Below are 230,686 nucleotides of genomic sequence, written 5' to 3'. Positions count from 1 at the left end.
TGTCATCAATCGTCTGACCTGCATCCGTCAACTTTTTGGCATCGAAGTAATCTTTATACAGCTTGGATACGGTCTTCATATCTTGTTCCGTGGTGAAAATCACCATGGCGGATTGCTTGCCTTCATCCTCACCGGAATTGGCCAAACGAATGGTTACATCTTCCGGCAGGGGGAAGTCACTTGGCAAATTCCCTGGCAATTCATTCGTTCCAGCAGTGACCTCCTCACCGCTATCTGAATCCGATTCGGCTGGCTCAGTTGTACCCTCCGTCTCTGTCACTCCACTTGTTGTTGCTTCGCTCACTCCTTCATTGGTCGCTTGTTCACCAGTTCCGGAGGAAACCTCGGTGTCCACCTTCTCTGCGTCACCTGTCGGTTCATCTGCTGCGCTGCTGCAAGCACTCAAGGCCACCATCATCGCCAATACCGCACAGGCCAATACATAATTCTTTTTTTTCACCATCCATACCACTCCTTCTTTTTCATTTTTCATGTGCTAATCACGCTCAAATGATTGGATCACAGGCACCGCATGTACGTTATTCTTGACCCATATCACAGATACAGATAATACACTTAAAGACAACAGACAACTGGCTACGAGAATGGACAGGAATCGGGTGATCACTTTAAACTTTTTCATCCAGCCCTCCTCCTCATCCTGTTCTTCATGTGTTTGTGGAATCATGTTACTCATAGGTCACTCGACGTTGTCACTAATTTCATGATTTCGGCAGCAACAATATCCGGCTGACTTCTGTGGATACTGTGTTTCGCGTGTGGAACCGTCAGCTGTGTTCCTTGTGTTGACCATGAAGCAAAATCGGCTTGATCAGCCTGCCATGCCTGACTGTCCTCATCCGACGCCTCAGAACCTGCTGTCAGGATGGTCAGGGGAAAATCGAACTTTGTTTTGTTCTCAAGCACACACGCTGCATTGGTTCTGGAATTCCGAACCTCTTCCATGACATTGTCATTGTACGCATGTCTAAGCGTGGATATCGTGACTGCCTTTTTCATCGGTTCCGTTACCAGTTTGGGATCAATGACCAGAGACCCCATCATGTGATCCGATTGCAGCAATGTTCGTGCAATGCCTGTTTTCACCAGAAAGCGGGACCAATCCATCATCCATTCGGGCGTATTCAGATCCGTACGACTATAATACTCCGGGCTTCCGCCATCGATCAGGACCATGCCAGCCACTTCATCAGGATACCTTTGTGCAAACCGCAATGTCTCCAACGCACCCAGGGAGTGACCAACCATGATGTAAGGTGGACGTTGACCGGAGGTTCGCAGCAATTGGTGAACCTCTTCCGAGATGGAATCGACATCACGAGGTTCATCCGTATAGTCGCTGTATCCATACCCGAACCGGTCGTATACCGCAATTTTCACCTGTGACTTCAACTTGTCATATAGCGGGCTGAAATCCACATACGGATTAGGTGTACCCCAACCTGAGGCAAACACCACGGTTACCTCTCCTCTGCCAGCGGCGTAGAGATGCATGTTGCGACCACTCACTTCATAATATTTGCCTGGCGGGGGATAGGACTTCATATCCTGCGTGGATTGATACGCTTCATACGCTGTACCTGCAATCAGCAAAAGTCCTGTGGCAAGCATGATGCCTCCCAGCACCTTTAACCCTCTCCGTAACCCCTTCTTCATCTTCACTACCCCTTATCCCAAAGGTTCATCTATATATGTATGCTTCAATCGTACCCAAGAAATAGCAGGATTGAAACAATCCGGAGTCCAGTCCTTTCCCCAACCAAAGTCCAGTTTCAATCCCCTACCCGTAACGCCAAAAAAACTGCAAATCTCCCATCTAGGAAACTTGCAGTTCATCTAACCCTGTATTCTAAAATTCATACCTTATCCATCTCACGCTAATTCTTACCTATAGTTGCAATGTAAGACCCACGGGGCAATGATCACTGCCCATCACATGGCAGTCGATATGTGCATCTGCTACCTTCGGGGCCAATTGATTGGATACGAGAAAATAATCAATGCGCCAGCCCACGTTCCGTTCTCTCACTTTCGGCATATAAGACCACCAACTATACACATCCGTACGATCCGGGTACAGATGGCGGAAGCTGTCCACATACCCGGATGCAAGCAAATCACTCATCTTGCCGCGCTCTTCAAGGGTAAAGCCGGAATTGCCCAGATTGGGCTTCGGATTCTTCAGGTCAATCTCCTGATGAGCCACATTCAAGTCACCACAGACGATAACCGGCTTGGTCTGCTCCAGTTGCAGGATATATCCCCGGAATCGGTCCTCCCACTCCAGCCGGTAAGGCAACCGGGTCAAATCCCGCTTCGCGTTAGGTGTATAGACGTTCACCAGATAAAACTCATCGTACTCCAGTGTAATCATCCGGCCTTCCGGCTCGCTGTCCTCCTCCATCCCGTAACGAACGGATATCGGCTTGATGCGGCTAAATACAGCCGTACCGGAATAACCTTTTTTGATCGCATAATTCCAATATTGATAAACGTCTTCCCCCAGGTCCATCTCGATCTGTCCGGCTTGCAATTTGGTCTCCTGAAGGCAGAAAATATCCGCCTGACTCTCCTGATAATAATCCATGAATCCTTTGGTCACACATGCCCTTAAACCATTCACATTCCAGGACACCAGCTTCATATCCTCATCTCCTCACATCTCTCCAATATAGCATGGGCTCATTCAGAGGGACAAGCCTTACGGCTCTGGAATGAGATGGTGTCATTGGAATCCTTATGGGCTAACTTGCCTATATTTCGCTTCGTAACTTGGAGAACACCGCAAGGTCAATATATCTGCCTTTCTCGAACTCATGCTGCCGAAGCAAACCTTCCTTCTGAAAACCAAGCTTGTGTAAGAGGTGAATCGACGCCTCATTCTCCGGTTCAACCTTTGCTTCGATCTTGTTGAGCTGCATGCTTGTGAATCCAAAATGTAACACAGCACAGGCCACTTCAGTCATAACACCCCGGCCCCAGAAAGAGGAACACAAGTCGTATCCAATCTCTGCACGATTATGTACATCTTCATAGTTCAGGAACCCACAGGTTCCGATCACTTTACGAGTTTCACGATCTTCAATCATCCAGCGTAAACCCGTATGTTCCTTGAAAATCTTCGTATACCAGTTCATCTCCCCCTGTGCATCCTCCACGGATTCAAAGGGAGTGAATGGCATATATTGAACCACAGCTTCATCGGAATATAATGCGAGCAGATCATGGCTGTCCCCAGCCTCTGCCGACCGAAGGATGAATCGTTCTGTCTGAATTAATGGAAATAGATCAAACCTAAATTGTTCACTCATGCTTGGTCTCCTTTGCAACATTCATTGTAGAAGTCCATTTTACTACACTTGCCTTCATCAAGCTTTTACTATTAATATGTTCTATTAAGGTATTACTGTAGAAAAGGATACATAGGAGAGGACGTGCTATTATTACACAATCATATGACGTTATTATCGTAGGAGCCGGCTCCATGGGCATGAGTGCAGGTTATTATCTATCGCGCAGTGGATGCAAAGTTTTACTAATGGATGCCTTCGACCCTCCGCATACGGAAGGTAGCCATCACGGAGATACCAGACTGATGCGCCATGTGTATAGTGGTGGGCCTGACTATATCGCTATGGCATTGCTTTCGCAGAAGTTATGGCATGAGCTGGAGGAAACGACTGGCAATCAACTGTTTGTTCCTTCTGGTGTATTGAATGTGGTCGATCCGGAGATTCATTCCTTCCGCAATCGATTGAGCCATGCAGATGATGCAGGAATTCGGTATGAAACATTGCACGCAGCCGAGGTGATGAAGCGCTGGCCAGGGATTACCGTACCTGAACATTACGAGGGCATGTATGAGCCTGATGCAGGTTATCTGTATAGTGAACCCTGTATTCGTGCCTTTCGCAAGGCAGCCGAAGCTCATGGTGCTACCTTGCTAACGCACACTCGTGTGGAGCATATCGAATACGGACCACATGCCGTCACAGTTCAGACTTCAGGTGGCGAGACATACTATGCGAATCAAATTATCCTGAGCGCTGGTGCCTGGTTTCAGACGTTACAACCTTTCGTGGATCTTCCGATTCAGGCTGTACGTAAAACGGTTGGGTGGTTTGATGCACCCGAAGCCTTGTATGGCGAGGCACACTTCCCGGGTTTTACACTGGCAGGAAAAGAAGGTACATATTATGGATTTCCAAGCATGGGAGGATCAGGTCTGAAGATGGGCCGTCATGATACGGGTCAGGTGTGGACACCAGGAAGTACGATGGCTGCTTTTGGTACGGAAGAAACGGACGAGGGTGATCTGCGTAGGCTGCTCGAACTTCATATGCCTCAGGCTGCTGGAGCATTGAAACGGGGTAGTGTGTGCAAGTATGAATTCACTTCGGATGAAGATTTTATTATCGACCGTCATCCTGCCCATGAACGTGTATGGCTCGCAGGCGGTTTCTCCGGTCATGGCTTCAAGTTCGCAAGTGCTATTGGGCAAATATTATCCGACTTGGTGCAAAAGGGACACACAGATCAGGATATCAGCAGGTTCGCCCTATCCCGTTTTCGTTAAATACAAGCCAGGTTGATGAACATATGTATGTATAAAATAGCTACTTTCTTGGAGGGTGCAGTGTTGTTTAGAACATTGCTCCTCCAAGAAAGTAGAACACGTAAAAACGTTAATTCATGCCCACTTACACTAATTCACTTTGACGAGGCTCCATTGCTGATTGGCTCCACCATTGTCGGCCCACTGAATGGTAGAGGCACCAGCGGTCAGAGACCCTTGATTGATATCCACCGTCAGGCCGCTGTTACGATTCGCAAGTACCACATATCCTCCCACATCAATGGGCAGCCATTGCTGATTGTTGCCCCCGTTAGCCTGCCACTGAATCAGAGCGGCTCCGCCTTGTGTGGAACTCGAATTCACGTCTAACAAGAGCCCGCTGCCTACATTACGGATATTGTAATATCCGTTACCAGCTGACTCCAGCCTCCATTGCTGGTTGGCTGCTCCATTATCATTCCACTGAATGATCGTTGCCCCACCCGTGGAAGAAGCACCGTTAACATCAAGTGCAAGTCCACTGTTACGGTTGATTAATTTGTAGATGGCGCCGGCTTCATACCCTGTACCACCATTATAAGATGCTCCGGAAATGACGTAAGTTGTAACCGAGTTAGCCTTGGCCGTAGCGGTAAAGGTTTTGTTTTGCACCGATATATTCGTTAGTTGCTGCAACTTCTCCGTTGAAGAAGTCCGATAGACTTGAGCAGACGTGCCTGTGTTTGTAAAACGACTGAGATCATAGGTCACTGTAGTATCCGTTGATTCCGAATTGGTTGTGACCAATACAACTTTGCCCGAAGCTGCATCATAGGCTGCAAGGGTATTGGCATCACTCATGCCGATAATCTTGTATCCAGGACGAATAAATTTGCTGTAATTGCCCATGACATAGTATTTTTGGTTCACGGTGTAACTGGACGTCTGCGTATTGTTCAACACGTTCTTGAAGAATCCCCATCCTTCTGCACTATCCACGGCTTGCCAATACACCCATCCACTTGCGCCCATATTGCGAATATCCTTGAGGATAGTCCGTGACATCGTAAGTCCACTTGCATCTCCATCGCCATATTCCGAGGTCCACAGATGTTTGCCCGCAGACGTCGCTGTATTGCGCAAAGCCGTACGATTGCTTCCGCCATACGTATGGGTGTTGATCTGGGTAATCGCTGATTTCACCGCACTGCTGTAGCTGTTGAATGACACATTCGTATCATCGATACTGTATTCTTCCGGTGCGCTCAACTTCGTGGACAAGCCCTTCGCATTCAACGAAGCTTGTACCTGACTCAGAATGGTGTTCTGATCAGCCCGGTCAAAGTGCATGCCCTCCTGGTCATTGCCCTGCTTCCACCATGTCGAGATCGGTTCATTCAGTGGAGTTACACTATCAAATGTGATCCCCCAGTTATCCCGAAAATGCTTCACAACCTCGGTTAAGTAATCCGCAAAATCATCGTAGTAATCGGGCTTGAGGTTGTTCCCACCAGTTGCCGAACCGGACACATTGCCACTGATCGTCATCCAGTAAGGTGCGGAATTCGCAAAAGCTTCGATGATATTCACGCCTTGCGCTTTGGCAGCTTGCAGCATATATCGTTGGTTTGCATCTGCATTCCAGTCATACACGCCGGGAGAAGGTTGGTAACCAGGAACGGCTTTGCGATATTCAAGGACATTAGATGACGGATTATCACCGCCTCCAATGTTGTACCGTAGGATGTTTAGCCCCAGTCCGGTATTTGCGTTGAACATTTTCTCCACATACTCATCCCGATTGGAATATTCTCCAACCACTTTGCCCCACCACGCGAGGGATGTCCCCCATCCTTCCATCGTCTGATATTGCTTCGATGGATCGGCAACAGCCGTATATGCTCCTGCAGCAGATGCCTCTGTGCCCAGACCCAGACTGCCTGTTAGCAGACTTCCTGCCAGCAGTAGTGAGCTCATTCGTTTTAACCACTTCATCCGCTTCACTCCTTGTGATTTTTTAGAAAAAAACACCCATTATTGTGCAACCTCTCGGAAGGTCGCGTCTGACTTATCGAGTGCAGTAACGACAGCTTCCAGCTTCAGTACATTATTGTAATGTCTCAGATACAGGTTCGGGTTATTAAACGAGGCATACGATGTCCAACTGGCGTTAGCAAGTCCATTGACACGTTTGAATGTCGCGTCATTTCGGAACGTAGCACTGCCATCATTTTTCACGAGTGTAATGTTGCCATTATTATTGCGCAGGAAATAACCCGGATAATTCATGGACTCAAATGAAATGCCTGTTGCATTCGCCAGCCCGGGAACGATACGGAATTGTGCATCTTCCGTTGGACTCACATTGGCGTCGATTCGTGCCTGATAGTTGTAATGACGAATGAAGCTGCCCGGCACGTTGAATGACTCCAGCTTGCGGATATCACCCGGTTGCCCAGTCTCTTTCAATACGGTCATATGCCGGACGAGTCCGGTAAGACCCGCAATCTCTTGCTTGGCACCCCAAGTCTGGAAGTTGTCAGCAGAGTCGCTGTAGTAATATTTTTGTGTTGCATAGCCATCAAAGTAGATTCGCCATGAACCATTATCCAGCTGAACTAGCGCCGGGCCTTCTACCCAAGATCCCCAACCTGCCCAATCTCCTGTACCTTTAAAGGTATAAGGACCCGTTAACGAAGTGGATGTCGCATATTCAATGTATTTGGTGGTCTCGTTCTTGGTAAAAGCATGATAGGTTGAGCCTGTCTTTACGATAAAAGTGTCGATATAATTGGGAGCAATGCCTGCCAGTTCAGTAGGTGCAGACCATGAGGTAGATGCTAGGTTGCTACCTGAAGCGGTAATGACATAAGGTTTGAAATTCTCATAGTTGCCTGGGGAGAGGGACACGATAACGTTCAGACTGCCATTGCTGTCTTTGAACCATTCCGGTGCCCAGGTGTGTGCGATTGTGGCAGGTGTGGATAATGTAATGTTACGAACAAATGTCCAGTTTACCTTATCCGGGCTGGAGGCGATGCCGATGGTGTTACCCGACCAATTGGTGGTGTAGACGACGTAATATAGACCATCTGTGTGCTTCATGATGCTTGGATCGCGAATCAGATTGGACGGAGGTGTATAGGCTGGCCCTTTCAGCAAACCATAGTGGGTTGCATTGTACGATTCGTAGATATACATATTGGACTCACTTGTGTTCGTAAAGGCTGATATCGTATAGACACTTGTTGCTGCTCTGGCTGTATTGGGGAATAACATTGTTACTAGAAGTAATGTTCCGAGCAGCAGAATCATTCCGGCTTTGAAACCGCTGAATCCTCCTGCTCTGTCTTTCCGCTTCGTCAACATCAGGTCATCTCCTTATCCTTGATTGAATGGAAAATGAACTAGACTTAACATACCTTACAGCTACCTGTTCCAATTCCAATTACATGAAGCATCACTCCCTTCACAGATCATGGATGAACAATCACCAATTATGTAAACGGTTACAAATACTAAAGCTACAAATGTTGTCTATGCTCCTTGTACATAGCTGATCACCACAGTTCCCCCATTCCCTTAGTCCAATTCACTCCCCAGACTGAATTCGAAGACTCATGAACCCGGGGTATCACGACTACGGAAATGAGGTGGTATGACTGTGGTAAAAGGTTAACTTTTGCGTTATGTGATGCTACTTCACAACAACCCACGGATAACGGGATGGCATATCGAACAGGAATCGTACCCGTTCTGGCGTTCTGCCTTCTTCATCGAACAAAAGCAATTCATTCTCTTCTTGTAGCCAGGCTACTGGAACTTTGTAATCCTCTTGCGGGCCAATCTGCCAGTAACGACCCAAATGATGTCCGTTCAGGTGAATGGTGCCTTTGCTCATCCCCGTCAGACGAAGCATCAAATTCACTTTATAGTGCTCGGCAATAGTAGGCATATTGAAACGCCAGCGATACCAGACGGGCTGACCGTACGAGTCTTGTGCTCGAATGGTACCGGATGTGGAATGAGCCTTCTCGCTCACCGTAACACTTGATATCCCATCGTCCGAAGCAGGGGCCACCAGATTGGCAGTACAATTGCCACTTTCGGCGTTACCAGGATGTGTCGCTTGTTGGAAAGCCTCGGATCTCTCCCATTGTTGCGGAAGTAACGCTTCTGTCCCTGCCATACGCCAGTCCTTCAGCTCTCCCTGACTCGGGTACGTGATCAGTTCCAGTCGATTCAGTGATGAACGGCTATACGGCATTTCCAGTGTATTCGTCTCTCCGGGCTTGATATACAGGGAAATATCTAACGTCTGGAAGGCAAACCAATCCTGATATCCCTCCATCGGAACTTCGATGCCATTGATACGAAGACCTTTGCTCAAGGCACCCACGAGGATCGCCCGATCCATACCATCCAGCTTAAAACTTCTGCTGAGAAGTGGTGCTCCATGTATAGCGTTCACCTCATCGAGATGCACAAGTCCACTCTCCATATGCCAATTCCGACGAATATCCTGAACCTGGCCACCCAGATACACCGCACCAGTCAGACCTTTGCTCTCACCCAAATATGGAGAGAAGTTCAATCTGCCCATATGCTGCACCAGAATCTGAAGTGTATTCTTCCCTTGGGCCACCTGCAATTGCACACCTGCTGCCCCTACCTGACGCACTAATGCCTGCTGAACACCATTAACGATGATGCTGGCAGTATCCTGGATATCCGGCAAAATGAGGTTAGTTGCCCCTTCGATCGGACTCTCCAAATCACATTCGTACAATAGATAGCCAAAATCTTGTCCATATCGGGAAAAGTCTTCCGGCTGTCCACTCGCTGAGCGTTGCTTGGCAGTTAACGTAATACGTGACAGCTCAGGAGAATCAGACAACTTTGGCTCACTCGGCAGTGTCCTTGGAAGTTGCTGCTGTGCTCCTGTAGAGGACGCCTGGCTGGCATAGAACTCGTGACCTGTTAACGTTCGTTCTCCATCTGTCCAGTCACCAAGCAGGGTGATTGTACGATCCGAATCCGTGATCATGCCCTTGACCTGACCAGATGGCAACACGTCCACGTCATCGAAGCCGATCACATAACGTAGTCCCTTCTGATCTGTTGCTTCCAATCGCCATGTTCGATTCATCATCTCTTGATCCAGAATGACCAAACGAATGGGTGTGCCGTTTGCTTCCAGTTGGATCATTCCCGGCTCTTGGAAATGAAACAGATCCAGGCGGTGTACGTTCCTTGCTGGATCATGCTCGACCAGCACTTGCACCGAACTGTCCAAGACGTTCAAGTCCACGGCTTCCAGTTCAACTATGGAACGCTGCCCTGCTGGGGCCACAATAAACAGGGTCAATGTTCCATTTATCATTTCATTGCCCGTAATCATCGTACCCGCAGTCAGGTATACCTGATCAGCAATCTGTACTCGATCCAGCAATGGAACAATCTGTCCCGGATTCAGCGATACGGGAAGAGTCCGGCCTTCTTCCAAAGTAATGTGCATCGTCTCGCGTTCATCCTTGTGACTTTCCAGGAACCAAATCTTCTGGTTGTCCGCCTGTCTGCCTCGTACAGATAGGCCTTCAGGATGACGTACAACGATCTGTTCTGATGGAATCTCCTCTGTTTCCATCAGAAGGTCCCCGAAAGCATGGACGAAATAAGACAGATTCTTGGTAACCGCATATTTCGGTGTCACCCGTCCATATTCATTCAGCGGTGCATCATAGTCATAAGACGTAATCATGAAGATGTCACTGTTCCCCATCGTTCTGCCACCATATCCGCCAAAATTGGTTCCGCCGTAGAACATGTAATGGCTTATTCCGGTATACCCGGCACGCAGAATCTCCATGATGCGTCTCTCCAGCAAAGGCGCCGTCTTCTGTATGGCAGAAGGCCCTCCCCAGTTCTCGAACCATCCGGTCCAGAATTCTGTGACCATCTTCGGGGTCTCCGGCTGTTTGGCACGAAGTTTCTCATAATGCCCGTCAGCACCTGACCAGAAATTAGCCCCTTCGATCGTACCTTCCGCGCCGCCAACGCAAGTGATTAATGTAGAGTCGATACCGCGTTGTAACAATGCATCCCTCAGCGTATTCATATGTTCACTTGCCGCCGCATCATCCATCAGGTACCCATATTCATTCTCCACCTGAACGAGAATGACCGTGCCCCCAGCAGATAGCTCGCGTTCCCGAATGATGGGCACAAGCCGGTCAAAATACAGATTCACATAGTGCAGGTACGTCTCATTATTTTCCCGGAATTTCACGCCGTCCTTCGTACCTAGCCAGTATGGAAAACCGCCAAAATCCCATTCCGCACAGATAAACGGACCCGGACGTGCAATGACCCACATACCCAGTTCTGCGCACAGATCCAGAAATGCTCCGCAATCGTTGTCCCCTTCAAAGGACCACTGCCCTTCCTCCGGTTCATGCACGTTCCAAGCAAAGTAAGTGTCGATGCAGTTCATGCCTGCCAGCTTCGCCTTCAACAGAACCTCACGCCATTCCTCCTTCGGCATACGGAAGTAATGGATCGTGGCACTGTTCAGAAATATACGCTCTCCGTTCAGGAAAAAACTGCGTGCATCGTATGTTAGTTCAGATTGAACATTGTTCTCAGCCCTGGCGGTGCTCTTCTCCTGTTCCTGCAGCAAAAGGGATGCTTTCTCTGTCAAAGATATCCCCTCCTTCTCTTTATTTATATAAATTGAACTAAAGATTATTTACACTGCACACTTCGATGACAGAACAACCTTCCGATCGCTGTTATTACTTCGCCTGCACCGTTACGCCTTCCAGTACAACGGTTGTAATGGAGTTGTCGGCCGTAGGCACTTCAAGTCCGTTGGCATACACGGGAATGTCTTCAAGCTGCTCCATATTTCGCTCTGGTGAAGTCTGGTACACCTGAGCGGTGGATGATTTTCCATACGTATACCCTTCCAGTTCAAACGCCTTCGTACCCGCTGACAATTCATTACGAATCACCAGCACCAGTCGTTGACGTTCTGCGTCATAGGCAGCCAACGTGCGACCATCATCCGTTGGAATAATCGTTGCGCCAGGGCGAATGAACTTGGTAAACTGGGCCATGCCGTAATACTGTTTGGTCATCTCGTACTGCTCTTCTCCGTTAAAATTGGCGTGGATGAACCCCCAGTTATTATTGGCGCCTTCATCTTCAACTGCTTGCCAGTATACCCAAGCGGATGGCTGCATGATTTTCAGATCGAACATGATACGCTCTGCGAGTTCCTGCACTGAGGTCATGTCTTCATGACTGTGCGGTTCGCTGCCGCCTGTTCCGTACTCGGACATCCACAGCTTCTTGCCATGGCGTTCTGCCAGCGTGCGCAGCTCTTCCATTTTGCTACCATTATAGGAGTGGGTATTGATCTGCTCGATTACGTCCAGCGTGTCCTGATCGTAAAGGTTGAAATTGAACACCGTCTCATCGATGCTGTTATCATCTGCGGCACTAATGACGGTTCCTTCCAATCCTTTGCTCTTCAATGATGCAGCGACTTTCTTGATAATCTCGGCTTGTTTCTCATTGGTAAAATGACTGCCTTCCTGCATATTGCCTTTCTTCCACCAGTCGGAGGAAGGTTCATTGAGCGGATTCAGGGTGCGGAAAGTAATTCCCCACTCGTCCCGATAATGCTTCACAACTTCGGTCAGATAATCGGCAAACGCATCATACTGATCATCACGCAGGTTATTGCCGCCATCCACGGCTCCAGTGACCGATCCACTGATCGTCATCCAGTAAGGTGGTGAATTAGAGAATGCTTCGGCAATGTTCACGCCGCGCTCCATCGAGCCTTGTAATACAGCACGCTGACCTGCATCGGCATTCCAATCCCATTCCCCTGGTTCAGGCTGAAAGCCAGGTACATCCCCACCGGGACGAAGGGCTTTCATCTCCGGATTTTCTTCACCGCCGATATTGTAACGGACGATGTTCAGACCTAATCCTTTCTCCGGATCAAAGACCAAATCCATCACTTCACTAACCTTCGCTTGATCCTTCCACAATCCGAGATCGTTGGCCCACCAGGCAAGTGACGTGCCCCAACCTTCAAAATGATCATAAGACTGATCCAGTTTCAAACGTACCGGTTCCTCTTGGAATACAAGTGTTTTGGATGATTCATTGGCAAAATGATTGATAACAATTCCTCCTCCTGCCAGCAGGGCAATCAGGGCAACCCCCATGAGGATATAACTCCGTTTGCTTCTGCTGCGTTGTTCTTTATGCGCCATGGGCTAAACAATCCTTTCTCCATGTACGTTGGATGACTCCGTTGACCTTGAATGTTAGGTCGAAAATACACACTACAGGCATCATCTGTGTTACTTGATTCCACTGCTTCCACCGCTAATGTTGGCCTCATAGACATAACGCTGTCCGAACAGATAGACCAGCACCATCGGAATGGTGAGGAACAGGGAAGCGATCATGACAAGGTTCCAAGGCGGCATCTGTCCGCCACCTACCGTAGTCAGCAGCTGAACCCCGAGTGCCAGCGGCATTTTCTCCGGATCATTGATATAGATGAGCGGCCCCATGAAGTTGCCCCAGTTATAGGAAAACGAGAAGATCGCAATGGCAGCAAGTATCGGATAAGTCAGTGGCATGATAATCTTCCAGTAGATTCCCGGGTGCCCCATCCCATCGATCATGGCGGCTTCATCGAGTGATTTGGGGATACTCATGACAAACTGTCGAATCAGGAATACGTTGAACGCCCCGGCGAAGAAACTCGGTACGATCAGTGGGTAAAATGTATTAATCCAGTCCAGATGACGGAAGATGATGAACTGCGGCACCATCGTCACCTCACCCGGAATCATCATCGTACTGAGCAACACGATAAACAGGAAACGGCTACCTTTTGCCTTGATTCTGGCAAAACCGTATGACACGATTGATGCTGACAATACCGATCCAACAATCGTAAAGATGGTAATAATGACTGAGTTTTTCAAATACGTTCCGAGATTGTTATTCGTGAAAATCGTATAAAAGTTCGACCACTGGAACTCCATTGGAACGAAGGTAAAAGCTGATTTGACGGTTGTTGCGTCACTGGCCAGTGCAATAGAGATCATGTACAGGAAAGGTGAAGCAAGCAGCACCCCGACCAGAATCAGAAAAATATAGGATATCGTCTTCTCCACAGTCGATGGATTACTCATTGGCTTTTCCCTCCTCGTAGTGCACCCATAGCGCCGATGAACGGAATACAACCAGTGTCAACGCCATGATGATGATGAATAGTACCCAGGCAATCGCTGATGCATATCCCATTTTGTAGAATTGGAATGCATTCTGGAACAGGTAAGGAACGACCATCTGACTTGAATTATCAGGTCCCCCCGCAGTAACGATGAAGACCTGCGCGAAGGTCTGGAGCGCCCCGATCATCCCGGTTACGAGATTGAAGAAAATGACGGGAGTCAGCATCGGGAATGTAATATGGAAAAACGATTGTGTACTTTTCGCACCATCGATGGCTGCGGCCTCGTACAGTTCCTGCGGAATGCCTTTCATCCCTGCAAGCAGCAATACCACGCCGCCCCCTACACCCCATAAGGACATGAGAATCAATGCAGGCTTAACCCAGTTGGGATCAAGAAGCCAGGCAGGACCCTCAATACCAAAGATCGCGAGTGCCTGGTTGATCAATCCTTCCGTCGGTGCAAGCAAGTGAATGAAGAGCAATGAACTTGCAACCACCGGAACGACGGAAGGCAGGTAGAACAGAATACGGAAGAAGGTAATCCCTTTGATCTTCTTGTTCAGGTAATATGCAATCCAGAGCGAGATCGACATGCCCAGCGGAATGGATATCAGCGCATAGAAGAAGGTATTGCCGACGGATTTCCAGAAGATCGGATCATCGGTCAGCAACGTTTTGTAATTGTCGATACCGATGAATTCAGGGGACTGGAACAGATCCCAATTCGTGAAGCTCATATAGATGGAAAACAGGATCGGACCCAGGGTCAGCCCCAGAAACCCGATCAGCCAAGGCGAGATGAAGATGTAGAACCATTTCCCGTCCTTTTTTCTCACGTTAAGCCCTCCCATGACGCAGAGAGCAGATGGAACCCGCATTCTCGCCGATTCCACCTGTCCTGCTGTCGCTGCTATTTGTGCATGTTATGAAAAATCCTCTATTTGTAGAGTCTTTCCAGTCCACTCTGAATTTCGGTTACGGTATCATCAAGCGAGGCTTTGTTATTGAAGTACACACCCAACTTATCGTTAATCAGCTTCATCATTTCGTTCCATTGCGGGTTGAATGGTTCTGCATAGATCGTCGATTCACTGAACGCTGCCATGTTGATTTTTTTGCCGCCATATTCAGCATTCAGGAATTCATCACTGGACAGACCCGCTTTGGTTGCAGGTGCATCCTGTCCGGCTTTGACCATTGGCATCTGTGCTTCCGGTGTGGTCAGTGCTTCGATTACTTTGAATGCTTCTTCCTTGTGTTTGGAAGCGTTAGTAATCGTTAACCCGTTGAAGAATGCGTTGGTTTCGCCCCATACCGGAGAGATATCCCAATTAATGCCTTCCACCTTGGCAAGTGAACCGATATTCCAGAACCCTGTCGTTTCCATGGCGATCTTGCCTTGAGCGAACAGCGGATCAGCTCCAATATTCCCCATGTCGGCAATCTCAGTAGGTGTTGGTCCCGCACCGTGTGTAAAAGTCAGGTCATTCATGAATTGCAATGCTTTACGCACAGGCTCTGTATCGAAAGTTGGTTTGCCACTCTCATCGAACAAAGAACCGCCATTCTGGTAGATGAGTTGCATCCATTGCGGCCACCAGCTGCCAGGGTAGTAACCCCACTGAACTGTCTTGCCATTCTCTTTCACCGTCAGCTTCTGAGCTGCCGCCATCAGATCATCCTGCGTCCAATCTTTGGTTGGGTATTCCACCCCAGCCTTGTCGAACAGATCTTTGTTATAAAAGAGAACCATCGCGCCTGCACGATCCGGCAAACCGAATTGCTTGCCATCATACTTCATGAGGTTTGCAATATCATCGGAATAACGTTCAGACATGTTCACATTGTTCGCCTTAATCATGTCGTCCAGCGGTATGATCTGATTCTTGGAGGCGTAAGCCTGATAGTTCTCGGCGATCATCATGATGTCCGGTGCTGTTCCCCCGGCGATCATCGTTTGTACTTTCTGGTCATAATCCCCTGCAACCACGTTTAGCTTCACGTTAATATCGGGATACGTTTGTTTCACAATATCGAGTCGTTCCTGATAAATTTTCTTCTCATCCTCCGAGCCCCAGATCGTCATGCTTAGATCAACCTTGCCACCGGGCTCCCCGGAGGAACCACTTTTACTCCCGCTGCTGCAGGCTGTCAGACCCATTACCATGACCAGCATCAATAACGAAATGACCTTTAAACTTCTTCTCATACGTTACGCCCCCTTGAACTAATGAATGGATGACCACACTGAAACCCGTTTCATGAAATGGGTTTCATTAAGCTGAAACATAAAACCCGTTCCACTTTATGAAAGGGGTTTCATTCACGCACTCATTATATTTCACCCTTCAAGGAAATGTCAACGCTTTCTTTTCCAATTACAGGCCCTTTATCTTGCAGCAGGTCCTGTACTTTGACGCACAATCAGCTCCGGTCGCAGAACAATCTGCTTCTTCGGTTTGCCTTGATTAATCAGCTCATGCAGCACGTCCACAGCCTGTTTGCCAAGCTGATATGTGTTCTGGGATACCGTTGTCAGTTCCGGTATAACGGCACTGGCGAGAGGTGTATCATCAAAACCCACAATGGATATATCCTTCGGAATGGAGAGCCCATGCTCAATCGTCGACTTGATTGCACCAATGGCCGTATTGTCATTCACACATATGACTGCGGTTGGCGGATTATCCCGATCCAGCAACTTGGACATTTCCCGTTTGCCATCGTCAATGGAGAAGCTGCCGAGCAGTTGCCGCTCTTTCGGTATTTCGAGCCCATGCTCCCGAAGTTTCTTCTGCACAGCTCTGACCTTGACCATGGTGGTGGACAACTCTTTCAGCCCGCCGACAAAAGCGATATCGCGATGCCCAAGTTCAAGTAAATGCTCAGCTGCAAGGGCTGCGCCTGCACCTTCATCGGTATACACCCGGTGGAACCCGCCTTTGGCAATATTGCCATTGACCAACACGATGGGCATACGTTTGCCCATATCAATCAATTCCTGAGCCATATCATCTGGACAGACCTGCATATTGATTCGCCCGCCGAGAAAAATAATCCCGTCTACTCGCTTCTCTCGCAGAATGGACAAATATTCCGATTCCCTGTTGTAGTCGCCTGCTGTATTACAGAGAAAGAATGTGTACCCTAATCCACGAGCCTCATTCTCCGCACCCCAGAACACTTCCGGGAAGAAGGGATTGGTAATGTCCGGCAGGATGATGGCGATGGTGCCCGTCTCTTTCTTGATCAGACTGCGCGCCTGCGCATTGGGCTGAAACTGGTGTTTTTCGATGATGGACATAATCTTCTCCCGGGTGCTTGCACGCACTGGTGCCGTATCATTCAGCACTCGGGAGACCGTCGCGACAGATACATTTGCTTCCTTGGCGATGTCGTATATGGTGATCGGTGTCATAGCGGAACCTTCCTTTTTCTCTAATTTTCCCTATTTTCCCTGCTTATCATACCAGATAAGGAATGGCGATGAAATGGGTTTCATTGTTGGGCTGTGAAGACAGGTTGAGGAGCTTTACCAAGGCAGCATGAAAAAAGTAAGCCTCTCCTCCGTCAACCGTCACTTAACGTGTCAAAATAAACAGCTTGCTGTCGGCATTCACAATCTGTGTGCCATTGCTCAGCTCAACCAGCGACGTATCCCAATGGGTATGTCCGCTGAACACCACTGTCTCCGGTCCAGCCTCCAAGGCCTGCCGGATGAGCGGTTCACCCATAAGCCCAAGCTCGGCGATGCCCGGGCTTTGATGCAAAAGCAGGCAATCCGGCTGCTGCTTCAGCAGCTTGCGTACGGATTGCAGGTACTGCTCTGCCGGCAGTCGGCCCGGCTTGTCCGGCCTGCCGATGATGCCGCCCAGGCCCGCGATGCGCAGCTGGCTGGGTTGGGCGGCACTTGGCGCAGGGCCACCCGTTGGGGGGCCGGCGTTGATCATTGCGGCTGGGCCATCCATGACATGGATGCCCTCGACGCTGTGCAACCGATGAGCATCTGCCTCATCGGTGAGGTCGTGGTTGCCGTGCACGCCGGCAACCCAGCCGAAGGCTGCCCTGAAGGCGAGCCAGACGGGTACCGGATTGCCGCTGGCTCCCCTTTTTCCGCGCAGGGCATACATGTCTCCACACATCAACACGCCTATACGTTCCGGATCAAGCTCTGGCCATTCCACTTCCAGCAACAACCGGACGTAAGCAGGTAGGACTTCACCAAGAAGTTGATCCTCAAGGGCACCTCGCATAGGGTTGCTATCCATTTCGGCATTCGTTCCAACGCTGTTGTACGTCTCCTCATTGGAAGCCGTCGCTCCGCCAGATGTGCCCTCTTCCCTCCGCTCCGCAGCAGGCACAACTCCTTGCAGATCCGAGGTCACAATGAGTGCATCCACTCCATCAGGAAGCTCCGAGACTGTGCCATGATAAATGGGGAGTTGGGCCTCGATCACCTCTCCTCCGGAGATGGTATTCAGATAGGTGAAGTGTTCAATCGGCTGATCGTTCAACATTACGATTCTCATGGGACATGCCTCCTTTTACTTAATTTTACCTTCTAATCTGAGTTTATGGTCCATATATTAAAATGTAAGCGAATTCAATGGAGATTAGAGGAGTGTGAACGACGTCATGATCATTCAAGTCAGTCCGCTGGCAGAAGCAAGACTTACTGAAAAGCTGGGAGATCGACCAGGCTATTTCAAATTGTTTTATGATACCGATGGATGCGGTTGTGACGGAATTGCGGTACTTCTGATCTTAAACGAACCGGATAGCGATGATGTTACCATAGAAGCGGGTTCGCTTCCATTTGTCATCAACAAACAGCAGCAGATCTACTTCGAACCCTGTCTGCGTCTTCAATCCGAGCATAGTTTCCCTTCGTTCCGACTCAGTAGCGATTCCATGATCTATGGCAGCAATGTCAAAGTCCATGATTTACGAGATACCGCAGACATTGCCCCTCAGCCCACCGGATGGTTTGTACGATAAACGTCGTTGAATCAGCACTATAATCAAAACCTCCCAATCCCGGATGTTCTGCGAGACGGGAGGTTTTTTTATCAATTTCAAGCAAATTAATTAGCCACTATTTTCGTAAGCATTTCATATATGTGCAGTGTCTCTGTACCTCTGCCGCTCTATTTCCAACAAGTTTTTCAGGACCAAAGGGGTGAAAATTGTTTAATTAATATAGACTTTAGTTTAATACAAATAGTTACAAACAAACCGTATAATTAGATATTACATATGTATTTGAGAGAGATAAAAAATTGGATACCTTTTTAAAAATATACGTCCAGTAACAACGTTAGAACATTCCATCTGTTTAAAGTATTATAAGAGGAGAATTGAATATTTGATGAAGTTACCCACAATCCTAAACGTAGTCCGAATCTTGTTGAGTATCAAAGTTATATACCTTATTATTTCTTTCAGTGTATTTCTCTATATTTTCAGCCAAAATCCTGAAGCCTTTGCCGGTTATCAAGTGAACGGAAATGATTTAATTAATTTCTCTAATGAAATTACTGGGAGAATCATTTTTTTAATCAGCCCTAGTTTGCTTGCTATCATCTGCATCACCAAACGAAAGTTCAGATCGACTGTTACGTTCCTGAGTATCGCTTTATTTATCGGTCTACTGAATGAAGGACTACTAACTGGACTTGTTCAACTATTCGCCTTGTTAGTTGTGCTCGTACATCGACCAAGTAAGATATTTTTAAAGCGCCAGGATTCAAATGACACAGAGACACCATATATCGCCAAGAAGAGCCTGACTTAAATGTCAGGCTCTCTTTGTTTTGGTTTCTTTGCACACAATCCATTAAGCCTAATTCTAAACCCTCCAATCAATATTACCAAAATTACTTCACAAGAATTTCAATTGGATCCATGGATAATGCGATATCTGCGGTCATATCCACATAGAGATTCTGTATCCCTTTTTTGGATACTAAAAATTCATCTTCTACCTCAATCACTTGACCTGATTTAAATTCAGTTACATATCCCACATCCGTATAATTACGCTCCTCGTCACTCTATCAAACGAATGATATATGGAGAGGGTTGCTCAATTCGTTCATTGATTTCCCTGAAATATCGTTTACCATTGGTTCAATCATGTATCACACGAGTTCAATTAACTTCCTATCTATTTCTGCGATATCACCAATCTCGGATGTACCATCCCAAAGAATTATTGAAGAAGCTTCATCGTTTTCAACAAAGTCATCAAGTTGGCACAGTTCACCCATGAACAGAGCTCCATATTCTGTCCGTTCCGGTCCATGAAAACTCGGCTGGAGTCTAAACTTCATTAGCCCTTTGAATTCAGCTGTATCCAGAATTTGATTGGTTTCCTCAAACAATTCTCTAATTACACATTGCTCCGCATGCTCTCCAGCTTCAATAATCCCCCCTGGAAGTTCCCAGTTTTTTCTCCACTTATTATGCATGAATAGATACTTCCCTTGGCACTTCACCACGATTAGAGCATGTGTTAGTGGAGCGTCCAGTGTACTTGGAATGACCTTATCGTACTCGATACGAATAAATTCCAGGAAAATGTTACCTCTTGAATCTGTCATGATTGCCATTTACATCCCTCCATTTCTTAATTGTTGAAGCAGAAACAAAAAATAATTATAATCATTGTAGTGTCTCGAAGGGCGGGAGGAAAGACATCCATGAACAAACAGGAACTAGTCATGATGGAATTCAGGGACTTATTTAACAAGATGGTTTGGCTCAATAAAAATAAGTTGGAAGACAGTCTTAAAGGTCATAAGCCCTCAGAAGTTCATTGTATCGAATACATTGAAAAAAATGTAGATCCGAATGTTACAAAGCTTGCCGAATCCCTATACATGACCAAAGGTGCCATAAGTAAACTAACTAAAAAGCTTATGGAGAAAGGCCTCATTGAATGCTACCAGAAGCCTGATAATAAAAAAGAAATCTATTTTAGGCTTACTGAGCAAGGGAAGGAAATTTATAATATCCACGAGGATCTGCACCATGAATTTCAAGAGCGGGATAAAGTCATATTTGAACAAGTAACTCTGGAACAATACGAAAGTATGCTTAGCTTCATGAAAAAGTATAGTCAGCATCTGGATGAGGAGATAAAGAAATTGGGTCTAGAAATTAATTAAGCTGGAGAGTTTGAATATTAAAAGTAAAAACCACAGGCAGCCGAGATCTTTTATAGATGGCTGCTTTTTTTACGGATAAATTTTTGTTGACAAGGAAACCAAAACACCTTATCATTTCGTTGACAAGGAAACTAAATACACTTTGACTTTCAAAGAGGAGAATACCAAATGTCAGAAAATAAAGTAAAAAAAACAGGTTTGCCCAAAGAAATCCTTATGGCTGCCTGGGCTATTGCACTTGGAGCTATTGCTCCTATGCTTGACTCCACAATGGTGAATATCGCCATCAACAAACTGACAAAGGACTTCAACACAACATTGGATATCATTCAATGGGCTATTACTGGTTATGTTTTAGCTCTTGCTGTTGCAGTTCCCATATCCGGCTGGCTTATGAACAAATTTAACGGTAAGAAAATTTTCGTCGGGGCCATGATTGCTTTTGGTGTAATTTCTGTTTTAGTAGGACTTAGCTGGGACATCTCCAGCTTCATCTTTTTCCGTTTGCTTCAAGGTTTTAGCGCCGGAGTAATTACCACGCTAATGTTCACCCTTTTAGTCAAAACAGCAGGACAAGAAAACTTGGGCAGAGTGATGGCAATTGTCAGTACCCCAATGATCCTTGGTCCCATCTTAGGACCTGTTCTTGGGGGATTCATTATTCAAGGGGCATCCTGGCGGTGGATTTTCTTCATAAACGTATTCATCGTTTTGATTGCTGCTCCGCTAATGATGAAAAAGGTGCCGAATTTTGAACCGTTCAACAAAGATAGTAGACTCGATCTATTTGGGATTATCGATTTGTCCTTAATGAGTGCGGTATTGATATATGGAATTACGAAAGCCGCGGAACATGCTTCATTTAACAATAGCGAAACTATGTTTTGGGTTGGCGTTGGTCTCGTTTTAGCCGTCATCTATTTCGTATATAATCTCGTAAGAAAAAATCAAACCGTGCTGCCATTGAATTTATTCGCACATAAAAGCTTCGCAGCCTCCAGCATCGGGTTATTCTTGACAAATGCCGCTATCATGGGGCCTATGTTGATTCTTCCCTTGTACTTTCAGAACTTCCGTCATTTCACGGCGACGGAAGCAGCCCTTGCATTAATTCCTCAAGGGGTTGGGATGCTTGTGACCAGACCTTTGATAGGCATAATGATTGACAAGATCGGGGCGAAATACGTGGTTATGGTCAGCTTGGTAGTTTCACTTGTCGGGTCAGTTCCGCTTATCTATATCACCGATACAACAAGTATGACTTGGATCTCCATTATATTGTTCATCCGCGGTGCCAGTGTTGGGGGAATCAGTCTTCCTTTGACAAGTGATGCATATACAGGACTTGAAAGCAAACAACTTCCTGAAGCAGGTGTTGGGATTAATATTATAGAGAACTTGGGCTCAAGCTTTGGTTCAGCTGTTATCGCAACCGTCATTGCAGCCACCCTACACGGATTGCATCCAACTATTGTAAATAATTTAGAGGGGTATCATTCCGCGTTTTTATTATCCACTATTGCTCTAGCGGCAATCTTCATCCCAAGTCTCTTCCTTACGAATAAAAGAGTGTCTAGAACTGCCCGTTAGTTAAATAAAAGTAGCTGATCGCGTTCGATCAGCTACTTTCGTGTTTTTATTTAGCTATCGTTTCCCGTTAGTTCCATGCCGGCATCACCATCAAATATAGTATTTAATAGATGCTGATCATTTAAATTAAACTAATTTAGAATCTGGCCTTTATCTATTTTCGCCAAGCGTTTATGCCAAACTGCGAGTTGTTCAGGCGTTTGTCGCACCCAATCTTTCACTTCGCCAACAATTTTTAGTGGGGCATTGCTGCGATATGATCGCGTCGGATTACCTGGAAATTTCTTATCCGTCACATTTGGGTCATTTTCCCATTCGCCTGTCGGCTCAACGAGATACACGCGCGGTTCACCACCGCCTTTTGCCAACTCAGCAGCTAACCCAGCCCCATCACGCAAAGCTGTAAAATAAATATGATTCATCACAACATCCGGATTGTAATTAGAGCGAAAGCCAGCTGTGAGCAAGTCACCAATCTGCAAATCTGCTCGTGTCCCATGATAAAAAGGACCTTTGTCAAGAATTTCAGCCATCTCGCCACCACCTCCACATTTAGTAAGATGCTCTATTTTATCATGAACCTGCCCTTAGATTTTTCTCGCATAATACATCCACAGTGCCAAAAATACGATTAAAACAAATAATAAACAAGTTAGTAAGGTGTAAAATATCATGGGATTGAAGAAACCGGCGATCACGGAGGCAATGCCCAGACTAATAAGAATGATTGCTACGCTCAGTGTGCTGGCACTCTGGAGTATTGTAACACTCCGTTCGTCATTCTCCTCAATAAACTGCTTCTTCAGCTCGGCTTCACTTTTGCTGGCTTTTATATACCTGACCACAAAATAAGTGATGACCACTTCAACCCCGATAAAAGCTCCTGTATGAAATCCTTTTATAAAACTAGGCAGAGCGGGTAGTCCACCTCTGTAAAATATAAGTCCTACATAGATCAATATCATAGCAACAGCTACCAGTGACAGTACGTTTTTGCGAGTTTCTACTTTAATCTTGAACTTGTCCACTTATATATCCTCCACTTCGCTGAAATCAAAAACATCTTCAATAGCGAGTCCAAAAAAATTAGAAATTTTGTAAGCAAGAATAAGGGAAGCCGTATACTTTCCCCTTTCTAGAGAAGTGATGGTTTGCCGGGTAACACCAACAATTTGTCCCAACTCTTCCTGTGACAATTTATGCTGCTTACGCAGTTCTGCAATTCTTGTCTTCATGTAATCACGTCCTTGCAATGTTTACTTTGCATTTTTAGCATAGTTCACTTTGCATTTTGTGTCAAGTTCACTTTGCATTTCATATAAATTAACTTGCCCTACATTTTGAAAAAAAGCAGCTGATCACATGGATCAGCTGCTTTCTGACATTTAAGGAGCGCTATTATGTTGCAATCTAATGTCTCTATTTTACACAGTGAAAAATAAAGGATCGACTTTTAGAATTTGCGTGTTTGAAATCCCAATCGCCATATGTTTCAATTTTTGAAAATGCTGTTTGTTTCAGCGACTCATCCAATTCTTCTTGATTTCGAAATCTGATCTGCATTTTTTCATGAACTAGGATTTCGCCTGTTTTTGTATTTTTCACAGTTTCATAAAAAGTATAGATGTCTCCCTCAAACCCTTCATATTCTGTAGAGATTTCAAGAGGGTCTCCACTTCGCATATCTTTAGCTAAGTCTGGAGTCCTGTCCTTCTCCCACTCTTCCCACACTTTTACCAAAGGGTTTCTGATATCAAAAATAAAGTGACCGCCGACTTTTAGAGATCGAAATACGTCTGAGATTACTTTCTTCCAACTATCATCAGTAAGAAATACCTGTGCAACATTGGCAGTCATAATAACCGCGTCATAGGTATTGGTTTGTAAATTGGAGCTATCTCCTACCAACCAATTCACTTTGTCTGAATTATCTTTCATTCTCGCTACTTCAATTGCTTCTTCATGGGGATCAATAGCTGTAATTTTATAACCGTACTGAACAAGGTGAGTCGTCCATCTTCCTGTTCCACAGCCTAAGTCAACGACAGACTCCACTTTTAGTTTATTTAGTAAGGCAAGGAAAAACTCGTCGTCTTTTCCCCAATGGTTAATCTGGTCATATACTAATGGAATCATAGATGTTGTTCCCACTTTCTGTAGCATTTTTAATAGTTCATCAGATAAGAAATAGTGTAGTCAATTGGAGTGTACAAGTCATTGTTAATTAATTTATGTATTACCTTTCAACTTCGTTCGGACGATCCCCAAACTTCCCCATCAACACGATAACCGCCACCATTCCATTGAAGCAAGTAGCCTCCAGTACTCATTCCCTGTGTGAAACCTTCTTTAGTATTTATCCACTCTAAGGTTTCCCCAGGAGCAATTGTCCTAGCGAAATACACTTTACTAGTATCTAGGTGCGTCAAACTAACATTGACTTCATGGCTACTATTGTTCTTCATAAGCAGTTTTATGTGTACAAATTCCGGATTTACGGAAAAGAGTTGCTGTACCGTTGCACTTTCAGAAGCAATAAAATGAGAGGGGTTGCTCTCTTGTTCGCTTAAAGAATCAGACAGGGCTGTACTTTCGGACTTGTTTGATAATACAACAGATTTTGGAGTAGACATATTCTCTTGAGTTCGACTTGTTGGATCACAAGCAGTTAAGGGCGCTGTGATCAAAACTAATGATACAACAGTTAAAAACAGTCTCTTTTTCTTCAATACTTCATCCCTCGTATTCTTTTATTAGTTATTCTAAAGAACCTATAAGAAGTTTTTCGTTATTAACAACGCTATTAAATAGTCAAAAGTTACACTTGTAATTCGCAAGATGACATTGAGTTAACCTCCCTGTTACCTGAACAAAAGCAGCCGATTAGGTTAAACGGCTGCTTTCTGTGGTTTATTGAGCTATCGTATTCCTTAAGTGTAACGACGACTGATATAATTTGACCCTTCAGTCTCTCGAAAAACCGAAATGCCTCTCAACTTCTAATAACATCTGCTCTTTATTAGACTGAGATGTTCTCATAAACCATTTTAATTGATACTGCTCTGCTTGCTGCAGGTAATGATTCGATGCTCTAACCACTGTGTTTAATGTTTCGTCCCGCGCACGTTGTGGATCTGATAAATTAGGAAACAAACCCTCCATGCCTCTCAGGTGATCTCGATCTAAATAATCTGCTCGAATGAGGTCATCTTCTGCAAACATATAAATAACTCGGTTGGGATCAGCGATCTCCCTTAGATAAGCAGGTTCCATAAAAGTATCTACTACGATTGGCTTCTCTTTCCCCATCTGTAACAAATCCAAGATGATAAATTCCACACTCTCGTCAAACACGGAATTTAACCAGTGACTTCTATCATTCCCTCGTCCTAAAAAGAACCATTCCCAATCAATAAAATGTCGTAATATGGCGGGATGATCCTGCGGATTAGCCTTTTTTTGATAATCGAACGTGTGGTCATCTGAAGAATAATAATTCATATTCCATTTTGAAGAAAGCAAATTAGTCATCGTGCTTTTTCCGCCGCAAGGGCCTCCACATATCCAGTAAACATGATCTAAATATTGTCTTAATACTCGGTCTGAAATTTTCATTATATGAACATCTCCTAGTCTATGATTATTTTCTTATAAGGGAGAATGTCTCTTCTTATTTGCATTACATGTCCAGGTCGCTGGCATTGCTACACCACCCTTCAATTTCCATTTTCTCACAAAGTTAAGCAGTTGTGAATCTTAGCTCATCTACAAGAGTCATATTCCACACTAAAGACACACGTCCACCGCAATATTTTGTAAAATCTGCTTAAAAACTCGATTTCTTTTAGCCTCTTTGTCCAAACTCTTCTTTACGATCACCTCACTTCATGTTAGATTTTATAACATACTATGATGAAAGCGGTGGGTTGAAGATGGATTTGCAACAGTTATTGACTATCCCCATTCTCTCCAAAGCAAAGATAATTGCCGGACATCGCGGACTAGATCGCTCAGTGCAATCCATTAATATTATGGACGCACCAGATATTGTACAATTCCTGAAGCCAGGAGATATGCTGCTGACCAACGGTTACATCCTGAAAGACCGCCCCGATGCTCATCTTGCCTTCATTACAGACATGCATGCAATTGGTTGTGCAGCGCTTGCGGTCAAGACACAACGCTTCTCTCTTGAATTATCTCCGCAACTGCTTGAGACAGCCGACAGGCTGGGCTTCCCGATCATTGAGCTGTCGGAGATCGACAATACACTCGGTGAGATATTTCAACAATCAATCAGCGCCATCCTACAGAACAAAACCCATGAGCTCCACTATGCCTTGTCTATTCACAAACAATTTTCCTCGATGGTTATGCAGGGAAAGGGCATCCCCTCCATCGTAGATACGTTGTCTCAGTTGTTATCTTCACCTGTACTGCTGCTTGGCTCGAAGAAGCAGATTACGGCCAGCTCCCATTATGCCCAACAGATGGATGCCCAGTCTCTCGCCGCGCCCTTACTGACATTTATAGATCAGCACCCTTCCTTCTATACCACAATCTCAATCTGTCTGCTTACCGCTGAGAAATATCGACATGCCGAGTTTCATCCCATCTTCACGGATCGGCACGAGGGCTATTTGATCGCACGATACGACAGTTCCGCAAGCTCTAAGCTCTCCACTCTGGCTTTGGAGCAAGCCGTCAATGTAATTGGTCTGGAGTTAACCAAGAAGCAAGCGGTCAAAGAGCGTTCCCGTCGGTACAAAAATGAATATTTCTCCGATCTCATCCAAGGCTTCATTCGTTCGGAACAAGAAGCACTTCATCGCGGCAAGAAATACGGGCTGCAGGCAAAAGGAAGTTCCGTTCTCATCATCGCCAAGCTGGATGAACCCTTAGTAGGCATACCTAAGCAGAACGTTGCTCCCTCCGAAGAGCGGTTCATCTCGGAACGAGATGCTAATTACGAGTTGATTAAGCAGGAGTTCGCCAGACTGGATCTCTCCTTCGTCATGTTCACCAAGAATGACCAGTTCGGTATACTCGTCTTTTTGAACGAATCGTCATGGGAAGAACACACCGTTATTCAGCAGCTTGAGCGGATCGTGAGCAATCTGTATACGGAGTCACAGCTCAGCTTATCCTTCGGAATAGGCAATCCCTACACAAATGTATTGGATATCGGACTCTCCTATAAGGAAGCAGTCAAGGCGCTTCAATCCGGCTATCAGATGCGAAAGACCCGCTTCGCCCATTCCTATCAAACGATGGATATAAGTCGCCTGCTGCGTATGATTCCCCACGATGAAATGTTACAGTTTCATCAAGAAACCTTTAAACCCTTCGAAGGCCGAGATCCAAACGAGCGCAGCGAGCTTATGAAAACTTTGTCCTCTTTCTATGAGAATCATTGCCAGATCGTCGATACAGCGAAAGAGCTGTTTGTACATCGCAATACAGTGATCTACAGATTGGAAAAATGCGAGAAACTAACCGGCCGGAACATTAAGGACCCCATGGAGAGTCTGCGCTTCCGTCTCGCCTTTGCACTGGAGTCGCTGCTGAATGTTAATCCAGCCCTTAGCGAAGCTGATCATACATCTTAAACGGAGAACGTGTCATGTATAATGACATGTTCTTTTGTTTTTCTTTTCCCAATCCGACCTCAATTGTACATTTTAACTGATTCAATTCTATTTTTATGTTCAGAGTAACTAATGACAATTAGCCATTCAGCCTATATCATTAGGAATATATTCATCAATGTCATGTTAACTAACATAATTTTATACCCAGAAATAAACAAACATCAGGCTGTAGGAAAGGGGCTACCTATCATGGCTATCCAAATACAAGGCGTATCCAAATCATTTGTCAGTGCAACCGGGGAAGATATTCAGGTCCTGGCTGAAGTTTCGATGCAAATCAAGAAGCAGGAGTTCTTCAGTATCGTGGGACCGAGCGGATGTGGCAAAAGTACGATCTTCAATATTATCGCAGGTCTGCTTAAGCCAACGAATGGCAAGGTTATCGTCTGTGGCGAAGAGATCGATCAGACGACCGGGCATGTCGGCTATATGATGCAGAAGGATCTGCTGCTGCCTTGGAGAAGCATCTTGGACAATGTCACGTTAGGCTTGGAAGTGAAGGGCATGTCCAAAAAGGATCGCGGCGATATTGCCATGGATTATCTGGATCGTTATGGCCTGGCTTCATTCGCAGACGCCTATCCCTCCACATTATCAGGCGGTATGCGCCAACGTGTAGCCCTCATACGCACCCTCGTTACTCAGCCCGATATTATATTACTGGACGAACCCTTCTCCGCACTTGATTATCAGACCCGACTCATTCTGGAAGATGAAATCTTGTCCATCCTGAAATCCGAGGGCAAGACAGGCGTGCTTATCACACATGACATTGAGGAAGCCATCGCCATCTCCGATCGCATTGCTGTCATGAGCAAAAGGCCAACAACCGTAAAACAGATCTACGATATTGGCCTCGCCTCGCAATATGGCTCAGCACTGAAAGCCCGTTCCGACCAGAAGTTCAAACAGTATTTTGAATCGATCTGGTCAGAGCTTGATATTCAAATGGGGAGGATCAGCTAATGAAGAGCACATCACCTGAAATTACCCTTGCCGGAAAGCCTGCTGGAGTTGCGAAGAACAAACGCAGACAGTCCACCTTCTCCAAAGAATGGCTGGTAACGATGCTATGGCGGTTCATTATTGTTGCGGTCATCCTGGTGATCTGGGAATCCGCCGTTCGCTTGAAACTGGTTAATGGATTCCTCATGGGATCACCAAGCGCCATTCTTGATGCTGCCATCACGATGGCTAGCTCAGGACAACTGCTTACAGACGCGTTCGCAACGGTGAATGCCACCGTTATCGGCTTCGTAGCCGGAAGCTTAATCGGCTCATTGGCAGGACTGCTCATGTGGTATTCCAAGTCCGTTGCCCGTGTGCTCGATCCATTCATCGTAGCGATGAACGGTATTCCGAAGATTGCTCTCGCTCCCATGATTATCATCTGGTTCGGTTCAGGCATCTTCTCCAAGATTGCTCTCGCCTCTGTCGCAACGTTTATCGTAGCGCTATTATCCGCCTACCAAGCGACTCATCAGATCGACGAATCCCAGATTAATCTGATGAAATCCTTCGGTGCAAAGAAATCACAAATTTTCCGCAAAATTATCATTCCCTCCTCTCTGCCATGGATTATCTCAGCCTTCCGAATCAATATCGGTTTGGCACTGGTGTCTGTTGTAGGCGGAGAATTCATCTCTTCTGACAAAGGACTCGGACACATGGTATTCGTCGAAGGCAACCTGTTCAACCTTCCTGCTGTATGGGTCGGTGTGTTCATGCTTATGCTGGTCGCGATGCTCCTCTACACCTGTGTCGGTTATATCGAATCCCGTCTTCTTCCATGGAATGACAGCAAGACCAGCAGCAAATCCACATCTGTCTAAGCTGACCCACAACGACTAACTTAACTACAACCATTAAAGGGGCCTGGTGACTAATGCGTACATTCAAAAAGATAGCTTTTCTGGCAACGATGACGATGATATTGACCACACTGCTCAGCGCATGCGGAAGCAATGCCGCAACACCTGCGAGTGGCGGAGGTACATCCAGTAATGAGGGGCAAGATACTGCGAAGGTGGATAAAATCATGGTGTCCGAGGTGTATCACAATCTGCTCTACCTTCCGCTCTATGTAGCGAATAACCAAGGATTCTTAAAGGAGAATCGCATTGAGCTATCCTCCATCCGTGCTGCCGGAAGTGGACCAACAGCATTGTCTTCGGTCATCTCAGGCGAGTCTGCGTTCTCCTTCCACGGTCCGGAGCATGTCGCATTCGCTAATGCCAAGGGCGGCGATGCTCGCTCACTGGTCCTTCTATCGGGCAGTGCTCCAGTATGGGCCGTTGCGAGAGAAGGAGTAACGGTGAACTCAACAGCGGATTTCAAAGGTAAAACCATTGTTGTAGGTTTGGCACCCACAAGTTCGAACAGCTTACTGCGGAAGCTATTCGCTGACAACAACATTGATATCGACAAAGACGTGACGATCACCGAGGTTCAGAATGGCTCCGAGCTTGGTGCTGTATTAGCCGGCAAAGCCGATATTGCTATCGTTTACGAACCTCAACTGGATCAAGGGGTTGCTGAGGGGCTGCACATTGTCCATGATTTCACGAAGGATTATCCTGACTTTGCCTTTGCAACGATGAATACAACCGCAAACTTCATTGAGGAGAATCCTGACCTCACCCAGCGCTTCGTCACCTCCATCGAGCAAGCCCTGGACTACATTCAATCCAATCCTGAAGGTGCCAAAGCAGTTGCTGTGAAGGAGTTCCCCAATCTGGACAAAAACGTCGTGGAACAAGCTGTACAACGCATGATTGACAGTAAGGTATACCCTGCTGAGGGGCTCATCAATGAATCCGCCTTCGGGACGGCAATGGATATGCAGCGCTTCATCGGCAATCTGAAGGAAGACCTCGCTTACGAGGACATTATCGATTCAAGCTTCACCAAATAGAGAGAGAAAGGGTGATTACTATGAAACACGACGACTATCTCACACACCGCCACACGGAAAGTGCGAAATACGCGAACGGAGTTATTACGAGCGAGGAGCTTGCTGTATTTAAAGCCGACTTGGAGCTGATTCGAGGTTTAAAGTTGCCAGAAGAAGTCGGCCCCAATGCTCCGCATAGGAGCGTGCCTCGGAGATGATTACGAAACCACTGAACGAACTGACGATTACGGAAGCCGCATCATTGATTAAAAACAAGACGATATCTCCTGTTGAGCTTACAGAGTCCTATTTGAAACGAATTGAGAATGTAGAGCCTGCTGTGCAAGCCTTCGTTACGGTCACCGCGGAACAAGCCTTGCAGGCCGCAAAAGAGTCTGAGCGGAAGCTAATGAATGGCAACTATCTCGGCCCTCTGCATGGCATTCCCTATGGAGCCAAAGACATCATCCATACCGCTGGCATACGCACCTCGGCCGGATCTAGTACCTATCCTGACTTCGTACCAGAGACCAATGCTACTGTGATAGATAAGCTACACGCTGCAGGCGCTATCCTGCTCGGCAAGACAACAACGACGGAATACGCCTTTCAGGGAGGAGAACCCCCAACCCGCAACCCGTGGAATCTGGAGCACACCCCAGGCGGTTCCAGTTCAGGCTCCGCCGCCGCTGTAGCAGCTGGCATGGCTTCCTTCACACTCGGAACGCAGACCTTTGGTTCTCTGCTCAGGCCCGCCGCTTACAACGGATTAACCTGTATGAAGCCAACTTATGGCAGGGTTAGCCGTAACGGTGTCATCACAGCCAGTTGGAGCCTGGATCATATCGGCGCCTTCACTCGATCCGCACAAGATAACGCGATCGTTCTTGAAGCGATGGCTGGGCATGATGTGCTGGACTCCTTCACGCTTCCTTATGGCAAGCCAGATTTAACAAGCGCTCTTGAGCATCCTATTTCGGGAATGGTGATCGGCCTGCCGAGCAACTTCTTCCAAACCGATGAACCGGCGATCTTGTTAGCGGTAGAGTCGGCACTTGCTGTACTTGAGAAGCTGGGCATGCAATGGAAGAAAGTTGATCTGCCTTCTTATATGGAAGAGACCATTGCTGCTCATCGTACGGTTATGCGGGCAGAAGCTGCCGCCTTCCATCAGGAACGCTTTGCGGAAGCCTCCGATCGCTACGGTCACACGATGCGGGAGCAGCTTGAACTCGGCTTTCAAACGAGTGCTGTTGATTATTTGCAGGCACAGCGCATTCGAACGATATTCCGCAGCGAGATGATGATGCTTTTCGATGAAGTGGATGTGTTATTGACTCCATCCACGCCGTATGTGGCCCCCTATGGCTACAAGACGGGTAGTCCCATTTTCAACGGACCATTTACCAATACAGGTCTCCCATCCATTACCGTTCCCATTGGATTCGATACTTCCTCAGGGAAGCAACTACCTATCGGCATGCAGCTTGCCGGTCCACTCATGCGAGAAGACCGCTTGTTGTCCATCGCTCATCATTATCAGCAGGCTACGAACTGGCATCAGTTAACAACCAACATACACACTCACTAAGGAAAGGAATGATAACAACTATGTCTACTATCATACATGCAAGTGCGGCACCCAAGTTTCCGCTTCCTTTCTCCCATGCTGTCCGTGCAGGAGATATGGTCTACGTCGCAGGTCAGGTAGGCGTTGATCCACAGACCCTTGAGCCTATCGGCGGCATTAAGGAACAGACTGAGCAGTGCATTCGTAATATTGAGGTGATTCTGCAAGAAGCCGGACTTACACTCGATCATATCGTGAAGGCCACCACTCATCTGGCCCGAGTCGAGGATCAGCCTGAATACAACGAAGTGTATGCGCGAATGATTAAACAGCCCTATCCCGCCCGTATTACCGTATTTAGCGGGTTAGGCCCTTATTTAATTGAAATGGAAGTGCTGGCGTATGCACCTTCCGTTCGGGGAGAGTAGCGCATCACACACAAAAGCATCTGCACCCTTAGATGGGTACAGATGCTCACATTGTCGGAGAAACCCAGTTCCTCTTATGAGGAATGGGTTTCTTTCGTATTCCTATTCTGTTTTGAAGCGGGATGATTCTTCCGCAAGTTGTTGGGTCAATTCGTTAATGGTCTTCACCAGCTCTGCCAGATGTCCTGACATACCCGATTGTTCTTGCATGGTTGTTGTAACTTCCTCAATGGATGCCGAGACCTCTTCCCCTGAAGCCGACAGATTCTGTGCCGCTCCAAGCACATCATCCTTATCTCGCTCAATAGACTCAATCTCGGATGCAATCGCCTGTACCTGTTTCATCATGTCCTGCATATTTTGGGTGACAAAATTAAAGGTTTCCTTCGTCTGGCTCACACTGCTCTTATGCTGCTCCGCAATCGCCTCAATAGCTTGTACACTTCGGTTGTTCTGCTCTACATGTGTTATGGTCTGCATCACAATACGATTGATGTCCTCTGATTGTGCCGTTGTCTGCTCAGCCAATTTGCGAATCTCGGAAGCAACGACTGCAAAGCCACGCCCCTGCTCGCCAGCTCGCGCCGCCTCGATGGAAGCATTCAGTGCCAGCAACTTGGTCTGATTCGCAATTTCGGCAATCGTGCCTGTAATCTGATGGATACCAGCGGAACTCTCGGCGAGCTGAACCGTAATCTGTGAGATGTTGCTCACTTCCGCCTCATTCTGGTCATTCACGGCAATAAGTGCATCAATGACCTCATGATTATTTTTGAATGCGTCGGTGATTTCATCCGCTTTGAGCATAACGGACTGTGACATCTCATTCACGTTCTCAATCTTATTTCCAACATTCATGAATTTATCCACAATGGATTCCGTGTCGTTCGCCTGTGATTCCATCGCCCGTGAGATCTCGAGGGCAGTCGCTGTTGTATCCGTAATGGAAGCCGACGTCTGCTGTGCAGACTGATCCAGCTCCGTCGTACTTGTATTCAGGACCCCGATGGAATGGTTCATGCTGGAGATCAGCTGTTTGTTCCCTTCGGCCATCGTGTTGAAGCTGTCTGCCAGTTCTTTGAATTCTCCGGTATACTTGCCTTGTGCCTGAACGGTCAGGTCTCCTCCAGCCAACTGTTTGAACAACAGCGTAATGCGGCTAATCGGTCTGGTCACCAGTTGCGAGATCAGAATGCCTGCAATGATCGATACAGCAATAGCACTGAACAGCACAATATACATTTGATTCGCCATCTTTGTCAGCGGCTTTTGCACATCTGTATATGTATCCTCAACAATAACCGTCCAATCCGAACGCGGAATCTTCGAGTAGAATACCACCTTCTCGTCCGTACTTGCTTCTCCCTGTTGTAGCGTATCACTTGGTGCTAGATCGATCAGAGACTGATACTCCCCTGACTCCAATGGCTTTCCTGCCAGACTCTCGTCTGCCGAATGATACATGACCGTTCCGATCCGGTCCAAAATAATGACTCTGCCCTCTTCGTTAATCTTGACGTTCTCTAGCTGGTTCACGAAGAAAGACGTAGATGCAGTAGAGACAAGTACACCCTCCACTTCCTTATTATCATTGTAGATTGGAGATGCAAACACCGTCCCCAACGTGCCCAACGTCTTGGAAATGATCCCTTCGCTAATGACATTTCGTCCCTGGATGGCCTCTTGGAAATAGGCACGGTCTGCCCGTTCACCTCCAAGTGATTCCGGATCGTTCGCTGCAACCACGGTCCCGTTGCGATCCACCAGAATTAGAACACTGTTGCCCTCCATGCCAGCTAAGCTATCGGCCAGTATCCCATTGGCTTTATTAACAAGTGCACTGTTTTCCTCGAAAAATGCTTCGTTATCTTTGCTCTCTGCTGCATTTCGAATCTCCAGCAAATCTTGGAATGTCCGATGTGTTGTGATCAGAAACGTGGACTGTTCTTCCAGACTCAGTGAAGTAGAAAGTCCCGCACCAATCCGGTCAGAAGTCGACTGGATCTCATCTTTGCTTTTATCCAGTGTGATGACTGCCGCTACGCTATAACACACTACCGCAGTTACCGCCAGTACGATGCAGACCAGAATACTGATCATCATTGGTAATTTGAACCGAAAAGACATGTTGGTCAAGCCTTGCCTAGCTTTTGCAAATAACATGAACACATTCACCATCCATCCTCATTCTTGTTGGGTCCAATATAATATGGGTTAACTTTATATCGGTCGTTATTAAATATTCGTCCAGTATCGAAAACGCTTGCATAAATATTTTTCTGATTCTTTGGAGACGGATGATTGTAGGTCAAAGGCCGCTGTTGACGATTGGAAAATGTAGACTTTGGGTTAATACAAAATATGACATCAACATCGTATAATATATGAATACATATCGTGCAGGAAGAGGGACGACTTATTGAGTATGAAAATGCCAACTTTATTAAATGTCATCCGTGCTCTATTAGGGGTACAATCCATCTTCATTGGGATTTCCATGACATTCCTTATTGCAGATCTATTCCGTAATAGTGCGGATTACTCCGCGTTTCCGCTATCTGATCAGATTGCCTATTTTGCAAGTATCGGGCTCCGAGTGCTCATGGTTCTGGTTCCCCCGATTCTGACTATTGTATTTATCTCAAAACGAAGTTATAAACTAACGATTACATTTATGAGCCTAGCCTTATTTTTTGGCGTTGTGTTCTTTCAGAATTTTCTCGTCTTGCTGCACATCTTTATGTTGCTTACCCTGTTGCTCCACAAGCCCAGCAAGATGTATCTGAAGCAGGAAAACTCCCGGGAAGAATACAACCAAAAGAATCTGCGGTTATAGGTTCGAAGAGAAGAATAGGAGAAGTGATATGGCAAAAACAGCATTACCTACGCTATTAAATGTCGTGCGTATTTTATTGAGTGTAAAACTGATCTACGTGATTGTGTCTTTTATCGTGTTCCTCATTGACTTCAACCAGAACATAGAGGCTTATCTTGCCTTCTCATACAAAGGAAATGATCTGGCTTACGCCTCTGGCGTAATCATAGCCAGGATGTTGTTTATCATCGGTCCCAGCCTGCTCGCTGTTATATTCATCACCAAGAGAAAGTTCAAGCTCACGGTGACGTTTCTGAGTCTGGCGCTATTCGTTGCCATTCCAAATGAGAGTAACCTGTTCACCCTGGTTCATCTCTTCGCCCTGCTCATCGTGCTCTTGCACCGTCCAAGCAAGTTGCATCTGAAACGAAAGGACACCCTTGTTAATGAGGCAGTAGTTGAAACGAAGGATTCATTCGAAAAGGGGATCAAATAACATTGAAGTCCAGAAAAAACGGTTGAGCGTACAAGATATGATGTCATAAAAAAACAAGGACGTTCCTTAATATTAAAGGAAGGTCCTTGTTTAATGTGACGCACTATACAAAGTGATTGTAAGATTTACAATTACAGTGCGGCTTGATAGATTTGTACTACATCTTCACGCTGCAATTTTTTGAAGAATCCGAATGGACCGAATCGCATCGCTTTATCAGCCATCACATCAATCTGACTGTCGTCGATGTCATAGTCCGCCAGACGGCTAGGGGCACCAATTGAAGTCCAGAATGTACGCAACGCTTCAATGCCTTCTTCAGCCACTTGTTTGTCCGACTTTCCAGTAGGATTAATATCAAATACATTAATGGCCATACGTTTGAATCGATCTACATCCACATCCAGATTATGCTTCATCCAGTGCGGGAAGAGGATAGCAAGGCCTCCCCCATGAGGAATGTCATACACTGCCGACACGGCATGTTCAATATTGTGAGAAGCCCAGTCTCCGGCAAGACCCATATTCAGTACATCGTTAAGCGCCATTGTTCCGCAGTAGAGAATGGTTTCACGCAGTTCATAGTTTTCTGGATCTTTAATCAGACGAGGGGCCGTATCAATAACGGTACGAAGAATCGTCTCACAGAATCCAAGCTGAACCGGTGTATTCGTATCCAGATGGAAATAATGTTCAAACACATGAGACATCATGTCCACCATGCCGTATACAGTCTGATCCAGCGGTACGGTATATGTGTACTCCGGATCAAGAATGGAGAATGCCGGGAAAGAATACTCGCTGAACCATGCCCATTTTTCCTGCGTGTCCTGATTGGTTATTACTGAACCGTTGTTCATCTCGGAGCCTGTCGCTGCCATCGTTAGAATTGTACCCAGTGGAAGTCCGCCTTCCGGGGTTGCTTCGCGCACAACAACATCCCACATGTCTCCATCGTATTTGGCTCCTACTGCGATGGCTTTCCCGCAGTCAAGTACACTGCCGCCGCCAACCGCAAGAACCAGATCAATGTGATGTGTTCTGCATAGTTCTACACCCTTATGAACCGTAGACAGACGAGGGTTCGGTTCCACACCAGCGAGTTCCGTCACCTCTGCTCCGATTTCATTCAACTGGCTAATTACCTGATCGTACAGCCCGCTGCGTTTGATGCTTCCACCACCATATACAAGCAAAATACGCTTTCCGTATTTTGGAACTTCCGTCTGTAGTGCTTGAAGTTGCCCTCTGCCAAAAATCAGCCGGGTCGGATTATAAAACTGAAAAGATCTCATTACGTATGTTCCTCCAAAAAAGTCTGAAATTTTGTGCATCCATCATTATAGTTCTCTTTATTCGTAAAAACAAATACATACAAGAAGGAGTTCAAAGATGAGTATGGAGTCTGTCACGGCTAAATACTGTTCTCCTGAACCCAAACAGCTCCTGCCAGCGAAATGGCAGGAGCTTATACGGCAGGAATTCAGCGTGAACATCGCATGCTTTCTTGAATGACATACACGGATGATATTCTCTCAAATATTAAAGTTTCATTACTTCCCTTTTAACCCAACTCGGTAATCCGCTGTTCAATCCGTGGAAATAGTCCAAAGGCATTCTCGTAGAACACCTTATCATGATGCTGCTCCGGTACAAGTCGGCGGACAAATTCGGCATACAGGTCGATAGGCGCAAGCGGCCAGTCGGTACCGAACAGCATTTTCTCGTAATGATCCGAATAGACCAAAGCCCGGCGGAAATGATCCATGAACAGAGGTTCATTCATGAACCGTTCAAAATGAGGCCGATCCCCCACCACAAGACCCGACAGATCCGCATACACGTTTGGATTTTTCGCCACTACTTCAGCTGCATCCATCACCCAGGGATCACCCAGATGACAAATCATGAAGTTCACACCGCGCTGCTGAAGTGCTAATTCATCCACCGTCAGTGGATGCGAATACTTGAGTAACCCGTTCATGGAGTATGTGTCTCCTGTATGAATCACAACAGGCAAGTTGTACTTGGCTGCGAGTTCATAAACCGGGGTATAGATTTTGTCGTACACATAGTGATGGTAGTACCCTGCGTAGAGTTTGATTCCGGCTACTTCCGGGGATTGCAGTCTAGCTTCAATCCGGTCCAGCTCGTCCTGAGCATGTTTACCATCTAAAGCATTCGGATTGATCCCCACGCATTCCATCAGGAATGATGGGACCTTCTCTTCCAGGTCAAGCCCCATCGGGTTGGGAGAACTGGAATCCGGGAACGCTCCCTTCGTCTGCTCCGTAACCCCCATTCCGATGCCCAGAATGACATCGTTTTTATCGAATTCCGCTTTAAGACCAGCGGCAGAGTAATCTACTTTGGACAGATCAATTGCTGTTCGGTGAAAGCTGTCGATGTCCGACAGATGAATGTGAATATCAATGATCGGCATGTGAAGCCTCCTTTTCATCGGTAGAAGTTGCAAAATTCAGTTTCAGAAGGTCATGCACATCCGCTGAACTCAGCGGGATGGATCCCAGGACAAGATAGGTCGGCTCCGTCCAGACCGTCTCCCCGTGATGGAGTGTCAGATGATGATTCACGTGCAGACCCGTCACCTGATTGTTGGCAAAAGCCCATGCACTCTGATTCGGGTAACGATGGACCGCATGCAGCATGTTCTCACGCGAAACCGATCCCACTCGCAAAAGGTCTTCCAGCGGCAGGCCCACATCTACCTTGCCTAATGGGAATCGATCTTTACCCGGTTGCTCTATCCAACCTTCTGCAAATTCAGATGAAGGCTGGAGGAAACGTTCCTCCGCAAGTGAATAATTCGTTAGCGTGAGGCCACTTTCGTTTGTCACGGCAAGCAGCGTGCAGAGCACAGGAACACCCGGCAGCATCAGATAACGCTGTTGGATTGTGATTCCCCGATTGGCTTCATGCTTCTCAATCCGGGTGGTCAGTTTAATGCCCTTCCAGACGTTACCGTATTGATCCTTCTGCTCTGTCCAGGAAGCGACTCTCTGTTCCAACTGGCGGCTGAAACCATTCATGCCCGGAATCGCAACCCCCAGTCCGCCGTACCACGGATTCCACCACGAGCGTGGAGCCGGTTCAGGGTACGAGCTATCCAGCCATTCTTCTCCTGCAACTTTCAGAGAGTGTACTACACTTCCGAATTCAGGAGCAACGGCGATCGACAATACGCCATTGTCTACGGAGTACACAGGTCCAGCTGAACTTTCATCAAGCGTTTGCTTCACCTCTGTTCCGCTCTGTGGGAACCAAAGAGACGTTCGTTCCTGTATCCGATCTTCGCCCCGATAGACCCCACGAACTTTCCAACCACTCACGTGCTGGTGGCGGTCCACTTCATCTGGTGAAAATGTCAGCTTGGCGGAGTTTAGATTCTGCTCCGGATTGAATTCCTTCGCTTTTGCCACAACCTCCGTTTCGTTACCCTGCTGCACATACAGCTCCAGCTTGCCCGCAAGCGGAACCAGTTTATGTTCAGTCAACGTTGCTTGCAGCACATCCGGGGCAAATAAATTCCCCTCACTGAGTGTCAGATCCAGATGACTGTCCAGCAATGGAATGACCGGGTTACGCTGTTTCCGTGCAAACGCACGGAAATCATGCCACTTGGCAAACGTGTTCAGAGCAAACACCGTTTCCTTGGTTCGTGCTACAGCCCCTGGCTCCAAACGGCCTAGATCATGCTGCAGCCCCAGCGTGTATTCTGGACGAAGCAGCTTCAGGGAAGGGTCCCAATAGATGCCGCACGCGCCATACTCTTCTCTGCAGAACAGCCAGTTCTCCGTAATCTGTGAGCTATTCCAATGGTTCGGATCACCCGCATAATCATCGCCCATGTCCACGAAACGCCCCTGATATGGAAGGATTAACCTGTTACCATAGAACCCGAAGTTATTCATTAGATACAGGTCCTCTTCCCAAGCAGTGTCTCGTGTATTTTCCACCTCGTGGTAGAATTCGGCGATTCCATTCGCAGAGAGCTTAACCACAGACTTAATCTGCAGGCCCGGGAAATCCTCCGAGTCATACAGTGCTTCAAGAACCTGACGTTCCCCTTCGGGATAGATATTCACTTCTTTGGCTTGTTTCTTGGATAACTCTTCGGCAAACGGCTTACCCAGCTTCGGATAAGTCCACCAGAACGAATGACGTGAGCCCGGGTATTCAATCCACATATTATTATCTTGTTTGCTCATATGAAGGGAGAATGCGCCGTTAACGGCCACCCATTGATCCTCAATCTGCCCGCCATATTTCCCTTCGATTCCCTTCATCAGGACAGAAATTTTGCTTGTAAAAGAGATCGCATGCTTCCCAACAGGGACAGCCGTCACTTCTACTTCTTGGGAATAGAGACCATATGAACGTAAGGTAAAGGGCACGTGCACAGACCATTTGCCTTTGGCAGGCACCGTAAAGCGTATCGAACGCTCCGCCCATTCAAGGAACTCATCCTCAGGCAGGTTCAGGCTGAACTCCGTTTCTGCATCCACATTATTTTCCACATTGAGAATTAACTCCGCCGGGATGCCTGGATAGAGCTCTTTCACGGGCAAAACGGTCTTGATCTTGGCCGGAAATTTCGTTGCAATACCTAACCTGAACTCCGCTTTCTTACCACCGATCAACCATGTGCTGGCAACAACGGGATGGGTCTTATTGTTATTCTGTTCCTCTGTAATCGGATCAAGGTGAAACTCACCTTCCACGATGATGGTTTCTCCCGGAGCCACTGCTCGTGCAACGTCCAGCGCAAATCGAATATTTTTGTTATCCTCACCCTTGATCTCAACCGCCAGTTCAGACGCAGAAGTGTTTTTGATGCGATAGCGAACCTTATAGCTGGAACCGAAAACCAGATCATGATCATCGACCTCTGTAGCGATTTCGTAATCCGGTGTTTCGAGGGCAGTCAGCCCGCGACCCGACTTTTCAAACTCAGCCCGCAGGGAGATCTCTCCCTTTTTCCACGTATAGTCAAAGAAATCAAAGCCACGCTCCGCCCTGCCATCCGGCTCGATGACGAGTTCACGCGTGCTGTCTGCATACCAATCCAACTCCACGAAATAAGGAGCAAGTGCTTCGGTCTGCAAGATCGTGGGGATGAAATTCATCAGATGCACACTGTCATCTTTTTTCTCCCAGAAGAATCCGCATTTCTTGTACATCGGTACAGCCTTCGTATTGCCTGCCCATGTGAACAGATCCAGGCGGGGCCATCCAGCCTCTACGGTCTTGCGCACAGCATTCAGGATCAGGTTGCGTCCGACCTTGTACCCGTGATAGTCAGGGCGTACATTAAGCAGCGGTACATATAGGGCTCTCTCATCATAGCGGTAATGAGCAAAACTGCAGAAGCCAACAACCTCTTTCTCATGAACGGCTAGAAATGCGTAAAGATTGGACGAACTCTCCATCTCGCGGCGAACCGTTTCCTCTGTTCTAAGGTTGGTGCCACCTCCCCAGCTCTCATTACTGCGGTTCCACATATCCGCGAGTGGGGCAGCATAAGAGGGATCGTACTCAATAATGTGAATTTGATCGATAATCGAAGTTACGGTCATGTTCTGATCTCCTTCTCTGTATGTATAGGATGGTGAAGAAGCTAGTGATAGTCTTATCATACTATAATTGGAAACATTTTCAGAGAATTAAAAATCTTTCTTTCCAACTTATATGTGCCTTTCGGAAGCTCTTGTTAGAAGCGTCAAGGATGGACGAATCTATTTAGGCATAAAAGAAAAAATCCACGTCTTTTAGTTAGACGTGGATTTAGGAATATGATCAGCTACTAATTTTCAATTATGCCAATATAGAACGGACATTGCGTAGAACTGATTTCATAAATTCAGAGGTTGGTTCGGCATGCCCCGCAATTTGGATACGTCGTTGCCGCACATCAAGACTCTTCAACTGATCCGTCAAAACAACACCTGAAAATGGCAGCTCTTCTGGTAGTGTAACTTCAAAAGGATAATCCTTGGCTTGGCTCGTTATGGGACATACAACGGCAAAACCCGTTATTTCATTGAATTCAAGTTCCGATAGAACAATAGCCGGTCGTCTCCCGGCTTGCTCGTGACCCGCTTGAGGATCAAAGTCAAGCCATATCAGATCGCCTCGTTTGGGAATAATCAAAGTAACTCGTTCCCTTCAGTGCCAAAGTCTATTTCTTCATGTCTTGTATCCTGTTTCACTTTAGAGAGCAACGTCTTTAGATGGTTACGTAGTTCCTCATTGGACTCTACAGGCTTGGTTTTTGGACGCAACAACAATTCATTATCTTCTGTCACCAAAATCTCGATTTCCGAGCCTTCTTCCAGATTAAGACGCTTAAGCAATTGGTTAGGAATGCGAATTGCACTGCTATTTCCCCATTTGCTAAGTGTGGCTGTAGTCATGGCAATCCCACGCCTTTCGTTTGATTGATGCTCCAATTATACCTCACCTCCCTACAGTTGTATATCTATATGATATACATGAAACAATCAAAGGATACATTGTATTCAACCATAATATGGATCTGGTCGATAATCGAAGTTTCGGTCATGTGCTGATCTCCTTCTCTTTATGTACAGGATGGTGAAGAAGCTAGTGATAGTTTTATCAAGCTATAATTGGGAGCATTTTCAGAGCGTTATATTGGTGCCTGGTATCCACTTCTGTATTAAGTGTCAATGGTTCCATGTCTTATGTACGGGTAAACATATTGCCGCAGTGTGTCCTGAAATAGCCTTTCATGTGAACTTTGACAAGCTCTATTCGCTATTGTTACTCTTGGTATAGGAGTGCTTCTAAACTATAAAAAATAGATAGATTCGTGGAGGGAAAGCATGACGGAGTGGATCACGCAATTTATACTTTTTTTCAAAGATTTGTCGTACGCAGGTCTCGTTATTGCCTTGTCGTTTGAATTCGTACCCGCTGAACTCGTGCTGCCCATGGCGGGATATTGGGTGTACCTTGGAGATATGAAGCTGTGGCTGGCTATACTGGCGGGTACCGTAGGTGGAACGTTTGGCCCACTGACGTTATATGCCCTGGGACGATACGGCGGCAGACCGATGGTCGAAAAATACGGCAAGTATTTCTTGATTAAACCTCATCATCTGGACGCTTCCGATACGTTCTTCGAGAAATATGGCAGCGGGGTCGCTTTCTATGGCCGTTTTGTCCCCGGCATTCGGACCGTCATCTCCATCCCTTGCGGAATGGCGAAGATGAACGTGTTCAAATTCAGTCTCTTTACATTCTTGGCCATGCTTCCGATTACCTCGTTGTACATCTACTTAGGCTTCAAATTGGGCTCTCAATGGGAGCACGTGGATGAGATTGTTAAGCCTTATATCGTTCCAGCAGCAGTGGTTTTCTTGGGTGCTTTTGGATTGTACGTGCTTTTGAAACGTTGGAAAAGAAGAGCGGCTTTGAACAAGTCTTAGGCTTGCCTGAGGGAATGCGGGCTGTATAGTAGAGTGGCTCGTATATGATGAAAAAAATCCTTACTCTACGTGGCATGTAGTTATGATTTGTTAATATACTAGTGATAGATGATATACCGTACTAATCTACTCGTATGTTCATATGCAAAGCCCCACCGATCATGGCGATCAGTGGGGCTTTGACGGTTCAGACAAATTAAATTAGTTCATTTATAAGAACAGGATGATACTTTTATTTTAACATTGTTGGGATCGTATCCCTCAGAGTAAAGAAATAGCTTTATGTCTGCTTCGCTCAATTTAGACTTCGGTCCAATTACAACACTCTTAATAAGCTCCTTCTTAATCTTTGAAAAATCTAATTCCATATACGAAATTAAACGTGTACCATCACTTCTCATTTTAATTTTTGAAAAGTTAGCCTTTATTCTAGGCTCTCCAATAGTGTTGTAATTAAGAAACGAACTCGAGTCTTGATAATAAACAAGCCGCCACTCCTTTTCTTCTTTAAAGGCAGGATTTTTATAGTAAGGAATGTTAAATCTTTCATTAGTATGAAAGTCTGGGATGACAGATGCTATAGAAGTATTATGAAGACTCGAAAGTATTGTTTCTATATATTCATTCTGTTCAGATTTACCATATACTACTTTCTTGAATGCAGTGAAGTGTTCTACTACTAGTGAATTCAACACTTTTTTAGAAAACCCTATCGCTAAGCCCTCTCCATCCTGTGCATATCCTCGCCATTGACTTAATAAGTCTGCTTCGCTAGAAAAACAGGATATGTATGTATTAGAATCATAAGAGACAACTGTATCCCAATACTCCTCAAAAAATTTGCTAGATTTATTATTTTGTTGAGGCAGTAATTGCTTTCTTATTTCTAAAAGGATTTTTTCAAGTATCCATCTTCGCTCTTTGAAGTCATTAACTTTATTTATATCAGAGAGTCTCAGTGTTGAATTGTGCAAAATACTGAAGAACGTATCTACACTGCAATAATGATAAACCAAATCGCTATTACTCATTAATATCATACCTTTCTTAAAATATTGACATGTATCTCAGATTGCTACTTGATCAATTTAATTAAATTCAACCAAGTTGATCTTACTTAGTATACAACACTGAAAAGTACTGAAAACATTAATAATTTATTTCTCCCTCCCTATTAACACATTTAATAATTTTAACTCAAAAAAAAAAAGGTTATCTCATTAAAAAAGATAACCTAAATAACAACTAAATGAGTTCCTGTCTTCTTTTCAAATACACATACAACACTATTCCAGATGCCGCACAGATCACCGCACATAAACCAATGAATCCATATCCCGCTTGAAGTCCGCGTAGTAACCCCAACTGAGTCGTTGAACCGTACATATTCTTCACGCCCTCAATCACCCAGCCAATCACATAGTTACCGATGACACTGCCAACCCCCATCAAGGTAACCGTGAACGTAATCGCCGTGTCACTGCCGTTCGGATATCTGCGTGCGATAAACGCCATAACGGTTGGATAGATCATCGCTATACCTGCACCCGAGATGGCAAAGAAGATGGCGAGACCCTCTCCTCCGGCAAGCGCAATAAACGTACAAACGGCCGAGAACGCAGAGAAGATTATCAGTGACAGTACAAATCCGATCCGGTCCGTTAGAGGACCCAGCAGCAGACGACCTAGCGAGAACGTAAGGAAGAATGCTGAAAGTAGCCCCGAAGCTTTAACCGTGTCCCACGTGTAGGCTTTCTCCAGAAAGTTAACGAGCCAACCCCCAACCGCCAGTTCCGATACCACGCCAAAAGAAAGAATGAGCACCATCAGCCAGATGGCTGGATCACGTGTTAACGTCTTAAGCGAGGTCCGATCTTCATGCGGAAGATCATCCCCCGGAAATTTGCTGCGCAGCGCCGCAATGATTGGCAGCAGACAGAGTGACAACATTACCAGATACATGCCGCGCCAGTCCAGTACATGTCCGAACACACTCAACGACATCACCCCAGTAGCCAACAAAGGCGCTACCGTTGAACTTAACCCATAGAAGAAATGGGACAGGTTCATCATCGTACCTGTGTTTTTCACAAAGATCCGCGCACCCAGAATCGCCAAGGCAATCTCCAGCATGCCGTTACCGATGTACATGAAGAAGTACGATGAAGCAAAGAGCGGATAGTTATGAGACATATAAATGAACACGCCCGATAGGATCATCGATGCAAACGATATGATGCTGACGGCCTTGATGCCCCATTTGCGAACCAGAATAGCCGTGAAGGAGCAGGCGATCAAGTAACCCAGTGCATTCAGGGACAATAACGTCCCGAGCTGTTTCTCATCCAGATTAAAGTCGAATTGAATGCGCGGAATGGCAGGCCCCTTAATATTTTCCGATATGCCAAATACGATAAATCCCAGAAAAATCGTTGCCAGCTGCATGGCGTACAGCTTGTTGAACTTTCGTTTGTTCCCTTGTGTTCCTGCTTGCTGATTCAAAATAAGTTCCTCCAGTGTGTTCAGAAAAATAATTGCACGTTATAACTACGATTGCAGTACCATCTTCCGACCGCTGTTATCCCTGTATTTTTTTGAATCGTTCCTAAAGGTGAAAATACAGTGATAAAGGCGTTCTTCAGATTGGTTCTGCCCTCTCCGTTATCGTGTCAATGATTTGTACATTTGAAATAGGAAACATGGTTAAGCTTTACCACTGCTTCTCAACCACCTGAATGCGGTAGGTTAGGCTCTCCAACGTAACAGCGACTAGCCCAGTCACATATTCGCGCCGTGTGTCTCTTTGGATGATCAACTCTGGCATATGCTCCTGTGGGATCAGGTGATCCCGACAGCCTTGTAACAGGTCATCCCGCATAGCTGGGTCCATTGTATCGCCCGTAACGACAATCGCTGCCGGGTTAATAATCGCAATGATGGAGATCAGCGTCTTTGTGACGAGTTCCAGCAACCCTTCCGTCGTTTTCAACATGCGCAGCTGCTCTTCCCGTGACACGCCAAAAGGCAGAAAGGACACCTCGCCCCCAAATTGCGTATTCCCGGTCAGCGGACGACCGTCGATGATAAATCCTGCACCCGGAAAATGGTTCTCCGGAAAAGTCACCACCGCGAAGTTCTTCTCTTCCTCAAATTGCTGCTGGTTGTACAGACCGTAGACAGTCAGATTCATATCGTTACCAATGACTACTTCGACGTCTTCATATTTCTCCTTAAGCCTTGGCCCAAGTGGCTGATACATCAGCTCCGGTACATCGCAAATTCCAATCACGCCGTTGTGCGCCACACCAGGTATGCCGATACCAATCGCCTGCACATTGTGGTGTTGTTCGATCAGGTTTGCAATCAGATCCTCTACCACCGTTACATTAATCTCTTCCAAAATGAGCGTCTGTTCGTCCACCATCTCTCCGTTCAGATTGGCATATGTATGTGTGATTGAGTGAATGCCGCCCTCTGTCCGAATAATCAGACACAGCACACTTGCGTAGTCCGCATTGAACTGATACCGACTTGCAGGTCTTCCCCCACTCGACTCGTCTGGACCTAAATCGATAATCTCACCTGTCTGAAGTAACTCATTCAGTATCGTGCCGCATGTCGCTACGCTGAGTTTGGTCAGGTTCGCAATGGAAGCTTTTGTGCCTACGCCCATGGATCGGAGCGTGTTCTTCACCAGTTCAACGTTAATGCGTTTCACCTGTTGGGTGTTGTGTGATGTTGGTAACATGGTAAGTTGTATGCCTCCTTTCGTTCATTTCGAACCATTCAATGAATGTTTTTAAAAGTATTTTAATAATTGAAGTGTAGGGGGATTTGGGAGGAAAGTCAATGCTTATTTGGGAACGGGAATCGTTTGGATGGAAAGACAAAAAGACAGTTCAAGATCATCTTGTGTGATCCTGCACTGTCCTTTAGTTAAGGTGAATTTATGTAGACTGACTCATATGATTTGCCAAGATGCTCTTCTCCAGTCGGACTTCAAATAACTTTCGGTTCAGATCCTGTTCCATGGAATGAAGGTGATACGCAGCCTGTTTCACCGTGTCCATTTGCAGCACACCTGCTCGCTTGGCGATAATGTCCATGGCGTCAAGGATGAGTTTGTTGCATGTAACCAGTTGATTAACGTAATCGTCTTCTTGTTGGACGAGTTGTGCGTACTGCGAAGCAAGGTCCTTGCTGTTGGTACTTGTCATGTTAATCTCTCCTTTGTTTATTAAGGAAGAGGTTAACATATGGAGTAGAAGAATGTGGTACGCATAAGCGAACTATTATATAAATTCCCAACTATAAAAATAATTCATTTTTATCTATAATTGATCTATTAGTGGATAAGCCATCATCTGTATCATAACCTTTCTAATTTCTCTAGCATTACTTAGTGATTTAATGTGATTTTCAAGTTTAATTTTTATGTTCTTTTCTTCAATTATTTGCTGGTCAATCCAATTAAACTTTTGTAACTCTTCTATATAAACCCTATTAATTATCTCTTTTTTAGCTTCAACTGATAATTCATTAAACTTGATAAAATGATCGAATCGAGAAAAAATAGGGCTTCCTAATTTTTTTTTAATTTCTCTTTCATTGAGATAATTTGAAGTACAGAAAATTATAGTATTTTCCAAATTCACCTCATAGAATTTATCTGTATACACACCTTCATCAAACAATTGATAAAAGGCGCTATAAAACATCGGATGAGCTTTATCAAATTCATCCAATAGTATAATATTCGTTTCTCTATCCAGTAGATCTTTTGCGAATGAACTACTCTTATCTCCGAAAATGTAATTCATAAAATTCTCATTATGATACATAGATAATTGCTTCCTAAACAACTTGTCCTTTCCATTTACAGTATTACTTACAAATTTCGCGGTTTCAGTTTTCCCAACACTAGTTGGACCGTACAACATTACAACTGTTGGTTTGTGAATGCCTTGATTAGTTAAGCTATACAAGGCAGATAGTAGTTCACTTTTCACAGTAGTTTGACCCACAATTACATCATCAAACTTTCCTTTAATTGTTCTTAAATGTTCAATTTCTAATTTAGGATACTTAAAAATTTCAATATTTTTATCTATTTTCCCTTGAGAAGTTTCAATTTGTTGTTGAACTTTTGCTGGTGGGTTATGCAGTAAGACCTCTTGATAACCAACTCTGTCCCCGTAATATAAACAATATATTAGGAATCCTTCAATGAAAAAATCAGCAACACCAGAGTACTCATCTGAATAAATAACTAATGTAGTATAGTTCTCCGAAATATTTGCGAATGAAGAATCTTTAGCATCAAAATATCTTACTAAATTTGTTAGAGTTATAGTATCCTCTACCGGAACTTGTCTGTCGAATTCTATCCTGGGTCCAATAAATATCTTAAACCTCAAGTGTTCATCACCTCCACACCAGCTAGAATAACATCGTGAATTTTCAGAATATTTTCTGATAGATTAAGTGTACTATCTTCATCATTCATTAACGTCTGAATTGATGGCCGATCTGACATATTTTCCACATTCAATTCATTCTCAATACTAAAATCAGTCTCCTTAGCTTCACCTACTTCAACAGCATAATAAGTTAATCTCATTTTCGGTAAATCCATCAAAGTATAAGCATTTTTAAATGCATTTATATTGAATCTAAGAATAATACGTTGATCCCCCTTAAATGCCAAAAGCTCATAATAACCTCTTGCATTTTCAAGAATCTCATCGAAATTTTTGACATCAAAATCTTTCATGCCATCAATTAAATCGGAGTCTTCTTTGAAAATTTTTATATAAGGAGTATACATTTTTATAAAAGAGAAAGAGTTCTTTATTGGTCTAATTTGATAATCTTTAAAAATTGATATATTCATCTCTTTATTTAATTCCACACTGAGGTTATAAAAGTCAGCCAAGATTGTATTAGATATAGTCTTTGTTACAAGCGAATCCTTATTTATTGAAGTGTCAGTATTTATTTTTGCCGCGAACACCGCTTTTATAGCCGAAAAGAAGTTTGTTCCTAGCCCCACCTCTGCACTCCCCTCGGCCTTTGCACCAAAGTGGACTGTCCCTTTATCTTCGTCAACTGAAACAAGCTGACCTCCATACTTTATTTGTAGAATATCAGTAGCAGAACCTTCATCAAAATAAATTACCTTTTGCAAATTTGTCTTCTCCTTTTGTATAAAATTTCAGATTTCAAATATCCAAAATTAAAAAAACATTTTTTCAATATTTTTTTGTCCTATTCCTAAAACCACGTATAGTTTCCCATTCTTTTTGAAAATCCAAGGCAGCTAGCTTGGCTTCCCTTTTCTTTAACCCTTGTTTTATAAAGTTTTTTTTCAGCGTATTCTCAAAAATTAATTTCCATTCTTTCTTAAAATGTCTAGACGGTACCTCAATTAATACTTTAGGCGAATTTAAATTATTAGACAAACGATCTCCTATAGTCCCTGGTTGCAGGTACAATAATTGGGAGTGAACAATTAAATCAATAAGACCGCCTTGCTTTTCGATATCAAAAAAAACAAAAAATTCTACAGGAATAGGTTCTATAAAAGAAAATACTAAACTAATCTTTTTTCTATCTGTACTTTTACCCCATTTAGTGTTTACACGTCCATATTCTTGAGTGGGCTCTGTAACTATAGCTTTTTCAACTTCCAAATGGTCAGTTGTATTAACAATTAACAAAGGTATGTTTTTACCATTAGCATAGTCCGGTCTTGAGATTGATGCATTCGACACTACATCTATCTGTAGCCTAGTCTTATTTTTGTCCTTAGTCCATTTCTTCTTAGATATCATAACCAACTATCTCCTCACGCACTGAAATTTCCTCTTTTTCCACGATGAAATTATGTATATCAGTAATTACAACGAAATGAGAATCAATATTCAACTGGTTATGTACTTCTTTATTAATCTCAAATATGAGCCAGCCTGAAATTGTACTATGAGGAGCAATGTTTATAGGTGATTTTATCCTAGATAGTTCAGGGTGTGTAACTGTATTATCAGAGAGTGATGTTACAAAACCTACGTCATCAATGTTGTTTACAATTTTGAATTGTATATTGCTAATTGAATTCGGATTATCTGATAAGTTTGATAGTGCAATTTGAAAAAAGTAATAAACCTTCTCAGCACCATTTTCGTTATACAAGAAACTATTTGTTACATCACTAATAGCAAAATTGGGCTTCCGGGCTTCATACAATTTAGATTGTAATTTTAATGATTTTTTTGCACTTCTCGCTTGAGAGAACGCGAATAAGGCCGAAAGAGCTGCAACTACTCCACTTATTAACGCTAAATTATCAATGATATCTTTTTCTATTTTCAATATCTATTACACCCCTTCCTATTTAGTTCGAAAATTAATTTAGTTGAAATTGACTTTATAGTACACAAACCACAACAACTATTAAATTCGACAACAAAACAAATTTAACCTCCAAAAAGTCCCACTATCATCGTAGGGAGAAAATCTTTACTGATTACTAGTCCTTAATATAGAAAAATATTCTCATAAAGATAAACAACATATCATTACAATTTAATCTAAAAAAAAGCACCTAATTTATTGGGCTAGAATTAAAGATAACCTCCACCATTTGACAACCCCCTCAAAAAAGCCTATCCTAATAACGAATAAATCATTCACTATTAAGGAGTCGTTCCCGATGGTGCAAGCCAAGAAAGACGAAGTCAGGAAAGAGATTGAATACGCGGCGCTCAAGGTCTTTTTTGAAAAAGGCTATGTGGATGCCAAGATGAGCGATATCGCGGATGAGATCAATATCTCCGTGGGCAATATCTATACTTATTTTAAAAACAAGAAAGAACTATTCTACGCTGTCGTGCCGCCGGATCTGGTGGATTATCTGAAAAATGTGTTGGTGGAGACGATTCACTTTGATAATCAGACCTTGTTCGAGGAAACGGATAGCGAGCGAAAGTCGGCGCTGTTGCAAGAACAGGTGGATGTGTTGCGGAAGTACCGGAATCAGATTGTCATCATCTTTGAAAAGAATAAAGGCACCATCTACACCAACGCCAAGAATGAGCTTGTCGAGCTGATGATCGAGACCAAAAAGTCCTATCTCAAGAACCAATATAAACGTTATGAGATTGGCACTGAGGAGAACTTGATCTTACTGAACATCCTCGCACACAACGTGATCGACATGAACCTCGATCTATTGAAGCGGGATATGAGTGAGGACAGCCGGAAGCAAATTTTCGAAGCGTTGTATGTATACAGACTATACGGCATGAAGAGCCTCAACGAATAACGCTCCATCTCATCATTTATACCAGGTAGACAAAGCGTGCAGATCAGATGAACTTCACTTGGTTTGCACGCAAAAAAATATCTAACATTAAGTCCCTCTATTTTTTTGATCCAAAAATGAATTAATTATTCATTTTTAAGTTGGATATTTACCATTTACCAAACTATTTAAGTTGAACCTACATTTACACGATAACGGAGAGGACAGAAATAACTAGAGGAAGCGAAGCGTTCGCATTTATCACCGAATTTCCCCTGATAAGAGGGTATCAAAAAATCTGGGGATAACAGCGATCCGAAGGTTGTTCTGTCATCGGAGTGATAAGTGTACATACCCATCATTTAACTTATATAGCTTCACTCACCATTCTAAGGAGGAACACAATATGAACACCGCTTATGCATTGAAAAACGTCCATCTGATCCACGGCGACTCAAGCCGCAATCTGCAAAAAAACATGACCATTCTCGTCAATGAGCAAGGTCTTATTCAGGATATCGGCCGAGATCATGAGTTACATATCCCAAGTCACTACACAACCATCGACCTCTCAGGGAAATACGTAATGCCAGGACTGATCAACGCCCACGTGCACCTCTTTGCAGATGGTAAACCGTTTAGTCTCTCGGTTAGTGAAGGCCTGTTGAATTTTGCATATAATCGAATCCTGAATACCAAATTCGGCAGAAACGTTTTGAAAAGACGCATGAAACGCAACGCACTGACCGCACTCCATGCGGGTGTGACAACGATGCGCAGTGTGGGGGAATTCTTTTACACCGACGTTCAGCTGCGGGATGAGATTAATAACGGCGACTTTGTCGGCCCTAATCTGCTTGTCTCCGGATTTTTCCTAAGTGTCACAGGCGGACATGGCGCTCCATTCCTCGCTCTGGTGGGCGATTCTCCGTGGGAAGCACGGAAAAATGTACGGCTGAATGTGAAACATGGCGTGGATCTGATCAAAATCTGTGTGACGGGCGGCGTGACGGATGCGAAAATGGTGGGCGAAGCTGGTCGTTTACAGATGACGGTGGACGAAGTTGCGGCGATCTGCGATGAAGCGCATAAGATTGGTCTGCGGGTGGCAGCCCATGTGGAAAGCACGGAAGGTGTGCGCGTTGCGCTACAAGGTGGTGTCGACACCATCGAGCACGGTTCGGAGATGGACGACGAAATCATTCGTTTGTACAAAAATAATCCCAATGCCCTGAATGGCTACACCGCACTCATCCCCACCCTGCAAGCCGCCTATCCCTCCGCTTCACTGGATACCAGCGTAACGAAGGTCAGTGCAACGGTAAAAGAAAATTCCAGACTCGTCTACGATTCCATGCTCAAAGGTGTACAACAAGCGATCGAGAACGACATCATCATCGGGATTGGCACTGATGCCGCCATGCCTTACGTGACTCACTATGATATGTGGAGAGAGATGGACCACTACATGAGACAGGCCAACCTGAACAACAAACAGGTCATCGACATGGTGACCCGAACCAATGCGAAGATCCTCGGTGTTGACGATGTTACAGGGACGGTGGATATCGGGAAACATGCTGATCTGATTATGATGGAGCAGAATCCGCTGGAACATATTGAGGCCTTGTCAGACATCTCGATGGTTATGGTCAAAGGAAATCTAATTCAAACACCATCTGTTACAAGAATCCAAGAAGTCGACGATGTTCTTAACTCAGTTTGGTGAGTCCGAAATCGAGATCCAACTTAGTTGTGAACTCATGTCAGGCATACTACTCAACCTTTTTGGTTGAATTACTTTGAACTCCTTCGCCCTCTCCAATAAATAAAGGCAGTCGAAGATACCTCGACTGCCTCCTAAGTTTATGAAATTATTATCTTTTTATCTTGTTATCTTTACCGTTAGCTGATCCATTCAATGGTAAGCCTCTGATAAATTCTATTCTTTTATGATTACAACTCCAAACTCTCTCCGTTGGATGCAATCACCTTTTTATACCAGTGGAAGCTTTTCTTCTTGCTTCTTTTCAGGGTGCCTTTGCCCTCGTTATCCTTATCTACATAGATAAATCCGTAGCGTTTGCCCATCTCACCAGTGGATGCACTAACGATGTCGATGCACCCCCAAGCTGTGTAACCGATAAGATTAACGCCATCACGGACAGCCTCTCTCATTTGTTCAATGTGAGCACGCAAAAACTCGATTCGGTACGTATCGTTAATGCTCCCATCCTCTTCAACCACATCCACTGCACCCAGACCATTCTCTACAACCATCATCGGGATGCGATACCGATCATATACGTGGTTCAGCACGTACCGAAGTCCAACCGGATCAATCTGCCATCCCCAGTCCGTCGCTTTCAGATATGGATTTTTGTATCCACCAAAGACGTTACCTTGGGTCTCATCACCCTCTGGACGAGTACCCACCACGTGAGATTTATAGTAGCTAAAGCTATAGAAATCAACACAGCCCTGTTTTAACACTGCTTCGTCTTCTGCCGCCATCTCAATTTGAATATTGTTCTCTTCAAAATATCTCTTCGAAAAGTCAGGGTATTCCCCTCTAACTTGTACGTCACTGCTCATCATATTGTTGATCTGATCCATTCTCAGAGCCTTTAACATATCTTCCGGTTTACATGTGCTTCCATAACCATGACTATAATTAATCATACAACCAAGTTTGAAGTCTGGATTGATCTCATGTGCAAGCTTGACAGCTTTGGCACTCGCTACAAATTGATGGTGCAACGCTTGAAATCTCATCTGCGTGCTGTCCACTGCTGTATTGTTAAATACGCCGCCTTGTTTATCAACCAGAAGTCCTCCTGCTAGGTAAGCACCTGCCGGAACAATCAGGCTATTAATCTCGTTAAAGGTGATCCAATACTTCACCACGTCTTTGTAACGATTAAAGATTGCGTCGCAATAACTCACATAACAATCGATCATTTCTCTGGAAGCCCAAGCGTTGAATTTCTCCGTTAAAGCAAACGGTGGTTCATAATGGGAGATTGTAACGATCGGTTCGATATTATACTTTTTCAATTCATTGAACACATTGTCGTAAAATTGTAGTCCTGCTTCATTCGGCGCTGCATCGTCTCCGTTAGGGAAAATTCTAGACCATGCAATGGACATTCTGTAACAACGGAAACCCATCTCTGCAAACAAACGAATGTCTTCCTTGTAATGATGATAAAAATCTACGGCTTCATGAGAAGGGTAATGAACCCCTTCTTCAGTCGTTATCGTAATCCGACGGGGAACCGTATGGGTTCCGCCCGTCATCATATCGGCTGTACTTGCCTTTTTGCCATCTATGTTCCAGGCACCTTCGTATTGATTCGCCGCTGTTGCACCGCCCCACATGAAAGATTCAGGGAAACCATTTTTGTTATACATAAACAAGTCCTCCTTAAATAATCTTGATGAGATTTTCACCGATTGTAATTGATGATTTGTCCGTTGTAATGACATCTACAAAATCATCCGAATTCGTAACAATGATCGGTGTAGTCAAATCATACCCTTTAGCCGCTATGGCATCCGTATCAAACTCAATGAGCAAATCTCCAGCTTTTACAGTATCGCCTTCTTTGACGTAAACCTTGAAATGCTCGCCTTTCAACTTCACCGTATTCATTCCGATGTGAATGAGAAGCTCCGCACCATCATCTGAACTAATACCAATGGCGTGGGACGTAGGGAAAACAGCAGATACCACACCGCTCGCTGGTGCTACGAGTTTTCCAACCGTAGGTTCAATAGCGATCCCTTTTCCCATAGCGCCCGTTGCAAAAGCTTCGTCATTAATCGTGGATAACTCCAGAACTTTACCAGTCAACGGAGCAGTGAGGACATGTTCGGAAACACCTGCAACTGGCGTACGATCGTTCGTAGCAGATTTTTCTTGAGTTGCTTGATTCTTTCCATCCTCAGGTACATCTTCAAATCCCAAGATCAGAGTCATGATGAATGTAACTACAAATGCAATCACACAACCAATTGCCGCATGAACCAGGTTCCATGGATGATCCGTGATAAATGCCGGCAGGGTAGCTATACCTGCAATACCCAGAGCCGATCGAGCTACACCGAACAATCCGACATATATACCCGCTACAGCGCCACCAACAATTACAGCGATCAGTGGTCTTTTCAAACGTAGATTTACACCAAACAAGGCGGGCTCGGTAATTCCGAGCAAGGCAGTTACACTGGTAGAATATGCAACCTGTTTAAATGCTTTATTTTTAGTTCGGAGAGCGACTGCAAGCGCAGCTGCACCTTGAGAAATATTGTGTACAAGCATACCTGGACCAACAATACTATCGGTCTTCGTCTGAGCATAAGCCGTGAGCACAACAGGTCCCAAACTATAATGCATACCTGTCATAATCAAGAACGGGAATGCCCCGCCTATAATACCAGATACTAACCAACCTGCATGTGTATTAACAAAAGAAACGCCTGACGCCAGGTAGTTACCCGCAATGGCACCGATTGGACCCAGTAAAATCAGCGTTAGTGGAGCCATAATAAGAATCACGATCAACGGTTTAAGAATGGATTTAATAACCGATGGAGAATACTTCTCGGCAAAGCGTTCAACATACGACAAGACCCATACCGCTAAAATAATCGGAATAACTGACGAAGTGTACGTCGCCGGAGTGACAGGTAGTCCTAAAAACGCAACAGGCTCACCTGCAGACATCAACGCCCCTAATGAAGGATGCAACAGAACACCAGCAATGGTTAATGCAAAGCCCACATTAGCTTTAAGCTTAACAGCCGCACTCCAGGCAAGCAGCATCGGCAAGAAGTAATACGCCGCATCACCGATAAAGGTCATAATTGTATTGAATTGTCCATCCAGATCAACGAGATCAAAAGTTTTCAAAATAAGTAGAACGGCTTTGATCATCGCACAACCAATCATGGCTGGCAGGATTGGTGTGAAGATTCCAGAGATCGTGTCCAGAAGCGCAGTCAGTTTTCCCTTTTTCACAGTAGGGGCATCATCATTATTGGTTGCAAAGTTCCCCAGCTTCGTCAAAGCTTTATACACATTGTTTACCTCGTTACCGATAATGACCTGATACTGCCCACCACTGCTGGCAACACCCACCACACCTTGTACATTTTTCAATGCTTCATTGTTCGCAACTTTCTCATCTTTCAGATTAAATCTCAATCTTGTAGCACAGTGTGTTACACTATCTACATTTTTTTCTCCACCGACCAGTGTTAAAATCTCGGCGGCTGTGCTTTCATGTTTCATGTACTGCTCCCCCTCAAACGTTTTTAGGTATAAAAAAAGACCTAGAATTCTATCGAATATAGATAAGCTCTATACACGATGGAACTCTAGGTCTTGCCTGCCTCACCAGTAACAATCCTAGTATACTCATTATAATGGATTGATGAATTATTCCTTCTCTTCATCAATGACCCTTTTGATATGAACCGTTAAATACACCAATTCATCTTCCGTTAATTCTTTTCCATAATCGACTCGAATCAGCTGCGCAATCCGGAGACTGCATTGATATTCATTCGCATACTTTTCTTTAATGATATGGAGAAAGTCGCTGTCACCGCTTTTCACAACCGTATGATTAAACAAGCGATAGGCGAAAAACTTCAAATGTGTGACTAGTCTGGAATAATGGAGCGAGCTTTCATTAAAATGTATATTAAACTGATATCGAATAATATTCAAGACTTTATGAATCAACTGTGTGATCTTCATGGTTTCTTCCATATCAGATCCCAGTTCTGCATTGACAATATGAAGCGCAATGAACCCGGCCTCATCTTCAGGCAGTGTAATGTTAAATTCCTCATTAATCATATCCCGGGCTTTCATAGCCACGCGAAATTCATTGGAATAAAACGCTTTAATCTCAGACAACAACGCATTATTGAAATTCATACCCTGCTTGTAACGTGCCACGGCAAAATTAATATGGTCCGTTAACGTTAGATATATATTTTCATTGAGTTCCTTGTTCAAGGACTGCTTGGCATGTTGAATAATGCTGTCGGACACCCGAATGTACTCCATGGGAATTTGGGCGAGCAAGGCATATAATTTACCTGTTACATTTTTGGATTTCAGGAAAAATTCCTTCTCAATCTTACCTGTCTCCACGAGATCTCCCTTTTTCTTCTGAAAGCCAATACCACTCCCCAGGAGCATCATCTCCTGTTGTCGTTCATTGACCGCAGAGACGACATTATTATTAATAATTCGCGTGATTTTCATACGAATCTCCTTTTATAATGAAACGTTAACAAGATTTAGCAACGAAAAAAAGACCATTAATAATGCACACATCGTATATAGCCTATACATGTTTGCATATCAATCGGTCTTGCCTGCTGATCAGTAACAATCCTGATTATATTCATTATTTACTTGTACGATTATCTTAGTGGAAGACGTTATATTTGTCAATTGGAGAAAACCTTTATAACTCGAATTAATCATTCAACCCTTTACCCTCCAGAATCGGCTGCATGTACTTCTCGATTCGTGACACTTTTGTTTTGGATTGCTTCGGTTGTGAGAAATAATAGAGATAGGCCCGCTGCCGTCCGGGTGTCAGTGCTTCAAATGCATCTCGAAAAGCAGGATTCTCATCGAATTGCTGTTGAAGTTCCTCGGGAATGCTGTATTCGGCAGTCTGTTTCATCTCCACTTGCAATCCGGCTTGTTCCACTTCAATCGCTTGCTGGATGTAGGCTTTGATCCATGCCTCCTGCTCCACAATCTGCTCCAGACTGGTGAAGCGAAGCTGGCGTTGTGCCTGTACATTCTCCGTTTGCTGAACCAAAATGCCATGTGTATCCTTCAACAGAGCACCTTTGAAGAACAGGATCGCGACGTACTCTTTGAATCCATGGATTAGGACGATGTTTTTCCCATCGAGCATATAACACGGATGCATCCATTTCATATCCTCTGTCAGGTCAAAATCCCGAATAATCTCTCTCAGCTTCGTGGACTCTTCCTGCCACGTTTTGAGTTTCTTTAGATAGCCGTCAACTTTGCGATTCCCACTTGTATCCGTCATGGAGAAATACCTCTCTTTATCTCATGTTCTTATAGGTTCAATTGTACTGATTTTCAGTGGATTGTACAGCGTTGCTTACAGAGCTTTTATTGACTTTTCCACTTGAATTTAAACCTTAATAGCAATAAAAACCATCCTGCTAGATGGCCTTAATTGGACTCACTTTCTTCGACAGTTTACTGTCCCCATAGTAAAATAATGGAATGTCTACTGGCATAATTCTATATATGAAAGGATAATTTAAATGAGAGAGTACACAGTCGTTCCAGGTCCCAAAAATGTTCAAGTAAACCGAGGTGATACGCAGGCTGCTGTTAATTTATTCGCCGATATCATCAATCACAAAGCGCAATCCGGCTGGATCTACCAATCCATGGAGTCGTTAGCCGTAACCGAGAAGCCTGGTTGTCTCCAGCAACCCGTTACAACGCATCATTATATGCTGATTTTCTACAGAGAGATGCATTAATCGTACAACAATCATGAGAAACTCAGAATCTGAGGAACTGATATATAATAACATGCCATCCGAAGAAGAACTTATTAGACTCTTACATACACATCAAGAAGAAAACGATCCTCGAAGCAGTTTCTATATAAGAACTCATGTTATTCCAGAAATCGATTGGTTGAAGTCTTTGCTTTACTTTGCACTTGCATTATTCACAGGGCTAATTATCTCAATGATCTGTTTCTATCTGCTGAATCCATTCATTCCAGGATATGCTTTGCTGAGTGCCCAGATTGTTTTCATAGCAAGTATGTTTTTCATCGTTCTACGACGTGCTAGAGCAATCCTGATATGGAGTATTAGAATTTATCAACGTTTGGCCCCTATTGAAGTGAGGAACAAATGTCGCTTTGAACCAAGCTGTTCGGTGTATATGATTCAAGCGATTGAGAAATACGGGGCGATTAAAGGTCTTTCCTTGGGAATCCAGCGTCTTCGGAGATGTAATATCAACGGTGGAGGATATGATTATCCATAAAAATGAAAAGGGTCCATAGACAATCTATGGGCCTTTTCGTTTGGTTAACATGTCTGGTTTAAACTAGTATCCAGCAGTGACTGTGTATCATTTTCCAACATCGCGGAAGCTATTATCATGAAATCTTCAGCCCCAATCTCAAAATGACCTTTACGAAATGGAAACCCCCAATTGCGATTGCCACGTGTAAAACTGAGTTGGTCTAACAACGTTGCGATCTTGACTTCTCGACACGGATGATAACGGAGATCGCGGCGAAAAGGTACGAAGGTTTCCGACATCTGGTATTGGTACACCCTGTCGTCGATAATCTGACCAATAGCGGTAAAAGCCTGAAGTGGCTTTCCTGTTGATATCTCTGTACGTGGAGAATAATATATCATCCAATCACCCGGGGACATCTGTCGCAACATCGCTGACTTGCCATGGCACAGCTGCGCAAACCCTCCCTCTACGGCTACATTCACATGAGAAGCAGATACAACACCAATCCAGTATCTACTGTCCTGAGTTGGTTTCATAGATCCATCCCAACCCCTTCTCTCGTATACCTTTCCAGATTCGATATTAATCGATTCAATTGTAAAAAATGATGTCTGTAGTGCATCTCTATCAACAAAAACCACTCCTGAGCGTTTAGAGCGCCAAGCCTTGGATGACGTATTTTGTTGTTTACCGATGCTTGGTATAAAAGGGGTTCTGTACTTCTCATCCGTTCCACTACCTCGTGAAGCCCATCAATCAAAGACTCCATGTTCTCGGGTGGTTGCGGGGTGTATTGCGGGGAAGCAGGTACTTTAACAGGAACGGGTGGGAATTGTCCTAATTCAAACACCTGCCTACCCAATTCTGTTTTTTCCTCACCCGAGTTTAATGTCAAATCCTCGTTGCTCAAACACTGCTCAATATTAGGCAGCTGCATGAAAAGGGCTGATTGAATCAAATGTACATACATCTGTCCAATGGACCATTCCTCTTCACTTTGTTTTTTAAGTAAGCTACCCATATCCAATTTGTTCAGTTCTGCCAAATAGCGTTCTACTGCGGTTTCCAATGATTTCAGTGCTTCCGTTGTACTTCTCATCCTTCAACCAACTCCACTTCCTCTTGACCTGTGATATATCCAAGTATAAAAAAACACTGCTGACAGGTGTATGTCAGTAGTGTTTTAAGATGTTTTTGGCTACTTCCTTCATTCGGATGCGTAAAGACTCCGGCTCCAAGACCTCGATATCTCCACCCCAACCAAGTAAATAATGCAATATTTCCTCCGGGTAGCGGACACGAAAGTGAAAAATGACACCTTCCTCTTGTTCCTCAAATGCATCCATATAAAAATGAAGGGCCTCCATAACTTTGTCAGCCATTTCGGGTTTAGCCCTGATTAATATTGGTTCATTACGATCGTCAGGGGGGCGATAACTGTTTAGATCAAAATCCTGCGGCAAAAGGAACTGATCCTCCAGTACCGAGAGTTCAGTCATGCGTGACAAACGAAAATGACGGATGTCTTGTCGCAGATCACAACGTGCAATTAACACCCAATTCTCCTGGACAAGTGAGAGTCCATACGGTGAAACCTCACGCATGTTATACCGATTGCCATCCGTTCCCGGCATTTTTTTTAGGTACATAAAGCTGATCTTACGTTGCTCCAAAATGGCATTACGTATTTGGTTAAGGTATGTCTTCACCCTCGCTCGGGTTAAAGGTTCCATCGTATGGAGCAGTCGCATCGTTTCCCGAACACGCGTGGATTCGTTACGAACGGCTTCTGGTAAAATCGCTTCAATTTTCCGTTGAGCCGACTTAGCCTGCATCGCGTATTCTGTATCCAATCTTTGTTCGATAAAATCAGCTCCCATGAGCAGGGACACGGCTTCTTCTGCGGTGAAGCTTACCGGGGGCAGAAAATATCCTTCCATAAGGGAATACCCATGACCCGGAGCTCCCATAATCGGAACACCAGCCTCACTTAATGCCTGAATATCTCGATATATTGTACGTACACTTGTCTCAAATTGAGCCGCTAAATCTTCTGCTCTTAACATCTTTCTTCGCTGCAATTCAAGCGTAATCGCAAGCTGCCGCTCCGTTTTGTTCATTTTCTAGCCCCCACCGTTTCATCATCCAGACTTAACTCATTCTATCATAGTAACTTGCCCTTTCGTTTCGTGAATTAGCGCAATGGACCGTCTTACATGCCAACCGAAGATGAAAATGTTCTAATTCAAAAAACTGATATCCAAAAGGATATCAGTTTTTTCCTACTTTATATCTGCTTCTTTATATCGATTAATTCTCTTCGTACTTCTTACACGTACAAGGCAAGCAACAAGTTATAGATCATCGTTGCAGCTTCCGCACGTGTCGTTTCACTTCCTGCACGAACCGTATGGTCCATATATCCACTCACAATTTTGGCCTGTACCGCTGCATCCAGTGCTTCCTGCGCCCAAGAAGGCGTCTGGGATGCATCGGTGAAACTTGGTTTAGCGGATGTATTGCCAGACATTCCGGCTTGTGCCTCCGAACTTACTTTCAGCGCATTCGCCATCATGACAGCCATCTCGGCACGGGTAATCGTCCGATCGGGCTTAAATGTGTTGTCACCGTATCCTTTCACGATTCCGGCTTGCACGGCTACGGCAATATCGCCTTTCGCCCAGTCTGGCAGATTTCCTTGATCCGCAAACGTTGTATCCGACTCCACAGACTTCAATGCCAGCGCCTTACTGAGCAACGTAACAAACTCTGCCCGGGTAATCTTCTTCGATGGTTGGAATGTTCCATCTGTGTAACCTTGAATCACGTTCATGCCCAACAAGCGATCTGCGTAGTCGGAAGCCCAGTGTCCATTCAGGTCAGACAGATTCACTGGTATATAGCTTGACACAACGAATGTACCCAGATGATTCACATTGGTCGTTATGTTTCCTGCTGCATTCGTTTTGCCACCGATAAACACCCAGCTCTGACGAGCTTCATTATAATAGTAGATTGCAGGTTGGGTGCCATTCGGCAGATCTGCCGAATCCACATTCAGGCTCAATGCCGCCTGCTCATTCAACGTTCTTCCGCCACTGCGGCTAATCTGTACAGCTTGTCCCAGTACATTCAGGGAAGCTGTATTCTGCAACTTGTCCTTGGCAACCACGGACACGTGCAACGTATCCTTGGAACCAATGGCTCCTGCTGGAGCGTTGAATTGTACGATGTCTTTCAATCCGGCTTGGACCGGCTGATTCGCTACCACCTCAACCTTCACCTCAGTGGATGAGTCTGATCCCGTTTCAGGGTTCGTTGGTGGGGTTGGAACGGTAGGCGTTGGCACACTCGGTGTGCTTCCCCCTGAATTCCCACCGGAGTTGCCACCATTACCTCCACCTGAACCCTCGCCACCATTGCCTGAGCGTGCTTGTACAGTCACGGTACGGATAACTTCTTGTGCTGCATTACCAGCAATATCCTTCACGTTATACCGAAGGGTGTAGATTCCTGCTGCTTGTGTGTTCACCGTGCCATCCACCTGCACGGAACCACGGATGCCGACATTATCAGAAGCCTGTGCTCCAGGCTCATTGTAAGTGTCTCCCACATTCAGCGTCATCTGGCTGCTACCTTGCAGGGTGATGACGGGAATCTCACGGTCCATTTTGATGACCAGAGGTAAAGTATACGTTTGTTCCAGATCATCGGTTGCCCGGAATAAAAGGTTGTGCTCTCCCGGCTCCGTTACCTCCAAAGGTGTATTCTCTTCATATGGCTCGTACGTCTGCCCTCCATCACGGGACAACTCGATCATCGCGGAAGTGGCAGGTGCGTATACTGCGCTCGTTACACTAACGGTTACGGACTGGTTCGTCCATGTATCCGTGTGATACGGCTGGCCGTCAGCAGTAGTCATGTTGCTTTTTAACACCAACGCCTGATTATTCGTGCCTTCCACAATGACAGTGAACGTTTTGGGTTGAGATTCCGTGCCACGCTGCACAGTTGCTGTCAGTTCCAGTCGCTCATTATTGTCCGGTTGCGTTAGCAGCTTGCCCTCGTTATTCATTAGTTCCGGCTTGGAGCTGGACCAGCTAATCGTTGCTCCATGCTTCCCTTCAACAGGAAGGGTAAGATCGGAATGGACCGCGTTCAGATCGCCCAGATCAATTGCTTGAATTGTATCGGTTACCGCCTGTGCATCACTGTAAGGTGTGGCACTCACGAAGATTGGGTTGGAGTAGAACCACAGGTCGCGATAGTTGCTATCGTTAATTTGATTAAAACGAGTCGTTGCATCCGCTGTCGTATTTTTCGGATCAAGCTGCGGTTCACCATTGACAGTCTCACCTGTCACGTTCATGCCCAGATTTGTACCGCGAAGGCGGAAATACTTGTCCTGGTCTGTAGCTTTGATCTTGTACGTGATGACATTGTAACCCTCAGCATCTGTCGTCCAATCGTTGGACGTGAAGGTAGCCAGTACTTTGGTAGAGTCGTTGGTGTCTTTGTTATATGCAGCTGTACCCTTCTCGGCCTTGGCTGTCACATCTCCAGCGATGAGATCGACGTGATCTACCACGGGTACTTGTCCAGCGGACGTGCCGCTGTTGATTGGTTTTTCATAGTTGTTGCTTGTCGTTGGACTCTTGAAGCGAATCTTCAGCTCTACTTCATCGCCTTGGGTCACATTAAGGTCTCCACCCATCTCAACCTGAGCACCCGCTCCGGAAGCCGTGAAGTCCAGTGCGTTGATCAGGTCACCGAATACGGAAAATGATTTCCCCGAACGCAGTCCCTCCAGCACCGCCTGCATGCCTGTACCCTCAACCCAGGAATAGGTCTTGGCATATTCGCCCGGGAAATAACCACTGGAATTCGTGCCAATGGTCTTGAAATGGTAATCCGAATTGCCATAGTTCCAGAAGTGACGTCCTTCTCCAAGCAATGCATCCCACAGACCGCCCACTTTGGCGACCATATAGTCTACACCGCCGTATGTACGGTATTTGTATCCATCATCAGCCGTCGGATTAGCCACATTGTAGCTTGTGTTGTACCCTCCACGATCCGGTTCCATCTGATTGCCCAGCATGCCTTCGATACCAAATACCACTTGTGGAGCCAGATCGTTGAACTCACGGAAGTCCGCGATGGTATATTTGTATTTACCGCGTGAAGGATGATTGATCATCGCATAACTTGTCATTGGATAGTTCGTTGCGAGCCAATTGATGGCGGTTAAGGCATCCTGATGAGTCGAGTAGGCACGCTCTCCGTTCTGATCCCATTTCGTTACGTCCGCAGCATTAAACAGGTTCGCTGCCCGATTCGTGAAATGGTACTCGAATTCCTTGGCAGCGTTCAGCGCTTCGGTTGAGTTCGGCTCATCCGTGAGAATCCCTACCCCAACGTGTTCATGTGTAGGCATGTCCCATTCGAAACCGGAGAAAATCGTTTTACCTGCATATTTGCCTGCATTCTGTAAGGCCTTGATCTGTGGTACCTGATATTCATTCATTCCTTGGGACATGGGTATTGGTCCACCCGAAATGTCGTTCCCATTGTGATCTCGCTTGGATAACCGCAAGTGATCCGTAAGCGCGATCCAGTCCAGCCCATATTTGGTTAAACCAGCATCAAGCACGTCCTCCAGTGAAACCTGTGCATCATCGGACTCAAATGTATGTACGTGCAAATCTCCCGTTTGCCAAGAACCTGTTGCCGAGTTGTTGACTGGCGAGCCATCACCCGCATCTGCATAGGATACAGCCGCAGGAAAAGCACCCATGACCATCCCAGTCGCCAAGGGTATAAGTGTAAGCATAGCGAGCATTTTCTTGCCTTTATTAGTGAACAAAATCGTCCCACCACCCGTTCTCTTTTATCGTGTCGGGAGTAAATATAAGAGACTTTTGGGGGCAGGGTCAACGGCCTGGAAGCATATATTTAAAATTTTACATATACCTTCATTCGTTCATATTCCGTTAAAGGTTACTCAAGCTTTTTCTAACAGAGTCATGCTCTGCGCTGCTCCATATTGGGATAGTAAATCTAGGGATAACACAGCAAATAGGAGGCGATACAAAATTCAGAGATTGTTCACGATTCAGGAAAGTTCCACCACTGCTGTGGATCATTAGGAGGAGAACTCGCTTAGGAGGGGTGATAAAACGGAGAAGTTAATGGTTCTTGTAAATAGTTCAAGGATTACTTATACACTGAGGATAGTAAAAAAGCACCCACGAATCATAGGCATGATATGCCCTGAAGCCGCAGGTACTTTGGGTTAAGCGGGATTTTATTTCAGCCTTTACATCTTTACTTTTGTGAACTGGGGACGGATTGTTTGTAAAATTCGACTGATCTCCACTTTATATTTAAACTGGAAAAATACGATACATAAACCGATAATGTTGAAGATGGCTAACAACGCAAAGATCATTATTCATTGAAGGAGCTGCGCACTTTTGAAAAGATTCTATCTAGGTTTTGGATTAACGATCACCATTGTCATTGGACTATTATCAAGCTCTACTCCAACAGAAGCAGCATCGAAGAAAGTAAACTTAATATTATCAGATGGAGCGACGTACTATGGTGAAGTTTTAAATGGGAAACCTCATGGTAAAGGAACCGCGAGATGGGAGGAAACCAAAGTTTACTCTGGAGATTGGGTGAGTGGTAAGCGGCAAGGAAAAGGCAAATATACATATACATTAGTTAAAGGTGGAGGTGTCCCCTTTGAGGATTACAATGAATCTAATATGGGTCATGGAACAGGTGAATTCACTACAAAAGCCTACACCGGATCATGGATTAATGATACATATCATGGTAAAGGAAAAGAAATTACGCAATGGTTAGAAGTACAGTATCTTACTTCTGATGGCAAGGTTTACCCTGTACATGACCGTTACAACAACACCATTAACGATGGAACATTCAATCAGGGCAAGATGTCTCAGGGATATTACGCAATCCACTCTTCAGATACTGTCTCACTAGGATATACCGATCATACGACTACGATTGCTCTCAAAAATGATTATTTCAACGAAAAGTTAACCGGGGACAAGGACTTTTTTGACACGATTATCGATTATAAAAAGAAAAACGGTTCTTCTGAAAAATATATTGGGATTAAACCATCCGAATTCTCCAAAGGTACATTAACTAGTGGCAAATTCACGGGGGTTACGCATCTAATCGATTATAGTAATTCAGTTAGTTATGCTAAACAAGTCATAATGAACGATAACGTATTAAAAGAGAATCACATAACATCTGTCGTCTTTGATAAAGATCGCAAGCAAATCATTAATGAATTCCTTCAAGCTATTAAGCCCTATTCAGTCAAAATCAATACCATCTCTGACGAGATTATGTCATTAAAAGACATTAACTATGAGGGAATGATCCCTAGGTAGTGGAGGTCACAAAATGAGAAAAAAGCGATGGATTGTGAGCATAGTCATTTTGATTATTATACTTTTCATGAGCGAATTGATGATGTTGTCCTCAGGAAAGGTTGGAGTTCTCAACATAACGCAGAGAGTTATTTCAGGTGCACCTCATGTTATCGTTCAAGGTAGACACTGTCTTACCATGGTAAGGTTCATTGGGAGGATATGCAAAATAGTATCGAAGAATATTCCATAAGCGATGAAGGAACGGTCTTGTATAAAGCACAAGGCACCCCTGTACCACCACCTTGGATATATGTGAGAAAAGGAAACCATCAGGGTTTCCGATATAAAATCCCGCAGCTTCCCTGGAAACTATAAAACGATCTGGTAACTTCTCGAGCGGACATCACCAGAAGTCCGCTTTTGCTATTAATTTGTAGTCTACCTCGCTCAATGGTGACATGTCCTATGGTTCAGGTATCAAATACATCCACACTATTGTTCCTCTCACTTTTCTTCCAATCCATTAAACTGCCTGAGCATGGCGGTGAAACGCTCCAGTTCCTTATTATCCCATCTGGATATACGGTCATAAAAAGCTGACTCTTTCTCTTTGAGTGCACCAACCGTCGATTGTTGACCAAGTTCCGTAAGAGACAGTAACACCCCGCGGCGATCGTTGGGGTCTTGCTCTTTGCTAACATATCCCGACTCTTCGAGTTGTTTGATTAATCGGCTGACCGAGCTGCGGTCCATTGCATTCGCTTCTGCCAAAGCCGCGGCGCTTGTTGGGCCGTAGGAGTAGAGCCACCGTACCAGTTGAAAAGCGGCAGGTTGTAGGTTCGCATCAAAACGCTCGGCAGACCGAACGTTAAGCGCATGCGATGCACTGATCAGTGCATGAATCTGCTCACCCAGCGCTAGCTCCTGGGCTGCTCGATCTTTGGTTTTGACTGGATTTTCACTCATTATTGTTAACTCCCTCTCCCAGATATATGAAAGTAGACTCCTTGAAATATAGTTGACAAATATCAATTAATATTTATAGTTGATTTATGTCCATTATATAATTTCGAATCTATTCGTGTCAAAAGGAGATCTTCTCATGAAAACTAAACATCCCATTATTGTAATTACCGGAGCAACAAGCGGTTTAGGGCAGCTTGCAGCCATGGAACTCGCCAAACGCGGGGCACATCTTATACTCACAGCCCGAAGCAAGGAACGTGCAGAGGCTACCAGGTACAAAATCAAGGAGATCATGCCTTCTGCCAAAATCGAATTTTTCTATGGAGACTTATCCTTACTGAGTGATATAAAACGTGTTGGGCTTGAGATTGCAGCCGCTTATCCGCGTATAGACGTACTTTTGAATAATGCCGGACTTCATGCTTTTGAACAGCGAGTCACGTCCGAAGGATATGCCGAGATGATGGCCGTAAACTATTTGGCACCTTGGCTGTTAACACACACATTGCAACCCTCCCTGCTCCAGTCCAGCCATGCCCGAGTTGTCAACGTTGCATCTGAAGCTTGCCGGAATCATGGCACACTTGTGTTGCCAGATGACTTAACAGATATCACTCCTTTTACTGCTCGCGGTTCCTCTGCAATCTATGGCAAAACCAAATTGCTCAATATTATGTTTACTTGTGCACTGGCCAGACAATGGCACGAAACCGGAATTCGCGTAAATGCCTTGAATCCAGGCTTTAATGTTACGGGGCTTGGACGAGAACTATGGTTTGCAAGTGTGCTTGAGCGCATTTTAACCTTTTTGCACATCGGCGACCCACGACGGGGTGCGGATATCATAACTCGGTTGGCAGTGGAACCGAAGTATGGCGAGGTCTCGGGAGGATACTTTAATGTGGGAAATGGAGAATCTATTGTTCCGATACATCCTGGCGGAGATGAGGGCATGCAAAATAGATTGTGGATGGTTACGACACAATTAATGGAACAACAGGGGTTGCTGGAATAATTAAAAATAGCAAAAAGTCTTTCAGATCAGATCTGAAAGACTTCCACATTCCTCAACGAATAAACAATCAACCAAACCGACCACTAATATAATCCTGCGTACGCACATCGACTGGCTCAGCGAACATGCTCTGGGTAGGTGAATACTCCACGACTTCGCCGTTCAGGAAGAACACGGTCTGCTGGGATACGCGAGCGGCTTGCTGCATGTTATGTGTCACCATCACGATGGTATAACGCTCCTTCAATTCATGCGTCAGCTCCTCGATCTTGAAGGTGGAGACGGGATCAAGCGAAGCAGTCGCTTCATCCATCAACAGAATATCCGGCTCCACTGCCAGCGCACGTGCGATGCAGAGGCGTTGCTGCTGACCTCCGGACAGGCTTAGCGCAGAGCGCTTCAGGTTGTCTTTTACCTCATCCCACAAGACTGCGGAACGCAGGCTCTGCTCCACAATCTCATCCAGCTTTTTCTTGCCATGGATACCGTGCTGTTTGGGACCGAAGGCCACATTGTCGTAGATGGATTTGGGAAAAGGGTTTGGTTGCTGGAAGACCATGCCGATCTTCTTGCGAAGGGTCTCCACATGAACTTCACCATTGTAGATGTCGGTCCCCCCTACAGCCACTTTACCTTCAATCCGTGTGCCGGGTATCCGGTCATTCATGCGGTTGAGGGTACGTAGCAGGGTTGATTTGCCGCATCCCGATGGTCCGATAAAAGCAGTAATTGCACGCTCAGGAATTTCAATGGAAACATCCTTCAGCGCTTGAAACTGACCGTAATACAAATTCAATTTGTTGATCTCAATAATAGGTTGCACAAGGTGCCCTCCCGGGTTGAAATGGAATGATTTGCGGATTCAGCTTAAACAGTTAGCGTTGCTCCAGACGATACCGATCAGCGGCATCCTCTCTTCATCACGCTTGATTTTTGCGAGCATTCAGCCACAAGGGTACACGGAACAGCACATTAATGAGTAACGCCACAAAGATCAGCACCGCTGTTGTTTTCTGCGCAATTTCCTCAGCATCCGGTACAATGGCTTCCGATTGAATGTACCAGAGATGTACAGCAAGGGTTCCTCCCGGCGATAGCAAATTAAAGTCCCACATCTCCCCGGAGGTAGATACCCCAGCGGTTAGAATAATGACTGCACTTTCACCAAATGCACGGCCTGCCGTCAGGCAAATGCCTGTCATGATTCCATTGATAGCCACTGGCAACAATACTTGGCGGATTGTCTGAAGATGTGTTGATCCCAGGGCAAATGACCCATTGCGAAGTTCCACCGGAACGGCCCTGACGGATTCCTCTGTTACCCTGGTAAGCACAGGCAGGTTCAGGAAAGCAAGGCTTACGGCTGCGCCCAGAATGGTAAGACCAATTTCAAAAAACTCCACAAACAGAGCAATACCAAACAATCCAAAGATGATGGATGGCACAGAGGACAATCCCTCCACGCAAATACGAACGGTCTCGATCAGCTTATTGTTTGGAGCAAACTCTGCCAGATATATGCCTGCCGCCATACCAATAGGTATGGAGATGAGCAAGGACAGAATCAACACATAGAACGAGTTGAATAGCGCCGGGCCGATCCCTCCCCCTTCTTCAATCTCACTAGGAACACCGTATAGGAAATCCCAGCTGAGCAGAGGCAATCCTTTGTTCAGCAACAGAAATAACAGTCCAACAATAAATAAAATGACGACAATGCCAACGCCCCATACCATGCCTGTAAAGAGCCGATCCATCAGCATGGATGAACTTCTCCGTTTGCCAAAAGAATACGATGGGACGATAGCGTTCGCCTGCTTCTTCACACTCATACGTTGCGGTCCCCTCTCTTCTGAAGCAGTCTTACGATAACGATCATCAGAATCGAAATCGCGAGCAGTATAAATCCCATCATGTACAGACCATGATTCCAGGTGGAGTCGAATTCAACACTGGAGATCTGCATAACGATATTACTGGTCAGCACGGCTGTTGGTGTGAACAGACTATTCGCGAGCTGCGCTGTATTACCAATGACCATCACCACCGCCATCGTCTCACCGATCGCACGCGTCATCCCAAGAATGAAGGCATACATGATTCCGCCTTTGGCAGCAGGTAAGACCACACGAGTCACCGTCTGGAATCGATTCGTACCAAGTGCATAGGCTGCATCACGGTACTTGTTCGGCACAGCAGATATGGCATCATCACTGATCCGGCTAATCGTAGGAAGCACCATAATGGTCAGCACAATGGACGCTGCGAGCAATCCGTCAGCCAGATCACGTCCGCTAATATCCCTTAGCCAGGGAATGAGGATCGTAAGTCCCAGAAAACCGTACACCACAGAAGGAATACCCACCAGTAGATCCAATATAGGACGCAAAATATGGCGAAGCCATTTGGGTGTCATTTCAGCCAGAAACACAGCAATGATGACAGAGAGCGGAATGGCAAACAACATGGTGAGACCCGTAAGAGCCAGTGTGCCGAGGATGAAGGTCAGAGCACCATAATGTTCATTTTCCGGGTCCCAGTTGGTAGAGAAAAAGAATTCACGTAGCGACACATCTGCAAAGGTAAGCACACCCGTGCGCAGCATAAGGATCAAGATACATAAGAGGACCAGACAGACAAAGCTGGCACTCGCAATACAGACCATGCGAAACAGGTTATTGGACCACCTTAAACGCGCCTTACGGTTAAACCGCGTGCCCGATTCAGCGGCCTTACCAATGCTCGTACCAAGCTCACTCGGGGCGGGGCTGTTCGGGGATGGATTCAAATCGATCATGAAGTGCTCTTCCTTTCACATAGAGAAGCCAGCTTGCGACCGTGCGCAGAAGCTGGCTATCCCTTTTCTTATGAAATGTGAGAATGACGAACGTTTGAAGCTCCGTTATTTTACAGCCGCAAGCGGAATGAATTTCAGCTTTTTCAGGGAACCGTTCTGGAACTTGCTGCTTTGGATGTAATCAATGAACGCTTTGGTTGCACCTGTAGGTTGACCTTTGGTCATGTAATATCCGATACCCCATACTTTGTAGGTTTTGTTCAGAACATTTTTCTCTGTTGGTGCAACGCCATTGATGGATACAGCCTTCATTTTGCTCGTTACATAAGGAAGGTCAATATAACCGATTGCATTGGGTGTCGTTTCAATAGTGGTTTTCATATCACCGCTGGAGCCAACTTCTTTGTAATTGTCGCCTTTGCTCATGAAGTCTTTACCGTCGAGCGCTTTTTGCTGAAAGTTGACCCGTGTGCCGGAACCGAACTTACGGTTAACAACAACGATATTGGCGTTCGCACCGCCGACGTCTTTCCAATTAGTCACTTTGCCAGAGAAGATGTCCTGCAATTGTTTCGTGGTCAGACTGCTTACACCCACATTCGTGTTAACAACAGCCGTAAATACCGTTACCGCTACCGGATTGGCTACCATTCCATCAAATTTCTTGAAGCCAGGCACATCTTTGGATGCATCCCAGTCCACAGCACCGATATCAGCAATCCCTTTACGTACAGATTGAGGACCTGTAATGGAACCAGCGGCGGAAGCCGAGATTTTGACTTTGGGATGATCCTTCTTGAATTCACTTGCAGCCTGAAGAGTCAGTGGAAGCAATGCCGAGGAACCGTTGATGACAATTTTACCTTTCTCCGTGCTCTTGGCAGCAGATGCTGTCGTTGCGCCCCCAAGTCCACCAATTAGCGATACAGCCATGAGCATTGCCGTGAAGGGTTTGATCCATTTTTTCATTTTTATAAACTCCTCTCGAATTGTAAAAGTGTGTGTTCAAAAAGTCTGGTTTTCAGTTGTTTATTTCAATATGTGCTTATCACTCTTGGATCAAAAAAATCACTTCGTAACGGCTCTCCAGCTGCCAGCCGTTTGAACCAGAACCCGGCCGTTTTCAATCACGGCGATTTGTGATCCGGCAACGGTAATGGAGGATACATCGGAAGATACGGTATATAACTTGGTTTGTTTTCCTGTCACCGTGTCGATGGAAATAATGACGCTATTGCTGTCATCTTGCGCAGCCAGTACGTACAAGACGTCACCCGATAGAATCGCTTGCTCTACATCGTGAACGCCATACATCGTTGTTGCCTCCTGGGATGAATCCACAGATTGCAGCGAAGCATTACCGTCCTCGGACGGTACACTTACGTAGTAGGCTTTCTGCCCGTCAACGGACCATACAAACACTTTGTCATCGGTTGAAGTCGTTAATTGCGCCGCTTCAGGTTTTGATATTCCGTTGTTATATGAAAATATTTGCTGTTGATTGGCTGAAAAGTCGATAGACACGTTGTCTTCATCTACATTAGTTGCATCAGAGGTGACCTTACCCAGTGTTGTTACCGTGTAGATGAATCTTTTGCCGTCCGCAGACACATTCAGGTTTTCTTTGTAATCCACCTTATCTTCAACCAGCTTCTTAATTGCACCATCAGCCAGGTTCAGACTCGCAATGACCGACCCTTTATCTCCTTGCAGGAAATAAATCGCGCTTCCGTCCGCAGACCATACCAATTCCGGTTTGATACTCGTGTCGTTTGTTATCAATCTCGAAGCCTTTGTCTTCAGATCTATAACGTAGACAGCTCCATCCGCATTGGTATACGCCGCTTGATCGCCACTCGGGGAAACGACCAGATCCGATCCGCCATCTGTCGTTAACAACAGCTCGTATTTACCACTGATGGTATTCACGAGATAATCGGTTCGGCCATTGTCATCGCTCTTGGAAACAATCAGCTTATCCGTTCCGGCAAAACGGGGATTTTCCGCACCTTCGAGCAATGCTACCGTGCTAACCTCCAGCAGTCCGCTTCTCTTGACGATTGTGCCGCCAACGCTGGATACCAATGGTCGAAGCGCAACGTAGCTTGTGCCTCCAATGATCGTAACCGGTTGATTCAAATTCACTTTGGTGCCATCCACCAGGAGTTGTTTCGCATTGTTCTGGAGTGACACCGTGTGACCATTTAGCTTAATCACCGTTGTTCCACTATGTACTTCCGCCTGCGCGCCAATAGCCTTGATCACATCACGAAGCGACACAAGTGTCTCGCCATTCTTCACGATGGAACGAACGATAACGCTACTTCCGTTTATTGTAAGCGTGGAGTTCTGCACCTGAGCTGTACTAGCCGCAGGTTTCACTGCTGGAGCAGCTGATACTGCACTAACCACAGAAGTTGTTAACACTGTGGCTACCATGGAAACTACTAACACCTTTTTCATTGACATTGGCTTTGGTCACCCTTCTTTTCTCCATATAATTTGCCTTGTATGCTGTGCCCTGCTGTCTGGTATGCTGCATGTATCATCCATATGAGAGCTTGTCCGTCTCATCCCCCTTAGCTTCCACGTTCATAGTAAAAATGACCTATTACTTTTGTAATTATAGGAGCGAATTGTAAACAGGAATTCCTGGAATTGTTAATGAATTGTCAATGTTTTCATATCAACACATTCATATGATTAAATACAACAAAATGACCCATACACAATGTATGGGCCCTTGCTGTTATTATATATTTTCTCATACATTATACTGTGGCAAACACCTGATCGAACCCAGCCTTCGACTTGGCAAATAGTTCATTCGTAACAAGATTCGATGCCGGTGCCAGTACTTCCTGAGCCACCACACCATTGTAGCCAATCGCCTGCAGATTTCTCAGAAATCCGCCCAGATCAATGACCCCTTCGCCGGGATACAAGCGTTCGCCATCCTTTAACTCCTCGATTGGCAAATCATAAGCATCATTGATATGCACATGTACAACCTGCTCTTTCTTCAGCTTCAACAGATCTTCCATCGGTAAACCATTCGTATGCCAGTGATAGGAATCTACGAGCAGGCCTACATTGGGCGCATGGATCGTCTCGATCCAGTCCAGCGTATCCTCCACTCGCCAGATAAACGGATTCTTCCATTGCGTCCGCAAATGATGGCATCCCACAAACTCCAGACCCAACTTAATCCCGTATGCATCCAAGATATCTGCGCAGAGTCTCAAACGTTTCGTAGCCGCGGCCATAAATTGCGCTGCGGGCTGATCCGTTGATGGTAAAATATACGTACAACAGCTGTAACAATTCAGCGAAGCAGAAGCTTCAGCCATGGCAACCAAAGATTGCAATCCCTCACGGAATTGCTTATCTGTTGTCCGCCACTCCACCGTTAGACCCGATGAACCGATAATGACCTGGTTGCTATCCAGTAGTTGTTGCGCCCGCTCCTTACCATACGTTTCAATCAATGAGAGCGGATTCAAATCGACAGATCCGAAACCATACTTGGCCGCCTCTATGATATATTGTTCATCAGACTCGATGTTGCCCAGTCCCGCATTCGTTAACCCTCTAATCATCCCAATCTCCTCCTGTGACTCGTCTGGAATTACAGCTTGTTTATCATTTTATAATAACAGTACTCTCTCAAAAAGAAACCATCATATCCCATTCTTGAAATAATAGAGAAAACTTTCGCAACTTATATCCAAATTATAACGTATTAAAATTAACATCTAATTAAGGAAGGGATTGGTATTTTAAAGTGAAATCCATACACAATAAACATGTACCTACCCTCATATTCCTCATTTGCGTTGTAATTGTGTCCATATTTGTCGGGATATTATCCAGACCCTATTTCACAGAGCCTATATTCTATGTAGATCAGCATAAATACACTTACGATCACAAGCAAGGTAATCAAATTACGTATCGGAGTGGAGCAGCAGCCCCAATTCAGGTCACCGTCAATCAGCAGAAACGTACGGTTAGCATCGATCAGCAGAACTTTGTCATTACCCAAGTCGCATCCACACCTATTGCAACCTATCACTTGGTATATCCTAACGACCGTAAATATACCGTTGAACAACAATCCGAGGAATTAGTAAGCTACGATGAAAATGGGAAGATGCTCTCTCCAGTCAACATGTACATAGATGATCAGAGAGTCATTGACAATCACGAAGAGCACTATAATCCAGCTACGCTCGTAACTGTTGCCTATCCAGAATATCATCATACGCCAGGTACACCTGTTGTCTTGTTCATTGCGCTCGCCGGACTCATCTATGGATGGTGCAGCTTCTATTATCCAAAGTTTCAGAAGTTTCAATTCCTTATCTCTCTCCGCTGGATTTGGTCAAAAGATCCCGAACCAAGCGAGTTTTATTACGTCATGTGCAAAATTGGCGGTATAGCCTGTATGATCGTAGCGATCTGGGGCGCGTTTCAGGCATTTTAAGACATTTGAGTCTGAATCGGCTTAGCATTCACACACATCACCAAAACGGTAATGATGTCCACTTCATGGATGTCATTACCGTTCTTTTTTGGGAAACTGCTCGAATAAAAGGTATCCGGTTCTATCTCAAGATCATTTTCTAAAATGATCTCACCTCACGCTTTCCTCCAGCGCATACCGATTACGTGGAATCTCAAGACCCAGATTCTCCCTTAGCGTCTCATGCTCATACTCCGTGCGGAACAGGCCTCGTTCTTGCAGAACCGGAACAACGAGCTCCACGAAATCTTCCAAGCCATTGGGCACCACGGTACGAACATTGAATCCGTCTGCCGCTTCGCCTTCAAACCATTCCTGAATCTGATCTGCGATCTGATCCGGTGTACCAATGAACGATGTACGCGGGGTAGATGCCAGCAATGCCACTTGGCGCAGGGTCAGCCCCTGTTCGCGTGCCTGCTGCTTGATCTTGTCTGTTGTACTGCGAAAGCTGTTGCTGCCGACCTCCCCAATCTCGGGGAAAGGTTCGTCCAGCGGGAATTGGGAGAAGTCGTAATGATCGAAGTAACGTCCCAGATAATTCAGCGCCTGATCCATACTCACCAGTGAGGCAATTTCCTGATACTTCTGCTCCGCCTCTTCCGTTGTTCTACCCACAATGGGACCGATGCCCGGGAAGATCAGGATATCTCCTGCCTGCCGTCCATATGCCACCGCTCTTGCCTTCACATCCCGGTAGAACTCCCTTGCTTCCTCCAGCGTCTCATGTCCTGTATAGACGGCATCCGCCGAGCGGGCAGCCAGATCTTTACCAGATTCGGATGAGCCCGCCTGGAAAATCACCGGATGACCCTGCTTCGAACGCCCCACATTAAGGGGACCCTGTACGGAGAAGTGCTTTCCTTTGTGATTCAGCGTATGCAGCTTGGCAGGGTCGAAGAATACGCCCTGTTCCTTATCTCCGATAAAGGCATCTTCCTCCCAGGAATCCCAGAGGCCTTTGACCACATTCAGATGTTCTTCTGCAATTTCGTAGCGCAGCGCATGGTTTGGATGTTCGCCTTTGCCGAAGTTCAGTGCCGATCCTTCCAAAGGTGAAGTAACCACGTTCCATCCGGCCCTCCCACCGCTTAATTGATCCAGTGAGGCAAATTGCCGCGCAACCGTGAACGGTTCACTATAGGAAGTAGACAATGTAGCAACCAGCCCGATATGGGAAGTTGCCCCGGCGAGTGCGGATAGAAGTGTCAGAGGTTCAAAGCGATTGAGAAAATGAGGATTGGACTTCTCGTTGATGAAGAGGCCATCTGCAATAAAGAGCAGATCGAACTTCCCTTTTTCCGCGATACGTACCTGCTTCTTGTAGAATTCCAGACTAACACTCGCGTTAGTGGGAATATCCGGATGACGCCAAAAGGAAATGCTGTTACCCACTCCATTCAGATTGGCTCCCAACTTCAATTGCCGTTGTGACATATATTTTCCTCCCTATGTTGTGGTGATGATACTGCCCAAGCCGCTCCCAGCAATAAAATTCCTGTGAATAGAAAAATAAACGGAATGCCGATCCACCCACCGAGAAAACCACCGATTAACGGTCCAAGCACAATACCAAACTGACTCGCCGTCTGACTCAGACTGACAGCCCTCCCACGAAAATCGTGATCAGCATATTTGATGATCAGCGCATTAAGCGCCGGATAAACCGCGGCAAAGAATAGACCATAAACAAATCGCAGGCTACCAAAATAAATCAGATTAGTTGCTGTCATTTGCAGCAGACTGCCAATCCCCCCACCGATCAGACCGATAAACAGGGTTTTCTCGTATCCGATTCTTCCACCAATCTTTCCCCAGCGCGGCCCCATAATGACGGTTGCCACACCAATCGCCGAGAAGACAATACCTGCACTCAGTGTTGCACTGCCAACATCTCCGCCAATCTGGACGACATAGAGCGTCAGCACCGGTTCGATGATGAGCACGGAGGTCGAGACTAGCAGAATCAAACCGTAGATTCGCATCAAACCCGGCGTGGAAGCCGCTCTTTTCAAGTCCCCTATGATCCTTGTTGGAACCAACGTACGGGCTTGCCGTGACTCCTTAACCCCCAGGACCATCATAGCCGCAATCAATGTAATGACAGCCGATGCAATGAAACATCCCCGCAGTCCAATCCAGTGACTCAACACACCTCCGGCAAGAGGACCAAGAATCCCGCCCGCAGCGCTGGCCGTGGAGATCACGCCAAGTGCATAACCCACCTGTTTCTCCGGAGTATCGGTGCCGATCAGTATAATTGAGGCGGGATGAAAACCAGCCATGAGACCCTGAAAGACCCTCACTGCGATAAACGTATATGGATCGTACACAAAGAAGTTAGCCAGATGTGCAATGCCTAGCCCAACTCCTGAACGGACGAGCATCAGTTTGCTGCCATATTTATCAGCCATTGATCCCCAGAAAGGTGCGCATAATCCACTGATTAGAAAACTGATGGAGATCGAAATACCGGACCAAGCCTCCAGGCCGCTCTGGATACCGAGATCATTTTGCAGGAATATAGGAAAGAACGGAACGGACAGCGAGTACGCCATATGATTGAAAAACAGGCCGAACCACAGAATATACAGATTTCGCTTCCATTGTGGCATCTTGGCATTCTCCATACTATATAATTCCTATATAAAAAGTAGGTTATTAACCATATTAGGGTAACGTCATCGGAAAGTATAATAGAAAAGTTCAATAGACCCATTCAAGAATTAAATGAATGGGTCTATACCGTAAACGTTACACTGACCACTGCGCAGTCAGAACGAATATATGAAACCAACTCTACTACGCATGGTAATCATACTATTACTGCACTTGAACCGACATAAATACATCGACCTCATCTTCACTGTCCAATATAAATCCGAATCGTTCGTACAATCGCCGAGCAGGACTTCCCTGCAATACATTTAAAATAACCCGTTTCCCCTGAACTTCATCCTGTTCCAGCAGCATGCTCAATACCTGAGTTCCTATTCTCTGGCCCTGGTAATCGGGATGTATGTAGAAATGTTCCAATAAATATACCTCAGCCTGGGGCTTCAAGGCGACACAACCTACCATTAAACCCTCCACTTCAATAATCCGCGTATGGACAGGGTCGAATGTATTTCGGAAACGTTCACGCACCTTCACATCATCGTACCTTCCCAGTCTGGTTAGATCATCGTACAGTACTAACGCTCGCAAATCAGCGAGTTGCTCTTGGTCTGTCTGCACAGCTTGACGCATAATTATTTGGTTCATTAATTGGATTCCTTTCCATTGAAGACACGCTAAATTTTGAATGTCTTATCGCACGATAGAGATAGACACTCAAAATCATACCTTTGGCAGCTCACTTGAGCAACATCGGAATTAAGAACGTATTATATTTTTCTAACTTAATTAACTCCTAAAAAAATAAAAAAAGCCCAAAAAGGACAGTGCAGTCTTGCTTATACAAATAAGCGAATCCGCAGCCGTCCCTTCCGGGATGTACATTATTTAATAAAACGACGAAGCATGTTAAGCATGTGAAACTTGTGCCACCTGTTGCAATGCTTCCAGACCCAATGCGAGCGCACCACATAAACCTGCATGTTGGCCCAATCCGGGTTGGACGATATATTGGTCAATATGTTGCGTGATTGGAGCAGCATTCACATAACCATTGAGATTACGTACAACCCTCTCCCGGATCATTGGAAACAGATGATCTTGCTGCATCACACCACCACCTAAGATGATCTTCTGCGGCGAATGAAGCAGGATGGCCGTGGTGATCGACTCCGCAATGTAAAAGGATTCGATCTCCCATGCGGGATGATCTGCCGGCAGTTCAATGCCGGGACTTTGCCACCGCGCTTCAATCGCTGGTCCTGCAGCCATCCCCTCCAGGCAATCGCCATGATACGGGCATAATCCATTAAAATGATCGTCCGGATGGCGTCTTGTGCGAATATGTCCACCCTCGGGGTGTAACAATCCATGCACTCGCTGGCCCCCTGCCACAAGTCCGACACCAACGCCTGTGCCAATCGTGTAATATACACAATTGTCCAGTCCTTGCGCTGCTCCCCACGTCACTTCACCGAGCGCGGCAGCATTCACATCCGTATCCCATCCGATAGGAATCGGAAATTCATGCTTCAAGGTTCCAACCACATTGCAATTCCCCCACCCTGGCTTAGGTGTTGTTGTAATATAACCATAGGTGGGACTATCCGGTTGCAGATCAATCGGACCAAAGGAGCCGATCCCCATGGCTTCTACATCTTTATCCCTAAAATAGTCGATTACCTTGGTAAGTGTTGTCTCAGGGTGTTCTGTTGGAAAGCTGATCCGATCTTCTATGTGTCCATGCTTATTCCCTACACCACATACAAACTTCGTTCCGCCCGCTTCTATGGCTCCAATACGCATCGTTCTGCACTCCTTCCCTTCATTACAATTGACCTTTAGCCTTGCTCGGTGAGATCTCATAGATATGAAGTGAAGAGAAGACCAGATCGATATTTTCGGCATGAGCAGAGATGCCCTTGGAATCCACATCCGGGTAGATCAGATCCGTAATAACGGCCTGACCATCATTTGCAAATACCTCCACAGATGAATGATCTACAAAGATACGCAAACTTTGGTTTACATTTACCTCTTTTAACTCAGCTGCATGGCGTCCCAGGAAATGTTCATGAAAATCGCCGATACCCGAGCGACTGCGATCGATATACACTTCAACTCGGTTGGCGTCTACGCCAACGAGCGTTTCGTTGTCAGCTCCGCTTCTTAAGGCAAAATGGAACGACTGATTCGGAGCCCACTCTGCATGGATCTCATAGTTCACTAGTTGCAAAGCGTTTAACTGCTCACTCACTTGCTGAATCGAAGTATCCTTTAGAGACAATACTGGCGTACGGGCTTGCTCAAGTTCACGTGCAGGACGTTGAATCAATATAACTTCTCCCGCTCTTGTCTCCAGTGTCAACTCCCGGGCAATGGTCATTGCTCCACGGTAATTATTGGTTGGCGTCTGGTTGGCATACATCCAGTTGCTCATCCAGCCGATAATGAGGCGTCTTCCATCTTCCTCAGGAACGTCAGACCAACTAACCCCTGCGTAATTATCACGACCATAATCAATCCAGCGAACCGTATGGGATGCCTCGTCTGGGACAAATGTACTTCCATCAAAATCTCCGGTAAAATATTGCGTTCTGGAGCCTTCAATAAAAGCAGGATCTGCACCGATGCTAACGAGCATCACCCATTTCTCCTGCCCTGAATCTCCATCCACTGCAAGTGGGAACAGGTCGGGGCATTCCCACACGCCATCATGTGAACCAATCCCGGCGCCAAATTCACTTCCTAGCGTCCAATCCTTCAGATTGGGAGAACGATACAGACATACCGTTTGCCCACATGCGATTATCATAACCCACTCCTTGGTCTGTTCATGCCAGAACACTTTGGGGTCACGGAAATCAACAAAGGACTCATGCTTTAATACCGGATTACCCTCGTACTTAGTCCAGGTTCTGCCGCTGTCTTTGCTATACGCCAGACTCTGGGTTTGTATGGCATCTCGGTCTTTAACTTCAAGATGATGGGTGAAAATAGCAACCAATCCTGGCTCACCCTCAAAGAATCCGGTTGTATTATTCCAATCCACTACGGCACTTCCCGAGAATATAGTGCCATTCTCATCGGGGAGTAAGGCTATCGGAAGTTCCTCCCAGGAAATCAGGTCCCTGCTCACTGCATGGCCCCAATGCATGGGGCCCCATGTGGTTCCATGTGGGTGATGCTGATAGAACAAGTGATACTCCCCATTGAAAAACACCATACCGTTCGGGTCGTTCATCCACTTTTCTTTCGGTGAAAAATGGTATTCATTTCTATAATCTTGTTTAAGTATTGTCGACATTATGGTTTCTCCTCCGTACTTTTCTTTATTGGTTATTACGGTCATATCCCGCTTGTTTAATCTGTAGCCATTCTTGCAATCCAAGGCGATCCAGCTCTTTCAAGTAAGCATCCCATTCCTGATCTATTTTCCCGTTCTGATACCACTCCGTACGCAGACGTAACACGTAGGCGAAGAGATCGGTCTCAATCGTGGACAATCGATCCAGTTCATCAATGGAGAAGAACACACTTGGATATACGTTCTCCGCTTTCATATGCGGCACCATAACCTTATCGAGAAGTTCCATGCGCCAAGCCGCATCTTCCGGTTTGGTGGTGTATTTGTCATAATAACTGTCGAGAATGGCCAATGGTCCCGCGATACTCGTTTTTTGTCTGAGTTCCACAGGTGCAGATCCTTCCAGTGGAAGATGCTTCAGCATCCCTTTGGCTTCATCGAATTCAAAAATATTTTGCTGACTCTCATCTCCATAGGTACCCCAGTTGTTCTGCACAGATTGGAGCGGATCGTACAATTGGTCTACCCACTTCGCTGTGGATTCCAGGTTTTTATTACTGCTTGTAATGACCATGCGACCACGATCAAGGCCAATACCATTCGTTCTTGTGACGTTAACTTCTCCATCAGGTCCGGCAATTGGAGGCAGAACATCATACGTATCATTCATGCCCGTAATGTTGGCTTTATCCCAAGTGAAGTACATGCCATACTTGTTGTCCTTGCCTTTTGCCAGATACGTATTCCAATCCTGCTGATATGATTCCACATCCACGAGACCTTCCTGAACCAGTTCATGAATGTATTTAACCGCTTCCTTGTAGCCTTCATCAGCTGCCGTAAAGACCACTTTCCCATCATTGGTCACCACGGTATGATCCCAGTTCTCTCCGAGTCCAAATGCGGCAAAGAGAAATGTCAGATCTTCTCCGCCTGGCTTGTTAATAAAAGACAATGGAATTTCGTCGGCCTTGCCGTTGCCGTTGGGATCTTGGGTTTTGAACGCGATCAGCACTTCTTTCAACTCTTCGGTTGTCGTTGGCATCTTCAGTCCGAGCTTGTTCAGCCATTCCACATTAATCCATGGCAAGTTATCCACTGCCTGAATTCGTTGTTTGCCACTTCCGAGTTCTTCAATCCATGGGAATGAATAGATATGTCCGTCCGGAGCTGTAATCATGCTCTTGTATTCAGGAGCTTCCTCCAGCACCTTTTTCAGATTGGGCATGTGTTGTTCAATCATGTCTTCAAGTGGAATGATCGCCCCGTCCTTCGCCAGTTTGAGGAGATCATAATCCCCGTAACCTGCATCAAATATGGCATCCGGCAAATCACCGCTGGCTACTGCCAGGTTTCTTTTTTCCGCAAACACATCACTCGTGTAGTTTTTCCAATTGATATGCACATTGGTTTTTTCTTCGAGTCGCTTGTTAATGAGCTTGTCGTTCGGATCAGCTGGAGCCAGCGGAGAACTCTGTGTGATAAAATTCAAAGTCACCTTGCCATCAGGGGATTGCGCCTCACTTGCCGCCCCGCCTCCACCCCCGCCACAGGCGGTTAGAAAGAGCATCGCAGACAACATGGAAATGGATGCCGTTGTAGCGGCTTTTCTGGACTTGTTCACTTTTTTCATGATAATGACCTCCATGGATTGGGTTAGATCAAACTTGCTATAGTGCAGGCTGTTCACTACTTGAGGGAACCGACCATGACACCTTTTTCGAAATACTTCTGGAAGAACGGATACATGATGATGAGTGGCAGACTCGATATGACAATGGCTGAATATTTAATCATCTCCGAGAGCCGTTTCAGTTCCGCCATCGCGAGTTGGTCACTGATCATGCCCGGTGCAGCCTGATTCTGAATCAGAATGGAACGCAGAACGAGCTGTAACGGATGGAGGTTCGGATTATCCAGATAGATCATCGCATCAAAGTAGGAATTCCACTGCCCAACGAACGCATAGAGTGCGAGTACAAATATGATGGGCTTCGACAACGGAATGACGATCTGGAAGAAAATCTTCATCTCGGAGGCACCATCCACATTTGCAGCTTCCTTCAGTTCCCGAGGGACTCCTTTGAAAAAGGTTCTGGAGAGAATGATGTTCCACACGTTAACGGCTCCTGGAATGATGATTGCCCACACCGTATCCAGCATGCCGAGATTGCGTATGAGAAGATAGGTAGGGATTAATCCCCCGCCAAAGAACATCGTAATGATAAAGATAATCATGAAAAATCCGCGTCCCGCGAGCCTTTCATCCGACAAGGCATAACCTGCGAATATGGATACGGTCACGGTGATCAGTGCAAAGGAAACCGAGTACAGTACCGCATTTGCAAACCCCCGAATCATGGCTGGATTGGACAAAATCATCTGATATCCATCCAGACTCCAATCGGATACATTGAAGGACAGTCCACGATTCAACAACACAGTAGGGTCCATGAATGAGGCGATAACAATATAAATCAGGGGAACCACCACAACCAGTACAGCACAAGTGAGAAAAATGGCATTGAGTGTGAGGATCAATCGATCCATCCCCGTGTGTTTAACAACCATGGATCATACTCCTTTCCTAATAGAGGCCTTCGCCTTCATTCAATTTCTTCACGATCAGATTCACCGTCACCAGCAAAATCACATTGATAACCGAGTTGAACAATCCCACTGCCGCAGAATAAGCGTAATCTCCGGACTGGAGTCCCACCTTATAGACATACGTGGCAATAATCTCGGAGGAAGGCAGGTTCATGGACGTCTGCATCAGATAGGCCTTCTCAAATCCAATGGACATAATGCCACCAGCTGCCAGGATAAAGACGATAGCCATAATCGGTCGAATGGTTGGAAGGTCAATGTGCCGAATACGTTGAAGGAGGTTGGCTCCATCCAGATTGGCGGCATTGTGGAGCTCCGGATCAACATTGGCCAAAGCTGCGACATATATGATGGATGCCCAGCCCGCCCCGGTCCAGATATCGGACAAAATGTAGATCCAGCGGAAGTATTCCGGTTCAGACATGAACATGATCGGCTGACCTGTAATCCATGTGGCGAATTGATTAATCGGCCCTGTCGGTGAGAGGAAGATGAATAACATACCAACCACGACAACAACCGAGATGAAATTGGGTGCATACAGAAACAACTGAATATTTTTCTTCACGCCAGCTTTGCGTACCTGATTCAGCATGAGTGCCAGCAAAATGGGCACTGGGAAACTGAATATCAATCCCAAAAAGCTGAGTTTAAGCGTATTCATTAAAATGATATCGAAATTGGGTGAGGCTATAAATTTCTCAAAATGCTTTAATCCCACCCAATCACTGCCCATAATGCCTTTGATCGGACTGAAATCCTTAAACGCAATAATGGCTCCGTACATCGGGATATACTTGAAGATTAGAGTCAAGATTAAGGCTGGTGCGAGCAACATATATAAAAAGTAATTCTTCTTAAGCTGCTGCAACCTGTGACCATTGGCCGTCCTCACTTTTACTCCCCTTCCTCTGCCCTTTTTGGTGTCCACTATGTTATCCAACATGTTACCTCCGTTCCATTCCTGAAGTTGACAATCGTTTTCGGTAAGGGCTTTCAATATTTACAATTGCCTATTTGATAATTTACAATTTATCAGGTGTTCAAGGAATTAGTCAATACATTTTGTAAAAAATATTTGTGCATTTGATTATTTCTTCTTTGCCTAAATGTAAATAAAACACGCTGGAATTCCATATAATTAGCACCAATTCGGTGATATCAACATAGATCTTTCTTTATCACCGCTGATATTCATCCAATCACATTACACTTGTAACAAAAATTTTGGAACAATTATGAAAATAAAATTCGTGTTTCGAATTGTAAACAAAATTGTGCATTTGCAAAGTAAAGATTGCTATTTGTTCCGTTCTATTATACATTTGACTTAGAGAAGAATATGGATGACTATTGATGAGCAGAGGTGAAGCATTAGATGGCAAAGGAAAAAGTCACGATACAAGACATCGCTGATGCTTTGGGGATCTCCAGGAATACGGCTTCCAAAGCATTGAACGATAGCGGAAACATCCCGGATGAGACTAGAAACCGTGTAATTAAAAAAGCAATTGAACTCAAATATAAACAGTTCGCCTATATGGAAAATGAGCATGTTCTAACCAAGGCCCCGGGCAATATCGCCTTGTTAACTGAAAACCTGCCTAATACATCTCACTTTGGTTCGTTGTTAATCAGCGGTTTGGAGAAAAGAATCAGTGCGGAGGGATACAATCTCTCGATTCATATCGTGCGTGAAGAAGATCAAGATGCGCTTACACTTCCCAACAATTTTGATATTGCCAAAGTAGATGGCATCATTTGCATTGAATTATTTGATCTGGAGTACACTCAGCTGATTACCGATCTGGGCATCCCGACGATCTTTATCGATTGCGCTTCCAACATATGTTATCCCGAATTTCATGCAGATTTGCTCCTTATGGAGAATGAACACAGCATCTATCAGATCACCAAAAAATTAATTGAGAGCGGCTACACAAGTATCGGATTTGTTGGAGACTACAATCACTGTAAGAGCTTTAATGAACGATGGGTTGGGTATCACCGGGCTATGCTTGAATCGGGGTTGCAGGTAGATCTATCTCATTGCATTCTGGATAATGATCGCCTCTGCTTCTCCAAGCCAGGATGGTTAAACCAGCGGGTGGCAGAGCTGACTTCCTTACCTTCCGCTTATGTATGCGCTAATGATTTTCTTGCCATCGATCTGATCCGTGCTTTGAAAGCCAGAAATGTTTCCGTTCCGCAGGATGTTGCGATATGCGGATTCGATAATGCACCCCAATCCCGAATTATTGAGCCTGCATTAACGACAGTTCATATTTACAGCAATGAGATGGGGATTAAGGCTGCGGAGATGCTGTTATCCCGGATTAATAGCCCGACACAGCCGTATCAGGTCTCACATATTGTGACCAAACCCATCATCAGGGAGTCTACGCCAGCAATCATGGCCGATCATTCTCAGATGGTTCATGGTTCGGCAAAATAAAAAAAACGTATGTCTCACGAATAACAACTCGTGAAGCATACGTTTTTTGTGTTTTCGACTTGGCTGGCTGTATGGGGACTTTATCCTATCCAGCGCTACCCAGAATAGAAATCATCTCGCGATTAAATTTCTTTCAAGATGCCTTTTACCAAACCAATAAAGGTTGTTTTCACTTGGGCAGCCACTTCAATGACTTCGTCATGACTTAACGGCTGATCCAGAATGCCACAGGCCATATTGGTCAGACAGGAAATGCCCAGTACCTTCATACCGCCATGGATGGCAACAATAGCTTCAGGTACCGTAGACATACCCACGGCATCCGCACCCATCGTGCGAATCATGCGAATCTCTGCTGGTGTCTCATATGCCGGACCGCTCCACCATGCATACACACCTTGCTGCAGGCCAACGTTTTGCTCTTCTGCAACCTTAAGGGCAATGCTGCGCAGTTCGCGATTGTATACCTGTGATACGTCCGGGAAGCGCACACCCAGTTCAGCATTATTCGGTCCCATCAACGGGTTGTTGCCCACCAGGTTAATATGATCTGTAATGAGCATCAGTTGTCCCGGCTCAAAGCTAGTGTTGATTGCTCCGCAGGCATTGGTGATAAGCAACTGCTCGACACCCAGCGCTTTCATAATGCGAACAGGGAATGTCACTTCGTCCAATGTAAACCCTTCATAGTAATGAAGGCGGCCTTTCATCGCTACAACCGTTTTGCCCATCAGCTCACCAATAACCAATTCATTGGCATGACCGATTGCCTCGGATTGCGCAAAGTAAGGAATTTCTGTGTAGGGAATAACCGTCGCATTTTCAATCTCGTCGGCGAGCGCTCCCAGCCCCGAACCCAGAATCATGCCTATGGCAGGTTCGGAATGGATTCGGTTTAATATGTAATCTCTTGCTTCCTGAATATGTGTGGATTGATGCATAATGGTATCCTCCTGATGATCTCAATTGAGTTAATGAGGTCTTACTCATCAAGTGTAATGAACAATGGTCCTGATGTAAATGGAAGCTGTTGTCCGAATCAAGTGGATATGTGAAAAGCCTTCAAGCCATCTGCCTGCTGTTCAACCCACTGTTTGAATTGTTTCCGTAACAAATCATGGCCTCCCTGTTATCAGTCTAACATGCATTTTTCTTCTCATTAAAAAAAACGACCCTGTGTCACAGGATCGCTTAAAACCATATCGAGCATGTTACTCCAGTGAATATTTGTTCCTGCTTTTCACGTAATCGACCAACATGATTAGTAACATCATGAGTGTGGCAAACATCATCAGCCTGGCGAGCGTACCCTCTTCAAAAATGAAATAGGCTACCACCAAGTTCCCTGCAAATGTCATCAGGTAGTTGCGGATGCTATCCATGTTACTCATCTCATTTCGGACGGAAGTTTGATTCAATACGCAAACAGCTTCATTGTTCGTTATCTTTGATAATACGCCAAAATGATTCCTTTGGCTGCAACTGTTGATCAAATACAAAAGGCCAGTTTTTGCGTCCGCGTACCGGAAAATGGTCCAACCAGGTGTAATTGTCCGCTACTCCCCAGAATGTCACTGAGGTAACGGATGATTTATACTCACGGAACAGATCGAAGATTTCTTCATATCGACGCTCCTGCAACTCGGCCATTTCCGGAGTGGGGGCAGTGAGGTCCGTTCGACGATCCTCGTAACGGAATACCGACATATCCAGCTCGGTAACATGCAGCTGCACATCCAGTGAAGCATAGCGCTCAATCGCCATACGGATATCCTCAATCGAAGGACCATGAATATTCCAATGTCCCTGCATCCCTATTCCGTGTATAGGCGCTCCATTATCCAATAAGGACCGAACCAGATTGTATATTTTCTCCCGTTTGACCGGATCTGTCTCATTGTAGTCATTATAGAAAAGAAGCGCATTCGGATCAGCTTCATGAGCCATGCTGAATGCTTGCAGCAAATAATCTTCTCCCACTAGCTGTAACCACTTTGTGTCCCGCATGAATAAGTCGGTCTTGTCTTCAATCGCTTCATTGACGACATCCCACGCATATATTTGCCCCTTATATCGACCTACTACCGTATCAATATGTTGCTTCAAGCGGGATAATAACAGTTCTCTAGACGCGGGAGCACCCGAAGTATCCTCGAAAACCCATTTCGATGTCTGATTATGCCAGACCAAAGTATGTCCGCGAACCCCAATTCCTTGGGCAACAGCAAAATCAACAATTTCATCCGCCGCCTCAAATGTATAACGATTCTCTTCCGGGTGAAGCTCTTCGAATTTCATCTGATTTTCAGCCGTAATGCTGTTAAAGTGTTTGGCGATAAATTCCCCTTCGGACTGCAACATTCTGGTATGTATAGCAGCACCTATTTTGAACGTATTAGCGTACGAAGCTTGTAGTGATGGAATTTCTGTTGGCATTTACAATTCCTCCCTGCCCGTTTTTGTTCATCATACCGTCTGTTGAATACGCTTACAATGAACAAATTATACTTCTTCCCCCTCATATTTAACTATTTATGGTCCTGGGCCCTGTTCGTTCGCAAAACAAAACACCTTCACGTCCGTTCCACTGCTCATCGCAACAGAACTATTTCGTGAAAGGTGCCATGTGATCGTGATGTTCAGCTCATTCAACTCATACACCAAGAGGTATGAAACGTTACAGCTTGTCCACCTGTAACAAGGTGACTTGTTTCACTGTACATGCCAGATTAATTTGCTCCTCGGACAGAATGTTCAGCTTGACGAGACTTTTCAGCTTATGGCTGTCTACCTTGGACAACAATCGCCAGATGTCCGGGTCTGGAAGAGAAGCATACAGCTTCTGATCATCGTATTCCTTCCGGTTCTGAAGCACTGTCCTCACGGTGTAACCACCAACCTGCGTCTCATAGACCCCTTGTTCTGCACAATATGCAACGATTTCATCTCGTAGTACAGACAACTGTTGCTCAATATCTTTTTGCTGCTGCTTCAATTCAAAGTAGGTTTGTACTTTCTGTTCCATATCGATCACGCTCCTCTATCATCATAGGTATGCGAGGATCGCTGATTTAGGACAGGCTGTTTATTATATTTGCAAAAAAAAGTGATCTGATTCTCATCAAATGGCATACTGTCGTCACCGATATTCCGTGACTATGATTACAGCAGGTGTTCATTCAAATATGGATTATGGACAGCCATGCTGTGAACCCTTTTCATGACATCTGGCCCCACCGGTACATCCCCAACGCGCCTTAACAGAATCCAGCGCAGACAAGCTATTGCTCCAAAAATCTGTTCCTCTTCCAGCGTGTACACATCACTCGCAGCACGTGCAAATTGAGCGCGATACATCTCGCCGTAACTTTCCCCATTATAGATGGTGATGAGAAAAACAGACCATGCCATATCGTACCTTGGATCGCCATATTGCCCATTAGTCCAATCGATAATCGTATAATGGCCGTCCATTTCAAGAATGTTTCCCAGATTATAATCACCATGAATCAAACATTCCTGTCTGATCTGGACATGCTGGGTCAGGTTTGCGAGATGCTCATGAATATCTTCATGTGATTCTATATGAGGAAAAAAGTATTCAACAAAATCGTAACTGGATATATATTCGCCATCTTCCCCAACATCCGCTTGAATCGCCGGATAACGATGGACTTCTATTAATCGCTCAGCCAAATGTGTCAGTTTGGTTTGGGTTAATTGGGTAACCGGCTCTCCATCATAGCTCGTTAACAGCACCTGATTCTGTTGGTCGTCTAATCCCCAACCGTACGGCTTAGATACACGAATTCCAGTTTGATAAAGCATGGATAATAACCGATATTGTTTGGCGATATCCGGTTTGGAATCTTTGTCCCAGACCTTCAATACGTACTGTTGATCATCCATTTCAATTCTCATCACACTCGCTTCCAGTCCAGGTGGCAAGGGAATGATCTGAACATCCTGTTCAATCACCTGCTGGACACGTTCATCCAGTTCAATCCAATTCATCTGACTAAGTTGAATCGTCATCGTCTCCCCCTCTTTCATGTTATGAGCGACTCTCAGTCAGGTATAATCAGGCCTTTACCAATGACATTAGCGGATACCGGCTGCTTGCCCAATTCTCTGGCCCATACCGATAGTTGCCCCATATGATGAATCTCATGGGCAATCACATGTCGCATGACTTCTCCCCATGAATCTGTATCAGGCTTACCAGCCGAGCGAGAATCGATATAAGCTCTTTTTTCCATATTCGGCTCCCATGCTGTAACAAATGCCTCCACATCCGGACGTAATCTGCGATCCAATTGTCTTACTGCCTCAAGGTTCTGGTAATTTGCGTAATCTTCGGCATCATCCGGTTTGCCCTGAAGCAATTGAAGCCAGCTCCACTCTACATCAATGATATGAAACAACGTTTGTAATATGCTGCCTACTCCGCCCGTACGAGGCCTAAGCAATTCTTCAAGCGGTACATCCTCACACCACGCATACCATTGCTCACGCACGATCCAGTTGTAACGAAAGAAAGTTTCCATTGGTATATTCCCCTTTAGCGATATTTTTCAAAGAGATTTTATTAATTCCGGATTTGATCCAGAAGCGTAATGCTGGCCAATTTATGAGCGCAACGTTAATTCGAATTTCCTTGTAACCTAGCTCGGAACAATGGAGAGTTAGTGCCTGAATTAATTCTTGTCCATATCCCTGCTTCTGGATTTCACTCTGAATATATAGAAACTCCAGATATAGCGAATCCTCAGAAGGATAACCAAGGGAAAAATCCGGTGATAGCATATGCTTCCGATGTAGCTTTCTTGCAGAAAGCTTGGAGGCGAACAATTCGTTTCTTCAGGTTATTTCTGTCCTCTCCTTTATCAGTGTAAATATTTAGTTGAACTTATATAGTAAATTTCTTTTTTATATACAAGATTACATGAATACCTGCATAAATAAACAGCACATTGAACAAATATAAAAGTACATTAAAATGAATGCCAGATATAAACCAGATTGTTCCGTCCGAGTTGGCAAAATGATAATCCGTAAAGAATCGGACCGGGAAACCATACTCTGTTCGGAGCGGTCCATCTTCCGTATGTAAAGTTCCAGGAATACATATGACGGCTAATACAGCAAGCCAAGCGGATAGATTCATGATTCTTTTATTAACTTTCAATACCTCTCCTCCTGACGAATCAGTTTAATTCAACTCTTCCTGCTTCGCGTCTGTAACAAAAATCTCCAATCCCATATCAATCAGTACAAATAGAATAGCAGCAAGTACTCCAAATAAGGTCAGGGCTAACGTCTCTTTGAAATTCAGTATTTCTTCCCCTGCCCCCATGAGCACATAATAGATATACATGCCTAGAACACCAGCACATGCATAACCCAATATCCTCGTACTTAGATACAACACATGATTAGGGAATTGTATTCGGCTGAGCAGATAGTCCAGCAATATCGATAACGGCAGCCCGATCAATAGAATCAGCGGAGTCGCGTATACCAGATAAATAATAATGTAAAAATCAAAATTGTAGGATTCATTCATTGATATGAGACTTGCAGCCAAAGTAAAACAAATGATGGTTAGTCCGGTCGTCATCAGCTTTCTTCCCATGTTCATTTCATCACTCCAGTAGAGTCAGCTCTATTCATTGGATGGGCTTATGCGTCAGATTTTGACGGTTGCCATCCGATTTCTGCTCGGAGAAACTACCTGCCTGTCTAACGTGTATATGTATCCTTCTGCTGCCGGGCACTTCCCGAAAATATCGTTTAGTCTGATCTGAATTTTCTGCTCTGAATACAAAACCAACGGTTTCGATCTCACGTTTGTAGTCCAACAGATTTTCAACATTGGAAACAGATATTTGTATATCGATAATAGGTTTGGCGTCTATCCCGACAATTGAAGTGGACCCAACATGATCGATTCGCACAGCCTTTTCGCCTAACGCAGCTCTTAATTTCGAACCCGTTTCGAGAAACAAATCACGCCATGCCGGATCATATTTTGCGATTCTCCATTGATCCTCCATACAACTCCTCCTCGGTTATTCAATCAAGCTATATAATTAAACAACACGTTCTTTCAACCTTTTGTTACATTTCGATTATTTAAAGATGTCATATAGAGATCATGCAAAATCATCATTGTTTATCCCCAGTTCGATTTGTTTTCTAGATTCAATCATGTATTCGTACACATCATCAATTTCTGTTATACCTTTAATATTGTCTTTTAACAGTTCAATAATTAAATTATTATCACACTCTCTCTTCCTTATATCTTTCAAATAGTTATCGTTATAGTCATCCATAAAATCTAATTTGTTCTTATAAAATCGAAATCTTTCCAAAACATACACTTCCTTAAGATGAATAAATAATGCTACAAAATCCTTAAAGTTTCTGGCCACTAAAGTTACTTGATTACCAAACGCCGTAGGTTGGATAAAGATAACCGGAGCTTCTTCCAAATCACTGATGGATCTGTTAAACGTGAAAAAAGCAAAATGGTCACCATCTGCCCCTGTTCTTCCAAATATGATGGCATCATCTGGCGTACAATAGTATCTATCATCGTCATTGTTAAAACTAATATAAAAACCCATGTAATCTTGGAGGGTTCCATCATGTTTTTTACGTAATTCTTTATCTATTCGAACAATGCCTTCTAAGGATTCTGGCATTTTATAATGTACTTCCACGTCTGCATACCTCTTTTCTATTGGCATTTATTAATATATCTATATTTTGACACAAATCAAAAAAAAGAGAAGGCCCCTTAGGCCTCCCCTTAACTTCTTAATGATAATCACACTTGAAATTTGTAAACTCAGCCACAGCATCTTCACCTGTCGCGTACAAACCAATGAGTACGCCTGTAAAACCTCCTGCCACCTCCGAGGATAGATATCTCGTCTGTGCCGTGCCTAGCAGAATCTCTTCGCCATCTGCTTGAAGCAAAAAGCTATATCGGTCATGGCTTGAGCGAATGACCAGCGTTGCATGCTGTTTATTTTCCAGCTCCAATCTATGTTCAATCGATTTGATATCCCCGATATTCAGACGCTCAATCACCTTATAGCCGTCCTGCTCCTGACGAATTGCTACTTCATAATGATGATTCTCGTCCATGTAGATCGTAACACCGGCCTCACCATTCGTCAGACTAACATCGACTGAAATCGTAGCATTAAAGTCTTTTTGACGAAGCCCGATGAACGTTGGGGATGCTGGAACGTCCAGCGTTACATCGGTTCCTGTTAGCGTAAGCTTGTCTGATTCGAGCTGATAGTGCTCTGTATTTGGATGACGAAGGTAACACCAATCGAGATTCCAGTCGGTATTTTCAAACGTATAACTCTTCTTATCCTGCTGGATCACTGTTTCGGGAATACGATTAGTCTCAAAACTCGTCAGCGTTGTACCCTCATGCCCGGCTGTAAACCATCCGTCTTCACCAAACGTAATTGGAGTCAGAAATACTTCACGCCCCAGATGATGGTACGTCGCCCATCTGCCAATCTGGCGGAATCCCAAGTGAAAGAGCCACCAGTTCCCCAGATCATCCTCAACCAAATCACCGTGACCTACACCCTGCAGCTCATATCCACCCAGATTACGATTGGTTAGAACCGGATTGTGCGCATAAGCTTCAAATGGACCTGAAGAAGAAGTGCCCCGCGCATACGTAACCATGTGACCATATTCGGTGCCACCTTCGGCTGCCAGCAGGTAATAATAACCGTTCATTTGATACAGATGCGGGCTCTCCAGATATCGTCCACCTGTCCCATTCCAGATGGTACGCCCAGGCGTCAATTTGCGACCGGTTTCGATCTCAATCTCACACTGTACAATTCCGCCAATGCCTTGATCATCGACTCCGTTACTCATAAACAAGGTCTTTCCGTCTTCAAAATACAAATCGGGATCAATCCCGCCTTGATCCACATAAATAGGCTCAGACCATTCTCCGTAGATATCGTCCGTCCATACATAGAAATTCTGATGCGTCGTATCGTTCGTTGTGACCATATAAAAACGTCCGTCATTATGCCTGATCGTTGGAGCAAATACGCCTCCGGAGCTGTTCACCGTCTCGAGCTGAATCTGACTTTTGCGTGTAAGGCAGTGACCAATCTGCTTCCAATTCAGCATATCCTTGCTCTCAAATAGCGGTACACCCGGGAAATACTGAAAAGAACTGCACACCATATAATACGAATCGTTGACTTTAATCACACTAGGGTCTGGATAGAAACCTTTAACTACAGGATTATTGTATTTCATAACACTCCACCTCTTATGCTAAAATTCATAAATATAAGAATTCAACTGTTTAGTAGCTAAAGAAATTAAACATCATTCAACGTAAACTTGCAATGAATCTGGATTGCTTCTTCGAGCTAATTTTATTAAATTAATATATATGTGATTTTAGAAGATTGATTGTAGGGAGTTGTACAGATGATCAAAGCAAATGGAGAGCCCCGGTTTCTTCCTTTATATGAGGCGCTGGCAAGCGAAGTCAGATGGAGAATCATGGATATGATTGCAGATCACGAGAAGAATGTGAAGGATATTGCGTCAGTATTGGAGCTTAGCCCCTCCATTGTCACGATGCATATTCGCAAACTGGAGGATGCGGGCCTGATTGGGAGCAGACGAGTTCGGATTAACGGAGGAACACACAAATTATGTTACCTCAAGCAAAATCATATTGAGATTGAGCTGCCTTCCGCAAGCCGAACTTCACGAACCAGAGAGCAGACAATATCTGTCGGGCACTATACTGCTTTTGATATTCACCCTACCTGTGGGCTAGGCACACTTGAGAAAGAAATCGGCGTATGGGATGATCCGCGTTACTTTCTTGATCCCGAGCGGGTACATGCTGCTATCCTGTGGTTTGGGAAAGGCTATGTTGAATATAAAACATCTAATTTTGTGCTTCCGGACGAGACTACAGATGCAATAGAGATCTCGATGGAACTGGCATCTGAAGCTCCGGGATTACGGGATCATTGGCCGTCAGATATTCAATTCACCTTTAACGGTGTTTCACTTGGAACGTGGACAAGCCCTGCCGACTTCGGCAGAGCAGCACGCGGCAAGTATACGCCGGAATGGTGGCATCGCAATGTGAATCAGTATGGTTTATTGAAAACAATCCGCATTGATGCCTCCGGTACGTATATGGATGGTGAGCGGATGTCAGACATTACGCTCAGAGATGTCAAACTAGACGAACCGTTCTGGACGCTTCGTTTCACAGTTGACGAGACAAGCCCCAACGTTGGGGGATTAACGATCTATGGTGCCGGTTTCGGTAACCATGATCAGGATATTGTTATTCGTATACTTCAGATTTGACACTACATAAATTGAACTAAAGAATATTTACACTGCACACTCCGATGACAGAACAACCTTCCGATCGCTGTCATCCCCAGATTTTTTTAATTCCTTTTATAAAGGGGAAATCCGGGGATAGCGTATGCTTCCGATGTAGCTTTCCTGCAGAAAGCTTGTAGACGAACGCTCCGCTTCTTCAGGTCCTTTCTGTCCTCTCCGTTTTGTGTAAATGTTTAGTTCAACTTATATAGAAGATTTACTTGTCTATGTATTAGCAATCAGTTTTTGTTTGGAACCACTTCCTCAGCTGATTCATATGAGCTTGATGATAACGGTTGTGGTCAGCCATATGCCATAACCCCCAACGGATCGTAGCTTGCTTTTCGTTCTGATGGCCAAAAGTAACTAGTTGATCTAGATCAGCATCTGCTAAATGTGTGCATGTCTCTTTCAGAAGGGTTAATACACCCTCATATTGAGAGATAAGTGTGTCACGTGACACACCTTGAACCAGCGGAAGTCTATTATTTTCATCGATCATGGGGCCACATTGCTCTATTAAGCGTTGAGGAAGAACAGATCCCTTTATTCTATACACCCAATTCATATCAACAAACGTAATATGTCGTATTAATTGAGCTGTACTATTATACAGGTGCTGGTGCCCTTTGTAATCTATCTCTTCTTGCGACATCCCCTCAGTAATCGATTTAAGTCGCTGGCCGTTCTCTTTTACTGCGGAAAATAACATTCCAACAATAGGCTCCATATTGGCTTCACCTTGTAAATCGTAAATCATAGACATCCCACCTTACTTGAATATAAGTCTATTTTGAAGAATCTCCGATTAGTCGTTGATTCAATTCCCAGATTGCTACTCTATTACTATCCCATTTAAGCATTTCACGTGCTTCTTCATAAGTCACCCATTTGTATTCTGTATGCTCATCGGATAGAGATATATCCTTCACATCGAGTTCTACCCCAAAGCAATACTCCGGAATAACAAATGTATCAGGTCCCCACATAAAATAACCAATCACATCAACTACAGAGTGAGTCGAGCTTGATTTAAGACTCATGTATCGGCTATTTAAGGATATTCCTGCCTCTTCGTTCGCCTCTCTCATCGCTGCTTCTAAAGGTTTTTCCTCATCTTCCCCACCTCCAGCTATGCCTTGCCAGTAACCTTCTTTTGCTCTTCGAAAGATTGCGTATACATAATCATTTGAATCGTCTGACCTGGTATACGGGAAAACTAATATTTGAAATGGGGCACGAGACACAAACACATTCCTCCTCTTCGCGTTATATTTCTAACACTAATACAGATAAATCAATTTCTTTTTACCTTCGCTCTTTCAATAAGTCCTTTATTTCCCTTAACTCTGATAATATTTCTTTTGTGTGCTGACTATTTTTTGAGTTATCTATCCCAACTTTCACAACATATATACCGAGGAACAGATAAACCACCAACATAATGATCATTCCCATGTGCATTTCTCCTTCCCAAAAAACAAAACTCTGTTAGGAGAGTCACTCTCTCCCGTACTCTCTCTCCAACTGATTTCCATGGAATGCCTTCAAAATAAAAGCCCGATCCGGAACGTTCAACCGTTCATACGATTGCAGATACTCTCTGTTGTCATATGGAACGCCAATGAATTTCACATCAATGTTCCCCTCTTGGAGATTTACGATGCCATATCTGGCAATGGCAAGATCATTACAGCCTAAAGCTCCCGGATTCATATAAATTCGTTGATCTGTCTTATAGTAATGAAGAATATGATGATGACCAAAACAAACCAAATCATGGGCTGTCCCCTGATACTTCGCATCCAATTTGGTTCCGGATGATTCTTTATCGATGGCATCCAGCTTGTCGTTGTTCCTATGATAGTGAGTCAAAAGGAATCGACGTCCTGCTACCTCTTTTTCAACAAATTTCGGTAGAGCTTGGATTCTCTTGATCGATTCTGCACTCAAATGCTGACCAATCCATTCATGATGCTCGGCCATGCCTTTGTGCCCTTCTAATGGACCCTTATTTTGAAGCAAACTCATTACGGCCTCTTCGTGATTCCCTGAAATCGCTATCATATTTTTACGACTGTACAACATCTCGATCACTTCATTGGAGTAAGGGCCGATGCCGATCATATCTCCCAAGCAAAATGTATGCTCAACATCCCCTCTGGAATCGATATCAGCCAGTACCGCCCGAAGTGCCGGAACATTTCCATGAATATCGGTTAAGATGGCAACCTTCATTGAGACTCCTCCTCTGGGATATACATCGTCTGAATCTCCTGTACTCCCGGAATAAACCCCAGATTCAGATACACGGACTCCGCATCATTTCCTTGCATCACATACAATCGCAGCACGGGATATTTACCCTTAAGTTCATTCAAAGCTCTCTGTAACATCAGTGTAGCAAGCCCTCTGCCTCTATATGCCGGCCGAACCCCGATGCTATATACGGCAGCCTGATTATCCTGCAGACAAAGACGACAGTTGGCAATAAGCAGCCCCGTCTCCTTATCGTATACAAGTGTAGATGCCTGAGTTAGAATCTCATTCGTATAGTTAGGGTCGTCGCTTGGTATAAAATCTGAGAGAGTGGTATGTTTTCTTCGTGTAGCTTCAAGACTTCCTGCAAAACTCTCCATGTCACATCTGGCAATTTCATCTTCATTCACATATGTTCTACTGCCGGTTTCGCTTTCAATAATCTCTGGGCTTTTCACGGTTACCCTGCTGTCCCATTCGACGTCAAAATGATCTGTAGGCCGCTGCATCCAGCGACATCTGAACTCCACTGGCCAGAATCCAGCTCTAGCGAACAGATCGACTTGATCTGGAAGAATCTCAAAGGTCAGAATGCGTTTCGTGCGATCCGACCACTGTACTAATGTATGCTTCAGCAGTTTCAATACCTCAAAGCACTGCTGGAATGGCGGGATAAAAAACAAATGATACATCTGGTTAGGCTCCATTCTCACGCCACCTATTTTGCTTTCCCCTTTGTAAATCCAGTACGCACTGATCTTGGAAGAACTGAACTCTTCTTCTCTGAAAAATCCCACATACCGCATATCATAATAAACCGTGCAAAATAATCCCCATTCGGCAAAATCAGCTCTGCGAATCGAATATTCATCCGACAGATCATATTGAAGTATATCTATGGACCATTCCGTTAAACTCATATGTCATTCCTCCTCGATTCTAATTCCATGTACAGCAATCAAAGAACCTTTCTATACGCCACCCCGTGAACATGAATTAACACATGCTGTGCTTCCAAATGTTCGAAGAAATCCAACATGTCCTTAAACGGATTCTCGAAATACGAAGTCAGGTGGGCAAGCTCTGGCGTTGTTTTGATAAAATTGTAAAAGAAGTAGGGGGCCATGTTACCCACATCCGCTGGACTACCAAGGAAAACCTCCAATGTCTGGCCTGTTTCGGTATTCTTGAACATACAATGCTCGCCGTGAACATCAAAATACCAATTTCCCGTTAATTCTTCTTCTCCGTGGATTACCTCCGCATTGGACAGCAGATGATACGCCCCTGCGAGGATTTCCTCGCGATCAGGCTGATCGGTTTCCAATATCAGTTGGTTGATCAATTGCCGCGCAATTCTCTTGTACATATCCATTGCCATTAATAATTCTTCCGTAATTTCCTGTGTTATTGATTTCATCATTTCAGATCCTTTGCCCTTTCCAATGAAGATGAACTGCCAGACCTTGCGGTTAGCAAAGATATAATAATGTAGCCAAAAAGTTGAACCGTAAATACAATGCCGACAAACTCAACCATTATGCCGTTCGCTGCATTGAAATCGTTCACAAGATCCACGAAGATCTTACCGGGCCTGGATAATACATCCCACGAATTCCACCGATTAAATCTGCCAATGTAGACCCCTATACTGCTCAATAGCAAAATAACGCCTACAATCATCAGGCTAATGTACTTATTTACTAATTTATTTAACATGCCGTGGATTTGAATGATCGAACAAGTCGAGAGCAGCAATCCTATGTTCGCTACAGCAAACGTCAAGGTGATTCCATACCAAAAATCAATCTTAACCCAAAATTGAACCTCCCCTTGAGCATCAAAATATCGGAATGAGTGCAGGATCTCTGTAAAAAGGTAGGCCGAATTCGGCAGAAAAAAGAGCCAAACTGCACACATCAACCACATACATATAACGCTCGTTGTGGTTACTTTCTTATGAAATATGTATCTAATGCAGGATGAGATGATGAATGGTACCCATGCCAGGAGCATATCCCAACTTAAAAAGCGATACATATTCGTATCTGTTTGGGCTCGTAAATACATCACAACACCTAAACAACAACAAGTAGCCACGAACAAGGTAACGATGAGTCTGGGATCTTGCACCGGATGTTTGTTATCTTTCATTTCTTTGCTTCTACTTCCTTTTCCTTGAAGATGTTATACGTTATAAATACTTTTTAAATGCCTTGCTGGATTCTCCGTCGTACCCCAATTTCGTATAAAAGTGATGTGCTTCATGTCTGGATGAGCCGCTCGTCAGAAACACCTTTAGACAATTTTTCTGCACACATACGTCTTCTACATACTTCATCAATTCAGAACCATATCCCTTGCTCTGAACATGTTCCGTAATAATAACCCGCTCAACGACGCCGAAGGGTCTATTTTCCACCAAAGCATCCAGACATATATGTAAATGAGCCGTGCCGATCACCTGATCACCCAGTTCATAAACGAACAAGAAACTGTTTGGGTTATTCCGAACCTCTTCAATCCGTTCTGCCAGTACCCTTGTGTTTAAGTTGTTCGGCAATAATTCTTTATATAGTCTCTCGATAACCTCTGCATCCCTGGCTTCTGCCTCTCTTATCATCCAGCTTCCCCTCCCTGTTACCTCACTTGATAACTTAAAATGATATCCCCGTTGTCCTCGAATTCACCCGTGTCCTGAAATCCGCAACACTTATACAGCGCATTAGCCGCGATGTTATGAGGAACATGGGATACCCTGATTTGCTGGCAATCACTTCTATCTTGCAACATACGAATCACTTCTTGAATAGCAAGTTTACCGTAGCCCTTCCCCTGATACTTCTCATCAATCATGAAGCGCAGAATCCAGTAATACCCGTCATTGTAGACCTCATTATCAAATAAAATAAAACCGACCATCTGATCCTCTGCGAAAATGCCATATGGTTTGGACGTAATTTCCTTTGTCGCATGAATCAATGAATCCGCATTGCTAGCTACCAAATCCAGCTGATCTTCCCGTGGTTTAAGGTGGATGCACTCGAGTTCATTATCTTTGGTTATAGGTTGTAACTTCACTTGCTCCATACCTACCATCCTCTCTCCTTGAAGCTTATCACTAGATTTTCTTGATCAATATAATCTCCAAAGGTTGTGTATCCAGCAACAGAGCCCCTGCGTCAACATACCCCTTCATTAACTACGTCCATCATAACCTAAAATGTGGTAGTTGCGAACAGTTCTTTCCTCTTATTTTCCCATGCCAAAAAACCACGGTTTCCCGTGGTTGCACCCGCTCTATTTCCCTTAATTCGATATCGTTCCGCTCACCAATTGTCCCTTGTACCATACGGCCTGCCGCGCAGATCGCCGCGCAACGGCTTCTGCCGAGCAACTTGCATGCACCAATACAAAACTCGCTGTGTCCCCCACCTTCGGCCATACGTGTTCCCCTTGTGAATCCAGCGGTGTGATTCCGCCTGTTATGAACGCCAAAGATTGAGACAAGGACAATTCATCACTATATCCGTACAGTTCTGCGAAGCGTCCCGCTTTCTCAAGCAGATCTCCATTGCCAAAAGGAGACCAATGATCCGTCAGGCTGTCTGTCGCCAGCTTCACGTTCACGCCCATACGATGAAGCATGGGAAGAGGCATCATCGTTCTGCCAATGGGCACCGTGGAAGCAATGCTCATCCCCAGCGAAGCCATTCGCTGCGCCATATCTTCCGCTTCCTGCTGCTCCGCGCGGGCGAACCAGAACGCATGACTTACCGTAACTTTACCCTGAAGCCCTGCTGCTTCAGTCAGTTTCGCAAGTTCCAGCAACGTTTGCTTGCCGGCCTGCCCGCCATCATGCAGATGAATATCGATGCCCGCCTGATGCTGAATAGCCAGTTCAATCATGGCATTCAGTGATTTCTCGATGTCTTCGTCCACTGTATGAGGATCGAGTCCACCCACATGCGTTGCACCTTCCTGCATCGCTTGGCCCATAAGCTCCACTGAATGGGAGCGAAGCAGTCCATGCTGTGGGAAAGCAACGATTTCCGAAGAGATTTTACCCGAAAATGATTCCAAAGCCTGCCGTGTCGCTTCCATTCTTTTCAAGCCACTGACGGGTTCGATATTGCAATGACTACGTACATGAGTGGAGCCATACCCCTGGATCAAGGTCAGAATACTCTCCGCTTGACGCTTGGCATCTGGTAGCAGCCTGGGTAACAGAATTTTCTCTTCTTCAATGCGATCAAAAATACTGGAGATCCGTTTAACCGCTGTCCACGGCCCATCGTAGTACGTTTTGTCCAGATGGATATGTGCCTCCTCGAACGAAGGCAACAGCAGAAGTCCCTTGCCATCTACTTGTGGTAGATCGCTAGATAGCGGGTTGCTTCCTTCCACAATCTCCGCGATCACTCCATCTTCAATCCGCAGGTGGGTAAGACTTGTCCGTGTCCCTGTCACTTGCTCCTCTTCCCGAACATACCCCCGCTCCACAGTCACGTTTGTTAACCAATAAGCCTGCTTCATCATATCATCCCTCTTTTCTTACCCGGCATTACGTCCCCCGGATACCGATTAATCTATGATCCATGGTACCATACCGTTTCATCGGGCAAAAATACATAAAACGTTGGTGTTCCATATGCGTAACGTTTGCTTTACTCTACCTTAATACATGCGAAAAAACAGGCACAATACGTACCTGCTCTGTCCACTCACCTTCATCTTCTTGATTAGCCCAGTCCATTAAAAATGAAACCGCGCATGCCCTCCATCGGTCACGCCTTCAATCTGTTCGATATCCAGCAATCTGCGCTTCATCTCCAACCCTCCACGGAACCCGGTCAGCTTGCGATTGGCCCCGATAATACGGTGGCAGGGTAACAGAACCGGAATCGGATTGGCCCCATTCGCAGCACCAACCGCTCGAACAGCCGAAGGTCTTCCAATCGCAGCAGCTATGTCGCCATAGGTTCGAATTTCACCATAAGGGACACGGCTCAGTTCTCTCCATACCTCCTGCTGAAAGTTCGTTCCGATCAAGTCCAGTGGGATGGCATCTGTATACGCCACTGGTTTCCCTGCGAAATAGGACTGCAACCAGTCCATCATACCTGTTTGTTTCAGAGCATGCTCATTCTCTTCCAGTTCCACGCCAGGTGCAACTTTCTGTATCCAGCCGTTCCAGTCTTCCAGTGTTTCGTTAGGCATGACTACTCGGCACAATCCTTGTTCCGTAGCGATTAGCACCCATGGTAGACCGTCCAACTGCATCGTGGTGTACATCAACTTTTTTCTCATCCGTTTATTGTCCTCTCTCTCCGGTGGAATGCTTCATGCTAGGACTAGGAGGTAAGCTGCTTCTTCACCTTACGTTTCATACTGCGGATCATCTGCTTGCTCTCCGGATCAACCCGATACGATTCCGTGATTTTCTGAAGTGCCTTATTATACGTAAAATCGTCTAGCGTATTATGGTTCAGATAACGCAGAGTCACCTCAGGTTGTTTCACATAAGCCATCGAGATGGCCCACGCAACCGCCATTTTCACATAATAAGCTTCGTGTCGAATCCGATCCAATGCGATCAGAACCCGATCAATATATCTCTCATCCAGATAAAAATTCAACAGCATGACCACGCCAAACCGAATCTCATATTCCTGATCTGATTTCAGATACGGCTGCAAGAATGCCCACATCGGCTCCGAATGCACCTTCGTATATTTCAGTCCCGCACAGAAGCTGTCGCACACCGACCAGTTGTCAATCTTCGGTACAAATGCTTCAATAGCCTTTAGCAGCTCGTCCAGATCAGCCTGAACATGCCCAATGACCATGGCTTGCAGCATCACTTCTTCAAAATATTCATCGTCTGCCGTCTCCAGATACGTGCGCCAGTCCCCCGCAGCAAGCTGCTTGGCAATCTTTCGCAAGGCGGGCAACCTTACGCCTAGTACATTCGTGATGTTGGGAATAAGCGCAGCCGAGAATTTCTGATACTCCGGCTCAACCATGCTGAGCAATTGTGTTCTGATATCTACTTCCACTAGCGCATGTCCTCCTCGTCTGTTGCTGTACAACAAGTATAGCCTCGCAGCGGCTGTTTGTAAGCCCATATCGAATGTTTGAGCAAGATTACAATATCATTTGGGGGACTCTCTTTTCCCCTTCATTGTTTAACCGCTAACCCATTTCGTTTAAAAATATGGAGCTGACCGTTTAGAAAGGAGTGTCGATATGAACGGACCTCATACCAAGAAAGATTACTCCGTAGAGGAGATTACCGAACAACTCGTGCAACATGTGCAATCCCGGAATCTTCCCGATTTTTATAAATCGGTGAAAGAACTACATCCCTACGACCTCTCACTCGTATATAAAAAGTTTCCTGAAGAAGAAACCAATCGGTTTCTGCTCCTGTTCAAACCCGATGCTCTGGCGGATCTCGCCGAGACCCTGAAGCTGCACGAACAGATTCAACTGTTTGAACGACTCGGGCCGGAACGAACGCTTGAAGTCATGCAGCAGATGGACAAAAGTGATCTGATCCGGTTCATGCATGATTTGCCTGCCAAACGCAGAGAAGAATTGCTGTCCACCATGAATCTGGACCACTCTGCCATTATCCGGTCCCTGCTTAATTATCCGCCGGAGACGGCTGGACGCATCATGACAGATCGGTACCGGACCCTGCTCGCCCATGAGACAGCCAAGGAAGCCTTGCGACAATCGCAAGGCACAATGCATATCTCCGCCTCCAGTTACCTCTATGTGACCGATAATGAAGGTAAACTGGTCGGTGTCGTGAGTTATCGATCCCTTGCCTTGGCTGACGACAAGACCCAGGTTGAAGAACTGATGAACCGGCGTGTGATCCACGCAACCGTTGATATGGACCAGGAAGAAGCAGCACAGCTTCTGCAACGCTATGAGTTTATGGCGCTTCCGGTGGTGGATGAGAATCAAAGGTTATGCGGTATTATTCAAATGGATGATGTCATCGATATTATTATGGATGAAGCCAGTGAAGATTTGGCCAAGATGGGTGGGGGCGGCAAGGATATTGACTTTGATACCAAACCACTCGTTGCGGTTAGACGCAGACTCCCCTGGCTCATTCTATTGCTGCTGATTGGCCTCATCTCGGGAAGCATCGTGGATTTTTTCGAGGATACACTGAATCAGGTTGTCGCACTGGCATTCTTTATGCCGATGATCGCAGGTATGACGGGTAATACAGGAACACAATCTCTGGCTGTTGTGGTACGTGGACTGATCGGACGCAAGCTCGACAAAGCCACCGTACTCGCACTGATTGGCCGGGAGATCAAGGTAGGCACAATGATTGGCTTGGTATGCGGATTACTGATCACCGTCATTGCTTATGTCTGGCAAGGGGACTGGCTGCTTGGCGCCATTATTGGGGTGTCTTTGTTCCTTACTCTCGTCATCGGTACACTGACCGGTACCTGTATACCGCTTCTGCTTAGTCGTTTCAAAGTCGACCCTGCTGTCGCCTCTGGCCCATTAATCACCACATTGAATGATATCTTGTCCCTGTTTATCTATTTTGGAATCGCCACACGTTTCCTCGATGCCTTGCTGTAAATAAAAGGGGGGCATACGGCAAAACAGACCTGATCCTGAGATAGATCAAGGTCTGTTTTTTCAGTTTATCACGTGCTACGCCGATCTTTTGTTTTTATTATAGATATCAAACGCTACAGCCAGCAGCAGTACCAATCCCTTAATCCCCTGCTGCCAGTCAATACCGAGACCAATCAGGGACATCCCGTTATTCAGCACACCCATGACCAAACCACCGATGATGGCACCAAATACTGTACCTATACCGCCTGAAGCGGAAGCACCACCGATGAAGCAGGCCGCAATGGCATCCAACTCGAAGTTGGTACCCGCCCTTGGCGTAGCCGCATTCAGACGTGCGGCGAAGATCAACCCGGATACTGCGGCAAGTGTACCCATGTTTACGAACACCCAGAAAGTTACCTTTTTCGTTTTGACTCCGGACAGACCTGCAGCCTTCTCATTACCTCCAAGTGCATATACATGACGTCCCATGACAGTACGATTCATCACGAAGGAGTACACCACGATCAGGATAAACAGCAGAACCAGGATATTCGGAATACCCGCATAACTTGCGAGTACAAAGGTAAACAGATTCGTCACGACAGCTACCACAATCAGCTTGAGCAGGAACAGTCCCTGTGAAACGACCTCGAATCCATATTTTCGCTGAGAGCGGCGTTCCCGCACTTCATTAACGATGTACCAGACGGTGAGCACAAGGCCAACAATGATAGATACCAGACCAAAGCCTGAGAATTGAATGTCCGCCAGGAAGCCCGAGCTTATTTTCTGGAATCCAGCCGGAAAAGGAGAGATAGACTGCCCCTCCAGCACGATCATCGTCAACCCTCGGAACAACAACATCCCTGCCAGCGTCACGATAAATGCCGGAATTCGCACATATGCGATCCAGAAGCCTTGCCATGCACCGATCAAAGCCCCAACCAGCAAGGAAGCGATAACCGCAAGCCAAGCCGGAAGCTGCCAATCCACCATCATAATCGCGGCAACCGCACCAACAAAGGCTGCAATGGAACCGACAGACAGATCAATATGCCCGGTAATGATGACCAGCACCATCCCGATGGCCAGCACCAATATGTAGCTGTTCTGCAAGATCAGATTCGTAATATTAATCGGCTTGAGCAACAGCCCGCCTGTCAGTACCTCGAACAAGAGCATAATTACTACCAAGGCAATAATCATGCCGTATTGACGGATATTATTTTTGAACAGTTTAGTTATCATTTCCATGCTTGCCGCCTCCAGACTTGGTCATATATCTCATCAATGTTTCCTGCGATGCTTGCTCCCGGCTGACTTCACCGGTGATTCGTCCGGCATTCATTACATAGATCCGGTCACACAAGCCAAGAACCTCCGGAAGCTCGGATGAGATTACCAGCACGCCCTTGCCTTCAGCAGCAAGCCTATGAATGATCGTATAGATTTCGAATTTCGCTCCCACATCAATACCGCGGGTAGGTTCATCCAGGATAAGAATATCCGGTCCGGCAAAAATCCACTTACTCAGCACTACTTTTTGCTGGTTACCACCACTCAGATTGCCAGTCTTCTGCAAAATACTTGGGGCTTTGATGTTCATGCTTTTCTTCATCTTTTCCGCGACCAGCACTTCTTCGCGCTCGTTCACTACCGCGTTTCTCGTTAGCTTGCCGAGACCCGTTAAGGAGATGTTGCGCTTGATATCATCCATCAGAATGAGTCCGTATTCCTTGCGGTCCTCTGTCACATAAGCGAATCCATTCTGAATGGCCTCCGTGACCGTATTGTTTTGAATGGGTTTACCATTCTTGATGAGCTGTCCCGTAATATTCCGGCCATAGGATTTGCCAAAGATACTCATGGCCAGCTCCGTACGCCCAGCGCCCATCAGCCCGGCAATCCCGACAATCTCACCACGTCGGATATTCATATGGATCTGATCCAGTACTTTCCGCTCGGCATGATGTTCGTGATATACCGTCCAGTCCTTCACCTCAAGGATAATTTCACCTATGGTGGCATGACGCTCCGGGTAACGGCTGGTGAGATCACGTCCTACCATCCCGCTAATAATCCGGTCCTCCGTCACCTTCTCTTTCTTCATATCCAACGTCTCAATCGTCTTGCCGTCCCGTAAAATGGTCACAGAATCAGACACCTTGGATACCTCATTCAGCTTGTGCGAGATCAGGATACAGGCGATCCCCTGCTTCTTGAATTCCAGCATCAATTGCAGCAGATTTTCACTATCATCCTCATTCAGCGCAGCGGTTGGCTCATCCAGGATGAGCAGCCGTACCTTTTTGGAGAGCGCTTTCGCAATTTCGACCAGTTGCTGCTTACCTACCCCGATGCTGGATACCAAAGTGTTCGGGTTTTCGCTCAATCCCACCTTCGAGAGCAGTTCCCGTGTACCTACAAAAGTTTCCTTCCAGTCGACGACTCCTCTGTTCGCACGCTCATTGCCCAAATAAATATTCTCTGCGATCGAAAGGTAGGGAATCAGGGCCAACTCCTGATGGATAATAACGATTCCCAGATCCTCGCTCTGCTTGATATCCTTGAACTCACATTTCTTGCCCTGAAATAAAATGTCGCCTTCATACGTGCCATGTGGATATACACCACTCAACACCTTCATCAACGTAGATTTACCTGCACCATTTTCACCACATATGGAATGAATCTCGCCTTCACGGACCTTCAGATTGACATTTTCCAGCGCTTTGACGCCTGGAAAGGTTTTGGTGATGTTCTTCATTTCCAGAATGATTCCGGCCATGGGATGTGCTCCTTTCATTTATTATTTCAGTCCGATTTCTTCCTTTGTGTAATACTGGGTACCCACGATATCCTGTTCCACATTGGTACGATCCACGGAGATAGGATCCAGGAGATACGCCGGAACAACCTTAATCCCGTTGTTATATGATTTTTCATCATTAACTTCCGCCTGGTTCCCTTGCAAGATACTATTGGCCATCTCCACCGTCTTCTCGGCTAGCTTCCGCGTATCCTTGAACACAGTCTGCGTCTGTTCCCCGGCCACAATCGACTTGATCGAGGCAAGTTCGGCATCCTGTCCTGTAATAACGGGCAGCGGTTTGTTCGAAGTACCGTAACCGATCCCTTTCAAGGATGAGATGATACCAATACTGATTCCATCATACGGAGATAACACGGCATCCAGATGATCACCTGAGTAATAGGCACTCAGCAGGTTATCCATCCGTGACTGAGCCAATGCCCCGTCCCAGCGCAAGGTCGCAATCTGAGACATCGTCATCTGCTTGCTGCGTACCACCAGTTTGCCGGATTCAATGTACGGCTTAAGCACAGACATCGCGCCATCGAAGAAGAAATAGGCATTATTATCGTCTGGGGAGCCGCCAAACAACTCAATGTTATACGGTCCTTTTCCATCCTTAAGTCCAAGTTTTTGTTCGATGTAGGAGGCTTGAAGCACACCCACTTTGAAATTGTCGAACGTGGCGTAATAGGTCAAGTAAGGTGTATTGCGAATGAGCCGATCATAGGAGATCACTTGGATCCCTTCGTCATGCGCCTTCTTGATGACATCCGTTAGTGTGTTGCCATCCACGGATGCAATCACCATCACATCCACACCTTTGGTGATCATGTTCTCAATCTGTGAAATCTGATTCTCGACCACATCCTCAGCATACTGAAGATCGGTTTTGTACCCCTGCTCCTGAAACAGACGGACCATGTTCTCCCCGTCTCCCACCCATCGCTCTGATGATTTGGTCGGCATCGATATACCGACATATCCCTTTTCCTTGCTGCCTGGGCCACTCTCTGCCAGATTGCAGGCCGAGAGCATCAAGGTCATCACCAGAAGCCAGATGAGCATTGCTCCTTTTTTCATATGAAGTTCCCCTTTCCTCACGTCATACGGTTCTGAATGAGCCATAAGATAACGCTTACATTGCATGAAGTGCATCCTGTTCTTGCTGTTCCTGTCTGAGACCAATGGTAGCATTCGAGAAGCCGTAAGGTCTTTGCACGTTTTGAACCTTTTTTATAAAAATTTAACTTTTGATGGAAACGTGAGTTGCGAGCACAGTCGACGAAGGGTCGTTTTAGAGCCAAAAAAAGGACATGCTCCACTTCGCTTCACACGAAGTAGAGCATGTCCTTCTCATTCATCAACATCACGTATTAGTGAACAAGTGTACCTATATTCGATTCGCTGAAGGACGATCAGCTGTCCCTCCATTCTTTCGATACTGCGCAGGCGAAATCCCCATTGTTTTTTTGAACGCGGTGCTAAAATAATGCTGGGTATCATAACCTACACGCTCAGCTATGGTGTGAATTGGCAGCGTTGTTGAGTCTAATAATTGTACAGCCTTGCGAATGCGGGCATGCGTGACAAGTGTGACGAAGGAATCATTCAGCTCTTTCTTCAGCACACGGCTAAGGTATACGGCAGATACTTGTAGACGTAAAGCGAGCGATTCCAATGTCAGCTCCCGCTCGGCATACTCTTCGTGAATAAGTTGTCTTGCCCGGCGAACGAGAGGGGACAACTGCACTTCTTCGTAGACCTGTTCACGGCAATGACGGTACGTATCCGGCGTTTCTTCCAATGTCCCTGTATGTGTCTCCACATGAGCATGAATGGCAATATTCAGGCAAGAGCTGATCTGCTTTTCCAGAAGGGACTCTATCTCTTCGGGAGCTTCCTGCCACAGACACATGCCGATCAACCCGCTTACGTCCCGGAACAGAACATGCGGCAGGTCTGCCAGCAGTTCACTCATTATATTTTCCACTGCAAACAGAAACAGCTGACGATCATTCTCTCTCAGTATCGTCTGACGTGCTTCGGCAGCAGGCCAGCGCACGATCCCAATCTGTACAGGTGGGACGGCGGGTAGACGCAAAAACACAAGCTGCTCCGTCAGATCCTTCCCTTCTGCCTGGCCTTCCATCCACTCCAGCATAAAACGCTGGCGAAGCAGCGGGATATTACGTTCAATCTGATGGGCTGCCTGTTGTACATATGCCGTCCTCTGGTGCTCCTCAGTAAGTCGCTGATACAATCGCTCAAGTGCCGCATATAATTGTTCTGCTTGCACAGGCTTTAAGATGTAATCCTCTACGCCAAGACGAACCGCCTCCTGCGCATATGCAAATTCATCATGTCCCGAGATGATCAGGTAACGACAGCCTGGACACTTCTGCTGAAGGGCACGAATGAGTCCAATTCCGTTCAAAAATGGCATATTCATATCAACGAGAACAATATCTACATCCAGGTCAGCAGCCCGTTCCAGCGCTTCCTCTCCATCTTCCGCTTCACCTACAACCTCCATCCCGAGCGTTGTCCAGTCAATGGCATCCCGAATTCCCTCACGAATGATCGGTTCATCATCAGCGATGAGCACCCGGTATTTCTTCACCACTTGGCTATCCGGCGTATTCTCCATGATCGTGATTGATGCGATTGTCTCATCTGTTTCAGTGGAAGTTGCCACGGTCGATTTCATGAATTTTCCCATACGTTCTCCTGCCTCTCTTCGTTATGGATTTGCTGGATTGGTGGGAGCTCTCGCATCAACGGATGAATGATGGTCACCCGAGTTCCTTCGCCTTCCTGGCTCTCCAGCACAATACCGTACTCCTCTCCAAAGGACAGCCGTAGACGGGCCTGCACGTTCAACATTCCATAACTTTTGCCTGTTATCCCAGGCGAAGACGCTTCCAAACTTGCCATAGGAGCTTCGAGCAGATGCCGCATCTCGGCAAGTCGTTCGTTGGACATCCCCGCTCCATCATCCTGCACGGTCAGCAGTAATCTATTATTTTCTACTTTGGCCTCCACCCGAATGTGTCCCGGCCCGCGCCTGCCCTTGATGCCATGATAGATTGCATTCTCTACCAGGGGCTGAAGCAACAGCTTTAACACGAAAAGGTCCCGCAATTCTGCTGGAATATTCAATGTATACTGAAGACGATCTCGATATCGTGTCTGCTGAATTTGCATATAGCTGGTCATATGTTCAAGCTCGGAGTGCAGCGGAATGTAATCCTGTCCTTTACTAAGCCCTATGCGAAATAATCGAGACAGCGCGCCAACCATGCCGGACACATCTTCTGCACCCTCTTTGCGTGCCATCCAATGAATCGTATCCAGGGTATTGTACAAAAAGTGTGGTTTGATATGCTCCTGCAAACTTCGCATTTCAGCATCACGCTTCTGCCGCTCCCGCAATTCATTTAATGATATCAGTTGTCGAATCTGTGCCAGCATTCGGTTGTAACTGTTGCCAAGCATACCAATCTCATCCGCCCGATCGCTCCACCGGCCTGGTCTGAGATTACCGGTCTCCGCCCTGCGCATATAGGACATGAGCCGGAAAATGGGCTGAGCAATGGAACGCGAGAACCATAAAGAGGCACTCAGGCCGAATAAACACACGACAAAAACAAAGCTAACCACGTAAAACTGGATCTGGCGTACTTCGGATATCGAGTCTCTTGTGGGAAATACCCCTACTGTTCTCCAACCCGTAAAAGTAGACGACTGATACATGAATAATAACGTTCCACCCTCTGTTTCGGCGGTAAACGTTCCACTCTCACCGGAGGGGAACCAGTCTGTGGGAATGTGTTCGATTAGCGGATGCTCGGGCTTGTATACACTTTGACCCTCTGCGTCCGTCACCATCACATAACCGGACTTCCCCAGGGTTACATTACGGGCAGCCTGAGAAACGGACCTTAGTTTCAGATCAATCATAATAACGCCTCGTATACGTCCCGACGCTTCATCCGTAATGGAACGCGCTACCGATACAATCTCATCATCCTTGTACCGTACATGTGTCGTGAGATTACGCTTTTTGGGCTGGCCCAATACCATAAATATGCCCGGATTGGCCGCCGCTTGTTGATACCAATTTTCCTGGGTCAGGCTCTGCTCCGCTCGGGGATACATCTCGTTGCTAATATAGTCACCACTTCCATTGACGAGAACAATCCCGGCGATTTCAGGATACAACGTTGTGAATCCCTGCAAAGTTTGCTTGATGCCATATAACCGGTTTTGCTCCGTTTCGGCAGGGGTGTCCATGTTCATTGGTTCAATGCCTGCAGCATCATTCGGTGGCATGTTACCGTCCATAAAAGCAGCAATATCCGGGTCAAATGCAATCAAATAGGTCATGTTTTGCAAATTCTCCATTTTGCTGTTCAACGCTTCATTCACTTTGCCAATCAGTTGCATGGTATGGCCTTCAACCTGTCGTTCAACTACCCGCTCCACCGTCCAGTTCACAAGCAGCCCTAGTCCTACGGAAGGTACAATAGCGAATAACAGAAAAAGCAGCATCAGCTGGTAGCGAAGGGGCATATTACGCAAGCGTAAACGCCGAATCCCATTCCTGAAGGTTAAACGGATCGCTCTTATGCTCCAAGACCTTGGACTCTTGAAGTCTCCGTTGTTATTTGGCATAGTAATCATCCACATCTGAGCGCGTGACCACAGAAATCCCTGTGTCTACCATCACGGGAAGTGGTGCATTCTCACCGGATGAGGAAGGGGCAGGAACCGTTAATTGGTGATGCAGATGAAACAAATATTGAAGTGACCAATATCCCATATTCCAGGTTCCCTGTGCAATCGTAGCTGAGATTGTACCGTTCTTGATCATGTCCAATGTATCCTTATTCGTATCAAACGAAATAATCTGCAATGGATGTCTGTCCCCCGAAGTCTGAACAGCTTCCCCCACTCCTGCTCCTCCGGTGGCTTCAGTTACAAAAATACCCGCCAGCTCTGGATGTTCCTTCATCATTCTCAGGGTTTTGTCTCTGGATACCATCGCATCACCGTGACCATCTGCAACTTCAACGACCTGCATGGAAGGGTATCTCGCCTTGATCGTATCGCGGAAGCCCTTTGTCCGCTCTTCATGATTTTGTTGTCCTGGCAGGGTTACAACCGCGACCTCTCCCTCACGACCCAGCAGTTCAGCCATTTTATCGGCAGCCATTACACCCGACTTGTAATTGTCTGTCCCAAGAAAAGAATAGGCCTGGCTATCAGGCGCATCCGCGTCAAATAATACAACAGGGATATCTGCGTCGATTGCCTTGTTAATCGCTGGAACTAGCGATTGCGGATCGATCGCAGATATGGCAATGCCCGCCGGTTTACGAGCGATGGCCTGCTCAATTACCATGGTCTGCTCCTTCGCATCATACCGGGTAGCACCGCGATATTCTACGGTCACGCCCAGGGCATCCCCGGCATCTTCGAAGCCTTTGAGCGGGCTCTTCCAATACTCCAGCCCGGACTGGAATGTAATCATGATATACGTCTCCCCGATATCACCACGTAGCCCCCGGTCCTCCCATGAACTGTTTACCTGACTGTTGTATTCGAATCTCAACACATACAACGCAAAGGCTGAGATTAGTAGAATGTATACCAGCAGCATTTTTTTCATTCCGTTCACTTCCTCAAGTAGTCTGATCACCTTCTACATCGTCTAAATTGTAAACGCAATCATCCAAAAAGAAAACTACCCCTTATCTTTTAAAAGAAAGCTCCTGCTGCTAACGGTGTATCTGCTGCAATAATGTACTATATGGTTTCTCCCTCTGGACGTATGATCATGGAACTAGACCACAACCAGAGGAGAGCATCATCATTATGAATCTTGCATCTTTTTTAATCTACTGCATCGTTGTTACATTCACCCCCGGCCCCAGCAATATCGTAATTCTTTCTTCTACACAGATCGTTGGCGCACGAAAAACAATGCGTTATGTCTGGGGAGCTACACTGGCATTTGGTCTGTTGCTTACCGCATCCGCGTTTCTTAATCACCTTCTTACCGGCGTATTGCCAGGTATCCTGAAGGTGATGCAGATTGTCGGCGGTCTGTACATGGTGTATCTGGCGTACCAGATCTACAAGATGGGTACCACCGAGGATGCCCCAAAACAAGTGACCGGATTCTGGAACGGTTTCATCATGCAGTTTGTGAATCCAAAGGTGGTCTTGTTTACGTTCACGGTCATTCCAAGTTATGTATTGCCCTTTTATCAAAGTTCCTTCTCATCGTTTCTGTTCGTGTTGCTCATTACCTTCATTGGTTTTCTGGCCTATTCCAGTTGGGTTGTGTTTGGCACGGTTTTCAGAACGCTGCTGAATCGGCACCAAAAATTACTGAGTATTCTCATGGCCCTTTTTTTGTTATACTCAGCCATTATAGTATCCGGATTGATCTAAAGCTTGGGAGGTGTGCTGCATGGAACGGTTTAACTATAAAAAGTCTCAAGACGTGCTGGCACTATCCGCCAGCTTTACTGATTTTGCATACAAAAAACATTGCCACGAAGAGTATGCAGTTGGTGTAACCCTGCGCGGCATTCAGCAATACAACCTGGACGGACAATATCAGGCATCTCACCAGAATGGTGTCATGTTGTTCAATCGTGAGCAGTCCCATGATGGTAGCTCCTATGATAGAGAAGGCATCGATTATGTGATGCTGTATCTGAAGCCGGATTTGGTAGAGGAGATTATAGGCAAAAAGGAATTGCGCTTTGGAAGTCCCATCGTCTATGATCCCGAGCTTGCGCGGAAGATCCTGATGCTGAACGATGCCGTTCAGCACAGACAGGACGAAGCCGAGTGCAGCGAACGGGTCTTCGATCTCGTTCACCTTCTGGCTCAGAAGGAGATGCATCCCAAGCTCTGGGTGCCTCAGGACAGTCTGGTGCGAAAAGCCAAGGAAATGATGTTTTGCAGCACCGAAGATGTGCTCAAGCTGGACGACCTGAGCGCCGAATTTGGCATGTCCAAGTTTCAGTTTATCCGTGAATTCAAGGCTCAAGCAGGTATTTCCCCCTACCAGTTTTTCTTAAACTGCAAGGTGGAGCGTGCCCGTCAATCCATCGAAATGCAGAAGGACGTCTACGCTGCTGTTGCCGAGTGTGGATTTGTCGATCTGACCCATCTGAATAGGCATTTCAAACGGGTATTTGGTGTCACAGCCTATGAATACATGTTGCAGTTGAACTTTAAAAATTGAACTATAGAATATTTACACTGGCCACTCCGATGACAGAATAATCTTCTGATCGCTGTTATCCCCAGATTTTTTTTGATCCCTTTGTATAAAGGGAAAATCCGAGGATAGCGTATGCTTTCGATGCAGCTTTCTTTCAGAAAACTTTTAGGCAAACGCTTCGCTTCTTCAGGTTCTTTCCGTCCTTGGGCAATCAAATTCTTTTCTTTCGTCTCCAAAACCATACAACTGCCAATGCTGCTAATAAAATGACTGCACCATATAAGATGAGATCGAAAGGTCCACTTCGCCCACCACCATCATTGGTTTCTCCAAAATCTTCTTTACTTACAGCCTTGCCTGCGCCCAGCAATTTGAGATCATCTCCGGCCTGTTCAATTGGAACATTGCGACTGCACAGATTCGTATGCAGCTTATGATCCAGTTCATATTGATAAGCATAGATCAGGTAGGACTGATTCTTTTCGAATTGAATACCACATGATTCAGACCCACCGTCACTCGCGAGGATTTTCATCTTTTTGGCATCAACTCCCTTCCATGCCGTATCTACATCAAAGGTATACTTTCTTAACATACCGTCATTCTTCGATTGTTGAGAATGGCCTTTCTTCACCACTTCTCCTATAAATACAGTTGCGTTTGTCTTCAATCTCTCTTGAACATCACTCTCCACACAACTGCAAGCATACACTTTCTCTCCAGGAAATAGAGCTAACCCGGACGTAACCAACAGTAAAACCAACATGCACATCACCAACCGTTGTTTCATTTCCGCCCTTCCCCCTTCTAGATTCTCTTGCTTGAACAACCCCTGTAAAGGTTACATATTTTTATTGCTACAATATTTATTGTAAAATTATAGCATACTACAAATATGTTTATGTCCGATATACGCAAGGACGAACATACGAAATCCCACATCACGGAGGAACTCAACATTTGATGCACTATCTGAAAAAGAACATCTCATTCCCGCTGCTCGTTGCAGCGTTATGCATGATCGCCTTTATAAGCATCGCCCTGTCCATTAGTGACAACCAGATTCATCGATTTGATGATACGTTAATTGACTGGATTCAGGGATTGGAATCCCCCGGCATGACGCAATTCATGCAGTTTTTCACTTGGATCGGTAGTGAAATGCCCGTGGTCATCATTACAATCATTGCCATGATTGTGTTATACGTCTGCCTGCGACACAAACGCGAACTACTTTTCCTGGCCTGTGTGCTCGCCGGTTCAACCCTGTTAAATGCATTGCTCAAGCTGGTATTCCAACGTGCTAGACCTACCATTAACCGGATCATTGAAGTGAGTGGCTATAGCTTTCCCAGTGGGCATTCCATGGCCGCATTTAGCCTGTATGGCGGACTGGCCTTTCTCATCTGGAAACATGTACCCACCGTCATCGGACGTGTGCTGATGATCATTGCCAGCGCCGTCTTTATACTGACCATTGGTATAAGTCGTATCTACTTGGGTGTACATTATCCAAGTGATATTGTTGGCGGATACTTCTTAAGTGGATGCTGGCTCTCCACATGCATATGGTTTTACCGGCGGCATTTGGAGCGCATGTCCCAACTGCAAAGCAGAAGGCTGGCATAATCTTCAAAAGCGCATGCACATAGAAATACCCGGCTTTCCTTAACTGAAGGATCGCCGGGTATTTTTTATATTGATATATAGAAGTCCTGAACTCATTCAGGACGATATGGCCCCGCTTGTCCCATTGAAGGGAAGAGGCGGATTTTTTTCACATCAAATTATAGTTCTTCACCATTGGATTCGATGACTTTTTTATACCAGTGGAAGCTCTTCTTCGGTGTTCTGCTCAAGTCTCCGTTACCGTCGTTGTCCTTGTTGACATGAATGAAGCCATAACGCTTCTTCATCTCTCCAGTGGATGCACTAACCAGGTCGATACATCCCCACATCGTGTAGGCAATGAGGTCTACACCATCAGCCACGGCTTCTTTCATTTGTTCAATGTGACCTTTCAGATAATCAATGCGATAGTCATCCTGAATGGAGCCATCTTCCTCTATCACATCAACAGCACCAAGACCGTTCTCAACCACCATCAATGGAATCTGATAACGATCATACAGATGATTTAGCGTGTAACGCAATCCTTTTGGATCGATCTGCCAACCCCAATCGGAGGCTTCAAGATATGGATTTTTGATACCGCCAAGCAGATTACCTTCTGCTCTCTCGAGGGACTCGTCCGCACTTTCAACAAGAGACATGTAATAACTGAAGGAATAGAAGTCTACACAACCTTCACGCAGGGTCTGTTCGTCTCCCGGTTGCATCTCGATTTTAATACCCTCTTCGGCGAAGAAACGTTTAGCGAATCCAGGATACGCTCCGCGAACCTGTACATCACCACAGATCATGTTGGACAGTTGGTCTTTCTTCTGTGCAAGCAGCATATCGTCCGGGTTACATGTATTTGGATAAGTTGTCATGAACGCAACCATACAGCCAATTTTGAACTCGGGGTTGATCTCATGTCCCAGTTTTACCGCTTTGGCACTTGCAACAAATTGGTGATGCAGTGCCTGGAATCGAGTCTGTGGATCATCCACTCCATCGACCAGTGTCTCTTTGCCTTCAAACAGAATACCTGCAGCCATATAAGCACCCATCGGCATCGTCAGACAGTTGATCTCGTTAAATGTCAGCCAGTATTTCACTTGATCTTTGTAACGGTTGAAGAGAGTTGTACAATAACGGATATAACAGTCGATGACTTCACGGGAAGCCCAGCCGTTATACTTCTGTGTCAGACCGAATGGCGTTTCGTAATGGGAGATCGTTACGAGCGGCTCAATATTGTACTTTTTCAACTCGGCAAAGACATTATCGTAGAATTGCAATCCCTCTTCGTTTGGCTCCAGTTCGTAACCGTTCGGATAGATGCGGGACCAGTTGATGGACATGCGGAACATTTTGAAGCCCATTTCTGCCATCATGGCAATATCTTCTTTGTAATGTCCGTAAAAATCAACCGCTTCATGGCTCGGATAATACGTGCCCTCTTCCAATACAGGCGTAATCCGGCGTGGAATCGTGTGGGTTCCCCCTGTCATCATGTCAGACGTGCTTGGCCCCTTGCCACCTTGGTTCCATCCACCCTCGAATTGATTGGCAGCCGTTGCGCCACCCCAGTAAAATCCTTCTTTCATTGTCATGATCAGTTCCTCCTTCATATTTAACTCATTTCGATATAAAATGCTTGATATTATGCGAGTAGCCGTTCCGGTCACGAATCGTTCTTCTGATCGCTGTTATCCTCGGATTTCTTTTATTCTTATTTCTAAATGGAAAAATCCGATGATAAAGGCGAACACTTCGTTTCGTCAGAATCGATATCGTCCCCTTCACTACTTCGCAATAAATGAAGAACAAATTATAAGACTGATTCAAAATGTCTTCGTAAGACTATGTAACCAGTGTACCACCCATACCCTGACACCTATTGTCATGGTATAATCAGAGCATGGAAAATAACCGACTATTTCGAATGTTGCTTTTGTTATTGGAGAAGAAGAAAGCCACTGCACCCGAACTCGCCCGTTTGTTCGAGATTTCTGTACGCACGGTGTACCGTGATATTGATCGGCTGAGCGCTGCGGGCATCCCCGTCTATACGACGACCGGCAAGCATGGCGGCATTCATCTGATGGACAACTATGTCATGGACAAGTCCCTGTTGTCGGAAGAAGACCAGAACGAAATTCTGATGGGACTCTATAGCGTCAGTGCGATCCCCCACCTTAACAGTGCCCATATGCTGCAACGGTTAACCGCCTTGTTTGATCATAAGCTGGACTGGATCGAATTCAATTTCTCACCCTGGGGCAGCATCCCCCTGCAAGAGAGAGAACTGTTCAATCAGGTGAAACAAGCCATATTAACGAATCAGCTGATTACGTTTCACTACATTAATTCGGATGGCGAGAAGAGTATTCCGACCGTGGAGCCACGGAAGCTTATATTTAAAAACAGTACATGGTACTTCAAAGGATATATCCATGATGATCCCGACCGGAGAGAATTCGAGACATTCAAGATGAAACGGATCACCCAGTTGAGTTTTCTGGCGAGAAAACAGAATCACCCTATCACAGCAAAATCAACCCATCCTGAATCAGAAGCTGCCTCAACCCTGACTCCTCTGACACTCTCATTCTCCAGCACCATTGCATACCGAGTACATGATTTTTTCGAACCGTCCCTCATTAAAAAAGAGCCTGATGGCAGGCTCCGTGTGTCTCTCGAACTGAATGTAGGGGAATGGCTCTACTCCTTCCTGCTATCGTTTGGTTCCGAGCTGACCGTGATCGAGCCTGCTCATGTTGGACAGGAATTGCTCAGGCGTCATATCAAAGCTGTTGAACATTTGCAGAACGTCATGAACAAACAACCCGACAATGAATGATATAATATAGGCCTATACAACTTTTGAGCACAGCTGACTCTCTGTCATCCATCTGACCGAAGGAGGTTTATCCATGCAAGACATTAGACGCAACAATGTGGAACGTTTCAAAGGTTTCGGTACATTATACGATCAAAATCGGCCAGCTGCTCCCACTGAAGTGGTGGATATTCTAACGACATATCTTGGCAGCACACCGCGTATGGTCGCAGATGTTGGCTGTGGCACCGGTTTATCCTCGTGGATCTGGCTTAATGAGGCAGAACGCATCATCGCCTTCGAACCCAGTGATGATATGAGGTCTGTAGCAGAATCCAAGTGGGAATCTGCCGGGAAGCCGGATAACCTGCGTTTTGTGTCCGGATTGTCCCACGACCTCGGACTACCAGATGGAAGTGTGGATGTGTTAACCTGCTCCCAATCATTTCACTGGATGGAGCCGCAACCCACGCTACGCGAGTTCGCACGTGTTCTTCGCACCGGGGGCATATTTGCTGCCTATGATTGCGACTGGCCGCCAATGTTAGACTGGCAGTTAGAACAAGCTTATCTGAAGCTGAATAAGGAAGCAGATCAACGAGCAGCCAGTCTGGCTCCTCAGGATAGCCAGGCACACAAATGGAGCAAGGATGGGCATTTGCAGCAAATTCAAGAGTCCGGTCTGTTCCGATATGTGCGGGAAATCGTGTTTCATCACCACGAGACCTTTGATGCAGACCGATACGTGAATCTGGCCTTGAGCCAAGGCGGCTTGCAAACGGCGTTGAAACTCGGAGCGGATGAGCTATTAACTGTTGCCGACGAGTTCAGAGCGCTGGCTAATCGTGTATTTGACGGACAATCAAGAAAAGTACTCTTTTCTTATCGCATGCGCCTTGGTATTGTCTGAAAACAGTACGTTGCTTGCATCTATTGTACATACCAAATGTAATAAGGAGGTCGTACATGTCATTAACATGACATGTACGACCTCCTTATTATCTATATCCTCACGAAGAGAACAAGTCACTTAACTGTCGTTCTTCTACATTCAATGCCAAGACTAATTTCGTCGGATCCTGCTTTGAATAAATGACGTTAATGATATGACCTTGCTGCACTTCTGGCAGCGCAGATGACAGAATTTCTTTTTGCGTTGTCACGTTGAAGGTTTCACCGTTCGTCTTTGTTATGCTGAGTTTGAGCTGGAGCTTGATCTTATTACTGCCTCCATTCCCAAGTGGAGTGACATCGAGAATCTTGGCCATCGCTTTTTCGCCTGTTCTTGCAATATCCATCATCTCAGGGGATACCCCTTGTTGTACCATCTTTTCATCCAGCAATTGCTGCATATCCTCCTGTGATAATTGCCCTTTCATATCAAGTCCTACCTTGCGCTCATCCTTCACAGAAACCACTAACGGAATGAAACTTCCCGGCTGAAACTGTGCCATGGAGGTCAGTGGAATGACGGTTTTCATCTCGGTATCGTATTTCTCTCGCCCCTTCCGCGACACCGTCAGACCCAATCGAACCTCAGGTTGTTCATTAATATACGTGCCTGTCTGCTGTATGCTCTTAATGATCCCTACTGCCGGTAATCCCGTCTTAACTCGACCCACGCCGAAAATACTGCTCAAAATCGCAGGAACAAAAATCAGTGCGAACCCGGCAAAGATCGCCGGTTTATACCACCATGCCTGCATGATGATAAATGGATCATTCCACAGTTGCTGTGCAAGAAACGGGGAGAAACCCACTCCGAATACCGTTAATACACCAATGAATCTCAGGAAACCTAACATATGTCCCACCCTCTCTTAACCCTTCTCTTACTCTCTCTATCCATACCTTTAGTATAATGTATCTATTAATCGTTGTTATACGTATTACATACCTGGAGTATCACAGTCTTATAAGCGAAGACCTTCTAGATGGACACTAGTCCCATGTAGATCAGTTCAGACGGATTCGCTGGATTCTGACCCAATCCCACCCGATCTCCAACTCGTGGAATCTGCATTTTGGACACCAGTGTCTCCAAGGTTCGCTGATACTGGTTACCGGTTGTCTCCGTCACATCCAAGACAAGCACAACAATCGGATCAAAGTTGATCAGTTTGCCTGTATCGGTGATTGTCACCACCGTTGCTGTTGCCGTTAATGGTAGCGAACCACTCGCGGCCAATTGTGCCTGTTTTGCCGAATCTAGACTCTGGTTGATTGCCTCCCGATGTTCCTTCGATACAAAGCCTTTCATCATCATGCCAGTGAGTCCTTTATTCATCATTTTATCCGCTTTAGCAATCGCATCTTCCTGCTTGTTCTTTTTACCGAACCATCCCATATTAAGCACCTCATTTGTTTTGTTTTTGTCTATAGTTAAATTATAAACACCGCGGCTTGTCTTTGAATACCCTTCTGGCGCCATACAAAAAAACGAAAAAATCCGGCAATTAAATTACCGGATCATCGTTTCTATGGTAAGGATTGAAACCCATTTCGCAAAAAAAGATCTGCTAATGCGATCTTCATTTTACGATTAGCGACCATTTTTTGTACCAGATGCGTTGGCATTGCACCAAATCATATTTAATATACTCATTTTTGAATGTGTGTCCATATTATAATCATCATTCTAACTCATTGCGGTTAATACTACGGCAATCGTATTAAACGCACCGTGAACAATCATGCCTGGCACGACCGATCCTGTCCGTTCATACGTCCATGCAAACACAACGCCACTAATAAAATTTACGGGCATGGCATTAATCGTTGGAAAGTGAGCAAGAGTAAAGATTAGAGCACTAATCACAATCGCCCATCTCATTCTGATACGAGTCCGTAGCCAGCGATATATGAACCCTCGGTAAAAGATCTCCTCATAGAGAGGTGACACAAATCCAGCCGAAACGATACCGAGAGCGATAGTAAAAAGAGTGACATTTTGCTGCAGACTCTCTGTTTTGCTGTTGTCTACCGTATTTCCAAAAAAACTGGTGAGATATACTGCCATCACACTTAAAATGATGAGAATCAGAAGCCAAAGTACAATTCTCCACCAATCCCTTAAGGGGACTCCCTTCACGCCCACCTCTCTCCACGACAGCTTCTTCGGTCCCAAAGCAACCAAATACAGTCCCGTCAACAGTGTAATTGCGATCGTAAGCCCTGTGAGTGTTCCAGAATAAAGGGTATTATCCAACCACTCCTCATATCCGGACTGTATCGGGTATTTAATCACGAACATTACAAATACAAATTCCAGCGTTAGCAATACTATTAACTCACGCCATGTCCACTGATCCGTCTTTTTCCACATTACCGCTCTAGTCATTCTCGATCCCTCAATCCTCTGTTATATATTATAATGATATTAGGTGACGTAACGTCACCTGCAAGCACTTTTTGGGAGGAAAAAACATGCAGAGATGGACAACAGGACAAGTATCCAAACAGAGAGATATCTCCGTGAGAACACTACGTTATTATGATCAGATCGGTCTACTACAACCGAGTCATAAGGAAGACAACGGTCGCCGTTATTATTCAGAGGAAGACTTATTCACGCTTGAAAAAATCACGTTGCTCAAATCACTATCATTATCGCTTGAAGACATACAAACTGTAATGAACAAGCTATCTTTTCGTCATATTCTGATCGCTCATCATAATCATCTTCAGGAGCAATTAACTTCAATTCAGGGCAGTATTGAAAATACTACGTCTTTGATCAACATGATTGATCTGGAAGGTATACTTTCCTGGGATCGGGTTTCGCATCTGGTCCAAAACGTACAACCCGTTTCTAAACAGTGGATGGATTACTTCAATACCGAAGAAGCTGCCTTTCTACAGAAAGCATTACCGAAACTTAATAATAATGATAAGATTACTCAGCAATATGTCTCCTTGATACGCCGGGTTGAGTGGTGCATACAACGATCTGTTCCTCCCCAATCGGATGAAGGCTATAACATTGCCTCTGAATTAATGAAGTTGTCTCACGATACTTTTAATGGCGATGAGACGTTGATCGAGAAGTTTTGGGAAGTGAGGAAGCTTCCTGCTACAGAGTCAGGACTATATCCCGTATCTGACGAAGTCCTGAACTTTGTGGAGCTTAGTACAGCTTATGCTCTTGAAATGGAATCAAAATTATAGTGGAATGAGAAAGAAAGCCGACTTGTCAGCCGGCTGTATCCAGGGAATATCCTTATAAGGGACTCGTAGTGATCCATCTTTTCCAAACGGATGATATCATTCTACCGCTCTATTTTTTGCGTAACAAATATACCAGTTTCCGATAATACATGGCCGCTTCCTTGTATTTCCGCTGATCCTCGGATACTACAGCTATCCCCTCATATAACGGTTCAAGCCGCACGACATGCTGCGCGGATTCAAAATAAGGCAGACATGCAAGCGCCCGCTCCATGAAAACTTCCCGATCCCCGTGTGCAAGAGACAGCTGGCTCTGGTAGAAGGTTGCGCTCATCTGTTGATCCTGTGTTGTTGCACATTTCAAGAGTTGATCTACACTCTGCGCAAGCACGCCCCAGTTCTTCCGCGCCAGAGCCACTTCGCATCGGTACACACTCATGAGCGGCTGCATCGCGAGCTGTGTTTCTTCCGGCTCCTGCTGCAGCAGTGACTCGAATCGTTCAATCTCCACCTGTGCCTGATCCAGATCACCTGTCATTGTTAACATGACAATGCGATTGTTGGCAATCGCCGTTACCAGATCTCCCTGATTGCCCGCATACACGAGGTTAGCTTCCGCCATGGTTAATGCCGAGAGTGCCTCCTGAACCAGCCCCATCGCGAAGCAATAGCCACTATATGCCACATATAACCCGGACAACCGATGGAACATCCGCTGATCATAGACATGACGCATTGTAAGCTCAAATACCTGTTTTGCCTCTTCGTACTGTTTAACCTGGATGTAGGCTTCCATCTTGATATTTTGCACAGACAGCCAGAATTCACTGCCAGGAAGCGCCAGCTCACTGAGTCGGGTTGCATGAGTTAATACATCTACAAAGGCCATTTTGGAGCGATAATATTGTATTTTATAGAATAAAAATGCCTTGACTAACGGACGCGGCAGATCAATATCGTCTGGACGACCGTATTTCTCCAGGTAAAAATTAAGGTAGGACGTATGTATATACTCATGAGCCGTGGCATCGTTTAATTGCTGGTAATAGACCGCCTTCATCAAGGCCGTTGTCAGTTCAACAGTCAGCGTGTCATCCCGATCTGCCAGCGCATGCACCGTATCTTCAGATATCGCCGAAGCCGGAACGGACATTTTTTCGAAAATAACCTCTGCCCGTTCGAGTGTTTCCTCGTCCTGAGCCGCAGCCTTTAAAATATAGGAAGAAGATACTCCAAGTCGCCCGGCGATCGCTTCTGCCAAGTCCTCAGGGAGCGGATAACGTTCCGCCAGGATATTGGCAAAATGGGCCTGCGTGACCAGACCTTCCACAAGGTCTTTACGGGAGATTTGTTTCCTTTTGCTTAGCAACTCAATACGTTCTTTCAGCATGGTATCCCTGTCCTTTCTATCGTAACAAGCGAGTACATTCTATTCACATCATCGCAAAATTGAAGATATAACACCATTCTTCCGGCGAAATCAAACGAAACGGTTTCCGTTTCCGAGGTAATTGTTTTACAATAAGGAGGTATGTATACGAGCATTTGATCGAAATGCTGAAACATGAGCTGAATATGAAAGGATGCAAATAAATGATTATTAAACCAAGAACACGTGGTTTTATTTGTACCACTTCCCATCCTGTAGGTTGCGCTGCGCAAGTACAGGAACAGATTGATTATGTGAAATCCCAACCGGAGTTAAAAGGACCGCGTAATGTACTCGTGATTGGTGCTTCCACCGGATACGGCTTGGCGTCACGCGTTGTCTCTGCTTTTGGAGCAGGGGCAAATACGGTCGGCATTTACCGTCCGAGCAGTTCTACAGAAAAACGCACAGCTTCAGCAGGCTGGTACAACTCCGCTGCATTTGAGAAAGCCGCTGAAGAAGCAGGCCTGAAATCGTACAGCATCACAGGTGATGCATTCGCAAACGAAACACGAGACAAAGCCGTTGAACTGATTCGCAGTGAACTCGGTCAAGTGGATCTGGTTGTTTACAGCGTTGCGTCCGCACGACGTATTGATCCAAACACGGGCGAAGTCTACAACTCTGTGTTGAAGCCTATTGGACAATCTTACACGAACAAAACGGTAAACTTCCACACTGGTGAGATTAGCTCCGTTACTCTGGAGCCAGCAACTGAAGAAGAAATTAGTCAGACGGTAACCGTTATGGGTGGAGACGATTGGGAACTGTGGATGGATGCCCTGCAACAAGGCGGCGTACTTGCGGATGATGCAACAACGATTGCTTTCTCCTACATCGGACCTGAACTTACCCATGCCATCTATCGTGATGGTTCCATCGGTCAGGCCAAGAATCATCTGGAAGCCACGGCACACAAGCTGAATGATCGTTTAAGTGCCAAAGGTGGACGTGCTTACGTAACTGTAGCCAAAGCGCTCGTGACTCAATCCAGCTCCGCGATTCCAGTGGTGCCACTGTACATCTCTGCTTTGTACAAAGTCATGAAAGAAAAGGGCTTGCACGAGGGATGCATCGAGCAATTGCAACGTCTGTTTGCTGATCGCCTGTATGCTGGTGGAGAAGTTCCAACCGATGCCGAAGGTCGCATTCGCATTGACGATTGGGAGATGAGAGCTGACGTTCAGGAAGAAGTCGCGAAACTCTGGAATGAGTTGACCACAGAAAATATTTACGATCTGTCCGATCTGGAAGGTTACCGTCGCGAATTCTTCCAGCTGTTTGGTTTTGAGACCGATGGCGTGGATTATGAAGCAGACGTTGATCCAAACGTTGAAGTGCCCCATCTGGTAAACTAAAGAATTTTTGGCGTGGACCTAAACTTAGGTTTTCATTAGCACTTCTGATCTCATGCTAAAGATGTGATATTAAAATCAATGAAGGAGGAGCCAATTGGCTCCCCTTTTTTGTCCTTTTTTATGCTTCTTACTACTTCTTTGCGCATTTCCATTCCCTTAATCCATTCCAGTTTTTGTACCTCTTCATGCTTTCATGTATATCCCCTAATCAAATCAATTTAAGCTTTTTTTTCAGCTCTTTCGGTACCGTCTTCTCAATAGTGATAGAACGCGCTCCATGCATGGAGGCAAAGAATTGAAGCCCATCCCGAAAATCCGTAATCCATTCCTCCACAGGTGGAGCAGTCTCTTCCATTGATAACAAACGAACGGTAAGTACTCCAGTTTTGCGATCAAGTCGCGGGTCCATGCGTCCAATCAACCGATCACCGTGAAGAATCGGCATGGCATAATAACCGTATGTTCTTTTCACCTCTGGCGTATAGATCTCCCATTTATAATGAAAATCGAATAAATCGACAATCCGTTCTCTTCTCCATAACAGGTTGTCCAGTGGCGGCAGGAAACGTACCGGGCCTGATGGATCATAGTGTGGCTCTTCCCTCTCCATGTGCAATAACATATCCTCATCTTCAGCTCGAATATAATAAGGCGTCGCCACATCCTCCACCTTAAGCGGGATCATTCTCCCATCTGACACACGGGCAGCCATATCGGCGCGTCGTTCAGCCGCTGTAGATTTTAGCCAACCCAGACGGGGATCACGGGCATCTACGACGCGATACGCATGAATGTATTTATCCAGCAGAGCCTGCCTCTGGGCCAACACATCTATATCTTCTTTTATCGGAACTCCCTGTTGCTGCAATCCGGATTCGGTAATATGAAAATAACGTTCATTTCCCTGCCTCGCCACCACACAAATCACAGCAGAGTCTAACAGTAGATTCAGAGCAAGTGTGGTATCCTTCGTCTTTGGCACATCTGCACTGTCCCAATAACCACTTACCCGTTCAACAGCACGGAAGGCTCTTGAAGGTAAAGGTCCTTCCTCCTTCAAACGCTGTAACACATGCTGCACTGTTTGCTCCAGACCTTGTAAGGATGGAGCCAGACGCTCCCTTAATCGGGCACGCACAGGTTCAAAGAGAGCATAATCCTCGATTGGAATGACACAGGCAGCATTTGCAAAATATTCAAACACCTTATGATCACTCAGCAGCGCATTTAAGCTGTCAGCCGTATAACCCGGGTCACGAGCACCCAGCACCAGATGCTGGTTTCCGGTTACAGCAGCCACAGGATCGATCTGCACGCAACCAAGGGAACGAATCAAACTCAAAACTTGATTGGGACCCGATGGTAAGGAAACTGCGGGCCAACGTTCCAGTAAAGCTTGTGTTTGCAGCAAAAAACGCCGAACGATTTTTTTATTCATGCGCAGCGCTGTTGTCATATGTATAGGTTCTTCCCTTCATTGAATATACAAGAATTATAGTCCAACTTATAAGATTGATTTTAACAGTCCACATGATTACTTTCCAACCAAAGAAAGAATTCTACCGTCTTCCTTATCCAGCAATCCGTTTCTCATAGACAAAATAAAAAGAAGCATCACCATCCTGGATGATCTGCTTCTTGTGTTTGACCTTTTGCAATTTTTCCTGCTTCGTAGGCATAAGCCGTACATGCTGGGATAACGCACCATAATTTCCGTTAACTCTTCGGCTCTGTTCCGAGCACCATTGACCTGATCGCTCTGCTTTGCGTAATGCTTTTTGTGTTTGTGTACGTGCCATAATGGATTACACACTCCTTTGGTTGATATACACTCAATATATCATGTGTAGCTACGCACGTGAAGGTGCTTTCTACTGGAATGGGCATATACATATTTAAGAAGGCTTCCACCGAGTAACTTAGCGAGATTGCCGCTTTCGCCGGGACTGCCACGTCTCGATTGGTTCATGATCATCTTCTTCGATCAGTTCCAATGCTTCTTCCAGTCTTCTGGCTTTGAATAACAGAATTAATTCCATCAGGTCTTCCCTGTCCAGCAGTTTCACTCCATTAACCGCTGCAAGCGTCCGACAGGCTTCCGTGTAACGGGCGGAAGTTAATACAATCGACCGGTCAGCTTCATAATAACGCATGGACGTATAGATTTCCTGCACGGCACTTAACCCTACGGGATGGTTTGCACCATATCGCTTCGCTTGCACAACACTTCGTCTGCCGAGTCGATCCACAAATACAAGATCCGCACCGAAATCCCGGCTGCTCGTCGTTTTATGAACCTCATCGTACCCGAGTTCTTCGAATAGATGATAAAGATATAGTTCAAATTCAGAACCATCCTCCATCTTGTCGATGTCCTTTATCGTAATCTTCCTGGGATTGGCTTCACTTCGGATCCGCTGCCCGCGCCCGATAACACGCCGAATAATCCAGGCCAGCAGCAACAATATGATGATACATCCAATGACCCATTGGGTCACATTTTCACTCCAGTTCATAGTTATTCTCCTTGTTTCATTTCCTTTGTTCTATCCAACTTCTTACGCAGATATGGCTTATCACCGCACTAAATATATCAAACTTCCACCTTCATCGAAAGAAGATGAATTCCCTGTAACCGTTATACTTCTCCAAACACGGTTATTTCGACAAACCAATGATAAAAGGTTACAGTGCGTTCGGTTGAATTCAATATGTCATCAATGGTAAAATTCAACAATCGGTTCCCTTTTTGAACCGAAGAAGAAAGGTGGTTTATCACTTGCATACATTGACCAAACACAAGTCCAAAACATGGGCTGCCCTCGTTCTTAGCGGCATGCTCCTCTTCACCATGAATACAACGAGTTACGCCGCCGCTTCACCCGAATCCATGCCCAAACCGGCGTGGACGTCATCTTCCCTGATGCTCTCTGAGGCTAATACTGAGAAAGATGTCCTGATCAAGGGAATCCATGCCGTGCCCTCCAAAAATCTTGTATATGTACATGCCTCCCAGCCCGTAACGAAAACAAGCAGCAAAACTACACTGGACTGGCAATTGGACTCTCTCCAAGCATTCGATGCTACAACTGGGCAATTGAAGTGGAATACGATATTCCATGAGAAAAGCGGTCCTTACACCACATACTCCGATTCGGTATATGCCAGCAACGGTACAGCATATGTGTATATGGAATATTCGGACAAAACCAAAAAATTGTACTCATTCAATACATCCGGTAAAACCAACTGGATCAAAACGGTGAATTCACCTGCAAGCATATCCCTATTGGATAACGATACACTGATGGTTGCTTCAAGTCAGGGTGTACAATCGAATGGTTCCATTCGCTCAGCCATCTCGTTATATGACAAAAAGGGCAAATTGATTACCGAAAAGACCATTAACGGCAACGTGCTCAAGGCTGATTATGATCGAATTGTAGTGGATGCCAGTAAACAAACCAAGGTAGGCAACTTCTGGCAGCAAGCTGCGAACCCCAAGGTGGAGATCTATGATCGTACGTTGAATCGTCTGTCCTTCTATCAATTTCCTTCCAATGCCAATACACTGGGAGATGGCGGCGGTGAATCGCTGGCTATTCTGGACGATGGTTCCATTATTATGCGTGCCAATTTTGAGAACACGGGTAACCGACTGATGGGCTTTGGCACCGATGGCAAGCTTGCTTGGGGACGTGCCATTGCTGGTGATGCCTACATCCAAACGGCTGGCAACGGCTATACGATCCTTACAGGGCAGAAGTTGGAACTGTACACGATGAAAGGCAAAGTTACTGAGCGTACGTTCAAGGACGCACAGCCTGCATTGATGCATGTTGACCAGACACAGGATGGTCAGTACCAGCTGGATTTTGCCAAAACAGGATACATTCTTGATCCGCAGACGCTGGAAGACGTGCATATCTACACGACCAGTGCTACAGTTCCTTCATTAGAAGGTGTCTCCACCTATGTGGATGACGTCATCTATTCCATGAACGATGAGACATTGTCCAAGTATGTATTGAAGTCCAATGTTGCAAAATAAAAAGAGTTTTACTGGCTAGTTATCGTATGTTCGTGATCCAAACTAATATCTAGATTCAATAATAAGCCGTGCGAGTTCCATAAGGAGCTCGCACGGCTTATTGCATGTCAGGATAGAATTATCCTATTTCCAATTCTCTTCAATAAATTCGTCCCGTCCGGATAATGCACGGTCTTCCTTATAGTGTTTCTCGTTTTTCTTGTGGTAATCCTGGTGATAGTCTTCAGCCGGATAGAACACAGCTGCATCACGAATTTCCGTAACAATCGGTTGACTGAATCGTCCGCTGGCTGCCAGTTCCTGCTTGGACTGTTCAGCAAGCTCACGTTGACGTTCATTATGCACAAAAATCGCCGTACGATACTGCGTCCCCCGATCCTGGAATTGACCTCCGTCATCCGTCGGATCAATCTGAGGCCAGTACAGCTCCAGCAGTCGTTCATAAGGGAATACATCCGGATCAAATGTAATTTCAACCACTTCGACATGACCGGTCTCTCCGGTTTTGACTTGCTCATAGGTTGGATTCTCGACGTGACCGCCAGCATAACCCGATATAATGCCATGAATGCCCGGTTGTTCTTCAAACGGTGTAACCATACACCAGAAACATCCGCCGGCGAATGTAGCCTTTTCCATTCCGTTCATCCCTTCTTATCTAAACTACCTTTTACACTTGCCACTCCGATGACAGAACAACCTTCCGATCGCTGTTATCCCCAGATTTTTTATTTGGCTTTACAAGGGGAAATCTGGTGATAAAGGCGAACACTACGCTTCTTCAGGTTATTTCTGTCCTCTACGTTCTCGTGTAAATGTTAGTTCAATTTATATAGATAGCTGATACGCATATCTTCATATATTCTAAAACAACAAGAGGTTGATTGAAAGCCATCGTTATGGCTCTCAATCAACCTCTTCATTGGTGATTCATTTTGGCTGACAACTTGTTCAAGAATTTATCTTGAAACTGGTTACCCGCGACTACGTCCCATCGAACGGAAGATCAAGCTTACAATCGCTACAAGTACGATCGCACCAATCAATGCAGGTACAATGTGGAATCCGCCCATCTCAGGACCCATATCGCCCAAGATTACTCCACCTAACCATCCACCGATGAAACCCGCAATGATGTTGCCAATAACACCACCTGGGATGTCACGACCAACGATCAAACCTGCCAACCATCCAATGATACCACCGATAATTAATGACCATAACCAACCCATATCATTCACCTCTAATTAAAGTTTTTGTTGTTGTCTGTCTACTATTAACCGCTACAGAAGCATTTAAACAATTGGCATAAAAATTTTTGCATATTACCGTTTGTCCAATGCGTTCTACTCTGTAAAATAGGCCGTGGCCCAGTATGAAACAGATCACGTTACTTTCCGGCATCTCACCAGCTCAGGGCTGCGTTATGTACCTCCCGAAAGTCATTGTATGTTAGAGCAGACAAGGTTAGTATCACCAATTGAGGTAGGATTATTTATAAAATTGCGTCATAGTATAGAATTGATGGGTTAAGTCTGATCAATAAAAGCCTGCACGGCCCTTACCTGGCTGCGCCAGCCAAGTATGTTTGTGGCTCTTGTCCAGCTCGCCACGCATGGACTGAATGACTTTCACAATGTCGGTCTGTCCATTCTGATGCCATTCCAGTGCCGCACTCACATACAATTCACCTAGCTGTGCAAGAGAGAACGTGTCGGTCAGGCGAGCAGCTTCGACCGCGCCCTCTTCACCCGCGAATACAGTAAAGCCCCGTTGACGCAAATATTGCAGGCGCAGCGCCTCATCAGGCAACGGAATTTCGTAAGCCCGGTCAAACCGTCCAGCACGGTTCATGAGGCCAGGGTCTATTTTCTCCGGATAATTCGTTGTCCCGATCAGGAAAATGCCTTCTTTCGACGTAGCTCCATCCAGTGTATTCAGGAAAAAGGAACGGACTTCATCCGGCATCGAATCGATGTCTTCAATGATCAGTACCATTGGTGCGAGCCGCTTGGCAGCCTCGAATACTTCACGCACCGATTCACTGTTGGTATACTCCGTTATCTGCCAATACGCAGCCGGTCCAGGAATACTTCCCGCAATGGATTTCACCAACGTAGTCTTTCCGTTTCCGGGATGCCCATACAAGAGAATTCCCCGTTTGTACGGGATGTCATAATCTCTGTAGAAGGAGCGATCTGCTTCGAAGAACTGATCCAGCGAGCGGAAAATATCCTGCTTGATCTGTGCTGAGAGAACAACATCCTCTCTTCCCACGGAACGAGTAATGGATTCAACATGTCGATCGCTGCCATTTCGGGCATCGGTGTATACCGTCACTTTTTTCATATTTTGCTGACGTTCCCGTTCCCGGACACTTCCCAGAAACTGCTTCATCTCCTCATCACCAACGGCAAAGACAAAGTCCTCACTGTAAATTCCGTTCTCTCGGAAAAATGGAACCCGCACAAGTGCTACGCCCCACTTCGGATAGGCAAATACGTTGTTGCGAATGGAGTAATGCACACCATACGTGGGCACATCGCCATCATCGTCATAATGCAATGTCTGAAGCTCCAGATCCTCGAATATGCGGGCTACCAACTCCACTTCGGCACTGCCATTCTGCAAATCTTCCCGGAGTAACTCCCAGTATTCATTGTTCGGGTCAGAACTGGCATACAGCTTGTATTCAATGCCATAGCGCTGATGGAGTGCCTCACTGATTCCACGGATCAGCCTTGAATAGATGGCGTACCCTTCCACTCGAATTCGGGTATCATGTTGTTCGTCATAGGTGTAGATTGCCTGGGTTGGATCGGTTTGTTTTTCGTTTACTGTCATTATTTCGCTCCCTTCACCGCTGCAAGCGGTTTGCATTTGGCTACAACTTGAGCCAGGCCTGCGCCGGTAACACTGTCTATAATTTCATCTACATTTTTATAAGCCTGAGGTGATTCATCAATAATGGATTCAAGTGAGCGTTGGTTTACCACAATCTCATCTTCTGTACCCACACCCAGTGCCGTAGCAAAATCCTCCACGGAAACCAGTCGTTTCGTTGCCGTCCGTGAACGAATGCGACCCGCACCATGACATATTGAATAATAATTATCAGCACCCTGTGGCTGACCTACCATGATATATGAAGCAGTCCCCATGGACCCCGGAATAAGTGCCGGATGTCCTGTTGCCAGATAAGGCTTTGGATTGTCCGGGTGACCTGCCGGCAACGCACGTGTCGCTCCTTTTCGATGTACAAAAACGGAACCCTGGTCTGCGTGAGACTCTTCCCAGGCATAGTTGTGCATCAGATCGTATAACGTACGGAATTCACATTTGGAGCCAAACACATCGCGGAATGCTTCGCGAATAGCATACGCAATCAGGTGCCGATTGACAACCGCATAATTCAATGCAGAATACATCATGTTCACATAATGACGACCTTCCGCATGCTCCAATGGAGCAAATACCAGTCTGGGATCAGATGTTCCCAGGTTAAGCCGCTGCATAACTTTGGCAATTGCTGACGAACTCATCTGACTTACATAACCACCCCATGCACGAGAGCCGGAATGAATCATGACCACGATCTGTCCATCATACAATCCCCAAGCTTCGGCAATTTCACGATTCTCTTCAGCAATCTCAATCGCCTGGATCTCGGCAAAATGATTCCCGCCACCCAGTGTTCCTAGCTGCCGATGCGAACGATGCCATGTCATATCTGGAATGTGGTTTAACACATCCTCATCGTAACTGAACTTGCTGCTTTCCACATGTGTCATCGAGGTTGATTTTTTCGGTGTATAGCTGTCCGGAATATACTTTTTGGGTAACCCATGCAGCCCTTTACGAACAATGTGCTCCAGTCTGATATCCGAGTAATGACCTCGCTGGTTCGCCTCCATGGGCAATACTTTCTCAATAGCCTTAACGAGTTTGCGGCGAAGCTTGATATCCTTCAATTCGTCTTTGTGCAAGTTCGTCATATGCACTCGCATGCCACAGCCAATATCACTGCCCACGATGGAGGGAGATACGTATCCGCTCTGCGCATCCCACACGGCTGTTGTTCCAATACAGGTACCTACACCGACATGCACGTCAGGTGTGTAACTCATGTAAGAGATTCCCGGAATCTGCAGATTGTTGTTCGCCATTTCGAATACTTTGTAATCGAGCGAGGAAAAGAGTTGTTGCGCAGCATATACGGTCAGGTCCCCTGCAGGCAATTTCACTTCATGCCGGTAGGCACCTGTGATTTCATTGGGATTGGCAAATAAATTAAATTCTGTATTCATAAAAATGTTTATTCCTTCCTGTACGTTCAGCAAATTCGGTTTGCTGATTCATCTGTAATATAAAACTAAAAAAAGCCATAGGCTAGTCGCCCATGACTTCTACTGAATGACAATAACGGAGAACAGAACGGCATAAACATGCTGTGTGTCTGTCATCCATCGCTATAATATAAGCGAAGAACGCATATCGATTATAAACCCGCTAAACGATATGCCTATCCCCTATGTCGACCGTATGAGGCCAATGAGACGATGAGCCTGATATGCAGTTGTATTTAGCGTGCGCACTTTTTGATTCAAATCATAACCAAGCATCATGTCTTTCGGCCTCCCTTCATTAATGTTAAGTCTTATATTAAAGGGACTGAAATTCATGTGTCAACCCTTTTCTTGGAAAATGAGACTTGGCGTGTGTTTCATATGTACACAAAAACAGGAGGCTGTCCTGAGACAGCCTCCTGTTTTGCAGCTAATAATAATGTAGTTAGCGTAACATGGTTATTACACTCCTGCTTGTTTTTCCAACTCTTCAACCGGATTTTCATCTTCTTTTTCAGGAACTTTGGAAGACAGGAACCAACCACATACCGCGATAGTGATCAGGACAATATAGAATCCGAATTTCCAAATTTTATTTTCCGGGAAATGCTCATCCAGAACACCCAATGAAGGGTGTGCAAGTGTAATAACTGCCAGTTTAACCCCTACCCAACCTACGATCACAAAAGCCGCAACTTCAAGCCCTGGACGGGAATGAAGCAATTTTACAAAGTATGAGGCTGCAAAACGCATGATCACAAGCCCGATGAATCCACCGAGGAAGATAACGATAAACTGTCCACCGTCAAGTCCTCCAATTGCAGGCAATCCACTTGGTGGCAACGCCACGGCCAACGCAACAGCTGCCAGAATAGAATCGACTGCAAAAGCGATATCCGCTACTTCAACCTTGAACACGGTCATCCAGAAACCGGATTGTTTTTTTGGTTTCTTAGGCGTTGAATCAGCTGCTTCATCTGTCTTATTGCGACTACCCAATACCTTTTTAACGATGTGGTTAATCGAAATGTACAGGAGATACAGGGCACCAATCGCTTGTACCTGCCATACATCGACGAGGAAAGAGATCAGGAATAACGAACCTAATCGGAAAATAAAAGCACCCATCAGACCATAGAACAACGCCTTTTTGCGCTTTTCTTCAGGTAAATGTTTAACCATAATTGCGAGTACTAATGCATTATCCGCTGCAAGTAATCCTTCAAGAACAACTAAGACAGCCAGCACCCACCCATATTCTAATAACAATGAAACTTCCAACATTGACTCCTCCTTAATAACCTTATGATGTACAAAAAAAAGGACCTTTACCATCGCTGGTAAGGTCCTTTTATATCCACAAAAAGAGACCTTTACCGAGCATGAAAACTTGGTAAAGGTCTCGCTAACAACAAATTTGCTGCCAATAAAGCCGGGGATATAATCCCGAATTGACGACTTTACTGTAAAAGCTACTCCCCTTTAACAGGAATATGTAGTTTTAGTTGGAACGGGTTGTTTAACCTGTACTCATCATATTTCATAATATTAAATAAAGTCAAGCTTTATTTAGTTGACGGTACAGCTTACGGAATACGACAATATCGTAGATCATATTCCCCAGTGGAATGAAAGAAACGAAGAACAGAGTAATCGGACGGCGTAGACGCCACTTCTGTGAGGTGTACAGACTCACCATAAATAACAAGTACATTAAAAACAAAAAACCGTACAAGTTTCCAGCCCACGTGACAGCCTGCGGCATAACCCCGGCGTCTCTCAACGGAAAAGCAACAAACAATAACAACACGTACGAAATCCCCTGCAACCACAACATCAGCCGGAAGCGCCCCAGCATAGAATGTAACATTATTTTCCTCCTGCTTCTATACATGTAACGAATTCAATTGTTCCCGTACAGTATATCACAAAAGCCCAACATCTCCGCTTCATTCCATGCAGCAGATTATTCCTGCACGCTCATATGGGTTGTTCATTTACCTTTTTGCAGGAGCCAAATGCCTCAGCTTCTCATAAGATATATGACGAAGATTGTTACAGATGTCGGACAAGGAGGAGCCTTTTAATGAAAATTGCTATGGTTGCACCCGAAAAATTACCTTTGCCAGGCAACGGTTCCGTGGAAATCTGTATACTGGGGATCGCTCGTGAACTTGCACACCGCCATCAGGTGACCATTATAAGTCGTCAAATGGAAGGGCTCGCCACCACAGAACAGATCGATGGGATCACCATCCAACGTGTTCCTGCATCGAGTCCTGACAGGTATACCAAAGCAGTCATACGTCTGTTATCCAAACAACCTTTCGATGTAATTCAAGTCGATAACAGACCACGAAGTATGGCGACCATCAAACGAGCATTTCCACGAACTCCCGTTGTACTCTATCTTCACTCGTTAACGTTTGCCCAGCCCGGACCTGCCAGACTCACATTGATGAAAAAGGCGGATTGGATTGCCGTTAACAGCCACTCCCTGAAACAAAGGCTAGGTCGCAGATTTCCGTTGGTGAAACGCCGGATGAGTGTTGTACCCTTGGGTGCAGATCTAAGCCGGTTCAGGCCTGTTGAATCCAGCGAAGAACAGGTTCATCTGCGTACACAATTTGGAATAACTAAACCGTTCTCCATTCTGTATGTCGGCAGGCTTATCCCTGGAAAAGGTGTAGACGTATTAATTCGTGCCACAGCCATCCTTCAGGGACAGATGCCTGTTCAACTGGTTGTTGCAGGCAAAGGACCTCCCTATTACATGCGTAAACTTCGCGAACTTGCCCATAAGCTAAAAGTCCATGTTTCCTTCCGTGGTCAGATAAACCATGAGCATATCGATCAGTTGTATCGGGCTGTCGATTGTCTGGTCTGTCCATCTCAAGAACATGAAGCTTTTGGCCTGGTTAATGTGGAGGCGATGGCTTCAGGCTTACCCGTCATTGCTTCTGATAACGGAGGTATTCGTGAGATTATTGAATCAGGTATCAATGGATACCTTGTCACCTCTTATCAACATCCCCAACGTTTTGCCTCTTGTCTGTACAAACTTGCAAGTAATCCCACTTTTGCCGAGATGTTAGGGAAGGCTGGCCGAGACAATGCAAGGGCATATTTTAGTTGGGCCAGAACAGCCATACATCTGGAAGCCACCTATACCAGGCTCATCCGTCAATGAGCCTTTTTCTCGTCATAATGATCATTGGGACAAAATGAAAAAGATATCAGAACATCAAGCTTTTTCGCGAAATTGCCATCCCTTAATCAAAGAATCCATATGTGGAACAGGAATGTGGCTCATCTCAATCAACTCCATAATAACCATATCTCTCATCATGAATCGTACTTTGGCACATGTTAGTTGATGAAATACATCGTAGAATGCCGTTCCGGTCCAACATCCATGCGGTACGACAAGTGGATCATTAACGATATATCCTACGGCCCCAATCGGTGGAATAACAACCTTAATCGCTTGATGATCCAAGCGATTATCTGGATCTTTGACGAGATACACGGTATCTCCTACATGTAAAGCTTGCACGCCATGGAAATGGTTCATCCCATACATAGCTGCGAATAATTTGGTGCTCATATTACCTGCTCCTTTTCCGGTATTTCTCCATGATTAAAATTTTAACAAAGGTATATCGGTTTCATAATGTTCCAACCACTCGACAAGTTGCCTGCGTATCTCTATACGAAACTCAGGAGGTTCAAGTACCTCTGCCTCGGGCCCAAATTGATACAGCCATTTCAAAAATTCTCGGCTGCTATTCAGTGTCACTTCAAATAACAAGCCCCCATCCGACATATTCGTCATTCGCGGGCGAACAAACATTTCTTCTTCCTTTATGTAGGGGGCCACTTTCTCAGAAAATCTTACCTTGAAATGGATATGTTCGTCACCACGGTCAATAGACCATGTATTCTTCATGTACTGGGTTATGTTGAAATCACCCTTGTCGAAACCAGCATTAGTTCGTGTCACATCCAAAAAACGGCTGATTCGAAACAATCGAACTTTTTGCAGCAAATGACAATATCCAATCAAATAAAAACGTTGATCACGTGGAATGAGATAATAAGGATCGATATCGCGTACTGTGATCTCATTTCTTGTCAGCGTATGATATTGAGTACGAATGGTTTGCTGGCTTAGAATAGCTTCGATGATGGGAATCAGCAAATTAGGGTCTTTTCCTTCTTCACGATAAGCTGGCGTGCCCATACGAATAATTCCCGCAATATTCTCTACAATGTCACTGTTTCTTGATTTTAATTTGGTATGAGCTGACATGACCTTGTCAAAAGCTGAATCGAACTCAGCAGGTAACTTGGAGGTATCAACTACAGACGGAAGCATGGAGAAGACCATGGCTTCCTGTTCAGTAAAATCTAATGGATACATCGCAAACTCACCAATAAATCGGTAACCCTTGCCGTATCCTTCATTCATAATCGGGGCCACCCTATCCAAAATCCGGAGATCACGATAAATCGTGCGTACAGTCGTACCGCATTTCAGCGCCAACTCCTTGGCCGAAATTCCAGGATTTGCTTGTATAGCCTGAAGTATACGCAGCAGACGAATTAATTTCTCTGTCATGTAGTTTCTCCCCTTCGATATTTTATCGGCAAGGAAAACTAGTTCCTTTAGTACAGAACTAAATCTTTAGTCCCAATGTTATTTTCGCAATTTCACCGTTTTTGTATAGTCCAATTGCACTCTTACCCCCTATTAATATACATTCTCTTACTTGCTTGCGTAAAATATTAACCCAAAATCCTTTAAACCTAAGCCTGAAAGCCTATACAATTTTCTAAAAATAATACAAAAAAAGCCCTGATCTCAACGAGGAGACAAGGCTTTACTTGGAATTACTGGTTATGTAACTTTAATAATTGATCCATCACATTTGCCATATACTCACAGAGTTCAGCAATATCCCCCATCTGGTCTTCAGTCACAGTGCGATCAAAATAAACGTGAGCCGTGACGTTATATGTTATTGGCTGTTCATCAAAGATATATCGGATGTTCTGGGATATCCTCTGCTCAGGCCAGCTCTTCTGTAATAGTTGAAGAATAGCCGGACACTTCTTCTCAGGCTCCTTCACAACCATACCAAACCGCAGTTCCAAACGGCAGCCTGGATGCGCACCAGGCGTCTCCAGTATCTCCGCTGCAAGTTCCTCCAGGGAACTGCTTAATAGAACCTCTCCTGTTACTTCCGGGCGATCTCTGAGACAGAATTGTAATGTGAACTCTCTGGACATCACAGCCATCTCCAGCCGATCTTTGCGCCCCGTTATCTGAATACGTTCATCCAGGTTATCCATATCATAGAGATAGTTCTCAAACCCGATTTTCAAATTGTCATACACCGTTGGATCAAACATTGCATTAAACCTACTTTCTCGTCCTTTAACATGTATTGTAGTACATTCTCATTCTTCATGCGACTAGCAACAATCTCTTGTCCTGGAAATAATAAAAAGCCCAGTCCTAGGACTGGGCTCAGGCTAAGCATAGGATCTGATGAGATCCTTGAGCTTGGCTTATTCTTCTGCAGCTTTTTCTTCAGTTGCTGGTTCAGCTTCCTCAGCAGAAGCCGTTGGTTCTTCCTCAGCTGCTTGTGGCGGCATAACGGAAGCGATGATGGATTCAGGTGATGTAATCAGTGTCAGACCTTTATCCAGTTTGATATCCGCAGCAGTCAAGCGATCACCAATATCTAATCCGCTCACATCAACCTCAATCGAAGTTGGCAGATCCGCCGGCAACCCCTCTACTTCCAATTGTGTTTCTTGTGTTTGGAATACACCACCGGCTTTTGAACCGGCTGCTGTACCCTGGAAGTCGATCGATACACTTACGCTGATTGGTTTGTTCTTGGAGATTTGCAAAAAGTCTACGTGCAGCAAACGTCCGTTACGCTCTTGCTGATCCTTGATCAGTACGGGAATCGTTTTACCACCCTCAACATTCAGGTTGAACATTTCGGAGCGGCCTGTGCGTGCCACTCTCAGCATTTCCTTTTCATCTACATGTATGGAGGCACCTTCTTGTCCCGGGCCGTAAACGACAGCCGGAACTCGTCCACCTTGTCTTAACAGGCGCAATGCTGCACCTTTCTTTTCAGTTCTTGGCGTTGCTGTAAGTTGAGCCATTTTTCCGTTGGATTTCATGATTGAACATCCTCCTTCAAGGGATCACTACATTATATTTGTTGGAAAGCGCTAAGGCTTCTCTCGTAGACCATAATGGTCTTTTTTTCTCTGGCCGAATCGTGGGCCATATCTATATTTACCCCAATGATTAAGGATCTAAAACACGATACAGGACATTTCTTTATTTTATGGCAAGCGAGACTTCATATATTTAAACCAAAAAAGCAGTCGGAATCTCTTCCAACTGCTGGTTTATCAAGGTTTTGACGAACTACGTTCGGCATTATCAATAAAGAAACTATGCGCTATCACGATCCTCCGTTTTTTCGCTTTCGCGAATGATCTGCATCTCGTCTGATCCGCTACGGACAATAATGTGCACGTCCCCATCTTCAGGTACAATGTCCACGTAACGGTCTCCGCACGTATCTTTGGCTTCCCATTCGTTCAATCGAATGATCAATCCCAGGTGATGCAGACCCGGAGCAACGCGGAAGCGGGCTTCGGCGGCATTACCGACTTGTTCCAAACTTACTGCACCGTCTTCCATACCTGTGCCCCACACCCAAACATCCCAACCTTCATATTGCTGGTCATCCCGTTCATATCGAAGCGTGACGGTTCGCGAAATCTGTTTATGAATCGTCACGGCAAGAGATGCCCTTATTCCTCCAGCTTCAGCAATAATACGGGTTACTCCAGATGTTATCGCACGGACGACTCCTGCTGCACTCACCGCTGCAAATTCTGGATGAGAAGAGCTCCAGCGTATATGCGAATCCTGAAGCGGCTGACCAAATTGATCCAGAACCAAGGCACGGAAGCGACTGATTCGAGTCATGTACATGACGGGTTCGCCCACAATTTCGATTCGCTCAGCATGACGATAATCCACTTGTAACATACAATTTGCCATTATAATTCCACAGTGCACTGTAATCGAAGCTTCCCCTCGTTCCAGTGCATGGATTGTTCCATCAATCTCGATTTGAATAATATCCGGATCAGAAGAAGTCCAGTTAACCGGGGCTTTCTCTACCACATTGCCAATGCTGTCCCGTACGATCGCTCGCAGTCGGGTCGTCTCCTTTGGACTATATACCTGGCGAGGAAAACTAATCTCCACTGTTGACGGTTCAGCGCCTCCAGCATGCTCTGTGTCATACAGTACCATTAATGACCATCGTTCTACCTGAACAGTACCACGAACAGTCTCGATCAGGTCTGTACCTGCCTGATGATCATTGACAACGACATGCCAGTCCCCTTCCCCCAAGTCCACATGCTGCTCATGTTCCGTTCCGTTATAGATGACCATAATCTGATTCCAGGTGTCCTGATTCGCACCATCCTGAAGTATAAAGGCAACGACATTGCCATCCGCACGAATTACACGAAGATGATTTCGTACCTGTTCAGCATCAATCATACGAAATGCGGGATGTGTTCGCCGCAAATGAATAAGACCACGATAATAATCGAATACCGGTCTGAACCGGGATTTGTTGGCCCATGTGATGGCATTCACCGCATCCCCGCTCCGATAACTGTTATGATCACCGGCTTTGGACCTGAGCATCTCATCTCCTGAATGCAGAAACGGAATTCCCTGAGAAGTAAGCAGAATGCCAGAGGACAATAACGAGCGACGCACCATCTCATGATCCAAAACATCATCTGCGTCCACATACCGATAAGGATCTGCTGCTTTTACAGCGGACTCAGCACTCCCGCCACCCACGGGCTGTCCGTCCTTCCATGCGGGAAATCCTAATTCATGTCTAAGGTTCATTGTTGTTGCTATTTTATCCCATAGATTGAGATTGTCATGGGCAGTTACATAATTGACAACTTCAACAGGTGAAGATGTGAAATCATCCAGAGCTCCGGCTAGTCCTCTGAGAATCTCATATTCTTGTCCTCCGGCACCCGTGACAAATCCTCTGCCGCTGCCATCACTATCCCCCTTGATTGCGCTGCGAAAGTGATCATTAAATACAGCAAATCCTTGACCTCGCTGGGTTCCTTTTAATGTTTTGCGGTCCAAGGGTGAATCTCCACCCGTCCAAGGTTCCCCATAGATCAGAAATGCCGGATCGATCTGCTCCCGCAATTCGCGTGTCAATTCATTCATCGTTTCCGTATCAATCAAGGCCATAAGGTCAAATCGAAAACCGTCCACATGATATTCTTCTGCCCAGTAACGGAGAGAATCCAGAATGTATTTTCGCACCATTGGATGTTCTGTCGCCAATTCATTGCCTACACCAGAACCATCACTAAGGGTTCCATCCTCCCGATAACGATAGTAATAGCCCGGTACAATCCGTTCAAAAGGTCCTTCTTCCACGCTATACGTATGATTATAGACAACATCAAGTACAACGCGAATGCCTTGCCTGTGCAGCGATTGTACGAGTGATTTGAACTCCCGAATTCGAACTGCCGGATCACAAGGGTCGGTAGCGTAGGAACCTTCGGGAACATTATAATGTTGCGGATCATATCCCCAGTTGTATGGTGCTCTGACATTCGAACCAACGTCTGCCGTAGCGAGTTCATTCACGGTCTGATAATCCGCCACAGGCAAAAGATGTACATGAGTGACTCCCAATTCAGCAAGATGGTCTACGCCAATACTATTGCCGGCCTGATCTGTCAGTCCGGATGCTGTAAATGCCAGATATTTTCCCTTATACGGAATATCTGCATGTGGGTCTGAGGAGAAATCACGGACATGCAACTCATATAACACAGCATCGATAGGACGCAGGAAAGCAGGTTTGACATCCAGATCCCAATCGACCGGGTTGGTGGTCTCAGGATCGATAATTGCTGTTCTTTGCCCATTAGCCGTTACCGCTCTGGCGTAAGGATCAACAACGACTTCAGTCCGCTGATCATTATGGATGATTCGGTACATATAATAATATCCTGCCCAATCGCCTGAAAGCTCCAAAGTCCATATTCCGTCCGCATCGCGAGTCAAGGAATGTTCCCGTCCACCCTCATGCTCTTGCACCTTGCCATCCTCGTTGTATTGCCCTTCTTCCTCAAAAACCAATATAATAACCTGTTGTACCGTAGGTGCCCACAATTTAAAGGTACTTGCAGCACGAGTATATGTTAAGCCAAGATCGTTGCCTTCGTAACGAAAAGAAGTCCATTCCGGCATCGTTCCCACCGCCTTTATATCCATTGTTTTCGTGTTGTCCCGATGTTACGGAGTGGGACGTGATTTGTCAACCCGGGGTTGTCTGTACTCATCATATCGGTTCAATTTGTGTATTCAATTAGCAATCGCTTTCAAAATATAGATATGAAAATGAGCGCTATAGATTGACAGCATTTGTACCTGTCCCGACAAAAAAGTTTGAAAATATACACGAATAATTTGAAGGATGTCATTTGCTTTCCAAGCAAAGCTATACTTAGCTAGGCATTGAACTTGCGGATGCTCTAGTACTTCCGAGTATAACAAACTCCTGTTTATGGTCGAGCCATCGCTCTTTGACTCGACAAAAAATCGCCCTTCCGATTGGAAGAGCGACTCATTTTCATTTTTCACCCAATATGCAGGACAATTGGACATGTCCTTGCAAGCACTCTCCCTTTTACTTGCACACTACATTCTCTTGCTTGGGGATTAGGGTCGATCAGGAATTCGAATTGGAATACATCACCGTTATGGATAGCCCGTTCACATGTACCTGTTCGTCCTGTACGGTGCGTATCGTATCCACGCCTGCTTGTCCTCTCTCTACAATCACATTCCATGTCCCTGTGGGAACAGAGATATCGCGGTTTTCTTTTGCCGCATTATAGATGACAACAATGCGTTCCCAAGGGTCGCTGGCTGCTGTACCGTTCAGTTCATACGCCAGCAGTCCATTACCTTTTTCGATTAGACGAATATGCTTCTCAATATCTTCCCGTGTACGAAGCCGAAATACTGGATGCTCCCGCCGAAGAAGAATTAACCCACGATAATAGTCAAACACGGGCTTGAACAGCTGCTTTTGCTCCCAATGTATGGCATTGACCACGTCCCCACTCTGGTGGCTGTTGGCATCTCCATATTTGCTGCGAAGCAGCTCGTCTCCAGCGGCGATCAGGGGAACCCCCTGGGAGGTTAGAACAATACCGTTGGCAAGCAGACAACGCCTAACGGTCTCATTCTCCAAAATGTGCTCCGGATCAATCTGCAGGTAAGGCTTTGCCTTCTCCACAGCCTCTTCCACACTTTCGCAACCGCGAATACGACCATCCTCATCATAGGTGAGAAAATTCAAAGCATCGTGGAGCCCTTGTGTACGTGCGACTTTGTCCCATAGGTTAAGATTATCATGCACCGTTACATAGTTAATCGTCTCAGACGGACCGTCCGCAAAATCCTGAATGGCTCCCCGGACGCCAGTCCACAATTCGTCTTCTTTCCCGTCCGCCCCCGTCGCAAATCCCGTACCCATTCCATCACTGTCTCCCTTGATCACTCCGCGAAAATTATCGTTAAACACAGCAAAACCCGCCCCGCGCTGCGTTCCTTTCAGGGTCATATCATCTTCAAGTGGCGTATCCAGTGCGCCCCATGGTTCACCATATAACAATATGGAAGGTGACACTTCGGTATGCAATTCCGCTGCAAGCTGTTTCATCGTAGTAGTGTCGATCAGGCCCATCAGATCAAATCGAAAACCGTCCACATGGTACTCCTCTGCCCAGTAACGGACCGAGTCGATGATAAACTTGCGTACCATGGTGCGTTCAGTAGCCACCTCATTGCCTGTACCTGAACCATTGCTATAGGTTCCATCAGCGTTTTGACGATAATAGTACCCTGGAACAAGTTTTTCAAAAGAGCTGCCTGCCGTATCAAACGTATGATTATATACCACATCCATAATGACACCTATTCCTTTGTTATGGAGGGCAAGCACCAATGATTTGAATTCACGAATTCGTGTCTCCGGGTTGTCTGCACGTGATGCATAGGAACCTTCCGGGACATTGTAATGGAGCGGATCATATCCCCAATTATAGTTGGAGCCATCCGTCGTATCACTATCTACGCTGGATTCGTCCACCGTCGCAAAATCAAATACGGGTAGCAAATGCACATGGGTAATCCCGAGTTCAGCCAGATGATCGATCCCTAGTGTGTTGCCCTCCGAATCACGCAGACCTGTCTCGGTAAAAGCCAAGTATTTGCCTTTATTCGTTATACCCGATGAGGGGTGAATGGAAAAATCACGTACATGTAGTTCATACAGGACTGCATCTACAGGACTGGTCAATTCCGGGCGAATATCCTCACTCCATCCCTGCGGATCTGTCTCCTCAAGTCTAACAATTACGCCCATTTCTCCATTCATGGTCACTGCTCGTGCGTAGGGATCTACAGCATGAGGTGAATGTCCATCTTCAAAAGTAGGCTTGTACATGTAACGATAGCTATTTAAATCGCCCTCCAGTTCCAGAACCCATATGCCTTGCTCTTTCTTCTGCATCGGTAATGCCTGCTGTTTCCGTTGATTCGGCTCTTCCTCCGGGGTCCCTCCTGTCAAAGGTGGATACAAAAGTAGTTCCATCTGGACGGCTAACGGTGACCAGACTTTGAAGCGACAGGCTTGTGCTTCTAAGGTGACACCTAAATCTCTACCTTTGTATGTATCATCTGGAACCATTACTTCCTGCTTATCTTCTTCAATCATGTGTATTGTTCCCCTCTCGTTGAGAAAATTGATGAGTTTTATGAGTTTATAAATATGGATGATACGAGTGCTCTTTAGTCTTTATACCCGTTCTGCTGCCCAACCATAATCCTAATTACACAAAAGAAGACAAACGTCATGTAGATTCACATCACGTCTGCCTTCTTGAAGTGTTAAAATGCTCTCTTTAATGCGGTACCTGGGATTGGAAATCATTACGACTGGATTGATCGGCATGGTACAGAACCACGTCCCCATCATGCATCGGCCAGCTTCTTCCCTGTCCATCTATCGGGCTGTTATCAAAACCTTCCATTTGCCATTGATTCATCAACGGTGCATGAATATATTGCAGATGTGGTGCTTTTGTATTGCCGCTGCGCAATGTTTCGATATCGAAGTTAACTACAATGTAACCGTCCCTCAGAAATACCTTTGACTTGTCATCCAACTGGTTTTGTCTGGCAAGGGTTTCGAGATCGGTTCCTTTGGGCGCTGCATATACATCGGCTGGCAAGCTATACTCCCCATACCAGCGCTGAATCGCTGCATTCGCCCGATCCACATTAACACTGGCGGGAATATCTGTTTTTGGGCCAATGAGTGTACGGATCTGTGAAGGAAGAATCATCCAGTCATAACGGCCTACCCATGTTTTATGATGAGAGGTCTGATCCACGAAACGAACCATATGTTCCGCCATTGAAACCTGATTGCGTTCCTCCTCCGACAGTTCATAAGTATACTGGTAGCGCGCTGTATCACCTAACTCCGTACCAGGTACGTTCCGTAACCGTGAGTTCAGCACAACAAAGCGTTTCTCTAGATCCTGTGCCGATCCGATACGAATAAGTCGTTCCTGTCCCCGATGATAGTATAAATCCACCTCTTGCAGGCTGGTGCCATCTTTACTCACAAAAGAGAACGTTGGCGTGATTCGGATACCATCCTGTTTCCCAAACATATTGCCCTTGGTTTTCAGATCAAACTTAAAATGGTAACCCGTCTTCACCGCTGCATTTCGGAAACCTTGTACCGGATGGCTTCCGGGACGAATAGGCAGAACATAGGGAGCCAAATTACCTCGAGGATCTCCGTCGATACTGTTTCCTCCGGTCCAGTAGCTCACACCCGTTGGTTCCGGGCTGCCCATCCGTTTACGGAACACATTCTCCCAGTTGTAGTCTGAAATATCGGTGATGTGAAAATCATACAATCGTCCGATAACCTCTACAGCAACGGTATCTGCTGCGACATGATGGGTCAGATTTGTGTTGGCATCCTGTTGTTCTGTAAAGTTTGCAGGTGAATTCTCGGCAATATTACGAAACTCAATATGGTAATTTCCTTCATCTACCCATACAGGAAGATAAAAAGGGGTGTCCAACTGATTTACCGGAATATCCACCCAAGTCAGAGCCGGGATAAACTGGCTTCTGGCAGCGTTATACACATCGAATGGAAAACGAACCTGTTTGATCCGGAAATATTTCGCATAATCACGGTTCCCATAACCAGGGTAACTCGCAGCGTCCAGGTGCTGCCCAGAAGTTGGGATTCGTACAATAAATGGACGCTCTAGGATAAGTGCAGCTCTGGTCGGATCAGGCGTAGTCTTCTGATTATGCGGCTGATCATCTGATACCCAGGCATAGTTCACAACTGGAGTATGTACCGTTACCGAGTTGATGCCCAGAATGGGGAACTTCTGATCTTGCCCTCCGTTAACATTGCCAGGGAGCAATCCATACGTAATCTCACCCGTGGTCGGCTGGTTAGCTTTGTTCATCAATGTGTTCTTGATCGTCAGTCGGTTCTGGTATAGAACAAGATCCCCAATCATGCCAGGCTGGGGGAGAGTTCCCGGTTGCGGAGCTGATTTTGCTACTGGAGCGGGGTCCATAATCGTCGTCCCATTAAAGGTTACCTTGTCGTTATTCACAGTGTTCTCTCTAACCTTCGCTTCAGCTTCAGATTGAAACAATGACGTCTCATCCGGCGTAGGCGGTTCATCCGAACCACCCGGAACCCCTCGGATGCCAAGATCAATTTCTTGACATGGCGCAGGTTTAACATGATTGGTGACCGCAGTATCCATAACCGATTGCAAAGTTGGTGGTGTATATGCATTGGGCGTCAGGGTCACGGTATCACCATAACCACCTAACGCATAGTTAGATACCTTTGCCTCATTTAACTTGTATACCTCCAGGTTATCGATCTGCCAATAGCTATATGTCCTTGTTACTTGCATGGTTTTATCCCCAGGCACATCAAGTTCTCTGGGCTCCGGAGGTGTTCCTGGATCCCCCTCACCACTAGACGCTCTTCCAGGGATCGTCCAGGTTTTATGATAAACCCTTTTCACATTAACGGTGTAAGTCACCGTTCCTGTCATGTTTACCCAACGGTGCTGAAACAGATATTCCTTCGCCAAGACATTGGCATAGAGATCTTCCGAAGTCGGAATACCACGGGTAACATCGAACTTCTCAGATCCCTGATCGTCCGCCTTCAACACACCACGAACAGACGGGTCCATAACCGATGCTTCGATAACCGTGCCTCTACTAGGTGGGCTGATGGTCACAGGGCAAGCATTCACAGGATCGCCCCCCGGATCACCATCATTACCACCTTCTCCATTATTCGTGCAGTCCTTCACCTCAAGCACCTGAGTCCCTTGTTCATCCAGTTGCTGAGCAGAATCAAGAAAATGGGCTTTAATGGTAGTGCTACCCACGATCCCTTTTGTCGTGATTTTGCCATCAGCACCGATCGTTGCCACAGTGGGATTCGAACTCTGCCACGTCAATTTGGGATGAGCTGTCAATTTATGAACAGTGCGGTCCGGTTTGGTTAGAACGGCTTCTGCCTGTAAAGGTGTCGTATTGGCTTTACAAGCATTCGGCAGATTCACAACGAGTCCTGGCTCAGACGTGACTGTTATAGTGGCAGTATCCGAGATTAGATATGTACCATTGTTCCAGATCGCACGCACAGTGACCGTGCCTGGACTCTCAGCTTTTAACATCCCTGTTTTGAGCTCTATACTCGCAATTGTCTCGTCAGAAGAAAACCATTTGATCTCCGTTTCCCTTCGGGATACGTCGATGCCCTCACCGAAAGCTGTCGCACCATAACCTTTCGTCTTCACCTTGGCTTCCATCTGCTGAGTTTGACCTAAGGTAAGGGTTTTATTTGGAGTTACATCAATTTCTTTTTCTTCTTCCAAATCACCTTCCCAGATGATATCCATGGGTGTAAAATAAGAAGCATTGTATTTAGGACAGCCCGCAGTTGTTTGCCCACCATTTGCGAAAGGGCTCTTCTCAGTTGGTATATGGTACCCTCCAGTAATTGTTCTTATTGCAACAATTGTTGAAGGAAAAGGTGGGGTAGGGTCTCCCACACCAGTATATGAATCTTGATCTGCTCTCCCCTGATAATTAACATCATGGATTCGGACATTAAAGATACTTGAGACTTCTACTCGTCTGGAATTATAATCAGGCCAGTTTTCTGCAGGCCATCTACTGAAATCTACACTATCTGGAACTTCTGTAGCAGCAGGAAATGGACTGGAGCAACTCCCTGCATTATTCGCGTAAGTTGGTCCCCCAGCATGGTCAGCTCTAAATTGTCCGCTATCCACTTGGTACCAATATACCCCTGGCCTCCCTACAGTAGGAGTGGCTAATATTGTAACCTTTCGAGGGTTTTTCATAGATTTAGGTCCATACTCATCTGTAGCAGCATGAACAATGTTCATAGGTAAGTACAATAATAATATTTGTGAAATAAATATACTCACTAAAATAATAGCAAAAAAATAATTAAGCTTTTTCATTACAACTTGCTCACCATCCTGATAAGGCTACCTTTGAATTTTAAATTCTCCTTCTGTATCTGATTTCAGAAAATAAGACCACGATTTATTCCTTAAAGTCGATGTAGTCCAAAATCTTTTCTGTAATCCTTTTTTTATAAGTTCTCCTGAGTCCATAGGAATTGTCACATTACTCTGTTTCTTAGCTAAATCTAAATCAAGACGATTAAATTGTATTAACGAATCCGAAAGACCTTGGTTAAATGTAATTAAATTCGAGGTTTCTAAGTTAGATGTAAATGAAACATCTGCAAAAGTCCTATAGGAGCCACTAGCGTACTTATCCGGAAGAAAGAGCTTCGCGTAAATACCCTTCGGCTTATTTTGAGTAGCATCTACAACGATAAAACGATGAATTTTTAATATACCCGATTTATTGCTTAAATTGATATTTCCTTTCGATAAATCAGATATCATGACCGAACCTGAACTATATTCATAATTACTAATCGTCGTTAAATTCGTACCCGTCGTGCCAACCTCTCTCATTTCATTCAGGTCACTATACTTCCCGGCATCCGTGCCCTCTACATCCATATAACGTAGCAAAATAGCCGATACTTCTGCACGAGTGGTAGAATCGGCGGGTTTTAATGTGCCATCCTGGAATCCACCGACAATGCCTGTCCCACGAACAAGGGCAAGATAAGGAATCTGCTCGCTACGAATGGTGCCACGGTTCACTTCCGGTGTAGGAAGCAGCGTATTTTTCGTATCGTTAAAAGCATCTTGGAAGCTGCTGCCGGACTTGATCAGTCCATTGGCAATCCACTTCATCATCTCGTAACGCGTCAGCTCCGCATTTGGATTGAACCCTTTGGCATAATCACCCGCGTTAATGAATCCTTGTCCAACAAGTTGGCTAACCGCAGCTTCAGACCAATGTCCCTTGAGATCTGCAAAGGGATTCTGCTCCTCAACCTTCTCCAGTCCAGTCGCGCGGGCGAGAATTGTCGCATATTCCCCACGCGTGATTTTACCGTTGGGACGAAATGTTCCGTCCTGATAACCAGAGATCAGATTTTTTTCATAAGCTTTGGCAATAGTGGCTTGAGCCCAATGCCCCTTGATATCCTTGAACTTGCTAAGGGCGGTGCCACTCGTTCCCGATTCAGCATTCGCTGTTGACATAAAATGTACAGGGCTAATCGGTAATAGTGTGGCTGCCAATACAGCTGTCGTTACCAACCCTACGATCCAAACATTCCGTTTTTTCTTCTTCTCATGACCTTCAATTCGTTTCTTCAATCTACTCACGCTCCTATGTACCTTAGTATGGGGATGCTTTACTTGGTCAACCTAGTCACTTCTCTTCATAACCAAAACCTAAATTTGCCATAATAATCAATATTCTACCATGTCTATCTAGGCTATTGGTATTATTTTTCGTTCGTCCCCATCACTTCAAGGCGTGCAACACTCCTTCTACAGACCCACTTCATTCGTTTAAAACACAAAAAAGGCCATGAATCCGCAGATTCATAGCCTTATGCTTTAAGGGTGTGGTCTTTTCGTATGCTATTGGAAAAATAAACTCACTCATAGAATAAACCATATCATTCCATTTGATCAACCTTTTTTTTATTTCACACAGCTTTATTTTCCGTTCAATTCCTTATAAGATGCTTCCAATTCCGTAATCAATTGATCACCACCGGCTTTTCTCCAGCTTGCGATTTCCTGCTCCCAACCAGCATCATCGATTTTACCCATAATGTACTTCGTCTGTGCATCCCAGATCATCTGATCCAGCTCCTGACCACGCTCGGTATAAATCGCCGAAGATAATGTAAGGGCCGGATTGGCGATGGCGTACTGCTCATTCTCACGCGCCATCTTTGTACCTTTCATACCAATCGGAACATCGACCAGTTCAGCTACGTTATAACCTTCAATGCTTAACAAATTATCCCGATACGGCTTCACTTCACGCTGATAAGCGTCAAAATCCTTGAGTTCGGTTTTCCCATCAGCCGTCTTGGTATAGTGCACATCGAGCAACCCGCGGAGCTGCAACGTGCTCAGTTCCTCATCCATCAACTGATCCAGGAACGTAAGAACCTGCTTCAACTGCTCCTCATCCGTAACGGATGCTTTCGGAATGACCAGCATTCCGTAGTTCCCAGGCTCTCCGGCGATGCGAATACCATCGGGTCCCTGGAACGGAGCTACATCAATCTCTCCATCCGGAGCATTTGGCGTAAGTCGTTGCTGAGAAGATTTTCCGTTCTGAGCCACACCGTTCAGCTTCATACCAACGAGGCCCGAATCCATTTTTTTGTCTGCATCAGAAGGGTCCAGGGCAGGGAAATCACTGTTGATCAGTCCCTCGCTAAACAGACGCTTGAAGAGCTTCATCGTATCCACATATTCGGTGGTCAAGAACTCCGGTGTCAGTTTCCCGGCATCGTCCACTCCCCATTTATTAACGCCACCGATACTTACAGCGATCCTCGTCAGTGGGGAAGAAACACCCTCATTATACTTTTTGAATAATAATGCACCGTACGTATCTTCCTTACCATTCCCGTCCGGGTCATCCTTCCGAATAGCTCGCATCACTTCATACCACTCATCCAAAGTTTTCGGTATATCCAGCTTCAATGTATCAAACCAATCCTTGCGATATACGATCGCAGTCCGTCCAATATCCCGGAAGTTCGGAATACCGTAGACCTTGCCTTCAATTTTGATATTGTTAAAATAAGCCTCGGATTGGGCAGATAGGTTTTTATAATCCTTCAAATATGGCCCCAGTTCCCAGAACAATCCCGTTTTGGCGGCATTAAACGTTGTCGGTACATAATTCACACGCATGATGGTCGGCATCTCGCCTGAAGCAACCATCACGTTCACTTTATCATCAAAAGCAGACTGCGGAATCCACTGCACATTGACATCCGTATTGGTATATTCCTCAATCTTCTTTTCAATCCCGTTCTCCTTGGCCGGTATATCACCTACCTGCATTAATGAGATGGAAATGGGAAGTTTACCTTCCCCTGCAGCAGGCGCTTTTTCTCCCCCGCAACCTGCAAGTAGTCCAGCGGACATTGCACCAATTACAACGATTCCACCTAAACGGGACATTGGACCTTTTGGACTCATGAACCATCTCTCCTTTTGGATAAGGTTATGTACACAGACCACTCCGATGACAGAACAACCTTCAGATCGCTGTTATCCCCAGATTTTTTTGATTCCCTTTTACAAAGGGGAAAATCCGGGGATAAAGGCGAACGCTTCGCTTCCTCAGATTATTTCTGCCCTCTCCGTTCTCATGTACATGTTAGTTGGACTTGTAAAGTTCAATCTCCACTCCCGCCAAAATGAACGGAGCAACCGACTTCGGATCATTAATCCGAACGGACTCGGTCACATAATACTCATAGGACCCATCACGATACGGGCTTCCTCCAAGACCGGCTCCGCCATTACACTGCGTCAAGGACAGCACGCCTTCACGATCCGTTTGCAGCAGATGCTGCAACAGACCCTGATATCCTTTTTCCGCAACCGCTTTGAACTTGCCACTTAGATACCCTTTACGCACACCCTTGGCCAATGCATAGACAAACATGGAGGTGCCCGAAGCCTCCAGATAGTTCCGCTCTCGTCCCGGCTGATCCAGCAAATGTGGCCATAGTCCGGTCTGTTGGTCCTGCACATGCACCAGGGCGTTTGCTACGCGTTCGAAGATACCCACGATCTGCCCTCGCTGCGGATGATCTACCGGCAGATAATCTAATGTATCTACAACCGCCATCACATACCAGCCCATCGCCCGACTCCAGACATGTGGGGAACAGCCCGTTTCTCCCGAACTCCAACGCTGTTCTTTGCTCTCATCCCAGGCATGGTACAAGAGACCGCTACGCGGATCACGTGTACGTTGCTCCACCAGCAAAAGCTGTAGAGCCGCCTTGTCAAACCACTTCTCTTCCCCCGTCATTGCGCCATACTGGGTGAGATACGGAGTAGCCATGTACAATCCATCCAGCCACATTTGGAAAGGGTAAATCTTTTTGTGCCAGAACCCGCCTTCACTCGTATGTGGCTGTCCCTTGAGCTGAGTCATAAGCCACTCCGCAGCTTTGCGGTACTTCTCTTCCCCCGTTTTCTCGTGCAACAGAAACAGTGATTTCCCCTGATTGATCTGATCCAGATTATATTCCTCGATCGTATAGGAGCGAATCGAGCCATCTTCCTGAACAAAATGATCCATGAGCTCACGGATGTAGTCAAAATACTTTTGTTCCCCCGTGTACGTATACAGCTCCTCCAGCGCTTTCAGTAAGCAGCCGTTCTCATAATGCCAAGTAGAGTACAGCTCATGGTTGCGATAACTCTCCATGAATTGCTGTGCCATGCGCACCGATGTGAGTTGAAGTGTTTCCTTCATGATCAAGCCTCCGCTTCCGGCTCTTTATTGAGCCTGTTTTTTGTAATCTTCGGCATATTCCTCACGAATCTTGTTTCCGCCAGCATTGCCCCAATTCTCGATTTCCTTTTCCCAGCCACTTAGATCGATCTTGCCCATAATGTATTTGGTTTGTGCATCGGCAATCACCTGATCCAGATCCGCCCCGCGGTCACCATATGTTGGAGAATATAGCGTTAGCGCAGGGTTTGGCACAGCGTGCTCTGCCAGTTCCTTGGCAAGTGCCGTACCTTTTTCGCCCAGTTCGGTATCCTTCAATTTCGGTACGTTATACCCTTCGACATAAGGAAGGTTGTCACGGTAAGGCTTCACTTCACGCTGGAATGCATCGAAGTCACTCATCTCTACCTGATCTTCGCCCACTTTGGTGTAATGTTTGTCTTCCATACCACGCATCAACAGGGTAGCCATCTCAGGGTCCATCAGTTTATCCAGGAAAGAGAGCAGGTTCTTGAGTTCTTCTTCCGATGTCACAGTCGATTTAGGGAATGCCAGAATTCCCGAGTTACCCGTCTGTCCTGCAACACGATCTCCGTTTGGTCCAAGCAAACCAGCGATGTCTACCACACCATCCGGATTGTTTTTGGACAGACGCTCTTGCTGACTTTTTCCGTTCTGAGCAACACCAACACGGATACCCACAACACCGGAATCATACTTTTTCTCCGCTTCCGTAGAGTCGAATACGGCAAAGTCTTGATTTAGCAGTTTCTCATCATACAACCGTTTCAGCAGATCCAGCACCTGCATATATTCCGGTGTCATGAATTCAGGCGTGAAGCTGCCATCCTCTTCGACCTTCCACTTGTTAGGTGCACCAAAACTTACGCCAAGGCGCGTCGTGAAGGAATATTGGTCCTCATTATATTTTTTGAAAAGCATCAATCCAAACGTATTATCCTGTCCATCTCCATCCGGATCGGAAGTAGCCAGTGTTTTAATCGTTTCATACCATTCATCCGGTGTGGTTGGCACCTTCAGATTCAGCTTCTCGAACCAGTCCTTGCGATAGATCACCGTAGCCCGCGCAATATCCGAGAAAACTGGAACCCCGTAGATTTTCCCCTCTACCTTGATGTTGTCAAAAAAACGCTCGTTCTGAGCCGACAGATTTTTATAGTCTTTCAGCAAAGGCCCCACTTCCCAGAACACGTCATTACGCATCGCGCTGGTCACGGTCGGGTTATACTGCACCTTCACAATTTTTGGCATATCGCTTGAAGCGATCATCACGTTAATTTTGTCATTATAAGCTGAAGCCGGAATCCACTGGATATCCAGTTTGGTATTGGTATACGCTTCAATCTTTTGCTGAACTTCATTGCCTTTGCTTGGCACATCACCCACCTGTGCAATGGCTATGGATACATTTTGTACGCCGCCCTCGGCAGCCTGACCCTCGTCTGATCCGCATCCTGCCAGCAACCCTGTCACCAGTGCCAGTGTGCTCAAGACAGCTACGGCTTTCTTTTTTGTTGCTTTCATAACATGAAAACCTCCCTTTTTTATGCAGTAAAATTGCCATATTGACCTGACTTTGAACCCTGTGACAACTCAACCTTTCACCGAACCCAGCATTACTCCTTTGGCAAAGTGCTTTTGCAGGAATGGATACACCAGCATGATCGGGATCGTGGAGAATACGATAACGGCCATGCGAATGGTCAGCGGCTGGATCTCGGTCTCTTCAATACTTGTGTCTCCGATTCGGCTCTGTGCAAGGATGACAATCTCACGTAGCCAGACTTGCACAGGCCACTTCTCACTATCGTTGATATAGATAACAGCGCTGAAAAAACTGTTCCAGTGGGCCACCGCGTAAAAGAGTGAAAAGGTTGCCATGGCTGGCATGGATAACGGCAGTACAATCCGAAACAATACGCTGACATCGTTACATCCATCAATTTTGGCTGCATCCTCCAGTTCGTCGGGAATGGCCTGGAAGAAGTTTTTCAGTACGATCAAGTTAAAAGCACTAATAGCAGTAGGCAGCATCAGCGACCACAACGTATCCGTCAGGTGCAAGGATTTCACGACAAAATAGGTTGGAATCATCCCGCCACTGAAGAGCATTGTGAACAATACACCGAGCAAAATGGGCTGACGTCCACGCAAGTATCTTCTGGAAAGCGGGTACGCCATAAGTGACGTAAACAGCAGGTTAATGAAGGTACCAATCACCGTAATATAGACCGATACACCCAGACTGCGAATCAACGTATCTGTAGAGAAAATGTAACGGTACGCAGCCAGAGAGAACTCTTTTGGAAAAAGAATGAATCCTCCCTTAGCCACTTCATGTGGACTGGTAAATGAGACGGCCAAAATATAAATGAAAGGGATGACCGTCACGATTCCAATCAACAGCAGCAAGCCATGATTCACAAAATCAAAGATCCGGTTGCCCCACGTTTTATCCTGTTGCATCTTAATGTTCACTCCTGTCTGGTGAAGAACGCCTATACCCAAAGGTTAGTAGACGCCTTCCTCCCCGAATTTTTTGGCCAGCGTATTGGCACCAAGGACAAGCGCCAGCCCAACGACCGATTTGAACAACCCGACAGCAGCACTATAACTGTACTGTGCCTGGGTAAGACCCTTCGTGTACACGTAGGTATCAAATACCTCGCCCACATCCCGGTTCGTTGGAGTCAGCATCAGGAAGATCTGTTCAAAGCCAGTATCCAGGAAATTGCCCAGACGCAGAATGAGCAAAATGACGATTGTACTGCGAATGGCCGGCAAAGTAATGTGCCAGGTTTGGCGCCACCGATTGGCGCCATCAATCCGGGCAGCCTCATAGAGCTGTGTATCAACACCGGAAAGTGCTGCAAGGAAGATAATTGTGCCCCAACCGACTTCTTTCCAGATGGACTGTCCGACAATCATGGTTCGGAACCAACCTGGTTCAAGCAGGAACGCCACTTTTTGTCCAGTCAGGTTATAGAGTAATTCATTAATCGCACCACCCTCAGTTGTGAACAGCATGTAGAATACACCGACAACAACAACCCAGGAAACAAAGTGTGGAACATAAACAAGAGTCTGTACAAATCGTTTGAACCGTTCACGGCGAACCTCATTCATCATAAGTGCCAGTACAATCGGCAGTGGGAAAAAGAACACAATGTTATAAATGGCAAGCAAAAACGTATTTCGAAACAATGTCCAGAACTGTGGTTCCCCGAAGAAACGCTGGAAATGTTTGAACCCTACCCAGTCACTTCCCAAGATGCCCTTGTAAGGCGTGTAATCCTGAAAAGCCATCGTAATGCCATACATGGGTATGTATTTGAAGATAACAAAGTAAAGCACACCCGGTATTAACATGATATAGAGCCACCGGTTTTTGATAATGTCCCTCCACAGCAGGTTTTTGTCACTGCGGGTAGCGGGCCGTGTTCGAGCCGCCGTTTCGGCTTTCATATTGTCTTCCTCCCCACATTGGAAACGATTACAAAATATCACTTCCTGAATTCATGTCTTCATTGTGGAGGATAAACGAATGACTGGCTATCATCTCCTTTTAGCCTTTTGTTTTTCCTTATGTAGCAAGGGTTTAGCTCAATTTCCTCATAGAATCTAACGACGCAATGAACTGCTTTCAACCTCTATATTCCTGTCTTAACTTCATGGAGAAAAGCGGTCTTCACCCAACTCCTGGACATGAAAAAGCCTGCCTGCCATGGCAGGCAGAGCAGGTATGTTTTATCGCTGCTGCTCCCGGTACTTGCCGGGGGTGGTTCCTGTGATTTTGCGAAACGTACGGATAAATGCGGTTGGATTGGTATAATTTAATTTCTCAGCAATCTCCGATATTTTAAGATTGGTTGTTTGCAGCCAGGTCTTTGCTTTTTCCATACGGTATTCTGCGAGATACTCCGTAAAATTGACTCCGGCTTCCTTCTTGAATACCCGACTTAGGTAGACAGGGTGAAAATTAAGCTCAGCCGCACAGGCCTCCAGCGACAATTCACGATCATAACGTTCCTCGATCAAACGTATCATGCGCCTTGCAATATTCATGTATTGGGATTCTTCCTGTTCTCGCCAGAAACGGATGACGGGCAGGAACAGCCGCTTGCGGAACCAATTGGTCATTTCGTCCAATGTGGACAACTTTAGCAAATGTGACATGGATGCTTTTTCACCCAGAACCTCGGCTACATCCCCACCTTGCTCCTGCACAAGTTGATATACACGAGACAATAACTGAACCATAATGACGGGGTATTCACTGAAATGAAGCTTCTTGTCTGCAAGCAGCCCCAAATATTGCTTAAAGTAGGTGTCTGTCTTCTCTTCATCTCCTTGCTTGAGCGCCGAAGCCAGCTGATCTTCAATCATGCGTAACTGGGTATACAACGCAGCCTCCATCTGACCACGTGGCTGTATATCCTCATAATGCAAAATAATACGGCTACCCAGACTTACCCGGCCTTGCAGAGCCTCTCGGCTCTCCTGAACTGCCCTTGGCGTATCCCCAATACAAGTGTATGAACGACTTATCCCGATACTTACGGGCAGATTCAGATACGTCACGACACGTTCGCGAATCCAGTCTGCCTGGGTGTGCATCCATTCCTTAAGATTCACTTCATCCGTGAGTTCGGAGGCAAGTACGGTGACCTGAGCATCATCCAGCATAACCGGCGTGAACCGAACTCCTGAAGGAAGGAGCTCACCTACCATATTGTTGACAGCAAACAGCAGCAGATCTCGATCCTGTTCCTCATATCGTGTCCCTTCCAACGTATCGATCTGGAGCATGAGTACACCAAGACTCGCCCATCCTGTCGGAAAATCGTACATTTCTCCCTGATATCTGAAATCTTCTTCCGAGATTTTGCCTGTTAGCAGTTTGGTCATAAAAAACTCTTGGAGATGCACATGCTGCCCCTTCATCTGCTCACGCATCGTTTTCTCGGAACTGAACAAGGTTGACAATTGCTCCTCAATATAGATAAATTCATCCTGACGGCGTCCTGATGGGATAACTGGGGAATCCAAACCTTTCGTAAATTGCAGCAGTCTGGAGATCGGTGAATACATCCGCCGACTGCCGTATATGGCGACCATTCCCGTTACACATAACATGACCAGTGTAGCGACACCGGTAACCAATGCAATTTTCTGTGACTGGGCCGTGATCTGTCCAAGAGATACAACCGACACGTATAACCAGCCATTAAGTGGAGATTGCCTATAACTAACCGCCACTTGGTTACCTTCCACCTCCGAGCTGAAGAAACCCTCTGGCTGGCCCGTCGTTCGCACCATTTCATCAATTTCCTTATTGAGCGTGTCGTATTTCCCATCTTGCTGCACATCGTTCAGAAAATACTTTTGCTCCCGATCCAGAACGTACATATCTCCGGAATTCGCATTTCGGCTCAAAAAAGTACTTATTTCCGTATCGGCGATATCAATCACAAGAAATCCCTTTGGTTTCACATTCGTTGGCATCATCGGGATTTTGAATACCATACTGACCACGTTATCCGATGATATGAGAGTAGGTGCCTGTTCGGATGTCAGTTCCCCCATGCCAGCTGACACCGGTACACTTTCTTTGGCTGAACTAGCATTTTGAGTGACCCAGAACAGGCTGTTAGTGTAGGTCAGATAAGAACCAATCCGGTCCCGAATGCTGAAATCATCCAATTTGCCAAAAGAACGCATCGAAACAACCCAATCTTCGTCCAGATTAACCAGATAGGCTTGGTCAATGTTCGTAACCGCTTGCAAGTTGTTAAAGCCTGACGTCAGGTCACGAATCTCTTGAAATTCGCTGCTGTCCAGCGGTTTCTTCATCGCTTGTAGTACCAAGGGCGAATTAACGTACTGGATGGATGATAATTGCAGGCTGCGCAGAACTTGTTCTACCCTCATTTGGGTCTGATGCAATATCTGAAGATTGCTCTCACGCACTTTCTGTTCAATGTCACGTGATGCAATTGTATACGAGACCGAACCAATAACAATGACCGGAAGGGCTCCGAGGATCAAGGTAAAACAGAGCAAACGCAGTAAATACTTCGGCAAGAAGAGCATCCTCCTTTATACGTATGTTTATTAAAATAAATCGCTTTCATTGGATTATTTTACTATTGTTATTTTAAAACCCATTCTTATTCAAGTCCACTCATTTATTCTAAAGGTTGACTTCAAACCAATTTCCAGTTTATATTGGTTGCATATTCCTCAATCAAAGGAGAGATTTTTAATGTCGGTGAATGTTCTTAACTAACCAAGTTTCATATTCAGGAGTTTGGCCTTCCATTGAGCTTGTGCCCATATGGCATACGTGTATTTCATGATGCGCCAGATCCCTGTACTTAGTTAAGAACAGCGGATATCATAAATCGCCTCCGGGATTGTCATTGTCCGGGTCTATTTCCGCGCTGTGTTCAGCGCGGATTTTTTATTATAGACCTGTAGTGGACTTTGCTTTCCCATATGTTTAGGGCGGAGAATGACGTTTGTTCATTCTCCGCCCTTTTTGCGTTTTCCAGGAATATGTTTCGCGTGTCAACTGCAATCCCAATTCAAATTCAAGGAGAGATTACGCATGAATGAAAACACATTAAACAGTTTGGGCTATCCACAAATTCAAAAAAACGTGGCAGACTGCGCCCTGTCTTATCTGGGCAAACGTTATGCCAGACAACTAAAACCGATGGTAGATGCTCACCTGATTCAGATTCGTCTGGAAGAAACAGCAGAAGCGGCTGCGTTGATTCGCTTCGGCGCCAGTATCCCCCTCCCTTCACTCGATGGAATGGAATCGATTATGGATCTGCTTGGCACCGGTTATCTATTCAGTGAACGTGACTTCAGTCATCTCGCTCAGTTCCTGCGGAGCTGTGCACAACTTATGAAATACATGGAGGGCAAATCCGGGGCCGCTCCCACTGTCAGTCGTTATGCAGCATCCATGATTCTGATCGAACCTCTGTTGAGTGAGATCGAGCGTTGCATCCATAGTGGACGCATTCAGGATCAGGCGAGCAAGGAACTGATCCGTATTCGTAAAAAAATAACGGTGAATGCGGAACGCATGAAACGAAAACTTGATTCTCTGGTGAGTAAACATCGCTCCATTATGCAGGAGCATGTCATCAGCCAACGCGGAGGAAGAACCGTTCTACCCATTAAGAAAGAGTTCCGTAAACAGGTGAAAGGCAGTGTGCTGGATGAATCCGGGAGCGGGCAAACCGTATATATCGAACCTGTTGAGTTAGTAAGTTTACAGATGGAATTAGCAGCTCTACAAGCGGAGGAGTCCAGAGAGGAGATGAGGATTCTCGGTGATTTAACCTCCCTGGCCGAATCGTATAACCGTGAAATTGCCCTGAACACCGAAACGGTAGGTGTATTGGACTTTCTCTTTGCCAAAGCCAAATATGCGGCCACCATGGACGGACGTACCGTTCGAGTCAATACTCAGGGCCATATCAGTCTTCAACGTGCACGTCATCCGTTCATGGGTTCTTCCATGGTTCCCCTTGATTTTGCCATCGGCAGAACGTACTCGTCGCTCATTATTACTGGCCCGAATACCGGGGGGAAAACGGTCGCACTCAAAACACTTGGTTTACTAACCCTGATGATGCAATCCGGTTTGCTTATTCCGGTAGAGGAAGGTGGCGAGATGGCTGTTTATACCGAGATAGCGGTTGATATTGGTGACGGGCAGAGTTTGGAACAAGCGCTCAGTACATTCTCAGCACATATTAGCAATATGATTGGCATACTGGAACAGGCCAATACCTCAACTCTGGTGCTCATTGATGAGATGGCTTCTGGCACAGATCCCGGTGAAGGTGTCGGACTGTCCATCGTCATGCTGGAGGAGTTGCAGAGCCGCGGAGCAACCGTTGTGGCGACAACACATTTTGGTGAAATCAAACATTTTGCTGCTGCCACGCCAGGATTCGAAAATGCCCGTATGGAATTTGACACCGTTTCTCTCCAGCCGCTGTATCGATTACGAATCGGAGAGGCTGGTGAGAGCTATGCTTATTCCATCGCATTAAAGCTGGGCATGCCACAGCGAATTATAGAGCGATCCAAGTCCCTGTCCGATCAAAGTATTTCGAGAGATCGATCATTTGTGTTCACGTCACCTCCTTTGGCAACTCCGGTCCTGACGCCTGAGCATTCCGTTGCAGAATCAGTCAGCCCAACAGAGTTATCAAGGAGGAACCAGTCAAAGCAGTCAAAGGATTCAGTGGGTCTCCACAAAAAGACAACAACCAGAGAGGCGGATTCTCCTGCTCCTGCCCAACCTTTCCGCAAAGGGGATCGGGTGTATGCGGCCTATCTCAATCAGTCGGGCATTGTCTGTGATGTGGAGGATAGCCGGGGAAATATCGGGGTCATGCTACGCGGACGCAAAGTCAAAATTCATAAGAAACGCCTGACCCTGCATATATCTGCCAATGAACTTTATCCGGGAGATGACTATGATCTGGACATTGTGCTTGAGACAAAGGAAAATCGAAAGAAGCGTAAGTTGATGGGACGCAAACATGTGGAAGGCCTACAGATCGAATTACCGCCCGAAGAATAAACAATGGGAGATACAGATGTCGTGGATTGGCATTTAAATGTACAGTGAAGTACAGTGAATTCCATAATCACCGACGCATTTCTGTTATACTGGGACCAGTATGTTCAACTTCAGCTTGTAGCTATTCCACAGGGAGGGAAGGACCCCATGCCTGCAGAACAAGACGATCAAGAGCACATCCCTATCGATGTTCTTGTCTGCCCATTATGCGGCGAAGCTAATCGCTGTTCCTATGCCGCAGGACATCCTCATTCGGAATGCTGGTGTAACCGGGCTACTTTCCCCGAGGGTGTATTTGACCGCATTCCGCCAGAGCAGCGCCGAAAATCGTGCATATGCCAACGTTGTTTGGATGAATATGCCGATAAACGTCAATCCAAAGAAGAGCCACACAGTTAACAACTGTATGGCTCTTCTTCATTATGCCTGATCTATACTATTAGCTGGCTACCACTGCTCTTACATTTGGTTATACTGAGCAACAGCCTGCTCAAGCACCGGATGATGCTCATCCATGGATGTATAATGGTAGAGCGCAGCTGTAATTCCCTTCTGGCGAATCATGTCCTGAAGCTCAACTGCTTCCGGATCATCGGAGACATCGAACTTGCAGGCTGCTGCCATACCCATAGTCAGATAAGTCGTATCAGTTCCATCCGCATATGCCTGAAGGGCAGGGCGAACCAGACGATCATTCGGAGACAATTTGCGCAGCGGGGAACGACCAACACGACTAACCTCATCGGTGAGATACGGGTTGACGAACCGTCCCAATATTTTGACAATATACTGCTCATGCTCTTCCGGATTGAATGCAAAACGCTTCACCAGAACTTTTCCAGTTTCCCGCAAAGCGCCGTAGACAATCGATTTTACTTTCTCGTCGGCGATAGCCTTCTGAATCGTGTCATACCCGTGCACATTACCGATGTACGCTGCAACGCAGTGACCTGTATTAACCGTGAAAAGCTTCCGTTCAATATACGGCTCAAGATCATCGACATATACAATGCCTTCAACTGGTTTGAATGCAGGAGCCATCTGGGAACGATCCACCACCCACTCGTAAAAAGGCTCCACCTGTACATGTAACGGATCTTCATGATGCTGTATAGGCACAATTCGGTCTACGGCCGAATCAGGAAAATAAATGTATTGATCCGCAAGAGAACGTACCTCTTCATTGAGCAGAGCATATACATGCTCTTTCAATTGTGTACTGGCTCCAATGGCGTTCTCGCAAGCAATAATGTGAAGAGGATTTTGTCCAGGGCCGGAATTCAGTCTTTTCTCAAGTCCCTTCGCAATACCTGGTGCAATATGTTTCAGCACGCCCACACCCACTGCGGTTGTGATTAGATCAGCTTCCACCACGGTTTGGGCAACCGTCTCCAGTTGGGTTCCATCGATTGCATTTACGCCTGTCACAGTCTCCTGATCTTTGCTCTCGTTAGCCAGTTCCACCGTATACTGCCCCCGTTGCTGAAGAGCGGTTACCAATTCCTGATTCACGTCGGAGAAAACAACCTCATACCCTGCACGAGACAGAATCAATCCAATAAAACCGCGTCCAATGTTACCCGCGCCAAAGTGTAGAGCCTTCATAGCTCCATTTCACTTTCCAGAATAGCGATTACTTCTTCGGCTGTTTTCGCAAGACGCAGGGCCTCCATGTTCTCATCCTCAGCACAGATTACCGCGATGCTAGTCAAGATCTCCATATGTTCCCCGCCTTGAGCCGCGATACCAATGACCATATAAGCCTTTTCATCGCCAAAATCAACACCCTGTGGATACTGAATAACGGAGATACCTGTGGATAAAATGAATGCTTTGGATTCCTTCGTACCGTGCGGAATAGCCAGGCCGTTCCCTACATAAGTCGAGACAATCTCTTCACGTTCAATCATCTTCTCAATGTAATCCGCAGTAATATGTCCCGCATCCTTCAAAATCTGTCCTGCCATACGGATTGCTTCGTATTTGTCCTGAGCCGTCGCATTCATGATGACTTTATCTGTTGTTAACATACTCATAATTTTTGACCTCCAATTTCGGTTTTACTACGATAAAATCCAACCAGTTCCTGGGACAGGTAATGAATGAGTTCATCCCTGATTCCCTTTTCCAGTAATGTAATCATCTCTTCCTGTAATAACAGGGCGCTGATCTCACTGAGAACCTCCAGACTTTCCTTGGATAATTCTCTGGGACCAAGCATCAAGAGGATATGGGTAACTCCTGCCGGATCATCCGGCGTACGAAGAAGTGGCTCAGTGAGCTGAAACAAGCTAATGGACGGCCTGTAAATCCCCTCACTCCGTGTATGAAACAACGCAAGTCTTGTGCCAGGAATCTTCTGACTCCCCACTGCTTCACGGGCCTCGAGCCGTTTTGCGACCTCTTCCGGTTCCTTCAGCACACCCGTTCCATGGAGTACACTACACATCGCATATACAGTCTTATAGAAACCGACATCCTGGTTATCCAGCGGATACACCTGAAACTTGCCAATGATTCGGACGATTTCAACTAAAATAGCTTCCATTCCATCAGGGTCCGAGTAACGAGTTGTCGTCTGAACCTCTGTTTCATGCGGCTTGTTATGCTGCTGTTGCAGCGTTGTAGTTTTAATAAAATGACGCAGACGTTCGCTCTCTTCAGCCGTAAGCAGTGGACTCACTTTGTAATACTGGTGCTCCTCCATCGGCAAGTCGACAGTGGATAACACCAGATCATACTGATCTGTAGGAATCCGGGCAGCCTCATACCAGGAGACGCTATCCATGATGCGAATCTCGGGAATTTCCTTTGACAGACGGCTAGACAACATCCGTGATGATCCAATTCCGCTTGTACACACGATGATCGCCCGGATCTCCCGTTTCAATGCACGTAATCTCTCGATAGAAGCCCCAAAGTGCATGACTAGAAAACCAATTTCCTCATCCGGAACGTCTGTGCCTGGCCAAGCTTGATGCACGGATTTTTTGACATCTTCAAAAAGTGAATCATAATCCTTGCGGATCTGCTGCAGTAGCGGATTACGAATCATCTGGTGCCCTTCAATACGCTCCAATACAGGTTCCATATGACCAAGTAGACCTTCTCGAAGCAAACGATCCTCTTGAAAGGCATAATGCGTTCTCGCCTGCATCTGATCAATCAGCGAATGTACCCTGTCCAGTAAAATCAAGTCATCAATTGGCAACAGCCTCGAAGAGTGAATCCGTTGCTCTGTCTCAATTAATAGTCTGTGAAAATAAGCTTGCTCATCTTGGGAGAATGTCAGCCCCAGTTGAGTGGATAACACACTACACAAGCGTGAAGCCATATAAGGTGGAACCTTCATCTCATCCTGCGCTGCAACTGCATCTCCCGTGTTCTCTCGTGGAGACATACCACCAATACCAAAGCCTTTACGAATACGTACAACCGCTACAGATAATTGAATCAGCAGCTTCATGTATTGGCGTTCCGGGATGTTCTCCAGCCATTCGATATCCGGTTGCCATAACGCATTTTCGATCGTAAGCACATCACCGTGTCCGATCATATCCAGCAATTTTTGGTTTACGATGGATCCCCCTTGTTCAGGCTGTCTTCCGAACAGGTCGGACTCATCCAAAAATTCCAAAGCAAGTGCAGCTATAGCCGTGCGATAAATCGTCTCACTGCCGTTAATCTTGACACCATATCCACGTCTGCGAACTAGCTTCAAGCCAGCCTGACGAATTCGTGACTCCAGATCATCCAGATCCGTGGTTACGGTAGATACGGTCACTTTCAGATCCGAAGCCAGCGCGAGCAACTTAACAGGCTCCGGTTCATCAAGCAGGATGCAAAGCATGAAGAGCTTACGCTCTTCGGGCGTAAACTCTACATATTCCTTACCCTCTAGTTGCTCGCGCAATACAGCCAGCTCATCGGAACTGGCATCGATTCGGATACCGGTTCCTGATTTTTTTTCCAGCCTCATGCCTATAGGTTCAAGCCATTGTTCAATCATTTGCAGCTCCCGGTGAACCGTTCGGGTACTGACCTTTACTTCAACGGCGATTTCGCCGGCTGTTACTTCATGTGGATGCTCCAGCAGAAACTCCACGATTTCACGTTGTCTTTTGGTAATACTCATAGCTCAGCCTCCGGCTCAGGGAAAACGAATGCGTGCAATTACTTTAGACGTTCAACGAGCGCATCGTATTCCGGGCTTTTTAGGAAGTTGTCGATGGATATATGTTCTGCGTTCGGTGCAACGGAGCGGGCACGATCGGTTAATACTTGTTGTGTGATCACCACGTCTGCATCCGGCGGGATTTCACTGATGGCCGTGTTGGTCACCGTAACGTCAATCCCCTCTGCTTTCATCTTCTTGCGAAGAATGGAAGCGCCCATGGCACTTGACCCCATGCCTGCATCACATGAGAAGACAATTTTCTTCACGTCTGTCTTCACTGTAGAAGAAGCCATATCTACGGCTCTGTCTGCTTCACGTTGATTAGCCGTAATGCCAGCGTTTGGCACGGTTCCTTGACTCTTCATGTCTTTCATCCGACTGGATGCGGACTCCAGATCTTCGTCCTTTTGTTTACCTGTTTTCAGCAACACTGCTGCAACCAGGAATGAAACGACGGCTGCTACAAGTACCCCTGCGAGCATCGGCAGGTATCCACCTTTTGGTGTTAAGAGGAAATACGCGATAATACTACCCGGTGATGGTGCTGAAACAAGTCCTGCCCCGGTGAGCATGAATGTTAATGTACCTGCGACGCCACCTGCGATTGCGGCAAGAATCAGAATCGGTCTCATCAGAATGTAAGGGAAGTAGATCTCATGAATTCCCCCGAAGAAATGAATGATAACGGCACCTGGTGCAGAAGATTTGGCCATTCCGCGTCCGAAGAAGCAGTAAGCTAGCAAGATACCAAGTCCCGGACCTGGGTTGGATTCAAGCATGTATAGAACAGATTGTCCTAACTCTCTTGCTTGATCGGTTGCTATCGGGGTCAGAATCCCGTGGTTGATTGCATTGTTCAGGAACAATACTTTACCTGGTTCAATGATTAGGTTGACCAGCGGTAGCAGGCCCAGATTCATCAGACCTTGTACGCCGGCAGACAATACTTTGCTAATCGCTTCTACAGCAGGCCCAATACCCAGTAGAGCAAAGATCCCCAAGATCCCGCCAATAATACCGGCTGAGAAGTTGTTAACGAGCATTTCAAATCCGGCTTTAACTTTACCTTCGATCGATTTATCGAATTTTTTAATGATCCATGCTGCTAAAGGTCCGGCGATCATGGCCCCGAGGAACATCGGAATATCACTACCCACAATGACCCCGATGGTCATAATGGCACCTACGACACCACCACGCTGACCATGCACCATCGTACCCCCGGTGTAACCAATCAACAGTGGCAGCAAATATTTGATCATCGGATCAACTAGCTGCGCAAGCGTCTCGTTAGGGAACCAACCTGTTGGAATGAACAGAGCCGTAATTAATCCCCAGGCGATAAATGCACCCATATTCGGCATGACCATACCGCTCAGGAATCGGCCAAAACGCTGCACACCTACCCGTAGCCCACCTTTGGAATTGGACGATTGGTCCAAATTACTCATTGTATTATCCTCCTCGGATCAAGTGATTATGATTTATGAAAGGGGTATCATTTCTCCCCTGCTGTAATCCTAAGCGAGAATGCTCTCCTGTTCAATCAAATGAAAGCGTACTTTCGTCATGAACAATGATGACAACATTAGGTTATGTAATCGTTTTAATTGATGCATAATGGCTGAAACCATTGGTACACAAGGCTTTTCTTGCCTATGACTTTTGTCATTTCCAGCATCATTTTCTACCCTATAGCTTGGTCCAATCAGAGGATTTACATCCACAATCTGCTTAATTTCACATTCTCAATCGTTCTTGAAAAACACAAAAAACCTGTGCAAGCATTCGGCTCACACAGGTCAAAACTATTTAAAGCTCATTTTATTTTGTTATAAAATATATGTTAATAAGTACAAGTTCGTGGATCCTATTCTTCCGTATGTTTACGATACGCTTCTGCATTCATCAATGAAGATAATGCTGCTGTCAGATCTCCCTCAACACGAATCTCAATCATCCAGCCTTCCTCGTAAGGAGAGCTGTTCACGAGTTCAGGTGAATCTTGCAATGAATCATTGACTGCAATAATTGAACCTGTGACGGGAGAGAACAAGTCCGACACCGTTTTGACCGATTCGATCGTTCCAATGCTGTCTTCTGCTTTTACATTGGATTCAAGGTCAGGCAATTCCACAAACACAATGTCACCCAGCTGATGCTGCGCGAACTCGGTAATGCCAATACGTACAGTATCCTCCCCTACGGTTTGCACCCATTCGTGCTCTTCACTGTACAGGAAATCACTTTTCAATTCGCTCATCGATATCCGCCTCGCTTTTCATTAATGAGTGCATGCGTTCTTTGACCCTAACCTTTTTCCCAGAACATAGCGTATGATATTTTTGATTCAAATGTCAAGATACCTCACAATTTATTTGATAATGGCCTCCTCAAACCGTAACCTGAATACACTCTTTCTACATATACTGGTGAATATTAGAATAGTAAGCGCAACCTTTTTAAATACACGAACGATAAAATGAAATTTAAAATAAACATTCGGTTTTTAATCATTATTTATGATATCGTTCTTGACATAGGTAGTGGATTCACGTTTTAATGAGAGGAGTAAATGTGTTTATTGGACTATGTTATACCCGCGGATGAATGTAAAGGGAGAGATTACCCGTGACACCCGATTCGGGATGTACATGAGGTAACGCCGAAGGAGTAAACCACCGATAAGCGGGGGTGAATCTCTCAGGCAAAAGGACTTTTACGGGACGCAACTCTGGAGAGCATCTATTCGCCCTGTGCGGGCGTCATGATCACCCAAGGGGAAACCTGCTTTACTAATGTGGCGGGGTAACTCTCAGGTACAAGGGACAGAGCCTTAGAATGCAGCGTGCTACTTGGCATGCCGATTCTTTGGCCTGTCCTTTTCCTTTTTCCCAAAAAAAACGAAATACAGGATGTAGAACGGCGCTGCCATAGCTGCCTTACCATACTTATCTACGAATGACTCCTAACTGAAAATTAAAAAATACTCTGGTTCATTGATCCACGATTGCATATTCGGCCGTTTGACGGCCCATGACGAGGTGATTTGATGTCCGATTTGCTTAGAACACCACTCTTCCCACTATATCAACAATATGAAGGCGTACGGTGCATTGATTTTGGAGGCTGGGAACTTCCGGTGCAATTCAGCGGAATCCAGAAAGAGCATGAAGCGGTGCGTGAGCGTGCTGGACTGTTTGATGTATCCCATATGGGCGAATTTACGGTACAGGGTGAGCAGGCTGAAACATTTTTGCAACAAATGATGACCAATGATGTGACCACGCTGGTTCCGGGTCAAGCCCAGTACACCCTGATGTGTTATCCAGATGGCGGTGTGGTGGATGATCTGCTCGTGTATAAGCTGGAAGATCAGCATTATATGCTTGTCGTTAACGCCTCCAATATCGATAAGGATTGGGCATGGCTTCAAGAGCATCTGATCCCTGGGGTAAGCATGACCAACGATTCGGAGCAGACGGCACTTCTCGCCCTGCAAGGACCACTGGCTGTAGATATTATCAGAAAAGTTACAGATACGGATGTATCCACGATTGAACCGTTTCGTTTTGTGCAGAATGCCGAAGTCTGTGGAGTAAAATTGCTGTTGTCCCGTACCGGTTATACCGGTGAAGATGGCTTTGAACTATATGTTCCTGCGGACCAGGCCGCTGCGGTGTGGAATGGATTAATGCAAGCTGGTGAAGGTTACGGACTCGTACCAACCGGACTTGGTGCCCGGGATACGCTGCGCTTTGAAGCGAGGCTGCCCCTGTATGGTCAGGAATTGTCGGCAACCATCTCTCCGCTTGAAGCTGGTGTTGGCATGTTTGTTAAGCTGAATGCTGGACCTTTTATCGGACACGAAGCCTTGTTACAGCAGAAAAATGACGGTCCCGCCCGTAAGCTGGTCGGCATCGAAGTGCTGGAGCGTGGCATTCCACGCCCCCACTATCCGATTTACGCCGAAGGCGTACAGATCGGTGAAGTAACAACAGGTACGCAATCACCTACATTGAAGCGTAATCTGGGGCTTGCCCTCATCGACAGCAAATATGCTGCGCTCGGAACCCCGCTTGAGATTGAGATCCGCGGCAAGAAACTGAAAGCCGAGGTCGTAAAGACCCCTTTTCATAAACGGACACGTACGTCAAAGACACCTACTCAAGGAGCTGATCAAGCATGAGCAAGCACCGTTATATTCCCATGACCGAGCAAGATCAGAGCGCCATGCTCGCAACCATCGGTGTCGATACGCTGGAGGAACTGTTCCAGGACATTCCGCAGGAGATTCGTTATCAGGGCGAGCTGCCCGTATCCTCCAAACTCGATGAATATGCGCTGACACGTCACATGTCCAAACAAGCTGGTGCCAATGCCAATTTCGAAACTCACGCCAGCTTCCTCGGCGCAGGCATATACGATCATCATGTTCCTTCCGTCATCAATCATGTCATTTCCCGTTCCGAGTTCTACACTGCCTACACACCTTATCAGCCTGAGATCAGCCAAGGTGAATTACAGGCCATTTTCGAATTTCAATCCTACATCTGTGAATTGACCGGTATGGCTGTAGCCAATGCCAGCATGTATGACGGCGCAACCGCCTTTGCCGAAGCAGGGAATCTGGCCGCAGCGGCAACTCGTCGCAAACAGCTCATCGTATCCCGTACCGTTCATCCGGAAGCCCGTCAGGTATTGCAGGCATATGCGCATGGACTCCGTTTGGAGATTGTCGAGATCGGCTATAAGGATGGAGTCACAGACTGGAATGCCTTGCAAGCCGCCATATCGGATGATACCGCAGCTGTCATGATCCAGAGCCCAAACTTCTTTGGTGCCGTGGAAAATGTAAAGCAAGCCGCCGACCTCGTGCATGCGCACAAGGGTCTCCTCGTTGTAAGTGCTAACCCGCTATCGCTGGGTCTGCTGGAAGCCCCAGGCAAGCTGGGTGCCGACATCGTTGTAGGCGATGCGCAGCCCCTTGGCATCGCCGCTTCACTCGGCGGCCCGACATGCGGATATTTCGCCGCATCCCAGCCCCATATGCGCCGGATACCCGGACGGATCGTTGGTCAGACAACTGACCGCAACGGCAAACGCGGTTTTGTACTGACATTGCAAGCACGTGAACAGCACATTCGCCGCGAAAAGGCGACATCCAATATCTGTTCCAACCAGGCTTTGCTTGCGCTCAGCGCATCTGTCTATATGTCCATCATGGGTAAACAAGGCATGATGGATGTCGCAGATCTGAATCTGCAAAAGAGCCATTACACGCTGAATACATTAACTGCGATTCCCGGCGTTAGCCTAACGTTTAATGCCCCAACATTCAATGAATTTGTGATTAAGCTGCCTGAAGGAACCGACGTGGATGCCCTTCAATTGAAACTGCTGGATGCGGGCTTTATCGGTGGCTACGAACTCGGACGTGATTATCCGGAGCTTGCCGGACATATGCTGATTGCTGTTACAGAACGGCGCACTAAGGAAGAGATTGACGAATTCGCACGAGCATTGGAGGGATCACTGTGACTCAGGAAACGACGACAACGACAACATCGGTACAAAAACAATCGGAAACAGGTACCTCTGTCTCCACTTCGGTTCAACCTGAGACGGATACAACATTTAGTACACAGACCTTATCTCCTGCTCCAGAACAATCATTGATTTTTGAACTCAGCAGCCCTGGGCGTGTCGCTTATTCCTTGCCAGAATGTGACGTTCCTCGCCAGTCTGCCGACACGTTGATTCCCCGGGAAATGCTCCGTTCGGAAGCAGCGGCACTGCCAGAAGTGTTCGAGGTAGATGTTATCAGGCACTATACTGCGCTATCCCGTCGCAACTTCGGCGTAGATAACGGATTCTACCCCCTGGGCTCTTGTACAATGAAATATAATCCAAAGATTAATGAGGATGTTGCACGTTATAACGGTTTCGCCAAAATCCATCCGTACCAGCATGAATCCAGCATTCAAGGTGCACTTGAACTGTTATATACGTTGCAAAACGACCTTGCAGGTCTGACAGGTATGGACGCTGTGACCTTGCAACCGGCCGCTGGTGCCCATGGTGAATGGACTGGACTCATGATGATTCGTGCCTACCACGAAGGTCGTGGTGAACAACGTACCAAAGTCATCGTGCCCGATTCTTCGCATGGTACCAACCCGGCAAGTGCAACCGTTGCAGGATTCGAGACGGTGACAATTCCGTCCCGTGCAGACGGACTGGTTGATCTGGACGCGCTCCGTGCAGCCGTTAGCTCGGATACAGCAGCATTGATGTTGACGAACCCGAATACACTTGGTTTGTTCGAGAAAGACATTCAGGAGATTGCATCCATCGTACATCAGGCCGGTGGCTTGCTGTACTACGATGGGGCGAACTCCAATGCCATTATGGGCATTACCCGTCCGGGTGATATGGGCTTTGATGTGGTGCATCTGAACTTGCACAAAACGATGAGTACGCCTCATGGCGGTGGTGGACCCGGTGCCGGACCCGTCGGGGTGAAGAGCCGTCTGATCCCGTTCCTGCCTAAACCGATGGTCATTAAGAACGAACAGGGCGTATATGCACTGGACCGTGAAGGAGATCAATCCATTGGTCGAGTGAAAGCCTACTACGGCAACTTCGGTATTCTGGTACGTGCCTATGCCTATATTCGCACCTATGGACCGGAAGGCTTACGCCGTGTCTCTGAATGTGCGGTACTGAATGCCAACTATATGATGGCACGTCTCGCACCTTACTACGAGATTCCATATCCAGGCGTATGTAAACATGAATTCGTCATGTCTGGTCGGGGATTAAAGCAGTACGGTGTACGTACACTGGACGTTGCCAAACGTTTGCTTGATTTTGGATATCACCCGCCTACGGTGTACTTCCCTCTCAATGTGGAGGAATGCATCATGATTGAGCCGACAGAAACCGAAAGCAAAGAAACGCTGGATGGATTCATTGATACGATGATACGGATTGCCAAAGAAGCGGAAGAGACACCTGAATTGGTACTGAACGCACCTTACGGAACACCGGTTACTCGTCTTGATGAAACAACAGCAGCTCGTAAACCTGTACTGAACTGCGCTTGCAGTTAATCCAATCATTGTTATCACGAAAGCTCTTGCTGACATTCCAATCAGCAAGAGCTTTTCCAGTTGCCTTCCCTCCGAATCATATTATCCCGCTCATAACAAAAAAAGCCGATATCCACAGTGAATCGCGGATACCGGCAAAATCGCTACATTAATGCAGCTCATTATCGGAAAAAGAAACCCTTAAAATCGGGTGGAAACCCCGTAAAATTACATTACGCTTGAATGCTTTGAACCAATTCAACGACTTGTTCAGCCGTTTGCATATCCAGAGCTTTAGCAGCCAGTTCCTGCATATCCGCACGGGACAGCTTGGTGATCTGACTACGAGCTGGCAGAATGGATGTTGCGCTCATGCTGAACTCATCCAATCCAAGGCCGAGCAGCAATGGAATTGCTGTTTCGTCTCCTGCCATCTCACCGCACATGCCAACCCATTTGCCTTCACGATGTGCTGCATCGATAACCATTTTAACCAAACGCAAAATGGCTGGGTTGTAAGGTTGGTACAGATAAGACACTCGTTCGTTCATACGGTCAGCAGCCATTGTGTATTGAATCAGATCGTTCGTTCCGATACTGAAGAAATCCACTTCTTTTGCAAACTGATCCGCCAGAACTGCAGTCGAAGGAATTTCGACCATGATTCCGAGTTGAATGCTGTCAGAAACAGCAATACCTTCAGCAACCAGCTTCTCTTTCTCTTCGAGCAAGACAGCTTTTGCTTCACGGAATTCACCAAGCGTTGCGATCATTGGGAACATGACACGCAGATTTCCATGTACGCTTGCACGCAGCAATGCACGCAATTGTGTACGGAAGATATCCAGACGGTCCAGACACAGACGAACTGCGCGGAAGCCGAGGAATGGATTCATTTCTTTTGGCAGATCCAGGTATGGAAGCTCTTTGTCCCCACCGATGTCGAGTGTACGAACAACAACAGGTTTGCCTTCCATTTTTTCCAGTACCGCTTTGTAAGCATTATACTGAATGTCTTCGGAAGGAAGCTTGTCTCTGCCCATGTACAAGAACTCGGTACGGTACAAGCCTACAGCCTCGCCACCGTTCTCAAGAACACCTGTTACATCATTTGGTGTACCGATGTTGGCTGCAAGTTCAACATGAACATTGTCCACGGTTACCGTTGGCTCATCACGCAGTTTTCTCCACTCTGCACGTTGTGCATCATACTGTTCCTGTTTGGTACGGTATTCTGCAATAACCTCATCAGTAGGGTTAACCAGTACGTGACCATCCAGACCGTCAACAATGATCATATCGCCTTGTTTCGCTTGAGCCAAGATGTCCTTGGTTCCAACAACAGCTGGAATTTCAAGAGAGCGAGCCATAATCGCTGAGTGAGAAGTACGTCCACCAATGTTGGTTGCAAAACCTTTAACAAATTGGCGGTTCAATTGAGCCGTGTCGGAAGGCGTCAGATCCTCCGCCAGCACGATTACTTCTTCATTAATTTCAGCCGGACTCATGAAGTCGATACCAAGCAAGTGATTTAGCACACGTTTGGTAACGTCACGCATATCTGCTGCACGTTCCTGTAGGTATGCACTCTTCATGTTCTCAAACATGGAGATAAATTGCGATGCCGTTTCGTTCAAAGCATATTCTGCATTGATCATATCATCTGCAATTCTAGCTTTAACCGGATCAATCAGTTCCGGGTCATTCAGAATGAGCAAATGCGAAGCAAAAATCTCAGCTTTTTTCTCGCCAAGCTCTTGTAAGGTACGCTCTTTGATCGCCTCAAGCTCAGCCTGGGATTTACCCAGAGCCGAGTCGAGTTTTGCGATCTCTGCGTCAACGTCGTTAATTTGGCGTTTTTCTACAGAGTAGTCAGGATGCTCCAAGATAAACGCCTTGGCGATAGCAATACCCGCCGAAGCCGCGATCCCAGAGACATTAAGCATTAATTTCGCCCAACCCTTCGTTAACCATAACGTCAGTCAAAGCTTGAAGAGCTTCAGCTTCGCCTTCGCCTTCAACGATGATGCTGATGGTGTCGCCTTGTTCCAATCCGAGGGAAAGAACACCCAGGATGGATTTCAAAGTTACTTTTTTACCGTTAGCTTCTGCAAAGGATTCTGCACCTTTGAATTTGTTTGCTGTATTAACCAGGGCTGTCGCCGGACGTGCGTGGATACCATCTTCGTCTGTAATTCTGAATGTTTGTTGCATTACAATCATCTCACTTTCAGTAGTTTGGTTTAGGCATTGCATATATTTACACTTGCTTGCCATCGTCGTAACACTTCTTATTTTATCTCAATGATTGGCTGATCGCCAACTTTCAGCACTCCACTCTTCTTCAGGGTTACCGTGGAGCCTTCTGGCAGGTTGGTGAAGATAACTGGTGAAATGATCGATGGAGCGTTCGCTTTGACATACTCCAGATCGACTTCCATAATCGGCTGACCCGCCGATACCAGATCACCTTCCTGTACCAGTACGTTAAAGCCTTGACCCTTCAGCTTCACCGTATTGACACCTATATGAACAAGCACTTCCTTGCCTCCGTCGGACATGATGCCCACGGCATGTTTGCTTGGAAATACATTAAACACTTTACCATACACAGGAGAAGTTATTGTGCCATCATGTGGCAAAATTGCGAAACCATCACCTGTCATTTTTTCAGCAAACACTGGATCAGGTACATTCGTAATGTCCATCAACTCACCATTGACTGGCATGACGATGTCCTCAGCAACGATACGCTCGCCTTGTTCACCTTGTGCCTTCTCCTCTTCAGGAGTTGGTTTGGTTGCTACTGGCGTTGGTGCTGGTGTTCGTCCTGCAATAATATCCTGCATTTGAGATTTGATCGTGTCGGAACGCGTTCCGAAGATGGCTTGAACATTATTACCCACTTCAAGCACACCAGATGCACCCAATTGTTTCAAACGATCTTTTTTCACATTGGATTTCTCATTAACTTCAATCCGCAAACGAGTAATACAAGCGTCCAGATGTTTGATATTCTCTTTGCCACCAAAAGCTTCGAGAATGTTATGAGGCAGGTCATCCGTTGAACCAGATCCTCCACCAGATTCGGTTTCAGGCGTTGCTTCTTCACGTCCTGGTGTTTTGAGATTGAATTTGCGGATGATAAATCGGAAACCGAAGTAATAGATTACCGCAAGAATCAATCCGACAATAATAACGTCCCACCATGGTGTACGGTTCGGAATAATACCAAAGATCAGGAAGTCAATGAACCCACCGGAGAAGGTCATCCCGATCTTAACACCCAGAATTTGCATGGTCATGAAAGACAAACCTGCAAAGATACAGTGCACTGCAAACAGAATTGGTGCTACAAACAGGAACGAGAACTCAAGTGGTTCTGTGATACCTGTCAGGAACGAGGTCAGCGCAGCTGAACCCATGATACCTGCAACATACTTTTTGTGTTCTGGTCTTGCTTCATGGTACATCGCAAGAGCGGCCGCTGGCAAACCAAACATCATGAACGGGAATTTACCAACTTGGAACGTTCCCGCTGTGAGGTTCACACCATCACGCAATTGATTGAAGAAGATTTGCTGATCACCACGAATGACATCTCCAGCTTTGTTCACGTACTCACCGAACTCAAACCAGAATGGAGAGTAGAAAATGTGGTGAAGACCAAACGGAATTAGTGACCGTTCCACAACTCCGAAGATGAATGCTGACAATGTCGGGCTTGTATCTACCATGAAGTGAGATACAGCATTCAACCCATTTTGAATCGGTGGCCAGATCACCACGAGAAGTAACCCAAGCAAGAGGGATACAACCGAAGTGATAATCGGAACGAATCGTTTACCAGCAAAGAAACCCAGGTAAGACGGCAGTTCGATTTTGAAAAATCGATTGTAACACAGCGCGGCGGCGATACCTATGATAATACCTCCGAACACGCCTGTACTTAATGTTGGGATACCCAAAATGCTGGCATAGCCTGGCACTTCACCGATCATTGCCGGAGTAACCCCTACCGCGGTACCCAGTGTGACGTTCATAACCAGATAACCGATGATGGCCGCGAGACCTGCAACCCCTTCGCCACCAGCCAATCCGACGGCTACACCGACGGCGAACAGCAATGCCAGATTATCGAATACGATCTGACCCGCGTTCATCATAATTGTTGCGATCGAATTCACCCAAGGGGTGTCGAGCGCCGTTACATATTGCAAGAAATCTGGATTAACCAGCATGTTACCGATTCCGAGCAGCAATCCTGCCGCTGGCAGAATGGCTACAGGTAACATAAGAGCTTTACCAACTCTTTGCAATACACCAAAAAGCTTTTTAAACATCGCGTCGTATCTCCCTTTCGTCTAAGTTTGTATGTCGTGATGCAAGCAAGGAAACACAAAAAAGGCATGAATTAATAAAGTTAACTGTGCCAACCTTGGGGTATAGCATACCCTGTACAAGGAAAGAACAATCACACTTTAATTAACTCATGCCTGATCGAGTCAGTAACACGTCGCTTATGTTTATTCAGTTGCTTGATTACGGAAACCATTGTAGCACCAGTTCTAATCTATTGCAAGCCTTTACACCAAAAAAATCATTTTGGCATTCCATCACTGGAATGATTTCACTTATTCTCTTCTTCCTTCCGTTGATTTAGCCGTTGCAGATGAATGGTCAAATACCCTACTTCGGCAGGGTAAACTGGAAGCTTCAGTCTTTTCTCCATCACTTTGGTCAGTTTCCATGCAAGCGAGTACATTTCGGGATACTCCAACTTAAGCAGAGAATCCAACTTATGAAGTTCTTCCACTTTGTCTCCACGGCGAACACGCTCAAGAGCGAAACGAAGATGAGTCAGCAAACGCGAGTAATCAAGCGATTCCGTTTCAAACGAATAATCGAGTTGATCGGACACCAGGTTCACCAAATCAGTGATCAACTGTGAATGTTCACGTACCTGGGATATATTTTGATTGGTCATTGCACTATAGATATGAAGGGCAACAAAACCAATCTCGTCCATCCCCAAATCAACGCCCATTTTCTCTTTGATCAGACGAACAGCGTAATCCGCCATTCGATATTCTTCAGGATAAATCTCGCGGGTTTCATATAAAAATGGATTTTGTATGACAATGCCCTGCTCCTTGCGTTTTAACGCGAAAGAAATATGATCGGTTAATGCAATATGGATATGTTCATTCAGAGGAACATCCGTACGCTCTGCAATATACGTAATAACTTCGTTAATAATCTCGATCAGTGCTTCATCCACCTGTGGAAGAAGCTGTTTGTACTGCTCTTGCTCCTGCTGGTTTTTCAAAATGAACATTTTCTCCACAGCCATCAATGGAATGTGATCACTCGGCTTTCGGTTAAAGCCAATGCCTTTACCAATAACAACGACTTCCCCGTGTTCAGGATGCTGTGCAATGATTACATTATTATTTAGCGCTTTATCTACATGCAGGCTGCTCATTGTTTGCACCTCTTTTTTCACACCTTCTTAGGTGCGATTAAGTCACACCCTGTTACGAACGAAAAGACACCCGGAGCGGGCAAACCGCGCCGGACGTCTCGCTTAAAAAGTAACAAAAATTCGCCTTAAGGTCAATAGAGCAACCATGCAAGATTCGAAGTGCTTCTTACTCGTCAACTCCAGCTTTTTCCACAATCTTGTCGATTATAGAAGGAGTTGTAACAGCCTCGCTCTGTTGAATGGCAACTGGGGCAGGTGATTTGGACTTGGTAAGGCCCTTGATCAGCTGTTCTACATCAATGCCGGATACGCTCTTAAGCATCTCTGGAGCCGTCGCCATAAGTTCGGTAACATAGTTACTTACTCGTGTGGCACCTTCACCCTTACCTGTATCTACCACCGTCAGTTTATCAATAGATGCAATTGGCTCTGCAATTTTGCCAGCCAATTCAGGCAGCATTTTGACAATGATATCGAGTACAGCCGCTTCGCCAAACTTCTGGAACGCCTCGGCCAGTTTTTCCTTCGCTTCTGCTTCTGCAAGTCCCTTCAAACGAATAACTTCGGAGTCCGCTGTACCTTTTGCAAGTTCAGCATCCGCCATAGCCTGACCTTCAAGTCGCTTCTGTTCAGCTGTTGCTTTGGCGTGTGTTTCAATGGAGTACTGTACTGCATCTGCTTCACGCATTCTTTTAGCTTTGTCTGCTTCGGCAGCCTGCTCTACTGCATAACGATCTGCTTCTGCCTTTTTCTTCACTTCGGCGTCATATTGCTTCTCACGTACGATGATTTCCTTAGCCTGGAGGTCAATTTCCCGTTCCTTACGAACGAGTTCAACCTTCATTTCCTCTTCGACTACGGTTTGTCTGGCACGTGCTTCATGGATATGGTATGCCTGATCGGCTTCCGCTTTGGCTGTATCCTGATCCCGCTTAAACGTGGCTACTTTCAGTTCCTTCTCTTTGGCAGCCTCGGCGATATTGGTATCCCGCAGCAACTCTGCTTTTTGCCCCTGCTCTTCCGCATTGGCCTTCTGAATACGCGCATCACGCATCGCTTCCGCTTCAGCAATCTCGGCATCCCGCTTCACTGCTGCAATTCTCGGTTTACCGAGAGCATCCAGGTAGCCCTGTTTGTCACGAACATCCTTGATGGTAAAGGAGACAATTTGCAGACCCATTTTCTTCAGATCTCTAGCGGCTACGCCTTGAACCTCTTGTGCAAACCGATCCCGGTTCCGATATACTTCTTCCACTGTCATTGTACCGAGAATGGCCCGCAAATGCCCCTCCAGTACCTCCTGTGCTTCGCTTCTCAGCGCTTCTACAGGTTTACCGATGAATTGCTCAGCTGCCGTAGCAACGTCCTCTACAGCGCCACCAACCTTGATAATAGCGACACCGTCTGCAATTACTGGAACACCTTGCTCCGTGTACACTTCGGGTGTGGAGACATCTAGCTTGTGTGACAACAAGGAGATAAACTCGGATTGCTGGAATACGGGCAGGATAAATGCACCGCCACCACGAACAATCTTAATTTTCCGGCCAGAATCATCATCAGATATATTTTTGCTACCCAAGAATGATCCTGTAACGATCATCGCTTCATCCGGTCCAACCGTTTTGTATCTCGCCCAAAAAGCCAGACCTAAAATCAGTATGACAGCAACCACAACTATAGGAATCAACAATACATCCCAATTCAAATTCAAATTTTCCATTCCACATCTCTCCCCTTAATTAATCATGATGAGTGCTTAAGCTACTTAAGTGGTAAAAATACGTTATAAATCTTTAAGTACATTTTCATCCCATTCCGACACACGCAATACACCATCTACAACATCCACTACAACTACACGGGCTCCCACCGCAATGGGGAGGTGTTCAAAACTGGATGCCGTTTGAATCGTGCTACCGGATGCAAAGCGGATCATCACTTCGCCAAAACCTTTTTCCGGCACCGGAATGGTAATTTCCCCAATTTTCCCGGATAACTCTTTCATTGAAAATGCAATGGAGACATCGCTGTTACGCATCGGTTTGATATATGCGAAGAATACCAGCATGGCTGCAGCAATACCTATAAGCAGGGATAATATTAGACCCGACATCGCACTTAATGAACTATAACGTGTCAGCATTATGCCTGCCCCACCGAAGGTTGTAATGGAACCAGCTAGCACAACGGGTTTGAAAAAATCAAGACCTGGCATTTCGAAGGCTCCGTCCAGCAAGCCGTCAATCAAGTCACCCAGCACAAGGCTGACAACCGCAAATATTGCTCCTCCGATTAGACACCCCCAATAAATTGTCTCCATCCCCTGTTCCTCCTCTCCTCTGCCGCAAATTCATCCTAACTGAGCATTCCACATGTAAATAAATACGTAGCTAACATCAAAATGTTTCAAAATCTTTCCTCAATTGTATTCTGAAACCGATAATGGGTATTATCACGACATTCTGTTCCTCTTGCTCCATGTTCCTCCATCATTCACGTGTACAGCCCGAATACATGAAAAAAACCGCAAGCCCCTATGAAGGAGACTTGCGGTTATTGGACAACAGGATGTGTCCGTTCACTTGTAAGTGATTATAGAATTAAAGAGAAGCTTTGTAGATGGATACAACATCTTCCCGTTGCAGTTTCTTGAAGTTACCAAATGGACCAAACAGCATAGCTTTATCAGCCATAACATCGATCTGGCTATCATCGATATCATAATCAGCCAAACGGTTAGGGGCACCAATGGATGTCCAGAATTTACTGAGTGCATCGATACCTTCTTCAGCAATCTGTCTGTCCGACTTGCCTTCAGGATTCACTTCGAATACATTGATCGCCAGACGTTTGAATCGATCCACATTGACATCCAGATTATGTTTCATCCAGTGTGGGAACAAGATCGCCAGTCCGCCACCATGCGGGATATCATATACTGCGGATACCGCGTGTTCGATATTATGTGTTGCCCAGTCTCCTGCAAGACCCATATTCAGCACGCCATTCAGTGCCATTGTTCCGCAATACAGAATCGTTTCGCGCAGTTCATAGTTCTCCAGATCTTCAACCAGACGCGGTGCTGCTTCCATGACAGTACGCAGAATCGTCTCACAGAAGCCAAGTTGAACCGGTGTGTTGGCATCCAGATGGAAGTAATGCTCCAATACGTGGGACATCATATCCACCATACCATATACCGTTTGGTCCAGTGGAACAGTGTATGTATTCACCGGATCCAAGATGGAGAATGCAGGGAATGAATATGCGCTACCCCAACCTAATTTTTCTTGTGTATCCTGATTCGTAATAACTGAACCTGAGTTCATCTCCGAACCCGTTGCTGCCATCGTTAATACGGTACCAAGCGGAAGAGCGTCCTGTGCAACGGCTTTGCGCTGAGCAAAATCCCACATGTCGCCATCATATTTAGCACCTACAGCAATCGCTTTGGAGCAGTCCAGTACACTACCGCCACCTACAGCGAGGATCAAGTCGATGTTATTGGTTTTGCAAAGGTCTACCCCTTTGTGCACCGTAGAAAGACGTGGGTTAGGTTCAACGCCTGCCAGTTCAGTCACTTCTGCTCCGGCTTCCTTAAGCAATCCGATCACTTGATCGTACAGCCCACTGCGTTTGATACTGCCGCCACCATATACAAGTAGAACCCGTTTACCGTATTTCGGCACTTCTGTCTTTAATGCTTCCAGTTGTCCTTTACCGAATATCAGACGGGTTGGATTATAGAATTGGAAAGATCTCATATCTATTGTCGCCTCCAATGGAGTTTAGAATTTTTAGTGCAACTCCAATTATAGTACCCCGTTTATAGAAAAACAAATCGATAGCCACTCACTTTATAACAATCCGTTAATCTCCAAATGTGCTCTAAACATCTCGCTCGTTGAAGGCAAATCCTCAGCGTCCACCCATGTTTCATGCTCCCATAACCCAGCCTGTTTGAATGCTCGCGGACAATGAATAAAACACTCTTCCACATCCACAATGACAGCTGCACCTATGGTTTTACCACTCCACCCCATGCTCGCAATGAATTCTTCATCCTTGGTGATGGATGCTGTACCGTTGATACGCAGCACTTCATTCATTCCCGGAATCAGAAAGAGCATACCGATACCTGGGTCAGACAGGATGTTAAGCAAGGAGTCTATCCGTCGATTGCCTGGGCGTTCTGGATAAACGAGTCGATATGTATCATACACTTTTACGAACCCTGCTCCATCTCCCCGTGGAGACACATCACTTTTACCATTATGATCGGACGTGGAGAGGAAAAATAATGGTGACATGGATAAAAAATTCTGAACATGTGAATCCACAAATGAGATTGCCTTGTTACGCACATGTTCATGCGGTTCACCCACCATGCCTCGCAGTTCCTCAGGATCTGTAATCAACGGAATATCCAATACCTGCTTTTCCAAGTGATTAACCCCATTTCCTCAATTCATTGTGTGCTCTTGGACTTCTCTCCATTATAACTGGCTCGGGAGTTCATTCCAATGCGTACAAATGGTAAGAACGACCAAGAACACCCGCTCCTGATTGAGCGGGTGTGTTCTTGGGTTTGTTAATTATGTTGATTCCTATTCAGTTATTCAGTGTATCCCATGCTGCTTACAAAACGACGGAAAGCCTGGCGTCCTGCTTCATCATGTTTATAGACACCTGCATGTTCGAGAATCTCGGCAAATTTCAAGCCGACTTCCTGCTGTACGATGGAAATGGCTTGTTCCTTGTCCAAGTTAGGACCAAATCGTTCAATCAATTCTTCAGCCCAGCCCAGATGTTTGTTCAACACATGATCAGAAGCTTTGGCTGCCTCAGCAAGCTTGGCATCTCCAGCGAGAATATCCGCGATACTGTCCAGCTCTTCCTTCAAGCGACCTGGCAGAATGGCAAGTCCCATCACTTCGATTAGACCAATGTTCTCCTTCTTCAGATGGTGCATCTCACGGTGCGGGTGGAAAATACCTTCAGGATGCACATCATTTGTACGGTTGTTCCGCAAAACGAGATCCATCTCATAACCACCGTCTGCACTACGACGAACAATTGGTGTTACTGTATTGTGCGGTACCTGCTCACCGTCTAGTTCACTGAATGCTTCGATATCCACAGCTGAATCACTGTAAACCTTCCACGCCTCATACACTGCATTACCCGCTTCAAGTAACTCTGCAGGATCGTGTGAAGCCAGACGCATGACGGACATTGGCCATTTCACAAGACTCAATGTAAGTCCAGGTGCATCCGCATGGCGGAATACCGCCTCTGGCTGTGCATTTTGAATCGCAAACGTATGACGTCCGCCCTGGAAATGGTCATGTGTAAGAATAGAACCGCCAACGATCGGCAGATCTGCATTAGACCCGATAAAGTAATGCGGATACTCCCCAACAAAGGCAAGCAGCCTGCGCAGCGTATCTTTGGTCAGTTTCATCGGCACATGATCATGATGGAAAATAATGCAATGCTCGTTGTAGTACACATATGGCGAGTACTGGAACAACCAAGGCTCGTTATTAAGTTTCATCGGAATGACTCTCAAATTCTGGCGGGCTGGGTGATTCACCCGACCCGCATAGCCTACATTTTCACGACACAACTGGCATTTTGGATATACCGGTGGCGGAAGCAATTTCGCCATGGCAATTTCCTTGGGACTTTTCTCCGGTTTCGACAGGTTGATGGTAATTTCCATCTCTCCATAGGCCGTGTCCTGTGTCCAGTAGACGTTCTTCGAGATCCGATCCATCCGAATGTAGTTGGAGTTAATCGACAAGTCATAGAATTGGGATGTGGCCGCCTCAATGCCTTCCGTTTGCTCCGTGTGGCGGAAGGCGCGTACCACTTCGGATGGGCGTGCCATGAGATGACCCATGATTTTGGCATCCAGCAAATCACGGAACGTATCACTATTTTCAGGAATGAGTCCAATGGTAAATCCATAATCAATCAACGTATCCAGCATAGCCTGTGGGCCATCGGGCACAGTCGTGTCCAACTCACCGGCATAAGGCTCTGAGAATCCGAATTGTTCCAGCAAGAGGTTGCGGCTGTAATCCCAATCCGCTTCCTCGATTAATTGTTTCTGCAAGGCAAATGCAACCAGACGTTCAATGGCATGCAGTGCTTCCTGCTGCTCCGGTGTCCGCTCTGTGGCACCTGCTGCAATATGAGTCTGTGACATAAGGTGTTCGCCTCCTAGTTTTTTCCGTAGCCGTCAGGACGTGATTGGTGCCAGCTCCAAGCGCTTTGAATGACATCTTCCAGATTGGTCCATTTCGGATTCCATCCCAGGACAGATCTTGCTTTTGCAGATGAAGCTACCAGCACAGCCGGGTCACCTGCACGACGTGGCTCCTGTACAACCGGGATATCGAGACCAGTCACTTTTTTAGCTGTTTCGATCACTTGTTTCACCGAGAATCCTGTACCATTACCCAGGTTGAATACATTGCTGTTCTCACCTTTGCGAAGATAATCTACTGCACGCAGATGCGCATCAGCTAAGTCACTCACGTGGATATAGTCACGGATACATGTTCCATCTTCTGTTGCATAGTCGTCGCCAAACACAGCGATATGCGAGCGTTGTTTCAACGCCGTTTGTAGTACGAGTGGGATCAGGTGACTCTCCGGCTGGTGATCTTCACCAATTTTGCCGCTCTCATGCGCACCGGCTGCATTGAAGTAACGCAGGGACACGTACTTGATATCTTGAACTTTATCGAACCATGACATCATGCGTTCCATCATCAGCTTGGTTTCGCCGTATACGTTGGTTGGCTCCGTACGATCACTCTCTTCGATTGGCACTTTCTCAGGCTCACCGTAGGTCGCTGCCGTGGAAGAGAAGACGATGCGGCGTACGTTCGCTGCATTCATCGCTTCCAATAGACAGAGTGTACCAAACACGTTGTTGTCATAATATTTAACCGGGTCTTTCATACTCTCTCCTACGAGTGAGTTGGCTGCAAAGTGAATGACTGCATCGATCGAATTCTCAGCGAACAACTTCGCCAGAATTTCTTTGTCACGCAGATCTCCTTCATACAACTTACCGCCGAGCAACGCTTCACGATGCCCTGTCTGCAAGTTATCCAGTACAACAACCTCTTCTCCACGTTCCAACAATGCTGCTACCGTATGAGAACCAATATACCCTGCTCCACCTGTCACCAAAATTGCCATTTTACTTCGCCTCCTTCAATTCTTTAACACCGTCGCCTACACCGCATACATAGAAATCACCTTTGAGAGTGGTACGCGCTTCATATGCAGCGCCCACTTCGCTTACAAAACGCTCGACATCATTTTCATGCACCAGCGATACGGTACAACCTCCAAATCCTGCGCCAGTCATACGGGCACCAAGTGTTCCAGGAATCCGCTGAGCTTCTTCAACCATAACATCCAGCTCATCACAGCTTACTTCATACAAGTCACGAAGCGATTCATGAGAAGCGTTCATCAGCTTGCCGAAGGTTTCCAGATCATTACGCTGCAATGCTTCGACTGATGCGAGCACACGTGCGTTCTCTTCTACAACATGTTGTGCACGCTGTCTTACTTTCTCATCCTTGATCTGATCCTGTAGTGTTACGAACTGGTCTGGCGTCAATTGAGCCAGGTAATTCAGTGCAGGCAGCTGTTCCTTCAAGATGGCAAGTGCCTGCTCGCATTGGGAGCGACGTTCATTGTACGCGGAATCCACCAGACCACGGCGTTTGTTTGTGTTCCCGATGACCAATTTGTAAGAGCCTGTACGGAAAGGAACCTTTTCATATTCCAGTGTGTCACACATCAGCAGGATTGCATGATCCTGCGCACCGTTTGCGACCGCGAACTGATCCATGATTCCACAGTTGACGCCTACGAACTCATTTTCCGCTTTCTGGGACAGAAGCGCTAGTTGAACCGTATCAATATCCGTTACGCCCTCCAGAGACTGAATCGCGAATCCCGTGAGTACCTCCAGAGATGCAGATGATGAAAGTCCTGCCCCGTTCGGAATCTCCCCGTGGTACAGGAAGTCGTAGCCTTTTGTTACATTCACACCTTTGCCTTGCAATTCAACCATGACACCAACAGGATAATCGGTCCATTCTCCGGTTTTCTCTTTGCCAATAGTGGAAGTATCCAGTACACCTTCATAAGACATGTTCGTGGAAGCCAGTTGCAACTTGTTGTCCTGACGCTCACGGATAATCAATGTTGTTCCAAATTCCAGTGCTGCCGGAAGCACGTATCCACCGTTATAATCAATGTGCTCACCGATCAGATTCACACGCCCAGGGGCATGAAATACACGGATGTCCGCTCCACTCTCTCCGTACTTCTCAATAAACTTTTGTTTCAATTCAGTTACGTTCACTGCTGGTGCACCTCGCCTCGTTGTTGTGGTTTTCTTAATGTTATTATATAAGAAAGCGATGCCTCTTGTAATGCAACCATGTGTGTTTCATATGGATAAATGTGACCTTAAGGCGTATAATGATCGGAGCATCCCGGAAAGAAGGAAACAACTATGGCAGACCAATCCAACGCCAAGAAAGAATCCCTTGCATCTTCTAACGAAAAAATACAGGAATCACCTTCCGCTAAAAGCGGAGCACTCAGTTATTCGGTTTCCTCCAATCCGATCTATTATGAACAAGGGGCACTGCATGTCCTGTTTGCCGGCGCAAGCCAGACCCTTCCGGGTCACGCCCTCGGACCTAAATTGTTTGATTATTATCTGCTGCACTATGTAGAAAAAGGGGCGGGTACGTTCCGTACCGAACTGCACACCTACGAGTTATCCGCAGGTGATTGTTTCCTCATTCATCCCGGGCAACTGGTAAGCTACCAGTCTCATGCCCGCAACCCATGGCAATATCGCTGGATTGCCTTTACAGGCAGCCAGGCTGCACAGCATGCCGAGGAGGCAGGATTCCGCCCGGAGAAGTCCGTTTTTCATGCCGGACCCTCTTGTGGAATATCCGATTGGTTGTCCGTGATGCAGGATGCTTTTGCCGAGCGCAAAGAAAGCTCCCATTTCACATCATTGGGTACGTTATATATGATTCTAGCTGAAGCACAGAATCACCTTTCGCAGGGACAAACCTTAATTCCAGGCGAATCCTCCATCCGACGTACGGTGAAACAGATGATTCAATATATGTCCACCCAATATGCCTATCCTGTCTCCATTGAACAAATGTCTGCGAGTCTTGGCTACAACCGTGCGTATCTATCCCGTATTTTCAAACAGGAAACCGGACTTTCGCCAGTTACTTATCTGCTAAAACTGCGAATCGATAAGTCGCGTCAACTCCTCAGAGAACGCCCTGATCTGTCTATCGAACAGGTATCTGCATCGGTCGGACTGCCAGACGCGCTGTATTTCTCCAAACAGTTCAAACGATTTCACGGGGAAGCGCCCAGCCTGTATCGAGAGAAAATACTGTCCCGCCCACTACATCAGGGGTTACAGAAGAATGCTCAACAAAACAAACGGTGAGCAACATAACGGTCAAAGAATCATATACGACAAAAAGGTGCATTCCGCCAATATGGCTAAGATGCACCTTTTGCACGTTATTTATTTGTCATCCGGCTCCGGAGACAGAATGGATTCCACCCGTTCCAATTCCTCTGTAGAGAAATCCAGCTGGCTGAGTGCAGCCACATTCTCTTCAATCTGGGAAGGACGACTTGCGCCAATCAGCGCAGAAGTTACTCTGCCATTCCGCAGAACCCAGGAGAGTGCAAATTGGGCCAAGCTCTGACCCCGAGCTGCTGCAATCTGGTTCAAAGCGCGAACTTTGCGGAGCGTCTCAGGAGAGATGTTGTTCTCATTTAGAAATACCGATGGTCCTTTGGCGCGTGAATCTTCCGGGATGCCATTCAAGTATTTGTTCGTGAGCACACCTTGTGCCAACGGACAAAAGGCAATACTGCCTGTTCCATACTCATCCAGGACATCTTGCAGATCATCTTCAATCCAGCGATCCAGCAGCGAGTATTTCGGTTGATGGATTAACAGGGGCGTACCCAGACCTTTCAGAATCTCGGCGGCCTGTCTCGTCTGCTCTGCAGGGTAGTTGGAGATCCCTACATAAAGAGCTTTGCCCGAGCGAACAATATGATCCAGTGCCATCATTGTTTCTTCCAATGGCGTTTCAGGATCGTATCGATGAGAATAGAAAATATCCACATAATCCAGGCCCATACGCTTCAAGCTCTGATTCAGACTCGATACCAGATTTTTGCGTGAACCCCACTCGCCATAAGGACCAGGCCACATATAATATCCTGCTTTGGTGGAGATTACCAGTTCATCCCGATAAGGTTTCAGATCCTGGGCCAGTATCTGTCCAAAGAGTTGCTCTGCCGAACCTGCTGGTGGGCCATAATTGTTGGCAAGGTCAAAATGTGTAATCCCCAGATCAAATGATCGGGTAATCATATTACGGCCATTCTCAGCGTTATTGATACCGCCAAAATTATGCCACAGCCCCAGTGAAATCGCTGGCAGTTTCAAACCTGAACGCCCAACGCGGTTATATTTCATCGTTTCATAGCGAGTATCGCTTGCTACGTAGACCATTATGAATCCCTTCTTTCCCCAGGTTCCGCCTCTTGTGCCCGGTCTATGCCGGAGAATGCGGTTATTCAGTCCATACGTTTAACCAAGAAGCTGGTCCACATCATTCATTACCTCACCAATTGGCTGTGTAATCAGTAAATCCGCTCTACGGTCATAGGCAGTAGGTGTGGCGTTAAGAAGAACCGTATGTTTTCCCTGAAAATACGTAATTAACTGAGCTGCTGGATATACCGTCAGTGACGTGCCGCCCACGAGCAACAGGTCTGCGGAAGATAACGCATCAATCGAGCGATACAAAGTCGTCTGGTCCAGCTCCTCCTCGTATAGCACCACATCCGGCTTGATCACACCACCGCATGTGGTACAGCGAGGTACGGTATCTTGGGATTGTATAATATCGTTCAGCGCATAAAACTGCTTGCAATCCATGCAGGCATTCCGATGAATCGAGCCATGTAGCTCCAAGACATTGCTACTGCCTGCCTTCTGATGCAGTCCATCGATATTTTGCGTAATCACTGCCTGAAGTTTTCCCTCCTTCTCCAGACGGGATAACAGTCGATGGCACCCATTCGGTTCCGCATCTGGATGGAGCATTTTACCTCGATAAAAATCATAAAAAATATCGGCATGTTGATCAAAAAAATGCCGGCTTAACAACTCTTCCGGTGGATAAGGCGAATGCTGCTCCGTCTGATACAGACCCGCAGCCGAACGGAAGTCGGGAATCCCGCTTTCCGTTGAAGTCCCAGCCCCTCCGAAAAAAACAATACGGGAGCTTTCCTGAATCCAGGCAGCCAGTTGTTCTGTTGCGTTCATCCTCTCTCCTCCTTTTGGCCAGAGTGACTTATAAAATAACGCTTATCTCATTATAATGACGGATAATGGCATCGGCATCAACCAGATGCGATCCTTGATCTAACTGCGGACAGTAACCGAGCGTATAGCCTGCTCCTGCGTTCCGCCCCATCTGCATATCCCCATTGCTGTCTCCAATTACAACGGTCTCCGCAGGATCGATATGCAATTCGCGGCAAGACAAGCGGGCTGCTTCTCCATCCGGTTTGCCCTTGGTCACCCGATCACAGCCTACAATAGATGTAAAAAAGGAACGGATTCCCATCCAATCCAGATGTGTCTCTGCTGCTGCTGTACTGTCTGAAGTGACGACAGCCATAGGTATGTCTGCTACTCTGCAACTCTGCAAGAAATCCAGCAATCCTGGCATCGGTTCAGCCGATTTACGCTCTCGTACCGATCTCATGGCTACACTTGAGAATTGCCTTATCGTTGTGATCGCTTCATTCCATGGCATTCCTGCTGCATATAGCTGCCCGGCAAGCAATCCCGTGCACTCATCAACAGTTGCAATAGCGAGCGGGCCTTGCGGATCATAACCGACAATATGACCTTCTGTATTATGGACGGTGCCCAGAACGCGCTCCCGTTCAACCGTAAATGAGGCTCCAAGATCATTCATACGTGACTGTAACTGATCCAGTAATGTCTCTGCCCACGGCCCCCATAGCTGTAAGAATTCCAACAGTGTTCCATCTTTGTCAAACAGGATACCTTTACACGGGATCTGCGCTCCATTCACTTGAAGCATGGCCATCCGTATTACCTCCATCAAGTTATGCTATATATGCATACAGCCTTTAATGTAGAATCATCAAAATTTACTTAATGGTACTTAACCAGGTCAGCACTGTCTTGACGGTCTGATTCAGCTGTTCTTCCCCACTCACTTCCGGCTCGCCATCCCCTTTTTGATGACCATAATCACCAAACTGGGCGTGGTTTCCACCTTCAATGGTGTAATACACCGTGTCCTCTGGAAGATACATGCGTCCACTTTGATACTTCGTGGCATTCACGACCTCATCTTTAGTACCCAGAATAGATAAAGCAGGGATTCCAAGTGACTTTACACTTCCTTTTTCATCCGGGTAAGATGCCAAGAAGAAGATGCCCTGAAGTGCATCAGGATGTGCGGCTACATAACGTGCAGCCATCGACCCACCGAGAGAGTGTCCACCCATAACGAATTGTTCGTCAGGATATGCGGCCAGAATCTCATCTGCCAAGTTCGGCTTGAGCACTGCCAGATTGACTGGCATTTTGGCAATAATGGTATGATGACCGGCAGCAGCCAGCTCATGCGCAAGCGGTGCATAACTTTCCGGTTTTACGAGTCCGCCAGGGTAGAAAAGAACACTCTTACCCGTCGGTTTGTCTGGCACAAAATCAATCCAGTTCTCTTGTTCGCTCACGGTCACCCGATTAGCTGTTTCCATGGCAGTTTGAGCTGTTTCCATGGCAGTTTGAGCTGTTTCCTGTGGACCGTAGGGTGTGAATAATTTCCACGCAACAAATCCACATCCAATGACAATGAGCGCCAGAAGTACGAGCAGGAATTTCCCGATGCCCCTCTTCTTGCGCCCTGTATTATACCGATTTCTCAACATTAATCACCTTTCTTCACTTCCGCAGGTGCCGCGGCTCATAGAATTGGGAGCCTTAGTCCATCAGGCTCCCCTTCTACGAATTAAAAAAATATTATTCAGCCTTGGCCTTGCGGTAAGCATCCATATATTGTTCCGCTTTGCGACGGACATGACTCAGGTCACCCGTCTTCACAGCGTCCGATGTCAAGTCGGAGCCGATTCCTACAGCCACTGCTCCACCCTTGATCCAATCTCCCAGATTAGACAAGGATACCCCACCAGTTGGCATAAAATTAGCCTGCGGCATAGGGCCCTTCATCGTTTTGATAATCGAAGGATCATACAGATTACCCGGGAACAACTTCACAATGTCCACGCCGAGTTCCAATGCGCGTTGAACATCAGCAATCGTCATCACACCCGGCAGAATCGGAATTCGATACAGGTTGCAGATCTGCACCGTATCCGGATTTAGGGAAGGTCCGACTACAAACTCGGCACCCGACATGATGGCCGCTCTCGCCGTTTGCGGTTCTAGCACCGTTCCCGCACCAATAATCGCGAATTTCTCTGGATCTTGTGTGTTCCAATGGTATACACGGCTTAATTTTTCAATGGCTTTGAGAGCGCTGGGTACGGTCATCGTAATCTCGATAACTTTAATGCCACCCGCAATCGCTTGCTCGGCCATGGCAATGACTTGATCAGCAGAATCTGCACGCAGAACCGCCACAACCCCATTGTCCGTGATCTTTTGCAACAGCTGAAGCTTCTTCATTTCATTCTCTCCCTTGTCAATGTGGTGGTTGTGTATACAAGCCTTACATTTAAGAACGAAGATGAGCCATATATGATTTCAGCAGCGACTAGCGCTCAACATGGGCAACGTTGTTCAGCTTGGCCTCGACCTGCCCCCACGTCGGGAGCGCCTCCCAATCGCCAACAGCCTGTATAACCATGGAACCGGTCAGATTGCCGAGACGGGTTGCTTCCTGTGGGGAGTATCCTTTTAACAAACCCGATAAAAATCCCGCGCAGAAACCATCTCCTGCTCCTACCGTATCCAGAACATAATCCGCCTTAAAGTACGGAACTTCCGTTAGGGTACCATTCGCCAATACGTAGGTCAAATCAGGACCACCCTTCACGATGCACACAGCATCCATGGAAGATAAACGCTCAAGAACTTTTTGATCATTTTCTTCGTTATATAGAAGCTTCATCTCGTCCAGACCCGGTAAAAAGTAGTCCGCCAGTTCAGCTAAACGAAGTAACACTGGACGGGCTTCATCCGCAGACCATAGTTTGAGACGCAGATTTGGATCAAAGCTTACTTTCACCCCTGCCTGCTTGGCAATATGTATAGCAGCCTCTACCGTAGCAAGTCCAGACGGGCTAATCGCTGCCGTTATACCGGTAACATGCAATATCTTTGCTCCGGCAATATAGTCGGGATCCAGATCATCAGGTGTGATTGCACTTGCAGCAGATAGCTTCCTATAATAATGCACCGAGGCTTTCCCGAAAGCGTTCTCACGAATCATCAAACCAGTGGGCTCGTGATCACTCAGCCTTACCCGGGATACATCTACGCCTTCACCGCGAATGGCTTTCAGAATCATGCTGCCAATCGGATCATTGCCCAAACGCCCAAACCAGCCACTGGTATGACCGAGCCGGGATACGCCAATGGCCAGATTGCTCTCGGCACCGCCGAAAGACTTGTCCAATGTGGCTGCATATTCCAGCCCTCTTGTATCCTTGGCAGTCAGCAAACCCATACTCTCTCCAAACGTAATTATTTCCGGGCTTGGATAGGGACTCATTGACATGATTTCTTCCCTCCTTATATTTGCATTCCCTCATCTTCTGTTACTATTGTCATCCTCTATGCAACCGTTGTCAATCCCGTAGCGTTCATTTTGTTGTCACAGCTTTGAGAAAAGATAGCGCTTACTAATGTGAATTAAATCACAATAGATAATGTACATCCGTATTACCCTTATTACAGATGCAAATGACCTTGCAACCTGGGTCTATAAGGGGGCTACACCATGAAAAATCAGACAATGATCCGGGATGATCAGGAATCTTTCTTTTACAATCTGCGCTTTATGCTTATCGTCTGTGTCCTTGCAGGTAATGCACTTGAACCACTCATCACACGCTTTGCAGGAGCGGAAGCTCTGTTCCTGTGGATATATACGTTTCACATGCCACTCTTTGTATGGGTAACCGGGTATTTTGCGACACACTCACTTCAAGGTGCCTCCGGACGAAACGTCCTGAAACAGATTGCCTTACAATATGTACTGTTTCAGTCCTTATACGCATTGATGGACTTTACCGTATTCCATACACCCCATATGCGGCTATCCTTCTTTGCGCCTTACTTGCTGTTATGGTTTCTCGCGAGTCATTTCTGTTGGCGACTGTTGCTTCGTCTTACAATTTCATGGAAGCCAATATATCGGCTGATTGGATCGATCGCGCTCGGTGTCATTGCCGGGTATTTGCCCATCGATGGATTCTGGCTCAGCTTCAGCCGTACGTTTGTGTTCCTGCCGTTCTTTGTCATCGGTTATGACTATGGAGCATCCATTCGTTCTCGTTTATTATCTGGTTGGGGTCGAAAAACCGCAGCCATCCTCTCCGCTGCCATGTTGGTATGGATCGGGTATGGCGGTTTGAATATTTCATCGGGATGGTTACTCGGCAGCATGACGTATGCCGAACTGGGCCACCACGAATGGTATGCCGGCATCTTCCGAATCGGTGTCTACTTACTGGAGATCGCATCGGCAGCACTTTTCTTGGCCTGGGTACCTTCCTTGACTTCCAGACTGACGGATCTTGGACGACGCACACTCTATGTATTCCTGCTGCACGGGTTTCTCGTTCGTCTCGCGATCTGGTCTGGAGTCTACAGTTATATGGGAAGCTCTGCGTATATTCCAGTCATACTTGTCATCGCCGTACTTTTCGCAGTCACACTTGCTCTGCCGGCTGTACGTCACACGTTCAAACCCTTGATTGAACCGGATATATCCCGCTTTTCTTTCAATCGGCATGAGGTATTTAAACGGTCGGCCTAACGCTCTGACGGATCTCTCCCCCATCGATTCTGTCCTGCTGTATTGTTTCAGGCTGGAAATGATGTGGTAAATTAGGGATACGCGCTACAAAAAACAACTTATTGTTGTAAGGAGTGATTTGTAATGGCACGTCAACCGACGTCAGAACGCAAGATGAGCCGTGAGGAAGCCGGCAGATTAGGTGGGAAAGCCACTTCCAAGAACCATGATCGAAGCTTCTACCAGATGATTGGAAAAAAAGGTGGCGAAGCGACTTCAGATGCCCATGACACTGACTTTTACAAGCACATTGGCCGCAAGGGCGGCGAAGCAACCTCCGAAACCCATACTAAGGAATTCTATCGTGAGATTGGACGCAAAGGCGGAAGCAACGGATGAATTCCGCTTGCCACATCGAAACATGATCATAGCTTTCCCGCAAATCAAGAAGCCTAATTCCATGAAAATGGTTTGAGGCTTCTTTCTATTGATTGTAGAAATATGACGACGGTTGTGATAGACTCAATAGAAAAACCGGGTGTTCACGGGTTTAAAGCAGCAAAGAATTTCACAAACTACGGGGAGCTCGACACCGGCATGCCGGTCCTTTTTTTTAGAGTACGGATGAATTTAAACGACAGATGCACTGCCATTTATTTTTCCATTCATGTTGCTCAATATTATATATTTGGGGGGAAATACACCATGTCAGCCAAGAAGATGCGTTCCGATATGATCAAAAAAGGTTTTGACCGTGCACCGCACCGGAGTTTGCTCCGTGCAGCGGGCGTTAAAGAAGAGGATTTCGGCAAGCCATTTATTGCCGTATGTAACTCTTACATCGATATCGTGCCCGGCCACGTTCACCTTCAGGAATTCGGTAAAATTGTAAAGGATGCTATTCGTGAAGCCGGTGGCGTTCCATTCGAATTCAACACCATCGGTGTAGATGACGGAATTGCCATGGGACACATTGGTATGCGTTACTCGCTGCCAAGCCGTGACATTATTGCGGATTCCGTGGAAACGGTTGTATCTGCTCACTGGTTCGACGGCATGGTATGTATCCCGAACTGCGATAAAATTACACCCGGCATGATGATGGGTGCACTCCGCTGTAATATCCCTACCGTGTTTGTCAGCGGTGGACCGATGAAAGCTGGTCGTGACAGCAATGGTAAGGCTCTATCCTTGACTTCTGTATTTGAAGGCGTAGGTGCTTATCAAGCAGGTAAAATCGATGATAAGAGCTTGCTAGAGCTTGAACAGTTCGGTTGCCCAACTTGCGGATCATGCTCCGGTATGTTCACAGCGAACTCCATGAACTGTCTGGCTGAAGCGATGGGACTGGCTATGCCAGGCAACGGAACCATCCTGGCTGTAGCTCCTGAGCGTCGCGAGTTTGTTAAACAATCTGCTAAACAACTGATGGAACTTATCAAAATGGATCTGAAACCGCGTGATATCGTTACTGTAGAGGCGATCGATAACGCGTTTGCACTGGATATGGCGATGGGTGGCTCTACCAATACAGTACTGCATACGCTGGCACTGGCTCATGAAGCAGGCATTGAGTATCCAATCGAACGTATCAATGAAGTAGCTAACCGCGTTCCGCATCTTGCTAAACTTGCACCTGCTTCCGATCTTCACATCGAAGACGTACACAATGCAGGCGGCGTAAGCGCAGTGCTTAACGAATTGCTCAAGAAACCAGGCGCGATTCATGGCGACTGTATTACGGTTACTGGTAAAACGATCCGTGAGAACGTTGAAGGAAAAGAAATCCAGGATACAAATGTCATTCACCATCTGGATAACCCGCATTCCGAAAAAGGCGGCCTGGCTGTTTTGTTTGGTAACCTTGCACCACAAGGAGCTATCATCAAAGTTGGTGCGGTTGATGCTTCGGTTGGTGGATACCACAAAGGTCCTGCTATCTGCTTTGACTCCCAGGAGCAAGCGCTCGAAGGCATTGCTAACGGCAAAGTAAAAGAAGGACATGTTGTTGTTATCCGTTATGAAGGACCAAAAGGCGGACCAGGTATGCCTGAGATGTTAGCTCCTACTTCCCAGATCGTAGGTATGGGATTGGGTGCCAAAGTTGGTCTGATCACCGATGGACGCTTCTCTGGCGCATCCCGCGGAATCAGTATCGGACATATCTCTCCGGAAGCAGCTGAAGGTGGTCCAATCGCCTTTGTTGAAGAAGGAGACATCATCGAGCTGGATCTGAACAACCGTATCATCGAATTGCACATCAGTGACGAAGAGTTTGAACGTCGTCGCGCAGGTTGGAAAGGCTTTGAACCGAAAGTAAAAACCGGTTACCTGGCTCGTTATTCCAAACTGGTTACCAATGCAAGCAACGGTGGCGTACTGAGTATCTAATTCACTAATAAATAAAGGGTTGCTCTTCTGCCAAATCTGGCGAAGGGCAACCCTTTTCTTTTGCTGGTTGGTGTAGTTAGTCCGTTTAGTTCCGCTCTGGCAATATCTCTTGTTCAATTAACAACGATTCATCTCTGGATTCTTCTAGCGTTGCAGCCACCTGTGTCGTATGTTGACCGTAACGTTCCAACAATACATCCAGCGGCATGGCAATCATCTTGGGTACCAATTGTTCTGTACGCTGTTTCAACCGTTTGGTTCCTGCCGGATGGATCACACTTAAGAGCAGTTTCAGGTATACTTTGGATGCGGCGCTGAACGGTCCAGGGGGCAATTCTTGTATGGTAAATCCAAATTTTTCCGGACCTCTGTTAATCATACTCACACCGTATATGGCTTTGGCAGAGCGTAACTCAGGTTCGAGCGCCACCATATGTGCCAAATCCGGCAATTGCTGTTCCATCGTCCGAATCATGCGAATAGCCAGATGCATACTGGAACGCGAAGTCACCCCAAGTTCGAACAACTTCTGATTGTCAAAATGCAGTTCAATGACAGGATCTCCGTTTTGAATGACATGGCCATCACCCATCTCCATTCGTGCTCCGTGATATACACGAGATCGAAAGTGTAACATGGGATCTTCTGGCGAAGCCGTCCGCAGATGATATACCCAGTGGAACAACTTCTCCCAGCCCAGCCATAAGGCAACAACGATTCGCTTCCATAGCTTTAACGTTGTCTGTGGTTGATTCTTACTCTGAGATTCGCTCACTGTAACACCTCCCATCAACGTATCAACCCGTACGCTATGCAGGCCTAGCCGTTCAGCTTCCTGCAATACGACTTCCAGCGCCTGAAGCATCTGCTCCGGCGCGTGTGCATCAGCACCGAGGGTCGTTCCTCGATCATGCAGCAGCATAACCTCTCCACCTCTTAGCTCCTTCAGCATCCGTTCGGTCAATCTCTGGGCACCTACTCGGCTTCTCCAGTCTTCAAACATGGAAGACCACAATACAATCTTTCGTTCTTTCTTGCTAAAAAAATCAAACAGATTCATAATCCCCCACGGTGGGCGATAGTAACAAGTCTTCACGCCGGTTACCTCATGAATAATCTGACCTGTTCGCTGAATCTGATCTCGAACGGTACGTGGCCGCATGAGCCAGTTCGTCTTGTGAATATAATTATGAATGCCGATAAGATGACCTTCGTCATGTATCCGCCGAATGAGTTCAGGATGACTCGCGGCATGTTCTCCCACGACGAAAAAAGTGGCTTTTGCTTGATGATGACGAAGCAGATCAAGCAGTCTCGGCGTATAGAGCGGATCGGGCCCATCGTCAAATGTTAATGCAAATTGTGTATCACTTCTTCCCCGTCTGAATACACGAAATCCGAAAAGCCTGCTGATCAAACTCGGAATGAAGGCGTAAAAAGATGAAAGATACAATAACCACAGTAGAATACTCTGAAGTATCGTTGTCATGTTGCAAGCTCCCCACTTCTCCTGCTGAATTACGGTGCGCTATGGCACTATCTAAAATAAACCGCCTTTAATTTTATCATAGTTCAGAGTTTTCTTGAATCCTGTTTTCCCAAAAAGATAGCTATCGTGTACAATAAATACAATCTAATTATTACCATCAAAGGAGTCATGTCCATGCTACCGCTTTACAAAAAATACGGGCGCACTGTCTTCGATATCGCGTTGCTCGTATTAACCGTGTATGTGATCATGTACGGTTTCAGTCAATTATATCATGTGGCTGCACCCGTTTTTCTCTCATTCATCGTGTATTGGATGATTGAACCGCTGGCCAAATTTTTACATCGCAAAGGATTGCCCAAGACGCTTGGAGCCGCCATCTCCGTCTTGTTGTTTCTTGCATTAATTGTTGCTGCCTTTTTTGGTGTAGGCTTGATTATCATTTCACAAATTTCTAATCTTCAGGATAATTTCCCTGCTTACATTGAGATGATACAACGTGAATTCACCAATCTGGTGTTATTCATTCAGGACAAGTCAGATGCTCTCCCTGATGGGATTATGGAAAAAGCGAATGATTATTTTGCAACCCTGACCGGTTTCCTGTCCAAATGGGTAACGAGCGGAGCGCAATTCGTTGTAGGCTTTCTCAGTTCATTCTCTTCGTTTATTACGAACTTCGGAATTGCGATCATTCTGGCCTTCTTTCTCAGTATCGAGATTGAGTCCTGGCGCAAGTTCGCCCGTGCGAAGACGCCCAAAACGTTAAAGTCAGCTATTGAATTCATGCGTAATCACGTGTTCAAAACGATCCGCTCGTATTTGAAGGCACAATTGATCATGATGCTCATTACGTTCGTATTGATTTATGCAGGTTTGTTGATTTTGGGAACCTCTAACGCCTTTACCATTGCAGCCGTCTGTGCGGTATTTGATCTGGTGCCATTGCTTGGTGTTCCTGTTATATTCATTCCATGGATTGTCTACTTGTTCATTATAGGTAATAGCAGTCTGGCCATCGGCCTCATTGTAATCCTGGCAGTGACGATGCTGACACGACAATTGCTGGAACCGAAAATTTCGGGTAATTCGATTGGGGTATCTTCGGCGTACTTAATGCTTTCGTTTATGCTAATCTCCCTTTCAATCTTCGGGCTGGCTGGTGTAGTGTTATCTCCAGTACTTCTGATCCTTCTGAAGGAACTGTTACAACAAGGGTACCTGCAAAAGTGGATTCACCTGCCAAAAGACGAATTTGAATCCTCTCCATTGGTCATGGACCCACCCGTTAACACGGCCTCAGCGAATTCTGCCGAGTCCGCGATGCATACGCCTGTTCCTGCGAACGATCACGAGGACCCAGCCAAATAGTCCATGATCTTTCTAAAGAGAGCTGTCGCTTGGTGATGACTGTCTGGAGAGACATTTTGAACAAGAACAGCTACGGCGTACTTGGGTTGTTCTCTCGGTCCATAACCAATGAACCATTGGTTATTTCGCTTCTCCCCATGTTTCTGCACCTGAGCTGTACCTGATTTCCCTGCAACATGCCACCGCGCATGCTGCAGGGATTTTCCTGTTCCCTCACGGACTACCTTATTCATCCAGGATAACAATTTATGCGCAGTTGCGGGAGCAATCTGTCCTGCGGCTGAAGGAGAATCATGCAAGGGCATCTCCAGCATGATGCCACCATCCGCATATCGGATTCTCTCAACGAGACGTGGGGCACTAACCTTTCCATCATGTAACAATGTCACGACCAGATTGGCGGCTTGCAGCGGTGTGACCAAGACATCTCGCTGACCGATGGCGGTCTGTATTTTCGCACCTTCATCGTCAGAAGAAACAATCTCTGTTCTCACACGCCCGTGATCTTCGTGATCAAAGTGTCGCACGACGGGCATTCCAGCCATCTGGTTACCCTCCCAACCAACAGGTCGCCCCAGACCTAGACGATCTGCTGTGTTCTCCAGTTGCTCCATACTAAGCCTGCGCGCCGTTTCCGCAAATACGATGTTGCAGGATTCTGCAAATCCTTGTTCCAGATTCAGGCTTCCATGCCCATGCTCTTTCCAGCAAGATAGCCCGTATCTTCCATACGCACCACCACAATGGAATTCCTCACCGTTAGAAACCGCATGATACTCCAAAGCGGCAGCCGCAGTAACAATTTTGAATATAGAACCCGGTACGGCTCCCTGTACAGCTCGGTTCCCCCAGAGCGATTGCTTGGGGTCCACATGTTGTGGCTGATAGAAAGGGCGGGAGATCATGGCACGAACATCTGCGTTAGCGGCATCTAACACAACAACGGCCCCTTCTTGTAATCCAGACTCTTCTGTCAACTGCTCTAACCCACGCTGTAACCCGGCATCCACAGTCGTTTCTACACGTAAAGGATAATGGCTGTTGGTCGGTGCAATGACGTGCGGCTGGATATCAGGGATAATCTCTCCACCACCCGAAACCATACGTGATACAAGCGTAGGGCCAATTCCCCTTAACAGGGGTTCGAGTGTTCTCTCTAATCCCGCTGCCCCTGATTTCATGGCAAATGGCTGTTTTACTTCATCCTGATGCCCCGTTAGAACTTTGGAGGACTCAGGCAGTTCGGCAAGATATCCCATCCACTGCATTCCTGTATGCCCCGGAAGATACCTTGTCATCATCGGAAAGATGCCCGCTCCTTGCAGATGCAAACTGCGTAAGCGCTCCACCTGAGTAGCGGTCAAATGAACAGGCTGAGTTGCACCTGCTGTCCAGAAATGAGGTACATTTTCCCGATTCGTTTCCTTCTTCAATTGATCCAGATCGGTATGTAATATAGCTTCCAACTGTGTCATCTCTGACTCTTCTAATGCCCCTTGCTTGCGTAGTTCACCTGATGGCACTGCCTGTGGAAAAAGAACCAAGCCCCATTGCAGCTGACCAGTCAATGCCTCACCCTTGTAATCCGTGAATTGTCCACGCCCTGGGTCAAGCATCACCCCACGTTCACGCTGCAATACAGACATTTCACGTACAGTTCGGTTAAATCCAGGCATGGTCCGATTCACTTGAATGATCTGAACCCATCCCAATCGTAATATTAACAATCCAAAGATAAGAGTTAGAAAAATACAAATGAAATAGATTCGCCGTTTCGCAAGAAGATGCATCCCAATCTCACCTTTTATCGTTTTGACTTATTATTGCTGATACGTCTTGGAATTATCCGGTAAACAACAAGAAAACCTGTCCCATGTAGGGGACAGGCTCCTCAGCAATATGAATCCGCAATTCCACGGACATGCTTTTTTTATTACACCGTAAAGCGTGACAACGTGTCTTTCAGTTCAGTGGACACATTCTCCAGCTTGCCAGACAGATTGACCAGCTGGTTACTTATATTTTGCTGTTCACTGCTCAAGGAAGCTACTTCTTGGGACGTTGCAGAAGATTCCTCAGCTACAGCGCTGACATTGCTCATGGCTTCAGATAATGTACCCTGAGATTTGTTCAATTCTCCAATAGAACCTGTCACCATGCCCAAACGTTCGACAAAGGCACCCATCTGTTCCTGTACGGAAGCAAAAATGACGTTGGTGTCTTTAACTGCATCCATCTGTTCTTTGAATAACGGATAGGCTGCAGACAATGCATCCACGGTCTCATTCATTTCAGCCATGATTTTGTCTGTGATCTCTCCAACCATCTCAATGGATTGTCTGGATTGAGCCGCGAGCTGACGAACCTCATCAGCCACCACCATGAATCCGCGTCCCGCTGCACCAGCACGTGCTGCTTCAATGGTCGCGTTCAGGGAAAGGATATTCGTCTGTTTCGTTATGTTTTGCAGCACTTCAAGCACTTTCAGAACAGAAGACGTACTCTCTTTCAGCGAATCAACCTTATTCACCAGTGCACCAATCATTTCTTCAGTCTTCTGGGTTTTGGTCATCAACTGATTCAGATGTTGTGTTCCTGTCTGACTGGACTTCTCTACATGACGAGCAGAATCACCCATCTGTTCATTCGCAGCGATTACACTCTGCATCTGACGAGAAATATTGTCCGTTAATTCATTACCACGTTCCGCTTCGGTTGCCAAACTGCCTGCACCGCCTGCGATCTCTTCTGTAGCGACAGCGATCTCCGATGCGGATACAGCTGTTTTCTTGGATGCACTGCTCAGCTCAGAGGCCGTATCCAGTACTTCCTGCGCAGAACGATTGGTTTGTTCAACCAGCTTCGTGATCTGCTCCATCATCAGATTGAAGGCGGTCGAGAGCTGACCAATTTCATCTTTGGAGCTATATGGTGTACGAACTTTAAGATTACCTTTCGCACCTTCCTGCATCAGGTCTTTCAATTTGCCGAGTGGACGAGCGATCATACGTACCATCCAGATCCCGATCAATACTGCAATCCCCGCATCAACCAGCGCCATCCACAAGGTCAGGGTCAGAATGCCTTTTGCATCCTGAACCAAAACAGAGGTAGGTATCATACCGACCAGTTTCCATTTGGACGTATCCATCGTACTGTATACAGCCAGCATTTCCGTAGATTTTCCATCTACCGCATATTCCGTGTTCGTGCTGCCTGCTGGTTCAGTCAACTCTTTGACAAATGCAAGCTCTGTATCTTGTCCTGTACGATCCGAGATGGAGGATGCAACCACTTTATTATCCGGAGCAATCAGTTGGAGAATAGCTCCTGGCCCCAGATCCAGCGATTTCAATTGCTCCTCCAAAACTTCCAGTTTCAGTTCAATTACCAGAACATACGACTGAGTAGTCCCTTGCAGATTTTTCATGGAACGTGCAATTTTGAACGTTGGCGTTGAGCCATCTTCCTTGATCTCTGTTGGAAGCCAGCGATAACCGCCAGCCTCAATCAACTCACTGTACCATGGTTCCTGGCGAATGCTGCCCATGGATGAACTGTTGCTGCCCGTACCCATAATGGACTTTGTATCGTCGGTAGGCACCAAATAAATCGCTTCCATAGATTTATTTGTAAATGCAACATTAGACAGTTGCTTGTTGATTGAACTTGAGTTTACAAATGTATCATACGCAGTCAGATTCTTATCTGACATTTTTTGTAGCAAGGACTGCATCTCCGGATCAAAGAAAATCTGTGTGGATGTATCCACAAATCTCTCCAAAATGATGTCCATTTTCTGTTTGGTCTGATCAATGGTCTCCTGATTGGCACGTGAAGCATTTTTCTCTATCGTACCCTTGGCTTTTGAATAGGATAATAGACCCAAACTCACTACAAAAATCATGATCCCCGCAAAAAAGATCAAGAACAGTTTAACCCCTACGGATTTAACCGGATTTGCCTTCTTAATCTGTTGAAGAGAAGACCCCCCAAAGTTTTTCCAATCCCTGTTTTTGAATTGTTTTTTCACCCAATCGGTCTTGATCCAGCCCAGCTTCAGTTTACTTCGGTCAAACTTAAGTAATTTTTTCCCATTCCCTGTAATTTTACTTTTACTTACTTTTTCTTTCTTCACTTTCTGAACCTGCTCAGGATTAACCTGCTCGTCTTTTGTCACTTGCTCTCCACTGTCTTTCTGCTTCTTTTGAACCAATCCCATTCACCTGCCAGTTATTTACTTGTTAGATTTTTGTGTCTCTCCCCTATAATTATGTAGTATTCGACAGCTTTCTTCGTTCCCCTTTCATTTCCCAGAAATATTTTACAACTTTATTCCTATTTTTCTATAAAAAAAAGACCCCCATATGCCGATAAACGGAGGTCCTACATGTTGATTTTATAACACTATTTTGTTAAATGATAATACTATATTGGCACATTGTAGGTATTTGAGCCTACTTCTTTTTTCTCATCATGTCAAAATACGAAACCGGTTGATCCACTTTCATTTTGACCAGTTGCAACGGGTGACGAGCAGCATCTAGAACATTGCCTTCTTCGTCCTGTATTTCACCGACCACTTGTTTGAAAAAGTGACCTCCCGGACCGAAAAATTCAATTTCCTGTCCTGGTTTGAAGTGATTACGCTGTTGAATGGTTGCCATTCCCGTTTCGGCATCATACCCCATGACTAATCCAGCGAAATCAAAAGGCACGGCCTTTTCTTCCGGTTCATAGATATGATCTTCATGGTCCGGTGTGTCATAGAAAAATCCGGTATTCAGCGGGCGATTCGCCGCTTTGTTCATTTCTTCAACCCATTCAGGTTTCAGAACATAGTTTTCCGGGTCTGCCATATAAGCATCAATGGCTTGACGGTATACGTTAACCACGGTGGCCACGTAGTGAATCGATTTCATACGTCCTTCGATCTTGAAACTGTCCACGCCCACATCAATCAACTCGGGAATATGGCCAATCATGCACAGATCTTTTGATCCCATGGAGAATGAATTATCCTGTTCCTGGAACAGGGGAAGCTGGTTCTCACCTAGTTTGAAAGGCGCAGGTGCCTTCAACTGCATGTCCTCTTCGCTAACCCATACCGTATCTTCTCTCGCATCCTCGAACAGGTCATACTTCCAGCGGCAAGACTGGCAACAGCCCCCCCGGTTGGAGTCCCGATCCGTAAAGTGATTGGAGAGTACACAACGTCCGGAATACGATGAGCACATCGCCCCGTGAATGAAAGCTTCAATTTCGATATCCACATTCGCTTTGATCTCTTCAATCTCTTCGAAGCTGGTCTCACGTCCGAGAACAACACGTGGAAGTCCTTCATCTTTCCAGAACTTCACGGCTTGCCAGTTGAGTGTGGATTGTTGAGTACTCAGATGTACCTCCAGACCTGGCACAGCACGAAGGGCAACTTCAATAATAGCCGGATCAGCTACGATGATCGCAGAGATTCCCGCATTATAGAGGTTTTGCAGGTAGGTTTCGATCCCCTCAACATCCTCATTATGTGCGTAGATGTTCGTCGCTACGAACACTTTGGCTCCATACTTTTTGGCAAACTCCACACCTTCACGCATCTCTTCAAAGCTGAAGTTATCCGCGTTGGAACGCAGTCCATAGGCCTGTCCGCCGATATATACGGCATCTGCACCGTAATGAATTGCAAATTTCAGTTTTTCCAGATTACCCGCCGGAGCTAGCAGCTCCGGTTTGTCCAGACGGTTACGTTTACCCGAGAACTTCCGCTGTACCGCCACTGTTTCCATTCTGTTCACCTCGTCTATTAATACACTTGTTCTTTATAGAAAAATCCAAACGACAATTCACGTTCAGGATCCTGTAATTCCCGTACCTCAGCGAGCCACTCTTCAGAGAACGCATATGCATCGGCATCAGCTACATAACTGTCAATCGCTTTCCGGTATGCACGTACAACCGCTTCATTGTAGGTAAGTGATTTTAACATGCCTTCAATTTTGAAGCTGTGCACCCCCGCCTCCATCAACAGATGAAGATCTTCAAGGATACATATATCCTCAGAGCTCATAATATGTGTGCCGTTGATATCCTCATAGATCGGGAACTTCTCATCCCGGCGTTCAGCCTCGATCAGGAACAATCCACGTTCTTTGCCCAGATGTCCCTCAACCGGTCGCCCTTGATGAGCCATATAACTTTGCACCAGACTACGCTTGGAGTGATATATATTTGTCATGCCATGTACCTGAACCTGAGCTTCCACCTTGAGAAAAGGAACCATCTCCGTCAACTCGTCCATATTCAACTCACGGGCAAGCACAACGCGACTCGCTCCTTTGGTTCCCCAATAGTTGGCTGTCGCATAGTTGGTTGAAGTCATCTCCGCATTCCAGTGCAACTTCACATGTGGAGCGTATTCCTTCATGGTAGCCAGCACGGATGGATCATTAAATTCCACACCGTCAATACCGATTCTGCCAAGCGCTTGAACATATTCAGGCAATTCTTTCAGCAGCTCGTTGGACATCAGATTCGTCATGGATACATACACGCGCGCCTGATGTTTGGCCGCAATGGCAACCACCTCTGCTGTCTCCTCCACACTGAAGCTGCCTGGAAGACGCATGCCGAATCGATCGTCTCCAATGACCAGAGCATCTGCTCCAGCCTGGAGCAGCACTTCTGCTTCTTTCACATTCGCTGCTGTAACGAGCAGTTCATGTTTCTTACTCATATAATCCCCTCCGCTTATTGCGCAGCCTTACTTTTGGCTATATTTTGCTGATGTTCCTTATACGTTCTGGCAAATAGATGCCCAGACGAGCCATCCTTTTTCGTCACGTAGAATAGATACTCCGAAGCTTCCGGATTTAGCGCCGCTTCAATGGATGGAAGACTTGGACTGGCAATTGGACCTGGTGGCAGACCTTTATTCAGATACGTGTTATATGGACTTTGCACCTTCAGATCCTTGTAAAACAAGCGCTCCTTTGGCTTGTCGAGCAGATATTGCACGGTAGCATCAATCTCCAGCTTCATATCCTGATTGATCCGATTGTAGATTACACCTGCAACCAGAGCACGTTCCTCATCCACCACAACTTCTTTCTCTACAAGTGACGCTATTGTTAGCAACTCATGCAGAGAAAGGTTCTTTTCCTGCAGCTTGGCTTCCAAATCCGGAATAGAATTGATCTTGGTTTGAAACTCTTCCAGCATCCGTTGCATCACATCATGCGTGGAACTTCCTTTTTTCAGTTCATACGTCTCGGGGAACAGATATCCTTCCAATACGTAGCGAAGTTCTTCATCCACTGGAATATCATTGACGATATCTACATCGAAGGCAGAAGGATCATTGGCCAGCTTGATGAATTCATCCCGATCGACAACATGCTCATAAGAAAGCTTACCCGCCATTTGCAGCACGGTATAACCCTCCGGAATCGTGAACTTTACCATTTCCTCCGGTACAACTTCACCACTACTCAGCTTGCTAACAATCTCATCATATGTCACGCCAGGATTCATAGAATATGTACCCGCCATGAAATTGGACCCTAGTTTTTTCCACTTTAAATACCCTTTGAAGGCTAAACCGCTTCGAATGAGTCCTTCTTCTTGAAGCTGATCTGCGATTTTTGAAGTCCCCGATCCGCTCTTAATCTCGAATACGATCGGTTCTGTAGAAGCTTCCACGGGACGCATCATATTCCATACGTAACCACCTGCGCCTCCCGCAAGAACTACAATGATAAGCAGTATGACTACTATTGCTTTCCCTTTCAAAAAAGAAACAACTCCTTTACACAACCAAAAAGAGCGGACTTCTCCGCCCTCCCGGTTTCTTCAATTTGAAGCTGATTAATCTTCGTCAATGGGGAGTGTACATTCATCATACAGTTCCGAGATGTTCTCCCACTCATCATCATCGTCGATCGTAACTAACTCTGGCATGATCTGGTCTTCACTTCCAGGTGATACCCGCAGAAGTTCAACCTCGTCATAAGGTCGCAACGAACTGCGGAGCACCGCGTACTGCTGACCGTTCACTTCGAACTCAGCCAACAAGTCATACGGTTGTGATTTACCGTTCTCTTCCTCGAGCTCAACATGAGCACCGAATGCCAGACGCAGCGAATCTGTCCATTTCAGGTCTTTGCGGCTATATTCCGTCATTTAGTTCGCTTCCTCTTCATCATCTTCAGCAAGAAATGTATTAAACGTCTCCTCGACGATATCCCACTCGGCATCATCTTGGATGACGAAAAGTTTGATATCGTCGCCCTCTTCTTCATAACGGAATGCATATACATCCGTTTCGCCATCTTCAGGTTCAACCGGAGCAACCATCATGTACTTGGCCTCCGAACCATCTACTTCAAACTTCATGATGACTTCGAATTCCTCTTCATTACCCTCGTCATCCGCAATGTAAATGATTTCCGCTTCTTCTTCCATACCCAGTTGATCTTCAGCCATTGTTGATCCCCCTCACCTTCTACTATTGGCATCCAAATAATTTTGCAAAATCAAGCTTGCGGCCATTTTGTCCACAACTTGCTTGCGTTTTTTCCGACTGACATCCGCTTCAATCAGCGTACGTTCTGCTGCCATGGTTGTCAGCCGTTCATCCCAAAGGTGAACAGGTAAATTCAGTTCATCCCGCAGGCGTTCGGCAAAAGCAATGCATATCTCACCGCGCGGTCCTACGGTGCCGTTCATGTTTTTGGGAAGTCCCACTACGATCTCACTAATCTCATGCTCACGCACAAGTTCGGCAATCCGAGCGAACTCGCCTTCATCACGGCGGCGTTCAAGTACTTCCAATCCCTGGGCAGTCCAACCGAAGGCGTCACTCGCGGCAACTCCGATTCTTCGGTCCCCATAGTCCAAACCTAATATTTTCATCCATGCTCTCCCATCCTGGGGCCTGCTCAGGTCGATTCAACATCGCCTTATCAAGCTTCAGGCTGTCTTCTGTCGGTTCATTTCCCGCTGCCTGCAAGGCTGCAACACAGCGGAAGCGGCGTACATTACCGGTGATTGGCCAGATAGGAACGTACAAGCTCTTCAATCAGCTCATCGCGCTCCTTTTTACGGACCAGACTACGTGCGTTGTTGTGACGAGGAATGTATGCCGGGTCTCCGGAAATCAGATACCCAACAATCTGGTTGATCGGATTATACTCCTTATCGACCAATGCATCATATACCGTGAGAAGAATCTCTTTGGATGATGCTTCCTGTTCGTCACCTTTCACATTAAATTTAACCGTCTTATCCATGGAGTCCATTGATGACACCTCGCTCCTGCATGAACATGGGGACCATGTCCTGCCGAATTGATTTCTGTTTATATAATAACATATTCTGACTGCCACAAGTAAACAAAGGATAAGGCAATTGTGTTTTTTGCTTGTCCTTTACCGGCTGCAGCATAATGCATCATTCGATTCCACATGCTCTCGGGTACAAAAATAAACGAACAAAACCTTTTCGATTTCATTTTTGACGATTGAAAGCCGCTTAATGGATTTATGCATTATGCCCGCTAACGAGTGAAACCGCCAGTTTCAGCGCTTCATCCAGCTTGGTGGCATCCTTGCCTCCGGCTTGCGCCATATCCGGACGTCCACCGCCACCGCCGCCGCATACTGCTGCGACTTCTTTGACGATTTTACCTGCATGCAATCCTTGTTTTACTTGTTCAGCAGGTACAGCTACAACAAAATTGACTTTGCCGTCGGCTGGAGCACCCAATACGAGTACCGCATTAGGCAATTTTACTTTCAGCTCATCTGCCACTGTACGCAGTGCATCCATGTTCGGAGCATCTACGCGTGCTGCCAGCAATTGTGTATTTCCTGCTTGTACCACTTGATCGGTCAATTGACCCGCTTCCATGGCACTTAACTTGCTTTGCAGGGATTCAGTCTCTCTGGCTGCTTCTTTCAGTTGCAGGTTCAGACCTTCAATCCGTTTAGGTACATCAGCCACATTTGCTTTGAGCAGTGTTGCAGATTGCTTGAGCAGTTCCAACTGGCTTTCCACATACAGATATGCACCACGGCCAGTTACAGCTTCGATCCGACGAACGCCGGAGCCAATTCCGCTCTCGCTTACCAGTTTGAAGATTCCAATCTCTGAAGTATTATTTACGTGACAGCCGCCACAAAGTTCCAAACTGTAGTCTCCGACTTGAACAACACGTACAATATCTCCATATTTTTCGCCAAACAGGGCCATCGCACCCATTTCTTTCGCTTCATCAATAGCTTTCAGCTCGATGTTTACGTTCAGACGATTCCAGATCTGTTCGTTCACCTGACGCTCAATCTCTGTCAACTCTTCCGGCGTGATGCTGCCAAAGTGAGAGAAATCAAACCGCAGACGCTGTGGCTCTACGAGCGACCCTGCCTGGTTTACGTGTGTGCCGAGCACATCTTTGAGTGCCTTGTGCAGCAAGTGCGTTGCCGTATGGTTTTTGATAATGTCGCCACGTTTCGCTGAATCTACTTCAGCGTTGATGACATCACCTACATGCAGTTCACCGGACTCCACAGTCACCAGATGTACATGTTGTCCAAGTGGAGCTTTGAACAGGCCTTGGACTTTCGCTGTTACACCAGCACCGCGCAGCAAGCCCTGATCACTCACTTGACCGCCACTTTCCGCATAGAACGGAGTCTTGTCCAGAACAACCTGACACGTCTGTCCTTCGCCTACGGTTTCAACAAGGGCCTCGCCAGCTACGATGGCTACCACTTTTGCTTCCGTCAAAAGGTCAGTATAACCAACAAACTCGCTTTTAACCTCCAGGTCAGCAAGTGGTCCACCTTGAACTTTCATGCTTTCATTCTCTTGACGTCCAGCACGTCCAAGCTCACGTTGTTTCTGCATGGAAGCATCAAAACCTTCACGGTCCACAGTCAGACCATGCTCTGCGGCATAATCTTCTGTCAGGTCAAACGGGAAACCGTACGTATCATACAGTTTGAAAGCTTCAGGTCCGCTAATAACCGTGCGTCCTTCGGATTTGGCAGTACCGCTAATATCAGCCAGAATCGCCAGACCATCTGTGAGTGTTTCGTGGAAACGCTCTTCCTCGGTTTTGATTACTTTTGCGATGAATTCCTGTTTGTCCACTACTTCAGGGTAGTACATGCCCATAACTTCACCTACGGTTGTAGTCAGTTCATACAGGAATGGACGGTCAAGTCCAAGCACTTTTCCATAACGAACTGCACGGCGAAGCAAGCGACGGATGACATATCCACGTCCTTCATTACTTGGCAGGACGCCATCACCTACTGCAAAAGCAACGGTACGGATATGATCGGCAATGACTTTCAGTGCAACATCAATCTCTACGCTGTCGTTATATTTCACACCCGCAAGAGCGGCTGTTCTTTGAATCATCGGTTGGAACAGGTCTGTGTCGAAGTTGGAATCCACATTTTGCAGAATGGAAGCAAAACGTTCCAAACCTGCACCTGTATCAATGTTTTTGTTAGGAAGCGGTGTGTAGCTACCGTCCTTGTTATGGTTGAACTGGGAGAATACCAGGTTCCATACTTCCAGATAACGTTCGTTTTCCCCACCTGGATACATTTCAGGATCACTCATGTCGTTTCCGTAAGCTTCGCCGCGGTCATAGAAGATCTCTGTACAAGGACCACATGGACCTTCGCCGATATCCCAGAAGTTTTCATCCAATTTAATGATACGCTCAGCAGGCAGTCCTACTTTTTCGTTCCACAGTTTGAAAGCTTCTTCATCTTCCGGATATACCGTTACGGAAAGACGTTCTGGATCGAATCCGATCCACTCTTTGCTGGTCAAAAATTCCCAAGCCCATGTTACGGTCTCTTCCTTGAAGTAATCTCCAATAGAGAAGTTGCCAAGCATTTCGAAGAACGTATGGTGACGACGCGTTTTACCAACATTCTCGATATCATTGGTACGGATACATTTTTGGGAGTTCGCTAGACGCGGGTTCTCTGGCTTCTCACGTCCGTCAAAATATGGTTTGAGCGGTGCCATACCTGCATTGATCCACAGAAGGGATGGATCGTTGTGAGGCACGAGCGATGCGCTCGGCTCGATTTTGTGACCTTTACTTGCAAAAAACTCTATCCATTTGGACCGGATTTCACTGGCTTTCATACTGGATGCCCCCATTAATTATAATAGTCCGATGCGTATTCGCTCCGGTTGGTCAACATTGTTTTTGTAAAAATAAACACAAAAAACGCCCCTGAATAATCAGGGACGATGTTATCGCGGTACCACCCTGGTTATTGCTGTTCATCCCTTGCTGCACGGACAAACAAACAATCTCCTCGTTCATGCGAAATAACGGTCGCTCCCGGCAGGGTTGTCCTGCACTCCGAAATTAGCTTTCTGCCGCTTCATCTTTCAAGACTCTTCCAGCCATCAGTTCAGGCTCACCCTGATCCGAAGAAGTCTATTCTCTGAGGAAAGGAACCCTCGGCGTACTTTATTTCATCATCGATTTTTCATGTTCTAAATATACACCCTCATTATATCGGTAGCACAAGCGGGTGTCAACGCGGGCTAGTTGATATTATAACGTTACTCATTAGTCGGTCCTTCGTTTAATGTAATAGGCGAAAAAGTGCTGCACAATCACCTTCAGTACGGCAAAAACGGGGACTGCCAGAATTAAACCTACAATGCCTGCCAGTTCGCCTCCGACGAGCAGTGCAAATATAATGGATAGCGGGTGCAAATGCAACGTACGTCCCACCACCTGAGGAGAAATAACGTTACTCTCCAACACCTGGCACAGTGTGTTCACAATGACAACAAGCAGCACCATTTTAAACGATACGGTTGATGCCATGACCACAGCAGGCGCAGCTCCGAGAAACGGTCCCAAGTAGGGCACAATGTTAAACACAGCTACAATGCTTGCAAGCAGCAGGGCATACGGCATATCAATGATGATATAACCAATGTAGGCAAAGATGCCAACAATAACACAGACAATAAACTGGCCTCGAATGTAGTTCCCCAGTGCGGTATCAATTTCTTTCATCACCGAGACAATCGCTTTACGACGTGAACGCGGAAGATACGCCACAATGGTGCGCTCAAATACCTCAAAGTCTTTTAACATGTAAAAGATCAAAAATGGCACGATAAACACATTGAATAACACATTAATGGTTGCCCCGATATTGTCCATTAGTACGGTAATGCCCTGAGTTAGTCGATCCTCCATCTGAAAGAACCAACTGTTCATGCCTGTTCGCACACTTGGCGGCATTAATTTGTGATCCATATTGTTCATCAGGCTCTGGGCACGCATGGATAGCTCCGGCATATGCTCGTTGAGTTCCTCCAGCTGTTCAATCAATACCGGGATCACATTCATCAGAATGACACCGATACAGGTAAGGAAAAAGGCATATATGAGCAGTACCGCAATCGTGCGCGGCACCTTTCTTCCTCCCAGCATGCTGACAATCGGATTAAGTACATAGGATATGATAAGGGCTACGATAAAGGGTGCCAGTACTGTTTTCAGGAATGCGTATATGTGAAGCAGTAAAGGCCGCAGCAGCCAGATAAAATATAAAATAATTAATCCGAGCAGCAGCCAGATCGCGTAACGGAACAGCTTGTTTTTGGTTAATTGCTCCACTTGCATCTCTCCTTTTGGACTGGCTCTGAGAGTCAGTATATGTAGGAAAGGTAATATTTATTAACACAGTGCAGAAGTGGAAGGAGCAATCCACACATTATTTCTTAAATACAAAAAAACGCCTCCTTCATTAGAGAAGGAAGCGCATTTTGCAGTATGGAGCAGCATATAATTATACATGCTCCAGCCGAACCACTATGTAACCGCATCTATATACATCTGCCAACAATAAATGACAGCTTCCCATGACAGACTTTGTCATGAAACCGCATATAGAGGAAGTTATCCTGCTTATTAAGAAGAAGCGTGAAGATGAGGGAAGTCTTGTGGCAGCTCGTCCCCGAAAAAGAGATCATCCAGGGAACTCAGCGTACCGTCTTCTTCCACCTGATATACAGACATTTTCTCACCGTTCACCGTTAATTCGATAAAGCATCCCCAGCAATAAAACTGGTGGGAACCAATTTTCCCAATATCTTTGGAACTACAGTTTGGACATTTCATAATTCATTCACCTATCCATTAACAGAATGAATGGCATTTTCCAAGCGTTGTTCACTCAGCGACGGCACCATAATGGCACTTTCCCCGATGGACATATCGCTTGTACATGGCAGCCATTTGCGGCCCTCAATCAGATCGGACACAAAACCGTCCGTAATTTCAATCCCTATTATTGTATTTCCCAACTCTTGGTCAAAATAAACATCGGAGACACGCCCAAGCAGCAAACCTTCTTCGGTGAGCACGGACATCTCCTTTAATTTAGACCGACCGAGGAGGTACGTGTATTTTATGTCGTCGGCTCCCGTCTTGCGGACAGCCTGTTGATTACGGATCATGACGGCATCTTCGCCGTAGGCAACGATATCTTGCCACTGCACGATTTTGACATGATTGGTAAACAGACCTTTGTTCTCAAGCTCAATGCCTTCGATCTCCCAATCATCATTCACAATGAAATCCTGGATTTTACCGACCTGCTTCCCGTCCTCAACATCAAAAACGGCAAGTCCGATCATTTCCTGAAGCTTCATCGCTGGGTCCCCCTCATCTTCTTATCATTAAATAGGCGCGGCGCTATTGCTAGGTATGCCCAAAGTTGATGAGTGGCAATCAGACGCCGATCATCAAAACCGCTTCTATCCAACCGATGAAATGGAACTTCTTCCCTCCTTCTGTTCCATGTGTAAAGTTCCCCTTAGGGTCTATTACGCAGTCGTCCAAGAATGGTTCCAATTTTTTCGGCGGTTATCATGATTTCTTCCGTAGTATTACCCAATCCCCAGCTAAATCGAATCGCAGAGTGTAAAAATGTTTCAGGCAAGTTCATCGCTTTGAGCACATGAGAGACTTCAAGTGACCCGGAAGTGCAAGCCGAACCGCTTGCTACAGCAATCCCTTCCATATCCAGATTCATTAACATCGTCTCTGTAGACACTTCCGGAAAGCTGATATTCAGGATGTTTGGCAGCGTATGGTCCGGGTGTCCATTCACGTGAAAGTGCTCCGTCCCCACATGAATTTCAAGCTGTTCCAACAAAAGTTTACGCAATTCCAAATCATGCTGACGATGCGCATCCGTTTGTGCGGATGCAATCTTGAGAGCCTCTGCAAATCCGGTAATACCTGCGATATTCTCCGTACCAGCGCGCCGCTGACGTTCTTGCAATCCACCGTGAGCTCTTGCTTCCAGCACAATTCCTCGCCGTACATAAAGTGCACCCACGCCCTGAGGTCCGTTGATTTTATGCGCAGAGAAGCTGATCATATCCACAGGAAGTTCCTTACAGGAAATATTCTGGCTGCCCAGAGCCTGAACTGCATCGGTATGAAAAAGGATATTATGCTGACGGGCAAGCTCACCGACCTCGCGTATCGGCTGAATGGTGCCTACTTCATTGTTGGCATACATCATGGTAATCAGCACCGTATCCGGCCGAATGGCCTCTCGCAACTCATCCAGATCTATTCGCCCATGACGATCCACAGACAGATAAGTTACTTCATAACCTTGCCGCTCCAATTCCTGACACGTATGCAAAACAGCATGGTGCTCAATTGCCGTCGTAATGACGTGCTTCCCTTTGTCCTGCCTTGCTGAAACTGCTCCGAAAATGGCCAAATTGTCGCTCTCCGTGCCACCTCCGGTAAATACCAATTCGTCCGGGAAACAGCCCAAAGACGCCGCAATGACATCCCTTGCTCCGCTGACAGTCCGTTTGGCTTCACGCCCAAAGGCATGGATACTTGATGCATTGCCATATTGTCCTGTCATGACGTTCATCATCGCTTCTGCGACTTGTGGATGCATAGGTGTTGATGCGGCGTGATCCAAATAAATTCGTTTCATTTATCTTCACCCCGTTATATGTTAAAATATCTTATTTTTCTGTTATGGCATGGATAAAGCCCCCAAATGGGGGCTCAAGTATGTTACCATGTCATGCTCATCGCAGTCATTATTAAATGTAGAACATGTAGCTATCTTTTTTGTCTTGATCCTGGAATGTAATTAGGTCTTTCAGTGTTGTGGAATCCAGCACTTCGGCAATGCCGTCACGAATACGCAACCACAGATCACGTTTCGCCGGGTCATCTTCCTCCGTGAAGTCTACGGGTGAGATTGGTCCTTCCAGTACACGGATAACATCGCCTGCAGTTACGGTTGCAGGATCACCCGCAAGGATATAACCGCCGTAAGCTCCTCTGATGCTTTTCACAAGTCCTGCATTACGTAGTGGAGCGATCAGTTGCTCCAGGTAATGTTCCGAAAGCTGGTTGCGCTCAGCAATGCTTTTAAGTGATGTAGGGCCTTCGCCTGTTCTGGCAGCAAGCTCCATCATGATTGTGAGGCCGTAACGGCCTTTTGTCGATATTTTCAAAGGAGTCACCTCTTTCAATTTTCAGAAACGATTGGAAACTTTATATTTTATCCTGTGGTCCATAAACCGTCTGTTTCACGATCTGTCCACAGTAGAGAATCATAGAACTAAGCTTTAACCTTCTAATCCTCCGTATTCCGATCATAACCCTCAGCTAATGTTAACATATCTGCATGCGTTATGGAAAAGAAAGATTGACGATATTCCAAAATGTGCGTCTGTGGTGGACACTATCCAAAATTGGCCGGGTGTATCGTATCTTGAGTCCGGTTATGCTAGAATAAGAAACGAAACACATTTATATATAGAAATGGTGATAACGATGTCCAAAACAATTGAGAATACACGGGTCGTCGTTGGCATGTCCGGAGGTGTCGATTCTTCCGTTACCGCGTTGCTGCTGAAAGAGCAAGGTTACGATGTCATCGGCATTTTCATGAAAAACTGGGATGACACCGACGAGTTCGGCCACTGTACCGCTGAAGAAGATTCAGAGGATGTACGCCGCGTATGTGAACAGATTGGCATTCCTTACTACACTGTCAACTTCGAGAAAGAATATTTTGATAAAGTATTTACCTATTTCCTTGATGAATATAAGTCGGGTCGCACGCCAAATCCGGATGTCATGTGTAATCGTGAGATCAAATTTGGTGAATTCCTGAACAAAGCTCTGGATCTCGGCGCAGATTATGTAGCTACAGGACACTACGCTCGTCTGATTGAAGAAGATGGTACCTTCAAGCTGCTACGTGGTGTGGACAACAATAAGGATCAGACGTATTTCCTTAATGCACTCAATCAGAACCAGCTGTCCAAAGCCATGTTCCCGATTGGTCATCTGCCCAAACCGGAAGTGCGCAAAATTGCAGAAGCCGCTGGCTTGTATACAGCCAAGAAAAAAGACAGCACAGGTGTCTGCTTCATCGGTGAACGCAACTTCAAAGAGTTCCTGAGTAACTATCTGCCTGCCAAAGGTGGAGACATGGTTGATATCGCGACCGGTGAAGTCAAAGGCCGCCATGACGGTCTGATGTACTACACACTTGGACAACGCCAAGGTCTTGGCATTGGTGGTTCCGGTAATGGTGAACCCTGGTTCGTTGCAGACAAGAATCTGGAGAAAAATCAGCTGCTTGTTGTTCAGGGCGATGCCCATGCAAGCCTGTACTCCACTGGTCTGACCGCAACAGGTGTGAACTGGATTGCCGGTGCAGAACATATGCCTAATGTGCCATACCGTTGTACGGCCAAGTTCCGCTATCGTCAACCGGATCAAGGTGTTACACTGACCTGGCAGGAAGATGGAAGTGTGGATGTACAATTTGACCAGCAGCAAAAAGCCATTACGCCAGGACAAGCCGTTGTTTTCTACGACGGAGAGGTCTGCCTGGGTGGGGGTACGATCGATCAGGTGCAAAAAGTACCTGTACCCGCCATGCAATAATAGAGCTTTGTCCATTAAAATGCGGATTATACACAATACCGTGTATCCCTATTAAAAAAGCCGTCTTTCATGTATACCATGAAGGATGGCTTTTTTCCTGCTTTTCTTTGCAAAAAAATTAAAAATAGTTCGTTATGCAGTCAACCCGACTCCTGCCAAAGAAGCCAACACCCCAATGACAACCGAACTGACGACGTAGAGTGCCGCTCTGGCATAACGCTGCTGACCTATAAGTCCTAACGTTTCATAGCCAAACGTGGAGAATGTGGTGTACGCACCGCAGAACCCGGTCCCCCAGATCACCCAGATTGCATCTGAGATCATTGCAGATTGATGCCACCCGTATAACAACCCAAGCAACAGTGAACCACTGATGTTAATGATCCATGTTCCCCACGGGAAAGCCGTTCCCAGCAAGCCAGAGACCCATTTTCCCAGACTGTAACGAAGCACTGCACCCAGCACACCTGCCAAACCAATCCATAGGATCATGAGGCATCACCCTCTTGTCTTCGTGCTCCCAACATACGCTGTCCAAGACGGATGCCGAGCGCACAGAGCAACAACCCTGCCAGTAGACTTACGATCATATACATCGCGGCTTGGAGCCATTCTCCCCCTTCGGATAAACGAACCATATCCAGTGTAAACGTGGAGAATGTCGTAAATGCGCCAGTAAAGCCGGTGCCAATCGCAAGTCGAAGTTGTGGTGTTATCTTGCCTGGCACAGCTATGGTAAAGAACCATCCCAAAAAAAGACTGCCCATCGCATTGATTAGCAGCACTGCCCAAGGGAACTCCCCACGGACAGTTGGTATCGCTAACTGTATGGCATAGCGGGTTAACGTACCTAGAAATCCACCCGCCCCTATATACAAAAGCTCTTTCATGTCGTGTGCATCTCCCGAATGATCTGTCTGTTCTTACAATTCCCTGCGTCGCTGCTGGTTCAGCCTGATCTTCGATTCGTTGCCTTGCTCCGTTGCCTCATAGAATACTCTACGTGAGAGCTGCTTAGGTAAATATTCTTGTCTCACATAATGTCCCGGATAATTGTGCGGATATTGATAGCCCTCATGTCCAAGCTTCACGGCACCCGAATAATGCGTATCTCGCAAGTGAAGCGGAACTTCTGCCGACTTCACTTCATCGATGGCGTTCATGGCTTTGGAAATGGCGGTGTATACCGCATTGGATTTTGGACTTTCGACCGCGAATAGAATCGCCTGTGCAATGTTCAGCTTGGCTTCGGGCCAGCCGTTATTCCGATACGCATCAAGTGCTCCGATGGCCTGGATCATGGCTTGCGGGTTCGCAAGTCCAATGTCTTCACTGCTTGCTGCAATCAGACGCCGAATGAAGGTCATCGGGTCCATACCAAGCTTCTCCACCGCGTATAGAAACCAGAACAATGCCGCATCACTGGAACCCCGAATACTCTTGTGAAATGCAGACAGCACATCATACTGCGTCGATTCATCCGCCTTCACAATCGGGCGCCGAATAGACTCTTCTGCTACACCAAGCGTGATATGAATCGATCCATCCGTCTCCGGTGGCGTCGTTAACGCAGCCAGTTCAAGTGCGTTAAGCGCACGCCGAATATCCCCGTTGGCCATCGTAGCAATGTGCTCCAGCGCCTCATCGTCCGCCTGCAGTTCCATGAACCCCAGACCTTTGTCCGCATCACTCAATGCTCTGCGCATGGCAATAAGGGAGTGATCCTTGTTCAGCGATTCCAGCTGGAACAGGGTGGAACGGCTCATTAGGGCCCCATTGACGTAATGAAAGGGATTCTCTGTTGTCGCGCCGATAAAAATAATCGTGCCTTTCTCTACCGCTGGCAATAACGCATCCTGACGTGAACTGTTAAACCGGTGTACCTCATCGAGGAACAGAATGGTTTTGGTTCCATACAGCTGTTTGTTCGTTTGGGCCTGTTCAATGACTTCACGCACATCCTTGACGGAAGCTTCCACTGCATTCAGGCGAACGAACTGTCCTTGCGTTTGTTGAGAAATAATATGTGCCAGGGTTGTCTTGCCACATCCTGGGGGACCGTATAACAATATGGACGAAATCTGGTCCGCCTCAATGGCGCGCCTCAATAATTTCCCCGGTCCAATAATATGTTCCTGTCCAATATATTCATCCAGATGCTCTGGCCGCATGCGGTCCGCGAGCAATCTGGCTTGTGGTTTTGAGTCCTGCTGAAACGAAAATAAATCCATTGCTCATCACTTCCTTAACGGATTGCCTTAACTTGTGTACATTTACACTTCTGAGATATTACCACTCTCTATCATATCATACTCCCGTGGTAACATAGCCATAAATGCGCCAAGCGCACTGCTGACAAACGCATCCTTGCGTGTAATAAAACGAGTCATCATTCGGCTTATACCAGAAGGGAGCGAATGTTTGCGAAGATTTCCACTTGCGATTTGCTGCCGAATCACAATCTCTGGTAACAGAGAAATCCCCATTCCCGAAGTTACTCCACTAATAATCGCCTCCAGCGTTCCAAACTCCATAATCACTGGACGATTTACCCCACTTGAGAGCAACCACTCCTCTAAAATCTGTCGGTAAGAGCATCCCATACTGTAAACAAGGATCGGTTTACGCGCAAGTTCTTCTTCTGGGCCCACACCCGACGAGACCACAAACAATTCTTCATCAAATACATCCACGGAGTCGATATCGGGATGATCACAGGAACACCCAATGAAGGCTCCTTCCAATTCATACCCAATGACTTGATCAATAAGCATCTGCGAATTGGCCGTAGCCAGTGACAAGGACACGTCCGGATACTGTTTATAATATTTTGCAAAAAGCTTAGGTAAACGAACCGCTGCGGCAGTCTGTATAGACCCTATTCGTAGCGGCCCCGATGGTGTACTCGTCGCCCGAAGCGCCTTGGAAGCATCATTCAGCAAACCAATAATTTTATCCGCATAAGTCAGCAGCATCACTCCGGCTGGAGATAACGTCATGCCTCGGTTATGGCGAATGAACAGCGTTGTCCCCACTTCTGCTTCCAGATGCCGGATGCGTGCCGTTACGTTGGACTGGACATACCCCAGTTTAGAAGCAGCTTTGGTCAGATTCCCTTCCTGTGCAACACACTGAAATATTCTAAGATCCCCGCTCTCCATAGTCCCCCCACTCTGACATCATTCAAAATGATATCCACTTCATTACCAATCATTATACTTCATCTGCAAACCGGACTACAATTCAGGTAGTCCCCAACGCAGTCTTCTGACTGGATGATGATAAGGAGTGTTCAACATGACATACTGGAAAAATAGAGTTGCTTTGATCACAGATACCCGCACCATAAAACCGTTGAAGTATACCATCTTAATTATTTTAACAACGCTAATCATGGGTACTTCTTTTCCAGTCGGTAAAATCGGTATGTTATATGCTCCACCTTTCCTGCTCATGGGCATACGTTATGTCGTAGCAGGTGGTTTGATGGCCTTGTTCCTTCGTAAACATCCTTTGCCTATCGAGTGGAGTTCTTGGTTGAAAATAATACTCATTGGCCTGTTCCAATCCGCAGGAGTGATGGGCTGCGCTTACTACAGCATGAACTGGATTACATCCGGGGAATCCGCCATTATTACATTTACCAATCCGTTGCTGGTCATTATCCTCAGTGCTCTCTTATATAGACTTACCTACCGCTTCAGTCAGTGGATCGGTGTTATGCTCGGTTTCATGGGGATTATGTTAACCTTTGGATGGCAAATGAGCTTTAGTCCTGGAACCTGGATTGGATTTGGTGGTGCGATCTCCTTTGCCGTGTCCACATTGCTCATCAAACGCTGGGGCGATAACTACGATACTTTTGTCTTAACAGCTTATCAGATGCTCGCTGGGGGTGCTGTGCTTCTTCTACTGAGCGTATGGACTGAACAACCTCACTTGATAGTGAATGCCACCTCGGTTATCGTGCTGCTCTGGTTAACGCTTGTTTGCTCCATCATCCAATTCTCGCTTTGGTTTTATTTGCTGCAACATAGTGATCCGGCCCAAACCAGTTCCTATCTGTTCCTTGCACCGTTCTTTGGTGTATTGTCGAGTTGGATTCTGCTGGAAGAACATGTCCATTGGTTTGCATTGGCAGGCGGTTTACTCATTGGTGTTGGCATATTCCTGGTGAACCGTCGCTCGTCCAGAATGGGAAATGGAGTAACCTAACTTAAGCTTCTCCTGTCTTTCTTCCTGAAAAGCTTAAGCGATTCTTACACAAAAACAGAAAAAGGCATGCGCTTATGGGAACTTCACCATGAACGTCATGCCTTTTATTGTGTAAGCAACTAAGCAAACTTTATATTCAATCAAGTTTAGGGAGGCTTATCTCTATTAACTGAGCCCTGATCCTCCCAGGTTATAGAGAGTCACTCTCAGGCCAACCCTGAATAGTTACGGGCTCGCCGTCGGGATTATGTGTTGCAGCCGCGTACTCTGGCAAATCACCGTCATGGAAAAGCCACAATTCGTGCAAGGCCCGTGTACAACCAACGTACAACAGCTTTGCATCGCCCGCATTTGACAGATAATGCTTCTGGTCTACATCTGCCACAATAACGGCATCAAACTCTAACCCTTTGGACAGATAGACCGGTAACACGGAGTGTCCGCCTGTGTACTGCTTCTTGCCTCCATCGATCAGGTTCAGCTCCCAGCCTGTGGCCTGTAGTTCACGATGGAGTTCCTCTGCTTCATGCAGTGTACGGGTCAGGATGGAGACCGTCCGGTAGTCTTTGACGGTTAACACCTTCAAAGCCTCTTCAAGACTCGCCGTCCGCCCTTCGCCTCCATAAGCTAATGTCCGCACAGGATCACCACTACGGAAAACAGGAATCGCCGTAATTCCGCTCTTGACGCCACGTTCCAGAATCGTATTGGCATAGTCGATAATTTCCATCGTCGAACGATAACTTCGGGTCAATGCAAAGTATGCATTCTGTTCCTCAGGAAATAGAGAACTCATCTCTTCCCACGCATGAACACCACGGTACTCATGAATGCCTTGGGACAAGTCACCCAGTATGGTGAAGGAATGTCCTTTGACGAACTGATCCAATAACGCCACATGAAACGGTGAAAAGTCTTGCGCTTCATCAATCACAACATGATCGAACCGCTCCGAACCCTCAATATCATGGACCAATGTATGAATATATACCAATGCAGGCAGATCCTCTTCACGGACGACATCCTGCTTCAGATCTGCTGCCGTTTGTTTCATGACCAATTTTGGAATAAGCCCGCTGAGCGAGGCTGGCACAGAACCGCCCTTTGCCGCTTTGAACAGCTGTTTGTATAACGTAAGTGGCTCGTATTGAGGCCATTTTTTGGCATAGGCTTTCTCACGCGTGGCTGCCTTTTTCTTGCGTTCTTTGCGGACAGCCTCTGGCATCGGTTTCTTAAGTTCCATCTCGATCCAGCGGTGAACCCGCGCCATGACCCGTTCTTTGCGTTTGGCCAGCGGATAATGTTTGTATTCCTCACCGAACCAGTTTTCAATCTCCATCTTGCTGAGCACCTTACCATCCCATGGACTGAAGTCCATATCCGGTACGGAGTCCGCTTCCATCCCCGATAACCACTCTCGAATAAGCTCCATGAAACGAATCGATCCTTTGTAACGACCAGGTACATCATCATTCAATTCAGGCCGCGCATCTGGTGTTTCGAACCAGGTGTTGAGCGTATCCGACGTATTCGCCAGAGGCATCTCCAGCCCCAGCAGGTTCATCGCCCAATCCGGGAATGTCCGCTGCTGGATATCCCCTACTCCGAGTTCCGGGAGCACATCCGAGATGTAATCCAGGAACATGTGGTTGGGGGCAAAAATAACCATTTTCTCTGCAGATACCTGCTCCTTGTACTGATACAGCAAAAAGGCCAGCCGATGCAGGGCAACCGTTGTTTTCCCGGATCCGGCTACACCCTGAATGATCAATGCGGTGTTTCTCGCCGCACGAATGATCAGATCCTGCTCCGCTTGAATCGTAGATACGATATCACGGAGTTTGTTGTCCTTGTTCTCTCCCAGACGATAAACGAGGAATTCATCCGATACCGCTGGCTGGTCGCTGTCACGGTTATATGTATCCGCCACACGTTCCAATATCCGCTGCCGAATGACAACGTTTCGTTTCAGGTACACCAGACCTTCAATAAGCCCTTCCGGGGCTTCATACGTAGCGGAGGCTTCGCCTCCCGTAAATGAGTAAAACAGGCTGGCGACAGGAGCACGCCAGTCGATGACGAGCGGATGCTCTCCCACCTCTTCGCGGTCTACGCCGATTTTGCCAATATACAGCGGTTTCCGTGCACCACTGCCCTGTTCTTCGAAATCCAAGCGTCCGAAATAGGGTTGCTGCGCGCTCTTGGACAAGGCGGTGCGGCGCTCTTCGCGTCCAGCTTCCAGCACTTGTTCTGTGAAGTCGTGGCCGGTATACACCGGAATATTTTGCAGTCGTTCCAACTGTCTGTCCACTTCCTCCATCGTTCGCTCTAACCTGTACTCTTCTTCTTGATAGGCACTTTGAAAGCTGTCTGACATGTTTCAGTTACCTCCTAAGAATATGTTTTACTCTGCATCGCCTAGATCTGGCAATACAAAAGGATACTTAATATATCATATAGGGCAATTGAAAGCCACATCCGTTTTGTGAGCTATACAATGAATGATTACACAGAAAGCGACTGTGGTCTGAAAATAAATTCAGACCACAGTCGCTTCGCTTGGCAAGATATGCTGACGTTAAATTCAAACGATTCAATACGTCTCCAACCATATTGCCATCCCTGCTACATCGATGTTGTCATGCTGGCAAGAGATTGTTCCAACAATTCGAATTCCTTCTGAAGAACAGCATCCAGATTATCCTGGCGTTTTGAATAGAGAGGATAATAAATGACCAGTGAATCTGCAAACCGATTAACAAAAATTTCATTTGTTGTACGGTAATGATCAAGAGTCATCATATTTTTAAAGTCCTCATAAGAAAGATCAAATGTAGCTTGGAAATTCACTGACAGCAAAGAGGGTAGCCAATACATCAATTGTTCTTCAATCTCATGAATAAGTTCAAGATAATGAATACTTTGCTCCCGTTTTGCCTTTTGGATATGTTCTACCTGTTCCTGAATCGATTGAAACCCTGTTTCTCCAGCTTCCTGCACCATAATAGGAAGCATGTCCAGAAACTCGCCCATAACATGACTGTAGCTACCTGCTGTATAAGCACGGTCCTCTTGAAGTATAAAAACAGGAATCTTCTTCGAAGATGGTGGGATCAGACCGTTTTCTTTAGCTATAATCTGGACGGCATGCATGAGTAAATCCCAAGGTTTTTCCTTATATACCTTCAGCAAATGAGGTCCAAGAGGAATCGCCGAAGCAACTGACTGGCTGATTTCATTCGATACGTTATGATCCATATATTCATGAAGAACAGGAATCCATTTTTCCATATTACCCGGTAAAGTCAGTCCGCTTCCTTTGAATAGATCGTTATGCTTGAGTTTATCTGCTATATATTGGCTATAAGAGAGCAATGTTTCAGGAGGAGTTTTCATCATGCTCCCTTCGTCAAACATTTCCTTAAAGATGACTGTGCTCGTCTTATCCCAGACACTGTGATGGGCAATAATATGAATGGTGTGCTGCCGCTCGGTATTTCGAACAATGACCAACTTAACAAGCAACTGAGCGGATTGCTCGTTAAATTCTATAGAACTCAGTTTGCTGATCTGCTGAGAGACCGCATTTCGCTCATCTGGACTTGCATATCGTAAATCGATATAAGGCATATGCCAAGCGTGGTTCCACTCATGTTCACTTATCGTTCCCACTAGCGAATCCATCCGATAAGAACTTCGCAGTGCAGACTGCATTCTTATGATTTGATGACATGCTTCGATGATTTCTTTCTTGGTTCGTGAGCCCTGCAATTCAATTTTTTCCATGACCACTGTGCCTGCTGTACGAATGAATAATTGCTGTAACACAGAAGGAGCATAACTATTAAGTACCGGATAATCTGTATTACGATGAAATTTTTGTGGGTCAAGCAGTTCTGCACCATACTTTTCTTTGCCCATCGCATGGGAGCTTGCTTGTTCGGAAGTGTTCACTTCAATGCAATGACTCACGATGTTCTTCAACTTATCCATGAGCGCTTTGGCTAAAGCATGCATCTGGCGGTCATCACATACTTCGCGTTCATAGCTGATCCGCATCTGCAAGCGTTTGTCCATCACTGCTCCGTTCACCGAGATCGGCGTTCCAAACCGGTTAGCTTCCGATACTTCTTCCCCACGCTCTTCTTCGCTCAGACGCCACGTCCCTTGGTTCATCTCCTGACCGAATTCACCCAGATAGTTCAGGGTTATTTCAGGCTCAATTCCGGATAGCTCGCTTTCACCCAGCCATTGGAGAATACCATACCCTATCCCGCGGTTCGGCACACGGCGTAAGATCTCCTTGGTCTGCTGGATGTCTGCTCCCGGATCTTGACCGATGCCTGTTACTGCCACAGGGTAA

Annotated in this window: 203 protein-coding genes, 1 pseudogene and 2 riboswitches (1 of these 206 cut by a window edge); of the genes and pseudogenes, 44 read left to right on the top strand and 160 right to left on the bottom strand. The window is 46.1% G+C overall.

Annotated features, from left to right (window positions below):
- The 5 genes from MHH93_RS14285 to MHH93_RS14265 form a co-directional block, all read right to left on the bottom strand.
- Positions 1 to 463, bottom strand: partial view of a hypothetical protein gene (locus MHH93_RS14285; RefSeq protein WP_500054565.1) — the 5' portion only. It extends 119 nt beyond the left edge of the window; only the first 463 of its 582 coding nucleotides appear in the window; its start codon is at positions 461 to 463; its stop codon lies beyond the left edge, outside the window.
- A 33-nt stretch (positions 464 to 496) separates the two neighbouring features.
- Positions 497 to 643 (bottom strand): hypothetical protein, encoded by a 147-nt coding sequence (locus MHH93_RS14280; RefSeq protein ID WP_315937351.1) that lies wholly within the window; start codon positions 641 to 643, stop codon positions 497 to 499.
- A 50-nt stretch (positions 644 to 693) separates the two neighbouring features.
- Complete coding sequence (locus MHH93_RS14275; protein WP_500054564.1) at positions 694 to 1,677, bottom strand: alpha/beta hydrolase; 984 nt, start codon at positions 1,675 to 1,677, stop codon at positions 694 to 696.
- 232 nt (positions 1,678 to 1,909) lie between these two features.
- Entirely contained in the window at positions 1,910 to 2,665 is a 756-nt protein-coding gene (locus MHH93_RS14270; protein ID WP_500054563.1) for an exodeoxyribonuclease III, read from the bottom strand.
- A 109-nt stretch (positions 2,666 to 2,774) separates the two neighbouring features.
- Positions 2,775 to 3,332, bottom strand: a complete 558-nt coding sequence (locus MHH93_RS14265; RefSeq protein WP_500054562.1) for a GNAT family N-acetyltransferase — start codon at positions 3,330 to 3,332, stop codon at positions 2,775 to 2,777.
- A 131-nt stretch (positions 3,333 to 3,463) separates the two neighbouring features.
- Between MHH93_RS14265 and solA the strand changes: the two genes are divergently transcribed.
- Positions 3,464 to 4,597, top strand: a complete 1,134-nt coding sequence (gene solA / locus MHH93_RS14260; protein WP_500054718.1) for an N-methyl-L-tryptophan oxidase — start codon at positions 3,464 to 3,466, stop codon at positions 4,595 to 4,597.
- 129 nt (positions 4,598 to 4,726) lie between these two features.
- Here the strand turns inward: solA and MHH93_RS14255 are convergent, their stop codons facing one another.
- From MHH93_RS14255 to MHH93_RS14215, 9 genes are all read right to left on the bottom strand, one after another.
- Entirely contained in the window at positions 4,727 to 6,571 is a 1,845-nt protein-coding gene (locus tag MHH93_RS14255) for an RICIN domain-containing protein (protein WP_500054561.1), read from the bottom strand.
- Positions 6,572 to 6,610: 39 nt separating this feature from the next.
- Positions 6,611 to 7,945 carry an AbfB domain-containing protein gene (locus MHH93_RS14250; RefSeq protein ID WP_500054560.1) on the bottom strand — a complete coding sequence of 445 codons (1,335 nt, stop codon included), beginning with the start codon at positions 7,943 to 7,945 and terminating at the stop codon, positions 6,611 to 6,613.
- 328 nt (positions 7,946 to 8,273) lie between these two features.
- Positions 8,274 to 11,276 (bottom strand): beta-galactosidase, encoded by a 3,003-nt coding sequence (locus MHH93_RS14245; RefSeq protein WP_500054559.1) that lies wholly within the window; start codon positions 11,274 to 11,276, stop codon positions 8,274 to 8,276.
- A 94-nt stretch (positions 11,277 to 11,370) separates the two neighbouring features.
- Positions 11,371 to 12,867 carry a glycoside hydrolase family 30 protein gene (locus tag MHH93_RS14240; protein WP_500054558.1) on the bottom strand — a complete coding sequence of 499 codons (1,497 nt, stop codon included), beginning with the start codon at positions 12,865 to 12,867 and terminating at the stop codon, positions 11,371 to 11,373.
- A 90-nt stretch (positions 12,868 to 12,957) separates the two neighbouring features.
- The gene (locus tag MHH93_RS14235) at positions 12,958 to 13,803 is read right to left on the bottom strand and encodes a carbohydrate ABC transporter permease (RefSeq protein WP_036617294.1); all 846 of its coding nucleotides are present in this window, start codon (positions 13,801 to 13,803) and stop codon (positions 12,958 to 12,960) included.
- A complete protein-coding gene (locus MHH93_RS14230) occupies positions 13,796 to 14,683 on the bottom strand; it encodes a carbohydrate ABC transporter permease (protein WP_307542940.1) in 888 nt (295 codons plus the stop codon). Before MHH93_RS14230 ends, MHH93_RS14235 begins: the two co-directional genes overlap by 8 nt.
- Before the next feature lie 101 nt (positions 14,684 to 14,784).
- Positions 14,785 to 16,056, bottom strand: coding sequence for an ABC transporter substrate-binding protein (locus MHH93_RS14225; protein WP_500054557.1), 1,272 nt, complete (start codon positions 16,054 to 16,056; stop codon positions 14,785 to 14,787).
- Between the two features lie 180 nt (positions 16,057 to 16,236).
- Positions 16,237 to 17,265 (bottom strand): LacI family DNA-binding transcriptional regulator, encoded by a 1,029-nt coding sequence (locus MHH93_RS14220; RefSeq protein WP_500054556.1) that lies wholly within the window; start codon positions 17,263 to 17,265, stop codon positions 16,237 to 16,239.
- Positions 17,266 to 17,428: 163 nt separating this feature from the next.
- Positions 17,429 to 18,376 (bottom strand): metallophosphoesterase family protein, encoded by a 948-nt coding sequence (locus MHH93_RS14215; RefSeq protein WP_500054555.1) that lies wholly within the window; start codon positions 18,374 to 18,376, stop codon positions 17,429 to 17,431.
- Positions 18,377 to 18,482: 106 nt separating this feature from the next.
- Here MHH93_RS14215 and MHH93_RS14210 point away from each other — a divergent pair, with 106 nt between their 5' ends.
- A complete protein-coding gene (locus MHH93_RS14210; RefSeq protein WP_500054554.1) occupies positions 18,483 to 18,845 on the top strand; it encodes an iron-sulfur cluster biosynthesis family protein in 363 nt (120 codons plus the stop codon).
- Positions 18,846 to 19,987: 1,142 nt separating this feature from the next.
- On the opposite strand, the gene MHH93_RS14205 is transcribed toward MHH93_RS14210, so the two are convergent.
- Positions 19,988 to 20,458 (bottom strand): NUDIX domain-containing protein, encoded by a 471-nt coding sequence (locus MHH93_RS14205; protein WP_500054553.1) that lies wholly within the window; start codon positions 20,456 to 20,458, stop codon positions 19,988 to 19,990.
- A 90-nt stretch (positions 20,459 to 20,548) separates the two neighbouring features.
- Between MHH93_RS14205 and MHH93_RS14200 the strand changes: the two genes are divergently transcribed.
- Together MHH93_RS14200 and MHH93_RS14195 are read left to right on the top strand one after the other, a co-directional pair.
- The gene (locus MHH93_RS14200; protein ID WP_500054552.1) at positions 20,549 to 21,016 is read left to right on the top strand and encodes a MarR family transcriptional regulator; all 468 of its coding nucleotides are present in this window, start codon (positions 20,549 to 20,551) and stop codon (positions 21,014 to 21,016) included.
- Between the two features lie 168 nt (positions 21,017 to 21,184).
- Positions 21,185 to 22,606 carry an MDR family MFS transporter gene (locus tag MHH93_RS14195; RefSeq protein WP_500054551.1) on the top strand — a complete coding sequence of 474 codons (1,422 nt, stop codon included), beginning with the start codon at positions 21,185 to 21,187 and terminating at the stop codon, positions 22,604 to 22,606.
- Between the two features lie 131 nt (positions 22,607 to 22,737).
- Here MHH93_RS14195 and arr read toward each other — a convergent pair whose 3' ends face one another.
- From arr to MHH93_RS14165, 6 genes are all read right to left on the bottom strand, one after another.
- Positions 22,738 to 23,139: an NAD(+)--rifampin ADP-ribosyltransferase gene (arr, locus tag MHH93_RS14190; protein WP_500054550.1), complete on the bottom strand. Its 402-nt coding sequence runs from the start codon at positions 23,137 to 23,139 to the stop codon at positions 22,738 to 22,740.
- Between the two features lie 54 nt (positions 23,140 to 23,193).
- Complete coding sequence (locus MHH93_RS14185; protein WP_500054549.1) at positions 23,194 to 23,634, bottom strand: DUF2178 domain-containing protein; 441 nt, start codon at positions 23,632 to 23,634, stop codon at positions 23,194 to 23,196.
- A complete protein-coding gene (locus tag MHH93_RS14180; protein WP_500054548.1) occupies positions 23,635 to 23,841 on the bottom strand; it encodes a helix-turn-helix transcriptional regulator in 207 nt (68 codons plus the stop codon).
- A gap of 184 nt (positions 23,842 to 24,025) precedes the next feature.
- Positions 24,026 to 24,742: a class I SAM-dependent methyltransferase gene (locus MHH93_RS14175; protein WP_500054547.1), complete on the bottom strand. Its 717-nt coding sequence runs from the start codon at positions 24,740 to 24,742 to the stop codon at positions 24,026 to 24,028.
- A gap of 107 nt (positions 24,743 to 24,849) precedes the next feature.
- Positions 24,850 to 25,335, bottom strand: coding sequence for a hypothetical protein (locus MHH93_RS14170; protein WP_500054546.1), 486 nt, complete (start codon positions 25,333 to 25,335; stop codon positions 24,850 to 24,852).
- Between the two features lie 235 nt (positions 25,336 to 25,570).
- Positions 25,571 to 26,221, bottom strand: coding sequence for a hypothetical protein (locus MHH93_RS14165; protein WP_500054545.1), 651 nt, complete (start codon positions 26,219 to 26,221; stop codon positions 25,571 to 25,573).
- 317 nt (positions 26,222 to 26,538) lie between these two features.
- Here MHH93_RS14165 and MHH93_RS14160 point away from each other — a divergent pair, with 317 nt between their 5' ends.
- From MHH93_RS14160 to MHH93_RS14135, 6 genes are all read left to right on the top strand, one after another.
- On the top strand, positions 26,539 to 28,215 hold the full coding sequence (locus tag MHH93_RS14160) for a PucR family transcriptional regulator (RefSeq protein ID WP_500054544.1): 1,677 nt from the start codon (positions 26,539 to 26,541) through the stop codon (positions 28,213 to 28,215).
- A gap of 231 nt (positions 28,216 to 28,446) precedes the next feature.
- Complete coding sequence (locus tag MHH93_RS14155) at positions 28,447 to 29,223, top strand: ABC transporter ATP-binding protein (protein ID WP_500054543.1); 777 nt, start codon at positions 28,447 to 28,449, stop codon at positions 29,221 to 29,223.
- Entirely contained in the window at positions 29,223 to 30,089 is an 867-nt protein-coding gene (locus MHH93_RS14150) for an ABC transporter permease (protein ID WP_500054542.1), read from the top strand. The genes MHH93_RS14155 and MHH93_RS14150 overlap by 1 nt, the downstream gene beginning before the upstream one ends.
- Positions 30,090 to 30,142: 53 nt before the next feature.
- The gene (locus MHH93_RS14145) at positions 30,143 to 31,171 is read left to right on the top strand and encodes an ABC transporter substrate-binding protein (RefSeq protein WP_500054540.1); all 1,029 of its coding nucleotides are present in this window, start codon (positions 30,143 to 30,145) and stop codon (positions 31,169 to 31,171) included.
- 193 nt (positions 31,172 to 31,364) lie between these two features.
- The gene (locus tag MHH93_RS14140; RefSeq protein WP_500054539.1) at positions 31,365 to 32,741 is read left to right on the top strand and encodes an amidase; all 1,377 of its coding nucleotides are present in this window, start codon (positions 31,365 to 31,367) and stop codon (positions 32,739 to 32,741) included.
- Positions 32,742 to 32,761: 20 nt separating this feature from the next.
- Positions 32,762 to 33,148, top strand: coding sequence for a RidA family protein (locus MHH93_RS14135; RefSeq protein WP_500054537.1), 387 nt, complete (start codon positions 32,762 to 32,764; stop codon positions 33,146 to 33,148).
- Between the two features lie 102 nt (positions 33,149 to 33,250).
- Here the strand turns inward: MHH93_RS14135 and MHH93_RS14130 are convergent, their stop codons facing one another.
- A complete protein-coding gene (locus MHH93_RS14130) occupies positions 33,251 to 35,311 on the bottom strand; it encodes a methyl-accepting chemotaxis protein (RefSeq protein ID WP_500054536.1) in 2,061 nt (686 codons plus the stop codon).
- A 256-nt stretch (positions 35,312 to 35,567) separates the two neighbouring features.
- Here MHH93_RS14130 and MHH93_RS14125 point away from each other — a divergent pair, with 256 nt between their 5' ends.
- Together MHH93_RS14125 and MHH93_RS14120 are read left to right on the top strand one after the other, a co-directional pair.
- On the top strand, positions 35,568 to 35,984 hold the full coding sequence (locus tag MHH93_RS14125; protein WP_500054535.1) for a hypothetical protein: 417 nt from the start codon (positions 35,568 to 35,570) through the stop codon (positions 35,982 to 35,984).
- Between the two features lie 28 nt (positions 35,985 to 36,012).
- Entirely contained in the window at positions 36,013 to 36,459 is a 447-nt protein-coding gene (locus MHH93_RS14120; protein ID WP_500054534.1) for a hypothetical protein, read from the top strand.
- 131 nt (positions 36,460 to 36,590) lie between these two features.
- Here the strand turns inward: MHH93_RS14120 and MHH93_RS14115 are convergent, their stop codons facing one another.
- The 5 genes from MHH93_RS14115 to MHH93_RS14095 form a co-directional block, all read right to left on the bottom strand.
- Positions 36,591 to 37,754, bottom strand: coding sequence for an iron-containing alcohol dehydrogenase (locus MHH93_RS14115; protein WP_500054533.1), 1,164 nt, complete (start codon positions 37,752 to 37,754; stop codon positions 36,591 to 36,593).
- A gap of 269 nt (positions 37,755 to 38,023) precedes the next feature.
- On the bottom strand, positions 38,024 to 38,902 hold the full coding sequence (locus tag MHH93_RS14110; RefSeq protein ID WP_500054532.1) for an amidohydrolase family protein: 879 nt from the start codon (positions 38,900 to 38,902) through the stop codon (positions 38,024 to 38,026).
- Entirely contained in the window at positions 38,889 to 42,056 is a 3,168-nt protein-coding gene (locus MHH93_RS14105) for a GNAT family N-acetyltransferase (RefSeq protein ID WP_500054531.1), read from the bottom strand. The genes MHH93_RS14110 and MHH93_RS14105 overlap by 14 nt, the downstream gene beginning before the upstream one ends.
- Before the next feature lie 238 nt (positions 42,057 to 42,294).
- Positions 42,295 to 42,630 (bottom strand): type II toxin-antitoxin system PemK/MazF family toxin, encoded by a 336-nt coding sequence (locus MHH93_RS14100; RefSeq protein ID WP_017687002.1) that lies wholly within the window; start codon positions 42,628 to 42,630, stop codon positions 42,295 to 42,297.
- Positions 42,627 to 42,929 carry an AbrB/MazE/SpoVT family DNA-binding domain-containing protein gene (locus tag MHH93_RS14095; RefSeq protein WP_017687001.1) on the bottom strand — a complete coding sequence of 101 codons (303 nt, stop codon included), beginning with the start codon at positions 42,927 to 42,929 and terminating at the stop codon, positions 42,627 to 42,629. Before MHH93_RS14095 ends, MHH93_RS14100 begins: the two co-directional genes overlap by 4 nt.
- Before the next feature lie 396 nt (positions 42,930 to 43,325).
- Here MHH93_RS14095 and MHH93_RS14090 point away from each other — a divergent pair, with 396 nt between their 5' ends.
- A complete protein-coding gene (locus MHH93_RS14090; RefSeq protein WP_192133401.1) occupies positions 43,326 to 43,931 on the top strand; it encodes a DedA family protein in 606 nt (201 codons plus the stop codon).
- A gap of 206 nt (positions 43,932 to 44,137) precedes the next feature.
- On the opposite strand, the gene MHH93_RS14085 is transcribed toward MHH93_RS14090, so the two are convergent.
- The 8 genes from MHH93_RS14085 to MHH93_RS14050 all read right to left on the bottom strand — a co-directional run bounded on the left by MHH93_RS14085 (position 44,138) and on the right by MHH93_RS14050 (position 51,302).
- The gene (locus tag MHH93_RS14085) at positions 44,138 to 44,962 is read right to left on the bottom strand and encodes a DUF2971 domain-containing protein (protein ID WP_500054530.1); all 825 of its coding nucleotides are present in this window, start codon (positions 44,960 to 44,962) and stop codon (positions 44,138 to 44,140) included.
- Positions 44,963 to 45,176: 214 nt separating this feature from the next.
- On the bottom strand, positions 45,177 to 46,376 hold the full coding sequence (locus MHH93_RS14080; protein ID WP_500054717.1) for an MFS transporter: 1,200 nt from the start codon (positions 46,374 to 46,376) through the stop codon (positions 45,177 to 45,179).
- 265 nt (positions 46,377 to 46,641) lie between these two features.
- Complete coding sequence (locus MHH93_RS14075) at positions 46,642 to 47,679, bottom strand: ROK family protein (RefSeq protein WP_500054529.1); 1,038 nt, start codon at positions 47,677 to 47,679, stop codon at positions 46,642 to 46,644.
- A gap of 199 nt (positions 47,680 to 47,878) precedes the next feature.
- Positions 47,879 to 48,148 carry a hypothetical protein gene (locus MHH93_RS14070; protein ID WP_500054528.1) on the bottom strand — a complete coding sequence of 90 codons (270 nt, stop codon included), beginning with the start codon at positions 48,146 to 48,148 and terminating at the stop codon, positions 47,879 to 47,881.
- Between the two features lie 114 nt (positions 48,149 to 48,262).
- A complete protein-coding gene (locus MHH93_RS14065) occupies positions 48,263 to 49,348 on the bottom strand; it encodes an AAA family ATPase (RefSeq protein WP_500054527.1) in 1,086 nt (361 codons plus the stop codon).
- Positions 49,345 to 50,118, bottom strand: coding sequence for a DUF6414 family protein (locus MHH93_RS14060; RefSeq protein ID WP_500054526.1), 774 nt, complete (start codon positions 50,116 to 50,118; stop codon positions 49,345 to 49,347). The genes MHH93_RS14065 and MHH93_RS14060 overlap by 4 nt, the downstream gene beginning before the upstream one ends.
- A gap of 64 nt (positions 50,119 to 50,182) precedes the next feature.
- A complete protein-coding gene (locus MHH93_RS14055) occupies positions 50,183 to 50,764 on the bottom strand; it encodes a hypothetical protein (protein WP_500054525.1) in 582 nt (193 codons plus the stop codon).
- Positions 50,754 to 51,302, bottom strand: coding sequence for a DUF4352 domain-containing protein (locus MHH93_RS14050; RefSeq protein WP_500054524.1), 549 nt, complete (start codon positions 51,300 to 51,302; stop codon positions 50,754 to 50,756). Before MHH93_RS14050 ends, MHH93_RS14055 begins: the two co-directional genes overlap by 11 nt.
- 340 nt (positions 51,303 to 51,642) lie before the next feature.
- Here MHH93_RS14050 and MHH93_RS14045 point away from each other — a divergent pair, with 340 nt between their 5' ends.
- Both MHH93_RS14045 and MHH93_RS14040 read left to right on the top strand, forming a co-directional pair.
- Positions 51,643 to 52,254 (top strand): TetR/AcrR family transcriptional regulator, encoded by a 612-nt coding sequence (locus MHH93_RS14045; protein WP_500054523.1) that lies wholly within the window; start codon positions 51,643 to 51,645, stop codon positions 52,252 to 52,254.
- 385 nt (positions 52,255 to 52,639) lie between these two features.
- Complete coding sequence (locus MHH93_RS14040; protein ID WP_500054522.1) at positions 52,640 to 53,962, top strand: amidohydrolase family protein; 1,323 nt, start codon at positions 52,640 to 52,642, stop codon at positions 53,960 to 53,962.
- Positions 53,963 to 54,189: 227 nt separating this feature from the next.
- Here MHH93_RS14040 and MHH93_RS14035 read toward each other — a convergent pair whose 3' ends face one another.
- The 4 genes from MHH93_RS14035 to MHH93_RS14020 form a co-directional block, all read right to left on the bottom strand.
- Positions 54,190 to 55,647, bottom strand: coding sequence for a glycoside hydrolase family 1 protein (locus tag MHH93_RS14035; RefSeq protein ID WP_500054521.1), 1,458 nt, complete (start codon positions 55,645 to 55,647; stop codon positions 54,190 to 54,192).
- A 13-nt stretch (positions 55,648 to 55,660) separates the two neighbouring features.
- Entirely contained in the window at positions 55,661 to 57,529 is a 1,869-nt protein-coding gene (locus tag MHH93_RS14030; RefSeq protein WP_500054520.1) for a beta-glucoside-specific PTS transporter subunit IIABC, read from the bottom strand.
- A gap of 147 nt (positions 57,530 to 57,676) precedes the next feature.
- On the bottom strand, positions 57,677 to 58,516 hold the full coding sequence (gene licT, locus MHH93_RS14025; protein ID WP_500054519.1) for a BglG family transcription antiterminator LicT: 840 nt from the start codon (positions 58,514 to 58,516) through the stop codon (positions 57,677 to 57,679).
- A gap of 217 nt (positions 58,517 to 58,733) precedes the next feature.
- The gene (locus tag MHH93_RS14020) at positions 58,734 to 59,327 is read right to left on the bottom strand and encodes a YdeI/OmpD-associated family protein (protein WP_500054518.1); all 594 of its coding nucleotides are present in this window, start codon (positions 59,325 to 59,327) and stop codon (positions 58,734 to 58,736) included.
- A 244-nt stretch (positions 59,328 to 59,571) separates the two neighbouring features.
- Here MHH93_RS14020 and MHH93_RS14015 point away from each other — a divergent pair, with 244 nt between their 5' ends.
- Together MHH93_RS14015 and yidD are read left to right on the top strand one after the other, a co-directional pair.
- Positions 59,572 to 59,796: a hypothetical protein gene (locus MHH93_RS14015; RefSeq protein WP_091020237.1), complete on the top strand. Its 225-nt coding sequence runs from the start codon at positions 59,572 to 59,574 to the stop codon at positions 59,794 to 59,796.
- A gap of 52 nt (positions 59,797 to 59,848) precedes the next feature.
- Positions 59,849 to 60,316 carry a membrane protein insertion efficiency factor YidD gene (yidD, locus tag MHH93_RS14010; protein WP_500054517.1) on the top strand — a complete coding sequence of 156 codons (468 nt, stop codon included), beginning with the start codon at positions 59,849 to 59,851 and terminating at the stop codon, positions 60,314 to 60,316.
- 44 nt (positions 60,317 to 60,360) lie between these two features.
- Here the strand turns inward: yidD and MHH93_RS14005 are convergent, their stop codons facing one another.
- From MHH93_RS14005 to MHH93_RS13990, 4 genes are all read right to left on the bottom strand, one after another.
- Positions 60,361 to 60,837, bottom strand: coding sequence for an EVE domain-containing protein (locus MHH93_RS14005; protein WP_500054516.1), 477 nt, complete (start codon positions 60,835 to 60,837; stop codon positions 60,361 to 60,363).
- A complete protein-coding gene (locus MHH93_RS14000; protein WP_500054515.1) occupies positions 60,834 to 61,400 on the bottom strand; it encodes a DinB family protein in 567 nt (188 codons plus the stop codon). The genes MHH93_RS14005 and MHH93_RS14000 overlap by 4 nt, the downstream gene beginning before the upstream one ends.
- A gap of 73 nt (positions 61,401 to 61,473) precedes the next feature.
- Positions 61,474 to 62,421 carry a helix-turn-helix transcriptional regulator gene (locus MHH93_RS13995; RefSeq protein ID WP_500054514.1) on the bottom strand — a complete coding sequence of 316 codons (948 nt, stop codon included), beginning with the start codon at positions 62,419 to 62,421 and terminating at the stop codon, positions 61,474 to 61,476.
- A 209-nt stretch (positions 62,422 to 62,630) separates the two neighbouring features.
- On the bottom strand, positions 62,631 to 66,167 hold the full coding sequence (locus MHH93_RS13990; RefSeq protein ID WP_500054513.1) for an S-layer homology domain-containing protein: 3,537 nt from the start codon (positions 66,165 to 66,167) through the stop codon (positions 62,631 to 62,633).
- A gap of 610 nt (positions 66,168 to 66,777) precedes the next feature.
- On the opposite strand from MHH93_RS13990, the gene MHH93_RS13985 reads away from it, so the two are divergent.
- On the top strand, positions 66,778 to 67,737 hold the full coding sequence (locus MHH93_RS13985) for an MORN repeat-containing protein (protein ID WP_500054512.1): 960 nt from the start codon (positions 66,778 to 66,780) through the stop codon (positions 67,735 to 67,737).
- Positions 67,738 to 68,223: 486 nt separating this feature from the next.
- Here the strand turns inward: MHH93_RS13985 and MHH93_RS13980 are convergent, their stop codons facing one another.
- A complete protein-coding gene (locus tag MHH93_RS13980) occupies positions 68,224 to 68,685 on the bottom strand; it encodes a MarR family winged helix-turn-helix transcriptional regulator (RefSeq protein WP_500054511.1) in 462 nt (153 codons plus the stop codon).
- Between the two features lie 136 nt (positions 68,686 to 68,821).
- On the opposite strand from MHH93_RS13980, the gene MHH93_RS13975 reads away from it, so the two are divergent.
- On the top strand, positions 68,822 to 69,700 hold the full coding sequence (locus MHH93_RS13975; RefSeq protein ID WP_500054510.1) for an SDR family NAD(P)-dependent oxidoreductase: 879 nt from the start codon (positions 68,822 to 68,824) through the stop codon (positions 69,698 to 69,700).
- 67 nt (positions 69,701 to 69,767) lie between these two features.
- On the opposite strand, the gene pstB is transcribed toward MHH93_RS13975, so the two are convergent.
- The 6 genes from pstB to MHH93_RS13945 all read right to left on the bottom strand — a co-directional run bounded on the left by pstB (position 69,768) and on the right by MHH93_RS13945 (position 76,096).
- The gene (gene pstB, locus MHH93_RS13970; RefSeq protein WP_500054509.1) at positions 69,768 to 70,523 is read right to left on the bottom strand and encodes a phosphate ABC transporter ATP-binding protein PstB; all 756 of its coding nucleotides are present in this window, start codon (positions 70,521 to 70,523) and stop codon (positions 69,768 to 69,770) included.
- Between the two features lie 97 nt (positions 70,524 to 70,620).
- Positions 70,621 to 71,532, bottom strand: a complete 912-nt coding sequence (gene pstA, locus MHH93_RS13965) for a phosphate ABC transporter permease PstA (RefSeq protein ID WP_500054508.1) — start codon at positions 71,530 to 71,532, stop codon at positions 70,621 to 70,623.
- The gene (pstC, locus tag MHH93_RS13960; protein ID WP_500054507.1) at positions 71,529 to 72,497 is read right to left on the bottom strand and encodes a phosphate ABC transporter permease subunit PstC; all 969 of its coding nucleotides are present in this window, start codon (positions 72,495 to 72,497) and stop codon (positions 71,529 to 71,531) included. Before pstC ends, pstA begins: the two co-directional genes overlap by 4 nt.
- Positions 72,498 to 72,602: 105 nt before the next feature.
- Positions 72,603 to 73,466, bottom strand: a complete 864-nt coding sequence (locus tag MHH93_RS13955) for a phosphate ABC transporter substrate-binding protein (RefSeq protein ID WP_124115738.1) — start codon at positions 73,464 to 73,466, stop codon at positions 72,603 to 72,605.
- A 99-nt stretch (positions 73,467 to 73,565) separates the two neighbouring features.
- Positions 73,566 to 74,966, bottom strand: coding sequence for a stalk domain-containing protein (locus MHH93_RS13950; RefSeq protein WP_500054505.1), 1,401 nt, complete (start codon positions 74,964 to 74,966; stop codon positions 73,566 to 73,568).
- A 302-nt stretch (positions 74,967 to 75,268) separates the two neighbouring features.
- Entirely contained in the window at positions 75,269 to 76,096 is an 828-nt protein-coding gene (locus MHH93_RS13945) for a sugar phosphate isomerase/epimerase family protein (protein ID WP_500054504.1), read from the bottom strand.
- A gap of 245 nt (positions 76,097 to 76,341) precedes the next feature.
- Between MHH93_RS13945 and MHH93_RS13940 the strand changes: the two genes are divergently transcribed.
- Positions 76,342 to 76,983, top strand: a complete 642-nt coding sequence (locus MHH93_RS13940; RefSeq protein ID WP_500054503.1) for a DUF6199 family natural product biosynthesis protein — start codon at positions 76,342 to 76,344, stop codon at positions 76,981 to 76,983.
- Between the two features lie 150 nt (positions 76,984 to 77,133).
- Here MHH93_RS13940 and MHH93_RS13935 read toward each other — a convergent pair whose 3' ends face one another.
- The 8 genes from MHH93_RS13935 to MHH93_RS13900 form a co-directional block, all read right to left on the bottom strand.
- Positions 77,134 to 78,459 (bottom strand): LLM class flavin-dependent oxidoreductase, encoded by a 1,326-nt coding sequence (locus tag MHH93_RS13935; RefSeq protein WP_500054502.1) that lies wholly within the window; start codon positions 78,457 to 78,459, stop codon positions 77,134 to 77,136.
- On the bottom strand, positions 78,441 to 79,637 hold the full coding sequence (locus tag MHH93_RS13930; RefSeq protein ID WP_500054501.1) for an MFS transporter: 1,197 nt from the start codon (positions 79,635 to 79,637) through the stop codon (positions 78,441 to 78,443). Before MHH93_RS13930 ends, MHH93_RS13935 begins: the two co-directional genes overlap by 19 nt.
- A gap of 208 nt (positions 79,638 to 79,845) precedes the next feature.
- Positions 79,846 to 80,286 (bottom strand): GNAT family N-acetyltransferase, encoded by a 441-nt coding sequence (locus MHH93_RS13925; protein ID WP_500054500.1) that lies wholly within the window; start codon positions 80,284 to 80,286, stop codon positions 79,846 to 79,848.
- A 261-nt stretch (positions 80,287 to 80,547) separates the two neighbouring features.
- Complete coding sequence (locus MHH93_RS13920) at positions 80,548 to 81,444, bottom strand: ROK family protein (RefSeq protein ID WP_500054499.1); 897 nt, start codon at positions 81,442 to 81,444, stop codon at positions 80,548 to 80,550.
- Positions 81,445 to 81,466: 22 nt separating this feature from the next.
- Positions 81,467 to 82,945, bottom strand: coding sequence for a glycoside hydrolase family 32 protein (locus tag MHH93_RS13915; protein WP_500054498.1), 1,479 nt, complete (start codon positions 82,943 to 82,945; stop codon positions 81,467 to 81,469).
- Positions 82,946 to 82,970: 25 nt separating this feature from the next.
- The gene (locus tag MHH93_RS13910) at positions 82,971 to 84,578 is read right to left on the bottom strand and encodes an ABC transporter substrate-binding protein (RefSeq protein WP_500054497.1); all 1,608 of its coding nucleotides are present in this window, start codon (positions 84,576 to 84,578) and stop codon (positions 82,971 to 82,973) included.
- Between the two features lie 56 nt (positions 84,579 to 84,634).
- On the bottom strand, positions 84,635 to 85,516 hold the full coding sequence (locus MHH93_RS13905) for a carbohydrate ABC transporter permease (RefSeq protein ID WP_215076232.1): 882 nt from the start codon (positions 85,514 to 85,516) through the stop codon (positions 84,635 to 84,637).
- Between the two features lie 16 nt (positions 85,517 to 85,532).
- A complete protein-coding gene (locus MHH93_RS13900) occupies positions 85,533 to 86,393 on the bottom strand; it encodes an ABC transporter permease (RefSeq protein ID WP_440390817.1) in 861 nt (286 codons plus the stop codon).
- 540 nt (positions 86,394 to 86,933) lie between these two features.
- Here MHH93_RS13900 and MHH93_RS13895 point away from each other — a divergent pair.
- Positions 86,934 to 88,010 (top strand): LacI family DNA-binding transcriptional regulator, encoded by a 1,077-nt coding sequence (locus MHH93_RS13895; protein ID WP_500054496.1) that lies wholly within the window; start codon positions 86,934 to 86,936, stop codon positions 88,008 to 88,010.
- A gap of 122 nt (positions 88,011 to 88,132) precedes the next feature.
- Here the strand turns inward: MHH93_RS13895 and MHH93_RS13890 are convergent, their stop codons facing one another.
- From MHH93_RS13890 to MHH93_RS13835, 12 genes are all read right to left on the bottom strand, one after another.
- Entirely contained in the window at positions 88,133 to 88,951 is an 819-nt protein-coding gene (locus MHH93_RS13890) for a purine-nucleoside phosphorylase (RefSeq protein ID WP_500054495.1), read from the bottom strand.
- Positions 88,952 to 89,221: 270 nt separating this feature from the next.
- Positions 89,222 to 89,392 carry a hypothetical protein gene (locus MHH93_RS13885; RefSeq protein WP_500054494.1) on the bottom strand — a complete coding sequence of 57 codons (171 nt, stop codon included), beginning with the start codon at positions 89,390 to 89,392 and terminating at the stop codon, positions 89,222 to 89,224.
- Between the two features lie 49 nt (positions 89,393 to 89,441).
- On the bottom strand, positions 89,442 to 90,446 hold the full coding sequence (locus MHH93_RS13880; RefSeq protein ID WP_500054493.1) for an endo-1,4-beta-xylanase: 1,005 nt from the start codon (positions 90,444 to 90,446) through the stop codon (positions 89,442 to 89,444).
- 241 nt (positions 90,447 to 90,687) lie between these two features.
- The gene (locus MHH93_RS13875; protein ID WP_500054492.1) at positions 90,688 to 91,035 is read right to left on the bottom strand and encodes a hypothetical protein; all 348 of its coding nucleotides are present in this window, start codon (positions 91,033 to 91,035) and stop codon (positions 90,688 to 90,690) included.
- A gap of 137 nt (positions 91,036 to 91,172) precedes the next feature.
- The gene (locus MHH93_RS13870; RefSeq protein ID WP_500054491.1) at positions 91,173 to 92,045 is read right to left on the bottom strand and encodes an aminoglycoside phosphotransferase family protein; all 873 of its coding nucleotides are present in this window, start codon (positions 92,043 to 92,045) and stop codon (positions 91,173 to 91,175) included.
- A gap of 32 nt (positions 92,046 to 92,077) precedes the next feature.
- Positions 92,078 to 92,557, bottom strand: coding sequence for a DinB family protein (locus tag MHH93_RS13865; RefSeq protein ID WP_500054490.1), 480 nt, complete (start codon positions 92,555 to 92,557; stop codon positions 92,078 to 92,080).
- Positions 92,520 to 92,816 (bottom strand): GNAT family N-acetyltransferase, encoded by a 297-nt coding sequence (locus MHH93_RS13860; RefSeq protein ID WP_500054489.1) that lies wholly within the window; start codon positions 92,814 to 92,816, stop codon positions 92,520 to 92,522. Before MHH93_RS13860 ends, MHH93_RS13865 begins: the two co-directional genes overlap by 38 nt.
- A 103-nt stretch (positions 92,817 to 92,919) precedes the next feature.
- Positions 92,920 to 93,198: a hypothetical protein gene (locus MHH93_RS13855; RefSeq protein WP_500054488.1), complete on the bottom strand. Its 279-nt coding sequence runs from the start codon at positions 93,196 to 93,198 to the stop codon at positions 92,920 to 92,922.
- A 24-nt stretch (positions 93,199 to 93,222) separates the two neighbouring features.
- Positions 93,223 to 93,651 carry a hypothetical protein gene (locus MHH93_RS13850; RefSeq protein WP_500054487.1) on the bottom strand — a complete coding sequence of 143 codons (429 nt, stop codon included), beginning with the start codon at positions 93,649 to 93,651 and terminating at the stop codon, positions 93,223 to 93,225.
- Positions 93,652 to 93,679: 28 nt separating this feature from the next.
- On the bottom strand, positions 93,680 to 94,066 hold the full coding sequence (locus MHH93_RS13845) for a GrpB family protein (protein WP_500054486.1): 387 nt from the start codon (positions 94,064 to 94,066) through the stop codon (positions 93,680 to 93,682).
- 99 nt (positions 94,067 to 94,165) lie between these two features.
- Complete coding sequence (locus tag MHH93_RS13840; RefSeq protein ID WP_500054485.1) at positions 94,166 to 94,738, bottom strand: hypothetical protein; 573 nt, start codon at positions 94,736 to 94,738, stop codon at positions 94,166 to 94,168.
- Between the two features lie 97 nt (positions 94,739 to 94,835).
- Complete coding sequence (locus MHH93_RS13835; protein WP_500054484.1) at positions 94,836 to 96,326, bottom strand: glycoside hydrolase family 43 protein; 1,491 nt, start codon at positions 96,324 to 96,326, stop codon at positions 94,836 to 94,838.
- 177 nt (positions 96,327 to 96,503) lie between these two features.
- Between MHH93_RS13835 and MHH93_RS13830 the strand changes: the two genes are divergently transcribed.
- Entirely contained in the window at positions 96,504 to 97,409 is a 906-nt protein-coding gene (locus MHH93_RS13830; protein WP_500054483.1) for an ArsR/SmtB family transcription factor, read from the top strand.
- 253 nt (positions 97,410 to 97,662) lie between these two features.
- Here MHH93_RS13830 and MHH93_RS13825 read toward each other — a convergent pair whose 3' ends face one another.
- From MHH93_RS13825 to MHH93_RS13775, 11 genes are all read right to left on the bottom strand, one after another.
- Entirely contained in the window at positions 97,663 to 98,190 is a 528-nt protein-coding gene (locus tag MHH93_RS13825; protein WP_500054482.1) for a DinB family protein, read from the bottom strand.
- Between the two features lie 28 nt (positions 98,191 to 98,218).
- Positions 98,219 to 98,677 (bottom strand): NUDIX hydrolase, encoded by a 459-nt coding sequence (locus MHH93_RS13820; RefSeq protein ID WP_500054481.1) that lies wholly within the window; start codon positions 98,675 to 98,677, stop codon positions 98,219 to 98,221.
- A gap of 253 nt (positions 98,678 to 98,930) precedes the next feature.
- Complete coding sequence (locus MHH93_RS13815) at positions 98,931 to 99,668, bottom strand: metallophosphoesterase family protein (RefSeq protein WP_500054480.1); 738 nt, start codon at positions 99,666 to 99,668, stop codon at positions 98,931 to 98,933.
- Positions 99,665 to 100,609 carry a GNAT family N-acetyltransferase gene (locus MHH93_RS13810; protein WP_500054479.1) on the bottom strand — a complete coding sequence of 315 codons (945 nt, stop codon included), beginning with the start codon at positions 100,607 to 100,609 and terminating at the stop codon, positions 99,665 to 99,667. Before MHH93_RS13810 ends, MHH93_RS13815 begins: the two co-directional genes overlap by 4 nt.
- A 38-nt stretch (positions 100,610 to 100,647) precedes the next feature.
- On the bottom strand, positions 100,648 to 101,112 hold the full coding sequence (locus MHH93_RS13805; protein WP_500054478.1) for a DUF6896 domain-containing protein: 465 nt from the start codon (positions 101,110 to 101,112) through the stop codon (positions 100,648 to 100,650).
- Entirely contained in the window at positions 101,109 to 101,705 is a 597-nt protein-coding gene (locus MHH93_RS13800; RefSeq protein ID WP_500054716.1) for a DUF1361 domain-containing protein, read from the bottom strand. Before MHH93_RS13800 ends, MHH93_RS13805 begins: the two co-directional genes overlap by 4 nt.
- Positions 101,706 to 101,883: 178 nt before the next feature.
- On the bottom strand, positions 101,884 to 102,312 hold the full coding sequence (locus MHH93_RS13795; RefSeq protein WP_500054477.1) for a GNAT family N-acetyltransferase: 429 nt from the start codon (positions 102,310 to 102,312) through the stop codon (positions 101,884 to 101,886).
- Positions 102,313 to 102,329: 17 nt separating this feature from the next.
- A complete protein-coding gene (locus tag MHH93_RS13790; RefSeq protein WP_500054476.1) occupies positions 102,330 to 102,779 on the bottom strand; it encodes a GNAT family N-acetyltransferase in 450 nt (149 codons plus the stop codon).
- A 219-nt stretch (positions 102,780 to 102,998) separates the two neighbouring features.
- Entirely contained in the window at positions 102,999 to 104,225 is a 1,227-nt protein-coding gene (locus tag MHH93_RS13785) for an amidohydrolase (RefSeq protein ID WP_500054715.1), read from the bottom strand.
- A gap of 219 nt (positions 104,226 to 104,444) precedes the next feature.
- Positions 104,445 to 104,999: a methylated-DNA--[protein]-cysteine S-methyltransferase gene (locus MHH93_RS13780; RefSeq protein WP_500054475.1), complete on the bottom strand. Its 555-nt coding sequence runs from the start codon at positions 104,997 to 104,999 to the stop codon at positions 104,445 to 104,447.
- Positions 105,000 to 105,043: 44 nt separating this feature from the next.
- Entirely contained in the window at positions 105,044 to 105,748 is a 705-nt protein-coding gene (locus tag MHH93_RS13775; RefSeq protein WP_500054474.1) for a DNA alkylation repair protein, read from the bottom strand.
- A gap of 190 nt (positions 105,749 to 105,938) precedes the next feature.
- On the opposite strand from MHH93_RS13775, the gene mgtE reads away from it, so the two are divergent.
- Entirely contained in the window at positions 105,939 to 107,309 is a 1,371-nt protein-coding gene (gene mgtE, locus MHH93_RS13770) for a magnesium transporter (protein ID WP_500054473.1), read from the top strand.
- 75 nt (positions 107,310 to 107,384) lie between these two features.
- On the opposite strand, the gene mmsB is transcribed toward mgtE, so the two are convergent.
- From mmsB to MHH93_RS13740, 6 genes are all read right to left on the bottom strand, one after another.
- Positions 107,385 to 108,548 (bottom strand): multiple monosaccharide ABC transporter permease, encoded by a 1,164-nt coding sequence (gene mmsB / locus MHH93_RS13765; protein WP_500054472.1) that lies wholly within the window; start codon positions 108,546 to 108,548, stop codon positions 107,385 to 107,387.
- On the bottom strand, positions 108,532 to 110,082 hold the full coding sequence (gene mmsA, locus MHH93_RS13760; RefSeq protein WP_500054471.1) for a multiple monosaccharide ABC transporter ATP-binding protein: 1,551 nt from the start codon (positions 110,080 to 110,082) through the stop codon (positions 108,532 to 108,534). Before mmsA ends, mmsB begins: the two co-directional genes overlap by 17 nt.
- A 21-nt stretch (positions 110,083 to 110,103) precedes the next feature.
- Positions 110,104 to 111,189 carry a multiple monosaccharide ABC transporter substrate-binding protein gene (chvE, locus tag MHH93_RS13755; protein WP_500054470.1) on the bottom strand — a complete coding sequence of 362 codons (1,086 nt, stop codon included), beginning with the start codon at positions 111,187 to 111,189 and terminating at the stop codon, positions 110,104 to 110,106.
- 310 nt (positions 111,190 to 111,499) lie between these two features.
- Entirely contained in the window at positions 111,500 to 112,756 is a 1,257-nt protein-coding gene (locus MHH93_RS13750; protein ID WP_500054714.1) for a response regulator, read from the bottom strand.
- A gap of 56 nt (positions 112,757 to 112,812) precedes the next feature.
- Positions 112,813 to 114,681 carry a cache domain-containing sensor histidine kinase gene (locus tag MHH93_RS13745; RefSeq protein ID WP_500054713.1) on the bottom strand — a complete coding sequence of 623 codons (1,869 nt, stop codon included), beginning with the start codon at positions 114,679 to 114,681 and terminating at the stop codon, positions 112,813 to 112,815.
- Positions 114,682 to 114,772: 91 nt separating this feature from the next.
- Entirely contained in the window at positions 114,773 to 115,780 is a 1,008-nt protein-coding gene (locus MHH93_RS13740; protein WP_500054469.1) for a substrate-binding domain-containing protein, read from the bottom strand.
- Between the two features lie 206 nt (positions 115,781 to 115,986).
- Here MHH93_RS13740 and MHH93_RS13735 point away from each other — a divergent pair, with 206 nt between their 5' ends.
- Together MHH93_RS13735 and MHH93_RS13730 are read left to right on the top strand one after the other, a co-directional pair.
- Entirely contained in the window at positions 115,987 to 116,568 is a 582-nt protein-coding gene (locus MHH93_RS13735; RefSeq protein WP_500054468.1) for a LysE family translocator, read from the top strand.
- A gap of 19 nt (positions 116,569 to 116,587) precedes the next feature.
- Complete coding sequence (locus MHH93_RS13730; RefSeq protein WP_500054467.1) at positions 116,588 to 117,373, top strand: AraC family transcriptional regulator; 786 nt, start codon at positions 116,588 to 116,590, stop codon at positions 117,371 to 117,373.
- A 190-nt stretch (positions 117,374 to 117,563) separates the two neighbouring features.
- Here MHH93_RS13730 and MHH93_RS13725 read toward each other — a convergent pair whose 3' ends face one another.
- A complete protein-coding gene (locus MHH93_RS13725) occupies positions 117,564 to 118,142 on the bottom strand; it encodes a hypothetical protein (protein WP_500054466.1) in 579 nt (192 codons plus the stop codon).
- A gap of 173 nt (positions 118,143 to 118,315) precedes the next feature.
- On the opposite strand from MHH93_RS13725, the gene MHH93_RS13720 reads away from it, so the two are divergent.
- Positions 118,316 to 118,981, top strand: a complete 666-nt coding sequence (locus MHH93_RS13720) for a phosphatase PAP2 family protein (protein WP_500054465.1) — start codon at positions 118,316 to 118,318, stop codon at positions 118,979 to 118,981.
- Between the two features lie 158 nt (positions 118,982 to 119,139).
- Here the strand turns inward: MHH93_RS13720 and MHH93_RS13715 are convergent, their stop codons facing one another.
- A complete protein-coding gene (locus tag MHH93_RS13715; protein ID WP_500054464.1) occupies positions 119,140 to 120,573 on the bottom strand; it encodes a glycoside hydrolase family 1 protein in 1,434 nt (477 codons plus the stop codon).
- Positions 120,574 to 120,881: 308 nt separating this feature from the next.
- Here MHH93_RS13715 and MHH93_RS13710 point away from each other — a divergent pair, with 308 nt between their 5' ends.
- Both MHH93_RS13710 and MHH93_RS13705 read left to right on the top strand, forming a co-directional pair.
- Positions 120,882 to 121,823: a helix-turn-helix transcriptional regulator gene (locus MHH93_RS13710; RefSeq protein WP_500054463.1), complete on the top strand. Its 942-nt coding sequence runs from the start codon at positions 120,882 to 120,884 to the stop codon at positions 121,821 to 121,823.
- A gap of 73 nt (positions 121,824 to 121,896) precedes the next feature.
- Positions 121,897 to 122,712, top strand: a complete 816-nt coding sequence (locus tag MHH93_RS13705) for a class I SAM-dependent methyltransferase (RefSeq protein WP_500054462.1) — start codon at positions 121,897 to 121,899, stop codon at positions 122,710 to 122,712.
- 100 nt (positions 122,713 to 122,812) lie between these two features.
- Here the strand turns inward: MHH93_RS13705 and MHH93_RS13700 are convergent, their stop codons facing one another.
- The 3 genes from MHH93_RS13700 to MHH93_RS13690 form a co-directional block, all read right to left on the bottom strand.
- Entirely contained in the window at positions 122,813 to 123,607 is a 795-nt protein-coding gene (locus MHH93_RS13700; protein WP_500054461.1) for a hypothetical protein, read from the bottom strand.
- A gap of 125 nt (positions 123,608 to 123,732) precedes the next feature.
- Entirely contained in the window at positions 123,733 to 124,149 is a 417-nt protein-coding gene (locus MHH93_RS13695) for a hypothetical protein (protein ID WP_500054460.1), read from the bottom strand.
- A 291-nt stretch (positions 124,150 to 124,440) separates the two neighbouring features.
- Complete coding sequence (locus MHH93_RS13690) at positions 124,441 to 125,142, bottom strand: CPBP family intramembrane glutamic endopeptidase (RefSeq protein WP_500054459.1); 702 nt, start codon at positions 125,140 to 125,142, stop codon at positions 124,441 to 124,443.
- Positions 125,143 to 125,228: 86 nt separating this feature from the next.
- On the opposite strand from MHH93_RS13690, the gene MHH93_RS13685 reads away from it, so the two are divergent.
- A complete protein-coding gene (locus tag MHH93_RS13685; protein ID WP_500054458.1) occupies positions 125,229 to 125,969 on the top strand; it encodes a MerR family transcriptional regulator in 741 nt (246 codons plus the stop codon).
- Positions 125,970 to 126,078: 109 nt separating this feature from the next.
- On the opposite strand, the gene MHH93_RS13680 is transcribed toward MHH93_RS13685, so the two are convergent.
- A complete protein-coding gene (locus tag MHH93_RS13680) occupies positions 126,079 to 127,359 on the bottom strand; it encodes an XRE family transcriptional regulator (RefSeq protein ID WP_500054457.1) in 1,281 nt (426 codons plus the stop codon).
- A gap of 203 nt (positions 127,360 to 127,562) precedes the next feature.
- Here MHH93_RS13680 and fabV point away from each other — a divergent pair, with 203 nt between their 5' ends.
- Complete coding sequence (gene fabV, locus MHH93_RS13675) at positions 127,563 to 128,756, top strand: enoyl-ACP reductase FabV (RefSeq protein WP_500054456.1); 1,194 nt, start codon at positions 127,563 to 127,565, stop codon at positions 128,754 to 128,756.
- 208 nt (positions 128,757 to 128,964) lie between these two features.
- On the opposite strand, the gene MHH93_RS13670 is transcribed toward fabV, so the two are convergent.
- The 3 genes from MHH93_RS13670 to MHH93_RS13660 form a co-directional block, all read right to left on the bottom strand.
- A complete protein-coding gene (locus tag MHH93_RS13670) occupies positions 128,965 to 130,212 on the bottom strand; it encodes a DNA glycosylase AlkZ-like family protein (protein WP_500054455.1) in 1,248 nt (415 codons plus the stop codon).
- A 115-nt stretch (positions 130,213 to 130,327) separates the two neighbouring features.
- Positions 130,328 to 130,555, bottom strand: a complete 228-nt coding sequence (brfA, locus tag MHH93_RS13665; protein ID WP_500054454.1) for a ribosome rescue factor BrfA — start codon at positions 130,553 to 130,555, stop codon at positions 130,328 to 130,330.
- A gap of 120 nt (positions 130,556 to 130,675) precedes the next feature.
- Positions 130,676 to 131,272: a restriction endonuclease gene (locus tag MHH93_RS13660; protein WP_500054453.1), complete on the bottom strand. Its 597-nt coding sequence runs from the start codon at positions 131,270 to 131,272 to the stop codon at positions 130,676 to 130,678.
- Between the two features lie 263 nt (positions 131,273 to 131,535).
- Between MHH93_RS13660 and MHH93_RS13655 the strand changes: the two genes are divergently transcribed.
- The gene (locus tag MHH93_RS13655) at positions 131,536 to 132,807 is read left to right on the top strand and encodes a hypothetical protein (protein WP_500054452.1); all 1,272 of its coding nucleotides are present in this window, start codon (positions 131,536 to 131,538) and stop codon (positions 132,805 to 132,807) included.
- 123 nt (positions 132,808 to 132,930) lie between these two features.
- Here the strand turns inward: MHH93_RS13655 and msrA are convergent, their stop codons facing one another.
- The 6 genes from msrA to MHH93_RS13625 form a co-directional block, all read right to left on the bottom strand.
- Positions 132,931 to 133,446 carry a peptide-methionine (S)-S-oxide reductase MsrA gene (gene msrA, locus MHH93_RS13650; RefSeq protein WP_500054451.1) on the bottom strand — a complete coding sequence of 172 codons (516 nt, stop codon included), beginning with the start codon at positions 133,444 to 133,446 and terminating at the stop codon, positions 132,931 to 132,933.
- 335 nt (positions 133,447 to 133,781) lie between these two features.
- Positions 133,782 to 134,039, bottom strand: a complete 258-nt coding sequence (locus MHH93_RS13645) for a GlsB/YeaQ/YmgE family stress response membrane protein (RefSeq protein WP_062835823.1) — start codon at positions 134,037 to 134,039, stop codon at positions 133,782 to 133,784.
- Between the two features lie 307 nt (positions 134,040 to 134,346).
- On the bottom strand, positions 134,347 to 135,651 hold the full coding sequence (locus tag MHH93_RS13640) for an ATP-binding protein (RefSeq protein ID WP_500054450.1): 1,305 nt from the start codon (positions 135,649 to 135,651) through the stop codon (positions 134,347 to 134,349).
- The gene (locus tag MHH93_RS13635; RefSeq protein ID WP_500054449.1) at positions 135,651 to 137,114 is read right to left on the bottom strand and encodes an RtcB family protein; all 1,464 of its coding nucleotides are present in this window, start codon (positions 137,112 to 137,114) and stop codon (positions 135,651 to 135,653) included. The genes MHH93_RS13640 and MHH93_RS13635 overlap by 1 nt, the downstream gene beginning before the upstream one ends.
- 501 nt (positions 137,115 to 137,615) lie before the next feature.
- Positions 137,616 to 138,434, bottom strand: coding sequence for a TerC family protein (locus tag MHH93_RS13630; protein WP_500054712.1), 819 nt, complete (start codon positions 138,432 to 138,434; stop codon positions 137,616 to 137,618).
- A gap of 277 nt (positions 138,435 to 138,711) precedes the next feature.
- Positions 138,712 to 139,023 (bottom strand): DUF3817 domain-containing protein, encoded by a 312-nt coding sequence (locus MHH93_RS13625; RefSeq protein ID WP_500054448.1) that lies wholly within the window; start codon positions 139,021 to 139,023, stop codon positions 138,712 to 138,714.
- A 216-nt stretch (positions 139,024 to 139,239) separates the two neighbouring features.
- On the opposite strand from MHH93_RS13625, the gene MHH93_RS13620 reads away from it, so the two are divergent.
- Complete coding sequence (locus tag MHH93_RS13620) at positions 139,240 to 140,343, top strand: glycosyltransferase family 4 protein (RefSeq protein ID WP_500054447.1); 1,104 nt, start codon at positions 139,240 to 139,242, stop codon at positions 140,341 to 140,343.
- A gap of 54 nt (positions 140,344 to 140,397) precedes the next feature.
- Here MHH93_RS13620 and MHH93_RS13615 read toward each other — a convergent pair whose 3' ends face one another.
- The 14 genes from MHH93_RS13615 to MHH93_RS13550 form a co-directional block, all read right to left on the bottom strand.
- Positions 140,398 to 140,760 (bottom strand): HIRAN domain-containing protein, encoded by a 363-nt coding sequence (locus MHH93_RS13615; protein ID WP_500054446.1) that lies wholly within the window; start codon positions 140,758 to 140,760, stop codon positions 140,398 to 140,400.
- Positions 140,761 to 140,793: 33 nt separating this feature from the next.
- Positions 140,794 to 141,774 (bottom strand): helix-turn-helix transcriptional regulator, encoded by a 981-nt coding sequence (locus tag MHH93_RS13610; protein WP_500054445.1) that lies wholly within the window; start codon positions 141,772 to 141,774, stop codon positions 140,794 to 140,796.
- Positions 141,775 to 142,046: 272 nt separating this feature from the next.
- Positions 142,047 to 142,568, bottom strand: coding sequence for a hypothetical protein (locus MHH93_RS13605; RefSeq protein WP_500054444.1), 522 nt, complete (start codon positions 142,566 to 142,568; stop codon positions 142,047 to 142,049).
- A 159-nt stretch (positions 142,569 to 142,727) separates the two neighbouring features.
- Complete coding sequence (locus MHH93_RS13600) at positions 142,728 to 143,357, bottom strand: 50S ribosomal protein L25 (RefSeq protein WP_500054443.1); 630 nt, start codon at positions 143,355 to 143,357, stop codon at positions 142,728 to 142,730.
- A gap of 280 nt (positions 143,358 to 143,637) precedes the next feature.
- Entirely contained in the window at positions 143,638 to 146,514 is a 2,877-nt protein-coding gene (pulA, locus tag MHH93_RS13595) for a type I pullulanase (RefSeq protein ID WP_500054442.1), read from the bottom strand.
- Positions 146,515 to 146,995: 481 nt separating this feature from the next.
- A complete protein-coding gene (pulA, locus tag MHH93_RS13590; protein WP_500054441.1) occupies positions 146,996 to 149,050 on the bottom strand; it encodes a type I pullulanase in 2,055 nt (684 codons plus the stop codon).
- Positions 149,051 to 149,237: 187 nt separating this feature from the next.
- Positions 149,238 to 152,822 (bottom strand): DUF5704 domain-containing protein, encoded by a 3,585-nt coding sequence (locus tag MHH93_RS13585; RefSeq protein WP_500054440.1) that lies wholly within the window; start codon positions 152,820 to 152,822, stop codon positions 149,238 to 149,240.
- 105 nt (positions 152,823 to 152,927) lie between these two features.
- Complete coding sequence (locus MHH93_RS13580; RefSeq protein WP_500054439.1) at positions 152,928 to 154,187, bottom strand: S-layer homology domain-containing protein; 1,260 nt, start codon at positions 154,185 to 154,187, stop codon at positions 152,928 to 152,930.
- 348 nt (positions 154,188 to 154,535) lie between these two features.
- Positions 154,536 to 156,047, bottom strand: coding sequence for an extracellular solute-binding protein (locus MHH93_RS13575; protein WP_500054438.1), 1,512 nt, complete (start codon positions 156,045 to 156,047; stop codon positions 154,536 to 154,538).
- A gap of 181 nt (positions 156,048 to 156,228) precedes the next feature.
- The gene (locus MHH93_RS13570) at positions 156,229 to 157,341 is read right to left on the bottom strand and encodes a glycoside hydrolase family 88/105 protein (protein WP_500054437.1); all 1,113 of its coding nucleotides are present in this window, start codon (positions 157,339 to 157,341) and stop codon (positions 156,229 to 156,231) included.
- Positions 157,342 to 157,365: 24 nt separating this feature from the next.
- Positions 157,366 to 158,865 (bottom strand): extracellular solute-binding protein, encoded by a 1,500-nt coding sequence (locus MHH93_RS13565; protein WP_500054436.1) that lies wholly within the window; start codon positions 158,863 to 158,865, stop codon positions 157,366 to 157,368.
- Between the two features lie 69 nt (positions 158,866 to 158,934).
- Entirely contained in the window at positions 158,935 to 159,807 is an 873-nt protein-coding gene (locus MHH93_RS13560; protein ID WP_062835838.1) for a carbohydrate ABC transporter permease, read from the bottom strand.
- A gap of 45 nt (positions 159,808 to 159,852) precedes the next feature.
- Complete coding sequence (locus MHH93_RS13555; protein ID WP_017686861.1) at positions 159,853 to 160,806, bottom strand: ABC transporter permease; 954 nt, start codon at positions 160,804 to 160,806, stop codon at positions 159,853 to 159,855.
- Positions 160,807 to 161,088: 282 nt separating this feature from the next.
- Positions 161,089 to 163,425 (bottom strand): AraC family transcriptional regulator, encoded by a 2,337-nt coding sequence (locus MHH93_RS13550; RefSeq protein WP_500054435.1) that lies wholly within the window; start codon positions 163,423 to 163,425, stop codon positions 161,089 to 161,091.
- A gap of 526 nt (positions 163,426 to 163,951) precedes the next feature.
- Between MHH93_RS13550 and MHH93_RS13545 the strand changes: the two genes are divergently transcribed.
- Together MHH93_RS13545 and MHH93_RS13540 are read left to right on the top strand one after the other, a co-directional pair.
- A complete protein-coding gene (locus tag MHH93_RS13545; protein WP_500054434.1) occupies positions 163,952 to 165,955 on the top strand; it encodes an endonuclease MutS2 in 2,004 nt (667 codons plus the stop codon).
- A gap of 147 nt (positions 165,956 to 166,102) precedes the next feature.
- Positions 166,103 to 166,354: a cysteine-rich CWC family protein gene (locus tag MHH93_RS13540; protein ID WP_500054433.1), complete on the top strand. Its 252-nt coding sequence runs from the start codon at positions 166,103 to 166,105 to the stop codon at positions 166,352 to 166,354.
- A gap of 60 nt (positions 166,355 to 166,414) precedes the next feature.
- On the opposite strand, the gene MHH93_RS13535 is transcribed toward MHH93_RS13540, so the two are convergent.
- The 5 genes from MHH93_RS13535 to gcvH all read right to left on the bottom strand — a co-directional run bounded on the left by MHH93_RS13535 (position 166,415) and on the right by gcvH (position 172,395).
- Positions 166,415 to 167,560: a mannitol-1-phosphate 5-dehydrogenase gene (locus MHH93_RS13535; protein WP_500054432.1), complete on the bottom strand. Its 1,146-nt coding sequence runs from the start codon at positions 167,558 to 167,560 to the stop codon at positions 166,415 to 166,417.
- Positions 167,557 to 167,991, bottom strand: a complete 435-nt coding sequence (locus MHH93_RS13530; RefSeq protein WP_339236891.1) for a PTS mannitol transporter subunit IIA — start codon at positions 167,989 to 167,991, stop codon at positions 167,557 to 167,559. The genes MHH93_RS13535 and MHH93_RS13530 overlap by 4 nt, the downstream gene beginning before the upstream one ends.
- Positions 167,988 to 170,090 (bottom strand): BglG family transcription antiterminator, encoded by a 2,103-nt coding sequence (locus MHH93_RS13525; protein ID WP_500054430.1) that lies wholly within the window; start codon positions 170,088 to 170,090, stop codon positions 167,988 to 167,990. Before MHH93_RS13525 ends, MHH93_RS13530 begins: the two co-directional genes overlap by 4 nt.
- A gap of 38 nt (positions 170,091 to 170,128) precedes the next feature.
- Positions 170,129 to 171,583, bottom strand: a complete 1,455-nt coding sequence (locus MHH93_RS13520) for a PTS mannitol transporter subunit IIBC (RefSeq protein ID WP_500054429.1) — start codon at positions 171,581 to 171,583, stop codon at positions 170,129 to 170,131.
- Between the two features lie 419 nt (positions 171,584 to 172,002).
- Complete coding sequence (gene gcvH, locus MHH93_RS13515) at positions 172,003 to 172,395, bottom strand: glycine cleavage system protein GcvH (protein WP_440390307.1); 393 nt, start codon at positions 172,393 to 172,395, stop codon at positions 172,003 to 172,005.
- A 343-nt stretch (positions 172,396 to 172,738) separates the two neighbouring features.
- Positions 172,739 to 172,861, top strand: a riboswitch (glycine riboswitch).
- Between the two features lie 3 nt (positions 172,862 to 172,864).
- Positions 172,865 to 172,966: riboswitch (glycine riboswitch) on the top strand.
- 218 nt (positions 172,967 to 173,184) lie between these two features.
- On the opposite strand from gcvH, the gene gcvT reads away from it, so the two are divergent.
- From gcvT to gcvPB, 3 genes are all read left to right on the top strand, one after another.
- Entirely contained in the window at positions 173,185 to 174,321 is a 1,137-nt protein-coding gene (gene gcvT, locus MHH93_RS13510) for a glycine cleavage system aminomethyltransferase GcvT (RefSeq protein ID WP_500054428.1), read from the top strand.
- Positions 174,318 to 175,673: an aminomethyl-transferring glycine dehydrogenase subunit GcvPA gene (gcvPA, locus tag MHH93_RS13505; RefSeq protein WP_500054427.1), complete on the top strand. Its 1,356-nt coding sequence runs from the start codon at positions 174,318 to 174,320 to the stop codon at positions 175,671 to 175,673. The genes gcvT and gcvPA overlap by 4 nt, the downstream gene beginning before the upstream one ends.
- Positions 175,674 to 175,807: 134 nt before the next feature.
- A complete protein-coding gene (gene gcvPB / locus MHH93_RS13500) occupies positions 175,808 to 177,247 on the top strand; it encodes an aminomethyl-transferring glycine dehydrogenase subunit GcvPB (protein WP_500054711.1) in 1,440 nt (479 codons plus the stop codon).
- A gap of 212 nt (positions 177,248 to 177,459) precedes the next feature.
- On the opposite strand, the gene ptsP is transcribed toward gcvPB, so the two are convergent.
- The 11 genes from ptsP to MHH93_RS13445 all read right to left on the bottom strand — a co-directional run bounded on the left by ptsP (position 177,460) and on the right by MHH93_RS13445 (position 191,115).
- Positions 177,460 to 179,172: a phosphoenolpyruvate--protein phosphotransferase gene (ptsP, locus tag MHH93_RS13495; RefSeq protein WP_500054426.1), complete on the bottom strand. Its 1,713-nt coding sequence runs from the start codon at positions 179,170 to 179,172 to the stop codon at positions 177,460 to 177,462.
- Entirely contained in the window at positions 179,165 to 179,440 is a 276-nt protein-coding gene (locus tag MHH93_RS13490) for an HPr family phosphocarrier protein (RefSeq protein ID WP_036617010.1), read from the bottom strand. Before MHH93_RS13490 ends, ptsP begins: the two co-directional genes overlap by 8 nt.
- A gap of 77 nt (positions 179,441 to 179,517) precedes the next feature.
- Positions 179,518 to 181,569 (bottom strand): glucose-specific PTS transporter subunit IIBC, encoded by a 2,052-nt coding sequence (gene ptsG, locus MHH93_RS13485; protein WP_500054425.1) that lies wholly within the window; start codon positions 181,567 to 181,569, stop codon positions 179,518 to 179,520.
- Between the two features lie 287 nt (positions 181,570 to 181,856).
- Positions 181,857 to 182,711 (bottom strand): glucose PTS transporter transcription antiterminator GlcT, encoded by an 855-nt coding sequence (gene glcT, locus MHH93_RS13480; protein WP_500054424.1) that lies wholly within the window; start codon positions 182,709 to 182,711, stop codon positions 181,857 to 181,859.
- A gap of 166 nt (positions 182,712 to 182,877) precedes the next feature.
- Positions 182,878 to 184,434, bottom strand: a complete 1,557-nt coding sequence (gene floT, locus MHH93_RS13475; RefSeq protein ID WP_500054423.1) for a flotillin lipid rafts scaffold protein FloT — start codon at positions 184,432 to 184,434, stop codon at positions 182,878 to 182,880.
- A 63-nt stretch (positions 184,435 to 184,497) separates the two neighbouring features.
- A complete protein-coding gene (locus MHH93_RS13470) occupies positions 184,498 to 185,034 on the bottom strand; it encodes an NfeD family membrane protein (RefSeq protein ID WP_440390296.1) in 537 nt (178 codons plus the stop codon).
- Positions 185,035 to 185,314: 280 nt separating this feature from the next.
- A complete protein-coding gene (locus MHH93_RS13465; protein ID WP_047844049.1) occupies positions 185,315 to 186,478 on the bottom strand; it encodes an iron-containing alcohol dehydrogenase in 1,164 nt (387 codons plus the stop codon).
- 93 nt (positions 186,479 to 186,571) lie between these two features.
- Positions 186,572 to 187,159 (bottom strand): MSMEG_1061 family FMN-dependent PPOX-type flavoprotein, encoded by a 588-nt coding sequence (locus MHH93_RS13460; protein ID WP_500054422.1) that lies wholly within the window; start codon positions 187,157 to 187,159, stop codon positions 186,572 to 186,574.
- Between the two features lie 170 nt (positions 187,160 to 187,329).
- Complete coding sequence (locus MHH93_RS13455) at positions 187,330 to 188,928, bottom strand: UDP-glucose--hexose-1-phosphate uridylyltransferase (RefSeq protein ID WP_500054421.1); 1,599 nt, start codon at positions 188,926 to 188,928, stop codon at positions 187,330 to 187,332.
- A gap of 14 nt (positions 188,929 to 188,942) precedes the next feature.
- Positions 188,943 to 189,932 (bottom strand): UDP-glucose 4-epimerase GalE, encoded by a 990-nt coding sequence (gene galE / locus MHH93_RS13450; protein WP_091020409.1) that lies wholly within the window; start codon positions 189,930 to 189,932, stop codon positions 188,943 to 188,945.
- Position 189,933: 1 nt separating this feature from the next.
- A complete protein-coding gene (locus MHH93_RS13445; RefSeq protein ID WP_500054420.1) occupies positions 189,934 to 191,115 on the bottom strand; it encodes a galactokinase in 1,182 nt (393 codons plus the stop codon).
- Between the two features lie 153 nt (positions 191,116 to 191,268).
- On the opposite strand from MHH93_RS13445, the gene MHH93_RS13440 reads away from it, so the two are divergent.
- The gene (locus tag MHH93_RS13440; RefSeq protein ID WP_500054419.1) at positions 191,269 to 192,243 is read left to right on the top strand and encodes an AraC family transcriptional regulator; all 975 of its coding nucleotides are present in this window, start codon (positions 191,269 to 191,271) and stop codon (positions 192,241 to 192,243) included.
- Between the two features lie 81 nt (positions 192,244 to 192,324).
- Here the strand turns inward: MHH93_RS13440 and mgrA are convergent, their stop codons facing one another.
- The 6 genes from mgrA to MHH93_RS13410 all read right to left on the bottom strand — a co-directional run bounded on the left by mgrA (position 192,325) and on the right by MHH93_RS13410 (position 197,611).
- Entirely contained in the window at positions 192,325 to 193,332 is a 1,008-nt protein-coding gene (gene mgrA / locus MHH93_RS13435; RefSeq protein ID WP_500054418.1) for an L-glyceraldehyde 3-phosphate reductase, read from the bottom strand.
- Positions 193,333 to 193,410: 78 nt separating this feature from the next.
- Positions 193,411 to 194,151 (bottom strand): NAD-dependent protein deacylase, encoded by a 741-nt coding sequence (locus MHH93_RS13430; protein WP_500054417.1) that lies wholly within the window; start codon positions 194,149 to 194,151, stop codon positions 193,411 to 193,413.
- A 28-nt stretch (positions 194,152 to 194,179) separates the two neighbouring features.
- Positions 194,180 to 194,947, bottom strand: a complete 768-nt coding sequence (locus tag MHH93_RS13425; RefSeq protein WP_500054416.1) for an HAD family hydrolase — start codon at positions 194,945 to 194,947, stop codon at positions 194,180 to 194,182.
- Positions 194,948 to 195,011: 64 nt separating this feature from the next.
- On the bottom strand, positions 195,012 to 195,800 hold the full coding sequence (locus MHH93_RS13420) for an alpha/beta fold hydrolase (RefSeq protein WP_500054415.1): 789 nt from the start codon (positions 195,798 to 195,800) through the stop codon (positions 195,012 to 195,014).
- Positions 195,801 to 195,891: 91 nt separating this feature from the next.
- Positions 195,892 to 196,557, bottom strand: coding sequence for a bifunctional 2-keto-4-hydroxyglutarate aldolase/2-keto-3-deoxy-6-phosphogluconate aldolase (locus tag MHH93_RS13415; protein ID WP_500054414.1), 666 nt, complete (start codon positions 196,555 to 196,557; stop codon positions 195,892 to 195,894).
- A gap of 88 nt (positions 196,558 to 196,645) precedes the next feature.
- On the bottom strand, positions 196,646 to 197,611 hold the full coding sequence (locus tag MHH93_RS13410) for a sugar kinase (RefSeq protein WP_500054413.1): 966 nt from the start codon (positions 197,609 to 197,611) through the stop codon (positions 196,646 to 196,648).
- Between the two features lie 222 nt (positions 197,612 to 197,833).
- On the opposite strand from MHH93_RS13410, the gene MHH93_RS13405 reads away from it, so the two are divergent.
- From MHH93_RS13405 to ilvD, 3 genes and pseudogenes are all read left to right on the top strand, one after another.
- Complete coding sequence (locus tag MHH93_RS13405) at positions 197,834 to 198,874, top strand: acyltransferase family protein (protein WP_500054412.1); 1,041 nt, start codon at positions 197,834 to 197,836, stop codon at positions 198,872 to 198,874.
- 123 nt (positions 198,875 to 198,997) lie between these two features.
- Positions 198,998 to 199,240: pseudogene (locus MHH93_RS13400) on the top strand (general stress protein); the annotation flags it as partial.
- A gap of 318 nt (positions 199,241 to 199,558) precedes the next feature.
- Positions 199,559 to 201,244, top strand: coding sequence for a dihydroxy-acid dehydratase (gene ilvD / locus MHH93_RS13395; protein WP_074096200.1), 1,686 nt, complete (start codon positions 199,559 to 199,561; stop codon positions 201,242 to 201,244).
- A gap of 85 nt (positions 201,245 to 201,329) precedes the next feature.
- Here the strand turns inward: ilvD and MHH93_RS13390 are convergent, their stop codons facing one another.
- A complete protein-coding gene (locus MHH93_RS13390) occupies positions 201,330 to 202,733 on the bottom strand; it encodes a polysaccharide deacetylase family protein (protein ID WP_500054411.1) in 1,404 nt (467 codons plus the stop codon).
- A gap of 174 nt (positions 202,734 to 202,907) precedes the next feature.
- Here MHH93_RS13390 and MHH93_RS13385 point away from each other — a divergent pair, with 174 nt between their 5' ends.
- Entirely contained in the window at positions 202,908 to 204,104 is a 1,197-nt protein-coding gene (locus tag MHH93_RS13385) for an AI-2E family transporter (RefSeq protein ID WP_500054410.1), read from the top strand.
- On the opposite strand, the gene MHH93_RS13380 is transcribed toward MHH93_RS13385, so the two are convergent.
- The 15 genes from MHH93_RS13380 to cymR form a co-directional block, all read right to left on the bottom strand.
- On the bottom strand, positions 204,083 to 205,894 hold the full coding sequence (locus MHH93_RS13380; RefSeq protein WP_500054409.1) for a peptidoglycan D,D-transpeptidase FtsI family protein: 1,812 nt from the start codon (positions 205,892 to 205,894) through the stop codon (positions 204,083 to 204,085). The two genes, MHH93_RS13385 and MHH93_RS13380, sit on opposite strands and share 22 nt — an antisense overlap.
- Positions 205,895 to 206,037: 143 nt before the next feature.
- Entirely contained in the window at positions 206,038 to 208,326 is a 2,289-nt protein-coding gene (locus MHH93_RS13375) for a methyl-accepting chemotaxis protein (protein WP_500054408.1), read from the bottom strand.
- A gap of 235 nt (positions 208,327 to 208,561) precedes the next feature.
- Positions 208,562 to 209,890: a peptidase U32 family protein gene (locus MHH93_RS13370; protein ID WP_500054407.1), complete on the bottom strand. Its 1,329-nt coding sequence runs from the start codon at positions 209,888 to 209,890 to the stop codon at positions 208,562 to 208,564.
- A gap of 17 nt (positions 209,891 to 209,907) precedes the next feature.
- Positions 209,908 to 210,837: a peptidase U32 family protein gene (locus MHH93_RS13365; RefSeq protein WP_500054406.1), complete on the bottom strand. Its 930-nt coding sequence runs from the start codon at positions 210,835 to 210,837 to the stop codon at positions 209,908 to 209,910.
- A 14-nt stretch (positions 210,838 to 210,851) separates the two neighbouring features.
- The gene (mltG, locus tag MHH93_RS13360; protein ID WP_500054405.1) at positions 210,852 to 211,892 is read right to left on the bottom strand and encodes an endolytic transglycosylase MltG; all 1,041 of its coding nucleotides are present in this window, start codon (positions 211,890 to 211,892) and stop codon (positions 210,852 to 210,854) included.
- 75 nt (positions 211,893 to 211,967) lie between these two features.
- A complete protein-coding gene (locus MHH93_RS13355) occupies positions 211,968 to 212,282 on the bottom strand; it encodes a DUF1292 domain-containing protein (protein ID WP_047844066.1) in 315 nt (104 codons plus the stop codon).
- Positions 212,283 to 212,585 carry a DUF1292 domain-containing protein gene (locus tag MHH93_RS13350; RefSeq protein ID WP_278298550.1) on the bottom strand — a complete coding sequence of 101 codons (303 nt, stop codon included), beginning with the start codon at positions 212,583 to 212,585 and terminating at the stop codon, positions 212,283 to 212,285. It lies immediately after the preceding gene.
- Positions 212,586 to 212,597: 12 nt separating this feature from the next.
- Positions 212,598 to 213,014 carry a Holliday junction resolvase RuvX gene (ruvX, locus tag MHH93_RS13345; protein WP_062835871.1) on the bottom strand — a complete coding sequence of 139 codons (417 nt, stop codon included), beginning with the start codon at positions 213,012 to 213,014 and terminating at the stop codon, positions 212,598 to 212,600.
- A gap of 125 nt (positions 213,015 to 213,139) precedes the next feature.
- On the bottom strand, positions 213,140 to 213,400 hold the full coding sequence (locus MHH93_RS13340) for an IreB family regulatory phosphoprotein (RefSeq protein WP_036616950.1): 261 nt from the start codon (positions 213,398 to 213,400) through the stop codon (positions 213,140 to 213,142).
- Positions 213,401 to 213,641: 241 nt separating this feature from the next.
- The gene (gene alaS, locus MHH93_RS13335; RefSeq protein WP_440390277.1) at positions 213,642 to 216,272 is read right to left on the bottom strand and encodes an alanine--tRNA ligase; all 2,631 of its coding nucleotides are present in this window, start codon (positions 216,270 to 216,272) and stop codon (positions 213,642 to 213,644) included.
- Between the two features lie 436 nt (positions 216,273 to 216,708).
- The gene (locus MHH93_RS13330) at positions 216,709 to 217,776 is read right to left on the bottom strand and encodes an AI-2E family transporter (protein WP_278298549.1); all 1,068 of its coding nucleotides are present in this window, start codon (positions 217,774 to 217,776) and stop codon (positions 216,709 to 216,711) included.
- A 294-nt stretch (positions 217,777 to 218,070) separates the two neighbouring features.
- Positions 218,071 to 218,280, bottom strand: a complete 210-nt coding sequence (locus tag MHH93_RS13325; RefSeq protein WP_017686815.1) for a YrzR-like zinc ribbon domain — start codon at positions 218,278 to 218,280, stop codon at positions 218,071 to 218,073.
- Between the two features lie 11 nt (positions 218,281 to 218,291).
- Positions 218,292 to 218,813 carry a PRC-barrel domain-containing protein gene (locus MHH93_RS13320; RefSeq protein WP_017686814.1) on the bottom strand — a complete coding sequence of 174 codons (522 nt, stop codon included), beginning with the start codon at positions 218,811 to 218,813 and terminating at the stop codon, positions 218,292 to 218,294.
- A gap of 164 nt (positions 218,814 to 218,977) precedes the next feature.
- Positions 218,978 to 220,129 carry a cysteine desulfurase family protein gene (locus MHH93_RS13315; RefSeq protein ID WP_500054404.1) on the bottom strand — a complete coding sequence of 384 codons (1,152 nt, stop codon included), beginning with the start codon at positions 220,127 to 220,129 and terminating at the stop codon, positions 218,978 to 218,980.
- A gap of 112 nt (positions 220,130 to 220,241) precedes the next feature.
- Positions 220,242 to 220,661, bottom strand: a complete 420-nt coding sequence (gene cymR / locus MHH93_RS13310) for a cysteine metabolism transcriptional regulator CymR (protein ID WP_076212458.1) — start codon at positions 220,659 to 220,661, stop codon at positions 220,242 to 220,244.
- A 322-nt stretch (positions 220,662 to 220,983) separates the two neighbouring features.
- Here cymR and mnmA point away from each other — a divergent pair, with 322 nt between their 5' ends.
- Positions 220,984 to 222,108 (top strand): tRNA 2-thiouridine(34) synthase MnmA, encoded by a 1,125-nt coding sequence (gene mnmA / locus MHH93_RS13305; protein ID WP_076212460.1) that lies wholly within the window; start codon positions 220,984 to 220,986, stop codon positions 222,106 to 222,108.
- Between the two features lie 132 nt (positions 222,109 to 222,240).
- Here mnmA and crcB read toward each other — a convergent pair whose 3' ends face one another.
- Genes crcB through MHH93_RS13285 form a run of 4 tightly spaced genes read right to left on the bottom strand, consistent with a single transcriptional unit; the run spans position 222,241 to position 225,269 of the window.
- Positions 222,241 to 222,600 carry a fluoride efflux transporter CrcB gene (gene crcB, locus MHH93_RS13300; protein ID WP_500054403.1) on the bottom strand — a complete coding sequence of 120 codons (360 nt, stop codon included), beginning with the start codon at positions 222,598 to 222,600 and terminating at the stop codon, positions 222,241 to 222,243.
- Entirely contained in the window at positions 222,597 to 222,998 is a 402-nt protein-coding gene (locus MHH93_RS13295; RefSeq protein WP_500054402.1) for a FluC/FEX family fluoride channel, read from the bottom strand. Before MHH93_RS13295 ends, crcB begins: the two co-directional genes overlap by 4 nt.
- 33 nt (positions 222,999 to 223,031) lie before the next feature.
- Positions 223,032 to 224,339 carry a replication-associated recombination protein A gene (locus MHH93_RS13290; RefSeq protein WP_500054401.1) on the bottom strand — a complete coding sequence of 436 codons (1,308 nt, stop codon included), beginning with the start codon at positions 224,337 to 224,339 and terminating at the stop codon, positions 223,032 to 223,034.
- 42 nt (positions 224,340 to 224,381) lie between these two features.
- Entirely contained in the window at positions 224,382 to 225,269 is an 888-nt protein-coding gene (locus MHH93_RS13285) for a LysR family transcriptional regulator (RefSeq protein ID WP_500054400.1), read from the bottom strand.
- 136 nt (positions 225,270 to 225,405) lie between these two features.
- Between MHH93_RS13285 and MHH93_RS13280 the strand changes: the two genes are divergently transcribed.
- Positions 225,406 to 226,323 carry a DMT family transporter gene (locus MHH93_RS13280; protein WP_500054399.1) on the top strand — a complete coding sequence of 306 codons (918 nt, stop codon included), beginning with the start codon at positions 225,406 to 225,408 and terminating at the stop codon, positions 226,321 to 226,323.
- Between the two features lie 190 nt (positions 226,324 to 226,513).
- On the opposite strand, the gene MHH93_RS13275 is transcribed toward MHH93_RS13280, so the two are convergent.
- Positions 226,514 to 228,700: a HelD family protein gene (locus tag MHH93_RS13275; protein ID WP_500054398.1), complete on the bottom strand. Its 2,187-nt coding sequence runs from the start codon at positions 228,698 to 228,700 to the stop codon at positions 226,514 to 226,516.
- 248 nt (positions 228,701 to 228,948) lie between these two features.
- On the bottom strand, positions 228,949 to 230,686 hold a 1,738-nt coding region (locus MHH93_RS13270), incomplete at its 5' end, for a hypothetical protein (protein WP_500054397.1).

It is taken from the genome of Priestia sp. FSL H7-0729 (assembly GCF_038005685.1).
Classification (GTDB): Bacteria; Bacillota; Bacilli; order Paenibacillales; family Paenibacillaceae; genus Paenibacillus.
The sequence above is the reverse complement of the archived record's forward strand: the minus strand, read 5'-3'. Positions and strand labels throughout refer to the sequence as shown.

Bases quoted from the DNA above. Each gene is read 5' to 3' on its own strand.
- MHH93_RS14280 (WP_315937351.1), bottom strand. From the start codon at position 643: ATGAAAAAGTTTAAAGTGATCACCCGATTCCTGTCCATTCTCGTAGCC.
- MHH93_RS14275 (WP_500054564.1), bottom strand. From the start codon at position 1,677: ATGAAGAAGGGGTTACGGAGAGGGTTAAAGGTGCTGGGAGGCATCATG.
- MHH93_RS14270 (WP_500054563.1), bottom strand. From the start codon at position 2,665: ATGAAGCTGGTGTCCTGGAATGTGAATGGTTTAAGGGCATGTGTGACC.
- MHH93_RS14265 (WP_500054562.1), bottom strand. From the start codon at position 3,332: ATGAGTGAACAATTTAGGTTTGATCTATTTCCATTAATTCAGACAGAA.
- MHH93_RS14255 (WP_500054561.1), bottom strand. From the start codon at position 6,571: ATGAAGTGGTTAAAACGAATGAGCTCACTACTGCTGGCAGGAAGTCTG.
- MHH93_RS14250 (WP_500054560.1), bottom strand. From the start codon at position 7,945: ATGTTGACGAAGCGGAAAGACAGAGCAGGAGGATTCAGCGGTTTCAAA.
- MHH93_RS14240 (WP_500054558.1), bottom strand. From the start codon at position 12,867: ATGGCGCATAAAGAACAACGCAGCAGAAGCAAACGGAGTTATATCCTC.
- MHH93_RS14235 (WP_036617294.1), bottom strand. From the start codon at position 13,803: ATGAGTAATCCATCGACTGTGGAGAAGACGATATCCTATATTTTTCTG.
- MHH93_RS14225 (WP_500054557.1), bottom strand. From the start codon at position 16,056: ATGAGAAGAAGTTTAAAGGTCATTTCGTTATTGATGCTGGTCATGGTA.
- MHH93_RS14220 (WP_500054556.1), bottom strand. From the start codon at position 17,265: ATGACACCGATCACCATATACGACATCGCCAAGGAAGCAAATGTATCT.
- MHH93_RS14215 (WP_500054555.1), bottom strand. From the start codon at position 18,376: ATGAGAATCGTAATGTTGAACGATCAGCCGATTGAACACTTCACCTAT.
- MHH93_RS14210 (WP_500054554.1), top strand. From the start codon at position 18,483: ATGATCATTCAAGTCAGTCCGCTGGCAGAAGCAAGACTTACTGAAAAG.
- MHH93_RS14205 (WP_500054553.1), bottom strand. From the start codon at position 20,458: ATGGCAATCATGACAGATTCAAGAGGTAACATTTTCCTGGAATTTATT.
- MHH93_RS14200 (WP_500054552.1), top strand. From the start codon at position 20,549: ATGAACAAACAGGAACTAGTCATGATGGAATTCAGGGACTTATTTAAC.
- MHH93_RS14195 (WP_500054551.1), top strand. From the start codon at position 21,185: ATGTCAGAAAATAAAGTAAAAAAAACAGGTTTGCCCAAAGAAATCCTT.
- arr (WP_500054550.1), bottom strand. From the start codon at position 23,139: ATGGCTGAAATTCTTGACAAAGGTCCTTTTTATCATGGGACACGAGCA.
- MHH93_RS14180 (WP_500054548.1), bottom strand. From the start codon at position 23,841: ATGAAGACAAGAATTGCAGAACTGCGTAAGCAGCATAAATTGTCACAG.
- MHH93_RS14175 (WP_500054547.1), bottom strand. From the start codon at position 24,742: ATGATTCCATTAGTATATGACCAGATTAACCATTGGGGAAAAGACGAC.
- MHH93_RS14165 (WP_500054545.1), bottom strand. From the start codon at position 26,221: ATGAAAATTTCAGACCGAGTATTAAGACAATATTTAGATCATGTTTAC.
- MHH93_RS14160 (WP_500054544.1), top strand. From the start codon at position 26,539: ATGGATTTGCAACAGTTATTGACTATCCCCATTCTCTCCAAAGCAAAG.
- MHH93_RS14155 (WP_500054543.1), top strand. From the start codon at position 28,447: ATGGCTATCCAAATACAAGGCGTATCCAAATCATTTGTCAGTGCAACC.
- MHH93_RS14150 (WP_500054542.1), top strand. From the start codon at position 29,223: ATGAAGAGCACATCACCTGAAATTACCCTTGCCGGAAAGCCTGCTGGA.
- MHH93_RS14145 (WP_500054540.1), top strand. From the start codon at position 30,143: ATGCGTACATTCAAAAAGATAGCTTTTCTGGCAACGATGACGATGATA.
- MHH93_RS14140 (WP_500054539.1), top strand. From the start codon at position 31,365: ATGATTACGAAACCACTGAACGAACTGACGATTACGGAAGCCGCATCA.
- MHH93_RS14135 (WP_500054537.1), top strand. From the start codon at position 32,762: ATGTCTACTATCATACATGCAAGTGCGGCACCCAAGTTTCCGCTTCCT.
- MHH93_RS14130 (WP_500054536.1), bottom strand. From the start codon at position 35,311: ATGTTATTTGCAAAAGCTAGGCAAGGCTTGACCAACATGTCTTTTCGG.
- MHH93_RS14120 (WP_500054534.1), top strand. From the start codon at position 36,013: ATGGCAAAAACAGCATTACCTACGCTATTAAATGTCGTGCGTATTTTA.
- MHH93_RS14115 (WP_500054533.1), bottom strand. From the start codon at position 37,754: ATGAGATCTTTTCAGTTTTATAATCCGACCCGGCTGATTTTTGGCAGA.
- MHH93_RS14110 (WP_500054532.1), bottom strand. From the start codon at position 38,902: ATGCCGATCATTGATATTCACATTCATCTGTCGGACATCGACAGCTTT.
- MHH93_RS14105 (WP_500054531.1), bottom strand. From the start codon at position 42,056: ATGACCGTAACTTCGATTATCGATCAAATTCACATTATTGAGTACGAT.
- MHH93_RS14090 (WP_192133401.1), top strand. From the start codon at position 43,326: ATGACGGAGTGGATCACGCAATTTATACTTTTTTTCAAAGATTTGTCG.
- MHH93_RS14085 (WP_500054530.1), bottom strand. From the start codon at position 44,962: ATGAGTAATAGCGATTTGGTTTATCATTATTGCAGTGTAGATACGTTC.
- MHH93_RS14080 (WP_500054717.1), bottom strand. From the start codon at position 46,376: ATGCAGCTGGCAACGATTTTTCTGGGATTTATCGTATTTGGCATATCG.
- MHH93_RS14075 (WP_500054529.1), bottom strand. From the start codon at position 47,679: ATGTTACCAACATCACACAACACCCAACAGGTGAAACGCATTAACGTT.
- MHH93_RS14070 (WP_500054528.1), bottom strand. From the start codon at position 48,148: ATGACAAGTACCAACAGCAAGGACCTTGCTTCGCAGTACGCACAACTC.
- MHH93_RS14055 (WP_500054525.1), bottom strand. From the start codon at position 50,764: ATGATATCTAAGAAGAAATGGACTAAGGACAAAAATAAGACTAGGCTA.
- MHH93_RS14045 (WP_500054523.1), top strand. From the start codon at position 51,643: ATGGTGCAAGCCAAGAAAGACGAAGTCAGGAAAGAGATTGAATACGCG.
- MHH93_RS14040 (WP_500054522.1), top strand. From the start codon at position 52,640: ATGAACACCGCTTATGCATTGAAAAACGTCCATCTGATCCACGGCGAC.
- MHH93_RS14035 (WP_500054521.1), bottom strand. From the start codon at position 55,647: ATGTATAACAAAAATGGTTTCCCTGAATCTTTCATGTGGGGCGGTGCA.
- MHH93_RS14030 (WP_500054520.1), bottom strand. From the start codon at position 57,529: ATGAAACATGAAAGCACAGCCGCCGAGATTTTAACACTGGTCGGTGGA.
- licT (WP_500054519.1), bottom strand. From the start codon at position 58,516: ATGAAAATCACGCGAATTATTAATAATAATGTCGTCTCTGCGGTCAAT.
- MHH93_RS14020 (WP_500054518.1), bottom strand. From the start codon at position 59,327: ATGACGGATACAAGTGGGAATCGCAAAGTTGACGGCTATCTAAAGAAA.
- MHH93_RS14015 (WP_091020237.1), top strand. From the start codon at position 59,572: ATGAGAGAGTACACAGTCGTTCCAGGTCCCAAAAATGTTCAAGTAAAC.
- yidD (WP_500054517.1), top strand. From the start codon at position 59,849: ATGCCATCCGAAGAAGAACTTATTAGACTCTTACATACACATCAAGAA.
- MHH93_RS14005 (WP_500054516.1), bottom strand. From the start codon at position 60,837: ATGAAACCAACTCAGGACAGTAGATACTGGATTGGTGTTGTATCTGCT.
- MHH93_RS14000 (WP_500054515.1), bottom strand. From the start codon at position 61,400: ATGAGAAGTACAACGGAAGCACTGAAATCATTGGAAACCGCAGTAGAA.
- MHH93_RS13995 (WP_500054514.1), bottom strand. From the start codon at position 62,421: ATGAACAAAACGGAGCGGCAGCTTGCGATTACGCTTGAATTGCAGCGA.
- MHH93_RS13980 (WP_500054511.1), bottom strand. From the start codon at position 68,685: ATGAGTGAAAATCCAGTCAAAACCAAAGATCGAGCAGCCCAGGAGCTA.
- MHH93_RS13975 (WP_500054510.1), top strand. From the start codon at position 68,822: ATGAAAACTAAACATCCCATTATTGTAATTACCGGAGCAACAAGCGGT.
- pstA (WP_500054508.1), bottom strand. From the start codon at position 71,532: ATGAGTGTGAAGAAGCAGGCGAACGCTATCGTCCCATCGTATTCTTTT.
- pstC (WP_500054507.1), bottom strand. From the start codon at position 72,497: ATGATCGATTTGAATCCATCCCCGAACAGCCCCGCCCCGAGTGAGCTT.
- MHH93_RS13955 (WP_124115738.1), bottom strand. From the start codon at position 73,466: ATGAAAAAATGGATCAAACCCTTCACGGCAATGCTCATGGCTGTATCG.
- MHH93_RS13950 (WP_500054505.1), bottom strand. From the start codon at position 74,966: ATGTCAATGAAAAAGGTGTTAGTAGTTTCCATGGTAGCCACAGTGTTA.
- MHH93_RS13945 (WP_500054504.1), bottom strand. From the start codon at position 76,096: ATGATTAGAGGGTTAACGAATGCGGGACTGGGCAACATCGAGTCTGAT.
- MHH93_RS13935 (WP_500054502.1), bottom strand. From the start codon at position 78,459: ATGTCACAACGGCAATTGAAGTTGGGAGCCAATCTGAATGGAGTGGGT.
- MHH93_RS13930 (WP_500054501.1), bottom strand. From the start codon at position 79,637: ATGCCACAATGGAAGCGAAATCTGTATATTCTGTGGTTCGGCCTGTTT.
- MHH93_RS13925 (WP_500054500.1), bottom strand. From the start codon at position 80,286: ATGAACCAAATAATTATGCGTCAAGCTGTGCAGACAGACCAAGAGCAA.
- MHH93_RS13920 (WP_500054499.1), bottom strand. From the start codon at position 81,444: ATGCGTATTGGAGCCATAGAAGCGGGCGGAACGAAGTTTGTATGTGGT.
- MHH93_RS13915 (WP_500054498.1), bottom strand. From the start codon at position 82,945: ATGTCGACAATACTTAAACAAGATTATAGAAATGAATACCATTTTTCA.
- MHH93_RS13910 (WP_500054497.1), bottom strand. From the start codon at position 84,578: ATGAAAAAAGTGAACAAGTCCAGAAAAGCCGCTACAACGGCATCCATT.
- MHH93_RS13905 (WP_215076232.1), bottom strand. From the start codon at position 85,516: ATGGTTGTTAAACACACGGGGATGGATCGATTGATCCTCACACTCAAT.
- MHH93_RS13900 (WP_440390817.1), bottom strand. From the start codon at position 86,393: ATGTTGCTCGCACCAGCCTTAATCTTGACTCTAATCTTCAAGTATATC.
- MHH93_RS13895 (WP_500054496.1), top strand. From the start codon at position 86,934: ATGGCAAAGGAAAAAGTCACGATACAAGACATCGCTGATGCTTTGGGG.
- MHH93_RS13890 (WP_500054495.1), bottom strand. From the start codon at position 88,951: ATGCATCAATCCACACATATTCAGGAAGCAAGAGATTACATATTAAAC.
- MHH93_RS13885 (WP_500054494.1), bottom strand. From the start codon at position 89,392: ATGGATAGCATCCGCAACTACCTGATGACATTTGCAGGGAACTTGGTG.
- MHH93_RS13880 (WP_500054493.1), bottom strand. From the start codon at position 90,446: ATGCCAACAGAAATTCCATCACTACAAGCTTCGTACGCTAATACGTTC.
- MHH93_RS13875 (WP_500054492.1), bottom strand. From the start codon at position 91,035: ATGGAACAGAAAGTACAAACCTACTTTGAATTGAAGCAGCAGCAAAAA.
- MHH93_RS13870 (WP_500054491.1), bottom strand. From the start codon at position 92,045: ATGACGATTCAACTTAGTCAGATGAATTGGATTGAACTGGATGAACGT.
- MHH93_RS13865 (WP_500054490.1), bottom strand. From the start codon at position 92,557: ATGGAAACTTTCTTTCGTTACAACTGGATCGTGCGTGAGCAATGGTAT.
- MHH93_RS13860 (WP_500054489.1), bottom strand. From the start codon at position 92,816: ATGCTATCACCGGATTTTTCCCTTGGTTATCCTTCTGAGGATTCGCTA.
- MHH93_RS13850 (WP_500054487.1), bottom strand. From the start codon at position 93,651: ATGAACATGGGAAGAAAGCTGATGACGACCGGACTAACCATCATTTGT.
- MHH93_RS13845 (WP_500054486.1), bottom strand. From the start codon at position 94,066: ATGGAGGATCAATGGAGAATCGCAAAATATGATCCGGCATGGCGTGAT.
- MHH93_RS13835 (WP_500054484.1), bottom strand. From the start codon at position 96,326: ATGAAATACAATAATCCTGTAGTTAAAGGTTTCTATCCAGACCCTAGT.
- MHH93_RS13830 (WP_500054483.1), top strand. From the start codon at position 96,504: ATGATCAAAGCAAATGGAGAGCCCCGGTTTCTTCCTTTATATGAGGCG.
- MHH93_RS13825 (WP_500054482.1), bottom strand. From the start codon at position 98,190: ATGATTTACGATTTACAAGGTGAAGCCAATATGGAGCCTATTGTTGGA.
- MHH93_RS13815 (WP_500054480.1), bottom strand. From the start codon at position 99,668: ATGAAGGTTGCCATCTTAACCGATATTCATGGAAATGTTCCGGCACTT.
- MHH93_RS13810 (WP_500054479.1), bottom strand. From the start codon at position 100,609: ATGAGTTTAACGGAATGGTCCATAGATATACTTCAATATGATCTGTCG.
- MHH93_RS13805 (WP_500054478.1), bottom strand. From the start codon at position 101,112: ATGATGAAATCAATAACACAGGAAATTACGGAAGAATTATTAATGGCA.
- MHH93_RS13800 (WP_500054716.1), bottom strand. From the start codon at position 101,705: ATGCTCCTGGCATGGGTACCATTCATCATCTCATCCTGCATTAGATAC.
- MHH93_RS13795 (WP_500054477.1), bottom strand. From the start codon at position 102,312: ATGATAAGAGAGGCAGAAGCCAGGGATGCAGAGGTTATCGAGAGACTA.
- MHH93_RS13790 (WP_500054476.1), bottom strand. From the start codon at position 102,779: ATGGAGCAAGTGAAGTTACAACCTATAACCAAAGATAATGAACTCGAG.
- MHH93_RS13785 (WP_500054715.1), bottom strand. From the start codon at position 104,225: ATGAAGCAGGCTTATTGGTTAACAAACGTGACTGTGGAGCGGGGGTAT.
- MHH93_RS13780 (WP_500054475.1), bottom strand. From the start codon at position 104,999: ATGAGAAAAAAGTTGATGTACACCACGATGCAGTTGGACGGTCTACCA.
- mgtE (WP_500054473.1), top strand. From the start codon at position 105,939: ATGAACGGACCTCATACCAAGAAAGATTACTCCGTAGAGGAGATTACC.
- mmsB (WP_500054472.1), bottom strand. From the start codon at position 108,548: ATGGAAATGATAACTAAACTGTTCAAAAATAATATCCGTCAATACGGC.
- mmsA (WP_500054471.1), bottom strand. From the start codon at position 110,082: ATGGCCGGAATCATTCTGGAAATGAAGAACATCACCAAAACCTTTCCA.
- chvE (WP_500054470.1), bottom strand. From the start codon at position 111,189: ATGAAAAAAGGAGCAATGCTCATCTGGCTTCTGGTGATGACCTTGATG.
- MHH93_RS13750 (WP_500054714.1), bottom strand. From the start codon at position 112,756: ATGGAGAATACGCCGGATAGCCAAGTGGTGAAGAAATACCGGGTGCTC.
- MHH93_RS13745 (WP_500054713.1), bottom strand. From the start codon at position 114,681: ATGCCCCTTCGCTACCAGCTGATGCTGCTTTTTCTGTTATTCGCTATT.
- MHH93_RS13740 (WP_500054469.1), bottom strand. From the start codon at position 115,780: ATGAAAAAAATGCTGCTGGTATACATTCTACTAATCTCAGCCTTTGCG.
- MHH93_RS13735 (WP_500054468.1), top strand. From the start codon at position 115,987: ATGAATCTTGCATCTTTTTTAATCTACTGCATCGTTGTTACATTCACC.
- MHH93_RS13730 (WP_500054467.1), top strand. From the start codon at position 116,588: ATGGAACGGTTTAACTATAAAAAGTCTCAAGACGTGCTGGCACTATCC.
- MHH93_RS13725 (WP_500054466.1), bottom strand. From the start codon at position 118,142: ATGAAACAACGGTTGGTGATGTGCATGTTGGTTTTACTGTTGGTTACG.
- MHH93_RS13720 (WP_500054465.1), top strand. From the start codon at position 118,316: ATGCACTATCTGAAAAAGAACATCTCATTCCCGCTGCTCGTTGCAGCG.
- MHH93_RS13715 (WP_500054464.1), bottom strand. From the start codon at position 120,573: ATGACAATGAAAGAAGGATTTTACTGGGGTGGCGCAACGGCTGCCAAT.
- MHH93_RS13710 (WP_500054463.1), top strand. From the start codon at position 120,882: ATGGAAAATAACCGACTATTTCGAATGTTGCTTTTGTTATTGGAGAAG.
- MHH93_RS13705 (WP_500054462.1), top strand. From the start codon at position 121,897: ATGCAAGACATTAGACGCAACAATGTGGAACGTTTCAAAGGTTTCGGT.
- MHH93_RS13700 (WP_500054461.1), bottom strand. From the start codon at position 123,607: ATGTTAGGTTTCCTGAGATTCATTGGTGTATTAACGGTATTCGGAGTG.
- MHH93_RS13695 (WP_500054460.1), bottom strand. From the start codon at position 124,149: ATGGGATGGTTCGGTAAAAAGAACAAGCAGGAAGATGCGATTGCTAAA.
- MHH93_RS13690 (WP_500054459.1), bottom strand. From the start codon at position 125,142: ATGACTAGAGCGGTAATGTGGAAAAAGACGGATCAGTGGACATGGCGT.
- MHH93_RS13685 (WP_500054458.1), top strand. From the start codon at position 125,229: ATGCAGAGATGGACAACAGGACAAGTATCCAAACAGAGAGATATCTCC.
- MHH93_RS13680 (WP_500054457.1), bottom strand. From the start codon at position 127,359: ATGCTGAAAGAACGTATTGAGTTGCTAAGCAAAAGGAAACAAATCTCC.
- fabV (WP_500054456.1), top strand. From the start codon at position 127,563: ATGATTATTAAACCAAGAACACGTGGTTTTATTTGTACCACTTCCCAT.
- MHH93_RS13670 (WP_500054455.1), bottom strand. From the start codon at position 130,212: ATGACAACAGCGCTGCGCATGAATAAAAAAATCGTTCGGCGTTTTTTG.
- brfA (WP_500054454.1), bottom strand. From the start codon at position 130,555: ATGGCACGTACACAAACACAAAAAGCATTACGCAAAGCAGAGCGATCA.
- MHH93_RS13660 (WP_500054453.1), bottom strand. From the start codon at position 131,272: ATGAACTGGAGTGAAAATGTGACCCAATGGGTCATTGGATGTATCATC.
- msrA (WP_500054451.1), bottom strand. From the start codon at position 133,446: ATGGAAAAGGCTACATTCGCCGGCGGATGTTTCTGGTGTATGGTTACA.
- MHH93_RS13645 (WP_062835823.1), bottom strand. From the start codon at position 134,039: ATGGGTTGGTTATGGTCATTAATTATCGGTGGTATCATTGGATGGTTG.
- MHH93_RS13640 (WP_500054450.1), bottom strand. From the start codon at position 135,651: ATGACAGTAAACGAAAAACAAACCGATCCAACCCAGGCAATCTACACC.
- MHH93_RS13635 (WP_500054449.1), bottom strand. From the start codon at position 137,114: ATGAATACAGAATTTAATTTATTTGCCAATCCCAATGAAATCACAGGT.
- MHH93_RS13625 (WP_500054448.1), bottom strand. From the start codon at position 139,023: ATGTTACATTCTATGCTGGGGCGCTTCCGGCTGATGTTGTGGTTGCAG.
- MHH93_RS13620 (WP_500054447.1), top strand. From the start codon at position 139,240: ATGAAAATTGCTATGGTTGCACCCGAAAAATTACCTTTGCCAGGCAAC.
- MHH93_RS13615 (WP_500054446.1), bottom strand. From the start codon at position 140,760: ATGAGCACCAAATTATTCGCAGCTATGTATGGGATGAACCATTTCCAT.
- MHH93_RS13610 (WP_500054445.1), bottom strand. From the start codon at position 141,774: ATGACAGAGAAATTAATTCGTCTGCTGCGTATACTTCAGGCTATACAA.
- MHH93_RS13605 (WP_500054444.1), bottom strand. From the start codon at position 142,568: ATGTTTGATCCAACGGTGTATGACAATTTGAAAATCGGGTTTGAGAAC.
- MHH93_RS13600 (WP_500054443.1), bottom strand. From the start codon at position 143,357: ATGAAATCCAACGGAAAAATGGCTCAACTTACAGCAACGCCAAGAACT.
- pulA (WP_500054442.1), bottom strand. From the start codon at position 146,514: ATGCCGGAATGGACTTCTTTTCGTTACGAAGGCAACGATCTTGGCTTA.
- pulA (WP_500054441.1), bottom strand. From the start codon at position 149,050: ATGATTGAAGAAGATAAGCAGGAAGTAATGGTTCCAGATGATACATAC.
- MHH93_RS13585 (WP_500054440.1), bottom strand. From the start codon at position 152,822: ATGAACATTGTTCATGCTGCTACAGATGAGTATGGACCTAAATCTATG.
- MHH93_RS13575 (WP_500054438.1), bottom strand. From the start codon at position 156,047: ATGAGTCCAAAAGGTCCAATGTCCCGTTTAGGTGGAATCGTTGTAATT.
- MHH93_RS13570 (WP_500054437.1), bottom strand. From the start codon at position 157,341: ATGAAGGAAACACTTCAACTCACATCGGTGCGCATGGCACAGCAATTC.
- MHH93_RS13565 (WP_500054436.1), bottom strand. From the start codon at position 158,865: ATGAAAGCAACAAAAAAGAAAGCCGTAGCTGTCTTGAGCACACTGGCA.
- MHH93_RS13560 (WP_062835838.1), bottom strand. From the start codon at position 159,807: ATGCAACAGGATAAAACGTGGGGCAACCGGATCTTTGATTTTGTGAAT.
- MHH93_RS13555 (WP_017686861.1), bottom strand. From the start codon at position 160,806: ATGAAAGCCGAAACGGCGGCTCGAACACGGCCCGCTACCCGCAGTGAC.
- MHH93_RS13545 (WP_500054434.1), top strand. From the start codon at position 163,952: ATGAATGAAAACACATTAAACAGTTTGGGCTATCCACAAATTCAAAAA.
- MHH93_RS13540 (WP_500054433.1), top strand. From the start codon at position 166,103: ATGCCTGCAGAACAAGACGATCAAGAGCACATCCCTATCGATGTTCTT.
- MHH93_RS13535 (WP_500054432.1), bottom strand. From the start codon at position 167,560: ATGAAGGCTCTACACTTTGGCGCGGGTAACATTGGACGCGGTTTTATT.
- MHH93_RS13530 (WP_339236891.1), bottom strand. From the start codon at position 167,991: ATGAGTATGTTAACAACAGATAAAGTCATCATGAATGCGACGGCTCAG.
- MHH93_RS13525 (WP_500054430.1), bottom strand. From the start codon at position 170,090: ATGAGTATTACCAAAAGACAACGTGAAATCGTGGAGTTTCTGCTGGAG.
- MHH93_RS13520 (WP_500054429.1), bottom strand. From the start codon at position 171,583: ATGAGTAATTTGGACCAATCGTCCAATTCCAAAGGTGGGCTACGGGTA.
- gcvH (WP_440390307.1), bottom strand. From the start codon at position 172,395: ATGAGCGAATTGAAAAGTGATTTCCTGTACAGTGAAGAGCACGAATGG.
- gcvT (WP_500054428.1), top strand. From the start codon at position 173,185: ATGTCCGATTTGCTTAGAACACCACTCTTCCCACTATATCAACAATAT.
- gcvPA (WP_500054427.1), top strand. From the start codon at position 174,318: ATGAGCAAGCACCGTTATATTCCCATGACCGAGCAAGATCAGAGCGCC.
- ptsP (WP_500054426.1), bottom strand. From the start codon at position 179,172: ATGCTTAATGTCTCTGGGATCGCGGCTTCGGCGGGTATTGCTATCGCC.
- MHH93_RS13490 (WP_036617010.1), bottom strand. From the start codon at position 179,440: ATGCAACAAACATTCAGAATTACAGACGAAGATGGTATCCACGCACGT.
- ptsG (WP_500054425.1), bottom strand. From the start codon at position 181,569: ATGTTTAAAAAGCTTTTTGGTGTATTGCAAAGAGTTGGTAAAGCTCTT.
- glcT (WP_500054424.1), bottom strand. From the start codon at position 182,711: ATGAGCAGCCTGCATGTAGATAAAGCGCTAAATAATAATGTAATCATT.
- floT (WP_500054423.1), bottom strand. From the start codon at position 184,434: ATGGAAAATTTGAATTTGAATTGGGATGTATTGTTGATTCCTATAGTT.
- MHH93_RS13470 (WP_440390296.1), bottom strand. From the start codon at position 185,034: ATGGAGACAATTTATTGGGGGTGTCTAATCGGAGGAGCAATATTTGCG.
- MHH93_RS13465 (WP_047844049.1), bottom strand. From the start codon at position 186,478: ATGAGATCTTTCCAATTCTATAATCCAACCCGTCTGATATTCGGTAAA.
- MHH93_RS13455 (WP_500054421.1), bottom strand. From the start codon at position 188,928: ATGTCACAGACTCATATTGCAGCAGGTGCCACAGAGCGGACACCGGAG.
- galE (WP_091020409.1), bottom strand. From the start codon at position 189,932: ATGGCAATTTTGGTGACAGGTGGAGCAGGGTATATTGGTTCTCATACG.
- MHH93_RS13440 (WP_500054419.1), top strand. From the start codon at position 191,269: ATGGCAGACCAATCCAACGCCAAGAAAGAATCCCTTGCATCTTCTAAC.
- mgrA (WP_500054418.1), bottom strand. From the start codon at position 193,332: ATGGTCTACGTAGCAAGCGATACTCGCTATGAAACGATGAAATATAAC.
- MHH93_RS13430 (WP_500054417.1), bottom strand. From the start codon at position 194,151: ATGAACGCAACAGAACAACTGGCTGCCTGGATTCAGGAAAGCTCCCGT.
- MHH93_RS13425 (WP_500054416.1), bottom strand. From the start codon at position 194,947: ATGGCCATGCTTCAAGTGAATGGAGCGCAGATCCCGTGTAAAGGTATC.
- MHH93_RS13420 (WP_500054415.1), bottom strand. From the start codon at position 195,800: ATGTTGAGAAATCGGTATAATACAGGGCGCAAGAAGAGGGGCATCGGG.
- MHH93_RS13415 (WP_500054414.1), bottom strand. From the start codon at position 196,557: ATGAAGAAGCTTCAGCTGTTGCAAAAGATCACGGACAATGGGGTTGTG.
- MHH93_RS13410 (WP_500054413.1), bottom strand. From the start codon at position 197,611: ATGTCAATGAGTCCCTATCCAAGCCCGGAAATAATTACGTTTGGAGAG.
- MHH93_RS13405 (WP_500054412.1), top strand. From the start codon at position 197,834: ATGAAAAATCAGACAATGATCCGGGATGATCAGGAATCTTTCTTTTAC.
- ilvD (WP_074096200.1), top strand. From the start codon at position 199,559: ATGTCAGCCAAGAAGATGCGTTCCGATATGATCAAAAAAGGTTTTGAC.
- MHH93_RS13390 (WP_500054411.1), bottom strand. From the start codon at position 202,733: ATGACAACGATACTTCAGAGTATTCTACTGTGGTTATTGTATCTTTCA.
- MHH93_RS13385 (WP_500054410.1), top strand. From the start codon at position 202,908: ATGCTACCGCTTTACAAAAAATACGGGCGCACTGTCTTCGATATCGCG.
- MHH93_RS13380 (WP_500054409.1), bottom strand. From the start codon at position 205,894: ATGCATCTTCTTGCGAAACGGCGAATCTATTTCATTTGTATTTTTCTA.
- MHH93_RS13375 (WP_500054408.1), bottom strand. From the start codon at position 208,326: ATGGGATTGGTTCAAAAGAAGCAGAAAGACAGTGGAGAGCAAGTGACA.
- MHH93_RS13370 (WP_500054407.1), bottom strand. From the start codon at position 209,890: ATGGAAACAGTGGCGGTACAGCGGAAGTTCTCGGGTAAACGTAACCGT.
- MHH93_RS13365 (WP_500054406.1), bottom strand. From the start codon at position 210,837: ATGAGTAAGAAACATGAACTGCTCGTTACAGCAGCGAATGTGAAAGAA.
- MHH93_RS13355 (WP_047844066.1), bottom strand. From the start codon at position 212,282: ATGACGGAATATAGCCGCAAAGACCTGAAATGGACAGATTCGCTGCGT.
- MHH93_RS13350 (WP_278298550.1), bottom strand. From the start codon at position 212,585: ATGGCTGAAGATCAACTGGGTATGGAAGAAGAAGCGGAAATCATTTAC.
- ruvX (WP_062835871.1), bottom strand. From the start codon at position 213,014: ATGAAAATATTAGGTTTGGACTATGGGGACCGAAGAATCGGAGTTGCC.
- MHH93_RS13340 (WP_036616950.1), bottom strand. From the start codon at position 213,400: ATGGACTCCATGGATAAGACGGTTAAATTTAATGTGAAAGGTGACGAA.
- alaS (WP_440390277.1), bottom strand. From the start codon at position 216,272: ATGAAAGCCAGTGAAATCCGGTCCAAATGGATAGAGTTTTTTGCAAGT.
- MHH93_RS13325 (WP_017686815.1), bottom strand. From the start codon at position 218,280: ATGAAATGTCCAAACTGTAGTTCCAAAGATATTGGGAAAATTGGTTCC.
- MHH93_RS13320 (WP_017686814.1), bottom strand. From the start codon at position 218,813: ATGAAGCTTCAGGAAATGATCGGACTTGCCGTTTTTGATGTTGAGGAC.
- MHH93_RS13315 (WP_500054404.1), bottom strand. From the start codon at position 220,129: ATGAAACGAATTTATTTGGATCACGCCGCATCAACACCTATGCATCCA.
- mnmA (WP_076212460.1), top strand. From the start codon at position 220,984: ATGTCCAAAACAATTGAGAATACACGGGTCGTCGTTGGCATGTCCGGA.
- crcB (WP_500054403.1), bottom strand. From the start codon at position 222,600: ATGATCCTATGGATTGGTTTGGCAGGTGTGCTGGGTGCAGTGCTTCGT.
- MHH93_RS13295 (WP_500054402.1), bottom strand. From the start codon at position 222,998: ATGAAAGAGCTTTTGTATATAGGGGCGGGTGGATTTCTAGGTACGTTA.
- MHH93_RS13290 (WP_500054401.1), bottom strand. From the start codon at position 224,339: ATGGATTTATTTTCGTTTCAGCAGGACTCAAAACCACAAGCCAGATTG.
- MHH93_RS13285 (WP_500054400.1), bottom strand. From the start codon at position 225,269: ATGGAGAGCGGGGATCTTAGAATATTTCAGTGTGTTGCACAGGAAGGG.
- MHH93_RS13280 (WP_500054399.1), top strand. From the start codon at position 225,406: ATGACATACTGGAAAAATAGAGTTGCTTTGATCACAGATACCCGCACC.
- MHH93_RS13275 (WP_500054398.1), bottom strand. From the start codon at position 228,700: ATGTCAGACAGCTTTCAAAGTGCCTATCAAGAAGAAGAGTACAGGTTA.